The organism is Reichenbachiella faecimaris, from assembly GCF_900176375.1.
In the GTDB taxonomy this organism is placed as follows: domain Bacteria; phylum Bacteroidota; class Bacteroidia; order Cytophagales; family Cyclobacteriaceae; genus Reichenbachiella; species Reichenbachiella faecimaris.
Genome location: NZ_FWYF01000001.1, coordinates 1,499,460 through 1,730,145, shown reverse-complemented (window position 1 = coordinate 1,730,145; position 230,686 = coordinate 1,499,460). Strand labels below are relative to the sequence as shown.

At 39.7% G+C, this 230,686-nt stretch carries 207 protein-coding genes, 2 tRNA genes and 1 pseudogene (2 of these 210 only partly in view); 128 read left to right on the top strand and 82 right to left on the bottom strand.

Annotated elements, in window-relative coordinates; all coding sequences use genetic code 11:
* A protein-coding gene (locus tag B9A58_RS07255) for a LytR/AlgR family response regulator transcription factor (protein ID WP_084371789.1) crosses the window boundary here: on the bottom strand, positions 1-478 show its 5' portion. Its footprint begins 353 nt before the window's first position; 478 of the gene's 831 nt are visible here — the first part of the coding sequence; it begins with the start codon at positions 476-478; its stop codon lies beyond the left edge, outside the window.
* Positions 479-667: 189 nt separating this feature from the next.
* Between B9A58_RS07255 and B9A58_RS07250 the strand changes: the two genes are divergently transcribed.
* Both B9A58_RS07250 and B9A58_RS07245 read left to right on the top strand, forming a co-directional pair.
* Positions 668-1,201 (top strand): OmpA family protein, encoded by a 534-nt coding sequence (locus B9A58_RS07250; RefSeq protein ID WP_084371788.1) that lies wholly within the window; start codon positions 668-670, stop codon positions 1,199-1,201.
* Complete coding sequence (locus B9A58_RS07245) at positions 1,198-1,899, top strand: hypothetical protein (protein WP_084371787.1); 702 nt, start codon at positions 1,198-1,200, stop codon at positions 1,897-1,899. Before B9A58_RS07250 ends, B9A58_RS07245 begins: the two co-directional genes overlap by 4 nt.
* On the opposite strand, the gene B9A58_RS20350 is transcribed toward B9A58_RS07245, so the two are convergent.
* The gene (locus B9A58_RS20350) at positions 1,896-2,033 is read right to left on the bottom strand and encodes a hypothetical protein (RefSeq protein ID WP_176214710.1); all 138 of its coding nucleotides are present in this window, start codon (positions 2,031-2,033) and stop codon (positions 1,896-1,898) included. The genes B9A58_RS07245 and B9A58_RS20350 overlap by 4 nt on opposite strands.
* 112 nt (positions 2,034-2,145) lie before the next feature.
* Entirely contained in the window at positions 2,146-2,895 is a 750-nt protein-coding gene (locus tag B9A58_RS07235; protein ID WP_084371785.1) for a TerC family protein, read from the bottom strand.
* Between the two features lie 137 nt (positions 2,896-3,032).
* Between B9A58_RS07235 and B9A58_RS07230 the strand changes: the two genes are divergently transcribed.
* The 6 genes from B9A58_RS07230 to B9A58_RS07205 all read left to right on the top strand — a co-directional run bounded on the left by B9A58_RS07230 (position 3,033) and on the right by B9A58_RS07205 (position 8,655).
* Positions 3,033-3,482 (top strand): MarR family winged helix-turn-helix transcriptional regulator, encoded by a 450-nt coding sequence (locus B9A58_RS07230; RefSeq protein ID WP_084371784.1) that lies wholly within the window; start codon positions 3,033-3,035, stop codon positions 3,480-3,482.
* A 51-nt stretch (positions 3,483-3,533) separates the two neighbouring features.
* On the top strand, positions 3,534-4,067 hold the full coding sequence (locus tag B9A58_RS07225; RefSeq protein WP_084371783.1) for an NADPH-dependent FMN reductase: 534 nt from the start codon (positions 3,534-3,536) through the stop codon (positions 4,065-4,067).
* 23 nt (positions 4,068-4,090) lie between these two features.
* Complete coding sequence (locus B9A58_RS07220) at positions 4,091-4,522, top strand: DoxX family protein (protein ID WP_084371782.1); 432 nt, start codon at positions 4,091-4,093, stop codon at positions 4,520-4,522.
* Between the two features lie 518 nt (positions 4,523-5,040).
* On the top strand, positions 5,041-5,472 hold the full coding sequence (locus tag B9A58_RS07215; protein WP_084371781.1) for a DUF1987 domain-containing protein: 432 nt from the start codon (positions 5,041-5,043) through the stop codon (positions 5,470-5,472).
* Between the two features lie 503 nt (positions 5,473-5,975).
* Positions 5,976-8,279, top strand: coding sequence for a PAS domain S-box protein (locus tag B9A58_RS07210; RefSeq protein WP_084371780.1), 2,304 nt, complete (start codon positions 5,976-5,978; stop codon positions 8,277-8,279).
* On the top strand, positions 8,266-8,655 hold the full coding sequence (locus B9A58_RS07205) for a response regulator (RefSeq protein WP_084371779.1): 390 nt from the start codon (positions 8,266-8,268) through the stop codon (positions 8,653-8,655). The genes B9A58_RS07210 and B9A58_RS07205 overlap by 14 nt, the downstream gene beginning before the upstream one ends.
* A gap of 38 nt (positions 8,656-8,693) precedes the next feature.
* On the opposite strand, the gene B9A58_RS07200 is transcribed toward B9A58_RS07205, so the two are convergent.
* Entirely contained in the window at positions 8,694-9,308 is a 615-nt protein-coding gene (locus B9A58_RS07200) for a DinB family protein (protein WP_084371778.1), read from the bottom strand.
* Between the two features lie 173 nt (positions 9,309-9,481).
* Between B9A58_RS07200 and B9A58_RS07195 the strand changes: the two genes are divergently transcribed.
* Positions 9,482-10,702, top strand: coding sequence for a TCR/Tet family MFS transporter (locus B9A58_RS07195; RefSeq protein WP_084371777.1), 1,221 nt, complete (start codon positions 9,482-9,484; stop codon positions 10,700-10,702).
* An 82-nt stretch (positions 10,703-10,784) separates the two neighbouring features.
* On the top strand, positions 10,785-13,406 hold the full coding sequence (locus B9A58_RS07190; RefSeq protein WP_084371776.1) for a DUF5686 and carboxypeptidase regulatory-like domain-containing protein: 2,622 nt from the start codon (positions 10,785-10,787) through the stop codon (positions 13,404-13,406).
* A gap of 29 nt (positions 13,407-13,435) precedes the next feature.
* Here the strand turns inward: B9A58_RS07190 and B9A58_RS07185 are convergent, their stop codons facing one another.
* Positions 13,436-13,894 carry an Lrp/AsnC family transcriptional regulator gene (locus B9A58_RS07185; protein WP_084371775.1) on the bottom strand — a complete coding sequence of 153 codons (459 nt, stop codon included), beginning with the start codon at positions 13,892-13,894 and terminating at the stop codon, positions 13,436-13,438.
* Positions 13,895-14,046: 152 nt separating this feature from the next.
* Here B9A58_RS07185 and B9A58_RS07180 point away from each other — a divergent pair, with 152 nt between their 5' ends.
* The 11 genes from B9A58_RS07180 (at position 14,047) to B9A58_RS07130 (ending at position 23,369) form a co-directional block, all read left to right on the top strand.
* Positions 14,047-14,847 carry a DUF1338 domain-containing protein gene (locus tag B9A58_RS07180; protein WP_084371774.1) on the top strand — a complete coding sequence of 267 codons (801 nt, stop codon included), beginning with the start codon at positions 14,047-14,049 and terminating at the stop codon, positions 14,845-14,847.
* 429 nt (positions 14,848-15,276) lie between these two features.
* Positions 15,277-15,738 carry a DoxX family protein gene (locus B9A58_RS07175; RefSeq protein ID WP_084371772.1) on the top strand — a complete coding sequence of 154 codons (462 nt, stop codon included), beginning with the start codon at positions 15,277-15,279 and terminating at the stop codon, positions 15,736-15,738.
* A 145-nt stretch (positions 15,739-15,883) separates the two neighbouring features.
* The gene (locus tag B9A58_RS07170; RefSeq protein WP_084371770.1) at positions 15,884-17,431 is read left to right on the top strand and encodes a glycine--tRNA ligase; all 1,548 of its coding nucleotides are present in this window, start codon (positions 15,884-15,886) and stop codon (positions 17,429-17,431) included.
* Between the two features lie 106 nt (positions 17,432-17,537).
* Positions 17,538-18,206: a hypothetical protein gene (locus B9A58_RS07165; protein WP_084371768.1), complete on the top strand. Its 669-nt coding sequence runs from the start codon at positions 17,538-17,540 to the stop codon at positions 18,204-18,206.
* Positions 18,203-18,850, top strand: coding sequence for an alpha/beta hydrolase (locus B9A58_RS07160; protein ID WP_084371766.1), 648 nt, complete (start codon positions 18,203-18,205; stop codon positions 18,848-18,850). The genes B9A58_RS07165 and B9A58_RS07160 overlap by 4 nt, the downstream gene beginning before the upstream one ends.
* 12 nt (positions 18,851-18,862) lie before the next feature.
* Positions 18,863-19,699, top strand: a complete 837-nt coding sequence (locus tag B9A58_RS07155; protein WP_245827007.1) for a zinc-dependent peptidase — start codon at positions 18,863-18,865, stop codon at positions 19,697-19,699.
* Positions 19,700-19,701: 2 nt separating this feature from the next.
* The gene (locus tag B9A58_RS07150) at positions 19,702-20,022 is read left to right on the top strand and encodes a DciA family protein (RefSeq protein WP_084371765.1); all 321 of its coding nucleotides are present in this window, start codon (positions 19,702-19,704) and stop codon (positions 20,020-20,022) included.
* Positions 20,023-20,073: 51 nt separating this feature from the next.
* The gene (locus B9A58_RS07145; protein WP_139793784.1) at positions 20,074-20,703 is read left to right on the top strand and encodes an ATP-binding protein; all 630 of its coding nucleotides are present in this window, start codon (positions 20,074-20,076) and stop codon (positions 20,701-20,703) included.
* Between the two features lie 2 nt (positions 20,704-20,705).
* Positions 20,706-21,287, top strand: coding sequence for a Crp/Fnr family transcriptional regulator (locus B9A58_RS07140; protein WP_084371761.1), 582 nt, complete (start codon positions 20,706-20,708; stop codon positions 21,285-21,287).
* 77 nt (positions 21,288-21,364) lie between these two features.
* Positions 21,365-21,823: a carboxymuconolactone decarboxylase family protein gene (locus B9A58_RS07135; RefSeq protein WP_084371759.1), complete on the top strand. Its 459-nt coding sequence runs from the start codon at positions 21,365-21,367 to the stop codon at positions 21,821-21,823.
* Positions 21,824-21,932: 109 nt separating this feature from the next.
* Positions 21,933-23,369, top strand: coding sequence for a sensor histidine kinase (locus tag B9A58_RS07130; RefSeq protein WP_084371757.1), 1,437 nt, complete (start codon positions 21,933-21,935; stop codon positions 23,367-23,369).
* Between the two features lies 1 nt (position 23,370).
* Here B9A58_RS07130 and B9A58_RS07125 read toward each other — a convergent pair whose 3' ends face one another.
* Entirely contained in the window at positions 23,371-24,084 is a 714-nt protein-coding gene (locus B9A58_RS07125; RefSeq protein WP_084371755.1) for a YebC/PmpR family DNA-binding transcriptional regulator, read from the bottom strand.
* Between the two features lie 97 nt (positions 24,085-24,181).
* Entirely contained in the window at positions 24,182-25,516 is a 1,335-nt protein-coding gene (locus B9A58_RS07120) for a saccharopine dehydrogenase family protein (protein ID WP_084371754.1), read from the bottom strand.
* Between the two features lie 169 nt (positions 25,517-25,685).
* On the opposite strand from B9A58_RS07120, the gene cdd reads away from it, so the two are divergent.
* A complete protein-coding gene (gene cdd, locus B9A58_RS07115) occupies positions 25,686-26,174 on the top strand; it encodes a cytidine deaminase (protein ID WP_084371752.1) in 489 nt (162 codons plus the stop codon).
* 15 nt (positions 26,175-26,189) lie between these two features.
* Here the strand turns inward: cdd and B9A58_RS07110 are convergent, their stop codons facing one another.
* From B9A58_RS07110 to B9A58_RS07085, 6 genes are read right to left on the bottom strand one after another with little or no spacing between them, the layout of a single operon-like run.
* Positions 26,190-26,447 (bottom strand): hypothetical protein, encoded by a 258-nt coding sequence (locus B9A58_RS07110; RefSeq protein WP_084371750.1) that lies wholly within the window; start codon positions 26,445-26,447, stop codon positions 26,190-26,192.
* Position 26,448: 1 nt separating this feature from the next.
* Positions 26,449-26,889, bottom strand: a complete 441-nt coding sequence (locus B9A58_RS07105; RefSeq protein WP_084371749.1) for a VOC family protein — start codon at positions 26,887-26,889, stop codon at positions 26,449-26,451.
* Positions 26,890-26,929: 40 nt separating this feature from the next.
* Positions 26,930-27,418: a VOC family protein gene (locus B9A58_RS07100; protein ID WP_084371747.1), complete on the bottom strand. Its 489-nt coding sequence runs from the start codon at positions 27,416-27,418 to the stop codon at positions 26,930-26,932.
* Between the two features lie 27 nt (positions 27,419-27,445).
* Entirely contained in the window at positions 27,446-27,862 is a 417-nt protein-coding gene (locus tag B9A58_RS07095; protein ID WP_084371745.1) for an SRPBCC family protein, read from the bottom strand.
* Positions 27,863-27,917: 55 nt separating this feature from the next.
* Positions 27,918-28,328, bottom strand: coding sequence for a VOC family protein (locus B9A58_RS07090; RefSeq protein ID WP_139793783.1), 411 nt, complete (start codon positions 28,326-28,328; stop codon positions 27,918-27,920).
* Positions 28,329-28,343: 15 nt separating this feature from the next.
* The gene (locus B9A58_RS07085) at positions 28,344-28,562 is read right to left on the bottom strand and encodes a DUF4287 domain-containing protein (protein ID WP_084371741.1); all 219 of its coding nucleotides are present in this window, start codon (positions 28,560-28,562) and stop codon (positions 28,344-28,346) included.
* A 115-nt stretch (positions 28,563-28,677) separates the two neighbouring features.
* On the opposite strand from B9A58_RS07085, the gene B9A58_RS07080 reads away from it, so the two are divergent.
* A complete protein-coding gene (locus tag B9A58_RS07080) occupies positions 28,678-29,643 on the top strand; it encodes a GlxA family transcriptional regulator (RefSeq protein ID WP_084371739.1) in 966 nt (321 codons plus the stop codon).
* Positions 29,644-29,886: 243 nt separating this feature from the next.
* On the opposite strand, the gene B9A58_RS07075 is transcribed toward B9A58_RS07080, so the two are convergent.
* A tRNA-His gene (locus B9A58_RS07075) sits at positions 29,887-29,962 on the bottom strand.
* An 88-nt stretch (positions 29,963-30,050) separates the two neighbouring features.
* Positions 30,051-31,391: a dihydroorotase gene (locus B9A58_RS07070; protein ID WP_084371737.1), complete on the bottom strand. Its 1,341-nt coding sequence runs from the start codon at positions 31,389-31,391 to the stop codon at positions 30,051-30,053.
* A gap of 113 nt (positions 31,392-31,504) precedes the next feature.
* On the opposite strand from B9A58_RS07070, the gene B9A58_RS07065 reads away from it, so the two are divergent.
* The 8 genes from B9A58_RS07065 to B9A58_RS07030 all read left to right on the top strand — a co-directional run bounded on the left by B9A58_RS07065 (position 31,505) and on the right by B9A58_RS07030 (position 42,245).
* A complete protein-coding gene (locus B9A58_RS07065) occupies positions 31,505-32,785 on the top strand; it encodes a DEAD/DEAH box helicase (protein WP_084371736.1) in 1,281 nt (426 codons plus the stop codon).
* Between the two features lie 365 nt (positions 32,786-33,150).
* Positions 33,151-36,051, top strand: coding sequence for an aminomethyl-transferring glycine dehydrogenase (gcvP, locus tag B9A58_RS07060; RefSeq protein ID WP_084371734.1), 2,901 nt, complete (start codon positions 33,151-33,153; stop codon positions 36,049-36,051).
* An 89-nt stretch (positions 36,052-36,140) separates the two neighbouring features.
* On the top strand, positions 36,141-36,542 hold the full coding sequence (locus B9A58_RS07055; RefSeq protein ID WP_084371732.1) for a T9SS type A sorting domain-containing protein: 402 nt from the start codon (positions 36,141-36,143) through the stop codon (positions 36,540-36,542).
* A gap of 215 nt (positions 36,543-36,757) precedes the next feature.
* Positions 36,758-38,137, top strand: coding sequence for a sigma-54-dependent transcriptional regulator (locus tag B9A58_RS07050; RefSeq protein ID WP_262501977.1), 1,380 nt, complete (start codon positions 36,758-36,760; stop codon positions 38,135-38,137).
* Complete coding sequence (locus B9A58_RS07045) at positions 38,127-39,506, top strand: sensor histidine kinase (RefSeq protein WP_084371729.1); 1,380 nt, start codon at positions 38,127-38,129, stop codon at positions 39,504-39,506. Before B9A58_RS07050 ends, B9A58_RS07045 begins: the two co-directional genes overlap by 11 nt.
* 69 nt (positions 39,507-39,575) lie before the next feature.
* Positions 39,576-40,616 carry a hypothetical protein gene (locus B9A58_RS07040; RefSeq protein WP_084371727.1) on the top strand — a complete coding sequence of 347 codons (1,041 nt, stop codon included), beginning with the start codon at positions 39,576-39,578 and terminating at the stop codon, positions 40,614-40,616.
* Positions 40,617-40,620: 4 nt separating this feature from the next.
* Positions 40,621-41,430 carry a hypothetical protein gene (locus B9A58_RS07035; protein ID WP_084371725.1) on the top strand — a complete coding sequence of 270 codons (810 nt, stop codon included), beginning with the start codon at positions 40,621-40,623 and terminating at the stop codon, positions 41,428-41,430.
* 2 nt (positions 41,431-41,432) lie between these two features.
* Entirely contained in the window at positions 41,433-42,245 is an 813-nt protein-coding gene (locus B9A58_RS07030; protein ID WP_084371723.1) for a hypothetical protein, read from the top strand.
* A 256-nt stretch (positions 42,246-42,501) separates the two neighbouring features.
* Here B9A58_RS07030 and B9A58_RS07025 read toward each other — a convergent pair whose 3' ends face one another.
* The 8 genes from B9A58_RS07025 to B9A58_RS06990 all read right to left on the bottom strand — a co-directional run bounded on the left by B9A58_RS07025 (position 42,502) and on the right by B9A58_RS06990 (position 49,109).
* Positions 42,502-43,533 carry a hypothetical protein gene (locus B9A58_RS07025; protein ID WP_139793782.1) on the bottom strand — a complete coding sequence of 344 codons (1,032 nt, stop codon included), beginning with the start codon at positions 43,531-43,533 and terminating at the stop codon, positions 42,502-42,504.
* A 279-nt stretch (positions 43,534-43,812) separates the two neighbouring features.
* Entirely contained in the window at positions 43,813-44,487 is a 675-nt protein-coding gene (locus B9A58_RS07020) for a hypothetical protein (protein ID WP_139793781.1), read from the bottom strand.
* A gap of 70 nt (positions 44,488-44,557) precedes the next feature.
* The gene (accC, locus tag B9A58_RS07015; protein ID WP_084371718.1) at positions 44,558-45,907 is read right to left on the bottom strand and encodes an acetyl-CoA carboxylase biotin carboxylase subunit; all 1,350 of its coding nucleotides are present in this window, start codon (positions 45,905-45,907) and stop codon (positions 44,558-44,560) included.
* A gap of 28 nt (positions 45,908-45,935) precedes the next feature.
* Entirely contained in the window at positions 45,936-46,406 is a 471-nt protein-coding gene (gene accB / locus B9A58_RS07010) for an acetyl-CoA carboxylase biotin carboxyl carrier protein (RefSeq protein WP_084371716.1), read from the bottom strand.
* A gap of 168 nt (positions 46,407-46,574) precedes the next feature.
* Positions 46,575-47,141, bottom strand: a complete 567-nt coding sequence (gene efp, locus B9A58_RS07005; RefSeq protein ID WP_084371714.1) for an elongation factor P — start codon at positions 47,139-47,141, stop codon at positions 46,575-46,577.
* Positions 47,142-47,164: 23 nt separating this feature from the next.
* Positions 47,165-48,163 carry a beta-ketoacyl-ACP synthase III gene (locus tag B9A58_RS07000; RefSeq protein WP_084371712.1) on the bottom strand — a complete coding sequence of 333 codons (999 nt, stop codon included), beginning with the start codon at positions 48,161-48,163 and terminating at the stop codon, positions 47,165-47,167.
* Between the two features lie 193 nt (positions 48,164-48,356).
* Entirely contained in the window at positions 48,357-48,548 is a 192-nt protein-coding gene (gene rpmF / locus B9A58_RS06995; protein WP_084371710.1) for a 50S ribosomal protein L32, read from the bottom strand.
* 12 nt (positions 48,549-48,560) lie between these two features.
* Positions 48,561-49,109 (bottom strand): YceD family protein, encoded by a 549-nt coding sequence (locus B9A58_RS06990; protein ID WP_084371709.1) that lies wholly within the window; start codon positions 49,107-49,109, stop codon positions 48,561-48,563.
* Between the two features lie 99 nt (positions 49,110-49,208).
* On the opposite strand from B9A58_RS06990, the gene B9A58_RS06985 reads away from it, so the two are divergent.
* Positions 49,209-49,841, top strand: coding sequence for a Crp/Fnr family transcriptional regulator (locus tag B9A58_RS06985; protein ID WP_084371707.1), 633 nt, complete (start codon positions 49,209-49,211; stop codon positions 49,839-49,841).
* 70 nt (positions 49,842-49,911) lie between these two features.
* A complete protein-coding gene (locus B9A58_RS06980) occupies positions 49,912-51,615 on the top strand; it encodes a SulP family inorganic anion transporter (protein WP_084371705.1) in 1,704 nt (567 codons plus the stop codon).
* Here B9A58_RS06980 and B9A58_RS06975 read toward each other — a convergent pair whose 3' ends face one another.
* Positions 51,616-52,101, bottom strand: a complete 486-nt coding sequence (locus tag B9A58_RS06975; protein ID WP_084371703.1) for a hypothetical protein — start codon at positions 52,099-52,101, stop codon at positions 51,616-51,618. It abuts the gene before it with no gap.
* Positions 52,102-52,401: 300 nt separating this feature from the next.
* Here B9A58_RS06975 and B9A58_RS06970 point away from each other — a divergent pair, with 300 nt between their 5' ends.
* Complete coding sequence (locus B9A58_RS06970) at positions 52,402-52,860, top strand: hypothetical protein (RefSeq protein WP_139793780.1); 459 nt, start codon at positions 52,402-52,404, stop codon at positions 52,858-52,860.
* Between the two features lie 13 nt (positions 52,861-52,873).
* Here B9A58_RS06970 and B9A58_RS06965 read toward each other — a convergent pair whose 3' ends face one another.
* The 3 genes from B9A58_RS06965 to B9A58_RS06955 form a co-directional block, all read right to left on the bottom strand.
* The gene (locus tag B9A58_RS06965) at positions 52,874-53,338 is read right to left on the bottom strand and encodes an OsmC family protein (RefSeq protein ID WP_084371699.1); all 465 of its coding nucleotides are present in this window, start codon (positions 53,336-53,338) and stop codon (positions 52,874-52,876) included.
* 53 nt (positions 53,339-53,391) lie between these two features.
* Positions 53,392-55,068 carry an alanine/glycine:cation symporter family protein gene (locus B9A58_RS06960; RefSeq protein WP_084371697.1) on the bottom strand — a complete coding sequence of 559 codons (1,677 nt, stop codon included), beginning with the start codon at positions 55,066-55,068 and terminating at the stop codon, positions 53,392-53,394.
* A gap of 339 nt (positions 55,069-55,407) precedes the next feature.
* A complete protein-coding gene (locus B9A58_RS06955; RefSeq protein ID WP_084371695.1) occupies positions 55,408-55,626 on the bottom strand; it encodes a response regulator transcription factor in 219 nt (72 codons plus the stop codon).
* Between the two features lie 108 nt (positions 55,627-55,734).
* Between B9A58_RS06955 and B9A58_RS06950 the strand changes: the two genes are divergently transcribed.
* Together B9A58_RS06950 and B9A58_RS06945 are read left to right on the top strand one after the other, a co-directional pair.
* Positions 55,735-56,325: a Crp/Fnr family transcriptional regulator gene (locus B9A58_RS06950; RefSeq protein ID WP_084371694.1), complete on the top strand. Its 591-nt coding sequence runs from the start codon at positions 55,735-55,737 to the stop codon at positions 56,323-56,325.
* A gap of 67 nt (positions 56,326-56,392) precedes the next feature.
* Positions 56,393-56,953, top strand: a complete 561-nt coding sequence (locus B9A58_RS06945; protein ID WP_084371692.1) for a DinB family protein — start codon at positions 56,393-56,395, stop codon at positions 56,951-56,953.
* Here the strand turns inward: B9A58_RS06945 and B9A58_RS06940 are convergent.
* The 5 genes from B9A58_RS06940 to B9A58_RS06925 all read right to left on the bottom strand — a co-directional run bounded on the left by B9A58_RS06940 (position 56,950) and on the right by B9A58_RS06925 (position 63,143).
* Positions 56,950-57,603 (bottom strand): response regulator, encoded by a 654-nt coding sequence (locus B9A58_RS06940; protein WP_084371690.1) that lies wholly within the window; start codon positions 57,601-57,603, stop codon positions 56,950-56,952. The genes B9A58_RS06945 and B9A58_RS06940 overlap by 4 nt on opposite strands.
* Positions 57,603-59,321, bottom strand: coding sequence for a tetratricopeptide repeat-containing sensor histidine kinase (locus tag B9A58_RS06935; protein WP_176214709.1), 1,719 nt, complete (start codon positions 59,319-59,321; stop codon positions 57,603-57,605). The genes B9A58_RS06940 and B9A58_RS06935 overlap by 1 nt, the downstream gene beginning before the upstream one ends.
* Before the next feature lie 245 nt (positions 59,322-59,566).
* The gene (locus B9A58_RS06930) at positions 59,567-61,639 is read right to left on the bottom strand and encodes a tetratricopeptide repeat-containing sensor histidine kinase (protein WP_084371686.1); all 2,073 of its coding nucleotides are present in this window, start codon (positions 61,637-61,639) and stop codon (positions 59,567-59,569) included.
* Between the two features lie 87 nt (positions 61,640-61,726).
* On the bottom strand, positions 61,727-61,894 hold the full coding sequence (locus B9A58_RS20345) for a hypothetical protein (protein WP_176214708.1): 168 nt from the start codon (positions 61,892-61,894) through the stop codon (positions 61,727-61,729).
* Positions 61,895-61,994: 100 nt separating this feature from the next.
* Positions 61,995-63,143: a class I SAM-dependent methyltransferase gene (locus B9A58_RS06925; protein WP_084371684.1), complete on the bottom strand. Its 1,149-nt coding sequence runs from the start codon at positions 63,141-63,143 to the stop codon at positions 61,995-61,997.
* 59 nt (positions 63,144-63,202) lie between these two features.
* Here B9A58_RS06925 and B9A58_RS06920 point away from each other — a divergent pair, with 59 nt between their 5' ends.
* Entirely contained in the window at positions 63,203-64,060 is an 858-nt protein-coding gene (locus B9A58_RS06920) for a glycosyltransferase family 2 protein (protein WP_084371682.1), read from the top strand.
* Here the strand turns inward: B9A58_RS06920 and B9A58_RS06915 are convergent.
* From B9A58_RS06915 to B9A58_RS06905, 3 genes are read right to left on the bottom strand one after another with little or no spacing between them, the layout of a single operon-like run.
* Positions 64,057-64,950: an SdiA-regulated domain-containing protein gene (locus B9A58_RS06915; protein ID WP_084371681.1), complete on the bottom strand. Its 894-nt coding sequence runs from the start codon at positions 64,948-64,950 to the stop codon at positions 64,057-64,059. The genes B9A58_RS06920 and B9A58_RS06915 overlap by 4 nt on opposite strands.
* A 24-nt stretch (positions 64,951-64,974) precedes the next feature.
* Positions 64,975-66,279, bottom strand: coding sequence for a UDP-N-acetylglucosamine 1-carboxyvinyltransferase (gene murA / locus B9A58_RS06910; RefSeq protein WP_084371680.1), 1,305 nt, complete (start codon positions 66,277-66,279; stop codon positions 64,975-64,977).
* Entirely contained in the window at positions 66,280-66,936 is a 657-nt protein-coding gene (locus tag B9A58_RS06905) for a DUF4290 domain-containing protein (protein WP_139793779.1), read from the bottom strand.
* 185 nt (positions 66,937-67,121) lie between these two features.
* Between B9A58_RS06905 and B9A58_RS06900 the strand changes: the two genes are divergently transcribed.
* Together B9A58_RS06900 and B9A58_RS06895 are read left to right on the top strand one after the other, a co-directional pair.
* On the top strand, positions 67,122-67,652 hold the full coding sequence (locus B9A58_RS06900; RefSeq protein WP_084371678.1) for a DUF2911 domain-containing protein: 531 nt from the start codon (positions 67,122-67,124) through the stop codon (positions 67,650-67,652).
* Between the two features lie 248 nt (positions 67,653-67,900).
* Entirely contained in the window at positions 67,901-68,758 is an 858-nt protein-coding gene (locus B9A58_RS06895) for a DUF1571 domain-containing protein (protein WP_084371676.1), read from the top strand.
* Between the two features lie 162 nt (positions 68,759-68,920).
* Here B9A58_RS06895 and B9A58_RS06890 read toward each other — a convergent pair whose 3' ends face one another.
* Positions 68,921-70,108 (bottom strand): acyl-CoA dehydrogenase family protein, encoded by a 1,188-nt coding sequence (locus B9A58_RS06890; RefSeq protein WP_084371675.1) that lies wholly within the window; start codon positions 70,106-70,108, stop codon positions 68,921-68,923.
* 292 nt (positions 70,109-70,400) lie between these two features.
* Between B9A58_RS06890 and B9A58_RS06885 the strand changes: the two genes are divergently transcribed.
* From B9A58_RS06885 to B9A58_RS06865, 5 genes are all read left to right on the top strand, one after another.
* On the top strand, positions 70,401-71,363 hold the full coding sequence (locus B9A58_RS06885) for a tryptophan 2,3-dioxygenase family protein (protein WP_084371673.1): 963 nt from the start codon (positions 70,401-70,403) through the stop codon (positions 71,361-71,363).
* Positions 71,364-71,368: 5 nt separating this feature from the next.
* The gene (locus tag B9A58_RS06880; RefSeq protein ID WP_139793778.1) at positions 71,369-73,210 is read left to right on the top strand and encodes a toxin-antitoxin system YwqK family antitoxin; all 1,842 of its coding nucleotides are present in this window, start codon (positions 71,369-71,371) and stop codon (positions 73,208-73,210) included.
* A gap of 9 nt (positions 73,211-73,219) precedes the next feature.
* Positions 73,220-74,782, top strand: a complete 1,563-nt coding sequence (locus B9A58_RS06875; RefSeq protein WP_084371669.1) for an NAD(P)/FAD-dependent oxidoreductase — start codon at positions 73,220-73,222, stop codon at positions 74,780-74,782.
* Entirely contained in the window at positions 74,775-75,152 is a 378-nt protein-coding gene (locus B9A58_RS06870) for a CoA-binding protein (RefSeq protein WP_084371668.1), read from the top strand. Before B9A58_RS06875 ends, B9A58_RS06870 begins: the two co-directional genes overlap by 8 nt.
* Before the next feature lie 63 nt (positions 75,153-75,215).
* Positions 75,216-76,259, top strand: coding sequence for a DUF4421 domain-containing protein (locus B9A58_RS06865; protein ID WP_176214707.1), 1,044 nt, complete (start codon positions 75,216-75,218; stop codon positions 76,257-76,259).
* Positions 76,260-76,261: 2 nt separating this feature from the next.
* Here the strand turns inward: B9A58_RS06865 and B9A58_RS06860 are convergent, their stop codons facing one another.
* A complete protein-coding gene (locus B9A58_RS06860) occupies positions 76,262-76,675 on the bottom strand; it encodes a Dabb family protein (protein WP_084371665.1) in 414 nt (137 codons plus the stop codon).
* Positions 76,676-76,873: 198 nt separating this feature from the next.
* On the opposite strand from B9A58_RS06860, the gene B9A58_RS06855 reads away from it, so the two are divergent.
* The 6 genes from B9A58_RS06855 (at position 76,874) to B9A58_RS06830 (ending at position 82,532) form a co-directional block, all read left to right on the top strand.
* Positions 76,874-77,620, top strand: coding sequence for an outer membrane lipoprotein-sorting protein (locus B9A58_RS06855; RefSeq protein WP_084371663.1), 747 nt, complete (start codon positions 76,874-76,876; stop codon positions 77,618-77,620).
* Positions 77,617-78,846 carry an ABC transporter permease gene (locus B9A58_RS06850; protein WP_084371661.1) on the top strand — a complete coding sequence of 410 codons (1,230 nt, stop codon included), beginning with the start codon at positions 77,617-77,619 and terminating at the stop codon, positions 78,844-78,846. Before B9A58_RS06855 ends, B9A58_RS06850 begins: the two co-directional genes overlap by 4 nt.
* Positions 78,843-80,057, top strand: a complete 1,215-nt coding sequence (locus B9A58_RS06845; RefSeq protein ID WP_084371660.1) for an ABC transporter permease — start codon at positions 78,843-78,845, stop codon at positions 80,055-80,057. The genes B9A58_RS06850 and B9A58_RS06845 overlap by 4 nt, the downstream gene beginning before the upstream one ends.
* 2 nt (positions 80,058-80,059) lie before the next feature.
* Positions 80,060-80,740: an ABC transporter ATP-binding protein gene (locus B9A58_RS06840; protein WP_084371658.1), complete on the top strand. Its 681-nt coding sequence runs from the start codon at positions 80,060-80,062 to the stop codon at positions 80,738-80,740.
* Positions 80,712-81,890 carry a hypothetical protein gene (locus tag B9A58_RS06835; protein ID WP_176214706.1) on the top strand — a complete coding sequence of 393 codons (1,179 nt, stop codon included), beginning with the start codon at positions 80,712-80,714 and terminating at the stop codon, positions 81,888-81,890. The genes B9A58_RS06840 and B9A58_RS06835 overlap by 29 nt, the downstream gene beginning before the upstream one ends.
* A gap of 99 nt (positions 81,891-81,989) precedes the next feature.
* A complete protein-coding gene (locus tag B9A58_RS06830; protein ID WP_139793776.1) occupies positions 81,990-82,532 on the top strand; it encodes a hypothetical protein in 543 nt (180 codons plus the stop codon).
* Between the two features lie 2 nt (positions 82,533-82,534).
* On the opposite strand, the gene B9A58_RS06825 is transcribed toward B9A58_RS06830, so the two are convergent.
* The 8 genes and pseudogenes from B9A58_RS06825 to B9A58_RS06790 all read right to left on the bottom strand — a co-directional run bounded on the left by B9A58_RS06825 (position 82,535) and on the right by B9A58_RS06790 (position 94,043).
* Positions 82,535-84,979 carry a zinc-dependent metalloprotease gene (locus tag B9A58_RS06825; RefSeq protein WP_084372063.1) on the bottom strand — a complete coding sequence of 815 codons (2,445 nt, stop codon included), beginning with the start codon at positions 84,977-84,979 and terminating at the stop codon, positions 82,535-82,537.
* Between the two features lie 28 nt (positions 84,980-85,007).
* On the bottom strand, positions 85,008-88,094 hold the full coding sequence (locus tag B9A58_RS06820; protein WP_084371652.1) for an ATP-binding cassette domain-containing protein: 3,087 nt from the start codon (positions 88,092-88,094) through the stop codon (positions 85,008-85,010).
* 102 nt (positions 88,095-88,196) lie between these two features.
* Complete coding sequence (locus B9A58_RS06815; protein WP_084371650.1) at positions 88,197-89,009, bottom strand: hypothetical protein; 813 nt, start codon at positions 89,007-89,009, stop codon at positions 88,197-88,199.
* Between the two features lie 133 nt (positions 89,010-89,142).
* Positions 89,143-90,264: a glycoside hydrolase family 18 protein gene (locus tag B9A58_RS06810; protein WP_221407823.1), complete on the bottom strand. Its 1,122-nt coding sequence runs from the start codon at positions 90,262-90,264 to the stop codon at positions 89,143-89,145.
* Positions 90,265-90,389: 125 nt separating this feature from the next.
* Positions 90,390-91,343 carry an aldo/keto reductase gene (locus B9A58_RS06805; RefSeq protein ID WP_084371649.1) on the bottom strand — a complete coding sequence of 318 codons (954 nt, stop codon included), beginning with the start codon at positions 91,341-91,343 and terminating at the stop codon, positions 90,390-90,392.
* Between the two features lie 114 nt (positions 91,344-91,457).
* Entirely contained in the window at positions 91,458-91,916 is a 459-nt protein-coding gene (locus B9A58_RS06800) for a hypothetical protein (RefSeq protein ID WP_139793775.1), read from the bottom strand.
* 144 nt (positions 91,917-92,060) lie between these two features.
* A pseudogene (fabZ, locus tag B9A58_RS06795) lies at positions 92,061-92,528 on the bottom strand (3-hydroxyacyl-ACP dehydratase FabZ); the annotation flags it as partial.
* 288 nt (positions 92,529-92,816) lie between these two features.
* Positions 92,817-94,043, bottom strand: coding sequence for an HD domain-containing protein (locus B9A58_RS06790; protein ID WP_084371646.1), 1,227 nt, complete (start codon positions 94,041-94,043; stop codon positions 92,817-92,819).
* Between the two features lie 95 nt (positions 94,044-94,138).
* Between B9A58_RS06790 and porX the strand changes: the two genes are divergently transcribed.
* From porX to B9A58_RS06775, 3 genes are read left to right on the top strand one after another with little or no spacing between them, the layout of a single operon-like run.
* Positions 94,139-95,698: a T9SS response regulator signal transducer PorX gene (porX, locus tag B9A58_RS06785; RefSeq protein WP_084372059.1), complete on the top strand. Its 1,560-nt coding sequence runs from the start codon at positions 94,139-94,141 to the stop codon at positions 95,696-95,698.
* Positions 95,699-95,703: 5 nt separating this feature from the next.
* Positions 95,704-96,126: a tRNA (adenosine(37)-N6)-threonylcarbamoyltransferase complex ATPase subunit type 1 TsaE gene (tsaE, locus tag B9A58_RS06780; protein WP_176214705.1), complete on the top strand. Its 423-nt coding sequence runs from the start codon at positions 95,704-95,706 to the stop codon at positions 96,124-96,126.
* Complete coding sequence (locus B9A58_RS06775; protein ID WP_245827005.1) at positions 96,119-97,348, top strand: alanine dehydrogenase; 1,230 nt, start codon at positions 96,119-96,121, stop codon at positions 97,346-97,348. The genes tsaE and B9A58_RS06775 overlap by 8 nt, the downstream gene beginning before the upstream one ends.
* A gap of 2 nt (positions 97,349-97,350) precedes the next feature.
* Here the strand turns inward: B9A58_RS06775 and B9A58_RS06770 are convergent, their stop codons facing one another.
* The 3 genes from B9A58_RS06770 to recA all read right to left on the bottom strand — a co-directional run bounded on the left by B9A58_RS06770 (position 97,351) and on the right by recA (position 101,476).
* On the bottom strand, positions 97,351-97,587 hold the full coding sequence (locus tag B9A58_RS06770; protein ID WP_084371645.1) for a hypothetical protein: 237 nt from the start codon (positions 97,585-97,587) through the stop codon (positions 97,351-97,353).
* A gap of 85 nt (positions 97,588-97,672) precedes the next feature.
* The gene (locus B9A58_RS06765) at positions 97,673-100,291 is read right to left on the bottom strand and encodes a valine--tRNA ligase (protein ID WP_084371644.1); all 2,619 of its coding nucleotides are present in this window, start codon (positions 100,289-100,291) and stop codon (positions 97,673-97,675) included.
* Positions 100,292-100,447: 156 nt separating this feature from the next.
* Positions 100,448-101,476: a recombinase RecA gene (gene recA / locus B9A58_RS06760; protein ID WP_084371643.1), complete on the bottom strand. Its 1,029-nt coding sequence runs from the start codon at positions 101,474-101,476 to the stop codon at positions 100,448-100,450.
* Between the two features lie 309 nt (positions 101,477-101,785).
* On the opposite strand from recA, the gene B9A58_RS06755 reads away from it, so the two are divergent.
* The 13 genes from B9A58_RS06755 (at position 101,786) to tsf (ending at position 116,034) form a co-directional block, all read left to right on the top strand.
* Entirely contained in the window at positions 101,786-102,721 is a 936-nt protein-coding gene (locus B9A58_RS06755; protein ID WP_176214704.1) for an aminopeptidase, read from the top strand.
* Positions 102,722-102,861: 140 nt separating this feature from the next.
* The gene (locus B9A58_RS06750) at positions 102,862-103,545 is read left to right on the top strand and encodes a response regulator transcription factor (RefSeq protein ID WP_084371641.1); all 684 of its coding nucleotides are present in this window, start codon (positions 102,862-102,864) and stop codon (positions 103,543-103,545) included.
* 12 nt (positions 103,546-103,557) lie between these two features.
* Complete coding sequence (locus B9A58_RS06745) at positions 103,558-104,595, top strand: sensor histidine kinase (protein WP_084371640.1); 1,038 nt, start codon at positions 103,558-103,560, stop codon at positions 104,593-104,595.
* 52 nt (positions 104,596-104,647) lie between these two features.
* Positions 104,648-105,367 (top strand): RluA family pseudouridine synthase, encoded by a 720-nt coding sequence (locus B9A58_RS06740; protein ID WP_084371639.1) that lies wholly within the window; start codon positions 104,648-104,650, stop codon positions 105,365-105,367.
* 263 nt (positions 105,368-105,630) lie between these two features.
* On the top strand, positions 105,631-108,876 hold the full coding sequence (locus B9A58_RS06735) for a SusC/RagA family TonB-linked outer membrane protein (RefSeq protein WP_139793774.1): 3,246 nt from the start codon (positions 105,631-105,633) through the stop codon (positions 108,874-108,876).
* Positions 108,877-108,896: 20 nt separating this feature from the next.
* Positions 108,897-110,369: a SusD/RagB family nutrient-binding outer membrane lipoprotein gene (locus B9A58_RS06730; protein WP_084371637.1), complete on the top strand. Its 1,473-nt coding sequence runs from the start codon at positions 108,897-108,899 to the stop codon at positions 110,367-110,369.
* Between the two features lie 49 nt (positions 110,370-110,418).
* Entirely contained in the window at positions 110,419-111,345 is a 927-nt protein-coding gene (locus B9A58_RS06725) for a hypothetical protein (protein WP_139793773.1), read from the top strand.
* A gap of 20 nt (positions 111,346-111,365) precedes the next feature.
* Positions 111,366-112,265 carry a hypothetical protein gene (locus B9A58_RS06720; protein ID WP_139793772.1) on the top strand — a complete coding sequence of 300 codons (900 nt, stop codon included), beginning with the start codon at positions 111,366-111,368 and terminating at the stop codon, positions 112,263-112,265.
* A 204-nt stretch (positions 112,266-112,469) separates the two neighbouring features.
* The gene (locus B9A58_RS06715; protein ID WP_084371634.1) at positions 112,470-113,201 is read left to right on the top strand and encodes a hypothetical protein; all 732 of its coding nucleotides are present in this window, start codon (positions 112,470-112,472) and stop codon (positions 113,199-113,201) included.
* Positions 113,202-113,461: 260 nt separating this feature from the next.
* Positions 113,462-113,905, top strand: coding sequence for a 50S ribosomal protein L13 (gene rplM, locus B9A58_RS06710; protein WP_084371633.1), 444 nt, complete (start codon positions 113,462-113,464; stop codon positions 113,903-113,905).
* A 5-nt stretch (positions 113,906-113,910) separates the two neighbouring features.
* The gene (rpsI, locus tag B9A58_RS06705; protein WP_084371632.1) at positions 113,911-114,297 is read left to right on the top strand and encodes a 30S ribosomal protein S9; all 387 of its coding nucleotides are present in this window, start codon (positions 113,911-113,913) and stop codon (positions 114,295-114,297) included.
* A gap of 32 nt (positions 114,298-114,329) precedes the next feature.
* The gene (gene rpsB / locus B9A58_RS06700; RefSeq protein WP_084371631.1) at positions 114,330-115,097 is read left to right on the top strand and encodes a 30S ribosomal protein S2; all 768 of its coding nucleotides are present in this window, start codon (positions 114,330-114,332) and stop codon (positions 115,095-115,097) included.
* A gap of 103 nt (positions 115,098-115,200) precedes the next feature.
* Positions 115,201-116,034 (top strand): translation elongation factor Ts, encoded by an 834-nt coding sequence (tsf, locus tag B9A58_RS06695; protein WP_084371630.1) that lies wholly within the window; start codon positions 115,201-115,203, stop codon positions 116,032-116,034.
* A 71-nt stretch (positions 116,035-116,105) separates the two neighbouring features.
* Here the strand turns inward: tsf and B9A58_RS06690 are convergent, their stop codons facing one another.
* Positions 116,106-116,576, bottom strand: a complete 471-nt coding sequence (locus tag B9A58_RS06690) for a hypothetical protein (protein WP_084371629.1) — start codon at positions 116,574-116,576, stop codon at positions 116,106-116,108.
* 348 nt (positions 116,577-116,924) lie between these two features.
* On the opposite strand from B9A58_RS06690, the gene prfB reads away from it, so the two are divergent.
* The 4 genes from prfB (at position 116,925) to B9A58_RS06670 (ending at position 121,854) form a co-directional block, all read left to right on the top strand.
* Positions 116,925-118,017, top strand: a protein-coding gene (prfB, locus tag B9A58_RS06685; protein WP_139793771.1) for a peptide chain release factor 2 whose coding sequence is annotated in 2 segments (ribosomal slippage) — positions 116,925-116,984 and positions 116,986-118,017 — 1,092 coding nt in all. Because the reading frame shifts where the segments join, the coding sequence is not laid out codon by codon here.
* Positions 118,018-118,908: a Ppx/GppA phosphatase family protein gene (locus B9A58_RS06680; protein WP_084371628.1), complete on the top strand. Its 891-nt coding sequence runs from the start codon at positions 118,018-118,020 to the stop codon at positions 118,906-118,908.
* Between the two features lie 7 nt (positions 118,909-118,915).
* On the top strand, positions 118,916-120,244 hold the full coding sequence (locus B9A58_RS06675) for a YihY/virulence factor BrkB family protein (protein WP_084371627.1): 1,329 nt from the start codon (positions 118,916-118,918) through the stop codon (positions 120,242-120,244).
* Between the two features lie 77 nt (positions 120,245-120,321).
* Positions 120,322-121,854 carry a thrombospondin type 3 repeat-containing protein gene (locus B9A58_RS06670; RefSeq protein ID WP_084371626.1) on the top strand — a complete coding sequence of 511 codons (1,533 nt, stop codon included), beginning with the start codon at positions 120,322-120,324 and terminating at the stop codon, positions 121,852-121,854.
* On the opposite strand, the gene B9A58_RS06665 is transcribed toward B9A58_RS06670, so the two are convergent.
* Positions 121,851-122,345, bottom strand: a complete 495-nt coding sequence (locus tag B9A58_RS06665; RefSeq protein WP_084371625.1) for a DUF4442 domain-containing protein — start codon at positions 122,343-122,345, stop codon at positions 121,851-121,853. The genes B9A58_RS06670 and B9A58_RS06665 overlap by 4 nt on opposite strands.
* A gap of 153 nt (positions 122,346-122,498) precedes the next feature.
* Between B9A58_RS06665 and B9A58_RS06660 the strand changes: the two genes are divergently transcribed.
* From B9A58_RS06660 to B9A58_RS06635, 7 genes are all read left to right on the top strand, one after another.
* A complete protein-coding gene (locus B9A58_RS06660) occupies positions 122,499-122,834 on the top strand; it encodes a hypothetical protein (RefSeq protein ID WP_139793770.1) in 336 nt (111 codons plus the stop codon).
* A gap of 155 nt (positions 122,835-122,989) precedes the next feature.
* Entirely contained in the window at positions 122,990-123,796 is an 807-nt protein-coding gene (locus B9A58_RS06655; protein WP_176214702.1) for a FixH family protein, read from the top strand.
* Between the two features lie 45 nt (positions 123,797-123,841).
* Complete coding sequence (locus B9A58_RS06650) at positions 123,842-125,887, top strand: TonB-dependent receptor (protein WP_084371622.1); 2,046 nt, start codon at positions 123,842-123,844, stop codon at positions 125,885-125,887.
* 137 nt (positions 125,888-126,024) lie between these two features.
* Positions 126,025-126,150 (top strand): hypothetical protein, encoded by a 126-nt coding sequence (locus B9A58_RS20700; RefSeq protein WP_262501974.1) that lies wholly within the window; start codon positions 126,025-126,027, stop codon positions 126,148-126,150.
* Positions 126,128-126,457: a DUF1272 domain-containing protein gene (locus tag B9A58_RS06645; protein WP_221407822.1), complete on the top strand. Its 330-nt coding sequence runs from the start codon at positions 126,128-126,130 to the stop codon at positions 126,455-126,457. The genes B9A58_RS20700 and B9A58_RS06645 overlap by 23 nt, the downstream gene beginning before the upstream one ends.
* Positions 126,458-126,547: 90 nt before the next feature.
* Positions 126,548-128,599, top strand: a complete 2,052-nt coding sequence (locus B9A58_RS06640; RefSeq protein ID WP_084371621.1) for a M3 family metallopeptidase — start codon at positions 126,548-126,550, stop codon at positions 128,597-128,599.
* 32 nt (positions 128,600-128,631) lie between these two features.
* Complete coding sequence (locus B9A58_RS06635; RefSeq protein WP_084371620.1) at positions 128,632-129,318, top strand: DUF6090 family protein; 687 nt, start codon at positions 128,632-128,634, stop codon at positions 129,316-129,318.
* A gap of 11 nt (positions 129,319-129,329) precedes the next feature.
* Here B9A58_RS06635 and B9A58_RS06630 read toward each other — a convergent pair whose 3' ends face one another.
* Positions 129,330-129,887, bottom strand: a complete 558-nt coding sequence (locus tag B9A58_RS06630) for a TlpA family protein disulfide reductase (protein ID WP_084371619.1) — start codon at positions 129,885-129,887, stop codon at positions 129,330-129,332.
* Positions 129,888-130,026: 139 nt separating this feature from the next.
* Here B9A58_RS06630 and B9A58_RS06625 point away from each other — a divergent pair, with 139 nt between their 5' ends.
* The 4 genes from B9A58_RS06625 to B9A58_RS06610 all read left to right on the top strand — a co-directional run bounded on the left by B9A58_RS06625 (position 130,027) and on the right by B9A58_RS06610 (position 136,162).
* Entirely contained in the window at positions 130,027-132,267 is a 2,241-nt protein-coding gene (locus B9A58_RS06625; protein WP_084371618.1) for a Tex family protein, read from the top strand.
* 116 nt (positions 132,268-132,383) lie between these two features.
* Positions 132,384-134,252: a DUF2059 domain-containing protein gene (locus tag B9A58_RS06620; RefSeq protein ID WP_084371617.1), complete on the top strand. Its 1,869-nt coding sequence runs from the start codon at positions 132,384-132,386 to the stop codon at positions 134,250-134,252.
* A gap of 37 nt (positions 134,253-134,289) precedes the next feature.
* On the top strand, positions 134,290-134,712 hold the full coding sequence (locus B9A58_RS06615) for a hypothetical protein (RefSeq protein ID WP_084371616.1): 423 nt from the start codon (positions 134,290-134,292) through the stop codon (positions 134,710-134,712).
* Positions 134,713-134,788: 76 nt separating this feature from the next.
* Positions 134,789-136,162 carry a pyridoxal-phosphate dependent enzyme gene (locus B9A58_RS06610; protein WP_084371615.1) on the top strand — a complete coding sequence of 458 codons (1,374 nt, stop codon included), beginning with the start codon at positions 134,789-134,791 and terminating at the stop codon, positions 136,160-136,162.
* 233 nt (positions 136,163-136,395) lie between these two features.
* Here B9A58_RS06610 and B9A58_RS06605 read toward each other — a convergent pair whose 3' ends face one another.
* Positions 136,396-139,647 (bottom strand): S41 family peptidase, encoded by a 3,252-nt coding sequence (locus B9A58_RS06605; RefSeq protein ID WP_084371614.1) that lies wholly within the window; start codon positions 139,645-139,647, stop codon positions 136,396-136,398.
* A gap of 539 nt (positions 139,648-140,186) precedes the next feature.
* Between B9A58_RS06605 and B9A58_RS20695 the strand changes: the two genes are divergently transcribed.
* Positions 140,187-140,318, top strand: coding sequence for a hypothetical protein (locus B9A58_RS20695; RefSeq protein ID WP_262501973.1), 132 nt, complete (start codon positions 140,187-140,189; stop codon positions 140,316-140,318).
* Between the two features lie 97 nt (positions 140,319-140,415).
* On the opposite strand, the gene B9A58_RS06600 is transcribed toward B9A58_RS20695, so the two are convergent.
* A complete protein-coding gene (locus B9A58_RS06600) occupies positions 140,416-141,654 on the bottom strand; it encodes a glycosyltransferase family 4 protein (RefSeq protein ID WP_084371613.1) in 1,239 nt (412 codons plus the stop codon).
* 85 nt (positions 141,655-141,739) lie between these two features.
* Positions 141,740-142,723: a glycosyltransferase family protein gene (locus B9A58_RS06595; protein ID WP_084371612.1), complete on the bottom strand. Its 984-nt coding sequence runs from the start codon at positions 142,721-142,723 to the stop codon at positions 141,740-141,742.
* Positions 142,724-142,982: 259 nt separating this feature from the next.
* On the opposite strand from B9A58_RS06595, the gene B9A58_RS06590 reads away from it, so the two are divergent.
* Genes B9A58_RS06590 through B9A58_RS06580 form a run of 3 tightly spaced genes read left to right on the top strand, consistent with a single transcriptional unit; the run spans position 142,983 to position 146,407 of the window.
* Positions 142,983-143,618 carry a glycosyltransferase family 2 protein gene (locus tag B9A58_RS06590; RefSeq protein ID WP_139793769.1) on the top strand — a complete coding sequence of 212 codons (636 nt, stop codon included), beginning with the start codon at positions 142,983-142,985 and terminating at the stop codon, positions 143,616-143,618.
* A gap of 58 nt (positions 143,619-143,676) precedes the next feature.
* Positions 143,677-145,257: a cyclic peptide export ABC transporter gene (locus B9A58_RS06585; protein ID WP_245827004.1), complete on the top strand. Its 1,581-nt coding sequence runs from the start codon at positions 143,677-143,679 to the stop codon at positions 145,255-145,257.
* Positions 145,160-146,407, top strand: coding sequence for a glycosyltransferase (locus B9A58_RS06580; RefSeq protein WP_084371609.1), 1,248 nt, complete (start codon positions 145,160-145,162; stop codon positions 146,405-146,407). Before B9A58_RS06585 ends, B9A58_RS06580 begins: the two co-directional genes overlap by 98 nt.
* Here the strand turns inward: B9A58_RS06580 and B9A58_RS06575 are convergent.
* Both B9A58_RS06575 and B9A58_RS06570 read right to left on the bottom strand, forming a co-directional pair.
* On the bottom strand, positions 146,404-147,294 hold the full coding sequence (locus tag B9A58_RS06575) for a hypothetical protein (RefSeq protein ID WP_084371608.1): 891 nt from the start codon (positions 147,292-147,294) through the stop codon (positions 146,404-146,406). The genes B9A58_RS06580 and B9A58_RS06575 overlap by 4 nt on opposite strands.
* Positions 147,281-147,778 (bottom strand): hypothetical protein, encoded by a 498-nt coding sequence (locus tag B9A58_RS06570; protein WP_084371607.1) that lies wholly within the window; start codon positions 147,776-147,778, stop codon positions 147,281-147,283. Before B9A58_RS06570 ends, B9A58_RS06575 begins: the two co-directional genes overlap by 14 nt.
* A gap of 400 nt (positions 147,779-148,178) precedes the next feature.
* Between B9A58_RS06570 and B9A58_RS06565 the strand changes: the two genes are divergently transcribed.
* Positions 148,179-148,976, top strand: a complete 798-nt coding sequence (locus B9A58_RS06565; RefSeq protein WP_084371606.1) for a glycosyltransferase family A protein — start codon at positions 148,179-148,181, stop codon at positions 148,974-148,976.
* Between the two features lies 1 nt (position 148,977).
* Here the strand turns inward: B9A58_RS06565 and B9A58_RS06560 are convergent, their stop codons facing one another.
* Positions 148,978-149,694, bottom strand: a complete 717-nt coding sequence (locus tag B9A58_RS06560; RefSeq protein WP_139793768.1) for a hypothetical protein — start codon at positions 149,692-149,694, stop codon at positions 148,978-148,980.
* 158 nt (positions 149,695-149,852) lie between these two features.
* Here B9A58_RS06560 and B9A58_RS06555 point away from each other — a divergent pair, with 158 nt between their 5' ends.
* From B9A58_RS06555 to B9A58_RS06510, 10 genes are all read left to right on the top strand, one after another.
* The gene (locus B9A58_RS06555; protein ID WP_139793767.1) at positions 149,853-150,314 is read left to right on the top strand and encodes a hypothetical protein; all 462 of its coding nucleotides are present in this window, start codon (positions 149,853-149,855) and stop codon (positions 150,312-150,314) included.
* A 68-nt stretch (positions 150,315-150,382) separates the two neighbouring features.
* Positions 150,383-151,189 (top strand): glutamate racemase, encoded by an 807-nt coding sequence (gene murI / locus B9A58_RS06550; protein WP_084371603.1) that lies wholly within the window; start codon positions 150,383-150,385, stop codon positions 151,187-151,189.
* A gap of 73 nt (positions 151,190-151,262) precedes the next feature.
* A complete protein-coding gene (nuoH, locus tag B9A58_RS06545; protein WP_262501981.1) occupies positions 151,263-152,354 on the top strand; it encodes an NADH-quinone oxidoreductase subunit NuoH in 1,092 nt (363 codons plus the stop codon).
* A gap of 13 nt (positions 152,355-152,367) precedes the next feature.
* Positions 152,368-153,393, top strand: a complete 1,026-nt coding sequence (locus tag B9A58_RS06540; RefSeq protein WP_245827002.1) for a 4Fe-4S dicluster domain-containing protein — start codon at positions 152,368-152,370, stop codon at positions 153,391-153,393.
* Between the two features lie 9 nt (positions 153,394-153,402).
* Positions 153,403-153,921 (top strand): NADH-quinone oxidoreductase subunit J family protein, encoded by a 519-nt coding sequence (locus B9A58_RS06535; protein WP_221407820.1) that lies wholly within the window; start codon positions 153,403-153,405, stop codon positions 153,919-153,921.
* Positions 153,908-154,210: an NADH-quinone oxidoreductase subunit NuoK gene (gene nuoK, locus B9A58_RS06530; protein WP_084371600.1), complete on the top strand. Its 303-nt coding sequence runs from the start codon at positions 153,908-153,910 to the stop codon at positions 154,208-154,210. The genes B9A58_RS06535 and nuoK overlap by 14 nt, the downstream gene beginning before the upstream one ends.
* The gene (locus B9A58_RS06525; protein ID WP_084371599.1) at positions 154,210-156,153 is read left to right on the top strand and encodes an NADH-quinone oxidoreductase subunit 5 family protein; all 1,944 of its coding nucleotides are present in this window, start codon (positions 154,210-154,212) and stop codon (positions 156,151-156,153) included. Before nuoK ends, B9A58_RS06525 begins: the two co-directional genes overlap by 1 nt.
* 8 nt (positions 156,154-156,161) lie before the next feature.
* Positions 156,162-157,793, top strand: a complete 1,632-nt coding sequence (locus B9A58_RS06520) for a complex I subunit 4 family protein (RefSeq protein WP_245827001.1) — start codon at positions 156,162-156,164, stop codon at positions 157,791-157,793.
* On the top strand, positions 157,790-159,259 hold the full coding sequence (locus B9A58_RS06515) for an NADH-quinone oxidoreductase subunit N (protein ID WP_084371597.1): 1,470 nt from the start codon (positions 157,790-157,792) through the stop codon (positions 159,257-159,259). The genes B9A58_RS06520 and B9A58_RS06515 overlap by 4 nt, the downstream gene beginning before the upstream one ends.
* 8 nt (positions 159,260-159,267) lie before the next feature.
* Positions 159,268-161,157, top strand: coding sequence for an amidophosphoribosyltransferase (locus tag B9A58_RS06510; protein WP_084371596.1), 1,890 nt, complete (start codon positions 159,268-159,270; stop codon positions 161,155-161,157).
* A gap of 54 nt (positions 161,158-161,211) precedes the next feature.
* Here the strand turns inward: B9A58_RS06510 and B9A58_RS06505 are convergent, their stop codons facing one another.
* The 4 genes from B9A58_RS06505 to B9A58_RS06490 form a co-directional block, all read right to left on the bottom strand.
* Positions 161,212-163,008 carry an ATP-binding protein gene (locus B9A58_RS06505; RefSeq protein WP_084371595.1) on the bottom strand — a complete coding sequence of 599 codons (1,797 nt, stop codon included), beginning with the start codon at positions 163,006-163,008 and terminating at the stop codon, positions 161,212-161,214.
* Positions 163,009-163,132: 124 nt separating this feature from the next.
* Positions 163,133-165,652, bottom strand: a complete 2,520-nt coding sequence (locus tag B9A58_RS06500; RefSeq protein WP_176214699.1) for a TonB-dependent receptor plug domain-containing protein — start codon at positions 165,650-165,652, stop codon at positions 163,133-163,135.
* Between the two features lie 45 nt (positions 165,653-165,697).
* Positions 165,698-166,618 (bottom strand): FecR family protein, encoded by a 921-nt coding sequence (locus B9A58_RS06495; protein WP_084371593.1) that lies wholly within the window; start codon positions 166,616-166,618, stop codon positions 165,698-165,700.
* 51 nt (positions 166,619-166,669) lie between these two features.
* Positions 166,670-167,197 carry an RNA polymerase sigma factor gene (locus B9A58_RS06490; protein ID WP_084371592.1) on the bottom strand — a complete coding sequence of 176 codons (528 nt, stop codon included), beginning with the start codon at positions 167,195-167,197 and terminating at the stop codon, positions 166,670-166,672.
* 154 nt (positions 167,198-167,351) lie between these two features.
* On the opposite strand from B9A58_RS06490, the gene B9A58_RS06485 reads away from it, so the two are divergent.
* Positions 167,352-167,711, top strand: coding sequence for a T9SS type A sorting domain-containing protein (locus B9A58_RS06485; protein ID WP_084371591.1), 360 nt, complete (start codon positions 167,352-167,354; stop codon positions 167,709-167,711).
* 86 nt (positions 167,712-167,797) lie between these two features.
* Here the strand turns inward: B9A58_RS06485 and B9A58_RS06480 are convergent, their stop codons facing one another.
* The gene (locus B9A58_RS06480; RefSeq protein ID WP_084371590.1) at positions 167,798-170,485 is read right to left on the bottom strand and encodes an ABC transporter permease; all 2,688 of its coding nucleotides are present in this window, start codon (positions 170,483-170,485) and stop codon (positions 167,798-167,800) included.
* Entirely contained in the window at positions 170,482-170,817 is a 336-nt protein-coding gene (locus tag B9A58_RS06475) for a PadR family transcriptional regulator (protein WP_084371589.1), read from the bottom strand. Before B9A58_RS06475 ends, B9A58_RS06480 begins: the two co-directional genes overlap by 4 nt.
* Positions 170,818-170,938: 121 nt before the next feature.
* On the opposite strand from B9A58_RS06475, the gene B9A58_RS06470 reads away from it, so the two are divergent.
* Positions 170,939-172,012, top strand: coding sequence for a hypothetical protein (locus tag B9A58_RS06470; RefSeq protein WP_139793766.1), 1,074 nt, complete (start codon positions 170,939-170,941; stop codon positions 172,010-172,012).
* 62 nt (positions 172,013-172,074) lie between these two features.
* Here the strand turns inward: B9A58_RS06470 and B9A58_RS06465 are convergent, their stop codons facing one another.
* Complete coding sequence (locus B9A58_RS06465; protein ID WP_084371587.1) at positions 172,075-172,617, bottom strand: RING finger protein; 543 nt, start codon at positions 172,615-172,617, stop codon at positions 172,075-172,077.
* A gap of 130 nt (positions 172,618-172,747) precedes the next feature.
* Here B9A58_RS06465 and B9A58_RS06460 point away from each other — a divergent pair, with 130 nt between their 5' ends.
* A complete protein-coding gene (locus tag B9A58_RS06460) occupies positions 172,748-173,308 on the top strand; it encodes a cysteine hydrolase family protein (RefSeq protein WP_084371586.1) in 561 nt (186 codons plus the stop codon).
* Here B9A58_RS06460 and B9A58_RS06455 read toward each other — a convergent pair.
* Both B9A58_RS06455 and ettA read right to left on the bottom strand, forming a co-directional pair.
* A complete protein-coding gene (locus B9A58_RS06455) occupies positions 173,297-175,099 on the bottom strand; it encodes an ATP-binding protein (protein WP_084371585.1) in 1,803 nt (600 codons plus the stop codon). The genes B9A58_RS06460 and B9A58_RS06455 overlap by 12 nt on opposite strands.
* A gap of 94 nt (positions 175,100-175,193) precedes the next feature.
* Positions 175,194-176,873, bottom strand: a complete 1,680-nt coding sequence (ettA, locus tag B9A58_RS06450; RefSeq protein WP_084371584.1) for an energy-dependent translational throttle protein EttA — start codon at positions 176,871-176,873, stop codon at positions 175,194-175,196.
* Between the two features lie 103 nt (positions 176,874-176,976).
* Between ettA and B9A58_RS06445 the strand changes: the two genes are divergently transcribed.
* Together B9A58_RS06445 and B9A58_RS06440 are read left to right on the top strand one after the other, a co-directional pair.
* Positions 176,977-178,245 (top strand): DUF349 domain-containing protein, encoded by a 1,269-nt coding sequence (locus B9A58_RS06445; protein ID WP_084371583.1) that lies wholly within the window; start codon positions 176,977-176,979, stop codon positions 178,243-178,245.
* 185 nt (positions 178,246-178,430) lie between these two features.
* A complete protein-coding gene (locus tag B9A58_RS06440) occupies positions 178,431-178,652 on the top strand; it encodes a DUF2795 domain-containing protein (RefSeq protein WP_084371582.1) in 222 nt (73 codons plus the stop codon).
* Between the two features lie 62 nt (positions 178,653-178,714).
* Here the strand turns inward: B9A58_RS06440 and B9A58_RS06435 are convergent, their stop codons facing one another.
* Together B9A58_RS06435 and queA are read right to left on the bottom strand one after the other, a co-directional pair.
* Positions 178,715-179,386 carry a 2-C-methyl-D-erythritol 4-phosphate cytidylyltransferase gene (locus tag B9A58_RS06435; protein ID WP_084371581.1) on the bottom strand — a complete coding sequence of 224 codons (672 nt, stop codon included), beginning with the start codon at positions 179,384-179,386 and terminating at the stop codon, positions 178,715-178,717.
* Positions 179,387-179,555: 169 nt separating this feature from the next.
* Positions 179,556-180,602, bottom strand: a complete 1,047-nt coding sequence (queA, locus tag B9A58_RS06430; RefSeq protein ID WP_084371580.1) for a tRNA preQ1(34) S-adenosylmethionine ribosyltransferase-isomerase QueA — start codon at positions 180,600-180,602, stop codon at positions 179,556-179,558.
* A 250-nt stretch (positions 180,603-180,852) separates the two neighbouring features.
* Between queA and B9A58_RS06425 the strand changes: the two genes are divergently transcribed.
* Positions 180,853-182,103 (top strand): ABC transporter permease, encoded by a 1,251-nt coding sequence (locus tag B9A58_RS06425; protein WP_084371579.1) that lies wholly within the window; start codon positions 180,853-180,855, stop codon positions 182,101-182,103.
* 99 nt (positions 182,104-182,202) lie between these two features.
* On the opposite strand, the gene B9A58_RS06420 is transcribed toward B9A58_RS06425, so the two are convergent.
* From B9A58_RS06420 to B9A58_RS06385, 8 genes are all read right to left on the bottom strand, one after another.
* Positions 182,203-182,433 (bottom strand): hypothetical protein, encoded by a 231-nt coding sequence (locus B9A58_RS06420; RefSeq protein ID WP_084371578.1) that lies wholly within the window; start codon positions 182,431-182,433, stop codon positions 182,203-182,205.
* Between the two features lie 118 nt (positions 182,434-182,551).
* Positions 182,552-183,112, bottom strand: coding sequence for an aminoacyl-tRNA hydrolase (pth, locus tag B9A58_RS06415; RefSeq protein ID WP_084371577.1), 561 nt, complete (start codon positions 183,110-183,112; stop codon positions 182,552-182,554).
* A 96-nt stretch (positions 183,113-183,208) separates the two neighbouring features.
* On the bottom strand, positions 183,209-183,850 hold the full coding sequence (locus tag B9A58_RS06410; RefSeq protein WP_084371576.1) for a 50S ribosomal protein L25/general stress protein Ctc: 642 nt from the start codon (positions 183,848-183,850) through the stop codon (positions 183,209-183,211).
* 15 nt (positions 183,851-183,865) lie between these two features.
* Positions 183,866-184,795 (bottom strand): ribose-phosphate pyrophosphokinase, encoded by a 930-nt coding sequence (locus tag B9A58_RS06405; protein WP_084371575.1) that lies wholly within the window; start codon positions 184,793-184,795, stop codon positions 183,866-183,868.
* A gap of 57 nt (positions 184,796-184,852) precedes the next feature.
* Positions 184,853-184,925, bottom strand: a tRNA-Gln gene (locus B9A58_RS06400).
* A gap of 98 nt (positions 184,926-185,023) precedes the next feature.
* Complete coding sequence (purL, locus tag B9A58_RS06395) at positions 185,024-188,686, bottom strand: phosphoribosylformylglycinamidine synthase (RefSeq protein ID WP_084371574.1); 3,663 nt, start codon at positions 188,684-188,686, stop codon at positions 185,024-185,026.
* 90 nt (positions 188,687-188,776) lie between these two features.
* Positions 188,777-189,760, bottom strand: a complete 984-nt coding sequence (locus B9A58_RS06390; protein WP_084371573.1) for an energy transducer TonB — start codon at positions 189,758-189,760, stop codon at positions 188,777-188,779.
* Positions 189,711-190,535: an alpha/beta hydrolase gene (locus B9A58_RS06385; RefSeq protein WP_084371572.1), complete on the bottom strand. Its 825-nt coding sequence runs from the start codon at positions 190,533-190,535 to the stop codon at positions 189,711-189,713. Before B9A58_RS06385 ends, B9A58_RS06390 begins: the two co-directional genes overlap by 50 nt.
* A gap of 106 nt (positions 190,536-190,641) precedes the next feature.
* Between B9A58_RS06385 and B9A58_RS06380 the strand changes: the two genes are divergently transcribed.
* From B9A58_RS06380 to B9A58_RS06275, 22 genes are all read left to right on the top strand, one after another.
* Positions 190,642-191,268, top strand: coding sequence for a TetR/AcrR family transcriptional regulator (locus B9A58_RS06380; protein WP_084371571.1), 627 nt, complete (start codon positions 190,642-190,644; stop codon positions 191,266-191,268).
* A 28-nt stretch (positions 191,269-191,296) separates the two neighbouring features.
* Positions 191,297-192,616 (top strand): TolC family protein, encoded by a 1,320-nt coding sequence (locus tag B9A58_RS06375; protein WP_176214697.1) that lies wholly within the window; start codon positions 191,297-191,299, stop codon positions 192,614-192,616.
* Between the two features lie 25 nt (positions 192,617-192,641).
* On the top strand, positions 192,642-193,820 hold the full coding sequence (locus B9A58_RS06370) for an efflux RND transporter periplasmic adaptor subunit (protein ID WP_139793765.1): 1,179 nt from the start codon (positions 192,642-192,644) through the stop codon (positions 193,818-193,820).
* A 29-nt stretch (positions 193,821-193,849) separates the two neighbouring features.
* A complete protein-coding gene (locus B9A58_RS06365; protein WP_084371568.1) occupies positions 193,850-197,251 on the top strand; it encodes an efflux RND transporter permease subunit in 3,402 nt (1,133 codons plus the stop codon).
* Positions 197,252-197,374: 123 nt separating this feature from the next.
* A complete protein-coding gene (locus tag B9A58_RS06360; RefSeq protein WP_084371567.1) occupies positions 197,375-198,541 on the top strand; it encodes a proline dehydrogenase family protein in 1,167 nt (388 codons plus the stop codon).
* A 137-nt stretch (positions 198,542-198,678) separates the two neighbouring features.
* Positions 198,679-200,148 (top strand): Na+/H+ antiporter NhaC, encoded by a 1,470-nt coding sequence (gene nhaC / locus B9A58_RS06355; RefSeq protein WP_084371566.1) that lies wholly within the window; start codon positions 198,679-198,681, stop codon positions 200,146-200,148.
* Positions 200,138-200,725: a 3'-5' exonuclease gene (locus B9A58_RS06350; RefSeq protein WP_084371565.1), complete on the top strand. Its 588-nt coding sequence runs from the start codon at positions 200,138-200,140 to the stop codon at positions 200,723-200,725. Before nhaC ends, B9A58_RS06350 begins: the two co-directional genes overlap by 11 nt.
* A gap of 119 nt (positions 200,726-200,844) precedes the next feature.
* Entirely contained in the window at positions 200,845-201,453 is a 609-nt protein-coding gene (locus B9A58_RS06345) for a SiaB family protein kinase (RefSeq protein ID WP_084371564.1), read from the top strand.
* Positions 201,454-201,726: 273 nt separating this feature from the next.
* Positions 201,727-202,131, top strand: a complete 405-nt coding sequence (locus B9A58_RS06340; RefSeq protein WP_084371563.1) for a SiaC family regulatory phosphoprotein — start codon at positions 201,727-201,729, stop codon at positions 202,129-202,131.
* A 214-nt stretch (positions 202,132-202,345) separates the two neighbouring features.
* On the top strand, positions 202,346-203,680 hold the full coding sequence (locus tag B9A58_RS06335) for a sensor histidine kinase (protein ID WP_084371562.1): 1,335 nt from the start codon (positions 202,346-202,348) through the stop codon (positions 203,678-203,680).
* A 7-nt stretch (positions 203,681-203,687) separates the two neighbouring features.
* Entirely contained in the window at positions 203,688-204,950 is a 1,263-nt protein-coding gene (locus B9A58_RS06330; RefSeq protein WP_176214696.1) for a response regulator, read from the top strand.
* A 48-nt stretch (positions 204,951-204,998) separates the two neighbouring features.
* Positions 204,999-205,649, top strand: coding sequence for a chemotaxis protein CheW (locus B9A58_RS06325; protein ID WP_084371560.1), 651 nt, complete (start codon positions 204,999-205,001; stop codon positions 205,647-205,649).
* A gap of 15 nt (positions 205,650-205,664) precedes the next feature.
* A complete protein-coding gene (locus tag B9A58_RS06320; protein ID WP_084371559.1) occupies positions 205,665-209,063 on the top strand; it encodes a methyl-accepting chemotaxis protein in 3,399 nt (1,132 codons plus the stop codon).
* A 32-nt stretch (positions 209,064-209,095) separates the two neighbouring features.
* Positions 209,096-211,618: a methyl-accepting chemotaxis protein gene (locus B9A58_RS06315; protein WP_084371558.1), complete on the top strand. Its 2,523-nt coding sequence runs from the start codon at positions 209,096-209,098 to the stop codon at positions 211,616-211,618.
* A gap of 11 nt (positions 211,619-211,629) precedes the next feature.
* Complete coding sequence (locus B9A58_RS06310) at positions 211,630-214,149, top strand: methyl-accepting chemotaxis protein (RefSeq protein WP_084371557.1); 2,520 nt, start codon at positions 211,630-211,632, stop codon at positions 214,147-214,149.
* Positions 214,142-214,888 (top strand): ParA family protein, encoded by a 747-nt coding sequence (locus B9A58_RS06305; protein WP_084371556.1) that lies wholly within the window; start codon positions 214,142-214,144, stop codon positions 214,886-214,888. Before B9A58_RS06310 ends, B9A58_RS06305 begins: the two co-directional genes overlap by 8 nt.
* A gap of 18 nt (positions 214,889-214,906) precedes the next feature.
* Positions 214,907-215,719, top strand: a complete 813-nt coding sequence (locus B9A58_RS06300) for a chemotaxis protein CheW (RefSeq protein WP_084371555.1) — start codon at positions 214,907-214,909, stop codon at positions 215,717-215,719.
* Between the two features lies 1 nt (position 215,720).
* Entirely contained in the window at positions 215,721-216,746 is a 1,026-nt protein-coding gene (cheB, locus tag B9A58_RS06295; RefSeq protein ID WP_084371554.1) for a chemotaxis-specific protein-glutamate methyltransferase CheB, read from the top strand.
* Positions 216,747-216,758: 12 nt separating this feature from the next.
* Complete coding sequence (locus B9A58_RS06290; RefSeq protein ID WP_084371553.1) at positions 216,759-218,561, top strand: chemotaxis protein CheA; 1,803 nt, start codon at positions 216,759-216,761, stop codon at positions 218,559-218,561.
* An 11-nt stretch (positions 218,562-218,572) separates the two neighbouring features.
* The gene (locus tag B9A58_RS06285; protein ID WP_084371552.1) at positions 218,573-219,202 is read left to right on the top strand and encodes a hypothetical protein; all 630 of its coding nucleotides are present in this window, start codon (positions 218,573-218,575) and stop codon (positions 219,200-219,202) included.
* A 34-nt stretch (positions 219,203-219,236) separates the two neighbouring features.
* Positions 219,237-220,058, top strand: coding sequence for a CheR family methyltransferase (locus B9A58_RS06280; protein WP_084371551.1), 822 nt, complete (start codon positions 219,237-219,239; stop codon positions 220,056-220,058).
* 10 nt (positions 220,059-220,068) lie between these two features.
* Positions 220,069-220,428, top strand: a complete 360-nt coding sequence (locus tag B9A58_RS06275; protein ID WP_084371550.1) for a response regulator — start codon at positions 220,069-220,071, stop codon at positions 220,426-220,428.
* 16 nt (positions 220,429-220,444) lie between these two features.
* Here B9A58_RS06275 and B9A58_RS06270 read toward each other — a convergent pair whose 3' ends face one another.
* Positions 220,445-221,155: an NUDIX hydrolase gene (locus tag B9A58_RS06270; protein ID WP_084371549.1), complete on the bottom strand. Its 711-nt coding sequence runs from the start codon at positions 221,153-221,155 to the stop codon at positions 220,445-220,447.
* Between the two features lie 107 nt (positions 221,156-221,262).
* On the opposite strand from B9A58_RS06270, the gene B9A58_RS06265 reads away from it, so the two are divergent.
* Together B9A58_RS06265 and B9A58_RS06260 are read left to right on the top strand one after the other, a co-directional pair.
* Positions 221,263-222,444 carry a galactokinase gene (locus B9A58_RS06265; RefSeq protein WP_084371548.1) on the top strand — a complete coding sequence of 394 codons (1,182 nt, stop codon included), beginning with the start codon at positions 221,263-221,265 and terminating at the stop codon, positions 222,442-222,444.
* The gene (locus B9A58_RS06260; RefSeq protein ID WP_084371547.1) at positions 222,431-223,474 is read left to right on the top strand and encodes a UDP-glucose--hexose-1-phosphate uridylyltransferase; all 1,044 of its coding nucleotides are present in this window, start codon (positions 222,431-222,433) and stop codon (positions 223,472-223,474) included. Before B9A58_RS06265 ends, B9A58_RS06260 begins: the two co-directional genes overlap by 14 nt.
* A gap of 119 nt (positions 223,475-223,593) precedes the next feature.
* Here B9A58_RS06260 and B9A58_RS06255 read toward each other — a convergent pair whose 3' ends face one another.
* The gene (locus B9A58_RS06255) at positions 223,594-224,106 is read right to left on the bottom strand and encodes a peptidylprolyl isomerase (RefSeq protein ID WP_245827000.1); all 513 of its coding nucleotides are present in this window, start codon (positions 224,104-224,106) and stop codon (positions 223,594-223,596) included.
* 198 nt (positions 224,107-224,304) lie between these two features.
* Here B9A58_RS06255 and B9A58_RS06250 point away from each other — a divergent pair, with 198 nt between their 5' ends.
* Positions 224,305-226,080: a toll/interleukin-1 receptor domain-containing protein gene (locus B9A58_RS06250; protein ID WP_084371545.1), complete on the top strand. Its 1,776-nt coding sequence runs from the start codon at positions 224,305-224,307 to the stop codon at positions 226,078-226,080.
* A 60-nt stretch (positions 226,081-226,140) separates the two neighbouring features.
* Here B9A58_RS06250 and B9A58_RS06245 read toward each other — a convergent pair whose 3' ends face one another.
* The 4 genes from B9A58_RS06245 to B9A58_RS06235 all read right to left on the bottom strand — a co-directional run bounded on the left by B9A58_RS06245 (position 226,141) and on the right by B9A58_RS06235 (position 230,254).
* Positions 226,141-227,547, bottom strand: a complete 1,407-nt coding sequence (locus B9A58_RS06245) for a PQQ-binding-like beta-propeller repeat protein (protein WP_084371544.1) — start codon at positions 227,545-227,547, stop codon at positions 226,141-226,143.
* 108 nt (positions 227,548-227,655) lie between these two features.
* A complete protein-coding gene (locus B9A58_RS20340; protein WP_176214695.1) occupies positions 227,656-227,823 on the bottom strand; it encodes a hypothetical protein in 168 nt (55 codons plus the stop codon).
* Positions 227,824-227,907: 84 nt separating this feature from the next.
* Positions 227,908-229,332 (bottom strand): hypothetical protein, encoded by a 1,425-nt coding sequence (locus B9A58_RS06240; RefSeq protein ID WP_139793764.1) that lies wholly within the window; start codon positions 229,330-229,332, stop codon positions 227,908-227,910.
* A 493-nt stretch (positions 229,333-229,825) separates the two neighbouring features.
* Positions 229,826-230,254, bottom strand: coding sequence for a DUF5004 domain-containing protein (locus tag B9A58_RS06235; RefSeq protein ID WP_084371542.1), 429 nt, complete (start codon positions 230,252-230,254; stop codon positions 229,826-229,828).
* A 233-nt stretch (positions 230,255-230,487) separates the two neighbouring features.
* Between B9A58_RS06235 and B9A58_RS06230 the strand changes: the two genes are divergently transcribed.
* Positions 230,488-230,686: the 5' portion of an IS110 family RNA-guided transposase gene (locus B9A58_RS06230; RefSeq protein WP_084371541.1), read on the top strand. Its footprint extends 821 nt past the window's final position; 199 of the gene's 1,020 nt are visible here — the first part of the coding sequence; its start codon is at positions 230,488-230,490; the stop codon falls past the right edge of the window.

Genomic DNA, 230,686 nt, shown 5'->3' with positions numbered 1-230,686 from the left:
GTAAATTCAGGATCTCAATGGCCAAATTTTGGTTGGTGTTCACCATCTGGAACAATCCCAGCATGGCGCCATAAGAAAGCGTATAGATGGGTGCTTTTTGAAAAAAGAAAAACACGCAATTATCCCAGATATTTTCAAGATTCAGTGATCGATTCGCAAAGACTAAATGAAGTATGGAAATGAGAATCACATTAATAGCTATGAGGATAGCAAGGTGCTTAACGGCTGGCCAAACCTTGGTCAGATTGAAAATTCGATCCGACTGACCTGTGTAAATCACAATTCCAAAATATAGTAAGGAAGTAAGCATCCACACCGCCCAGCGATAAGCATGGCCAATGGTGAGTTCAAGTATTGAAAACTGGCCTGATGGTACGAGGTCAAACTGTAGGATATAATAATACTGCTGGAAAGACTCAAACAAGATCAGAATGCCAACCATCAATAGGCTGGAAAACAAAAAAAACTTGTACTTCATATTAATGAAGCGTATGAATTCAAATAGTTTGTGATGAGCCTTCTTTTTTTTCAAATCGAATACTTTGTGCTTTTAAGGTACTACAATCTAGAGTTCCGTTGGTTTTGAGCCAAGTGAAGTTCGAGATAATGCATGCTTCATAGGTTAAAAGAAATATAATAGGAAATTTAATATTATATTTAGGTCACTATGAATATCAACCTAACTCTGGGAGCTATTGTTTTCTTACTATGGTCAACTTTCAGCTCATGGTACTATGTCTGCCAAATCAAAGGGCTCTGCCTAGAATCAACAACAGAAGTGGAAACCCCTATCAAGACAGAAGTCCCTACGCCACCAGTGGCCGAACCAGTTGTGGAGGTACCTACACTTCCGCCCATTAGCCTTGTGGAGGATAGGATTTATTTTGATAAAAACTCCACCACTCTTCTTGATCCTGCCTATGTAGAACAGGTTACGACTAGAATTAAGTCAGCAATTGAAGGTAGGGAGGTTGATATCTCTATTGTCGGATATACCTGTGATTTAGGAAGACAGGTCTATAATCAGAACCTTGGATTAAGACGGGCAGAGGCAATTCAGACTTTTTTGGAAGATAGAAATATAGGCAATTCGAAATTTGAAATAAGTTCGAAAGGGGAAAGTGAGGCAACACCAGGAACAGAAGAGCAACGCCAAAAAGATAGGAAAGTATCCATCACCATAAAATCAACAGACCAATGACTCAGGCAATTTTAGAAATAGCGGGCATGCTACTTGGTGCGCTAGCTATAGGAATTTTTTTCACACATCAATATTGGAAGTCCAAATCGGGCTTAATAGCAAGGAACAATGAATCTTTAGAACGAGAGAACGAAGGTCTTAAATCAAAAGAAAGGGAGCTGGAGCAAAAATTAAAGAACCAAAAGTCAGAGATAAAGCCAAAGTTGAGCGAACCCGTTGAAACCTCAAGCGAGAACGGAAAATCAGACGAGTTAGAGGCAGAGTTGAAGAGTTTGGGAAAGGAAATACGAGAGCAAAAGAAAAAGACCAAGGAGCTAAGAGCGACTGTTAAAACCCTGAAACACGACTTGGAAATCAAGGATGAGCAGCTAGGGGAGAAGGAGAGGGAATTGGAGGAAATTTCAGGCCATTTCCAAACTCATAATATTTCTTACTACAAACAGATTGATGGTAAAAGGTACAAGGCAGCTACGCTCGTAGAAGCAGATGATGCCATTGCTGGTGTAGGAGACGGCCGAATTTCGAAAGCAGATGCAGAGAAGATTTTCGCAACCATTTCTGACGGACATACTTACACCCAAGTGGAAAAGGATACCATGCACTATATCAGAGAAAATTATAATTGGACGCCTGAAGCAGATGATTTATTTAGAACTAAAGTAAGAAGTTGGGCGGCCAAGGGGCATCAGCTGGATTAGATCAGAGGTTTTAAAGTATCCTTATTTTTACTTTCCAACTGCTCATAGCTTTCATTTTTGAATGCTTCACAAGTTGACTTTTCTTTGGTAAACTTCACTACTCCACCTTCAAGGTAATGTATTTGGTCACTCATCTTTAATCGCATCCACTGGATTTGATAAGCCAGCTTTGACCGAATGAAAATCCCATTTGCTACATTGTGCATATACGGACGGGAATGCACGCAATTGGTAATCTGATAGACCTTACTCGATCTTTGTTTTGCTTTTTTTATTGAGTTGGACCTTTTGTTTTCCTTTTCTGATATTGATGTTGAGCACTTCTACAATTAGAGAAAAGAATACCGCAAAATAGATATAACCTTTAGGCACATGATGGCCCATGGCTTCTACAGTCAGCATAAACCCAATCAAAATCAAAAAAGAAAGGGCTAGCACTTCTAGTGAGGGATGTTTTGAAATAAACGAACTGATTCTCCCAGCGAAAGACATCATAATAAACATAGCTATGATCACGGCTATGATCATGATAGTCAATTGACTCGTCAATCCTACAGCTGTCAATATGGAATCAAAGGAGAAAATGATATCTAGCATAATGATTTGAAGAATAGTACTTCCAATGGTGGCAGTAGTCTTAGTGGTTGATTCGTGGTGTTCCATCACTTCCATTTTATGATTGATCTCCACGGTGCTTTTTGCAATCAAGAATAAGCCGCCACCAGCCAAAATCAAATCTCTTCCACTAAAGGCATGACCAAAAACTGAAAAAAGAGGTTCGGAAAAACTAATGATCCAGGTGATACCAAATAATAGGCCTATTCGAAAGACTAAAGCACACATCAAGCCAATGTTTCGTGCTTTTGCCTGCTGCTCTTGAGGTAGTTTATTGGAGACAATAGAAATAAATATGATGTTGTCTACGCCTAAGACTATTTCTAAAAACGTAAGAGTCAATAGGGCAATAAGGGATTCAGCGTTGAGTAATGCATCCATAGTAGTAGGGGTTGAATAGAATTCAATATTAATCATCTCATCTAAATATTCACGAATGGGGAAGAAAATTTTAATAAAAGAAAAAAGTGATTAATATTTGTAACTACAAATAACGTAACTCCGTTAATCACCTAGGTATGAAATTCGAAGAAGAAATTAAGCAGTCGTCATTTAAAAATCCCAAGGAAAAAGCCATTGTCAATATTCTGTATACTGGGAATTGGCTGAGGGATAGATCAGAAGGATTGCTGAAACCAAAAGGAATTAATGAGCAGCATTTCAATATCCTCAGGATTTTGAGAGGAAGATATCCACTCACTATTTGCCCAGGAGAGATCAAAGAAGTACTAATTAATAAACGTGGAGATTTGACTAGGCTTTTGGACAAGTTGGTAACAATGGGACTAGTTACCAGAGATGTTAATCCAGATAACCGACGAATGATCAATTTAAAAATATCTGATGCTGGATTAAACATGTTGTCTGACTTGGATCCCAAATTGGAAGAGCTGAATCAAAAAAATAATGCACTGTCTCATGAGGAATCAGAGCAGCTGAGCCATCTTCTCGACAAAATGAGGGGATAATTTTTTTGCTCATAAATATGTAATTACAACAAACGTAAAAACAATTATAAAATGAAAAAGATCATAGCATTTGCAGGAAGCAATAGTTCTACTTCTATAAATATACAATTGGTTAAGTATGCTGCTTCTTTGATAGATCAAGCAGAAGTTGAGTTTTTAGATCTAAGAGACTATGATGCACCTATATATAGTGCAGATATAGAAAAGGAAGGAATTCCCAGACCTATTCAGGAGTTAGTAGCCAAGCTAGCTGAGGCAGATGCTTACATCATAGGGTCACCAGAACACAATGGGAGTCTGACTGCTTTTATGAAAAACACGATTGACTGGGCGTCAAGAGTAGAGGCTAAGTTCCTGGGAGGTAAGCCAGTATTGCTCTTGAGTACTTCTGGTGGTAAGCGTGGAGCAGCCAGTAGTTTGGAAGACCTAAATATTAAAATGAAATACTTTGCTGGCCAGGTAGCAGCTACCTATAGCCTTGGGGCCTTTTATGATAGGTTTGATCAAGAACAAGGCGTGATCACCAATGACGAAGAGAGGAAAAAATTGACAGAAGCAACTGCTCAGTTTGAAAAGACATTATAAACATCAATTGAAAATAAATACGAATGAAAAAAGTAGCACAATTATTAAACGGTACCAACTCAGAGGATCTGGGCAAATTTCTAATCAGGTTCATTTTGGCTTTTACTATGCTCTTTCATGGATGGGGTAAGCTCATGGGAGGAGCAAATCACATTGCTGGAATGTTAGACGGTATGGGCATTCCGAGTTTTATAGGATATGGTGTGATTGTAGGAGAGTTTGTAGCGCCATTGCTGATCATAGTTGGTTACAAGACCAGGCTGGCTGGGCTCATGATGTCATTCACCATGTTGGTGGCGTTGCTTCTGGTTCATACTGGGGATGTATTCAGTGTCAACGATCATGGCGTATGGGCGATAGAATTGTTGGCTATTTATCTTGTAGGTGGTGTGGCTATAGCTTTCTTGGGCTCAGGAAAGTATAGTATATCAAGAGGCCAAGGAGATTGGGATTGATATAAATTTAAAAATACTATTTAGTTCAAGTAGTTGAGGTTGGTTTTGAGTCCCGGTTTTTCATCGGGACTTTTTTTGTATCTCGACTGTATGGCTATTAGATTCCTTAAGTCCATAACGTTCTGTTCTTCGAGCATGACATTGAGCTACAGGAGAAATTGGGATTTGCCAGTTCTGATGAAAAATGCATAAAGGATGAGATTTTTTCTTCCCAATACAGCGGTCGAAGCGAACGTAAAAAGACGGTCTGAATGGCCTATTTTGAAGGAATTGCTTACGTTCTAGGTAATTCGCCTACAAATTACAAGCTCTCTTTTTTTTGAAATGTGCGTTTAGAGTCAGTAAGAGCACTTTTGTTTTTTTGATGATTCTCAGGGCGCATTTTGTTTCCTCTTTGCGTAAAAAATTAATTACGGATATCCTGTATTTTATTAATGATCAGGTGTTCTCATCTTTGAACCATAGAATTTTATTATTCACAACGAAATAGTTGAATTGGATTAAAAAAATTTAAAGTTATGCAAGGATATTTCATCAGATCATCAAGAGTAACACCATCAGTTTATTTCAATCCTAAAAAGGAACTTTTGGATTTAAGAGGGAAGTCGAGTCCTGAAAATCCATTGAACTTTTACGGTTCGCTTCTTTTGAACGTGGACAGATATGCAGAAAGCCACGCAGGTAATATAACTGTAAACCTTGCGTTTGAATATTTTAATACTAGCTCATCAAAGTGCATATTCAACTTGCTAAGAAAATTGGATAATATCAATCAGTTAGGAAAACGAGTAATTGTAAACTGGTATCACGAGAATGACGATGAGGATATGTTGGAAGCGGGAGAAGATTTTAGCTCATTCTTTGGATATGAATTCAATTTCGTATCCGTACCAGTGATCAATTCTCTTGGAGAAGAAACAGAAAAAGAACCGCAGCTCAATGCGGCATAAAACATTAATTAGGACAGAAAACAAGAAAGTTATGAAACCGAAATTGAAATCAGCAGAAAGAGCAGTAAGACAAGTAGTAGTAGGTACATTGTTGACCTTCGGGTTCGTGCTAGCATGCACGATGCTGAGCGTAATGATATAGTTACTAAGGAGCCAGCAGCAGAAGGTAAAAAAATACAGTGGTTAGCAATTACCTGCAAGTAAAGTCACTGTATGATGGGGTTCGTGGTTACCAGCTATGGGAATAAAAGGTATTTAACGAAGGTTCTAAAGTAATTTATTAAGGTGGTTAAGGTTGCGCGGGAGCGCAACCTTTTTTGTTTAGCAAGTCCAAATTAGCCCACTAAACTCGCTTATAAGACGAAATCAGGTCTTACTTTCCTACTCCAACAGATTCCTCCATTATTTTTATTAAATTTAGTAAAGAGAGAAGGTTGTCTTATTTATTCATTGTATGGATAAACTGCGCTTCCTTTAATGAAAAATAAGTTAAGTCCACCAGCATGTCTAGCACGCAAATTCAGGAAGAAAGGTACCTGGATATCATTAATCAATTTGCTGTAGGTCTGCTCAATCAGAGCACGATCAAGGAGACGCTATGGAGCGTCATTGACAATGTGGTCTCCAAATTGGATTTTTATGATTGTGCGATTTATTTGCTTGATGAAGACAAAGAGCATCTTATTCAGGTGGCTTCTCAGGCCTACAAAGACAAAGAACCCAGAAATACCAATGCCACATTTATTAAAATGGGGACGGGAATTGTTGGTAAAGTCGCGCAGGAAAAGCAATCCAGAATCACTAATGACACGAGTCAAAGCGAAGATTATATCACTGACGATCAGTGGAGGTTTTCAGAGATCACAGTTCCCATTATTCATGAAAATGAATTGATTGGTATAATCGATTCTGAACATCCTGAAAAGGATTTTTTCCAACCCATTCATCTCAATATTTTGACGACCATCGCCTCCATGGTGGCTATCAAAGTAGTGCAAGCCCGTCATTTAGAAAATCTGGCGGCAAGAGAAAAGAGCTTTGATTTGATCTATAGTAGCACGAATGACCTGATATTTTTGATGGAGGTAGAACCCAATGATAGTTTCAGGTGCGTCTCTGTCAATCGTGCATTTCTAGAATTGACCAACAAAAAAAGAGGAGATGTGGTAGGTAAGACCATTGATGATATTTGGGATGCTGAACGTTCTGCTACCATCAAGTCATATTATCGAGAAGCTATTGAGACGAAGAAACCGATTACCTATCAGATCAAATTTAGAACTGGCAATAATATTGTGATCGTAGAGACGAAGGTAACTCCAGTATTTGATCACAGAGGACGCTGTACTAATCTTTCTGGCATATCTCGTGACATCACCACGGCCGAGGCCGTGAGGAGCGAACTGGGCTATGAAAGAGAAAAGTATCAAACCCTATTCTCGAAAGCCAATGACGCCATTTTTATTTTAAAAGATGATTTGATTATTGAGTGCAACGATCGAACTACCGAGATTTTTGGCCGTGATAGAGAGGGCTTGATAGGCTATGCTCCACATGAATTATCTCCTCAGGTTCAGCCAGATGGCAAGACTTCAGATCGACGCATGGATCAAGACAATTTTCAATGGGTGCACACAAAAAAGGACGGTTCTTACTTCACAGCTGATGTTACTTTGTCCAGATACCACTTTAAGAATGAGGAGTACACTCAAGCCATAGTGAGAGATGTTTCTGAACGGATCAAGGCTGAAGAGGTATTACGCGCTAGCGAAAAGAGATATCGGACGATTTTTGAAAACTCGCTGGATGGGATTTACAAGAGCACACCTGAAGGTAGATTTGTGGAAGTCAGCCCGGCACTAGTGGCGATGTTAGGATATGATTCCGAGGAAGAGCTGCTTTCTATAAATATCAAAAAAGACTTGTACTTCAAGGAAGAAGACCGCTTCAAACATTCCAATCAATACAGATTGAAAAAGAAAAATGGTGATGAAATTTGGGTCGAAGATCACGGCTTTTATCAATATGACGGTGAAGGAAAAGTAATATTTCATCAGGGTATACTCAGAGACGTAACAGCAAAAAACCAAAAACAAATGGAGCTGGAAAATCTCTTGAATATGACAAGTGACCAAAACAAGCGCTTGCAGAATTTTGCCCATATTGTTTCACACAATATCCGTTCGCATAGTGCTAATCTAACTTCTCTGGTTTCATTTATGGAAATGACCAAGGATGAAGCAGAAAAGCAGAAAATGTTTCAGATGCTAAAGAGCAGCACGGGACAGCTTGAGGAAACCATCATGAATTTGAATGAGATCATCACAGTCAATCAAAACTTGAACAAGCCAATCGAGCAACGCAATCTTATGGAAGAGGTAGAAAAGACCTTGCAAATATTGAATGATGAGATTCTGGAGAGTGGGGTCAAGATTGCTGTGGACATACCAGAAGACCTAGTACTTCCTATCATTCCAGCCTATTTAGATAGCATTTTATTGAATCTGCTGAGCAATGCCATCAAGTACAGAAGAAGTGAAGTAAAGTCAGAAATAAAAATTCAAGCAAAGGCTATACAAGGTAAGGTTCAGATTGAAATATCAGACAATGGCATGGGCATAGATATGGATGCTCATGGAGACAAGATATTTGGCATGTATAAAACTTTTCATCAGAATGAAGACGCCCGTGGGTTTGGATTGTATATTACAAAAAACCAGATAGAAACAATGAAGGGAAAAATTTTAGTGGATAGTAAAGTAAATAGAGGCACCACCTTTACCGTTTATTTTAATGAAGAGCGTTAAGTCAATTTATGTAGTGGAAGACGATCCTATTTCGTCTTTTGTGATCAAACTTGCTCTACAACAGCATCCTGCGTTTGATGAGGCTGTGGAATTCAAGAATGGTCAGGTAGCAGTTGATCACTTATTGAAAAATGAAGCTAATGGTAATCTACCTGAATTAATCTTACTTGATATCAATATGCCAGTCATGGATGGTTGGGATTTTTTGGATAAATTTTCAGAAATGGGTGTGAGCAAGGATATTCCTGTGGTGATGCTGACTTCATCTATCAATCCAAATGATATAGAAAAAGCCAATGCCCATGAGTTGGTCAAAGGTTTTTTGTCCAAGCCATTGAACAAAGAAAAGCTGGATGAGGTACTAAGGCTTGTATAGAAAAAGGCACTGCCTGGTACAAACAGTGCCTTCAAAACTTATGCCTTTGGGAATTCTTCACTTTTGATGATCTCCACTATTTGTTTCATGTGACGCTGAGTATGTCCGCTCATAAATAGAACCACTTGATACGCATCTACTTTGCCAAAAGGAAAGTCAAAGTACCTGTTCCTCAAATCTTCTTTTGTCTTTTTTACAAAAGCAATATTCGATTTCCTCTGCATATTGAAGGCGTCCAATGAGCCTTGGAATGACCCAAAACTGTTGGTGGGTTCAAATTCAGGACGAGTTTTCACTTTTTGGTCGCGACTCGTAATCATGGCCAATAGCTGTTCGTCAGCCATCATCACCTCACTTCTTTTAGATGGATCAGGATCAGTTTTCAAAGTCATTTCCACAATGCCAAAAATGTTTTTTTCAGAAATAGCAATGTGCTCCATGGTTTCCGCTATAGACCAGGCATCTTCACTTGGTTTATAGTTGAGCTGGCCTTCGGATAGGTCTTTTACTGCTATCAATAGTTCACTTTGAGATTGTTTCAGGTGATTAATAGCTGTGTTTTTTTCTTCCTTAGTGAGCTTCTGCTGAGCGTATGTTTGTAAGCCAAACAAGATCAATGCTTGAATAAGTAACAAGGTTTTAAAATTTTTCATAGTTTTTAGAATTGTTTAGTATTATGACGATTGGTTTCATTTATTTAGGACAAAGCCAAAAAATATTTATTAAGTTAATCACAACTGCGTCCTCATTCCAATTTTGAATGTGATCTTTTGGCAGTTATAACTATACTGGATTTATCTCGTATCTTCGATCTAAACAAGCCAAAATGAACCAATCGAAAGCTTCACTTACCTTTATATTCATTACACTTCTTGTGGATGTTATCGGATTAGGAATAATAATTCCAGTCATTCCCGACCTTATCAAAGAGTTGATCAATGGCTCTCTGGCTGAAGCTGCTTTATATGGAGGATGGCTGATGTTTTCCTATGCCTTCATGCAGTTTTTCTTTTCTCCTATCATGGGCGGATTGGGTGATCAGTTTGGTCGTAGGCCAGTTTTGTTGGCTTCACTGTTTGGTTTTGGGATTGATTATCTGCTGCTAGCCTGGGCACCAACTATAGGGTGGCTGTTTGTAGGGCGTATTTTGGCAGGAGTCACGGGCGCTAGCATGACTACGGCCTCAGCGTATATAGCTGATATCAGTAAGCCAGAAGATCGAGCCAAAAATTTTGGGATGATTGGGGCGGCCTTTGGACTAGGGTTTATCATTGGCCCAGTGATTGGAGGCCTACTTGGTGTATATGGCTCTAGGGTGCCCTTTATTGCCGCTGCCGTGTTGACTTTGCTCAATTGGCTCTACGGCTATTTTATTTTGCCAGAATCTCTAGCTCCAGACAAAAGAAGAAAATTTAGTTGGAAGCGAGCCAATCCAGTAGGGTCATTGATCCAGTTAAAAAAATTTCCAGTGACCATCAGCTTAATGGTCGCTATGTTTTTTGTGTATTTGGCTTCCCATGCCACCCAGAGTACTTGGGCTTATTATACGATGGAAAAATTCGGTTGGGACGTGAAAATGGTTGGTTATTCTCTTGGCTTTGTTGGGCTAATGGTTGCCATTGTTCAGGGAGGTTTGGTTAGAGTGGTTATTCCCAGAATAGGGGATAGAAATGGGGTTTATCTTGGGCTCACTCTGTATTTCATAGGGTTTGTTTTGTTTGCTTTTGCCACTGAAGGATGGATGATGTTTCTATTTATGATTCCTTATGCTTTGAGTGGATTTGCAGGCCCATCATTACAGAGCATCATGACTGGTCAGATTCCAGCTGATCAGCAGGGAGAATTGCAGGGTGCCATTACCAGCATGATTAGTTTGACAGCTATTGTGGGGCCACCTTTGATGACAGATTTGTTTGCCCGTTTTACAAATGATTCCTTGGGCATCTATTTTCCTGGGGCACCTTATTTGATGGGAGCGGTTTTTACATTCATGAGTATTGGATTTGCCTTGCGCACGCTTCGCAAGTATTCCAGTGTGTTTGGATAATTTTTACAAACCAAAGCAACCTACAGTGTAACTTTCGCATCATAGAAGAGACTAATACTTAGACTCAAACCAAAAATCAAACATGCTCTCATTCTTTGCTTTCAGAAAATTTTCTTTTTTCTGTACTCTTCTCCTTGTATCTGTCTTCAATTCTTTTTCACAAGGCATCAAAGGCACTATCAAATCTTCAGATGGTGAACCTTTGCCCTATGCCACCATCTATGTGCGAAATATTGAAACGGGCAGTACTTCAAATGCAGAAGGCTATTTTGAGTACCCTTTACCAGCAGGTAAATACGATTTGGTTTTCCAATATATGGGCTACAAATCAGTGGTCAAATTTGTGGAAGTAGTAGGAGGGTTCTCTGAAGTACATGTGAAACTTGAGCCTCAGACCATTGTACTGCGCGATGTAGAAATCATAGCTGGCAAAGAAGATCCTGCTTATACCATTATGCGTAAGGCCATTGCAAAAGCTAAGTTTCATCAAAATCAGCTGGACAGTTATCAAGCTGAAGTATATATCAAGGGATCTGGACGCTTGATTGATTCTCCTTTCTTTTTGCGTAAGCAAATGGCAAAGGAAGGAGTGGATTCCACCACAGCTTTTGTCACTGAGTCTATCTCTAGGGTGAAATTCACCAGACCCAATACCTATGAGGAAGAGGTGTTGTCTATTCGAAGCAATGGGGACGATAACAATACGAGCCCTATGGAGTACCTCAAGGGCAGTTTTTATGAGCCTAAATTGGCCAATGCGATTTCTCCATTATCGCCAAAAGCTTTTGGTTATTACAAATTTGAGTACTTGGGAACATATCGAGATCAAGCGTACGACTATAGTAAAATCCGTGTGATTCCGCGATCCAAGGGAGATGATGTATTTGAAGGCGAGATCTCGATCGTAGAAGATTATTGGAGCATTCACAGTTTAAATCTGAGCACCAGCTATCTGGGTATTCAGTTCTTGATCCATCAGATTTACAATCCTATTGAAGACAAAGCTTGGTTGCCGATCAGTCATCAGTTCGACATAGAAGGAACTTTTTTCGGATTTGAGTTTGAATACAATTATTTGGCAACAGCCAAAAATTATAAAATTGAGCTTAATAAAGATTTGGATATTGAATTGGTGGTGGTAGATGAAAAGGTTGAGAAGGAATTGGCCAAAAAACTGGAAACGCAAAACAAGAATGTGAATAGTGAAGTTCTGGAGAAGATGCAATCAGGAAAAGAAATGACCAGAAAGGATTTGAAAAAATTGATGCGTGAATACGAAAAAATGGAAATAGAACGAGATACAGTTCCTAATATTTCCTATGTCACCAATGTGACTGTCGACTCCTTGGCTTACAAAAAGGATTCTAGTTTTTGGCAGGCCGTCCGTCCTATTCCTCTATCAGAATACGAAGTGAAAGGGTACCACAAAATGGATAGTATGGCCGTAGTCAATAAAAAGGAAGCTGAAGGGGATACCATCAAAACCAAGCAAGGCAAGGAAGGGTTTAAAATCTACGATTTGTTATTGGGAAACACCTATAAAATTGGAGATAAGACGCATTTGGAAATCAAATCATCATTGGTAAGCCTGAATTTTAATACAGTTGAAGGCTACAACTTCTTTTATGAATTGGCCTACACAAAGACATTTGAAAATAAAACCTGGTTGGAAATAGCCCCACATATACGATATGGTTTTTCTATCAATCAATTGCAGAGTAAGCTCAAGGCCACGTACAAGTTTGATGAGCAAAACCTGGCTGTTGAAGGCGGAAGATATGTTTATCAAATCAATCCCAATGTGCCGATTTATCCGATCATCAACTCACTGACTACTTTGATGTTGGAAAGCAACTACATGAAGATCTATCAAAAGGAATTTGTCAGACTAAAGTATTCACACAAAATATCCGATAAGTATAGAATTGGTTTATCAGCTGAATATGCCAATCGTTTGCCATTGGAAAACCAGACAAGTCATACATGGTTCAATCAAGGGGATAAAGACTACACCTCCAATGCACCAGCCAACGTGGAACTCGGCCCTACGGCATTTCTTGAACATCAAGCATTTTTGACTGGAGTGAATCTGACCATGAAACCGTGGCAGAAGTACTACATCAAAAACAATGAAAGACAGTCTATCAATCACTCTTCTCCTGAACTGACAGTAGCTTATAATAGTGCGATTCCTGTGGGAGACGCCCAGATTTCTTATCACAAGTTAGCTGTAGATGTTACCCATGCGCTGGATATAGGCATCAGAGGCCGTTTGAGCTTTAGAGTAGGTGGAGGAGGATTTTTAGCTAAAGATAGTATTACATTCCTGGATTACAAGCACTTCATGGGTAACAGAACGCCCATCCAAGACATAGATGTAGTGAAGAGCTTCCGTCTGCTGCCCTATTACAACTTCAGTACGAATGGTGCTTATGTCAACTTACTCACCCACTATCAGTTTAGAAAGTTCTTCTTTTCCAGATTCAAGTTTGCTAGAAAAAGAGGAGTGAAAGAAAGCATATTTGCCAATTATCTGGGTACGGACTCCGCTCAGAATTATACGGAACTGGGCTATAGCATAGACAACATCTTTAGACTCTTCAGACTCGAAGGCGTGGCAGCTTTTCAAGATGGCGAATACGAGGATTGGGGCATACGCATTGGTGTGGCGGCTTTCTTGGATGAGATGTTCAATTTTGAGTGATTCAATTGTCAGGCTTAGGTTTTCGAAGTCTACTCAATCGCAATATTCTTCTGAAAGGCCGTCTCAAATGAAATCGTCGTATCTGTGCCTTCCACACCAGCCAGTGGATGTATTCGGCTGTAAAGCACATCTCTCAGATGGCTATTGTCCTTCGCAAAAATCTTAATAATCAGAGCATATTTGCCAGTAATGTTGGAGCACTCTACAATCTCAGGGATTTCCTTGAGTGCAGCAATGAGGCTATTCACATACTTGGCATTCGTCACTTGTATGCGCGTCATGGCCTCAGTAGTGTAGCCCAGTACTTTGGGTTCGAAGACATAAGTAGCATTTTTGATCACTCCAGACTGGCGCAGTTTGTTCACACGCTGATGGACCATAGTGTTGGAAATACCCAGTTCATTAGCTAAAGTTGAAAATGGTACTCTGGCATTTTCGCCCAAGCGTCTCAAGATTTTTTTGTCTGTTTCGTCAAATTGACCAATCATAGAGATAATGCATAGTGAATAGTGTCAAATTGAATTATTTTAAAGTTGTATGGGTAAAAATGACATAAAAATTACTATTAATTAAATAATTGACTCATTAATTAATTGAATTAATTAAATATGACTTCATTTTGCATTCAAATATTTAAGCTATGCAGTACGAAGAAATCATCGACATTTTTTGGAAGGAATATGTTAAAACAACACCTTCAGCAGGTAAAATTCACGAGTTACTAGAAGCGAAGGGCGAGAAGATCAGCAATGATCACATCGCATTCCGTACATTCAACCACCCAAGCATTAATGTAGAACAACTGGCCAAGCCTTTTTTGGCTTGTGGCTATGTAGAAAAAGACGATTACGTCTTTGAAGCAAAGAAATTGAGAGCTAAACACTACGAACATCCAGATGCCAAAGCGCCTAAGATATTTATCAGTGAGTTGTTGTTGGAAGAATTTTCTCAAGAGTTGCAGTACATTGTACTGAAAAAAATCAATGAAATCCCAATGGGATTGATTGAATCTAACTCCACAATTTATGCAGGCAGACCCTGGGGTACGATTTCTCATGAGACTTATTTGAAACTGAGAGAAGAGTCAGAATATGCAGCTTGGATGTATGTGTACGGCTTCTGTGCCAATCATTTCACCATCAATGTGAATCAGTTGACAGCCATTGAATCACTAGAAGAAATGAACAATTTCTTAAAAAACAACGGTTTCCCAATGAACGTATCTGGAGGCGAGATCAAAGGTTCTCCAGAGGCTTTGTTAGAGCAGTCAAGTATCTTGGCAGACAAGAAAGCAATTGAATTTGCTGAAGGGTCATTTGAAGTGCCATCTTGTTATTATGAGTTTGCCAGAAGATATGAAGACGCCAATGGCATTTTATTTAATGGCTTCATTGCTAAGTCTGCCGACAAAATATTTGAAAGTACAAATGCGGCTTCATAAGCCGAGACTCCTAAATCAACCTGAATTAAGTATTAGAACTTCGTAATGAGAGCCTAAATCACAAAAAAGCAGGAAGTTTTATTGATTTGAGCATAGCAGCGCTATGGTTAAATTAAAAAACATAGTAAAACGACTGATTTAAAGTGAGTTAGGCTCGGAATAGATTTTCTAATGCATAAATCAGGTTAAAAATTTAACCCAAAATGATAAGTCAGCTCAGGCGCTTCGGCGAGAGCTGGCTTTTTTGTTTTGTACACGTTATTACCCGATTCAACGGAGGAGAATTCGGGTAATCTCATGCGAGTTGCTGAATGTCAAGACATTTAACTTTTCCAAAGCTTAGAACTTTGGAAAAGTTCCTATCAATGTATTTTCTTGCCTTTCTCATTGATTTTGAGTAACTTATATACTCCCAAAAATCGTATTATTATGAATCTCATCACTAAAATTGACCAATGGATGGATGCACGATTCGCGCCAGTCTGGTTAGACCTACTTAGAGTCGTACTCGGAATTTTTCTTTTCATCAAAGGCCTCATATTTACGGCCAATTTTCAAGTCCTTGCCGATAATGTCCAATCCATGGGTATGGTGTATATGGCAGTGATTGCTGCTCACTATATCTATTTGATGCATGCTGCAGGAGGGCTGATGATTGCGTTGGGTGCCTATACCCGTGCCATGTGTGCTTTGAATATTCCTGTACTGTTTGGTGCAGTTGTTTTCAATGCAACTCACTTCCTCACCATGGATAGTCTGATGGAACTGGAAATGTCGGCATTGGTGCTGGTTGGACTGATCGTCTATTTTCTATTTGGTGGCGGTCGATTTTCAGTAGACGAACTCCGTCGTAGAGATGCCAGGCGCAAGGCTGAATTGGCCGGGGTTTAAAAATACCTGAACCCTCCCAAAGTTTAGAACTTTGGGGGGGTTACAAACTTCTTTCGCCTTCGTTGGTCTTGTGACCAATGAGAAACTACAAACTTTGCACCTTCCATAACTTTCCCAAATCACTGATTCGTATATCTTTGCGGCTATGGCAAAAAATGACGATCAGAATCTATTGAAAAAGATCATAGCGCACTCCAAAGAGTATGGCTATGTATTCCCTTCTAGTGAAATATACGATGGCCTTAGTGCCACTTATGACTATGGCCAATATGGAGCAGAATTGAAGAAAAACATTCGAGACTACTGGTGGAAGGCCATGGTGCAAATGAATGAAAATATTGTGGGTATAGATGCGTCGATTTTCATGCACCCAACCACCTGGAAAGCCTCTGGTCATGTTGATGCTTTCAATGATCCTATGATCGACAACAAGGACTCTAAGAAAAGATATAGAGCAGATGTTCTGATTGAGGATTTTGTGGCGAAGATCGAAGCCAAAATAGACAAAGAAGTAGCCAAAGCTGAAAAACGATTTGGTGATGCATTCAACAAAGAAGAGTTCCTATCTACCAATGGACGTGTATTGGACAATCAGAAGAAAATTGACAACATCAATGCCCGGTTCAAAAAAGATATTGAAGAAGAAAACTTTGAGGATTTAAAATTATTGATTGAGGAGTTAGGGATTGCCGATCCAGTGAGCGGATCAAAAAATTGGACTGAAGTCAAACAATTCAATCTGATGTTCTCTACTGAACTTGGAGCGGTCACGGAAGGAGCCAGTAAAATTTATTTGAGACCAGAGACGGCACAAGGGATTTTCGTGAACTATCTCAACGTGCAGAAAACTGGTCGAATGAAGTTGCCTTTTGGTATCGCTCAGACTGGTAAGGCTTTTAGGAATGAAATTATAGCGCGTCAGTTCATTTTCCGCATGCGAGAATTCGAGCAGATGGAAATGCAGTTTTTCATCAAGCCAGGTACCGAAATGGAATGGTACGAAAACTGGAAAGAAAAGAGAATTAAGTGGCACAAGTCACTAGGGTTGGGCGAAGAAAATTACCGATTCCACGATCATTTGAATCTGGCCCATTATGCCAACGCAGCCTGCGACATTGAGTTCAATTTCCCCATGGGATTTAAAGAGCTGGAAGGCATTCATTCAAGAACAGATTTCGATCTGAAAGCACACGAAGAGTACAGTGGTAAAAAATTACAGTTCTTTGATTCCGAAGAAGAGAAGTCTTATGTACCGTATGTGGTGGAGACTTCTATTGGACTGGATCGTATGTTCTTGGCTATTTTGTCTAGTGCGTACACAGAAGAAACATTAGAAGATGGCAGTAGCAGAATTGTCTTGAAGATTCCTCCTGTTTTAGCTCCTGTGAAGGCAGCTGTATTGCCATTGATCAACAAAGATGGCCTACCAGAAAAGGCACGTGAAATCATGGATGAACTGAAGTATTCAGTCAATGTCCAAATGGATGTGAAAGATGCCATTGGCAGAAGGTATAGAAGGCAAGATGCGATTGGTACGCCCTACTGTATCACAGTAGATCATCAGACCTTAGAAGATGGTATGGTGACTATTCGTGAGCGCGACACCATGGAGCAGCGTAGAGTGTCTGTGGATGAAGTGGTTGCTGAAATCGAAAAGGCAGTAGATCTGAAGCAGTTGCTAAAGACCTTATAAGCATTCCTGATTAGGAAATTGAAGGGCTCGCATTTGCGAGCCTTTTTTGAAGGAGGTAAAGAAATGTTTCCTTTGCCACCCCGTCATTCTTCCTTATCTTTTCTCCATGGATATTTTGTTCTTGGTTTTAGTAGCTGCAGGCTTGTTTGGATTAGCTCTTTTGTTGGCCCATTTATGGTCGATAGGTGTTGCCTGGCGCAAGGCCAAGAGTCGGGGTTTGTCAGTTTCCCTATTAGAAGCAAGAGCGCTTACTAAATTCTTCGAGCTAGAAGATGAATTTTTGGATTCTTGTGTGGAATTCAAAAAAACAGACCCGACTGTTGCTATACAAGATATTGTACATCATCACATGGCAGATGGAGATACGCGGGCACTTTTAGATCATTGGAGGCAGGTGCAGGCCGCTGGGGTCGATTTGTCATTTAAGTCCTTGGTATTGTATGATTTGGCCGATAAGGACATGAATGATTTGATCCAAAATTTGAATAGAGCCTATGAGTTGATCATTCCAGAAATAGAAGAGAGCGGGTTGACTGCTTATTACTACTGCAAGTTTAAGATTGCTGGTGATAGTTCAGGGTGGATCACGCCAGATTTGAATGCCTTCAAAAAGACGATTGAGGAAAAAGTAACACTGGCTTTACTCTCAGGCGATTTGGCAGACTTTGAGGCTTTGGCCAATTTTATCAAAGCAGAATATCTGAATGAAAAATTTTGGAAAGGCCTGTGCCACGGTCAGATCATAGATCAACAAATCCGTATTACTAAAGGATGAAAGTCTATTGTTTGAGCGGGCTGGGGGCGGATACCAGTGTATTCGAGCTACTAAAAATAAATAACCCGAAAGTGTATGTAGAGTGGATACCTTCTTTTCAATGGGAAAGTATGACTGCTTATGCTCGGCGACTTTGTGATCAGGTGGATGATTCCGAACCATTCGTATTGCTTGGGGTTTCGTTTGGAGGTATGCTGGCCGTAGAAATGAACAAATACATCCAACCTCAAAAAACTATCCTAGTTACCTCATTGGCTCGAACGAGCGAATTGCCACTTTGGATCAGATGGATAGCTAAGACCAGGTTGAATCGAATCATTCCAAGTTTTCTTTTTGGCTCTAATCCAAAATGGCTCATTTGGTATTTTGGAATTAAATCTGAACAAGGCAAGAAAATGGTCACGGCCATTGCCAAAAAAACAGATCGAGCTTTCACCAAATTATGCATTGACAAAGTACTCTCATGGCGTAATGAACGGTTGCCTGAAAACCTGATTAGAATTCATGCGACAAAAGATTTGTTGCTGCCAGCACCTAAAGGTATTAAAGGGATAGATTTGGAAGGAGCTGGGCATTTTGCTATAGTGGAGAATGCCTCAGAAATATCAGTCATTGTAGAGGGGATTTTGTCAGAAGCGAATTGATATATTTACCGAATGACTCAGACCCATTTAGCCATTATTCTACAGACCACTCCTCCTGCAAACGACTTCATGGATGTCATCGTTCTGGCGATATTGAGTGTAGTGGTGATTATTTTGGCAGGTATGACGGGTCGAGTCAATATGGGCTTTCAAGTGCCTGGATTTCCAAGGCCGCTTTCGTCAGAACGAAAAGAAATTCTCAGAAAACATTTTCCTTTTTACAAGCAATTGACGCCCAATAGGCGTAAAAGATTTGAACAAAAAGTTCAGTATTTCATTCATGTCAAAGAGTTTATTCCCAGACAAATACCAAAAGTGACTGAGGAAATGAAAGTCTTGATATCTGCCTGTGCTGTGCAACTCACCTTTGGTTATCCAAAAGTATTTCTCAGCCACTTCAAACGAATTTTGGTTTATCCAGATAATTACTACTCTACGATTAACCAAACCTATCATAAGGGAGAAGTCAACCCCAGGTTAAGGGCTATCGTACTTTCCTGGAAGGCTTTTGTAGCAGGTTATTTTAATTCCAAAGATGGAAGAAATTTAGGCCTGCATGAAATGGCCCATGCCTTGAGATTAGAAAATCTAATAACGAACGCTGAGTTTAATTTTTTGGACGAAGAAGTGCTTCAGCACTGGCAGTTTTTGGCAGACCAAGAAATGGCGAATATTGCAAATGGTAATAGCACGATGTTTAGAGACTATGCCGCCACTAACCCTGATGAATTCTTTTCAGTGGCCGTGGAGAACTTTTTCGAACGGCCGAAAAAATTTAAAAGCTTAATGCCCAATCTCTATGCCATCTTAGTGCTACTTTTGAAGCAGGATCCGATAAACCCCGTTTGAGTATGGCCAAAAGGAAGCCGCATGCTGCCAGTATTAGGAATCAAAACACAGCCACAGTCAAGGATGTGATTGATGCTATGCTTAAATCTTATAATCTGAGCAAAAAATTTGACCAGACCACCTTATTGGCTACCTGGAACAAGATCATGGGAAAGGCCATAGCCAATCGCACATCTAAGCTGGAAGTAAGAAACAATATTTTGATCGTTACCCTCAATTCGGCACCACTCAAGCATGAACTCAATCAGTCTCGATACAAAGTGCTAGAACTCCTGGAAAAGGAATTTGGTAAGCCTGTGGTAAAAGATGTGCTGTTTGTATAATCAAAGCTAAAATTGTTAAATTGGTTGGGATAAAAACGAAACAAATTCCTTGTGTCCAAACCTACTATTTTATGCATGTTTTCGGGAGGAGTAGATTCTGCTGGCGTACTGCATGAACTTCAGACCAATGAGAAATATCAATCCTTTTCACTCATTGTGCATCATATTCATATATGGAATAGGGAGAATCGAGCATTGGCAGAATTGGATGCAGTAAAAAAAATCCTTAACTATTATAAGCGACAAGGCAAATCTCAATTCCTTTTCACTCAAAGTATATTTGATACCAGAGGATTTGCACCACTTCAATCTATGAGGTTTCCTATGGATATGGATGTTTGTGCATTTACGGCTTCTCAGATTTGTGCAGCACGACCAGATGTACAATACGTGGCCATGGGCAGAACAAAAACTGATGTGGAAAGTGGGGGGGAGAATTTTAAGTTGAGAATGCAGAGAGCACAAGCCATTTTTAAATCTTCGCTGAGTCTTGAAAACCATAGGCCTGCTGAATACATTTTTCCTGTTGTGGATTACACCAAAAAAGAAATATGGAATTTTCTTCCAGAAGAAGTCAGTCAATCGACATGGTGGTGCAGAAGGCCTAACTATGAGCATGAGGTTTCCAAATCCTGTGGTAGTTGTACTACGTGCCTGGAAATGGCCCAAATTATCGGATAGTAATGCAAAAACTTTTTGAACACATCAAAAAATTCAGTCAGGTTTCTGATTCGGACTTGAAACTGATAGAAAGTGTCACATCCAAAAAAGTGTATGACAAAAAGGATCATCTATTGACTGCGGGGCATAGGTGTCATTTCAAGTATTTCATCCTTTCTGGATGTATGCGTTCCTACTTTATGAATAATAAAGGGGGAGAGCAGATTGTCAATTTTGGAATTGAGGATTGGTGGATGACCGACTACGACAGTTTTGTAAATGAAGATATTTCTCATCTGAATATTCAGGCATTGGAGCAGTGTGAGGTGCTGCGCTTGAGTAGATCAGATTTTGATCATGTAGTTGCTACTTCAGCCGGACTCAATACCTACTTTCGTGTGATTCTGGAAAAAAGACATATAGCAGATCAGAGACGTATCCAGTATATGTTCAATATGTCTGGGGAAGAAATATATGACCATTTCAATAGAAGCAATCCTGATTTTGTTCAACGTGTACCCCAATATATGCTCGCGTCTTATCTCGGATTCACACCCGAATTTCTAAGCAAAATCAGAAAAAGAAAAATTGAAAATGGTTCTTAATCTACATTAAGAAAATTTCCCATATACTCTCGGAGATTTGAGTGATCAAATAATTAATCACTTTAAATCAATTAAAAATGGAACGAATTAGCTTTCAAAACATTCCAGAAGGTCTGTACAATGGCTTGTATCAGATGGGAGAATATCTAGACCATTCAGGACTGGATAAGCAATTGCAAATGCTTGTAGAATATAGGGTGTCTCAAATCAATAGCTGTGCTTTTTGTTTAGATATGCATTTCAAGGAAGCCGTGGAATCAGGCGAGTCAACTGTTAGGCTCAGTATGGTATCTGCCTGGAAAGAAACTGAATTATTCTCTGAAGTGGAGTGTGTAGTACTTCAGTTTGCGGAGGCAGTCACCTTACTTTCCAATAATGATATAGGAGAGGATATTTATGCCTCAATGAGAAAGTATTTTGATCCAGATCAAATAGCAGCTTGGACATTGGCCATTGTCAGAATAAATGGATGGAATCGATTCATGAAGGCCTTCAAAACGAAAGCGGGAGCATACAAAATAGGCCAGTTCGCCTGATCAATTGGTTGACTAATCTATCGTTAGTTGACCAATTTTTGTGCTCTTATGGCGCATACTAGTTGATTATTTGCAAAAATGACTATATTCTATATAGAATAGAAAGTCAATGAAGCAAAAAGACTTAATCGCACAGCTAGAGCACACCAATGATCGGCTCTGGTCTTACGATACAGAATTGATCTGCACTTGTGTGAACTCGAACATGAGCGAGGATTATCTCAAGGCCTTTGGTCGGAGATTGACCATAGGGTCGTATGTTCTTGATGATGTGCCAGAACCACTATTTTCAGTTTGGAAAGAAAGATATCAACGGGCACTTGCTGGCAAACAGTTTACGATTGTTGATCATTTCGAAATAGAAGGCGTCCCTGAGTATGTAGAGGTCAGTTTTAATCCCATCCGTGAGAATGGAAACGTAATCAGCGTAGCTTGCTCATCCAAGGATATTTCTGTTGGCAAGAGAGCAGAACTCAGGCTCGAACAGAGTGAAGCCAATCTACATGCTCAGATAGAAAATACCACGGACAGTATATGGTCAGTCAGTGACAAATATGCTTTGGTGACTATGAATTCGGTTTTTAAACGTGAATTTGATCGGGTGTTTCGCTGTGATCTTCATTTGGGAGAGGTTATCATTGATTACTTACCAGAACCTCATCGCACAATTTGGAAAGATAGATATGATCGTTCATTGGCAGGGGAGAAGTTTGAAATAGTAGAAACGCATGATTTTGAAGAGCCACCAGTACACATCTCTATTTCATATAACCCAGTACTCGTAGAGGGTGAAATTGTTGGGGTCGCTTGCTTTACCAGAGACATTACTGCCATAAAGACCTCAGAAGTGGATTTGAAAAATGCACTGTCATCCAGAGATAAGCTCTTTTCGGTCATTGCTCATGATCTTCGCGGCCCTATTTCAAATATCTACCAGTTGACTAAGCTCTTAAAAAAGCAAAAAGGAGATATCGAAATTCATCAAAATGCATTGAACCTGTTGGCTAATTCTTCGGCTGGTGTTTATCGATTATTGGATAATTTACTCAACTGGGCGCTTTCCCAGCAAGGAATCATAGAGCTCAAACCTGAGAGACATCAGCTTAAGGGTCTGGTTCATTCCGCTATGGAAGCCTATCTGATCAATGCAAATTTGAAAAGGTTGAAAGTAAAAGTTGACATCAAGGAAGACCTATTTGTGGTCGCTGATAAATCTACGTTTAGTAGTGTGATTGCTAATCTTTTTAACAATGCCATTAAATACACCAGTGAAGGTGGTGCTATTTGTTTTGATGCCATTCCTAATGACGAATTAATAACCGTTCAGATTAAAGATACTGGTATTGGAATGTCAAAGGAGCAAATCGAATCATTACTCCAAAAGAACTCAATAAAATCTACTTTGGGAACCAAGCATGAAAAGGGTACAGGACTAGGGCTGGTGCTCACCAAGGAGTTTGTAAAGCTAAATAAAGGCCAATTGAATATAAAAAGTGAAGAGGGTAAAGGTTCCATTTTTGAATTCACCCTCCCCACTGGGCCATGATTTAAGCCATGGTATGGAAGACGTTTTGCACGTCGTCATCCTCTTCTAATTTTTCTAGTAATTTGTTTACATCCTCCTGCTCAGCTTCAGATAATTCTTTTGTCGTTGTTGGAATTCTTTCAAAACCGGAGGATAATATTTCGATATTATTTTCCTCAAAGTACTTCTGAAGTGATCCAAAGTCTGCGAATCCGCCATAGACCATCATGCCGTCTTCGTCATCAAATACTTCTTCTGCGCCAAAATCTATGAGCTCAAGTTCAAGTTCTTCTGCATCTAGGTCAAATGTTTCTTTGTTCAGTCGAAAGTTGCATTGGTGCTCAAACATGAATTCTACAGAGCCTGAAGTGCCTAAATTGCCATCACACTTTGTGAAATAGCTTCTGACATTGGCCACAGTTCTGTTGTTGTTGTCCGTAGCTGTCTCAACAAGGACAGCAATACCATGAGGAGCATAGCCTTCAAAAAGCGTTTCTTTAAAATCGCCTTGGGCCTTGTCAGATGCGCGTTTGATCGCTCGCTCGATGTTGTCCTTTGGCATATTGGCTGCCTTGGCATTTTGCATCACGGCACGCAAACGCGAGTTGGTATTTGGATCAGGGCCACCAGCTTTCACTGCTATTACTATATCCTTTCCAATGCGAGTAAATGTCCTTGACATCGCCCCCCAGCGTTTCATTTTACGTGCTTTTCTAAATTCAAATGCTCTTCCCATTTCTAATTTTTTTATGGTTACAAATATAGGAATCAGGATTTAAGATTCAATATGAGCCACTGTATTGGTGATTGAATTTTGAATCTTAAATCTAGAATTAATTGGCAATCTCACACTCTTTAAATGTTATACCATGAGATTCTAATTCGCTCAAAACAGGCTCGTAAATGTCCTTATCTGTAGGAATGTGGACACCCTTTGGACTCATTTTTCCTTGTAGAATGAGTTGAGCAGAAACAGCTAGTGGCAAACCTACAGTCTTTGACATGGCCGTATGAACAGAATTTTCGCCCTCAATCGCCATATAGGATTGAATTTGTTTCAACTCTTCTCCCTTATAATATTCGAATTTATGCCACATCACGATCATGTCCTTCTCGTCAGGGTTCATGGTCCATTTCTTTTTCAGAATGTGTTCTAGTATTTGTGCTGGAGTTCCTTTGTCCAGTCCCACTAGTTCATCCTCGAATAGACCCAGCCACTTGAGCTTGTACATTTCATCAGACTCCAAATCGAGGTTTAGATAATGAGCAAGCTTCAATTCAATAGAATCGTCTGGGTTGAAAGATAAAAATGAATTGATAAATTGTCTATGAGTCATTTTATCCACGTCGTGCAGCTGATAGGTATCGTCTGTTGCGCCCAACTGCACAAATACATCCCAGGCTTTGCAGTAGCCCACCTGCCGTAAAGTTCCTCTGTAAAGCGTTTTGATGCCCTGAAGTTTATATGCATCAAGATATTTCAAAGAATCTCTATTCGCATATCCTTCAAAGTACCCGTATTCAGGAATATGAATGACCTCAGTTCTTCTGAATAGCTTTTGGTAAGGTATATATTTGAATCGCCCCTCCTGAATGAATTTGGTATAGCCTTGACCAGCTAGCACCACATTTCTTGGGTTCCAGGTGAACTTGTATTTCCAAGGATTGTCATCAGTACTTGGCGCCAATAGTCCGCCAGTAAAAGTTTCAAAAGCTCGGAGCACATGCCCAGCATCCCTGATTCTATCCAGCACTTTCATGGCAGACATGTGATCTATGCCAGGATCCAGCCCCATTTCCATGATCAAGCCAGCATTGTTTTTCTCAAATTCATCATGGAGTCCTTTGATCTCATCAGTCACATAAGAAGCCGTGAGCATATTGATGCCATGGGCAGCACAGATTTTGGCTACGTGTATATGGAAAGAGGCTGGCATCATAGAGATGACCAGATCAAATCCGTCAGTCAGTTTTTGCTGGTGGGCCTCATTGAAGATGTCGAAAGCCATGGCTTCGCCTCTTGTGTTACCATTTATTTTTTCCTTGGCGAGCGCCTCATCCAAATCTCCTACGACCACTTTCCAGTCATTGGCTTCTGCGTGATCTAGCAAAAATTCTATCAATGTCGAGGAAGACCTTCCCGCGCCAAGTACAAGTACTTTTTTCATTATAAGTGTATTATGTTTTGGGTATTCATGCTGTTTTTTTGATGCCCGATTGGCTCAAAAAAGAAGCAAATTATTCCATTTTCAAGGCGACTAACAAAACATTTAGTTAAAAAAATAAGTATTAAATTGTCCATCATGCTTTAGTGCATTTAAACCTAGATTTCCAACCATGGCAAAAAAAATAACCCAGCAGGTAGAAGCAGAATTATTCGATATTTCGGAGTTGAGTACCGTTGAAAAGAGTTTGGTTGATCATGCAATTTCTGCCGTTGAGAATGCATACGCACCTTACTCAAATTTTCATGTGGGAGCGGCCGTTTTGTTGAACAATGGTGAGGTAGTCAAAGGAAGTAATCAGGAAAATGCGGCTTATCCATCTGGTCTCTGTGCAGAACGCGTAGCTATCTTTAGTGCAGGGGCGAATTACCCAAGTGAGCAAGTGAAAATGATAGCTATAGCTGCCAAACCTAAAGATGCACGTGATTTTGTGATGGCTTCTTCTTGTGGCAACTGCCGACAGGCCATGATGGAATATGAAAGTAAACAAGACGAGCCTATTCAGCTCCTTTTTGTTCGTCCCAATAATGAAATTCTAAAAACCACAGTGGGAGACTTGTTGCCTTTTGGATTTGATTCAAAGAGTTTGAAGGGAGCGTGAGGTTTGCAAACAGCTTCAGTCAGGTAGTGCTGAAACCTGATAACCCTTGTGCTTCGAAAGTCTGATGACTTCTCCACTATCGATATCAGCTCCTTCTATTCTGAGTATGTGGTCGCAATCGTCAAGGTCGAAATGGATGTTCCATTCAGGATAATGTTGAAGCAGCGTGTCTTTAAGGCAAGCTGCTTCTGATATATTAGTGAGGTTTGTAGCAAATACTTCTACTGAAACATTTTGACTCAGCATCACAGTAGTTTTTGCTCTTGATTGCATTTTATGCCTTTTCACTACAGTTAAACATCCAATTTATACCAAACTGATCTATACAACTGCCAAAATAATCTCCCCAGAACATATCCGTTAGTTCCATAGTGACCTGACCGTCTTTAGATAGTGAATCAAACAATTGTTTGGTTTCCTTACGGGTGTCTGGTTGAAGATTGATATGCACGTTGTTTCCTTTGTTCAGATCAAATCCCATGCTCTTAGGTGCGTCTGTGCCCATTAGGGAATGGCCGCCAAGAATTTTCAACTCCACGTGCATAACAAGATTTTTATCCTCATCTGCCAATGGCGGCATGCCATCTTGCGATGGTACATCTCCCATGCGCATTATACCATCACCAAAAAATTCTCCGCCAAATACGGACTTGTAAAAATTGAACGCTTCTTCTGTGTTTCGTTCGAAGTTTAAATACGTGCTAACTGTTGACATAATTTTGAAATTATAATTGTTTTTAATGTTTCTATTGAAATTAATTGTTGTAGGCCTTTTCCAGATCTGCAACGATCAGTTTTTTCATCTGATAAAGTGCCTGCGTCATGTGATTCACTTTTGTAGGATCACCTTTGGATAGTTTTTCTATTAAAAACTCGGGAACGATCTGCCAGGAAATCCCAAATTTGTCTTTAAGCCATCCACACATGGATTCTCTACCACCATCTGCCGTCAGTCGCTCCCAATAGTGGTCTACTTCCTGCTGGTCGCGACAAGTTACGAACAGTGAAATGGCCTCATTAAATTTGAACTGCGGTCCCGCATCAAAGGCGTGAAACTGCACACCATCTAATAGAAAAGTGGCCATTTGGATGGTTTCAGCTGGATATGGTCCATTTGCTGGCCATTTTTTTAATTGTTTGATTTCCGAATTGGGAAAAATGGAGGTGTACAGGTGAATGGCTTCTTCTGAGTTTTTGTCAAACCATAAGAATGGAGTGATTTTTTGATTTTTTAGTACGCTCATCAGTATAAATTTTGAATCATTGGAATATCAATACCCCTCCACGTACTTTTTGAAGTTGTTCAGTATGGCTTGCCAGCCGTCTCTTTGCATGTCTATAGGGTTTTCGCTCTCTGCGTCAAACACGGTATGGATCTTAGTGACTCCAGCAGTACTTTCAAAGGTCGTAATGGCTTGTCTGCCATCAGACATGGTATAAGCGATCTTCTTTTGGTCTATGACCTCGTCATAAGTAGCCTCAAAGTCAAATCCAAAACTTCCGTCTTTGGCTTCCATTCGGGCACTGTACTTCCCACCAACGCTCAGGTCGTTTTGAGCACTTGGGCAGCGCCAGTCGTCACTAGCAAAATTCCATTGGGTAATGTGCTCAGGTTTGGTCCAGCAGTCCCAAACTTTTTTGCCAGCTGACGACACGAATGTTTCGATGTTTATTTTAGTCGTTTTCATAATTGTGAATGTTTTAGTTTTAATAAAATTTGCTACTTTTTCTTCTATTCCTCATCTAAAGCGATTGCTTGCTTCTGAGTTGCCAATTAAATCCAAAACGATCATTGACCATTACGAATGAACCGCCGTAATGATTCGTAGTAATTGGCTGCTCGCTTACCCCGTCTGCTGACAATCTTTTATAATACTCATTCAGTTCCCTTTCATTTTCACACTCTAGCAAAATCGTTATGGTATTTCCAGGAGTCAAATAGTCATCTACAAGGTCGGATCCCTTCAGTATAGATGCATTCATAGCTAATGTAGCTTCCAGAATGTGCCCTCTGATCTCTTTAGGAAAAGCCTCGCCGTAAGGGGATTCGCCAATGGTTTGCAGCCTCAAATCACCACCAAAGCAGCGCTGATAATAATGCATGGCTTCTTTGCAGTTGCCATTAAAATTGAGATATGTAGTGATTTTATTCACGGCAGGTATAATTAATTAACGTCTTTTTCCTTTGAGCCAGGCATAGATAGCCATGGAGTGCCCATGCCCAAGGTCAAAATCTTGTTTCAGCCAGTCGGTGATTTGGGTTGCCTTTACGTCCGGCTTGATTTCCCTGTTTTCTAGGAAGCCTTTGCTTTCAGCAAGCTGCATAAATGCTTCAGGGTTTTTCCCTATTTTGGTTTCTATGTTATTGAGATAGGATTGAAATGACATGATTTAGTCGTTTGTTTGTGAAGACAAATCTCGCAGAGAACAAGATTATTATTAGGGTGTATTAACGACCCTTTAGGGGGTTGATCCCGTCATTAATTCGTTTTACCTTCGTTACATGAAAAATATTTCCATTTTGGTGCCTGAATCTGCAGTAGCAGAGGCTGTGTCCAATCCCAGATATATGTTTTCGGCAGCCAACCAGTTTCTACAAGCGAGTGGGAGTGAGCCTCTTTTTGACGTACAGCTGGTGGGGCATCAGAGACAAGTAAAAGTGCATGATGGCTTTTTTACTGTCACTACGGATAAACTGTTGAATGAAGTAGAACATACGGATTTGATCATTGTTCCCGCGTTGTTTGGAGACATGAAATCCGCAGTGGGCAAGAATGAATCCACCATCCCTTGGTTGGTCAGTCACTACAACAAAGGTGCTGAGGTAGCTTCACTTTGTGTGGGTGCCTTTCTACTGGCCAGTACGGGTTTACTGAAGGGCAAAAAATGCTCCACACATTGGGCCTACTATGGTGAGTTTCGCGAAACCTTTCCAGATGTGGAAGTCACAGATGGTAGCATCATTACCGAAGAGGGCCGTATCTACTCTAGTGGAGGGGCCAACTCATATTGGAATCTTCTACTCCTGCTGTTGGAAAAGTACACGGATAGAGACACAGCGATTATGGCTTCCAAGTATTTCGCCATTGACATTGATCGTGAGAGTCAATCATCTTTCATGATGTTTGAAGGCCAGAAAGACCACAATGACGAGGAGATAAAAAAAGCTCAACTGTATATAGAGGAGAGGTATAAAGAAAAGATCACTGTGGATGTTTTGGCTGATTTTGTTGCGGTCAGTCGAAGGAGTTTCGAGCGGCGATTCAAAAGTACTACAAACAATACTGTAGTGGAGTATATCCAACGTGTGAAAATAGAAGCGGCCAAACGAGCCTTTGAAGCCACTCGAAAAAACATTACGGAAGTGATGTTTGAGGTAGGATATACCGATACCAAAGCATTTAGAACCGTGTTTAAAAAAATTACAGGACTTACACCTATTGCTTATCGCAATAAATATCAGAAATGAGAAAACAGCATTTGAGGAACAATGTGGCTTGATTCCAGTGAAGGGCGGAGTCAATAGGAATACCTGATTCAGCGACTTTGGGATTATAACACACAAGAACACCTATAAAAAACTTTGCATTTCAGAGAAGCATGGTCTGAGTGAAAAATTCCGCTGGAACGGGGATGCCTAGTTCGGCGACCTTCTGAGTTATTCAGAGCCTCATAAACCAAAAAAGCCCTGCATTGCTGCAAGGCTTTGAATGGGTGAAAGACCGGACTCGAACCGGCGACCTCCTGGACCACAACCAGGCGTTCTAACCAACTGAACTACAATCACCATGTTTCATCAACCCTTTTGGTTGACCCCTTAAAAAGGAGTGCAAATTTAGAAATTTGTGTTCTTAAAATCCAAAATTAATTCAGCATTTATTTTCTGTCGAACATTAAACGTTCGCCATTCACTCCTTCATTGAATTTGCCATTGGCGTAGGCCAAATGTCCAGACACAAAAGTATGAGTGATTTGGCTTCTGAAAGACTGTCCTTCAAAAGGACTCCAGCCACATTTTGATAATACATTTTCTTTTTGAACCAACCATTGGTCTGCTGTGTCCACTATTACCAAATCTGCATAATAGCCTTCTCGTATGTATCCTCTCTCTTTTACTTCAAATAGGATGGCAGGATTGTGACACATTTTTTCTACTATTCTCTCCATAGAAATTTTGCCGTTTAAATGATGTTCGAGCATGGCAGGTAGAGCATGCTGAACGAGAGGCCCACCAGACGGACAGTTGAGATAGTCATTATCTTTCTCTTCTATGGTGTGGGGTGCATGGTCAGTAGCAATTACATCTATTTTATCGTCTAACATTGCTTGAAATATGGTGTCACGGTCGAATGCTGTTTTAACTGCTGGATTCCATTTGATCAATCCACCTTTTGTTAAATAATCTTCATCTGAGAACCACATATGGTGGATACAGGCTTCTGAAGTGATCAATTTATCTTTTAGAGGCACAGAGTTGTCAAATAGCCCTGTTTCTTTTCCTGAAGAGATATGGAGCACATGAAACTTGGTGTTGTTGGCTTTGGCCAATGCCACCGCCTTGGAAGAAGAAAGGTAGCACGCTTCTTCACTTCTAATTAATGGGTGAGCAGTAAATGGAATGTTTCCATCATATTTTTCCTTGAATAGCTCGGTATTTCTACGAATAGTGGTTTCATCTTCACAATGTGCTGCTACAATCAATTCAGCTCGGGAAAACAATTCGGTCAAAGTTTTTTCATTATCAACCAACATATTACCCGTAGAGGATCCCATGAAAACTTTGATGCCGCAGACGTTTTGTCTACTGGTTTTCATGACTTCTTCTATATTATCATTAGAAGCTCCCATGAAAAACGAATAGTTGGCTAAGGATGATTTTGAAGCAATATCATATTTGTCTTGCAGTAATTCTTGAGTCAATGTATTGGGTACGGTATTTGGCATTTCCATAAAGGAGGTAATACCACCAGCCACTGCCGCACGGCTTTCTGTATAAATTTCAGCCTTGTGGGTTAAGCCAGGTTCTCTGAAGTGAACCTGGTCGTCTATAACACCTGGAAGCAGAAATTTACCATCCGCGTCAATTACCTCAGCACTCTCATGGGAAAGGCCAAAACCTATTTTTTCAATTCGCCTATCTTTGATCAATACATCGTGAGCAAGCAAAGTGCCCTCGTTTACGATTGTTGCATTTTTGATAAGTGTGTATTTGGCCATTCTTCTGATTTTATTAGATGAAAGTCTGATTTGCGCAATTGGCACCAAGAATCGAAGGAAACTTGATAAATTGCAGCACAAAATTAATTGGCTTAGGCTTCTAATTGCAATCCATGGCGAATAACATCAAAAATTTCTCAGATTTCAAGCTCAACAAGCAAGTGCTCAATGCCATAGTAGAGGCTGGATATACTTCGCCTACACCTATTCAAAAGAAAGCCATCCCGTTGGTGCTGTCTGGACACGATGTGATGGGTATTGCACAAACGGGTACTGGAAAAACGGCTGCTTTTGTATTGCCACTCCTAATGAAGCTGAAATATGCCCAAGGCCAAGATCCCAGAGCTTTGATATTGGCGCCCACCAGGGAGTTGGCCATTCAAATCAATGAGAATATTCAAAAGTATGCCACCTATCTTGACTTGCGGTTTACTGCAGTTTATGGAGGGACGGGGATGAAGGCGCAAGAAGAGAAACTGGCTGAAGGAATAGATATTTTGGTGGCTACACCAGGTCGTTTTATGGATCTCTATAGAAAAGGAGTGTTTGGGACGAAGCAGATCAAGACACTTGCCATAGATGAGGCGGATAAAATGATGGACATGGGATTCATGCCTCAGATTAGACAGATTCTGGAAATCATTCCAGTAAAAAGACAAAATTTACTCTTTTCTGCGACAATGTCTGAGATAGTGGAAAACCTTTCTGCTGAGTTTTTAGAATTCCCCGAAAAGGTGGAAGTCACGCCACAGTCTTCAACTGTGGATACCATTACCCAGTTTCTTTATCTGATTCCAAACTTCAAGAGTAAGATCAATATGTTAGATTACTTACTTGCCAAGGAAGAATTGAATAGAGTAATCATCTTTGTGAAGACTAAGGCCAATGCAGATAATATCTTCAAGTTTATAGATAGAAAAATTACTAAGTCTGTTCGGGTCATTCATGGCAACAAGGCACAAAATACCCGTCTGAACTCTATTGACTCATTCAAAAATGGGGAAATAAAGATTCTAGTGGCTACTGATGTAGCTGCTCGTGGTTTGGATGTCAGTATGGTATCTCATGTGATCAATTTTGATGTGCCTTTGATTTATGAAGACTATGTTCATAGAATTGGCCGAACGGGTAGGGCAGAGCATACGGGAATTGCTATCACATTTGCTAATCATGCAGAAGAGCATCATATTAAGCAAATTGAAAAATTGATTGATAAAAAAATTGTTATGGAGTCTGTGCCTTCTGAGGTAGAAATAGAAAAGACACCATTTATAGAGCAACAAGAGCAGTTGAGAGAAATTGACTATCGCAAGAAGAAATTAGACCCAACTTATAAAGGGGCGTTTCACGACAAAAAGGACATAAAGTCAAAAAAATCCAAAAGGAGAAGGTAGCAATCCATTTTCATTCGTCTAAGAAATTGATCTATTCGTCGAAAAAATATTTTGATTCATAGAATTTAATTTAACAGGATAAAGAAAGAGTTTATTATTGCTACAGAAAGATGGATTAAAAAGTCTTTCTTTCCATAGCTGGTTGAAAAGATCTTGTGGGGAATAGGTACATCGGTACCTAATCCCACAAGTATCGATTCCTCTCCCCTTCAATTTCAGCTTCAATTTCTCACAAAATCACAAGCCAATAAAGTATCATTTTAAGAGAATTAGTTCGTCTTTTTTTGACTAATTCAGATTAGATTTGCGCAAATTTTCAAAGGGAAAATATATTTGTTTGAATAGCTGTAAACTCCGAATCCAAAATGATAGCAAATCTTAACGAACGTACCCATTTTCAGCATAGACACAATGGGCCATCCAATGATGATATTTCACAGATGTTGGACACTGTGGGTGTTAATTCTGTGGATGAATTAATTGACCAAACTGTTCCAGAAAATATTCGAAACAGAGCAGCACTCAACATTCCAGAAGCACTAGATGAATTTAGCTACGTGCGTGCTGTCAAAGAAATGGCATCTAAAAACAAGGTGTTCAAATCATTTATAGGATTGGGCTATTACAACTGTGTAACCCCTGCTGTCATCCAAAGAAACATTCTTGAAAATCCAGGATGGTATACTGCCTATACGCCTTATCAGGCTGAAATTGCTCAAGGTAGATTAGAGGCTTTGGTGAACTTCCAAACAATGGTTTCAGACCTAACTGGAATGGAAATAGCAAATGCTTCTTTACTAGATGAGGCTACAGCTGCTGCGGAAGCCATGTCCATGCAGTTTGCCTTGAGAAAAAAGGATAAGAAAACGGCTAACAAATATTTTGTAGATGAAAGAGTTTTCCCTCAAACATTAGACGTCCTCAAAACCAGAGCCTTGCCAATAGGTATTGAATTGGTTATTGATAAGTATGAAAATATTGATATCTCAGCTCCAGAATACTTTGGATTGATCGTGCAGTATCCGAATGCAGAGGGGAGCGTTGAGGATTATAGAGAGCTATTTTCAATGGCTCAAGAAAATCAAGTTTTCATTACCACAGCTACTGATTTGATGAGTTTGGTGCTGCTTACACCTCCAGGTGAAATGGGAGCTGATGTAGTCGTGGGAACTACTCAAAGATTTGGGGTACCAATGGGCTTTGGAGGGCCTCATGCTGGGTTCTTCGCTACAAGAGAAGAATATAAAAGACAGATTCCAGGAAGAATCATAGGCGTATCTCAGGATAGCCATGGCAACAAAGCCTATAGAATGGCTTTGCAAACCAGAGAACAACATATACGAAGAGAGAAGGCGACTTCAAACATTTGTACAGCCCAGGTTTTATTAGGTGTAATCGCTGGAGCTTACGCGGTCTATCACGGCCCAAATGGACTGAAGAGAATCGCATCAAGGATACATGGCTTAGCTCAATTAGCAAGCAAGTATTTAAGTGAAATGGGTTTTGAGCAGGAGAACCAAACTTATTTTGATACCTTGAAAATAAAAGCTGATGATTCTCTAAAAGAAAAAATTAGAACTGAGGCGGAATCAAGAGGTATTAATTTCAATTATTATAACAAAGGTTCAATTGGTGTAGCCTTTGATGAGACACATACAGTTGCAGAACTGGTAGAAGTGGTTTCGGTATTTGGAAAATTTGGTTCGAGTGATATTGCTGAACCAACAGTGATAGAAGCAGCGAATCATGTAGAGATCAAGTTCAATGGAGATTTTGATCGTACTTCTGGGTTCATGGAGCACCCAGTCTATCAGAAGTATCAATCAGAGCATGAAATGCTTAGATATTTGAAGAGACTAGAAAACAAAGATTTGTCCTTGGCTCACTCCATGATCTCGCTAGGATCATGTACTATGAAACTGAATGCTACTTCCGAAATGATTCCTATCACCTGGCCAGAATTTGCGCAAATGCATCCCTTTGCTCCAGTGAATCAAACAGAAGGTTACAGAGAGTTGATTTCAAACTTAACAGAATGGTTGTCAGAAATTACAGGCTTCTATACCACTTCTTTACAGCCTAACTCAGGGGCACAAGGAGAGTATGCCGGGCTACTAGTAATCAAAGCATACCAAGCTGATAAAGGCGAAGGACATAGAAACATCACCTTGATCCCAACTTCTGCGCATGGGACTAACCCTGCAAGTGCCGTCATGGCTGGTAACCAAGTAGTATTGGTAAAATGTGACGAGAGAGGAAACATTGATGTGACTGACCTGAGGACAAAAGCAGAACAGTATAAGGATTCACTTTCTTCATTAATGATCACTTATCCTTCCACCCATGGGGTATTCGAAGAAAGTGTGATTGAAATCTGTGAAATTATTCACCAGAATGGTGGACAGGTATACATGGATGGAGCTAACATGAATGCGCAGGTTGGGTTGACAAGTCCTGGTCATATTGGTGCAGATGTTTGCCATTTGAACTTGCACAAGACATTTGCTATACCTCACGGTGGTGGAGGGCCTGGCATTGGCCCAATTGGTGTAGCCGAACATTTGGCTCCTTATCTTCCAGGAAGCCCTTTGGTAGATATTGATAATGGAAAAGCTATTAGTTCTATCTCAGCAGCGCCGTTTGGCAGTGCTGGGGTGTTGCCAATTTCTTATGGCTATGTCGCCATGATGGGCCCTGATGGGCTGTTGAATGCCACTAAAATGGCTATTCTTAACGCCAATTATATTAAGGCAAGGTTAGAAACGAAATTTCCTATCCTCTATACTGGGATAAATGGTAGATGTGCTCACGAGATGATTGTGGATTGTAGAGCGTTTAAATCATTCGGAATTGAAGTGGAGGATATAGCTAAGCGCTTGATGGATTATGGGTTTCATGCACCAACTGTGTCATTCCCTGTGGCAGGTACTTTAATGATTGAACCAACAGAAAGCGAAACAAAGGAAGAGTTGGATAGATTTTGTGATGCCTTATTACATATCAGAGAAGAGATTGAAGCTGTGGAAAACGGTAAAATGGATGCCAATGACAATGTATTGAAAAATGCTCCGCACACCGCAGACGCTGTTTTGTCTGATGAATGGAACCATGGTTATTCAAGAGCAGAAGCTGCATATCCATTGGATTACCTTAGAAACAACAAATTCTGGCCATCAGTAGGTAGGGTAGACAACGCCTATGGTGATAGGCACCTGTTCTGTAGTTGTATTCCAGTAGAAGAATTTGAAGAAGTAGTAGAAGCTTAAGGCAACTGACTTTTAAAATATATCATTAGTAGATCAAGTCAGAGCCTAGCTTGGCAAGGTTTTGGCTTGATTTCAATTAAACTCAATCAATGAAAAAACCTTTACTTCTCTTTATTTCCTTACTTTTAATTAGCTGTACTTTGCTTATTGGACAAGGCACAGTAAAGGCTATTGAAGAGAAGACTGCGTTAAATTTTGCCCGTCCTGAAGAAAGCACTCTTAATTATAACAGTAAGCTAGTAGCCAAGCCCTTGGACTATGAGTTGTCTGCGGTTGGGGATCACTCGTTCAAAGTAAAATTCATCAATCAGCCTTCTGACTATTTAGACATCAAAATCTATGATGTCATTGGTAATTTAATTTTGAAAGAGAGCGTTAAACAAGCCAAAGACTCAGAATTGGAGTATCAATTTGATGAGATTAAATCCAAGATTTTTGTAATTAAAGTAAAATCAGGCAAAGAGAATCTTACCAAAAAGATCAACCTCTAAATTTCTTTCCACATTAGTACGCGCAGTACTGAACATCACTTTCATCCCCTTCATTTTTTTGACTATATTGTGTCCGATATTGATACAGTTTTTTATTCAATATGGAGCGCTTTTTTAGCTCACAATAAATTAAAATGTGCTCTGAGAGAAGTTGGCTTATATTTCAATGTTTGGCACATATTCTGAGTTACAAGAATTCATTAAAGAAAAAAACCGTGGAAAAAGAACTAGGAAACATACTAATAATAGACGACGATGAGGATGTGCTATTTGCGGCAAAAATGCTGCTGAAGAAACATGCCAAAAACGTCATCATTGAAAAGAACCCCAAGAAGATACCTTTCTTGATGAATAATGATACCTATGATGTGATTTTGCTGGATATGAATTTCAGTAAAGATATCACTAGTGGAAAAGAGGGGTTCTATTGGTTAGAACAGATACTTGAACGTGACCCCAAGGCCGTGGTAATTTTGATCACTGCCTTTGGCGATGTAGAAATGGCTGTTCGCGCTTTGAAAGAAGGCGCCACAGATTTTGTTTTGAAGCCATGGCAAAATGAAAAATTGTTAGCCACTTTGAATACGGCGGTTAAGCTCAAAAAATCCTATAAAGAAGTAGATCAACTAAAGTCAGCTAAAAAACAACTGGAAGAAGAAATAAACCAACCTTTTAAAGAAATTATTGGTGAAAGTCAGGCCATCAAAGATGTTTTCAAAATCATTGAAAAAGTGGCTCAAACAGACGCCAATGTCCTGATTCTAGGAGAAAACGGAACGGGAAAGGAGCTGATCTCGCGTGCTATTCATACGCAGTCACACAGAAAGGACAATGTGTTTGTAGGTGTAGACATGGGAGCTATTACTGAGACACTTTTTGAAAGTGAACTGTTTGGTCATAAAAAAGGCTCATTTACAGATGCCAAAGAAGATAGAACTGGTCGCTTTGAGGTAGCCAACAAGGGGACACTTTTCCTTGATGAGATTGGTAATTTGAGCATGCCTCTGCAATCAAAACTGCTTACTGTCATCCAAAATAGACAAGTCACAAGGATAGGAGCAAACAAGCCCGTGAATATTGATATCAGATTGGTTTGCGCAACCAACATGCCCATATATGATATGGTAGAGGACAGTACTTTTAGACAGGATTTGCTCTATCGAATCAATACAGTTGAAATTCACTTGCCTTCCTTGAGGGAGCGCTTGGATGACATACCCTTGCTCGCAGAACATTTCGTAAAAACCTATAGCTCTAAGTATCGAAAAAGCGGCAAGAAAATAGGGGCAGCCGCCTTGAAGAAATTGCAAAAGTATCATTGGCCAGGCAACATCAGAGAGCTGCAGCATGCAATAGAGCGGGCAGTAATTATGAGCGACGAATCATCGTTGACTCCAGACGATTTCTTCTTTTTGAATCACAAACCTGAAGGACAGTCAAATGATCAGGAGAACACTTTTAATTTGGATGAAGTCGAACGAAATGTGATCAAAAAGGCTATTGATAGACACGATGGGAATATTTCGAAAGCAGCCAAAGAGCTAGGTTTGACCAGAGCGTCACTTTATCGTCGATTGGAAAAGCATGGCTTATAGCAACAATTTTAAGGTCAATCTCATTGTTCGTGTACTATTGATTTTCTGCACGTGCATTCTTCTGGTTGATCTTTTTTATACCGATTCTTACACACTGACTAAAGTACTGGTTTCTTGCCTTTTGGCATACGAAATCTATGTGCTGATCAAGTATTTGGATAAGACCAATAAGGAATTGGCGGGCTTTCTAAATTCGATCAAATACGACGATTTCACACATACTTATACCACTAAGAAGACAGGCACTTCTATGGACGGATTGTATGAACAGTTTAATAACGTCATTAAGAAATTTAGAGAAATAAGGGCTGAAAAGGAGGCTCAGCACAACTACCTACGAACTATAGTTCAACATGTCGGAATCGGAATCATCACATTCGATAAAAGTGGAGAAATTCAAATCATTAATTCCACAGCCAAATCATTACTTGGTGTTGATTTAATTAAAAATGTAAAGCAACTCAAAAGCGTAAGTGAAGAACTGGTAAATAGTTTGATGGAATTGAAAACTGGCGGACGAGATCTGATGAAGATAGAGAAGAAGGGAGAAGAAGTGCAACTAGCCATCTATGCCATTGAACTCATGCGAAGGGATGAAGAGTTTAAGTTGATCTCAATTCAGAATATCAAAAGCGAATTGGAAGAGAAGGAGATGGATGCCTGGCAAAATCTGATACGTGTTTTGACTCATGAGATTATGAATTCTGTGACACCTATTTCTTCATTGGCAGCCACAATAGAAACAGAACTTGAGTCTCAGATCAATGCGGAAGACTTTAAAATTGAAAATATATCCAAAGAAGATTTAACTGACTTTCATATGGCATTGCATACCATTCACAAGCGCAGTGATGGTCTGATTAAGTTTGTCAGTGACTTCAGAAACTTGACAAGGATACCCATACCACAGTTGGAAGATGTGCTCATTTGTGATTTGGTAAGACCTATTTTAAATCTTTTGAGGTTTGATTTAGAGCAAAATGACATAAACGTGAACTTGGATATCAATCCTGATCAATTGATGATACGTGTTGATAAGGAGCAGGTAGAACAGGTACTCATCAACCTGCTAAAAAATGCTATTCAGGCGATGGGGGAAAACGAAGAATTAGAGAAAACCAAAGAAATCTCTATATGTGCTGCTGTAGAAAACGATGAGCGAGTGACGGTCAAAATCAAGGATAATGGAACTGGTATTGATGAAGAAGCCTTGAAGAAGGTTTTTATCCCATTTTTTACTACCAAAAAGTCGGGATCGGGTATTGGACTGAGCTTGTCCAAGCAAATCATGCGAAAGCATAATGGCAACATATCCGTTCATTCTATAGTCAATGAGGGTACAGAGTTTACGCTTACTTTTCCACGATAGAATAATTTTCAATCTTATACGTCAGGGAAGCATATACCCTAATTATATTAGTGGTTAGAATACTTCGTCATGGCGATCATTAGTAAGAAAAAGATTCCGTTTACCATTAGCCAAAAGCTAAGAACGTACTTGCATAAGTACAAGCGAACGATTGCCGTGCCCATTGAGTACGAGTCATTGCTGCGTTATGATAATTCCATTCCACTTTATGACAATCAAGGAGTAGATACGCTTTGGGAAACCGTGTTTTATCCTCAGTCAGATATGGCCATGATTCACCATGATTTGAAACAGATATATTCTGAAATCAAAGCAGATGGTGATGTGAGCGTGATGGATCATCTCATGGTAGAGCGAGTAGATATTTGCCAATACGGGAATACCAAACCGTTTAGGGTTCGTATTGTCAATAGAATCAATGATAATTTTGATTACTTCTATATCAAAAATGCGGACGCATCCAGAATCTACGGGTTAGAGTTGGAGCATTTGTTATCTCCCAATCGTATCAACTATGTTGTACATAAAAATACATTGATTGAAGAACATATTGCAGGAATTCCCGGAGATCAATTCATCAAAGAATACCTCAAGGATAAAAATTTGAATGAAATCAGATTGGCGAAAGAATTTGTGAAATTCAATGAACGATGTTTTGTGAGGTTATTAGGTGATATGCATTCGAGCAATTTTGTGGTCAATATCATACCCGATTTTGAACAAATCTCGTATCGTCTCAAGGCTATTGATTTTGATCAGCAGTCTTATGAAGGAAGGAAGAACATATATTTACCACAATACTTTAAGCAAAACAATGCACTTATCAATATGGGGCTTAAGCACATGACTCCAGAGACTGTACGTCAATATCAAAAAGAGGAGCGATCGTTGATTGCAAACCGCCTGCGAGTAGCTAGATATCGAGTGGTTGATCTCATGCGTGCCATGATTGATGATACAATTTCCTTTCCTAAAAATGTGGCGACGCTAAAAAAAGATTTATCAGAATTTTATCACGAACCTAAATTTATGAAATGCAGGAATATGGGTGAAATAGTGAAGATGAGTCTTTGGATGGTATTCAAAAAAACAGAAATGTATAATTTTTAAATATATGAAAAACCTGATTATAGTATTAGTTATGGCTTTGTTGGCTGGCTGCGGTGCAAAAAAAAGTGAGTCAGTAGAAGAGGTAATATTAGAACAAGATCATGATGTGAACTTACCGGCAGATGGGTTTAACTATGAAGCATCTGACCCAGAAGCTGTCATTATTGCCGATAAGGTAATGACAGCTATGGGAGGAAGAAAGGCCTGGGATGAGACACGATATATCACGTGGACTTTTTTTGGTAAAAGGCGATTGTTGTGGGATAAATATACGGGTGATGTTAGGATTGATTATTTGGATAGGGAAGAAAAACTGTTGGTAAATATCAATAGTATGAATGGAAAGGCATCTGTAGATGGACAAGAAATAACTGAATCTGATTCTTTGGCAGGCTATTTGAAGAAAGCTAAAAGCATTTGGATCAATGACTCCTACTGGTTGGTGATGCCATATAAGTTAAAAGACGCTGGCGTATCACTGTACTATCTTGGCAATGATACCACAGAAACTGGCCAAGAGTCTTTCGTGCTTCAGTTGGCTTTTGAAAATGTAGGAGACACACCGAATAACATCTACAATGTATGGGTAGATACCGAAAGTAATTTAGTAACCCAGTGGGCATTTTTTGAAAATTCGGAGCAGCCGAATCCAAGCTTTATTACTCCTTGGGAGGATTATAAGAAATATGAAAACATCATGTTGTCTGGAGGACGAGGCAAAGGACAGCTGACAGATATAAAAGTATTGAGCGAAGTGCCTGAGAAGGCTTTTACTTCGTTTGAACCAGTGACTACAATGACTAAAAATTTATAAAAATGATTGCATTAAAAAGACTTACTCTAGTAGGATTATTAATTTGTTTGAGCCTGTCTGTATGGGCAGAGGATGGGGTTTTTATTTTATCTAAAACAAAAACGTTGGAGAACGGAAGTGTGGCTGTTTCCGAAATTTACTTGACTGCCAATAAAATGTTGGTTAAGAATTCTGGATCAGATAATAGCTCTATTATTTTCGACGGAAGTACTGAGGTATTTACGTTCATTGACAATAAGAAAAAGGAGTATTATCAATTTGATAAGCCCACCTTGCTACAGCTCAAGGAGCAAATCAAAATGATGGCTAAAATGATGCAGCAATTTGCGGCAAACATGCCAGCCGAGCAAAAGTCAAAATTCGATCAGATTCTAAACCCGTCCAGTGGCGATATGATGACGTACAAAACGAATGGCAAGAATGATAAAATTGGCTCTTGGAAAACCGTTGGTTATGACGGCATGAATGATGGAAACAAGGTACTTCAAATGAATATTGCCGCCTATAACACCTTAGGCGTAAATGAGAGTCAATTTGCCATAATGAAGCAAATGATGAACTATTTTAAAGACAACCTCCAAGAGGTAGTGGCCCTATTGCCCACAGGTGGTTCGTTTTCTCAACTTAATTTCGACGAGAATAGCCCGATATTAAAGGACGGTATTCCTGTAAAAACTATTGCTTACAAAGAAGGGGAAGCAGTCAATGAAAATATTGTGGAGTCGTTGGCTAAAAAGTCTATTTCAGCCGATCAGTTTAATATACCAGCTGGCTACAAGCAGCAGCAAATCAACATGCAAAGCATGGGAAGGTAAGCAGTCAAGAATTTATGGAAGAAAAGCAGCTTATGTTAAGCTGCTTTTTTTGAACTGGGGTTGCCTCGTCCTGAAATGGCGTTACTTATTTATGGAGAAAACATTGGAATATGTCAATAAAATACTTCTGTTTTTAAAATTTATTTAGCAATAAATAGGTAATATTGCGTTGTTAATTAGAATATTTTAACAATATGGAATTCATAATGTATAACGGCGGCGGACATCACTAATTTTTTTATTCCTTCTAGTCACCCTAAGGAATCCACTTTATGCTATAGCACTTTGGCATATTTGGGCTTAGTTCATAATGCTGATAGTTTAAAAGCACATCAAGTTTAAATTCTCCATGATTTTCACCACTGTCCAATTCGACGAGATCATCTTGAGTAATTGCTAATTTTGTATCCCCCTCTGTCTTTTCATACCAAATTTTAGAAGGCTTCTTTTTGAATATTATTTTTATTCTTTCCCAGATTATGGGATATTTCTCATTGTTAGGTTCCCAATATTCAGTTTCATTGATAAAACAATCCTTCAGCGATAATTCAATGTCTGTATTTTCTATTTTAAATTTTTCAATGTCCCGTTGCATTGGTAGTTTAAAACATTCATGGTTATTAAGTTCAGAAATTCTGTTGGGTGATCCTTCAGTATGAATTGATTCAATAATGTTTCCTTTTGAAAAATCCCAGCCATGAATAAAACGCTCTTCGGAGCGCCCTAAGTTAACTAAGTATAACTTTCTGTCTAGGTTAGATTTTGTCCCTTTTACGTCACTGATTTTAATAGTTGTCATTGCATATAGAACCAAATAGTCGTGATCTTTTATTCGAATTAAAAAATCCTTACTAAACGGAGCTACCATAAAATATTTTTGAAATTTATTGATATGCTCAGGACTTAATTCAATTTTGTCATTTTTGGAAAAATCTTGAATTGACTTAGTTAGTATATACTCTAGGAATTTGTGATCCTTTATAGCATCAAATTTTTCTGAAGCTGCAATCTTCTTCTGCTCGTTAATCTGTTGACGTAGCTGAAGTATCTTATTTACAAAATATTCTTTTTTTGTTCTTATGAGCAATAAGGTTGCAATTATTAGCACAAGAAAGACCAGAAGTATCGTTATTATCTGGATAGCATCGAAACTATAGGAGAGAGCTCTCAAGTGATGATAAAGGCCTTTGAAATAATCAAAGGCTACATAGATGGTTATTCCGCTTCCCGCAATAACTCCTCCAATAATTGTTATTATGACATTGGAATTAATTAGTTTCCAAGCCAATTTCAAGAAATTTGGAATTTGCATCTTTTGAGGTCTTTATAATGAACTTTTAGTCGTTCTTAATTGAACAAATGGATCAGTACATTCAAAATGCTTCTTGAAAAGGCATATCTGTCGGACAACATTAAAAGGGTTGTCTGTAATTGTTATATGCAAATAGAACAGCACGATCAATCTTACTGATCAATCTCAAAATACGGCATGGTGAATATATTCAAATTAGGGGTTGTAAGCAAATGCTGCAAATAATTGAAATCAATAGGTAGCCTTCTGATATTTTTAGAAACTGACTGGAGCGTGAATTTCGAATTGAATAGAAAGAATATTGTCATTTCCGTTTTTGTTGCCCCAGATGCCTAAGTTGTCTATATGGTCTGTGATAGGGTTGATAAATCCTAATTGGATACCCAGAGCAAAATCATTGGGTAGATAGTATTTGGCTCCAACTTGTGTAGGCAACTGAATGATCAAATTGCGGTAGCTTTCACCTAGAGGTCTGGTGTCCGGTTGATCTATCAATGAATTCCCTGACTCATCTTTTGGATTAAAACGGAACAAGCCAATCCCTTGCGAGAGGTACACCTTGATTTTTTCCTTATGGATGAAATTATAATGTGCTTCGTAGTTCAGCCCAAAAAAACTGCTTTCAAAAAAAGTATTGGGAGTGGCTCTGATGCCACTGTTGTCTGTTGTGCTGTAATCCAACTCCTGACCAGTAACAGAGCCTAAAGAAATTTTGATGTTGCCATTCAATTTTTTGTTCTTATTTAACTTGATTCCAAAATTGAACAGCAAAGAACCACTAGAATGTGCGTTTCCTAAATCTCCTGAGTAGTAGGCAGGGCCCACACCTAAATGAATTTCCTTCTTTTTTATAGCAAGTGAATCTTGCGACCAGCTCTCTGAAGCAAAAGTCATGAATAGTAGGGCAACTAGGAAAATTCTATATTTCATATTAAAAAAGTAACCACGCCATGGTAATAGCGTGGTTACTAAAATAAATATTGTATCTCGAATTAAATAATTACAAATCAGTCAAGTCGAAAGTTTCCATAAAGGAAGTAGTGAACTGACCTGACTTGTAAATTTCGTCATCCATCAATTTGATGTGGAATGGGATCGTAGTTTTCACTCCTTCAATCACAAATTCGCTCAATGCTCTTTTCATCCTTACTACAGCTTCTTCGCGAGTCTGCGCAGAAACGATCAGTTTGGCGATCATCGAATCATAGTTTGGAGGAATGGTATAGCCTGCATACACATGGCTATCTACACGCACGCCATGGCCACCTGGCATGTGAAGATGCGTGATTTTGCCTGGCGAAGGGCGAAAGTCTTTCGCAGGATCTTCAGCATTGATTCTACATTCAATAGCATGTAATTGCGGGAAGTAGTTTTTGCCAGAAATTTTGATACCAGCAGCTACTTTGATTTGTTCTTTGATCAAATCAAAATCAGTTACTTCCTCAGTGATAGGATGTTCTACCTGGATACGAGTATTCATTTCCATGAAATAGAAATCACCATGTTTGTCAAGCAAGAACTCAACAGTGCCAGCGCCTTCGTATTTGATAGCCTCAGCGCCTTTGATAGCTGCCTCACCCATTTTCTTACGAAGCTTGTCATTCATGACCTTAGCTGGGCAAGGAGTCTCCTCAGTAAGTTTCTGGTGTCTTCTTTGGATAGAGCAATCTCTTTCAGAAAGGTGACAAGCTTTTCCTCTGCTGTCTCCTACGATCTGAATCTCGACGTGGCGTGGATCTTCAATGTATTTTTCAAGGTACATACCATCGTTTCCGAAAGCAGCTTTAGACTCCTGACGGGCATCGTCCCATGCTTTTTGGAATCCACCTTCTTCTTTCACGATTCTCATGCCTCGTCCGCCGCCACCAGCAGTAGCTTTTAGGATCACAGGGTACTTGATCTTTTTCGCGATTTTTTTACCCTCTTCTACAGAACTAAGCAGTCCCTCTGATCCTGGGATGGTGGGCACTCCTGCTTTTTTCATGGTGTCCTTGGCACTGGCCTTGTCTCCCATTTTGTTGATCATATCTGCGCTGGCACCAATGAATTTGATGTTGTATTCAGCACAAATTTGGGAGAATTCTGCATTTTCCGAAAGAAAACCAAATCCCGGGTGAATCGCATCTGCGTTGGTAATTTCGGCTGCTGATATGATGGCTTTCATATTAAGATATGAATCCTTACTTGGAGGAGGTCCTATACAAACGGCTTCATCAGCAAACTTTACATGTAAACTTTCTTTATCTGCCGTAGAATAAATAGCTACTGTGCTGATGCCCATCTCACGACAGGTACGAATAATTCTAAGCGCAATCTCGCCTCTATTGGCTATTAATATTTTTTTAAACACGTGTCAGTCTTTAATTTCTGAAAATCAATTATGACGGGTCAACCAAGAATAATGGTTGATCATATTCTACTGGTTGAGAGTCATCTACCAATACTTTTACAATTGTACCAGATACTTCTGATTCAATTTCGTTGAAAAGTTTCATGGCTTCGACGATACATACTGTAGCCCCAGCAGATACTTTGTCACCCACATTTACAAACGCTGGTGATTCAGGATTGGCCGATCTGTAGAAAGTACCGATCATTGGCGACTTGATCTCCACATAATTTCCTGCAGGAGCGCTGTCAGCTACAGGTGCTGCGGCAGCTGGTGCTGGAGCAGGCGCAGCGGCTGGTGTCGCTACAGGAGCAGGGGCAGCAGCCACGGCTCTTTCTACTATCTGAGTTTCGTTACTTCTTTTGATATTAACCTTGAACTCTTCTGTTTCTATCTTAACTTCTTCTAGCCCTGAACTTGACAAGAAGTCTATCAATTCTTTGATCTCTTTTACCTTCATCTGCTAAGTGTTTATTCGTTTTATTTGAGTTTGAATGATCAAACTAAATCAATTAGTTAGTGATGTTTATTATTTTAAGGGTTAATCCCTTTTTTATTCCAATAGTTAAAATTAACGAGATTCACCTGATTTAAAAATTGAGCGAATCTTATAAAAAAAGAGTAAGAATTACTTCTTTACTCTTTCTACATAATTTCCTGTTTTACTCTCCACTTTTACAACATCTCCCTGGTTTACAAAAAGTGGTACCTGGATTGTTGCTCCAGTTTCTGTAGTTGCTGGCTTGGACGCATTGGTAGCAGTATCTCCTTTCAGACCTGGTTCGGTGTAAGTAATTTCCATCACCACATGGTTTGGCAATTCACAACCCAAGATCATTTCTTCTTCGGCGTGAAAGATGACTTCCACCTGCTCTCCATCTTTGAGGAATTGAGGCGCATCAATAAGCGCTTCTTCAATATTTATCTGCTCGTATGTTTCGTTATTCATGAAGTTGTATCCCATATCATCCTTGTACAGGAATTGGAAATCTCTTCTTTCGATACGAGCAGTGTTTACTTTATGTCCAGAAGTGAAAGTATTATCTAAAACTTTCCCAGTCTTTACATTTTTTAGTTTTGTTCGGACGAAGGCGGGGCCTTTGCCTGGTTTTACGTGCTGAAATTCGATAATGAAATACAAACCATGGTTGTATTCAATGCACATTCCATTTTTAAAGTCAGCGGTTGAAGCCATTTTCTTACTTTTTAAATGTTGTCTTATTTAGAGTCGTAGGCCCATTTCAAATAAATGGATCCCCAAGTGAATCCGCCACCAAAAGCAGCTAGGATTATATTATCACCTTTTTTCAATTGTTTTTCGTAGTCCCAGAGACAAAGTGGAAGTGTTCCACTTGTGGTATTGCCATACTTTTCAATATTGAGCATGACCTTCTCTTCTGCGACTTCCATTCGACGTGCTGTGGCGTCAATGATTCTTTTATTGGCTTGGTGGGGTACTAACCAAGCAATGTCATCACCTGTTAGATTGTTTTTCTCCATAATCTCAGCAGCTACATCAGCCATGTTGGTAACGGCGAATTTGAATACTGCTGAGCCTTCTTGCATTGCATAGTGCTTGTCGGCCTGTACACTTTCTACTGTGGCTGGCATTCGACTTCCTCCTCCTGGCATTTGTAGATATTGAGCACCAGAACCATCTGCTCTTAAGATAGAGTCCATTACCCCTACCTCTTCAGTCGTTGGTTCGAGCAATACAGCTCCACCACCATCACCAAAGATGATACAAGTGGTTCGATCTTTATAGTTGATGATTGAAGACATTTTGTCTGCTCCAATGACCAATACTTTTTTGTATTTTCCAGTTTCGATAAACTGCGAGCCAGTCGTGAGCGCATACAGAAATCCAGAACAAGCAGCAGAGATATCATAGCTGAAAGAATTGACGGCTCCAATTTCGTCAGCTATTAGATTAGCAGTAGCGGGAAACGGCATGTCAGGAGTAACTGTGGCGCAGATAATGAGATCTATATCTTTTGGATCTGTGCCTGTCTTTTCAAGCAGTGCCTTAGAGGACTCAATGCCGATGACAGAAGTTCCTTTGCCTTCGCCTTTTAGAATTCTTCTTTCTTTTATTCCAGTTCGAGAAGTGATCCACTCATCACTAGTATCTACAAAAGTTTCTAATTCCTGGTTAGTCAGTACATAGTCTGGTACATAGCCATGAACACCTGTAATTGCTGCTCTTATTTTAGTCATTTGAAATGTTTATTCTTTTGAACTGGTCAAGCATTTGGCGAAAAGCCAAAAACGTTGGCAATTTAATGAATTAATTGACTTTTGGTAGCCTGAAAAGACTATCAAAATAGTATGCGTGCATAACTGATCTAAAACACAGAAAGTCTGCTTGAAAAGCAGACTTCATATATTTTATAAAAGTTCAAAAGAAATATTAGGCTAAGACTTCTTTTTCGATCACTACTTTGCCTTTGTAGTACAATTTGCCTTCGTGCCAATAAGCTCTGTGCGGCAAATGAGCCTCACCAGTGGTAGCGCAAACTACATAGTTCTTAGCTTCTGCTTTGTAATGCGTTCTTCTCTTGTCTCTTCTCTGCTTCGAGGTTTTACGCTTTGGATGTGCCATCTTTCTTTTATTTTATTTCTTTAAATCTTTAATATTCTTCAACGCTGCCCATCTGGGGTCAATCGCATCACTTTCTTCTTTCTCGTAAGTTTCTTCATCTCCTGATGTATAAACCAACGTTATTTCTTGCTCTTCGTCTTCATCATATTCATCCTGAAAATCGGGGTGAATTTTTTTCATCGGAACAGCCAATGTTAAGTATTCGTAGATATTTGATTCCACATTGATACTTTCCTGTGTACTAGGGATCACCAAAAGGTCATCTCTGCTGTCGTCGAATTCCTCACCGTATTTCACGATCAAGTTTTCTTCAAGATTGATAGGATAATCAAATGATTCGAGACTCCTGTCACAAATCAATTGGATGACACCATCAATTTTAAAATCTATTGAAATCAGTCTTTCTTTTTTATCTAATACCACGATACATTTTCCGTGGCCAGATTCAATTACACTGTCTTCAATATTTTCAAAGAGCTTCTTGTCAAACTCAAAATCAAACTCGTGAAGCCCTAATTTGAGCCCGTAGATATCGATTTTATATTGTCTGTTTTCTTTCATTTTTCCTTATATAGGAAATGAGTGCGCAAATTTAGATATATATTGTTAATAATTAAAATCTTATCTAGAAATTTGAAAGGAATTAATTAGTAGTAAGAAATGTCGAAGACCACACCTAAGTCCCTTGACCTATTCGCTGATAAGTTTGAGTCTGGACTTCTGGATCAAATCTCTTTGCTGGGCCAGATCAAAAGATATAAGGCGAATCAAGTGTTGATTGATTTTGGAATGCATGTTCAAAACATTCCGCTATTGCTTTCGGGTTCCATAAAGGTCATAAGAGAAGATCAAAATGGCCGTGAGCTTTTTCTATATTTTTTAGGTGGAGGAGATACTTGCGCGATGAGTCTGACATGCTGTATGAATCACAAGAGGAGCGAGATTAAGGCGATAGTGGAAGAGGATGCTGAGGTGATCATGATTCCATTGCCATACATGGATGAGTGGATGAAATATCCCTCTTGGCGTCAGTATGTGTTTGCTTCATACAATGAGCGATTTGAGGAAATGCTTCAGGCCGTGGATTCACTGGCCTTTATGAAGTTGGATGAGCGATTAATGAATTATTTGCTGGACTGCAAACAAAGTTCTGGGGACTTTAGCATCATCAAAACCCATCAAGAAATTGCCAACGATCTTAATACCTCAAGAGTAGTGATTTCGCGACTTCTCAAAAAACTAGAACAAGAAGATAAAATAGAACTCCATAGAAATAAGATCGAGATCCTTTGATGGTAACAATGGTTACATTTCTTACTTTGCAATTCTGTTACATTTGCTTTTTTGAAACCTAAAGATGTAAATGAAAAACCTATTGCCAATTATTGATTCGCTAAAGCATTATACCAAAGAAGGGTTTAAAAATGACCTGTTTGCGGGGTTGGTGGTAGGTGTCATGCTTATTCCGCAAGGAATGGCTTATGCCATGATTGCTGGATTGCCCCCGATCTATGGGTTATATACGGCTATTATTCCAACCATTCTTTATGCCCTGTTGGGTTCATCCAGACATGTGTCTGTTGGGCCTGTAGCCATGGACTCTCTGATTTTGGTGGCGGGGGCTAGTGCTTTTGCTACAGTGGGCTCTGAGGAATATATAGTCGTGGTGGCTGGCTTGACTTTGATGGTAGGGGCTATACAATTGAGTTTAGGTTTTTTTAAGCTTGGATTCATTGCAAATTTTCTTTCTAAACCAGTGATCTTGGGGTTTACATTCGCGGCGGCTGTGATTATTTCCATCAAGCAGTTGAGGTATCTCACTGGTATTACGCCTGTAGAAGTTGATGGATTGTTGGAGGAGTTGTTATATTATTTCACACATGCTAGTCAGATTCACTTTCCTACTTTGTGGATGGCAATAGGAAGTTTGTTTTTTTTGGTTTTTGGGAAAAAAATAGTACCCAAATTTCCAATTAGCTTACTGATAGTAGTACTAGGCCTAGTGCTATCTTATTTGCTTCAACTTGAACATTTTGGAGTGAGTCTAGTTGGTTATCTGCCTAGTGGGTTGCCTACCTTCCATTTGCCAGTCTTGGCAGAGCTTCCACTTGGGAAGTTCATTCCCCTGGCGATTACTTTAGCTCTGATGGGATTTGTAGAGATTTATTCAATTGGGCAGCATTTACAATCCAAGCACAAGGCAGAATATGAAATAAATTCAAATAAGGAGTTGATTGGGCTGGGGTTTGCCAATGTAGTGGGATCACTTTTTAGGACATTTCCAGCTACAGCTAGTTTTAGTCGTTCTGCTGTAAATGAATCTTCGGGAGCCAAAACTAATCTGGCATCTGTCATTTCCTCCTTGATTGTGATATTGACACTTCTTTTTTTAATGCCCATTTTCCAATATTTGCCTCATGCAGTACTTGGGGCAATAATTTTTGTAGCAGTGCTTGGTTTGATAGATTTTAAAATCACAAAAAATCTATGGCATAATGATCGTTATGATTTTATTATGCTTCTCGCGTCTTTTTTGGGGACATTGGTTCTCGGCATAGAGTGGGGTATTGGTTTTGGAATATTAATCTCCCTTCTGGTCTTGGTATACAAAACCTCAACGCCGCACATGGCAACGTTGGGTCGAGTAGGCGAGACCAGCTATTTCAGAAATTTAGATCGCTTTGAGTCTGCTGTGGATGATAAAGAGGTAAGTATATTGAGATTTGATGCCAGGTTGTTCTTTGCCAATGTGGGTTCTTTAAAAGCAAAAATCGAACAGTTAGTGAAACAGAAACCTGGGATGAAGAAATTTATTCTAGATGCGCAAAGCATAATTGATATTGACTCAAGCGGCATTGAAGGATTGGAAGATATAATGAATCTGCTAAATGAAAATGATATACAGTTTCACATGGTCAGTATCATTGGGCCTGTAAGAGATAAACTCTATCGAACTGGGTTGTCAGAAAAAATTGGACTTAACCAGATTCATGATTGCATTGATGATGCCATTAAGGGCAAGCAATACCAATCCAAGCTCGCCTATCAAACCAACGTGAAGAAATAGCTATTCACTGATCTTAGCAATGGCAGCTCTTATCTGTTCTCTCAGAGGATGCAAGTATTCAGGCAAATAGTACTCATTCATATCAAGCAACCAGTAGCGGCCATCAGGCAGTTCTATATAAATGCCACCTCCATCTGCTGCATCTGGTGTACCTATGACTTTCTCAGTTTCATTTAGAAGTTCATCAGGAATCTCAAATTTTATATCTTTTAACTTGTTGAATTTGGATTGTTCGACACTCACATACGCGCCATCATACGCTTCTTGGCTGCTGGGATAAAAATCGTTGGTGTCTTCGAGAAGTGAGGTATTGGTAAGTTTAAATATTTCTATACATCGTTCACCTAAGCAAAACCCATAAAAGTGGCCAAAGATGATGTAATCAGTATCTGATTCGGTTTGGAGTTCGGAGTTTGGGAAGACAGCTTGATCTTTGCAAGTGGTTAAGCATAGAATGGTCAAAATTAACGTGATATATTTTTTCATGATTTTGATCTTGTTTTTAGAGAGACACACGTTAAATCCATTTGGTTGGAAATGTACTACATCTGATTACAGTGTTTGATTTGACTTCTTCTTCACAGTATTATTTTTTGATAACAAGGCGTATATAGGACATATACTTATGTCATATAGGATTATTTTAATATTGCCTTAATTTCCGTCGAAAATAAATCTGCATTCATCGATTCCATTATTAATCAGATTAGAAAATGCGCTGATTTGTATAGACAGCCAGTTCAGCATAATGAAAAATGGCAAAGGAAACTCTTGAACTACCAGGATATGAAAACCTTGATCACCTTTTTGACTTTAAGTTTGGCTCTAGCTTTAAACGCTCAGAGTCAGTTTTATTCTGGAAAGTTTAAGAGTGAGCCTATGCTAGAAGATTTTGACCATTTTGTGGTGCATCAACATCCTCATCATCATAAATATGGTGGTACTTTGGATGTGAAGGCATTTGTGAAATCAGGAGAGCTTTGGCATAGCACGGCTAACGTGGTAGATGACCAGACCGCTAAAGCCTTTATTGAGAAGTTTAGTGACGGACGTGAAATTTTATCAGTTTATGAACTGGATATAGAATTGGATGGTGAGGTTTGGGAGTTTTTTATGCTAGGCTATGAGAACGAACATAACAAAGCGAGTTTCATAGTTGTGGAAGAAATATTTGACGATATATATGACAGTGAGCCAGTAGAAGTGCATACTTTCAATTGGGACAGAGTCACTGCAAAGAGATAGCTGATTTTGGGATTTAGTGGATTAATGCTTCGTGTTTGACGGCACACTTGCAAGAATTTGCAATGAAGCACATTTGATTGGCCTTGTGGTGTAACTGCAAGGCCAATTGTCTTTTAGAGGGATCTGTTATAGTGACTTTAGGCTTGAGTATTATTTCAGTAAAAGCTCCACTGCCGTCTTCTTCTTCTTTCATTTCTCCGATAGCTTCATCTTGGTAGTCCGTAACCACAATGCTGGCTACAGCGCATAGATGCAAATACCAAAGCATGTGGCAACTGCTCAATGAAAATAAAAACAACTCTTCTGGATTATATTTAGAAGCATCTCCCATAAAGGCGGGATCAGATGAACCTTCTAGCAAGGGCTTGCCGTCTACCTGAATACGATAAGATCTATCATAGGCTTTGTAATCCTTTGTTCCTTCTCCACGGTTGCCTGTCCAAGTGAGTTGGCTGCTGTAGTTGTGTATTTTGGCCATTTTGATTGCAATAAAAAAGCCCTATGAAATTCACAGGGCTTTAGGTTAATATTTTATTCTGGTGTTTTTTCGTCTGGATATTCTTTTTTGAAATCCACCCAAAATTTATCAAGTGTCGACTTCATGTCTTTTCGCAGATAGATCAAGCCAAAAAGGTTAGGAAGTGTCATTACAGCAATCGTAATAGCTGAAAGTGTCCAAATGATGGTAGTATCTGTGAAAGCCGCAAAGAAAAATGCCACTACGTATACGATTCTGTAGTATTTCACAGAGCCACTTCCCCAAAGAAAGGTCATTGCGCGATCCCCATAATATGACCAAGAAATAGCTGTACTAAAAGCAAATAACAAGAGCCCAATAGAGACGATGTATTGCCCCCAGTCTCCAAAGAAACCTCTGGTAAAGGCAATGGTTGTCAATGGCGCACTATGTACAAGTGATTTGCCAGTAAAAGTCACATTGAGGTCGCTAGGCTTGCCATTTAGAATGTTCACCTTCCCAGAAAAAAGTTCGCCATTTTTGAAAATAGTAATGTCTTCGGCTAGTGATCTGGCATGAATGATTGAAACATCATTTTGGATGATTCCTTGTTCGACCTCTAAATCCCCAGAAAACTCTGGTAAAACTGATTCTCCAGAGATATGTCCATATAAACTGGCTACACCTGCCTTCGTTTTGTCAGTATAATCTGAACCAACTAGAATACTCATATCAGATACCTGGAAATCATTGACATGTTTTTCGTCCCATACGCCAGAAGATAGGAGTACCAGCCCAGTAACTGTACATATAATGATGGTATCAATAAATGGTTCTAAGATAGCGACCATGCCTTCAGATACAGGCTCATGTCCTTTAGCTGAGGCGTGTGCAATAGGGGCACTACCTTGTCCAGCTTCATTTGAAAATAATCCTCTGTTTACACCACGATTGAATGCAAAAGCAATAGAAGCACCTATAAACCCTCCTGAAGCTGCTGATCCAGTAAGCAAATCAGCGAAAATTGAAACGAATGAAGAGCCTATGTTTCCGATGTTGTAGAATATCACTGCGAAAGCTCCAATGAAATAAATCAGCGCCATGCCAGGCACTAATTTCTCCGTCACTGCTGCAATTCTCTTGATTCCACCAATAATGACTATGGCTAATAAAAATGCCAATACTGCTCCAGTTATCACATGATCAATGCCGAAGGTAGCATTCAACGAATTCGAAATACTGTTAATCTGTGGCAAACTCCCTGTGCCAAAAGAGGAGAGGACTGTCGCAACAGCAAAAGCTGCAGCCAGCCATTTCATATTCATCTTATTTTTCATGAAATACATTGGGCCACCAGCCATGGTGCCATCCGAGGTTTTTTCTCTGTACTTATGAGACAGTGTCACTTCTACGAATTTGGTACACATACCTAGTGCTGCAGTCACCAACATCCAGAATAGAGCTGCTGGCCCTCCAATATGAATAGCTAATGCTACTCCGGCTATATTGCCTGTGCCGACCGTGCCTGATAGGGCAGTTGCCAAAGCTTGGAAGTGTGAAGTATCTCCTTCATCGTCGGATCTGTCAAATTTTCCTTTAACTACTTTGAGCGCAAAGCCAAAATATCTGACTTGGGGAAACTTTAAATAGATGGTAAAAAATAGCCCAGTACCGAGCAATGCATAGGGAAACCAAAAAGCGCTTCCAATAAAACTATCAATGAGGAGTAAAAAATCGTTGAGTTGCTGCATATACTGAGGTTAATATTTTTATTTAGTTGTAACCGACAAAAATATAAAAACTGATAAGGAATAAAACTGGAAGTGGCTTTATTATATAGAAGGCAAAAAAATACCTCCTGACTGGGTAGTCAGGAGGTTCTCACTAGCTCCACCTGTAACTTAAGAGCTACTAAATCAATTTATACTCATCAAGTTTGAGGATTAAATCAAACAAACAACGTAATGGTGAGTAAATACAGAAGGATTGAAAATACCAGCTTTAAAATTTTCATGCTTCATTAATTTATTCTTAAGTAATGTTAATCATTTGTGAAGGCCTTTGGAATACCTATTAGTAGGTATATTGTCCTATTTCTGTTCGGAATAGCGAAATCCTTCGATCATACCTATTTGTATGGCATATTTGGTAAGGCCTATCAGGGATTTCGTTTTGAGCTTTTTACCAATGTGCTTACGGTGAGTATCTACAGTCCTTACACTGATTTTCAGTTTTTCAGCGATTTCCTGAGAAGAAAATTCTTTGACTATCAGTGTCAGTACTTCTTTTTCTCTTTCTGATAAATTCATTGGCCATAATTGTGATAGACCATCAAATATTGCGAGATACAGCTTGCTATTCAATCCGTATTGGTAGGGATATTTGAATGCAAGTTGAAATCGTTTTAGTTTAGACCTATGAATGCACTTTCACATTTAAAACAAAAAGTAAATCAGCTGTCCAAGTTGACTGAAGAGGAATGGATAGATTTCTCTTCTAGGTGGAAGTCTATGGATGTGAAGAAGGGAGATTATATCATTCAGGTAGGGCAAGTAGAACGATATTTCTATTTTGTACATGAAGGCATGCTCAGGGCATTTATGATCAATAATGGCATGGATGTCAGTGTAGGATTTACCTATGATGGCGATTTCTCTGGAGCTTATGATTCTTTTCTTGAGCAACGCCCGGCTGACTGGAGTATGCAAGCCACGACCAATACCGAGTTGCTCAGAATTGGTTATTCTGATTTGATGGAGATGTTTGATAGGTACAAATCCGTGGAACGCTGGGGTAGATTATTTAATGCTCAGGCACTTATTGGAATTGCCAGACGGCAAGTGGAGGTTCGTAGTTTTTCGGCCGAAGAGCGGTTTGATCGTTTGTTTGAGCAGAGCCCGCATATATTTCAACTGGTGTCACAAAAACATTTGGCGTCGTATGTAGGAATGACGCCAGAGACTTTCAGCCGAATGAGGAAACATAGAATGAAGAAGGATTGGCAATAGTAGCATTTCTTGATATAGATCAATATTTACTCAGAGAGCGCCTATTATTTTTACAAAAAAACTCAAGATGGACAAATTAGAATTAATTAATTCACTCATAGTGGATACTCAAAAGGTAAAGGAGGAGGCTGTGCGTTTCAGTGCGCGTGATCAGGATGAATTGAATTATAAGCCGAGTCCTGAGCAGTGGAGTGTTCTGGAATGTATTGAACACCTCAATATTGCCGACGCGCACTATTTGGCTCAATTTGATAAAAAATTGGACTCATCGCCTTTTTCAGCAGTGGAAGAATTCAAACCAGGCTGGATGGGAAATTATTTTGTGAAAATGATAAAGCCAAGTGCTGATGGAAAGATCCCTGCTCCTATGAAGACTTTAAAAAAATTCCGTCCTGAAGTGAGCGTGCAATACGATACACTTTCGAAATTTCTGGAAGACCAGGATCACATTATAGATGCCCTTGAAAGGAGTAAATCACTTGATTTGAACAAAGTAAAAATCACCTCTGCGATTGGGCCAATTGTTACTTTTAAACTTGGAGATGCTTTTCGTTTTTTGATTGGACACAATCAGCGTCATATCATCCAAGCCCAGCGCGTGCTAGAGCAACTTGAGTTGGCGTCTTAGACTAAAACCACTAATTCATTTCGAAAAGCAAACTTGATGAGTCCAACGATTGTTTTTGATTTGGTTTTTTTTAAAATGTGCTTGCGATGGGTATCTACGGTACGTTTGCTTATAAACAACTGATCGGCTATTTCTTCACTAGAAAACTCCTGGACAATCAATTGTAAAATTTCTAATTCTCTTTCAGTCAAGCATTCTGTTTCATCCACGATTTGCTTTTGCTTTTCTATTTTTTCTAGCATTAAAGACATGACTTCCTTGCTATAGAAAGTGCTCCCTTCTGTGATGCGATCAAGTGCATTTAGCAACTCCTTTTTTCCTGTGTTTTTTAGAATGTATCCTTCTGCTTCAGACATCAATATTTCACCTACAGTTTCCCTATTGTTGTGCATGGAAAGTACAATAACTTTGATGTCGTGATAATTTTCTTTGACGATTTTCACCAATTCAGTTCCAGACATGCCAGGCATACTCAAATCTGAAATAAGAACATCCACTTCGTTATTAGACAGTATGTCCAGTGCTGTTTGCCCGTCATTGGCCTCATGTTTGATCAGGTACTTGTTTTGCCCAATCAATAAAGATTGAATGCCGTCAATGAACATTTGATGATCATCCACTATAAGGATGCTGTATGTTTCTTTTTCCATCAGACTGCTAATTTTAGTGAGATTTCAGAGCCCTGGCCCGGACTTGAAATGATGCGTATTTCGCCATTGAGGATTTCCATTCTTGAATGAATATTCTGCCAGCCTATCCCAGCAGAAGTGGGTATCAAATTGGTGTCAAAGCCTTTGCCATCGTCCTTGATAGAAATGCTGAGGGATTCGTTGTTAGAAATGGTCAACCAAATATTTTTGGCCTCTGCATATTTGAGGGCATTGTTAAGAATTTCTTGAATCACACGATAAAGTGCAATTGCTTCACTTTCAGGTAAATCTATTTTCTCTGACGGAAGATCAACGTGCACTTTTACTTTTTGAGCGTCATTGATGATATGTGCCTGTTCTTTGATCGCAGCTTCGAAACCAATGGAAATCAGAGCATTTGGCATCATGTTATGCGATATATGGCGTACTTCTGTGACTGCTTCATCAATTAATTTGATTGAGTTCTCCCATTGTTTGGTGACAAGTTTTTCTACTCTATCTTCCATGGCTGACACATTCAGGCGTGCCGTAGAAAGCAATTGACCCAGGCCGTCATGTAATTCTTGCGCAATACGTTTTCGCTCTTTTTCCTCACCTTCAATCAACGATTTGAATCCTAATTTTTGGCTGATCGCCTTTTCTTCAGCAAGCAGTGCCCGCTGTTTTTGTTGATATCTGTTGAAAACCAAATACCCAATGAAGATGAGCAAAACTATCCCACCAATGGATGCATAAAATCTATTGTTGGCATTTATGATTTCTGCTGCTCTGAGCTCATTTTCGACAGAAAGCAGTTCTATTTCTTTCTCTTTTTTCTCTGTTTCATATTGGGTCTGTAGCGTGAGGAGGGCTTTGCTTTTCTCTAAACCAAAGATGCTGTCATTAAATACTTGCGCTTGCTGCAGGTGGTCATAAGCTTTTTCGTAATCGCCCAGTTTGACATAGGATTGTTGCAGCATATCGTATCCAAATCGGATCAGGTCAGTGTATCCTATAGGCGTGGCCTGTTCAATCGATTTTTTGAAAAAGGGAATGGCTTTTTTGTATTGTCCCACATGAAAATAATTTTCCCCTGTGATTACGGAATTAATGGCTACACCCTGATCGTCACCTATCAGTTTGCGAATTGCTGTGGATTGGTCTACATATTGCTGTGCGGCTTCCAAATTTCCTTTTCTTAGTTCGTATTCTGCAAAATCCAAGTAGGCGTATCCGAGTCCTATGCTATCCTGATCTTTTTTTCTGATTTCAAAGGCCTTTAACATATATGGATGTGCCTCGTCATATTTCTCCTGCCTCATCAAAAAAGTCATTTTGAAACCATAGTAGGTGCCGAGTGTTTTGGTATCATTGGCCAACAGGGCTGCTGTTTGGGCTTGATCGGCTGTTTCATTGGCCTTTTCGTATTGCCCATTTTTGTGATAAAATCCTGCCAATTCAATACTGGTTCTACCAACTCCTCTATGGTCTTGAAGAGAGTCAAAAATGGTAAGTGCATATAAATAGCTGGGAAGTGATTGCTCATAATCACCTCTTAGAAATGTAGCCACTCCATGATATAAGCTAGCATAAGCAGCCTGTTGGATCCATCCATTGGTCTCGGCCATTTGCCTGGCTTCTGCCGTCATTAGGATGGCACTATCAAAATTGAGGCTGTAGATTTCGTAGTAGTTTTCAATCACGAAACTTACGAATGCTTTGTCCTCTAAGCTTCTCACCTGATAAAACAAGGAATCTTTGGGACCACAAAAGGCCTTACTTGTCAAAAAAAGTAGTATAAGACAAAAGAATTGGGACTTGGAAGGGGTGAATCCAAATACCTTAAATAAGAATACGGCGAACATAACTTTATTTCCTTTTCAAGTTGATTGTAAAAGCTGGAATTCGCTGGTTGAAGTGCTTATTCTTGTCTATAAATTAAATCAATTGGGTTAAGGATCGGAAGGAGAGAAGGCATTCTTTTTTACACGGCTAATTTAATATTGACTTCGCAACCTGCTCCTTTGCCAGTTTGGATGTTGAGTTCCCCGTTTAGCAGCTCGATTCTTGATTCTATATTTTGCCAGCCTATTCCACTGGTAGATTTTATTTGGTTGGTGTCAAACCCTTTGCCATCGTCTTTTATAGAAACTTCAATTCCGTTAGTGTTTGCAATGATTACCCAAATGTTCTGTGCTGCAGAGTATTTAAGAGAATTGTTCAAAACTTCTTGAATGACTCGATAAAGCGCAATGGCTTCACTTTCTTCGAAGTTTATTTTTTCTTTTGGCAACTCGCAATGTACTTTCACCTGTCCTGCATCATTAATAATGTGAATTTGTTCCTTCAGTGCTGCTTCAAAACCTATGGATATGAGTGCATTGGGCATCATATTGTGAGAAATATGTCTTACTTCTGTCACGGCATCATCAATTAGTTTTAGAGAGTTTTGCCATTGTTTGTCTACCTCCGTTTTTACCATATCCTCCAAGGCGGAAATATTTAATCTAGCAGTAGATAGTAATTGGCCCAGGCCATCATGCAATTCTTGAGCAATTCGTTTGCGTTCTTTTTCTTCTCCTTCGATTAGAGACTTGAAGCCTAATTTCTGGTTAATGGCTTTCTCTTCAGCAAGCAGTGCGCGTTGTTTGTGTTTGTATCGGTTAAATAAGAGGAAGATGGTTAGCAACAACAAACCAGAAGTACCTATAGCCGCCATCAAACGATTGTTGGCTACTTGTATTTCAGTTTCTTTGAGCTCATTTTCCACAGAAAGCAGTTCTATTTCTTTCTCTTTTTTCTCGGTTTCATATTGTGTCTTTAGTTCAAGAATGGATTTGTTCTTTTCTTGGTTAAAGATAGAATCCCCCAAAACCTTGTGTTTTTTGTAGTAGGTCAATGATTTACTATAAAGGTTCAGCTCTTCATATAATTGACTGAATATCAAATATGCCTGATGAACCTGTCGCGTATTGCCAAGGAGCGCCAAATTTTTAATGAGTTCTGGTGCCATCTTTTTTGCTTTAGTCAGATGGCCTGCAAGCCGATATGAATCGCATAAATTCACTTTTACCATCACACTTCTATTATTCTCTTCATTTTGGTTGGTCAAGGTTAATGCTTGTTCTAAATATTGTATGGCTTCATTATGCTGAAGCAGATGATTATGTAACACAGCCAAGTTCGACAAAATATCAAGCATGCCGTTAGTATAATTGGATGCTTTCGCTAATTTCAAAGCTTCCAAATAGGCATGCATGGATTCATCGTAACTATTGGTGTTCTTATATAATATGGCCAGATTGATATATGTACCCGTCGCTCCTCGTTGGTCTCCGTGCTTTAGTTTTATTTGGAGAGATTTTTCATAATAATTTTTCGCCTCATCATAGTTATTCAAGTCGGATAACAGCATAGCCATATTGTTGTAGGATTTGGCCACAGCCAGTTCATTGCCTAAACTGTCTTCAATGACTGTGGATTTAAGTAAATATGTAAAAGCATCTTCAAAATTGCCTTGATACTGAAAAGTGAGGCCTATATTGTTATAGCAGCGAGCCTTATCTTTGGCATTTTTTTCAATTGATGCCATGTTGAGGCTTTTGGTGAACAGCTCTCTCGCTTTGCTGAAGTCGCTTTGATAAAAGTAAGTAATCCCTCGATTCATGAAAATGGAGCTTAAGATTTCATAATCGTTTAAAGATTGGCCGTCTGCCTCAGCTTCAATAAAATAGGCATGTGCTGAGTCATACTGGGTTTTGTAGTTGAATGCCGTAGCAAGTTTAACTTTAGAAAGTGCTTCTCTTTTTTTATCCTTGGACTGATGAGCTAACTTTTTAGCTAATCTAAAAGTCGCCAGTGATGAATCGATGTTGACTTGCGTGAGCTCCGCACCTAGTTCGATTAACACGTCTATTTTATGCAAACCCTTGGAGGACGATAGTACTTCATTGAGACTGTCAATTTTTTGATCAATCTTGGTCTTTTGAGAATACGATTGAGAAACCTCAAAAACTATCAGTAGTGTAAGAGCAGATTTGAGAAACGTAGAGTACATAATGATCAGCTTTTTTTATAAAAAATAGCCAATCATTTTCTAAAAAAGGATTTTGATTAAGAAAAATGATTTATAGCAGATGTAGTTCTACCGGATTAGTCCATTTAGGTCATCAACGATCGAATTAGTGTACTCATCATGTGGAATGTTTTCAGATTGAATCTCATCTGTATGTTTTAATTCTATGTCGTCCATTGCATCACCACAAGAACAAAGTAGGGAGATTAAGAAAAGTAGGCAAAGTGAATTTTTCATCTGGATTGAGTTTTGAATAAAAATTTATTCAAAAAAAACCAATGAACCAAACTTATTGGTATAATGAAGTACAAACAAAAGTAAACAGCAGATAAATACCTTAGACCAATTGCTCCAAATACTGAAAGTCGATATGGTATTCTTTTTTGAGCGCATCAATTTTTTCTTTTGCCTGCTGGGCATTGGTATGCTTTGATTTTGCTCCAACGAGCATGATGTTTTTTCGTGTGTGCTCATTGGACACAAACTCAAAAACTTTGGATTGATAGCCTTGCTGCTCAAGAATCAAAGCGCGAATGGTATCGGTCACCATTTCAAAATGACGTTCTTGAAAGATGCCGTACTTCAGCAATGGGCTTTCTTGTAACTTGCCCTTCACCTGTTGGCGAACCTGTTTGTGGCAGCACGGTGCGCACACAATCAATTCGGATTGAGCTGCAATGGCTTTGGCCAAGGCGTCATCAGTAGCCGTATCACAGGCGTGGAGGGCTATAAGAATGTCTATATGCTTGGTTTGAAAGTCCTCAATTCGCTGATTAATGAATTGTAATTTTTCGAACCCACACCTTTTTGCTTTTTCATTGCAAAAGTCAACGAGTTCTTGTCTAAGCTCAATGCCAGTTACGCTAACATCAAAGCCTTTAATTCGCCATAGAAAATCATAAAGTGCAAAAGTGAGATATCCCTTGCCTGATCCCATATCCACCAGGTTTAGCACTTTTTTATTGACATTTGTTTCAATCTGGTGATCCATGATCTCCAAGTATTTATTGATCTGTCTGTATTTGTCTGCCATTTTTGGTATGAGTGCTCCATGGTCTGTGGTAATGCCTAATTCATGAAGATAAGGAGCATCAAGTGGTGCCCGCTTCTCCTTTTCCTTGTCGTGACTCGCTAAAGGATTGGCAGCTATGGGCTGGGAGGAGATAATCGTTACTTTGCCTTTTTTATTGATCATGAGTTGCCAAGTAGCATCACGATCCAGTAATGTAGCGTGCTTGAATTTCTCGGTTAGTTGTAGTTCTAATTCCACCAATCCCTTTTCTAAATCGAAGTTTTTGGTCAAATCTTTGGTCAGGTGTCTGTAGTTAAATGATAATTTTTGTAGCCCTTTCAGATCTACCAAACGAATAAATATATTCTGGAGTCCATTGGATTTGTATCTGGGTTTACTCAGTGTTAGCTTGTTAAACTGGTTGGAACTTACTGCCTCCCGAACTTTTCCTACGAACTCCTCAATGCTATTCATAGCGCAAAAGTAACAGGTTCTCTATTTTTTGACTTTTTTTGAGTGTAGAATCGCATTTTATGATAAAAGTATCTGTCATCATTCCAACCTATAATCGTCCAACATCTCTACAGGCTGCGGTTCAATCTGTATTGGATCAGGATGTGGAAGGGTTAGAAATAATAATCATTGATGATGCAAGCGAAGAAAAGTACCAAGATCAGATAGCCGCAATTGCCGCTTCGAATGCAGTGGTAGAATTAATCTTAAACAAAGAAAACAAAGGTGTGTCGGCTTGTCGAAATGTAGGCCTGTCGAGGAGTCGTGGAGCGTTTGTTTTGTTTCTAGATGATGATGACACCTTGTTGCCTGAGATGTTCAAGTGTGCTTTGAAGGCATTTGAAAATAGTAGTTTGGATTTGGTGAGCTGTCGTTCAAAAGTCATCAGCGTGAACTTATCCGAGAGGCAATTAAAAAGATACAATGCACAGCAAAAGGACAAGCTAAATTTGTACAGCATGGCATCTCATCCTGCTGAGCACATTTTTCTGTATACGCCCCAAATCCATACATTTCTTGTTCGGCGTTCGTCAATAAATGGGATTCAATTCCCTGAGCATTTGAACTATGGTGAAGATATGATTTTTTGGTTAACACTTGTGACCCAAGGGGTAAAATGTAAGAAGCTTGACTTTGTGGGATGTCGCTATAATTTTCACGACAACAGTGCCTCTGCTAAAGCAAATTTTCAATCGAAAATGGCATGCTATCATCGGGTATTGGCTGAAGCAAAGTCGAACTCCACGATTCGAAATTTGTGTTATATAAAAATGGCCTATTTGACTTTGTCTAATAGAGACTTACATTTTTTTAAGTGGGTGATGAGAGCGCTGAGAAGACCATCTTTGCTTATAAAGCATGTTTGGTATTATATCTAAAATCCCTTGGGCCTTTCGAATTTCAGAATTGCTGGGGCAGTACCTTTCATTTGATACATATTTTCGGCATGGTGGCTTGCGCCAAGACCATTATTATCCAGACCAATCCAAATTTCATTTTCTAGAAGAAGAAGCGCTTCTGCCATTCCATATTTTTCGGGTTCATAGAGTTTGCCATTCGAATGGCTCGCCACGTGTTTATAATGATACTTTTGAACCACTTTTTTTGTTGTAGCATTTACTTTGGTAACGTAGTTCCCATTTCGCTCCAGCAGATACAGGTGCTCATTTTCAAATTTGGCATCTGAAAAATCATTGCTTTCTGTTTGTGGAATGTCGAATTGATCTATGATTTTCCATGTGTTCATAGCCACAGTTATGATATTTCTAGGTTGGCGTTCTTTGACTAGATACATGATTTGGTTTTCACAATCTATTGCTAAACCTTCCCAGCCAGCATTTTTCCACGTATCAGGTCGGAGCTGATGGTCTGAGAAATTGATAGATAATGTCTGCAAATCACTTGATGCTGGCCCTAGACTACTGATCGAGCCAGTATATTCATTGGCCAGATAAAAAATCCTATCGCAATGGTCTATGGCTTCAAGATCCAGTCTTTCTGGGCTGGCAATTACTTTTGAGTCAATGGCATACCATCCGTCATTATCAAAAGAGAGTGTATAAAGAAAAGTATTCCAAGGTTTGTCAGCAACAATGAAAATGGAGTCATTTTGCATGGTAATACCACTAAAATCAAAATTGAGTGTATCCGATTTTATCATTTGATGAACGGATATGAGCTTAAGCTCTTGATACGAATTCTTATGTGGGGGAGAAGACACCCACTGGCAGCTCAGCACAAGTACTAGGCCCAAGATTAATGTTCTCATTTTGCTACTGAAGATTTAATTTGATTAAACCCTTTCTATCATAGCCCCAATAGCATTTAATCGATCGTCAATATTCTGGTATCCTCTATCAATTTGTTCCACATTATGGATCAAACTTTCACCTTCAGCAGACATGGCTGCAATAAGCAGAGAAACACCAGCTCTAATATCGGGAGAAGTCATTTGAATTCCTCGTAATGGCTGAGATTTGTTCAACCCTATGACCGTAGCCCTATGTGGATCACAAAGTATGATTTGTGCTCCCATATCAATCAACTTATCCACAAAGAACAGTCGGCTTTCAAACATTTTTTGATGAATCAGTACGGTTCCTTTGGCTTGAGTAGCCGTGACCAGCGCAATACTCAACAAATCTGGAGTAAACCCGGGCCATATAGCATCCGCGATGGTCATAATAGAACCATCTATGAAGGTTTCGATTTCATAATGTTCTTGGGCTGGAATATGAATGTCATCTCCTTTGAAATCCATCTTAATACCAAGTCTTCTGAAAATATCTGGAATAATTCCCAAGTGCTCTATTCCAGCATTTTTGATTGTTAAATCAGATTGAGTCATGGCTGCCAAGCCTATAAAACTTCCAATTTCAATCATGTCTGGCAGCATAGTGTGCTCCGTGCCCCCCAATTGTTCGACACCCTCTATGACCAATAGATTGGAACCAACCCCGCTAATTTTTCCACCCATACGATTGATCATCTTACACAGCTGTTGCAAGTAAGGTTCGCATGCAGCATTGTAGATGGTGGTTTTACCCTTGGCTAGGGAAGCTGCCATTACAATGTTGGCTGTACCAGTTACAGAGGCTTCGTCCAGAAGCATGTAAGTGCCTTTTAGGTGAGAAGCGTCAATGTTGTAGTAACCCGTTTTCTTTTCGTATTTAAATTTGGCTCCTAATTTTTGAAAACCATCAAAGTGGGTATCCAGTCTTCTTCGTCCAATTTTATCACCACCTGGCTGTGGGATTTTGCCCTTTTTATATCGGGCCAGCATAGGGCCAAGAATCATGATAGACCCTCTAAGTGAACTGGCCATTTGACGGTATTTTTCTGTTTCCAGAAAGTGAATATCTACGTCATCGGCTTGAAAGGAATAAGACTCTTCTCCGAGTTTTTGGACTTTCACGCCCATCTCCTGAAGTAATTCTATCAGCTTGTTTACATCCCTGATATTAGGAATTTTATGTATTGTGACTACCTCTTTGGTGAGTAGTACTGCAGATAAAATTTGAAGTGATTCGTTTTTGGCGCCCTGAGGGGTGATTTCGCCGTTTAGAGCGTGACCTCCAACGACCCGGAATGAAGCCATTTATCTTCTTCTTTTGTGATTAGAATTTCTTTTGTTTCGATTGTTTTTATTTCGATCATTGCGATCGCCACCATTGTCTCGATCGTTGCGTCTTTCTTTTCTTATTGGCTCGAAAAGGTTGCCAGCTTTCACCTTTTCCATGTCGATATCCAATTGGTTCTTAGAAAGTTTTCTAATGTTGGTGTAGACCACATCGTCTTCGATATTGTCCCTGTTATATGAGTAGATGAAGGTTTTCATCAATTTACCAATATGAATGATGGCAGCTTCTTGCTCTTCGGCATCTTCAAGAGTGATAGCCTTATCTACAAGCAATTCAATGTTTTTACCGAAATGTCTAAAAGTAATGTTGTTGTTAGAGTAGCCCATTTTGTCAGGCTTCTTTTCTAAAATTTCTTTGCTCGGTGTGGGGAATGGCCCGTCAATATCTACTGTGAAATTAGAAATGATGTGAAGATCGTCCCATAGCTTTTGTTCTACTTCGGGAGTGTTTTGCATAGCTGGGTTGATTTGTTTCATTAATTCCACCAGCGTAGCTGCTTTTTTCGATCTTTCTTCTTTGTCTTCGATCGTATTTAGATGAGCGACTAAGTCTTGTACGTTTCTGCCGTATTCTTTTAGTGTAACGCCCTCTCTAATTGTGTTGTATTCTATCATGAGATGTGATTTGCTCTTTGTGCAAGGTTCAAAATTAACCCTTTAATTAATATAACATAGCACAGCTATTAATTTTCAACCAAAAATTGGCCGATTTAAGCAATTGAACGAAATAATCAGAGGCCGTCGTAACTCAGGTCAATCTTTTGGAGTACTTACCCTATCTATATCACTAAAACAAAACCATGATTAAGAATATTCTCTGGATAGTAGGAGCTGGTGTTATACTTTTTGCCTCTGTAGTTATCTATCAAATCGCCACTACCAGAAAACACAGCCCATCAGCTACAGCTGAGCTTACCACGGATAAATATTCTATAACAGTTGATTATTGTAGGCCTTACAAAAAGGGAAGGGAGATTTTTGGCGAACTTTTACCGTATGACACCTATTGGCGTACTGGAGCGAATGAGCCCACGATTATCACTTTTTCAGAGGACTTTACTTTTGGGGCAAAAATTGTTCGAGCAGGTAGCTATCGACTTTATACCATTCCGAGAGAAGAAGAATGGGATGTGGTGCTCAACTCAGAGACTGAAAAATGGGGGCTTTGGGAGCCCGATTATGAGTTGGATATTGCCAAAGTGACTGTGCCCGTAGAACAAGCAGACTCATGTGCCGAACAGTTCTTGATTCAATTGGAAGAAAATGGAAACGGAGCAGAACTGGCCTTGGTTTGGGACTTTACAAAAGTGGTAGTTCCCATTAAAATCTAAAATAATTAATTCTATGTGCAACTTTTTGACCTCTGCATACATCTTATAAATGTACTCATAATACAATGAGGTCAGAAGAGACGCTTCTGAACCCCAATGGTCAAAAACAGTTAAAAATAGGAAACAGGTGCTACGTATGTTGCACCTGTTTTTTTTTATGGTACTTCTATGGATGGACAGCCAATAATTTTTTAGCTTGTCGGCCAATTAAAATTTGGACGGGCCAGATTTCTTAATGCATACTATCTATGACCAAGACTGGCTTTTTCGCTCTGCTTTCAATTTTTGTTTATTCGAGAGCTTCCGGACAATTGACAGACTCCCTTTCTGGGTATGAAGTGGCCAAACAAATGTTTGAGCAATCTGATCAAATCCAATCATTGACCTATACCATCACTAAGCAAGAACGAATAGAAGGTCAATTGACAAAGCAGATATCATTTACTAAGATGCAAAAGAATCCTTACAAGGTGTATTTGCGTCAGTCATTCCCAAACGATGGTATGGAGGTGCTTTATGCTGAAAACGAAAATAATGACAAAGCTTTGATCAACCCAAATGGCTTTCCCTGGCTGAACCTTAAATTGAATCCCAGAGACGGTATCATGCGAAATGATCAGCACCATACTATTTTTCAATCTGGCTTTGATCATGTGATATCCATTTTAGAATATCTGTGTGAGAAATATGAAAATGAAATTGACGAAATGGTCGATTACAAGGGTGTGGTGGATCAAAAAGGACGGCGAGCCTACGCGATTTCCTTTAGCAATCCATATTTCGAAATTGTAAACTATACAATGGAAGAGCAAGAGTCAATCGAGGATGTGGCAGCTAAGTACAAACTGAGTGCTTATATGATTTTGGAGCAGAATCCAAAAATTAAAGACTATGAAGATGTTGAGAATGGTCAGGTGATTAAAATACCGAATGATTATTCTCCAAAATTGAATTTGATCATTGATGCTGAGCAATTCATCCCACTAAAAATGGAAGTTTGGGATAACCAAGGACTTTATGAACAATACGAATATGCCGAAGTGGTTATTAATCCTGAATTTGATTCTATGGAGTTTAGGGAAGATTTTGCGGGCTATGGGTTTTAGATATGAAGCTGTCTCAAAAACTTGCCATTTCGACTATTCAGCCGTTTGCGGAAGCGGAGAAATCCTATCATTTTTATAACTGATAATCAGCGTGTTGAGATTTCTCAATTCTTCGAAATGGCACATCTACTTTACTTTTTGAGACAGCCTTATTCTTGATTTTTACTTAAAAGCAGGAATACCAGTGATTTCTTGTCCTAATATCAATAAATGGATATCGTGAGTGCCTTCATAGGTTACCACTGATTCCAAATTCATCATATGACGCATCATAGGGTATTCACCAGTGATACCCATGCCACCATGGATTTGCCTGGCTTCTCTGGCTATGTCTAGTGCAGTAGCTACTGCATTTCGTTTGGCCATAGAGATCATTGGCGTTGTCGCTTTCCCTTCTTCAAACATTTTTCCCAATTTCCAGTTGAGTAGTTGCGCTTTTGTGATCTCTGTCAACATTTCCGACAATTTTTTCTGAATCAATTGAAAAGAGCCAATCGGCTTGTCAAATTGAATTCTTTCGAGTGAATACCTTCTGGCAGAATCGTAACAGTCCATGGCTGCACCTATAGCGCCCCAGGCGATGCCAAATCGTGCAGAGTCCAAGCACATCATAGGTGCTCCCAATCCGCTTTTGTTAGGGAGTAGGTTTTCCTTTGGTACTTTCACGTTGTCGAAAACGAGCTCACCCGTACAACTTGCTCTCAACGACCACTTGCCGTGAGTTTCAGGAGTTGAAAAACCTTCCATGCCACGCTCTACGATTAGACCATGAATTCTCCCTTCTTCATTCTTTGCCCAAACTACAGCCACATCTGCTTTAGGGGCATTTGAGATCCACATCTTAGCTCCATTGAGCAGGTAGTGATCTCCCATATCTTTGAAATTAGTCACCATACCACTTGGATTGGAGCCATGGTCAGGTTCTGTCAGACCAAAGCAACCCAGCCATTCTCCAGAGGCCAGTTTTGGTAGATATTTCATCCGCTGTTCTTCGTTTCCAAATTTGTAGATTGGATACATGACTAGAGAACCTTGTACAGATGCAGTAGATCTCATGCCAGAGTCTCCTCTTTCGATTTCTTGCATGATCAAACCGTAAGAAATGTAGTCCATACCACCACCACCATACTGTGTTGGGATGGTAGGCCCAAAGGCACCAATTTCTCCAAACTTCTTGACCATAGCATACTCGAAGTGATTCTTTTCAGCCCAATCTTCGATATTAGGGGTGATTTCTTTTTTTACAAAATCCCGAATCGACCCCCGAATCATTTTGTGTTCGTCGGTCAATAAGTCATCAATTTGATAAAAATCTGGAGATTCGAATTCGTCAGTGAAATTTGATTTCATAAGAAGGGCTGTTGTTTAAAGTTGTTATTAAATCATTCAGGGTTCAAAATATTACCGTTTTTGGTAATTATGAAATTTGCTACTTGCAATCTGATATTATTTTCTAAACAAGTTAAAATTGTATCATCAATAATATTTACTTGACTCTAAAAGTAATTCACCTCAGCATGAAGCAATTTTTCGGATAATTATCAGATGGATTCCATGTAGTTTGTCAAATAATTACTTTTGATCTTTGTTGGTTGTTCAAAAATAGACCCAAATTTACAACATTAAACGACACAATACCCAGATGACAAATTCGAAATTTGATAAGAAAATATTGGATCAACTCCACAAATTAGAGGAAAAATATGAAGCCATGGGACAGGATTTATCTTCCTATCTAGATGGGTTACTACATGCGGATTACCTCACCTATTGGGACTATATCCATCTCGATACTTTGCTGAGTTTACAAAACCCAAAAACGCAATTTCCAGATGAGAAAATTTTCATTATCTATCATCAGATTACAGAGTTATATTTCAAATTGATACTAAATGAGATAGAGCAATTGGCATCAGATCAGGAGGTGGATCCGAGTAAATTTCTTTTAAGAATTAATCGCATCAATCGCTACCTATTGCATCTGGTGGATTCTTTTGATGTAATGATAGATGGGATGGATCAGAAGCAATTTTTGGATTTCAGAATGTCATTATTGCCAGCGAGTGGTTTTCAGTCTGCTCAGATCAGAATGTTTGAAATCTCTTGTACAGATTTGTTGAATCTTGTAGAAGAATCAAAAAGGACTGAAATGATAGTGGATGATTTGGAGCAAATGTATGATCACCTGTATTGGAAGAGAGGAGCGACTGAGCTGGCGACAGGCAAAAAGACATTGACACTCAAGCAATTTGAAAATAAATACTCTGAAGAGTTTTTGCAGTTAGCCAGAAGGCATAAAAATCAGAACATCTGGAGGCAATATGAAACCCATTATAAATCTGTCGATCATGCAGACGCGATTGTAAAAGCGCTCAGAGAACTTGACCAACTTTCTAACGTGCAGTGGCGTTTGGCTCACTACAAATCTGCCGTTCGTTATTTGCAAAGAGACCCTGAGGTAATAGCAGCTACTGGTGGAACCAATTGGCAGAAGTACCTGCCACCAAGATTCCAGAGAGTAATCTTCTTTCCTGAACTTTGGAGTAAAGACGAAAAGGACAACTGGGGTAAAAGCTGGGTGGATGAAACCGTTTTAAAGAAGTAATTGAATTGAAAATATTTCTCTATATATCATTCTGTTTGATTAGCACTTTGGCCATGGGTCAAGGTGTGGCGTTGAAAACTTATTTCGATCAAGAGAAAACGGTAGTGAAAGAGACCTTTGTGGTAGATGATACCATTGCCAATCAGCTCAATGGGCCATATACTTCTTTTTATCTTTCGGGCACCAAAAAATCTGAGGGCTTTTATGCAAATAATAAAGCTTCAGGTGAGTGGATCTATTATTTTGAGAATGGCAAGGTGAGACAGACCGGCTCATTTCTCCATGGGCGCACAGTGGGTATCTGGTCTGATTATTTTGAAAATGGAAACTTACGTTCAGAAGGGATCATATCGAATGGTAAAAAAGGCGGAGAGTGGTCCTATTACTACGAAGCAGGCAGTCTAAAAAGCAGAGGTCAGTATGATGGTGAAGTACGTATTGGCACTTGGAATTATTACTACGAAGGAGGCGGACTAAAGGCGCAAACCTTATTCAAAAATGGCAGTGGAGTTTACAAAGAGTATTATGTGTCTGGCCAATTGAAAATGCAAGGACTCAACAAGTCCGGAAGAAGTGATAGTCTTTGGGTTTATTACTTTGAAACGGGCGAAAAAATGGCTGAGGGTTATTTTAAAAATGGCCTTAAAACGGGCCCATGGAAATACTTTTATAAGAATGGGAAAGTGTCTGCCGAGGGAGGCTATGATAAAGGACAAACCTTGGGCAACTGGATATATTATCATCCAAATGGTGCTAAGAGTGCTGAAGGCTTGCAAAAAAACGGCATAAAGGATGGATACTGGAAAATGTTTTATGAGTCAGGGGAGACGAAAGGTGTAGGCGAATTTGACGAAGGTACAGGTGCCTATAAGGAGTATTACATCAGTGGAAATCTGAAGGTGAATGGTCAGTTTAGAGGTGATTATAATTTTGGTAAATGGACTTACTACGACGAGGAAGGGAATATTGAAGGCTCAGCATTATTTGATGAAAATGGAAAAGGGGAATACGAGGGATACTATATCAATGGCAACCTCAAAATGAAAGGCCAACTGTCTCAAGGAAGGCGAGAAGGAGAATGGACACTTTATAAAAGAAATGGCGAAGTAGCTGGGACTTATTTGCCTGTGTATGGAGACAATAATCCAGTATTCATGAAGAGTGAGGTATTCGTACAACAAGCCAATGACGAAGACTATGAGAAACCAGAGTACAAATTCAAAAATAGAAAATCAAGATACTTTACGCCAAGAGTTAATGAATACAAAGGGGTAATTTTTGGGTCAAACCCATTATACTCACTATTGGGTTATATACCACTGGCTGTGGAGTATTATTTGCAAGAAAGACAAGGTTACGAATTGATCTATTCGTACCATAGAAAACCATTTTTTGGCAATCATGAAAAAGTTGAGACTGGAGATTTGTATTCAACAGGATCAAGTCTGGTTGCCAGGCAAAAATTTTATAGCAAGGATGAGACTTTAGGCATGTTTTACTTTGGCCATTTAATTGGAACGGATTTCATCAAACATGCCACACATGTAAGCGAAGGAGGTACTTTGAATACAAGTGAGGTGCGAGCCAATGAAAACAGATATTACTATGGCATTTTTATTGGTGATCGCTGGCTGAAAGACCCTGCCAATGCTGGGCTTACTATAGATGTGTATTTTGGTGTGGGTATTGGCAAAAGAAGCTATTCTCCTCAGTACAGTGGGTCTACTTATGATACCTATTTCGAGGATGTCAAGCAATCTGGTACTTATGTCCCTGTTTTTTTTGGGATAAATATTGGCTACTTGGGATTTAAAAAGACCAAGAATCCGATACCTTCGCCTCGATAAGAGCCACTCATGAACAAAATTCTCAAGTACAGACTTAAACCTGAAATCGCATTAGATGAATCAAATTTAGATGCTTTCATCTCTCCCAAAATCAAAGGGGGAGCATATTGGAAGTTACTAAAAAGATCTATTGATGCTCGTGGAAAAAAGGTTTCTGTAGATGTGGAAATAGGACTTTATGATGACCAGGTAGATCCTTGGTCGATAGCCTATCAAAAACCGGAAATCAATGTCTCTAGCCGACCTGTTGTTTTAATTGTAGGCACTGGGCCTGCTGGACTTTTTGCCGCACTTAGATGTTTGGAACTTGGCGCTAAGCCTATTCTATTCGAAAGAGGAAAAGATGTGCAAGAACGTAGAAGAGATTTAGCCAAAATCAATAAAGAGCATATCGTTAATCCAGATTCTAACTATTGTTTTGGAGAGGGAGGAGCTGGCACTTATTCTGATGGAAAGCTCTATACTCGCTCCAAAAAAAGAGGAGATGTCCGTCGAATTTTAGAAATGCTAGTGGTGCATGGCGCAAGTGAGGATATCTTGAAAGACACCCATCCACATATTGGCACAAATAAACTGCCCAAGGTAATTGCTGATATTCGTGAAACTATAGTTTCACGAGGAGGAGAGATTCATTTCAACAGTAAAGTCACTGATTTCATTATAAAAAATGGAGCGCTAAAAGGGGTGAGTCTGACCAATGGAGAAAAGCACGAAGGGGAAGGAGTGATCCTGGCTACTGGCCATTCGGCCAGAGATATTTTTGAATTGCTTGAAGCAAAAAAAATCACCATTGAGTCCAAGCCATTTGCCCTAGGTGTTCGTGTAGAGCATCCTCAATCACTGATCGATAGTATCCAATATCACTGCGACAATCGCGGGAAATATTTGCCTGCAGCACCCTATGCTTTGACCACGCAAACCAGATTGAATGATGTGCAGCGAGGTGTATTTTCATTTTGTATGTGTCCAGGTGGATTTATCGTCCCCTCTGCCACAGCACCAGGCGAAGTAGTAGTCAATGGCATGAGTCCATCCAGACGAGATTCCAAGTTCGCCAATTCAGGAATAGTAGTGGCTATTGAAAACAGTGACCTAAAAGATTTTCAAAAGCATGGCAATTTTGCTGCTCTGGCTTTTCAGTCTGCCATTGAAAAGAAGGCTTGCGAAATGACTGGAGGGCAACAAAAAGCCCCTGCACAGCGCCTGAGCGATTTTATTGGGAATCAACTATCACAGAATTTGCCTGACTGCTCTTACCAGCCAGGATTGGTACCCACCAAACTTTCTGAAGTCTTGCCAGATGAAATCAATAAACGTTTGCAAATGGGTTTCAAAGACTTTGGAAAGAAATCTAAAGGTTACGTGACCAGTGAAGCTGTAGTGGTAGGAGTAGAAAGCCGCACATCATCACCAGTGCATATTCCGAGAAAATCAGATACCTGGGAACATATTCAGCTCAAAAGATTGTTCCCATGTGGAGAAGGCGCAGGCTATGCGGGTGGAATCATGTCGGCCGCAATAGATGGAGAAAAATGTGCTGAAAAACTGATAGAGCAATACATTAATGTTTGAAGATAAAAAGTTGACTGTAGTATTGGGAGCTACCGCAGACCCTTCCAGATATGCCTACTTGGCTGCCGAACGATTAAAAAACCATAAACAACCTTTCAAATTAGTGAGCATCAAAAAAGGAGAACTATTTGGTGAGCCATTCCTGGATTTAAAGTCCAAGCCCACGATCAGTGAGGTTCACACAGTCACGCTCTATATTGGTGCAGTACGTCTGGCAGAATGGCATGATTACATATTGAATCTGAATCCCAAGCGCATCATTTTCAATCCAGGCACGGAAAACCTGGAACTGGCTAAGGCCGCTGAAGCCATGGGCATTGAAACAGTATTTGGCTGTACTTTGGTCATGCTGGGAACTGGCCAGTATTGACGGTTTAGGAAAACTTAGGAAGTCCATTTATTTTTATGGTCTAATCAAGACTTGATGCAACCTATGAGGCGAATTACTTTCATTTCTTTTTTGATAACCGTTTCGCTTTATTCTTGGGGACAAGAGAAAAGATATAAATTTTTAGAAACAAGGCCTATCAACGAAAAATTTATAGTGGATTATTCAGATCGACTATCCATAAAAATATTCGGAATTGTCAAAACCAATCAAATCGCACATGTGAACCATGAAACAGATAAAAAGCTAGAGTATAGACCGAACGAAAGTTTGAATATTGGTTTGGGAATTGGATATAAGTGGTTTGGTTTGGATGCGGCTTTTAATTTTGGTGGCGTCAATAATGATGATGATAAATTCGGTAAAACCAAAAGGTTTGACTTTAGGCCGAGTATTTATACCCGCAAATTTGCCATGGACATCAATATCCAAAAGTACAAGGGGTATTATTTGTACAATCCTGAAGATTACATTTCAGGTTTTAATGCATCAGGATCATACCCTATTCGTTCGGATATCAAAACCTATAGATATGGCGCCAGTCTGTTGTATGTATTGAATCATGCCAAATTTTCTTATCGCGCAGCATTTATTTACAATGAGCGGCAAGTGAAAAGTGCTGGATCTTTCTTGGTTGGCCCTTATTTCAGCTATTTCCGAATGGATGCTGATTCTACTTTAATTATCCCTGAAGCCGAGTCTGAGTTCGACTTATCTCAAGACTTCAGAGGTAGCGAATATATTAGATATGGGCTGGCTGGTGGATATGGTTATAACCTGGTGCTGGGACATCGCGTGTTTGTCTCCCTGAGTTTGGTACTGGGCCTTGGCCCAGAAATAAAGAAAACACCTGCAATCAATGGCTTCTTGAGCGATACGGAATCAAAGTTTACTGGAAGACTAGCGACAAGAATTGCTATCGGATACAATGCACCTAAGTTTTTCTTTGGCATGTCTGCCGCAGGGGTTTATGCAGGTGAAAGGGACGAAACTGAGGACTTTTTAGAGCGAGGTGTAAGTCACGCAAAGTTTTTTGTTGGCAAACGATTTAATCCTCCTAAACTCTTTTTGCCTAAAAGAGGCAAGTAAACCTATTTCAGATTTTCTCCTTCTTGCAAAATATTCATCGAGTCGTAGATCAAAATTTTTGACCAGAGGCTGCTGCAATCCGATAAAAACTTCCTGTGTGCTGGCTCTACTTGATATTTATCCTGATCTTCTTTCGATCCAAAGGTCACCATGAGGTGATAGCTGTAAGAGTTGTCCACTACATCGCGGGCAGTGAGTGCAGGCACGCCTAAATGTGCCGAGCGGATATATTCAGAATTTTCTATCAACTCATTCAACCCAGCTTCAATTTTATTTTTGTCCGCATCACTTTCTGGATTACTGAGCCAAATCAAGACTACGTGGGCAAACTGACCACTGATCATGTCTTTGGTTTTGGTAGGTTCGCAGCTAGTAAAATACCAAGCAATGAGGATTAAGAAAGCGAGATTTTTCATGTTTATTGATTAGTTGAGGTTTCTCCTATTCTTCAATAGAAAAATAATGGGTAAGATAGTAATTGAATTCAAATATACCTGATCAAATAGGGTGCTGTTGTTTTTTGTTTGCGATTTGCTCAAAAAGGCCATGAGAAAGTGAACCTTTTGTCATTACATACGACTATACAATTGAACAAAATGGTTTAAATTCATTTTATGATCAAGTCTATCCAAACCTTAAGCTTAATCTGCCTTTTCTCACTTTCCATTCAGGCTCAGACCCCAAAAGAAATCATACAAAAATCCCTTGATCAAGTCAATGGAAAAAGTAGCCAGGGAGAGATGGAAATGACCATTGTGAGACCAAGATATACGCGAACGATGACCATGAAGTCTTGGAGTTTAAGCAACGAATACTTTATGATTTATATCACTGGTCCAGCCAGAGATAAGGGTCAGGTTTTTCTCAAGCGACAAACTGATATGTGGAATTGGATACCTAATATCAGCCGAATGATCAAATTGCCTCCATCTATGATGGGACAAAATTGGATGGGCTCAGATTTCACCAATGATGATCTGGTAAAAATGAACAGTTTGGCAGAAGACTATACGCACCAATTGATCAATCAGGAAAAAGTAGATGGTATTGATTGCTATCAAATAGAGCTCATACCCAAACCCAACTCTTCAGTGATTTGGGGAAAAATTAACCTGTGGGTTTCTAAAGATGGATATTATCAGATGAAGGGAGAGTATTTTGACGAAGATTTTGATTTAGTGAATACCATGGAAGCTTCTGAGATCACTCAATTTGATGATCGTAAATTACCAGCCAAAATGATAATGACTCCAATAAATAAGCCTGGCAATCAGACCATCATGATCAATAAGAATTTGAAATTCAGTACTGATTTACAAGAGGACTTCTTTTCTCAGCAAAACATGAAACGGGTTCGATGAGACGAAAAATCACATTGGCTTGGCGCAACCTCTGGCGTAATAAGAAGAGAACCTTCATCACATTAGCTTCTGTCACATTTGCAGTTGTGGTGGCCACGATGATGCGTGGGTTACAACTGGGCACGTATGACAAAATGCTAGATGATGCTATCAAATCCACCACAGGGCATGTGGCACTCATGGACAAACTCTATTGGGACGATAAAACATTGCTCAATAGCATGGAATTTTCTTCAGGATTGGAAGCCACACTCAATGCAGACAGTAGAATTGATTTTTGGGTGCCACAATTGATGAGTGGGGTTTTAGTCTCCTCTGGGCCACATACACTTGGTGTGCTGGTACAGGGAGTTGACCCTGAGGTGCAGGATAAACAAATAGGATTGGCGGATAAAATTATAGCTGGTGAATACCTGAATGACGAGGATCAGGCGGTATTGATTGGCAAAGAGCTGTCTCAGTTTTTGAGAATGAGCGTGGGAGATACCCTGGTGCTTCTAGGGCAAGGTTATATGGGGGTAACGGCAGCAGCTAAATACCCAATCAAAGGCATTTTTGATCATCCCATGGCCGAGTTCAACAAACGCATGATTTTTTTGCCTTTGGCCACAGCGCAATATTTGTTTTTCATGGAGGGTAGATTAACCAATGTGAATCTAGTACTTAAGGACAATGCTGAAACTACTGACATTCAAACTTACTATGAGTCAAAAATGGATACCACATTATTAGAAGCTCGTGGTTGGCGATCCATGAATCGGGAGATTCTTTCTGGAATAGAGTCGGATAACTTTTTTGGAAAGATCATGATCAGTATTTTGTACATGGTGATAGGCTTTGGGCTTTTTGGAACCATACTCATGATGACGATGGAGCGGAAGAAGGAGTTTTCCATCATGATTGCTATAGGCATGAGACGAACTAAGCTTTTGACGCAAGTCATACTAGAATCCATCATGATTGCAGGGTTAGGTGCGTTGGCAGGATTGATGATTAGCTTCCCTGTGGTCTATTTCTATTATCTCAATCCGATACCAGTGCCTGAAGAAAGTGCAGAAATGTACAGGCAGATGAATATGGAGCCTATACTACAAATTTCCATCAAGCCAGATTATATGTTGTTGCAGTTTGCGATTGTTCTTGGAGTCAGCATCGTCGCCTCGATCATTCCGCTCAACAATATTTTGAAATTTAATATTGTAGACATCATAAGAGGAAGGCAATGATTATATCTCTCGCTTGGCGCAATGTATGGAGAAACAAGACACGGAGTTTTGCTGTGATTCTCGCGCTCAGCATGGGGCTGTTTGGCGCATTGTTTATGGCCAGCATGTCCAATGGTATGGTCGATAAATGGATCAAAAGCAGCATTGAAAATCAAATTTCAGACATTCAAGTGCACCATGCCCAGTATCTCATCATGGAAGAGCTACAGCTAACCATGGACGAGAATGAGTTGACAGCTGTATTAAAAAACAACACCAATATCCGCTCCTATACGGCTAGAATTAAAACTGACGCCATGGCCATGACGGCCAATAATAGCACTCAGGTAAGCCTATATGGCATCGACCCTATTAGGGAAATGAAAGTGACTGGCATATTTAACGAAATGATTGAAGGTCAATATTTGGAATCAGAATCTAAGTTTAAACCCATTATTGTTTCCGAAAGATTGGCGGAGAAGTTGAAGGTCAGATTGAAGTCAAAAATAATTTTCACACTCGCAGACAAAAGTGGCAACATGGCTTATGAAAATTTTAAAGTCAATGGCATTTTTGATACCAACAACACCATGTTCGACGACAGAAATGTATTTGTAAGAAGAACGGATCTGCAAAAAATTCTAAAATTGGATGATGGTCAGGTTCATGAAATAGCCATTCGAGTAGCTAACCCTGATGTGCTGGAAAGTACCGTTTCAGTGCTCCAGCATACTTTTACGGACTACAAAGCAGAAGACTGGAAAGAGATCAATCCCACTTTGAGCATGAGTGGTTCTTTGATGAAGATGTTCAATTATATCTTGGTAGGTATTGTGCTGATTGCATTGATTTTTGGAATTATCAATACCATGCTGATGGTGATATTAGAACGCACCAAAGAAATAGGCATGCTTAGGTCATTGGGCATGAGAAAGAAAAAGATTGCACAGATGATCACCTTAGAAACCATCTTTCTGTGTTTAGTGGGGGGTGTGGTAGGCAATCTACTTGCGTTGGTGTCTATCGAGTATTTCGGGCGAGTGGGTATTCACTTCGAGAGTTTCAAGGAAGGGATGGAACAGTTCGGTATGTCAGCAGAAGTTTACCCTTCATTGGATTACAGTTTTTATGTGATCATCACAGTGATGGTGGTATTTACAGCTGTTTTTTCTTCTATTTTTCCAGTCATTCGAGCATTTAAGTTAAACCCAGCATTAGCAATAAGAGACTAATCATGAGCATAATACAGACGACAAACGTGACCAAAGTATATAACCCAGATACGGTACCAGTTCATGCCGTAAATGGTATTTCACTTGCTTTTGAAAAAGGGGAGTTTTCAGCTATTGTAGGGCCTTCAGGGTGTGGCAAAACTACCTACCTGAATTTGCTTGGTGGATTAGAAACACCTACAAAAGGTGCTGTCCATGTGGACGGACAGGACATTTCTCAACTCAATAGTACTGAGCTCACTGATTTTAGATTACACAATATTGGGTTTGTATTTCAGGCCTACAATCTGATCCCTGTTATGAGTGCTTATGAAAATGTGGCTTTCATCATGGAACTTCAGCAATTTCCACTAAAGAGTATTGAAGAACGTGTCATGGAGCTTTTAGAAGCTATGGAGATCGCGGATAAGGCACACCAGCGACCCAATCAGCTGTCAGGAGGGCAGCAGCAACGGGTAGCAGTGGCCAGAGCTTTGGCTTCTAGGCCAAAGTTTATTTTGGCAGATGAGCCTACGGCAAATTTGGATAGTAAGGCTACCGCCAATCTGCTGGACTTGATGCTGAAAATGAATGAAAAGGAAGAAACGACCTTTATTTTTTCTACACATGATGATCGCGTGATGCAAAGAGCCAAGCGGCTAATCAAACTAGAAGATGGCCAGATTGCTAATGAGACCAAATAAATTTTTCTTCCTTGCTTTGGCTATGGTGTTATGGTCAAGCCCGAAGGTTTTGAGCCAAGCTGAGAACAAGACGCTTGATGGATATATAAAATATATGCATACGGTAATCATCCCATCTGGAGATAGCACAATGATCACAGATAATTTCCTTCACAATAGGCTGAACTATGCATGGTATATAAAGGACAACTTTACATTCAAGACCTCTATGAGAAATAGGTTTTTCTGGGGAGAGTTGGTACGGGATTTACCGTTTGTATATAGCTCATTGGGTGATGACCCAGGTTTTTTTGACTTCAGTATTTTATGGATTAATGACACCAATACTGTACTGCACTCTATTTTTGATCGAATGAATCTAACCTATCAAAGGAACAACTTAGAGGTGATTTTGGGTCGTCAACGTGTCAATTGGGGAACGGCATTGATTTGGAATCCGAATGACATTTTTAATTCCTATTCCTTTTTTGATTTTGATTACGAAGAACGACCTGGCACTGATGCCGTTCAGATCAACTATTATACCAGTGCTACCTCATCCCTGAGCATGGTATATGAGTTGGCAGACAGTCTGGTTGGGAGCACCTTTGCGGCGAAATATAAATTGAACAAGAACACGTATGACGTTCAATTGATGGCAGGATACCAGAGAGCATTCTTTGTGCTTGGTGGAGGATGGGCTGGAGATATCAAGGGAGCTGGATTTAAAGGAGAGGGGACTTATTTTATCCCAGAAGATGATGAAAGCGGAGAAACGCAATTGGTCGGAACCATTGAAGTGGACTACACCTTCAATAATGGTATATATTTTCAGACTGCTTATTTGTATAATTCAAGAGGACTAAACGTCGAATCTGGGAACTATTCAGCGTTTTATCTAGATAGAAGTTTGAGTGTGCAGACATTGAGTCCAGCTATGCACAATTTATTTTTTCAGGTTTCAGGAGCGCTTTCCCCCATTCTAAATACAGCTCTGGCCACCATGCTCAACCCTAAGGATGGTTCTTGGTTCATAGGGCCTAATGTCAGTTGGTCAGTGGTGGAGAATTTCGATTTTCTGGTGGCTGCTCAGCTTTTCAGAGGAGATCCTATGACCCTATACGGAAATGGCGGATCTATGATCTTTGGAAGATTTAAGTATAGTTTTTGAATGGACATGATATTATAAAACATGGTCTGGTCTGCAGAAACCCATATTTTTTTAGAGTAGTAAAATCTAATTTTCAGTTTCAACCAAAGAAAGATTGAAATGAAAAAGGTAATCGTATTGTGCCTGTATATGGCCATTTTTCGAATGGGTATTTGCCAGGTCGAGAAAATCAACAATGGATATAATCTCGAAAGTCATTGTGCTTCAGATGATTGTAAATATTTCAAATTTGAAAATGACATATTGTATCCTCAAAATGAAGGCACAGACTGGCGAATGACTAATGCAGAAGTCGCACTTAAGAAAACGGGTAATTATCTTTTGACAGGAGATCTAAATGTGAAAGGTGAAGAGATTGGAGTAAGGCTTCGCTTGGAAATTGAATTTTTTGATGCAAATGATGAAGTCATCCACGCTGCTCAAACGGATCTTATAGAATATTATTCAGCCCCTAATTATGCCGAACCTATCGTGATTAGCGGAGTGATAAATTCAGAAATTGTTTCTCAAATGAGTTACCTCAGTTTTTTGGTCATAGAAAGTGAAAATGTTCCTTACTATGAGTTATCCACTGACTGCTACGGGCCATGCAACAATTACCAGCTCAATGCTAGTATTAAGGCATTTAGGAAATCTAAATAATTTCAAAAGCCACAGCTAAAGTCCATTCCAATAGGAGATCCTGCAGGAATTTCTTGTGCTGATTTAACTTCAAAGTCAGACGGATCGTCGTGGAACTGATGAATAAGCTCCAAAGCATATTTACGATTGGCCATAGTTCCCTTGTCATGAGCTGGAGATTTAGAAGTAAGATTCGTTTTTAACTTCTGGATGGCCTGATAGGCCATGGCATTGGCCTGTGGATTCGTTTGATTGCTGGTAGCCAATTGCATCAAATGATTCAACAAACTTAGGTTTACGACATGTTGAATCTCACCAAAATAACCTGTTTGAGGTTTTTGAAACCAAGTTGCAGCTAGCATTTTGTTGAGTAGAAATTCAAGTCCTGGCTGGCTGGCATCTCTGCTATAATACTCAATCATACGAGAGACTCGCCGTGGGTTTAGCATCAGCCCAAAGGTGAAATCTGCGGCTGTTTCTGCTGCACCCAGCGCATCAAAATTTGGACTTGTACGCAGTTTGATTAACTCATTGGTTCGACTTTCGTGCAATGGCCGTGGTGGCAGTAGATTAAGTAATTTTTCTGGAAAACCCAATGCCTGTGGCTGTACTGTTTTTAACAATTCATCTATAGCATGCACCTGCGAAACCCCTGGCACTACTTGCGTGACAAGCTGACCATCTCCTTTGAGCGCATATCTATAGTTTCTACCACCAATCAGTTTGACAGTAGCTTCCACTTGATACCTGTGTAGAAAGTATATTGGCACCAATACTTCTTCCAGATGGGCATAAGGTACGCCATTCTGAATGGTGTTTGCCCCTAGGTTCTCAAGCGCAATTGAGCGAACAGTCATTAAGTGACTAAGTTCTTTTGCTGGATTTTTACCATTGTCCCAAAGGTGGGCAAAGGGATGTGAACCACCCGTTGGCCGCGCATCCTGATCAGAGAGGAAAGTCAAACCATTGGCCAATGATTTGGCTATGATGTCATTCAGCGCATCTTCCTCATTTGTATTTTCAGGAAACTGAGTATATCCGTAGGCAATGGCTACTTTGTCCCAAGCACCAATTTTGTAATCATAAGCACTGTCTAGTGAGATTTCGCCATCAATCAGATCAATTTTTGGGTGTGGATAATCCATGACTGAAGCACGGCCTTCTGCACTTGAGGCGTAGCTATGAGCCAAGCCTAGCGTATGGCCGACTTCATGAGCTGATAGCTGTCTCAATCGTGCCAGCGCCATTTGTTTCATGGCTGGGTTTACTGCTGAGTCATTTGAATAGGGAGAGAGCAATCCTTCTGCTATGAGATAGTCTTGCCTCACTCTCAACGAGCCCAGCGTGACGTGTCCTTTAATTATTTCACCAGTTCTGGGATCTACCACGCTGGCACCATAAGACCATCCTCTGGTTGATCTGTGCACCCATTGTATGATGTTGTATCTGGCATCCATAGGGTCTATGCCTTCTGGTAAAAGTTGAACCTGAAAAGCATCTTTGAATCCTGCGGCTTCAAAAGCTTGATTCCACCAAGAAGCACCTTCTAATAATGCACTTCTTATGGGTTCGGGTGCACCTCTGTCCAGATAGTATATAATGGGTTCTACTGCTTCTGATTGTGCTGCTTCAGGATCTTTTTTGACCAGTCTGTGTCTACAAGTAAATTTTTTCAACAGAGGGTCACCTATTGGCGTAGCATAGTCAGCGTATGCAATGCCGTAATATCCGGCTCTTGGATCAAATTTCCTTTTTTGATAGTTGCCATCAGGAAGTGCGACGAATGAGTGATGTACGGTGACTGTAACGACTTCAGCTGACGGTGTCACAGAATGAATCCAATCGTCCTTTGGCTCACCTACCAAGGTGAGGATGGCATCAAGTTCAGTGTTTTTAGGGAAATTCTTTAATCTTTCAGTATTCAGCGCAGATCGACTTTTGTCTAGTTGATATTTTCCCTGATTCGTTCGAGCCAGGGTTTGGGAAATGCCTACAGCATCTCTTATGATGAAATCTGTAATGTCGATTTTGTATATCCCATTCGTGCTTTCAATAATCTCAAACCCCGCGATTACAGATTGGGCAAAAGCTTCTTTGACGGCACGTGTTTCATCTGTATTGTCACTGATGGCTCGAAAGCTATAGTTCGGCTGGATGAGTAGAAGTTTGTTTCCGGCTTTTGTGAATTTCACAACCTTCTCACTGCTCAACTGCCCACGATCCAGACCAATATCATTGGATCCAAGACCAGATGATAAAGAAGGTAAATAGAGAAATTCTTCCTCTAGACGAGAAACATAGAGATAAAGGCGATCAGTTGCATTATCCACAGCGTAGTCTATGAATCCATGAGAAATATGCTCAGTCATCACATCAGATGATTCTGAAGGTTTTTCTTTTTTTCTTTTTTGGCAAGTGGCATCCAGACACATCAGCGTCAGTATGGCAAAAATATAAGAGAGCTTCATTGTGGATTGTTGAGTTTTTGGGTCTTGACTAGTATTTCGTGAATTTGTTGGTAATAAAGGACAGGCATTTCCTGAGTGTATCATAGTATAAGGTTATATAGAAAAATGCCGTCATCAACCAGATAATGATGATATTGCAGTAAAAGGTGCTGATTTGGACATTCCCAAAAACCTTGACTGGCGCATAAAAATGCGCATTTCCTATGTTTGAATCAGGTGTTTTGAAAATTGGGTCTTTTTTCTGAATCAGCTCATCTTCTGCTTCGTAAATTTTCTCTATTTCGTCTCGATTTGTGACCAGATTTTCAAGTGTCTTGTTATGACTGTTGTTTTTAAGATCGAGCAATCCATCTTTGCCAATGGACTCTACCAATTCATAATAATGTGCTTCTCGTTCTTTTACAGCTTCATCTTTTAGATTTTTGTACTTTTTCCTGAGCAAGTTTAACTGTGCTAAAATCTGATGGTGTGATGTGGAATCATACTTATTCATCGTAAGAAAACGCAAACGATAGAATTGCGTATTGCCGTCCTTGACCTGCAATTTTTCTAACTCCTTTCGACAGAGATCTATTTCATGCTGAAGGGCAGAGGACTGATTTCCAGCTTCTATATTTTGATAAACCAACTTCAGCTTGGTTTGTATTTTGGGGATGAGGTAGGCAAAATTAAAACTGGCGTCACTCATTCTTTTGTCGTAACCAAAAAAGTGCTTTTCATAGTCGTTGTTTCTGAAAAGTTCAACAGCCAAAGCTTCGTAAGCCCATCGTGAAACCATAGCATCTCCTACAAGAGGTACGTGTTTTTTGTCTCCAATTTTGTAATGCAGTTCGTCAAATTTGATCATGGCACCACCTAATAGCAGTTGTGGAACCAGTATCAGAGGAATCAAAATGTAAATGGTCACAATTGAATTCAGTCCAGAGGAAATATTCAGTCCTACCATATTGGCAAAACAGGCAGTTGAGAACAAAACCAGCCAAAAACTTAAGCTGAGACTCTTTATTTCTAAAAGATAGTTGCCAAACCAAACAAAAATGAACATCTGTAGTGCAGAGAGGCCAAAGAGGTAGATGATTTTTGAATTGATATAGCTGAATCTGCTGAGGTTCAAAAATGATTCTCTCTCTAGTACTTTTTTGTCCTTAAAAATTTCTTCAGCACTTACTGATAATCCGAGGAAAAGGGATACCACTACAGTCATGAAAAGGTAAACTGGAATGTTTTTGTTTTCACTGAAAATATATTGAGATGCTTCAGAATACTTAGAAAGTATCCCAAGGATCAGTGCTAAAAGGGGAGGTTCGAATAGATTCAGTAGGATGTACTGAAGATTGGTTTTTTTTGAGAGCAGAATCCTTTGGAAGAAGATATTGGACTGCTGTGCAAGGTTAGGGATCAGGAAGTTGGAAGGAGGCAAAGCCGTTTGAAACTTGATTTTCTTGATTTTTGGAGCAATGTTCTCCTTGTATTTATCGTACCATTCTGCTGGAGCAATTTTCCGCCTTTTGGTGGCTTCACCACTTTCATTGATCTCTTTTGATTCAATGATGTGAAGAATTTGCTCTGGTATAACGTTTCCGCAAACGCGGCATTCGCTTTCAGCAGCATTCACTTGTGTATTCATAGTTTTGAAATACACCACAGCGTCTACTGGGTTGCCATTATAAATGGGGTAACCACCTTTATCCAAAAGCCAGAGCTTATCAAACAATTTGTAAATGTCAGATGAGGGCTGGTGAATGATCGCAATGACGAGTTTGCCTTTTCTGCTCTGCTCTTTCAATAGATTCATCACCACCTCAGAATCCATTGAAGACAGGCCTGAAGTAGGCTCATCTACAAACAAGACGGAGGGCTCTCTAAGCAATTCTAGAGCAATATTGAGTCTTTTTCTTTGTCCACCACTGATGAATTTGTTGAGTGGGCTGCCTACTTCTAAATCTCTGATTTCGTCTATATCCAGATCTTCGAGCACTTTATTGATGGCTTGATCCAATCTCTTTTTAGAGAAATCGCTGAAAGACAATCTGGCGTTGAAATACAAGTTTTGATAAACGGTCAGCTCTTCAAACAAAAGGTCATCCTGAGGCACATAGCCAATAACTCCAGACTGTACACATCTGGGTATACTATGTCCATTGATTTTTATTTTTCCATCTGATGGTTCTAGTTTACCATTCAGTAGATTGATTAAGGTGGATTTGCCCGTGCCACTTCCACCCATAATGCCAATGAGTTGACCAGATTCCTCATAAAAACTGAACGGCTGGATGCCGTTTGTGCTGTTTTTGAATCGGAATTGCATTTCGTCTCCGTGCAATACCAGGTTTACCTTTTTGAGGTCGAGCAAGAATCTTTTACTAATCTCAGATTCGTATATGGGTTCTATGGTACTGCCCTTAATAATTGAGCCTGATTTTAGAATATAAGTTTTGTTTTTGGATATTTTGTTTCCTTCCAAATACAAATTGAGCGGCCCATCATACTGCACGACAAATGTGCCTATGCTCTGAATAAAGAGTACTTTGATTTGCCCAAATAAGTTTTCGACATGAATATGCCTGAATTCAGTGATGCCAGGTTCCTTCTTTTTCTTCATCATCCAAGCAATTTCCTCTGGCCATTCGGTCACCTTATTGTCGATAATCATGCCATTGGGTTTGGACAGTTCCTTTATTTGAGGATCCAGGATGAAAGAGGTAATGTCACCAATTTCCTGCTTGGGCAGGTTGAAATTGAGCGCCACCAGTTGCATAAAGTCATTCTCTTTTTCAGAGACTTTATTATCTGTATTTATCAGCTCTACGAGCTGAATAAATACGATAACCCGCTCATGCTGAAGAAGCTCTTTGTTGAGCTGTTGGCAAATTTTCGTGACCTGAATAATATTCTTGGTTTCATTCTCCAATTCTTCTTCTGAGGAGGAGGCTTCGCGACGATAAAACTCAACGTAATCTTGGTATAAATTCAGGTATTGCTCAGCGAGTTCGTGATTGAGCTGAGCTTGTAAGTAGGGCTGTACAATGATATGACCCGAATCAACAACTTCATCTTTGACACTTTCAATAATGGCAAACAAGCGCATCAAGGCGTTGATAATCGATTCACTCATGTAGTAAAGTTCTTTGTTAAGGGTTTAGAAATTAAATATAGAAAAAAAGGCATCCCAATGTATGGGATGCCTTTCAATTAATTGATTTTTGGCTAATTAAGCTTAGCCAATGATATCGTCTCTTGTGCTCTCTACATTGCTAGAGATATCGTCCAACTGGCCCTTAGTAATTCCAGTAGCTGGGTCAATACCCTCATAGATAATTTTCATAAATTCCAATAGTGGTCTTACTGATTCGATATCTGCATCGTCTGCATATTGAGAGGCAAATTCAGCCAATTTGATAGCGGATTTTTTTTGTTCAGCTACAATATTGAGCATCCTTGGGTCGTAGTCGCTAGAAATAGCCAATTGACAAGTTATATACAGGCCTTCAATCCAGCTGCCTGCCACCACTAAGAAAGACATTTTGTCTTGCCCAGCCTTGTTAAGTTCTGTGTAAGTATTATAGAATGATTTGGTTACAATTAGAATTAAAGAATCCTTGTTGTCAAGGTTTTTTTCCACTCTAGCTACCATCTCGTCATCAAATATTCCAGGGATTTCCAAACCATCTATTAGCACTTTTGAAGCCTTCAACATTTGCATGGTTTCTTCTTGGCTATTGTACGTACAAGCATAGCTCAAGTCTGCGCCATAAATACCCAAGTTCAGTGCCTTGTCTCTTTGCGTTTCGTATTTGTCTACGTTTTCACTTGGATTGGTAATGTTCCAAACGAAAGCTGCCCCAGCATCCTGTAGCAATTCGGTCACTTCAAAAGAAGTGGGAATAGGGTATTCAAACTCTTTCTCTACTTTTTCTTTTACATTTTCCAAAGTTGCTTTATCAGCTTCTTCAGACTTTTTACCTGAATTGCAGGCAACTATAGTAGTTGCAAGCCAGGCAATACATAGGATGTTTAGAATATTCTTCATGGTATTGATTTAATGATCGTCTCTTAAGAATGGAGGCAATTTAAAAGATTGGATTAGAAAAGTAAAGCCAAATCAATAATTTGATCTGGCTTTAATACCTATGATAGGTAATGTCTAATTATAGCGCTCGGGTTTATTCATATACCGCGCTGTAAATGGCGTCCAATAAACCATTTTGCCTCTTGTCATTTCTAAGTTCCCAAAACATAATTCCGCCTAGCTTTTTGTCTTTTGCATATTGTACCTTGGCTGCCAGAGATTTAGGGCTATCGTAAGTAGCAAACTGACCAAGACGCTGATTGTAGGCATAAGGTGCCATGGTCGTACTATCCCAGTAGGTCTTGAAGCTGTTTTCAGCTGATAGCATACTGTCAAGATTTGGATAGCTGATGCCTTTCAAGAATTTACCGGACTGGTATAGGCCATTGTTCTCAGCTGATACGTTTTCCCATACTCGCGCATAGAAGGCAGCACCAATAATAATTTTGTGCAGGGGCACCCCTATAGAATCCAGAAATTGGATCGCGTAATCTGTTGATACTTTTTGAGATGCATTCGAGTACAAAGCTGTGTGATGTCCTGTCTCCGTGCTAAAACCATTGATTAAGTCGTATGACATCAGATTTACTCGGTTGAACAATGGCATCACTTGATCCCATTCTACAGATTCTATTAGAAATTTGTCAAAGCCTCCAGCTGCAAAACTAAGTTCATATTCATCTCCCATGGCCATGCGCAACGCTTTGACCAGAGCCGTGAAATTCTGTTTGTCTTCAGGTTTGAATTCATGACCAGGAAATCCTTCAATCGCAGGATATTCCCAGTCTAAGTCAATACCATCTGCATGGTAGTTCTTGAGAACTTTCACCACTGAAGTCGCAAAGGCCTTTCTGTTTTCATCCTTTGAGAAAACAGAAGAGCAGGTCTCACAACCACCCCATCCACCAAGAGATACCAGCACTTTTAAATCTGGATATTGCTTTTTGAGTGCTGTGATCTGTAGGAGAGAAATGCTATCCTCTGCGTTATCAATCGCTAACTGATTGCCCTTCAGATGCATAAAACTATAAATAATTTGATTCAACTTATCTATTGGATAATCTGTGATATTAGATCCACTACCACTGTAATAAGCAATAATATCAAGAGATGATTCATCTGATTCAAGGGTTGCATCCTTTGGTGTCTCTTGCGTGCTGCAGGCAATCCAGACGAGGGCGAAGCCTATAATTGATAAATAATTTCTAATAATCATATATGATGTTTAAAGATGAAAAATGAATTCATCATGCCTTCGATTAGGAAGGTAAACCATACAGGTAGATCAGAAAAAGGTTTTCGCTAAACCGTAACCTTGGGTATCTGAATGGACTTTAGATTTTATTCATCCCAAAGATTGGCTAGGGTATAATCAGAACCTGGAAGGGCAAAGAAGCCACCAGTTACATATCTGAAATGTTTATCCAATACACTGATTTCATTCATTTCGTCTTTGGATAGGGAGAGATTAGCCGCTTCCAGATTTTGCTTCAGTCTTGCCTCGTGGGTTGATTTTGGGATTACTGCCGTCTCTCTATTCACTGCCCACGCGATGAGCACCTGAGCAGGCGAACAATCATGGTTCTCAGCTATCTTTTGAATGGTAGGAATTTCGAATAAATCTGGTTCGTTTTCAGCCTTCATTTGAACGGCACGGTCTCTTGAGCCAAGAGGAGAATAGGCCGTCACGATGATGTTTTCTTCTTTGCAAAACGCTAATAAATCCTTTTGTTGAAGCAGGGGATGCAATTCCACTTGATTGACTTCTATTTTATGTGTGGCTGAATCATTGATTTGTTTAATTTTTTTAGCACTGAAATTGGATACTCCAATGTGCTTGGCTAGCCCAGCAGCCTTTACTTTTTCCATTCCTCTCCATGTCTCCTCCAAAGAAATTTCAGACAAGCTTACAAGTCCAGATCCATCCTGAGGGAAGATGACATCTTTATGGTGTGCCACTGGCCAATGTACAAGATAGAGGTCTAGATAATCGAGCTGCAAGGATTTGAGTGTAATTTTCAGGCATTCATTGACCTCATCTTGTTTATGGTGAGTGTTCCATAGTTTGGAAGTGATCCAAAGTTCTTCACGATTGACTTCACCAGTCATGATGGCATCATTCAAAGCAGCACCTATTTCTACTTCGTTTTGGTAGATATATGCACAGTCGAAGTGTCTATACCCTACAGATATGGCCGTGCGAATGACTTTATAGACTTCTCCAGGTTCGGATTTCCAGGTGCCTAATCCAAGTGCTGGCATTTGATCTCCGTTGTTCAATGAATATGTTTTCATGACTGTGTGTTTTATCTAAATGTACATGTTTTTTGATCAGAGTAAAAAAGGATAGACACAAAAAAACCTCTTGAGTAAGCCCAAGAGGTTTTTAATTATGTTTTATTATTCTTTTTAGAAATCAAATTTGAATACCCAAGTACCGTCTACCACAAGCACTCTTCCTGAGCCGCTTGTATCAACATCAAATGTCAATTCCAAAGAAGTAGCACCAACGCTAAACGCCATGTCAGTATCATTATCTCTAGTTACAACTGTGCCAGTGTCATTACCAAAAGCCCAAGTGCCTGATGCAGGCCATACTAGCAATTGATTACCAGTGGCATTTGTGGTATAAGATCCGCCATCTTGGTTTCCAGAAAAAGTTATAGTGAATCCAGCCCAATCGATGTCTCCATCATTTCCGTCCAATTTGGCACTGCTCACGGTGGCAGTACCTTGAACGAGTAATTCAGCTTGATCGGCGAGGGTGGTGTCTTCTTCATCACCATCATCGTCACCTCCACAACTCACCATTGCTACTACGAGTGATAGGAACAGGGAGTACTTAAAAAAGTTTAAAAAATGTTTCATTGTTGTTGTGTGTTTTAAAATTAATAAAATCCTAATCCATCAAAAATATATCTTTTTAGATATTATACCTAATAACACTTCTACATTTCGATCAAAAAATAGCGATAATTATTTGATAATATGCAGCTCCAGTTTCAGATTATATTAGGAATCTTTCTTCACAATGGTTGCGGTCATTTCTCCTTCGCAGACCAATTTGCCACCTACCGTGGCTGTGCCCTTCATTTTGGCGATTCCTCTTCTGATAGGAGCCAGAAGCTCGCACTTGATTTCGAGTGTATCACCAGGCAACACCATTTTTCGGAATTTAAACTTCTCAACCCCCATAAAATAGGCCCAATAGTTCTCAGGATCGGGAACAGAGGTCAGTACCAAAATACCACCTATCTGTGCCATGGCTTCTATCTGCAGTACGCCTGGCATAACTGGATTGTCAGGAAAATGGCCTTGAAAAAAAGGCTCATTGAAAGTCACATTTTTAATGCCAGCTACCGTCGTCTCATCCTTATAGAAGATTTTGTCGATCAAAAGAAATGGATAGCGATGGGGTAAGATTTTCGTGATTTGATTGATGTCAAAAGCCGCAGGCATTGTAGGATCATATGCCGGAACTACTGATTCGGTTTTTTCCATTCTATTATTATTAACAATTGTTTGATTTGAAGGTGGCAATTTAGTGAAAATTCTAGAAGATGGGGTAGGTGCTCTTTTAAATTTGATATGGCTTGAAAACAGGAAGATTCCTCCACTGCGCTACGGAATGACTATCGAATCTTAATTTTTCTGGTCATTTCGTAATGAAGCTTTAGCGGAATGGAGAAATCTTCTTCTTAGGATAGATGATTATGTTATAATCATTTTCAGGTGAAGGGTGTTACTTGTGGGAAAGACATAAGTTTATCACACTTCTGGCCAACAAAAAAAGTGCTTGGTCACAATCTTGCTCATGGCTTTGATATTAGGTAGGTCTGTGGCTTTTACTATGTCCAGCGTCAGTCCCTTTTTGGTAAGTATTTTGATTTTCTGACCACTGGATATGTATGCCGAATTACTGATTTGCCCGGACCCAGTATAGAATTCCAGTTCTTCTGAGGTGAGTTGATATTTGCTTTGAACGCTGTTTTTAAGTGTCTCTACCCACTCCTTTAGTGGTTTTTCACTGGCCAGTATGATTTTGAAAATTTTCCTTTCTAATAGTTTGGTACTTAGTCCAGCTAATACAGTGTCTTCATGCTCTCTCCAAAACTTCATAGATCCCCAAATATCGCTATCATCGAGCAAGGCAAAGAGATCGAGAATCTCAGGATCTTCATTGAAATGCTTGAGTTCAATATTTCTTTCCAGTAAGATTTTCAGGGCAGGTGTGGCTTCTACTTTCACACCGTTTTGAGTAAGGTACTTGGCTCTTTTAATCAACTTGATCAGCATTTCCTCTCCACTTACAGCAGTTTTATGAAGATAAACCTGCCAGTACATCAAGCGTCTGGCACTGAGGAAATTTTCTATGCTGTAGATCCCTTTTTCTTCTACCACAATCTCATCATCCTTCACATGGAGCATATTGATGATCCGTTCTGAACCAATATGCCCCTCAGATACTCCCGTGAAATAGCTGTCGCGTTTGAGGTAATCGAGTCGGTCTATATCTAGCTGACTTGACACCAATTGATAGAAAAACTTTCTAGGATATTGGTTGGTGAAAATTTGCAATGCAGTGGTCAGTGCACCATTGAATTCTTGATTGAGTCTTTCGAAGAAAAGCACGGATATTTTCTCATGCGTGACGTTATTGAGCAGGTTGAATTCCAATGTATGTGAGAAGGGGCCATGCCCAATATCATGAAGCAAAATAGCAATCAGACAGGCTTCAAATTCATCTTCTGAAATTTCTATTTTTTTTGAGCGCAAGCTGTACAACGCTTGCTGCATCAAATACATTGAACCTATAGCATGATGGAAGCGCGTGTGCAAAGCACCAGGGTAAATCAAACTGGTGAGTCCGAGTTGTTTGATCTGACGCAAGCGCTGAAAGAAGGGGTGCTCAATAATTTCAAATATCAGGTCATTCGGAATGGTGATAAAGCCATAGACCGGATCATTGATGATTTTGTTTTTGTTAGTCGTCAAATTGAGATACGATTAGTAGGTAGTTGTGTCGGGTTTCCCTTATTTTGAACCTTCGTGCTAATAAGTTGTTCGAATTATTCAAAGAAATATACAATATGCGAAATTATGAAATATTATGGGCTGATGATGAGATTGATCTTTTAAAGCCTCATATACTTTTTTTGAATAACAAAGGCTACAACGTAACTGGGGTGAATAGTGGTTCAGATGCATTGGATGAAATGAAAAAAAGTGTATTTGATGTAGTCTTTCTTGACGAAAACATGCCTGGACTTACAGGATTGGAGACACTTGCAGAAATCAAAACGCATCATCCCAACGTGCCAGTGGTAATGATCACCAAAAGTGAGGAGGAGCACATCATGGAAGAAGCCATAGGAGCCAAAATTGCCGATTACCTGATAAAGCCTTTGAACCCCAATCAGATTTTACTTTCAGTTAAAAAAATACTTGATAATAAGCGCTTGGTGACTGAAAAAACTAATATGAGTTATCAGCAGGATTTTAGGAATATTAGCTCTGCTGTGAATGAAAATCTTGATTTTCAGGAATGGATAGACGTGTATAAAAAGATGGTCTATTGGGAGTTGGAAATAGATGACACTGAAGAGCGTGCCATGGCTGAAGTACTCAACATGCAAAAGGATGAAGCCAACTCTGAGTTTTGTGATTTTATTACTGCCAATTATGCCAGTTGGCTGAATGACCCGAATGGAGAGAAGCCCCTGCTATCGCACAGAATCATGCGTGAACAGGTTTTTCCATTGCTAGAAGAAAAGAAGCCTGTTTTTTTCTTTCTGATTGACAATCTCAGGTACGACCAGTGGGAGATATTAGAGCCTATCATTTCGGAGTATTACAATGTAGAAAAGGAAGTGCCATTCTATGCCACCTTGCCCACAACTACCGCCTATTCGAGAAATTCAATTTTTAGCGGGATGCTCCCAGATGAAATGGCCAAGAAGCATAGCGACATTTGGATATCTGAGGATGGAGAAGAGGGCAAGAATATGCAGGAGGAAGAATTCCTAAGAAGAAACCTGAAGAGGAATAATCATGATATCAGCTTTTCCTATCACAAAATCCTACAAAAGCAGCAAGGTCGTCAGCTCGTCACGAACATCAACAACTTGCTTAACAATGACTTGAATGCAGTTGTATATAATTTCATTGATGTGTTATCTCATGCGAGAACTGATATGAAAATGATTAGGGAGTTGGCTCCAGATGAGCCAGCTTATAGATCCCTGACCTTGTCCTGGTTCAAGCATTCCACACTTTTGGAATTACTTCAGATTCTGTCTCAGAAGGATGTGAAAGTGATTATAACTACTGATCACGGGACGATTCGTGTGAAGAGACCATATAAGATTGTTGGTGACAAAAAAACCAATACCAACCTCCGTTATAAAGTGGGCAAAAACCTGAATGTGGATAATACGGAAGGTGTATTTATCTGTAGAAATCCAGAAGAGCTTCACCTACCTAAAGAAAACGTTTCCAGCTCATATATTTTTGGAATGAAAGATGATTTTTTTGTGTATCCAAATAACTATAATCACTTCGTAAATTACTACAAGGACACTTTTCAGCATGGAGGCATTTCCATGGAAGAAATGATCGTACCCTTGATTCATCTAACACCTAAGAGTTAATAACAGTGCAGCTGAAACTATCTGAATTGAGAGAAATTGACAATGTCGCTCATGAAATCATCAAATATGCAGGTAATGAATCCATTTGGCTATTTGATGGAGATATGGGAGCAGGTAAGACGACCTTGATTAAAGCCATTTGCAAGCAACTGGGAATTGTGGATGAGACGAGTTCTCCCACCTTTGCCTTGGTCAATGTGTATGAAAATGAAAAAGGAGAGGAGTTTTACCATTTCGATTTTTATCGAATAAATAATGAGGTAGAAGCCATTGATATTGGTGCAGATGAGTATTTCTATTCTGGGCGTCCATGCTTTATTGAATGGTCAGAAAAGATACCCTCACTCATCCCATCGAAAAACCTAAAAATTAGTATTAACTTAGATACGGAAAGGAATCGAATAGTCAGTCTAAGTAAGCATGAATAAGCAATTGATGGGAAGCAGCGTCTCAGCGCTGGTAGAAGAGTCTAAACTGTATCCTCAGGAGAAATTGGCAGCCAAACGAACCGCCAATCAATCACTGAACATTGGCATCCCAAAAGAAAACTCTACCTATGAAAACAGAGTGCCTCTGACTCCAAAGGCGGTCGGTGCATTGACTAATCAAGGGCACAAAGTACTCATAGAATCAGGTACTGGGAATGCGGCCAATTTTTTTGACAAAGAATACACTGAGGCTGGAGCCAATATTACAAACAGCACGAGCGAAATTTTTAAATCTGACATCATTATTAAAGTTGAGTTTCCTACAAAGAAGGAAATAGAAATGATGAGCATGGGCAAGACCATCATCTCTACTATACATGCTGATAAAGATTTGGGTCAAAGGCTCTCATTGTTGAATCAGAAGAAAGCCACGTCCATTGGTTACGAATTTATTGAAGATCAGATTGGCGGTTTGCCTATCGTGCGGGCGATGAGCGAAATCGTGGGGGCAGTAGTCATTCCTACTGCAGCTGAATATCTCACCACCAATCAAGGGGGTATTGGAATTATTCTTGGCGGTATTACGGGTGTTCCACCAACTAATGTAGTCATATTGGGTGCCGGCACAGTGGCAGAATATGCAGCCAGGACGTCTTTAGGACTGGGGGCATCTGTGAAAGTATTTGACCGTCATCTATACAAGCTACATCGCCTTAAGCATATTCTTTCCTCTCCAGTTTTTACTTCCACTATAGATCAGGTGGCTTTGAAAAAGGCCTTGATGGAAGCTGATGTTGTTATTGGTGCAGTTCGTGCAGATAAGGGTGTACTTAAAAAGATTGTGAGCGAGGATATGGTGAAGGCCATGAAAAGCAGCGCAGTGGTGGTGGATGTGAGTATTGATGAGGGCGGGTGTTTTGAAACTTCCAGGCCTACCAATCTAAAGAATCCCGTCTTTGAGAAGTTTGGCGTGAAGCACTATTGCGTGCCCAATATTGCCTCTAAAGTACCACGTACTTCAACGAAAGTTCTAAGCAACATTTTCACACCAATTCTAAACAATATTGCAAATAGTGGTGGGGTGGATCAAATGATCTTCGAGAATAAGTGGTTCATGAAAGGAGTTTATACCTACAAAGGCTATATGACCAATTATCACTTATCTGAAAAATTCAAGTTAAGATTCAAAGATCTTAACTTGCTAATGGCCGCTAGGTTTTAGTATTATTTTTCTCCGTTGCATTCAGCCAAAGCTTTTTCTGCTTCGTCAGCTCTGCGTTTGGCAGTTGTAGCCTGTTCTTTTGAAAAGTCAGAAAGTTTGGTTTGTTCTTTGAGTTGAAGTTTGGTTGCCTCCAGTTCATTTTTCAGTTGTGCATTTTCAGCTTCTAACTCGCCTGAGCAAGATGAGATAGCAAAGGCAACTGCAAACGTACATGCCAGGGTGGTGAGTTTAAGATTCATTCTATAAAGGATTGATTTATATATTTCTTCAAAGTAGTTATAAATTGGAATACTTCCAATGAAAGCATGCTTTTTTGGAGTTGCATTATAGTTGAGCTTCTAATATTGCAATTTTTGCCTCGGCATCTGCCTTTTTCTTTCGTTCCATTGCAATGACTTGTTCTGGCGCGTTATTTACGAACTTTTCGTTACTCAACTTCTTGTCTATACCTACAATAAACCCTTTGAGCCTTCCGATTTCTTTAATAGCGTCTTCTTTTTGATCTTCGGCATCAGCATGATCACCAAGTGGAACAAAGAATTCATTTCTGTTAATAATAAAGCTTGAGGCATTCTCTACTTTATGGTTTGCGTATTCGATTGAATCCACGTTTGCCAATTTCTTGATAACCACCTCAAATGCCTTGTATCTACTCGAATTGTCAGTTTTTACACTAAGTTGCAATGTAGTTTTTGGAGATATTCCTGAACTATTTCTTACATTTCTAATATTTGAAATAATTTCAAATACCTCAGATGTAAGTTGCAATTCTTCTTTTTTGAATGGAGCAATCGTTGGCCATTCGGCAACAATGAGGTAATCATTTTCAGTTCTCTCTTTAACATTCTTCCAAATCTCTTCAGAGATAAATGGCATAAATGGATGAAGCACCCGCATCAATTGTTCAATAAATCCAATGGCCTGGTCGATTGTTTTTTGATCTGTGGGTTGCTGATATGCAGGCTTAATCATTTCCAAATACCACGAACAGAAATCATCCCATACGAGTTTGTAGGTGGCCATAAGAGCTTCTGATAAGCGGAATTTGGTGAATAGGTCATTGATCTCCTCTAGTGCTTCATTGAATCGATTTTCGAACCAAGCAGCCGCAACAGCAGCTGCAGGATCTTGAGGGATATCTTTGACTTCCCAAGATTGAATTAGCCTGAAAGCATTCCATATTTTATTTGAGAAATTACGACCCTGCTCACAAAGCTTTTCATCAAACAATAAATCATTGCCAGCCGCGGAACTCAAGAGCATGCCTACTCTCACGCCATCTGCACCATATTGGTCTAAAAGTCCTAGCGCATCTGGTGAGTTGCCAAGTGATTTAGACATTTTTCTACGTTGCAAATCACGCACCATGCCAGTAAAATAGACTTTCTCAAAGGGTTTGTCTTTACCAAATTCATATCCAGAAATAATCATTCGAGCCACCCAGAAAAATATAATATCCCAGCCCGTCACTAAAACTTGAGTGGGGTAGTAGTATTTGTATTCTGCGTTGTCTGGATTTTTAAAGCCGTCAAACACAGAAATGGGAAGCAATGCCGAGCTAAACCAAGTGTCTACCACGTCTTCATCACGCTTCAAATCATTTATTGTCAAGGCTGGGTTTCCAGAATCCTTTTGAGCCATCTGCAGGGCTTCTTCAGGTGTTTTGCCTACGGCCACCCCATTTTCACCATAGTAGTAGGCGGGTATTTGCTGTCCCCACCAGAGCTGTCGTGAAATAGGCCAATCCTTAATGTTTTCTAACCAATGCCTATAGGTGTTTTTGAATTTTTCAGGGAAAAACTCAATATGGTCATTCATGACATTTTCTAGTGCTGGTGTCACTAGTTTTTGCATGTCCACAAACCACTGAAGAGAAAGTTTTGGTTCAATGGCTGTATCTGGATTTCTTTCTGAGAATCCGACTTTGTGTCTGAGGTTTTCTGTCTTTACCAGATGACCTAAACTTTTTAATTCTTTTGAAATGAGTTTTCTCGCACTTTCACGAGTTTCTCCAATATAGAACTGCGCGTTTTCATTCAATGTACCATCATCATTTAAAATGTCAATGGTTTCCAGATTGTGTTTTTGACCTAAGTCGTAGTCATTGGTATCATGTGCAGGGGTTACTTTCAGACACCCCGTTCCGAATTCGATATCAACGTAATCATCTTCAATTATAGGAATTACTCTGTTCACTAAGGGAACGATAGCTTTTTTGCCTTGCAAATGAGTATATCTTTCATCATCAGGATTGATACAGATGGCAGTGTCTCCGAGAATGGTTTCAGGTCTGGTGGTGGCAATGGTTACGAATTCATCAGAGCCTTCGATCGCGTATTTCACATGATACAATGCCGCATCTACATCTCGATAGATAACTTCTTCATTTGATATGGTCGTTTGGGCTGTAGGGTCCCAGTTTACCATTTTGTAATCTCTGTAAACCAGTCCTTTTTTGAAGTAGCTAATAAATACTTCCTCTACTGCGTCTGAGTTTTTCTTGTCCATAGTGAAGAAGGTTCTGTCCCAATCACACGAAGCACCTAGTCTTTGTAATTGATTGAGAATAATCCCCCCATATTTTTCCTTCCATTCCCAAGCGTGAGATAAGAATTCTTCTCTTGTCAGGTCTGATTTTTTGATGCCTTGTTCCCTGAGCATGCCTACCACTTTTGCTTCTGTGGCTATAGAAGCATGGTCTGTACCTGGTATCCAGCAAGCTTCTTTTCCTTCCATCCGTGCTTTTCTAATCAACACATCTTGGATAGTATTGTTGAGCATATGACCCATGTGAAGAAGTCCTGTCACATTTGGAGGAGGAATGAGGATTGTATAAGGCTCTTTATCAGGGTTTGGTTCTGAATGGAAAAAACCTTTATCTAGCCATTCTTGGTAGATTTTTCCTTCAACTTCTGCTGGATTGTATTTCGTAGAAATGGACATTGCTCGTCATTAAAAAAATTGAACGGCAAAATTATAAAAATTAAGCGCATAGCCACTTTTTTTATGCGGTAATGTGGCTGTGAATTAGAATCGACTGCAAATAAAAAAGGAACACCATTTGGTGTTCCTTTTTTTGAGTTCTTGAGAATCTTCAGTTTAAGATTCTTTCACAACAGGTGCTTCTTCTTCTACTCCATTGATTTTGTTGCGAACACCCATCTCCATTTCTTCCATGAGTTCTGGGTTGTCTAGCAGTAGGGTTTTTACTGAATCGCGTCCTTGGCCTAGCTTGTTTCCTTTGTAGGAAAACCAAGAGCCGGCTTTGTTGATAATTCCTAGTTCTACGCCCAAGTCTATTATTTCACCCACCTTAGAAATGCCTTCGCCATACATGATGTCGAACTCAACTACTTTGAATGGAGGAGCGACTTTATTCTTTACCACTTTGACCCTAGTTCTATTTCCTAGCACGTTATCTGCACTTTCTTTGATTTGACCAATTCTCCGGATGTCCAGTCGAACAGAGGAGTAAAATTTTAAGGCGTTACCACCAGTAGTTGTTTCCGGGTTTCCGAACATCACTCCAATTTTTTCGCGAAGCTGGTTGATGAAAATACAGGTACACCCTGTTTTATTGATAGCCCCAGTCAGTTTTCTCAGTGCTTGACTCATCAATCGAGCCTGAAGTCCCATTTTGCTATCTCCCATTTCACCTTCGAGTTCTGCTTTTGGCACAAGTGCAGCCACAGAATCAATGACAATAATGTCAATTGCACCTGAACGAATCAAATGTTCGGCAATTTCAAGGGCTTGTTCTCCATTATCTGGTTGCGAAATGAGTAAGTTTTCAGTGTCGATCCCTAATTTTTCGGCATACGCCTTGTCAAAGGCATGTTCAGCATCTATAAAGGCAGCCATTCCGCCTTGTTTCTGTGCCTCTGCTATACAGTGTAGCGTTAAGGTTGTTTTGCCTGAAGACTCTGGCCCGTAGATTTCTACTACTCTTCCTCTGGGTAAGCCACCAATTCCAAGTGCAATATCTAAACTCACAGAGCCTGTAGGAATAGATGGAATATCTATTACACTTTCGTCTGATAATTTCATTACGGCTCCCTTTCCATAAGATTTTTCGAGTTTATCTATGGTCAGCTGAAGTGCTTTTAATTTCTCGCTATTTTCACTCATTATGAGATGGTTTTCAGGTTCTACAATTCGTGTGCAAGTTATTTGAATTTTGTGAGTATTCGTTTATTTGCACACTTCATTAATAATAAAAATATTAGCAAATATATAGTGATAATATTGACAATAGGAAATAAATACTAAAAAAATTAGTAATTTAATATTTGCTTCTGGCAATGGAACATATCAATAGGTGATGATTAGTTTTGAGTTGGATAGTTATAATCAATGAAGAAAAGTTTGACGCATCTTTTTACAGCCTGTTTAATTCTTGTTTTAATAGCAAAGCGCGATTTCATAAGTTATTTGTTTATGCAGGGTCAAGGGCAGTTCGAGGTACTGTGGAACGCAAAGTCTATTGAGGACTTGTTAAATAATGAGTCAGGCAATGAAGAACTCAAACTAAAAATCCTTTTGGTGGAAGAAATAAAATCATTTGCGAAAACGAAGTTGGGGTTGGAATCCGAGGGGCTTTATGAAACAATATATGAGCAGAATGGGGAGGATATTTTATGGAACCTTACCGCTTGCGAACCTTATGCTTTAACGTCTGTAGAATGGACATTTCCAATTGTAGGAAGCGTCTCGTACAAAGGATTTTTTGATATTGATAGGGCCAAGAGAGAGGAGCAAGAATTAAAAGAAAGTGGATTTGATACGCGGATAAGACCAGTCAATGCCTGGTCAACTTTGGGTTGGTTTTCGGATCCAATTCTGTCCAAAAATTTGAGCCGTAGTGAAGGCGACATTGCAGAGTTATTCATACATGAAATAACCCATGCAAATGTCTTTCTTAAAGATTCTTTAATCTTCAATGAAAATTTGGCATCCTTTGTTGGTGAACATGGTGCTATGATGTTTTTAGAGACAAGGTTTGGCATTGGAAGCAAAGAAGTGAAAAAGTATGCTCAGTCAGAAAATGATTCCAAAACATTCATTGATCATTGTTTGAAAGGAGTTTCTGAACTGGATTCTTTGTATAAGACCTTCCCAAAGGAAATGTCGATAGCAAAAAAGGATAGTCTTAAGAATTTATACATGGCCAATTGGGTGGATAGATTGGATTCAATTCCTTTTCATGATGAGCTTGCTTATCATGGAAGGTTTGAAGAAAAATTGCCGAATAATGCGTTTTTTATGGCCTTTGATCGATACGATTCTAAAAAGGAAGCTTTCTCTCAACAGCTAAAAAATGAATTTCAGAACGATTTGAAGGCCTTTATTAGTTTTTACAAAAAGCAAAATTGAGGGGTATTGATTATATTTCCGTTGTATTAAATAATTGTTATGTCTTTCTAGATTGACAGGTTAAGTAATTAATATTTGAGAATTTGCACGAAGAAATTATTAATCTAAATTTCACATTTATAAGATAATCACATGCTAATATGTCAGGGAATAAAAAAATCCTAGTAGTTGATGATGAAGTAGATATTCTTGATCTATTGAAATATAACCTGGAAAAGGAAGGGTATCAAGTGCAGGTGGCAGACAATGGGATAAAAGGAGTGGAGATTGCGCAAACATTCGTTCCAGATTTAATCCTGTTGGATATAATGATGCCTGGGCAAGACGGTGTTGAAACGTGCCGACAACTCCGAGAAGCTAAAGTGCTTTCTAATACATTTATATTATTCTTGACAGCTAGAGTTGAAGAGTACTCAGAAATAGCAGCCTTTGATAGTGGTGCAGATGACTATTTGACCAAACCCATAAAGCCCCGTGCTTTGATGAGTAGAATCAGTGCCATTTTCAGGCGTTCCAAAAAAGAAGTGGATGTAGATGAGAAAATTACAGCTGGCGATTTAGTTATTGACAGACAAAGTTATGTAGTGACACAAAAGGATAGAGATTTTACACTACCTAAAAAGGAATTTGAGTTGTTGTTTTTTTTGGCACAGCATCCAGGAAAAGTTTTCAGTCGAGATGATTTATTGATAAACATTTGGGGAACGGATGTATTTGTTCTCGCCAGAACAGTTGATGTCCACATCAGAAAAGTCCGTGAAAAAATAGGTGATGGGTATATATCTACTATTAAAGGAGTAGGGTATAAATTTGAGCTGGACTAATTCTTTTACTGAATGTTATTGAATTCTAAGGGTCTGGCTCTGGTATTGGCAGCAAGTGTTGCAATCATTATAGGAGCTAGTCTATTACTGATCCCAGATCTTCCTGCCTATGTTTTTTGGTTGATTCCGATTATTTGTTTTGGTACTGGATATATACTTATCAATGTGGTACTCGAATTTTTGTTTTTTAAAGAGTTAAGGAACATCTATGAAATGTTCGAAAGAATCCGAAACAATGATTTAGCCACGCTAAAGCCTAAGAGAACCTATGGGCATAGTTCACTTAATCAGATTCAGCAAGAAATATACTCCTACGCCCACGTAAAACAGTCTGAGATTGAAGAGTTGAAGCAAATGGCAAAATTTAGGCGCCAGTTTTTGGCTGATGTCTCTCATGAGCTCAAAACACCAATTTTTGCTGCTCAGGGCTTTGTTCATACCCTGCTAGATGGCGCAATAGACGATAAGTCTATCAGAATGAAGTTTCTGAAAAAAGCGGCTAAAAACCTTGATGGGCTGGACGCCCTAGTGCAGGACTTGCTTACCGTTTCTCATATGGAAGCAGGTGATATTACCATGCAATTCGAACCAACGAACATTTGTGAAGTGGTGGACGAGATTTTTGATCAACTGGAAGAACGCGCAGCCAAAAAGGGAATTGGGTTAAAATTAGTAAGTGATAAGGATAAGATTTTGGTATTGGCTGACAATCAAAGAATACATCAAGTATTTATAAATCTCATATCAAACGCTATTAAGTATTCGGATGAAAATGGAGACGTTATCGTTACTTTGATTCAGAAAAAGGACAAACTTGATATTACAGTAAAGGACAATGGCATAGGCATACCTCCAGAACACTTGAATAGAGTGTTTGAGAGATTTTATAGAGTTGATAAAAGCAGATCCAAAGCACAGGGAGGTACTGGTTTGGGACTATCAATAGTCAAACATATCGTAGAAGCCCATTTGAGTGAAATTAAGGTGGTAAGCAATGTGGGAGAAGGCTCATCATTTAGCTTTGAACTAGAACTTTATCAAGCAGAATAGATTTCGAAGTTTCTTTTCTAAATTATTATGAATTGATCTGTACATTGCCTTCATGAAAAAGAATGTATGGAAGGCGGAGGACATGGTCGTTTATGACGACGACGACTACACCATAATAAATAAGCCACCACATCTGTCCACACTTGAAGATAGGAACGATAGTGCTAACGTCTTGAGTTTATTTAGAGCATTGGACAATAATTACCAAGTTTGCCATAGGTTAGATAAAGAGACTAGTGGAGCCCTGCTTTTAGCAAAAAATGATCAGGCATATAAGGTAGCCGCATTACAATTCCAGGAACGTGAAGTTGAGAAGGTTTACCATGCCCTTGTTAAAGGTCGATTCATGAATGAGGTCATACAAGTAGATGTACCCTTAAGAACCTCAGGCTCTGGGCGAGTGATCTGTGACAAAAGATCTGGTAAGGAAGCAGTAACACTTTTGCGACCTAAACAGTTTTTCAAAGATTATACCCTTGTTGAAGCGAAGCCAGTTACGGGGAGAACTCATCAAATCAGAGTGCATTTGGCTTATCTAAATTTTCCAATTTGTGGTGATGACTTGTATGGTGGAGAACCAATATTTCTTTCATCAATTAAAAAAGGGTTTAAATCTAAACGCGAACATGAGGAGAGACCTTTATTTAGTCGTGTTGGACTGCATGCTCACAGCATTAAACTAACAAACGTTAATAAAAATATTATTTCGCATTCATGCAATTATCCAAAGGATATGAAGGTAATTATTGAAAAACTTAATAAGTTCAACTAGTAATTTGCTAAAAGTAAAATTTTATGCTAAATAATAGGGGGTGTAAATTGTCGTCAATTGATAGATCACTTTAAATATTCTCAATATTATTTCATAAATGTTGCCAAATTGGTAATATTGCGATTACTATGATCACCTATTTTAGGATAGTAGCAATTCTAACGCTGGTGATTTATTTTTTTTGAAATAAAGAATTAAACCAACTTTTGGCAGTTTATGCTGGAAGATTTTTTATTTTATTTTTAACTAAACCATATTTTATTATGAGAAAACTATTACTGATTTTCTTGTTCGTGTCGGGCTTGATAGCACAGGCTTCCGCACAGGACAGGACGGTTTCTGGTAAGGTAACATCCTCTGAGGATAACTCTACCCTTCCAGGAGTGACAGTTGTGTTAAAAGGCACAACTACAGGTACTACCACAGATTTAGATGGTAATTACAAATTATCCGTACCAGGTGATGGAGGAATATTAGTATATTCTTTCGTTGGATTGGCCACGCAGGAGATTGAGATAGGCTCAAGAAGCGTAATCGATCTTGCCATGGATCCAGATGCTCAACAACTGACTGAAGTTGTAGTAACAGCCTTGGGTATTGATAGAAATGCACGAGAAGTTGTGTATGCCAACCAATCTGTAGGTGGAGATGAGCTATTGTCTTCTCCAAACAAGAATGCACTCGAAGCTTTAAGAGGTAAAGCAGCTGGTGTAAGGTTGAGTACTGGTTCTGGTTCTGTTGGGGCTTCTACAAGAATTGTACTAAGAGGTGAAGGATCATTGACAGGAAATAACAATGCTTTGATCGTGATCGATGGTGTAGCCATTGACAACTCTTCTTCAACTGGTGGTGACAACGTAACAGATGCAAGTAGAGGATCAAGTGGGTATGCTGATTATGGTAACAGATTCAATGACCTTAACCCTGCTGACATTGAGTCTTTAACCATACTAAAAGGACCTTCTGCAACATCACTTTATGGATCGCGTGGTACTTCTGGAGTAATTTTGATTACGACCAAAAAAGGATCAAGTAAAAACTTACAAGTAAGTTTCAATTCTTCATACTCTCAAGAGAGGGCTTATATTATTACTGAAAGACAAAATACACATGGTCAAGGTTATGATAATGAAAGCTTTGATACTGGTGAAAACTGGGCTTGGGGTCCTGCATTTGACGGTGTGGTGAGACCTTGGACCAGTCCAATTGACGTCGATGGTGATGGTCAGTTAGAATGGTTGTCAAGACCATATAGCGCCGTTCCAGATCAGTTAGAAAATTTCTTTAATGTAGGACAAACTTTTTCGAATGATATTTCTATATCTGGCGCAAAAGAAGGATTTTCTTATTATGCCTCTTATTCTAATGTAGATCAAGATGGTATTTTAGATAATACAGGATATAAAAGAAATACTTTAACAGTAAATGCTACTGCAAAACTTTCTGATAGACTATCATCTACGTTTAAAGTGTCGTATGGAGACGTGAGATTGAATACTGCTCAAGAGGGTGCAAGAGCATTTGAAGGTAACAATGCTTGGGCAATGGTACTTCAATCACCAACGAATATTCCATTTAATGAATTAAGAGATTATAATAATCCTTATCACGGAATTGATGGTTATTGGGGTTCGTACTCTTCAGTTAACCCATATTATATTTTGAATGAGTATGGTAATGATGGAAAAATCAACAACGTATTGGGTAACCTGTCTCTTACTTACAATGTGATGGAAGGATTGGATATTGTTGGTAGATTTGGTGTAAACGTAGTAAGTACAGAATTTCAGTCTTGGACTCCAAAATTTACTCCAGCAACTCAGCTAGTTTTTGGAAATAATTTGGATATCAGTACTAGAACCAGTAAGCATGTTTCTACTGGCCGTTATGGTTATTATCATAAACAAAGTAAAAACACTGATATTTCTTTAATGACTAATTATACTAAAGCACTTACAGAAGAGCTTAGAGTTGATGTTTCTGCTGGTTATAATTTTTTCCAACAAGAGTACGAATTTGCTGAGAATGAAACTCAGGGTGGTCTTCTTGTAGAAGGTCTTTATAACCTTGGAAATAGTACATTGACACCTCAAGCTAGATTAAATAGATATAGCAAGAGATTGGTTGGTGTATTGGGTAACGTTAGATTAGGATTTAGAGATGCAGTATTCTTAGAGTACTCTGCTAGAAATGACTGGTCTTCTACATTGCCAGAGGAAAATAATTCATTCTTCTATCAAGCCGTAGGTGCTTCGGCTGTCATAACCGATTTATTGGATATTAACAGCAACGTGCTTAATTTCTTGAAAATTCGTGGTAGTATAGGTACTACTGGTAAGGATGCTCCAGCTTATGTATTGAACTCATCATTTAATGGCAACCCAGGCGTATTCGGCGGAAGTAACCCAGTTCAATTCCCGATAGGTGCTCAAGCGGCATCTAGTGTCGGAAACCAAATTGGTAGTCCAACTTTGACTCCTGAAAAAACTACGACTTATGAAGTGGGAGCTGACGTAGGCTTCTTTGATGATAGAGTAAACCTAGAATATACTTACTATCATTCTAACCACGCAGATCAAATTGTGCAAGTTACACTGCCTAGATCTTCGGGATATCAAACAACGTATTTGAACGTTGGGGAAATGACAAATAAAGGTCATGAACTTTCTTTGACTTTGAAACCAATTCATGGTTTAGTCAATGGTTTGGATCTTGAATTATTTGGTACATACGCTAAAAATGTAAACGAAGTAGTAAAAGTAGCAGATGGCATTGATGAGTTAAATTTTGGCTCAAATAATGGTATTACTGTTGTAGCGAAAGAAGGTTTGCCATACGGTACCTTCAAAGCACAAGAACCATTAACTAATGATGCAGGTCAAGTAGTTGTAGATCCAAACACTGGATACCCTCTTTATACTGACGGTGAGTCTTACCTAGGTAATTATCAACCAGATTATTTAATGAGCTTTGGTGCTAATGCCAAATTCAAAGGTATCGGATTTAACATCCTGTTTGATATGAAGCAAGGTGGTGTGTTTAACTCTTACACTAAATTCTATACAGAGTTTAATGGAACATCTGTTCATACTTCTGTGTTTGGAAGAGAGGCATTTGTTTACCCTAATTCGGTAATTGAAAATACAGATGTAGATGGCAATGGATTGGGTACTTATACTGCAAACAATATCGAAATTACTGAGCAGAATTTATACACAGCTTACGATCCGGCAAGCTCGACTTATTTGATAGATGCGAGTTATTTGAAACTTCGTGAAGTTGGCTTGAGCTACGATTTACCAAAAAGTTTGATTGGAAAAACTCCATTTAGATCAGTGAGAATTGCTGTATTTGGTAAAAACTTGAAGATGTGGTTGCCAGATGAAAATACATTTTCTGATCCTGAGATTAATGGGCCAGGTGCTGGTACTAGTAATGCTCAAGGCATTGAAACTTCTCAAACACCAACAGCAAGAAGCATGGGTGTTAGAATGTCTCTTACTTTTTAATTGGATAAAGGAAAAAAATTATGAAACATATATTTAAAACGATATTTGCTTTTTCATTAGTTCTTTTAATGTCTTGTGAGGAGAGCCTTACTGATTTGACATTGGATAAGGATGATGTAATAGCAGCGAATGATTCTGAGGTATTGACTAGTGCTCAGGGTTATTTAGCAATCATTCAAGATGTAGATCTTAATGAAACGCCTTCATTTTTATGGGCACAGTACTATACCTGGGGTATAGGAGTATCTATTGGAAACAATGAAAGATACGTATCTGAACCAGATGACTTTAACGGTGTTTGGAGAAGAATGTATACCAATGCATTGGCTGATTTGAAGTATTTAAGTAATAGCGAGAGTGCTGCTTACCGTGGAGTGTCTAAAATACTTATGGCCTACGGATTTCAGGCATTAGTTGATCATTTTGGAGACGTTCCATATTCACAAGCACTTAACGGTGAAATTGCGGATGGTTCTATCACAAACCCTGAATTTGATGATGCGGCTACTATCTATGAGGGCTTAATTATTTCATTGGATGCTGCATTGGATGATTTTGATGATGCGGTTCTGATAGGTCAAGATGGTGATATTGGAGCTGATGATTTAATTTTTGCAGGAGACTTGGGTCAATGGAGAAAGTTTGCAAACTCATTAAAGTTGAGAATATTGATGAGAACTTCTGAGGTTGACCCTAAGGGTACTGAAATTGTAGACTTGATTGCTACTGGAACATTTCTAGAGGATGGAGACTTAGCTGAATTGGCATGGCCTGGTATTACGGGTAATGAAAACCCAATGTATGCTACTCAGATGAGTGGAGTTGGTGATTTTTATTTCCCAAGTAGTGCCACTACTGATGTGTTGGAGTCTATGAATGATCCTCGATTGGCATTATTATATGCGCCAGCAACTTCTGGACCTGAAATCGGAAATATTAGAGCTATTTGTCAAGGATGTGTAGATCGAGATGTACCATTTACTGCCGCAGCTTCTGATTATAGTGGTTCTTCAGCTTACGCCAATGGGCCAGCTGTTTCTACCATTTTCATGAGCCCTTGGGAAGTTTGGTTCTTACGTGCTGAAGCTGATGCGAGATATAACACGGCTGATGATGCCGCTACGGCGTTGGCTACTGGAATTCAGTTGAATTTTGATGCGCTTGGTGCTGGAGATGCAACAACTTACATTAATACTGAGGTAGATTATGCTTCTGCTGCAGATTTGGATGAGAGGTTAGACATTATAGCCATTCAGGCTTGGATTTCAATGAATGGGACGCAAGAAGATGAAGGTTGGAGTGTGATGAGAAGAATGGACAGACCTGCTAGCAGATTGTTTACTCAAGGAATCATGCAGACCCCTCCTTTATCAGTTTTAGCTGCAGGAGCACACCCAGCAGCATGGTTATACCCTGCTGAAGAGTTGAGTTTCAACTCATCAAATGCTCCATCGCAGAGAAAGTTAACTGATAAATTATTTTGGGATAATTAATAAAAGAGACATGAAAATATTATATATAGATAAAATAAAGGTGCTATTGATGATGGTTCTTATCGCATCAATAGGAGTGTCTTGTACGGATGAAGATCTTGTTGAGTATACTCAACAAGAATCTATTACAATGGATAACACCGTTTCATACATACAGGTTGTAACGCCAGTAGTGGCTTTTCAAGCTGGTACAGAAAAGTATGACATATCTTTTAATTCAATTGCTGGTTATAATGAAATCAGTAAAATAGATGTGTATAAGACGTTTACAGATGCTGTTTCAGCTACTGGTTTACAGACTAACGAAGTTTTATTAAAGTCTTATGATGTAACTGCTACAACTGGAACGAGACAGGTTATTACAGATGAAATAACTTATGCGGATCTTAGAGAGGGTCTTGTACTTGATGGTGGTGCGCTTCCTGCTGACGAAGTAGACTTGGCTATTGGAGCTAGTTGGTCTTTAAGATTTGAGGCTACTTATTCTGATGGAACAACCGCTCCAGTTTCTGGAGGAATTACGGTTGGTGTATTACACAGATTCGCTGGGCTATACAGAGTTATAGAGTCTAGCTATTACAGAATAGGTGTAGGTCCCAATGCTGACTGGAGTGGTGAAACTCGTTTTATTGGTTCGGTTGACGAAAATACATTTTCTCATCCTGATTTCTGGGGAAACTTTGCATGGGCAGGTAGTGAATTTCATTTCGATGTGGACTATGATAACGATAATGAAATTACTGTTCCAATTATAGTTGATGGGCTTTTCTCCGGTAGTTACGCGCTTAATTGTACAGATGATGGAGCAGATTTCGTTAGCGTACCTTGTGAAGATCAAAATGTAGTGATTGCTGATGATGTTACAGGTAAGCACATCATTAAATTGACTTATGGCTATATGACCGAAGGGTCAGCTGATCCGGTAAATGACGGGGCACGTGAGTTTTATGAAATTATGGAGAAGATTGTTGATTAAATCTGAAAAACATGAAAAATATGAAAAATATTATTAATATATGGGCCGTAGGCTTGTTAGTTACATGTTTTACAGCATGTAGTCCTGAAGAAGCAGAAGAATCGGCACTGTCGAATTTTGAAACTGAACTACCTGCTCCTGAAGCTGTAGTTGAGGCTCAAGAATATGATGGCAATGGGGTGTATACAATTAATTTCACCTTAACTGAACTACAGTTTACAGATGTTCATTTGGTGGTAGAGGTAGGAGCTTCTACTACGGCTACTGAAGGAGTCGACTTTGATTTGATCACATCTTCAGTTGATTTAATTGCATTTGAGGGACTAGATGGTTTTTCAGTTCAAGTTCAAGTGTATGAAGATTCAGACTTTGACGAAAATGATGAGACAATTTTCATTAAGTTAGTTTCAGATTTACCATCAGGTGTTAGCAATTCAGAAGTTCAAGTTGTAACTATTCCTAAGTGGCCGACTGACTGTGTGTATGATATTGATAACGGAGTTGGTGATCTCACTGGGATTGATGTAACTATTGATGGATTGGGTCAAGATCCGTATGAGTCTGAGGGCGTGTTATCAGGTACTTCAGGTTCTTATATGATCACTGGTCTAGGAGTAGGTTGGATGACTGATTTTTGGGGTGAAGTGATTACTAACATGAATGAAGTCGAAATAACGTTTAGCTCAGATGATTATTATCATAATGCGACTATTGCGTCTCAGACTTATATGGAGACTACGTATAATGGTGCTCCACAGGATCCATATTTGATTGAGGGTACAGGTACCTTGAGTAAATGTGGTAAGATCCTTACCATTGAGTATTCTTTAACTAATTTTGGTGTTGATTGGGCGGCTTGGACTCATGACAATGGATATATGTCTGAAGAAAAGTTTACTGCGGTAATTAATTTACCATAAATAAGGATAGAAAAAATAGATTTTCTATTTGTAAATTGAATAAAAAAGACTATCTATTCCAGATAGTCTTTTTTATTTCCTATGGGGTTAATGTTCTGAGACTTGTTTAGTGTGTAATTCTAGATTTTTCAAAAATGGAATATTCTAACATTGTTTCTGAGTTTTTCCTAAATAATTAATTTTTAATCTAATTAATAATATTTGATGAATGAGGTAAAAAAAAAATGCTTAGGGTGGAGAAAAATATTAACCTTTGCGAAGTATGGACTGTTTTATTTTTTAATGTTTTGTTCCTTTTTAGTGAATGCACAGTCTTCAACAAGTTCAGAGAAAGAAAGTACACAGGGGCTGACTTATTACTCTGGCTCCATTTACCATGCAAAAAAGGCAAATGCAGACATTGACGGTACAGTATATGTAAGTGAGGGTTGGAAAAAAGGAAGTGTTATAAATGCGCTGGGAAATGAAACTCCCGTAGATCAATTGCAATACGATGTGTACAATCAAAAAATCCTATTTGTACTAGGAGGTCAAATATATTCACTGAATGAAGATCTGAACATAAAAGAATTTAGATTAGGTCATAAGGTTTTTGAGAAGCGATTTATATCTGGTGAAAACAAGCCGGATTTTTTTGAGGTTTTAAGTGATAACTCTAAAATTGGGTTGTTAAAAAGGTACAAGTGTACACTCGTGAAAGGAAAGGCTTCTACTGGTGCGCTCCCTGGGAGAAATGATATGTTTGTCATGGATACTGAATTGTATGTTGAAAAGGAAGGTGGAGCTTTAGAAAAAATTAAACCTAATAAAGGTAATGTATTGGATCTGATGGATGATAAATCAGATAAAATTGTAGAGTTTGCTAAGTCGAACAAGCTTAATTACCGAAAGGAACAGGACTTGACTCGTATTCTAAATTTCTATGACTCATTATAGAAAATAATAAGGTGTTCTCATGCTAATTTGCTAGAGAATATAATGTTTTATATCTATCTCTAAGATTTACTAAGCCTGACTAAGGTATTTAGAATGGTTTTGCTTCTTTCATTTTCGAACGATTCAGCTAAATAAGGTGCATTAAGTCTAAGGCACTCTATTAAATCCAATAAGTCTTTTGCATTTCAAAAAATAAACTTCTATTTTTGTGTCCCTTTTTGAGGGGAGTAGGATTTTGACTAGAAAAAATCAATAAAAAAGTGGATTCAATAAGTTATAAAACAGCGATGACCAACAAAGCAACTGCCAGTAAAAACTGGGTGGTTGTAGATGCTGATGGAAAAGTATTGGGAAGATTGGCTAGTGAAGTGGCCAAGATGATAAGAGGAAAGCACAAGCCGGGCTATACACCTAATACCGACTGTGGTGATAACGTTGTCGTTATCAACTCTGATAAGGTGAAAATGACTGGGAAAAAGTGGACAGATAAGAAATATATCTCGCACACTGGATACCCAGGAGGACAAAGAGAACAAACTCCTAATGAAGTGTTGGCTAAGTCATCCACTATTCTTGTTGAGAGAGCTGTAAGAGGTATGCTTCCTAAAAGCAGATTGGGTAGAGCTTTGTTTGGCAACTTGTATGTATATGAAGGCGCTGAGCACAAGCATGAAGCTCAAAGCCCTAAAGAGATAAAATTATAATCTAGATGGAAGTAACTAACACCATTGGAAGAAGAAAAACATCTGTAGCCAGATTGTTTATGACACCTGGAAAAGGTGAGATCAAAATCAACAACAGGGAATTGAAAGAATATTTCCCGTTTGAAATCTATCAAACTATCGTAAAGCAACCATTAGTTTTGGTTGAAGAAGATGGTAGTTTTGATTTTAAAGTGAATGTTGGTGGCGGTGGCTACAAAGGCCAGGCTGAAGCAATAAGATTAGCTATATCAAGAGCATTGGTAGAGATTAATCCTGAGCACAGACCAGCATTGAAAAAAGAAGGATTCATGACAAGGGATCCAAGAATGGTGGAACGTAAGAAGCCAGGTAGAAGAAAGGCGAGAAGAGCGTTCCAGTTCAGTAAGCGTTAATCATATTTTATTTTTATATATAAGTAAACTTAATGGCCAAATTAGAGCATAAAGACTTACTTGATGCTGGTGTTCATTTCGGACACTTGACGAGAAAGTGGGATCCACGTATGGCGCCGTTCATCTTCATGGAGAAGAATGGTATCCATATCATAGATCTACATAAATCGCTTGAATGCCTCGAAGAAGCATCAAATGCACTCAAGCAGATCGTGAAATCAGGACGAAAAGTAATGTTCGTTGCTACAAAAAAGCAAGCACGTGAAATCGTAACTGAGGAAGCAAAGAGATTAAGGATGCCTTACGTAACCGATCGATGGTTAGGTGGTATGCTGACCAACTTTGCAACAATTAGAAAATCTCTTAAGAAGATGTCTTCTATGGACAAGATGTTGAAAGACGACGCTTTCAAAAATCTTGCGAAAAGAGAAAAGTTGATGATTAGCAGAGAAAAAATCAAATTGGAAAGAGTCCTTGGTGGAATCGCTGATTTGACAAGATTACCCGCAGCACTTTTCGTAGTAGATATCAAAAGAGAACATATCGCCATCAAAGAAGCGCAGAAATTGAACATTCCTGTATTCGCAATGGTAGATACTAACTCTGATCCAAATCAGGTGGATTTCCCTATTCCTGCTAATGATGATGCATTCAAATCAATTCAATTGATCATCAATCACATTGGTAAAGAAATGGAAGAGGCACTAGCTGAGAGAAAGAAAGATAGAGACGAGAAGAAGGATCAGGAAGAAGCAGCGGCAAAAGCAGCAGCTGATGAAAAAGTAGAGACAGCAGAATAATTACTAAGTAAATATTCGTCACAATATAAGAAAATTGAACATTGATCTATCGGTGTTCAATTTTTGTTTAAATCGATTTTAAAAGACATAAAATACATTAATAATGGCAATTACTGCACAAGATGTAAACAAGCTGCGTCAAATGACTGGGGCTGGTATGATGGATTGTAAGAAAGCTTTGGTAGAAGCTGAAGGTGATTTCGACAAAGCGATCGAAATTCTTAGAAAGAAGGGTCAGAAAGTTTCTGCTTCAAGAGCAGATAGGGAAACTAACGAAGGTATTGTAATCGTAAAGACTAACGAAGACAACACAGTTGGTGTATTAGTAGCGTTTTCTTGCGAAACTGACTTTGTTGCCAAGAACGATGAGTTTGTGGCTTTGGGTGAGAAATTGGCGACAGCTGCTTTCACCAACAAACCTGCAGATGCTGAGGCCTTAAAAGCGTTGAAAGCTGAAGGTGACCTGACATTCAATGACAAGATCACTGAACTGATTGGTAAAATAGGAGAGAAGCTGGATATCGTTGCTTATGAAGTAATGGAAGGTGAAGCTGTTGTTCCTTACATACATGCAGGTAGCAAATTGGGTGTTTTGGTGTCATTGAAAAACACTAATGGGGCTGACGTACTAGCTGCTGGTAAAGATGTAGGGATGCAAATCGCTGCTATGAACCCAATCGCTGTTGATAAAGATGGCGTTGATTCTACAGTTGTTGAAAAGGAAATTGAGATTGGAAAAGATCAGGCGAGACAAGAAGGTAAGCCAGAGGCTATGTTGGAGAAAATTGCTTTAGGCAAATTGAACAAGTTCTACAAAGAGAACACGCTCTTGAGCCAGGCATTTGTAAAAGATGGCGGGATGAATATTTCTCAGTACCTAGACAGTGTAAGCAATGGAATGACAGTTGCTGAATTTAAGAGAATAACTATCGGATAAGTTAATTTCCGATCTAAATAAAAAAGCCATTTCATATCGAAATGGCTTTTTTTGTGTCCTTTGACCAGCCTTTATTTTTTACCAAAAAGTTTCCTCAATTTAGATTTCTTTTCAATCACGGGTTCTTCTACAATAATTCCAGCCAACCAGTTGGAAGCTGGCTGAGTATAGTCAAATGTCTTAGATTCAATGGAAGGGTTTACTTTTTTGATAGCCTCAGCTAGTACATTTGAAGCTATGGTTGCTATCGGAGACTCCGATTCCAAAACTGCAATTTTGTCTATTTTTAGTATCATTTCTTTACCCTCCTTATTTACGAAATCATTTTTGATCCATATTCTACACTCAGCGTCATACCCTTCAAGCGCCCGTCTGTCTACGAGCCAGTGTACATTTTCATGTGCATTGGCAATTTCAGAGGCCATGCGCATGATTTTTTGCATAGATGCCAATCCTACAGTTCCCTTCCATCCAAATTGAAAAGTGGTATTGTCTTCGTCAAATTGAAAAATAGCGTCTTCTGCTTCAAAAAGAGTTTTCATAACAAATATTATTTCTGGTTGTAAAAATCTGAGAAAGGCGGAGCGCAAAATTAGTTCAAATCAAAAAGATAAACTAGCGAGACTTGAATGAAAAAGTCAATAATACATGAGTGGAAACCCAAGGGTTTGATAAATTTGCCAACTGTTTATTTTCAGATTGCTTATTAGCCAATCTGAAAAGTTATTAGTAATCGGTTATTGAGTGAATAGGAAGATAATTGCAATTTTATATTGTTAATTTTTATTCTGATTTACTGCTCACAAACACGATAAATACCTAATAACCATTTTAACATTAACTAAATAACCACTGAATATATTGATTCAGTTTACAACAAATCAAATTCAATGACATCAGATCAATTGAAAGAAGCAAAGGCCCGAGTGAGTGATCTCCGGGGCTATCTTTGACTACGATATTAAAGTAAAGGAAGTAGAAGAGGAAGAATCTATTACTACTCAAGCTGATTTTTGGGATGACCCCAAACAAGCTGAAGCCATGCTCAAGCAAATCAAAGCCAAAAAAATATGGACAGACGGTTTTGAAAAGGTGAATTCCATGTGCGAGGATCTTGACACACTGTATGAATTCTACGAAGCAGATGAAGTAGAAATGACGGAGGTCGACGCCGAGTACAAAAAGTTCATGGTGGTGTTAGAAGAGCTGGAATTCAAACGCATGCTAAGTGGTGAAGAAGACCAGCTAGGCGCTGTAATGGAGATCAACCCTGGAGCTGGGGGAACTGAAAGTATGGACTGGGCTTCTATGCTGATGCGAATGTATATCATGTGGGGCGAGAAGAATGGTTATGCCGTAAAGCAGCTTAACTATCAGGCGGGTGAAACAGCAGGCGTAAAATCGGCTACTTTAGAATTCGATGGCCAGTTTGGTTATGGATATTTGAAGTCGGAGATTGGCGTGCATAGATTGGTAAGAATTTCACCGTTCGATTCGGGTGGCAGAAGACATACCTCATTTGTTTCGGTTTATGTCTATCCTATTGTAGATGATTCCATAGAGATAGAGATCAATCAAGGAGACATTGAATGGCAAACTTCCAGATCTGGTGGTGCTGGTGGTCAGAATGTGAATAAGGTTGAAACTAAAGTACAATTGACCCACAAGCCATCAGGTATAGTGATTGTCTGTTCCATTGAGCGATCACAGCTAGCCAATAAGGAACATGCCATGAAAATGCTTAAATCCCGCCTTTATCAAATTGAAGTAGATAAGCGGAATGAGAAACGCGATGAAGTGGAAAGCAACAAAATGAAAATCGACTTTGGAAGTCAAATAAGAAATTACGTATTACACCCTTACAAATTGATTAAGGATGCTCGGACTGGAGTAGAGCGAACAGATGTGCAGAATGTGTTGGATGGTGATTTGGAGGACTACATCAAAGCCTTTTTAATGGGACAGGGTCTAGAAACCAACTAAATGATATTTGCAGCTATTGACATAGGTTCGAACGCCGTAAGACTTCAAATCAATCGACCGATCACCTATGATGGAGTGACCATCTTTAAGAAACTTCAATATATTCGTTTCCCATTGCGCTTGGGTTCGGATGTATTTGAGAAGAGTCAAATCGGAGATGAGAAGTTTCGTGAGTTTGTCAAACTCATGCAAGCTTTCAAGAACATGATTGATTTATACAAAGTTGATGAATATTATGCCTGTGCCACTTCTGCTATGCGCGAAGCTGAAAATGGCAATGCACTTGTACAAGCCGTAAAAGCAGCCTGCGATTTGGATATAAATATCATTAGTGGTGATATGGAGGCTGAATTGATCAATAGGGTAATTGCCTTCAGTCTTCAATCAGACGAACAATATTTGCACATAGATGTGGGTGGTGGCAGTACGGAGTTGACACTTTATCATGGTGACCAGAAGGTAGTGTCCAGGTCTTTTCCCCTGGGTACTGTAAGAATGCTAAAACACTCGGAAAGGGCAGAGACCTGGGATGAAATGCTTCAATGGATTTTGGATCATAAGGGTAAAGTGGGTCATTTGATCGCTATTGGGACGGGTGGAAACATCCGAAAGCTTTACGAACTAACCAATAAGGAAAAGGGTAAGTATATTGGTCTTCCTAAGCTGGAACAAGAACTTGAGATACTAAAAAATATGCCTTACGAAGAGCGCGTGGTCAACCTTCAGCTGAATGAAGACCGTGCTGACGTAATTATTCCAGCTTCAGAGATCTACATCACTATCATGAAAAAAGCAGGAGCCCGCAAGATCATGGTACCAGACGTTGGACTTAAGGATGGCATTATCAGCTATCTTTATGACAAGAATGTCTTAAACAAACAAGTATTTTAGGGATTGGATGAAGGTAGTAGCAAAGACCAAGGAAGCAGCTGAATTTATTAAGAGCGAAATCTGGAAAACCACTGAAACGGAAGGTTGGAAAGGTTTTAGACTTAAAATCGTGAAGATTTTGGTCATTACGGCCAAAGAATTTAAAAAGGACAAAATTGTACTTCAGGCTTCAGCGCTGACATACCTGACCATTCTCTCTATTGTCCCTTTAGTGGCTATGATTTTTGGGATATCCAAAGGATTTGGCATTGAAAACCTGATCAGAAAGGAACTGGATAACATGTTCCTAGGTCAGGAAGTGGTGAAAGAAACTATTTTTGATTTCGCTCACAATTTGCTGGCTAATGCCAAAGGAGGTGTAATTATTGGAGTATCCATAGTCGTACTTTTCTTTACAGTGATGAAGCTCTTGAATAATATTGAAGTGGTATTCAATAGTATTTGGGGCAAGCAAAAGGGACGAATTCTCATTAGAAAATTTACCGACTATCTGGCCTTGCTTGTCATCTCTCCAATCCTGATTATTCTATCTAGTGGTGTCACTATTTTCGTGCAGAATCAATTGAGAGTGATTGGCCAAAATGGAGAAATGGAAGCGTTGGTGACTCCCGTGGCTGCTTTTTTCGTTCAGTTGTCGTCCTATGTGCTGATATGGCTTTTGTTTACCATGATCTATGTGATCATGCCTAATACAAAAGTGAAATTTGGTAACGGCCTGATTGCTGGTGTCATTGCTGGCACGATGTTCCAATTAGTGCAAAAAGGATTTATCACTTTTTCATTCCTGATGGGCAACTATGGTGCCGTTTATGGAGGTTTAGCCGTGCTCCCCTTGTTCTTTATATTTTGTCAGTTGAGTTGGGTAATCGTTTGTATAGGTGGGGAGTTGTCTTACGCCATTCAAAAAGTAGATGAATACATTCCTGATGAAACAGACGTCAAATTTAGTATGGCTGAAAAGAACAAAATCGCGCTTTTGATAGTGCATGCCGTGGTGAAAGCTTTCGAAAAAGATGAGGAACCTTGGACCAAACGAAAGTTGTCTATCAAACTACATATCCCACATAGATTTGTAAGCAATGCAGTGAATAGGCTTGTGGCTGCAGGAATTTTGGTGCGAAGCTTGAGTGATAAGGGCATCAATTACATTTACCTACCTGCTCTGGATATCAATCAAATTGACATTAATCTTGTCTTCAAAAGACTGGGTGATGATGGAGATAAACGACTCCATAAATCGAAAGTAAAAGTCATTGGAACCATAGAGCAATTACTAAATCAATTGAGTACTGATTTGGATAAATCCAAAGGAAACAAGCTGTTGAAGGATATTTAGTCTTTTCTTATAATATAATTTATTGTTGAAATAGTTATATTTATAGAGCCACTAGAGGCTCTATAAAGAAAGAAACAATGAAGCACTCCACTAAACTCTCCTGGCGTAAGGGCATTTATGTCATTTGCCTTACGTTATTCGTCCAATCCTGTATACTTGAAGAAGATAATCCACCAGATGATGATGGGGATGGAATCGAAAACGCCGTGGATTTGTGTCCAAATATTTCAAACCCAAATCAGGAAGATGCTGATGAAGATGGAATTGGTGATGCCTGTGAAACTGATATCGATAAGGATGGTGTCATTGATGATATAGATAATTGCCCTTCCGTTGCCAATCCAGATCAGAAAGACGGCAATGAAGATGGAATAGGTGATGTATGTGAAGGTGATACAGATGAAGATGGGGTTATAGATTATGAAGACAACTGTCCAGATACTCCGAATCCTGACCAGGCGGATGCCAATGAAGATGGTATTGGTGATGTCTGTGAAGGAGACGATGATGAAGATGGTATCCCAAACTATTTAGACAATTGTCCAGAAACACCTAACGAGGATCAGGCTGATTTTGATGACGATGGTATGGGTGACGTGTGTGACGAAACCTCAACAACAGAAGACAAAACTCATATTACAAGTGCCTTGGATCAAACTTTCAATTGCATCAGAAATTTAAAAAATGGCGAAGGAATTGATTTGATAATGGAAGACTTATTATCCTTCTCGGGAGGAGAACCTGGAGAAGTGACGTGGGTTGATGCTTTGGTGGAAAATTTAAGCATGGATCTATTCGAAAATTTAGAGGAAAAAAGCAGCATTGGACTTTACCTAGACGAGATTGGAGGAGTTTATGCCTTTTCTAAATCAGACAGCTCATGGACAAAAAATTCTTCTTCTACCACAAGGCTTGAGCTGCAATTCCCATCAGCACAAGGGGTCAGCAGTAACAACACAAGTATCATTTTGGAAGATTATGCTGAGGATGACGTTACAATTGGGGAAGAGGTTTATAACCTTCCGACTTCAGCGAGTTTGAGCCTACAGGTGGATGATGTTGAACTGATGGCTATTCGTATCAATGAAGTAACATACGGTACTGGAGATTTGCCAGTACCCAGTAAAGCAGATGTAGAATTGTTTGTCAAACCTACCACTTTTCATGTTGTATTGGAGAGTCCAGTTGCTAATCAATATTCGCTTCATCTGGATGTGTCAAATGCAGAGGGATGCAGTTATGGTGTCATAGCTGAGGTAGAATTGGCTCACGATGACTTTGAAAATATCATCTTTGAAGAAGACATTGAGTCATTGACGGCAGAAGTGTATTTGGGACATCTATCTATTAAAACCGCCTCAGATTTGGCACCTTTATTATCATTGACAGATCCTACTGAGGAACAGATTAATGACTTAGTTGATTTGGATTTGTATGTAAATGGTTTCAAAATAGCCGATGTAGAGTATAGCGAAACGGACGAAACCGTCTATCTAATTTTTAAGGATGAGAGCAGAGAAGACGGCCTAAATTACTTCGAAGACTTCGTGAACGATGTAATCGGACTGATAGAAGACTATACAGGAGACTTGGGAGACCTTTTTAACTAGGTTTTACGCTGCTTGAATGACCAAGTGAAATGAAAGACGGCTACAATGGTGCCGTCTGCGGTTTTGCCTTCTGTTCGGAGTTTTACAGTTTCTGATTCTCCAGAATCCATACATTTTTCAACGGCACCAAAGACTTTATCCCCGTCGGCGCAAGTGAACTTGACTCTGGTAGTAGCTCTTTTTAAAAACTCACCATCCATGCCCACGATGATAGAGGCAATGCTCGGTTTGACACCTTCAATGGCCATGAGGGCAATCGCTCCCGTGGATAATTCCGCAGCCATAGCCATCACAGCAAAGTACATGGATCGAAATGGGTTTTGATTCAACCAGCGATGAGCCACAGTTGTAGTAGCATGATCGGATTCAAGCTCGATTACCTTCATGCCAGAAGCCCAGCCCAGCGGAATTTTAAATAGCAGAAACAGCCTAAATAGCCAGACGTTCAGCATACGCTTTCTGTATCGTTCTTGTAAAGGGGATAATGTCATTTTGCTTATTTTAAAACCATCGTGAATCTAGTCATTTAGTCATTCACGACCAATTTCATTTAAAACTATGACTTTGATCATAAAATAAATTGTAGGCTTCACTACATTTGCCACATGCCTTTGCGGTTGATCTCTATATTGCTCATTTCGGTCATGATGTACAAGCCCATCTTGTGCACTTGGACGGTTGTGGACTTTGCCATGAACAGGGATTACATAGCTGCCTATCTCTGTGAAAATCAGGATAGACCAGAATTGGAATGCCAGGGAAAGTGTTTTTTGATGACTAAACTCAAAAAACAAATGAACGACAGCCGACAGCACAAAGCCAAACAGTTGACTCAACTGAGCAAGATTGAAGTCATGAGTTTACATGCCGCTTCTAAATTTGCCTTTAACAATTCTGGTTTTATTTCCATAATCAGCTCAGCTGACCCTAATACCCATACAGGTTATCTAGCGGGTATTTTTCACCCACCTATCGTTTGAGATTGTCTTAGAAGACAACCAAATAATTAATTAATATTTCATTTTCCGAATAGGGAAATTCAGTATTTACGCTTTGTACAAGAGCGTGAGTCTTTAATTATTTAAAACTAATGACTTAAATGGGTTCTGGAGCCCAGGTCACAATATTTCAAACGATGAAAAATTTACATAAAATATTATTTATAGCAGTTTTAGCCATTGCACAAGCATGTTCGGATGACAATGACGACATGAACCCTTCTGAGGGAATGATTGAAGTAGCTTCCATAGCAGTTCCTGATTCAGATTTTAAAGTGGTGATGTTCATAGGTGAGAATGAAACCTTAGAAGTAGGATATAATGAATTTTCTTTGGGTCTATACACGAATGACGGCGAATGGTTGAGCCATTCACATTTGAGTATCACTCCTATGATGGACATGTTCGAAATGGACATGATGCATAGTGCGCCTTTTGAATCTGATGAGCATGACGCTAGCAAGGAAATGTTACAAACCTTTGCTACAGTGTTTTTAATGCCTTCTGCCATGGGAGATTGGACTTTGAATGTAAGCATTAATGAAATGGATTCTGAATTTCAAGGAGAGGTTTCTCTTCCTGTAACCGTGACAGCTCCTGAATTGACGAGGCTAAAATCTGCAACTAGCAATGAGGTAGGCTACTTTATTACCATGATTGACAATCCTGATTTTGCCGTAGACAGTAACGAAATCGAGTTTACTATTCACAAGCGTGAGACGATGATGAGCTGGCCAGCAGTGGAGGATTTGACCATTGAGATCAAGCCTTGGATGGATGCCATGGATCATGGGTCACCACACAATGTAAACCCTGTGCATGCTGAAAATGGTCACTACAAGGGAATAGTCAATTTCACTATGACGGGAGAATGGACGATTTATATTACGGTGATGGATGGTGACGAATTGATATTGGACGACTCATTTACGATCGAGTTATAAACTTAATGAATCCTTCAAGGCACAGCCTTGAAGGATTTCTTAATTATGCTAAAGCATATATTTTATACGACTTTAATTGTTGCTTTTTTACCGTTTATTGGTAAATCACAGGTTACACAGGATGCCTGGCTGGATTCTATACAAAGCGAGTCATACATTGGAATGGAAGTGTGGCTGGATGATTTGGAATTGTCCGACAGTCGCAACCCTGCAGAAAGTGCCACCTTTGGTTTCTACAAAAACAATCCGCTCAATAGTACTGAAGACGTGCTGTCGAGACTACCAAGTATAAGTATGGTACGTCGTGGTAATTACGCTTGGGAGCCTACAATCAATGGACTGAGTAGTGGACAGATCAATGTGGCCATAGATGGCATGCGCATGTTTGGTGCCTGTACGGATAAGATGGATCCAGTGTCTTCTTATGTAGAACCCAACAACCTGGAAAGCATAGCCATTGAAAAAGGAGGTGGAGGAAGCGCGCATGGTAGCACGGTAGGTGGAGCTGTAAACTTCAAACTCAAGCGGCCCAAGTTCAACTCCGAGTTGAGTACTAGTCTCAACTCTAGATACGAAACAGTATCCAGTGGGATGAGTCAGTCCGCAAGTTTAAGTTTTGGTACGGACAAATTAGCTCTTCGTATGAATGGAAGCTACAGAAACTATCAGGACTATACTGATGGTAGTGGTGATGAAGTTTATCACTCTGGGTACCAGAAGCTAAACTATTCACTCAGTGGTGCTTATAGAGTTGAGAGCAATAAACTGATCGGTTTCGATTTTCTTATGGATGATGCTAGAGATATTGGCTATCCTGGCTTGCCAATGGATGTTGCTTTCGCTAAAGCAAAAATTGCAGCCTTGAGCTATACGATGTTCAACCCAGTAAATTGGATTAAGGAAGTAGAGTTTAAAGCTTATGCCAATGTGGTGGATCATTTGATGGATGACTCCAAAAGAAAGGATGTGCCCGTACGAATGGACATGCCGGGCGAAACCAAAACGTATGGTGGCTATGCACAAGGAAGTGCGGTTTATGGTGAACATGCCATCAAAGCCAAGCTGGACGGGTACGCGACTAACGCTTATGCGGAAATGACCATGTTCATCCCCAATGAGCGCGACATGTTCATGCTCACTTGGCCAGATGTAGATCGCCAGGATGTTGGTCTTTTTATTTCTGATCAGTGGCAAACCACAGAAAAACTGATTACGCAAATCAATGTGCGAGCTGAACAAGCTTTCACACAAATGAATAGTGAAATGGGCAAAGGACAGTTTGCTGTATTTGGATATGATAAAGACGATTTTCAGGTCAATCAGTTCGTGCTCAATACAGGAGTCTCTTTGAGTTATCAGTGGTCACCAGCATTTTCCACGGAAATAAGCGGAAACTATGGCGAGCGATTGCCATCTGTTTCTGAGATGTTTGGATTTTATCTGTACAACAATTTCGATGGCTATGATTATCTAGGCAATCCGGAAATCAACAAAGAAAGCGTTTATCAACTCACAGGATCAATCAAATATCAGCCATTCGACAAACTGGAGTTGAATGTCAACGCGTTTCACTATGGGTTCAATGACTACATCATTGGTTATGTGGATGAAAGTTTGGACGCCATGACAATTGGTGCCAAAGGGGTAAAAGCGTATGAAAATGTGGATGGCGTGACTTTTACAGGGTTTGATACTCAGGTGTTGTATAGTGCTTCCAAATTCTTTCAAATCTTGTATGCGGTAAAGGCCATTTATGCCACTGATAAAGATGGCACACCTTTGCCTCTGATTCCTCCCTTGAAAAACAATCTGACACTTGTAGGGCAAGTCAGCGGATTTAAACTACAAGCAGAAGGAGAGTGGTCCATCGCCCAAAATCAAATCAGCGAAAATACGGGAGAGATAGCTACGCCTGCTTATCAACTGATTCACTTGCGTGCCAGTAAGGATTGGAACCTGGAAAAGCTGAAGTTGGGTTTTTCTTTAGGGGTAGAAAATTTATTCGACGTAAGCTATCGCGAGCACCTGGATTGGGGTGGGGTCTTGCGTCCAGGCAGAAATTTTTATGCTTCCTTGAAAGTGGGTCTTTAAAATAGTCAGGCAAAATTTTCGAAGCCAACCCTTCCAAAGTTCAAAACTTTGGAAGGGTTTTTTCAGTTAACCTAAAAATCAAACAAAAATATAGTGCCATCATGTTCAAACCCAAACGGCAAATTGATTGGATAAAAATGAAACTTGAAAAAGCAGAACTGAGTGGATTTACTGATGACAATCAATCACAAATTTTGGATCTGTCCAAGTCTCGCCTGTGGCTAAATTCCGATACCTCACATGGAAAAGATCAAAAAGATTAACTATCTTAATCTAACCATGCTCTCCCTCAGACCCAATTGCGAAAATTGCAACAAACCCCTGGCACCCAATAGTACAGAGGCCATGATCTGTAGCTATGAATGCACCTTTTGTGTAGACTGTGTAAACGACGTGCTCCACAATGTCTGTCCGAACTGTGGTGGTGGTTTTGAAAAAAGACCCATTCGGCCAAAGGATGGTTTGAGAAAGCATCCATCTAGTACAGAACCAGTACTAAAACCAGTCAATCAAGTGACTTTTCGACCACTCATGGAGAAAAATCAGAATATCCTACCCAACGAAAGGTAATTTTTCATTTTGGTAGTAAATTGTCGACTGCTCAGACTAAAGTCCCCAGAGAGCAAGAAGAAATTAAATCAACTCAAAAACATTCCCAATATGAGATTTTCATACGCACTTTCCATCATAGTCCCCATGTTTGCTTGCCAGCCAGCAAAAGAGACAGCCGAAACCATTAATAATCCTTTCGTAGTCGAGCTCAACGAGCCCGTTGATTTTGCGAATGTTACAGCAGCAGATCTAAAAGAATATGGTGAATACACCATCAACCAATCTGCTCAAGCCATTGCTGAGATCAAGGCAGTGAATACACCAACATTTAATAATGTATTTGGCTCATTTGATGACATCAGCAACAACATGGCTACTGCTTCAAACAAAAGCTTTTTGATGTACTGGACATCTCCAGATTCCTTGATTAGGGCAACTGGCTTGGCGGGATACAAAAGAATTGATTCCTTATCTACAGGGATTTATTCTGATAAAGATTTGTTTAACCAAATGGTCAGTTTCACTGAAACTGATGAATACAAAGCACTGTCAGGAAAGAAAAAGCTATTGGTAGATGATTTGATTGATGGCTTGGAGCAATCTGGGGTAGGTCTCAATGCTGAAGATTTGGCTGCTTACAAAAAACTAAACAAAGAGATCAATGATTTAACTGCAGCCTACGCTACCAACATGAATACAGCCAATGAGTTGTTGGTGCTGAATGAAGTAGGAGCAGAAGGCCTTCCCGAAAATTTCAAAAAAACCTATGCTGCTGGAGAAAGCAGATATGAAGTTCCTGTGATTAATGCCACAAGCGGCCCTATAATGAAAAATGCCGCTAGGGAAATGACGAGAAAAAATTATTATATGAAGTTTAACAATAGGGCTTCGGATAAGAATCTAGCCATCTTGGATTCCTTAGTACAGAAAAGATATGAACTGGCGCAGTTGATGGGTTACGACACTTATGCAGATTACAATTTGGTGCCTAAAATGGCTAAGAATCCAGCGAATGTATGGGACTTTGTGAATGGTCTTGTAGAAGCAAGTAAAGGCAAAGCCAAAACGGATTTGGAAGAATTGGATCAGGCACGTGCCAAGAGCTCTGGCGGAGTTGATGAATCTTTGGATCCATGGGATATTTCTTATTACAAAAATGAAATATTGAAAAATCAGTACAACGTAGACCCTGAAGAAATCAGAAACTATTTGCCCATGGATGATTGCTTGGATGGCATGTTTGCAGTTTATCAAAACTTGTTGAATCTGGAATTCAAAAAGGTAGAGGGTGGCAGTGTATGGCACGCAGAGGTGGACATGTATGAAGTGTATGACCAGGGACGGTTAAAGGGACGATTCTATCTAGACCTATTCCCAAGACCCAATAAGGAGACTTGGTTCTACTGTGTGCCACTGGTCAGTGGCAAGTCGAAAGATGGCGGTTATGAAGTGCCAGAGGCTATGCTCTTGGGCAACTTCACCAGACCTACAGAAACATTGCCTTCGCTATTGAGTCATGGAGAGCTGAGTACTTTGTTTCATGAGTTTGGACATATCATGGATAAAATGGCTTATGAGGGTGAGTATTCCTTGCAATCTGGTTCGAAGTCAGATTTCACGGAGGCCATGTCTCAGATATTCGAAAACTGGATTTGGGATTATGAAACAGTGAGTTCATTTGCAAAACACTACGAGACAGGAGAGGTCTTGCCAGAAGAGACCTTCAATAACATGCTCAAGGCTAAAAATGTTTCTTCAGGATATTCGTCCATCAAATCTTTGAGGAATTGCATCTATGATTTGAATTTGTACAATCTGTACGATCCCAACAACAAAGTATCTACAGATGACCTTTGGAAAAAAATAGATGGAGAGATGGGGCTCATGGATGGTTATGTAGAAGGAACACACCCACAGTCGAGCTGGATTCATATTAATACACATCCCGTATATTATTATGGCTATTTGTGGTCTGATGTGTATGCTCAGGATATGTTTAGCGAATTCGAAAAAAATGGCCTGCAAGATCAAGCCACTGGTGTGAAATACCGAAAGTTGATTTTGGCCAATGGTTCGCAGCGAGACATCGTAGAAGCAGTGGAGGAGTTTCTAGGCCGTCCGTCCAACAATGAAGCTTATATGAAGAGCTTGGGATTGTAAAATTCAATCCCTTTTTCACATGACGTAAATAGATGAAAAAAATTAAAATAAACTGGAGGTATGCGATTGGTGAGTTTTTAATTGTTGTAGCGGGGATTTTGGTAGCTTTTCAACTTAATAATTGGAGTCAGTCTGCAAACACGAGAAACTTAACCTTGCAATCTTTGAACAATCTTGTTTCTGATCTGAAACAAGACTCGATTCAATTTGGCTATCATAAATTGGGTTCAGAAAGGACCGCAGCGCATTTAAAAGCAACAATCAATTGTCTAAAAAAAGATGAAGTAGATAGCCTTGAGTATAATTATCAAAAGAGTCGAACCTTTGTTTTGGCAGTTTTACACAATAGCGCGTTTGAATCTATAAATCAATTGGGTTTACTATCCAATATTGAAGATGAAGATTTGCGATATAGTATTCAATACTACTATAATTTTATTCAGCCCAATGTAGTTAAACTCAGAGAGTTTGAATTTCAGCGTTATGAGGAAACTATGGGAAGCATCAATACTGATGCTGCTATTATAATGGAAGAAGCAAGTTGGGATGATTTGCCTCTAGATTACAAGATGGTTAAACAGATTCTACTTGATCCCACTAATTTCAAAAAATTATATCAGTATGGAAAAGTCGAGGAATTTCTTGTCTTAAAAGCAAATGAGCATATAGAAGCAAACCGTAGCCTACTTGAAGAATTAAAGAAATATATCAAATCATGATGCTAAGAGCATTATCTATCAATTAGAAGTTTTCTAAACTCCTCTGTATCATACTTCGCCATACCTTCTCGCTTGGCGATTATTTTTCCATCAGGAGAAACGACAAAAGTGGTTGGAATAGATCGACTAGCGAATCCGTCTGGCAGAGACGAGACTAGCTGATAGATAGGAAAAGTATATGACTTTCTTTCGAGGAAGTTTTTGGCCTTGTCAAAATTCGCGTCCTGACTGATCAATACAAAGGCCACATTTTCATCTTTGACTCTCTCGTACAAATTGTGGATGTCTGGCATTTCTGCTACACAGGGAGGACACCAGGTGGCCCAAAAGTTTAAGAATATGGTTTGGCCTTTAAACTGATTGAAGTCTATAATTTCACCCCCTTCATTTCGTAAACGAAAATTATAATCGGCAAGTGGTTGATCTTCTTTGTCTATAATTTCGGCCTGTAGCACACCTGTAGACAGCACCATGCGTTGAACAAAGCCTGCTACTTCTGCATACCCGAAAAGGTAAATCAGGCCTGCCAGTCCTATGATAAACCACCAATCTTTCAGTATTTTTTTCATAAATAATTGTCATTCAACCCATTCACACGGATGTGGAAAACTTCTTTGAACATATACAAAAGTAGAGTCATATTAATTCCGAGAGGTGATTAAATTTGATGCACTCAATTTTTCAACAAACAAAAAGTAACAGAATCACATGAGTCAAAAGCATATTTCTTTGATAGCCACAGAGCATGGTGTTCCCGTGTCAGGAGTAGCCGCAATTGTTGCCTTATTGGATGAAGGGGCTACTGTCCCGTTTATTTCCAGATACAGAAAGGAGCAGACGGGGAGTCTGGACGAAGTGGCCGTGGCTTATGTCAAAGATCGAATTGGCAAATTGCGCGATCTGGATAAGAGGAGAGAGGCGATTCTAAAATCGATTGATGAGCAAGGCAAGCTGACTGATGAGTTAAAAAAGAAAATTGAAGGGGCGTTGACCATGACGGAGTTGGAGGATATCTATCTGCCATACAAGCCCAAGAGAAAAACGCGTGGCTCTATGGCCAAGGAGAAAGGTTTGGAGCCATTAGCAAAAACCATTTTCGATCAAGGGCTGGGTGATCCTGAGGAGCTGGCTCTCAAATATATCAATGAAGAAAAAGGAGTGAAGGATGCCGAAGAAGCACTACAAGGAGCGAGAGACATCATAGCCGAATGGGTGAGTGAAGATGCAGAAGTGCGAGCGGGATTAAGAAGGTTGTTCTTGGATAAAGCTGTCATCAAATCCACTGTGATGAAAGGCAAGGAACAGGAAGGTCAGAAATATAAAGATTACTTCGAATGGGAAGAGCCTTTGAAGAAATGCCCATCACACAGACTACTGGCCATGAGGCGTGGAGAAAAAGAAATGATTTTGTCATTGGACATTTTTCCAGATGAAAATGACGCTAATTTTCTATTAGAGAAAAAAGTAATTACAGGTCAAAATGCCAACGTAACTCAAATGAAAATTGCGTTGAAAGATGCCTATAAACGTCTGCTGAAACCTTCAATGGAAACAGAAACGAGAGTGTCTTCCAAGAAAACTGCGGACGATGAAGCCATTCAGGTATTTTCAGAAAACTTGAGGCAATTGCTTTTGTCACCTGCCCTGGGTCAGAAAAACGTACTCGCACTTGATCCAGGTTTCAGAACGGGATGTAAAGTGGTATGTCTGGATAAGCAAGGTAAACTTTTGGAATTCGAGGCCATATTCCCGCACGAGCCACAGCGCAGAACTAGAGAGGCTGCTGAGACTATTAAACAGATGGTAGCCAAGTATGACATTGAAGCTATTGCCATTGGTAATGGTACCGCGAGTCGTGAGTCCGAAAGTTTTGTCAGATCTATTGGCCTGCCATCCAATGTCATCATTGCCATGGTCAGTGAAAGTGGGGCTTCTATTTATTCTGCATCAGAGGTAGCCAGAGAAGAATTTCCCGATCAGGACTTGACTGTTCGTGGTGCAGTTTCTATTGGACGAAGAATGATGGATCCGCTGGCAGAGCTGGTAAAAATTGATGCCAAGTCTATAGGTGTAGGCCAATATCAGCACGACGTGGATCAGAATTCGTTGAAGCACTCGCTTGATGATGTAGTGGAGAGTTGTGTAAATGGAGTGGGCGTTGAACTAAATACAGCGAGTAAGCAACTCTTGACTTATGTTTCTGGTCTTGGGCCTCAATTAGCTGATAACATTGTAAAATTCAGAAATGAAAATGGCCCATTCAAGAATAGAGAAGCTTTGAAAAAGGTGCCGCGCATGGGAGATAAGGCATTTGAGCAAGCGGCTGGTTTCCTACGCATTCGCGAAAGCAATAATTTGCTCGATGCGAGTGCTGTGCACCCAGAAAGATACCCTACAGTGGAAAAAATGGCTGCTGATTTGAATAGCACAGTGGAAAATTTGGTCAAGGATTCTTCTGTAAGAGCTAAAATAGACCCAAAGAATTATGTCACAGAAGAAGTGGGGCTTCCTACTTTGAAAGACATCATGGACGAATTGGCTAAGCCTGGACGTGATCCTAGAGAGCAATACGAAGCCTTTAGTTTTCAAGAAGGAGTCAATGCAATCAGCGATCTGAAAGTTGGAATGAAATTACCTGGTCTGGTGACGAACATTACTAAGTTTGGTGCCTTCGTAGATATAGGCGTACATCAGGATGGATTGGTACATGTGAGCCAGCTGTCCGATTCATTTGTGAGCGATCCAGCTGCTGTGGTGAAGCTTCAGCAACAAGTTCAGGTGACAGTCACAGAGATCAATGCACAGCAAAAACGCATTTCATTGTCTATGAAATCTGACCCATTTGGTAAGCCTCAGAAGAAGTTTGAGCGTAAGCAGGAAGCCAAACAAGAAGTGCAAGGAGATCTGCAATCCAAATTAGCTATGCTCAAAGGGAAATTTAATAGTTAAATGATCGTTTTAAGGTATTATCGAGGATTTCACCTAGAAAAAGTCTAATTTAATCAGGGAAAAATCTTTTATTACTTTTGTAGTAAACCAAAGAAACAATCAGAACTTAGATAGAAATGCAGAAATCAATCGTACTCGCGCTCAGTATTCTTTCTTGTTGCGTGTTCCACTCTTCTTTTGCTCAAAAAAAACTAAAATATGACAAGGATATTTTTCCCCTCATTGAGGCGAAAAATTATGATCAAGCCATGCCTTTATTGTGGGACTATTTGTCTGACCCTAAGAATGCAGACGAGCCTAATCCGAATCTTCAAGTAGGGCTTTATTATGAAGGGTTAGTCAATGATTATCATATCATCTCTGATTCTACAGCCATCTTGGGCGCTTCAGATACAGCAGTAATTTATCTGACCAAGGCCAAAACTTTGATTACTGAAAAAGAATTGAAGAAGAATGACGACTTCTATCAGGCTTTCCACAGAAGAGATTTAAGGACAGGAGATTTTGGAATTAAAATTTCTGACGTTCAATTGGATATTGAAAAGAAGCTTCAGAGCCTGAGAAATATCAATAAATACGCCAAATCCATTTATGCGGACTTATATAGTATTAACAATGCCAATGCCTATTCTATGGCAGCTTACAAGGCTTTTTCTACCCAATATCCTGATATCAACAACTTGTATCTAATGGCAGATGATGGTTTGAAAGATAGTCTGGTAGCCGTCATTGATAAAAACACGGAAATCAAAGAAAAATTTGAGAAGGTCAGGGATGCCGTAAGCCGAATAGGAAAGAAAGGATACAGCCCAGAGCTTGAGTGGAAGGACATTGTTACTTATGGTGAAGATGGATTGACCACTGTAGATTTTTTTGCCAATGACGTGGTAGCCTGGAATTACGGTCAGTGGGCAGATGATACTGAAAATGTAATCAAACGAGATATTTTCAGGCTCAAAAGCCAGATTAGTCAAACAATGAAGGATTTGAAATTAGAATCAAATCAGATTAATAGTGGCTCAGGAATTTTAAATGAAAAACCGATCACAACCCTAGATCCGAATTTGCTGGCCGACATTGAAAAATTTGATAAGGAGTCATTGTCCAAAGAATTACTCATCATTCAGTTAAGTAAAAACAAATTCGACTACTTGACTAATGAGAGCCTAAACGAGCGTTTGGCTGTAGTTGATGACGTAGATTATCAATTGGCTGTTTCAGATAGTGTAGTTCAGCTGATTGGTAGGATGGAAAAATCTGTGGCCACATTAGTCGAGCCAGGAATTACCATTGGTACAAAAAAATATAGAGAATTAGTCAATGAAACGTATGGTGGAGACATTGGTCTAATAAAATACCGCAAAGAAATGGAGGCTAAACTTACCTCAGCAAAAAGTAAATGGTTAGCTCATAATGACGAATACAGAGTAAGAGCCAGATGGGGTGTGAGCGAGGACGGGGCTGATTCACTGTATCTGATCCCACGAATGGATACTACGTACGTGCCGCATGATTTTTCTAAGTTTTATTCTATTGTTTCGATGAAAGATGATTCTTCTAATACCTATGTTATTGGGCTAGAATTTAAGGGGGCATCTGATAAGGGCTTTGTGGCCAAAGTGAATAACGCCAGAAAAATAGAATGGAAGAAAAACTTTGCTTTGAGTAGCTTCAAATATAGTGATAGCGAATTCTTAGTTTCTGGTCAGTTCATCCCATCCCAGGAAGGCACGGTAGCAGCTTATATTTTCTCATTAGTACCAGATTCCAAAAATAATATCATAGCCGTGTCGATTACACCTGAAGGAGAGACGAATTGGGTCAATCAGTTGAAGGTTAGTCGAGCGCCAGTGGATGTGAAGTTTAATGATATTGTGAAAGAAACCATTTTTTATACCAAAACGGAGCAGGAATTGGAAAGTGGAGGAGGAGATCCTAATGACCCTGGATATTTTGTAGTAGATAGAAGTGGCAACGTCAGATAACCGTATTCCTTTTCTTGGATTGGTTTTCCTTTTTTGCATGACACAATGTGGAACTAAGGACATCAATCGGTCTTTTAGTTCTGATCAAACCAATAGACTTTTATCAGCTGATGCAGAAAAAGCATGGATATTAGTTTCACGAATTGAGAACGGAGAGAACGTATATAACGATTGTCTGGAGAACAATAGTTTGACCTTCGTTCATGCAACTACAGAAGATTCCTTGTATGTTTTGGGTCGTGCTACAAACTGTGGATCTACCACCACTATAGATACTTTGTATAAAGCAAAGTACACCTTGGATGCAAACGACAACGAGATTTTTCAAAACACGATTAGCCTAACAGACGAATCACACCAAAGCATTGAATCTATTCAAGTTGGAGAGTTGACTTCAAGTATTTTGAAAGTAAGCTATACTGCCAATGGTCGTGCAATTCAAGAGAGCTATTCTTACTAATTTTCTTCATTTTCAACTTTCACGTAGGATTGCCTATTTATCTTTCTAATTTTGCGCTAGGAATAAACTCTCATTTATGAAATTCTATAACTCAATAATCGATACGATTGGAGACACTCCTCTGGTAAAACTCAACAGTGTAGCTGATGGCGTAAAAGGTACCATTCTGGTAAAACTTGAATATTTCAATCCAGGCAATTCTATGAAAGATAGAATGGCGTTAAAAATGATTGAGGATGCGGAGAAGTCTGGTGTCCTGAAGCCTGGAGGGACGATTATTGAAGGTACTTCTGGAAACACAGGAATGGGTTTGGCGCTTGCTGCCATCTCAAAAGGTTACAAATGTATTTTCACGCTGGCAGACAAGCAGAGCCCGGAAAAAATGGATATTCTGAGAGCAGTAGGTGCAGAAGTGCATGTGTGCCCGACTAATGTGGAGCCAGAAGATCCTCGTTCGTATTATTCGGTTGCCAAAAAATTGAATGCGGAAATTCCCAATTCGTTTTATCCTAACCAATACGACAACCTGTCCAATGCTTTGGCACATTATGAAAGTACAGGTCCAGAAATTTGGAGAGACACTGAAGGAAAAATTACACACTATGCAGCAGGTGTGGGTACTGGTGGCTCTATGTGCGGTGTGGCAAAGTATCTAAAAGAGCAAAATCAAGAGGTCGTTACGGTAGGGATAGACACTTATGGGTCTGTTTTTAAGAAGTATAAAGAAACAGGCAAATTCGATGAGAATGAGGTATATCCTTACCTAACAGAAGGCATTGGAGAAGATATATTGCCAAAAAATGTAGACTTCAGTCTGATTGATCACTTTGTAAAAGTAACAGACAAGGACGGAGCATTGATGACCAGAAGGCTGGCCAAAGAAGAAGGTATGTTTGTGGGTTGGTCTTGCGGATCAGCTGTACACGGAGCTATCGAATATGCCAAGGAAAATCTTAAAGAAGATGATGTGATGGTGATCATCATGCCAGATCATGGTACGCGATACTTGGGAAAAATCTACAATGACAATTGGATGCAAGATCATGGTTTTACCGAAACAGGCACCTTTGCTACGGCTAGAGATATTGTAGCCAGCAAAAATGGTCAGGGAGAGCTATTTACTATCAAAAGTAGCGCTAAGATTGGCGATGCCATAGCTACTATGAATGAGCATAGTATTGACCAGGCACCAGTAGTAGAAAATGGTCAATTTGTAGGAAGTATATCAGATGCCAAAATATTGAAAGCTTTGATAGAGAATCCTTCCCTCAAAGAGCAGCCCATTTCTGAAATTATGGACGCCTCTTTTAAATTCATAGCACTAGACAACACAGTAGATGTGATGTCTAAAATTTTGGATAAAGACACCAAAGCTTTGCTCGTGAGAGATGACAACAACAAAGTGCACATCCTTACGCAGACAGATTTGCTAGTGAGTTTGACGAAATAATTTTTTGCTCAACAAAAAAACAGAAAAGCCCTTCCATTGAGCAATGGAAGGGCTTTTCTGTTTTACCACAGCTGGGCTCAAAATATGGCCTGCTTTTTGTATTTCATTGCAACAGAATTCACCATCTGTTATTAGGTATGAAATACTGGATTTTAGGTTTTAGAATTCTAGCGTTTATCCTTTTGTTGATATTTATTTTACGCTAGGTAATGTTTGTGGGAGACAGTCCTTAATTATTTAATTTCTTTGAGTAGCTGCTCTGTTGCTTTTTTCAGCTGACTGTCTTCATTTCTACTTCGCTCATCTGGTGCATTATCCAAAACGATGTCTGGCAAGGCAGGTCCCAATTCCATATTTTCTCCTGTTGCTTTTACATACCAGGCACGATAAGGCAGCCTGATCCAGCTTCCATCAATCAACCCTCTGCCACTTGTAGAAATGACAGCGCCAAAAGTGGGTTTGCCCACCAAAGTACCTATCCCCAGATGTTTATAAGCATGAGCAAATATTTCAGCATTGGAATAGCTGCTTTCGTTACATAGTGTAATGGAAGGCTTGGTCCACGCTGGTAAAGGCAATCTCTCACTATATGGATAGTAGTCAGTAAATTCCTTGTTGTTATCCAAACTTTCAGTGGCTCCTCTAGGGATGGTGTATGCATGTTGCTTTACATTGAGAATGGCCATCAAATGATCAGTAGTCCATCCCCCACCGTTGAATCTTACATCTATTACAATGCCTTTTTTGCCATATCCAGCAGCAGCCAATTCTCTCTCGAAGCGTTCGAAACTAGCCCAGCCCATAGCCTGGATATGGATGTACCCAAGCTGCCCATTCGAGTATTCGTCTACGAGTTTCTTTTTCTCCTGCACCCAGGCCTTGTAGCGAGCGTTACTATTGCTGGAAACAGGTCTGATTTCCACCTCACGATTTTGTCCACTTGTATTTTTGACAGTGAGCAGCACGCGCTCGTCAGCTGTATTATTCATCAAGTCATAATAATTCACACCCGAGTTTATGGGAGTGCCATTTACTGTGGTGATCGTTTCGCCAACTGAAATAGTACTGATTTCACGATCTGCCGGCATTTGAGGTAGTTTGCCAATCACTTGGACACCATCAGTCACAGGTTTGAGCTCCACGCCAATGAGGCCAGTTGTGGTAGACTGCACATCCTTACGTAAATCGCCTCGGTATAGCCCCATATGACTGGCATTGATCTGTCCAAGCATTTGGTTGAAAACGGTATTGAAATCTTCACGAGTAGAGGCTTTCATAGCCAATGGCTTATAAGTTGCTTTTAGCGCATCAAAGTCTTGCCCGTGAAAATTAGGGTCATAAAATTGCTGATCTAGTGCCTTCCATGCTTCTTCAAATATTTGATTCAATTCTTCTTTGAATTCTATATTCAACTTAGCAGAAATAGGGAGTGATTCTTTTTTGTCGCCTGCCAGCTTAAACCTTACTGGTTTACCACCTTTGAGCGTAGCATAGATGTATTCGTTTTTAGCATCCATATATAAGCTGGAAGGCTCTTCGCCTCCTGTGGTAATCGCAGTGTGGTCTTTCTTGTCCCATGAGATTTTATATAAGTCTATGTCGACTTTGGCAGGCTTGCCCCATCCATCAGAACTCGTTCTGTAATAGATGGTTTTGCCATCTTTGGAAACTAATGGATTGATTTCATTGCCATAGAATGAAGTCACTTGCTCGAGTCGTTCATGAATGTCTTCAAAGTCGATTTGAATGGGGGCTATACCATCATCTTCTTTTTTATCGTCAGACTTGGCGTTTTTCTTTTTCTTAGATGATTCAGGCTCAGACTTGGGCTTTTCAACCACTTCATCCTCGTATTTCCATTCATCAGCTGTTTTTTCCCAATCAGATTTTTTTAACCACAGATACCAGATGTCGTAATCGCCATTGCTACGTGCTGAGGTAAAAACCAGCTTGCTGCCGTCAGGGCTCCATGTAGGGTCACTATCCAGTTTGGGGTGCATGGAGATGTTTACTGGGCTTTTACTTCCATCAGCTTTGAGAATGAATATTTCTTCATTGAAATTCAAATCCTCCATGCTATAAGCAAGCCACTTGGAGTCTGGAGACCATGATAGTCCGTACGGTTGTGCCCATCCGTTCAATAAAGTTTTCTCGTTTGAGATAAATCCTTTACTGGATATGGAGGCAGTCAATAGCTGTCCACCACCCCGCATGAAGACGAGTGTTTTGAAATCAGGAGAGATGACAAGGCCTGATTCTTCTTCTGTGGTGCTGGTTATTTTGGAGACATCCAGTTTCAGGGTTTTGAACAAATCACCTTCTTTGCTGTCAGCAGATCGAACGGCATAAATATCATAATTTCCACCTCGATCTGAAATGAAGACTAATGTGGAGTCGTTGACCCACTGGGGTTCTAAGTCTCTGTATGGTGAGTTGGATAAATTGATTGTTCTACTTTTCTCTTTGTCATTCTCAGTAATGAAAATTTCACCTCTAATTACCAATGCACTATATTTTCCACTAGGCGAAGGAATGATTTGATCAACATCTTTGCTGTATGACTTTCTTTCTATAGGGTCAAATCTGTAATCAGACCCTATGGTCAAGTTGATGTCACTGGTTTGCTTTGTGGCAACATTTACACTTATCAATTGATCCCCTTTATTAAGTAAAATCGTTTGGCCGCGATTGCCCACGCTAAACGAGCTAATCCCCATGTCAGTAAATAAAGTAATGGCTTGAATATCTCCACTTTTTGCACCATTAGCATCCAGCGATATTTGATGAACATTGTATCTTCCACTACGGGCGGATTGAATGAAGAGCGTCTGATCATTGCCCCACTTAGGGTAAATGTCATTGTGTGTATCTGTTGTCAGTTGACTATAAGCATTGTTTTGAGAATCGTACAACCAAATGTCCGTATTGGCGGGGCCATTGTATGCCTCTCTTTCATCTCGGCAAGAACCCTTCACAAAAGCAACAAATCGTCCATTTGGAGATTGTGTAGCATAAAAACCCAGTGCGTTCAAATACCTATAGGGCGTTCCGCCCGATAAATTAACCATCTGCACCTCATTATCCCATTCGATTTGGCGGTAGTTTCTGTTGCCATGAAAAAGCACTTTTCCATCTTTGGTTACATCACTGGGGGAGTCGCTAGACGAATGAAAGGTAAGTTGTTTGGGCAATCCTCCTGTCAGGTTAATGACATAGACGTCATTGTTGCCATTACGATCACTACGGAAAACCAACCCTTGACCATCTGGGGTCCAAAGGGGATTGGTTTCGTATCCTTCATGAATGGTTAGTCTGCGAGGGTTAGAGCCATTGGCATCTGCCGTCCATATATCGCCTTGATAGGCAAAGGCTATTGTGTTTCCGTCAGGGCTCAGTGTCGGGAAGTTGATTAATGGGTTGGTGATTTGAGCGAAGCTAGAAAAAGCCATCGCCCATGCGAAAATGGTTAGCGTTAATCTTTGCATATAATTTTTGAGTTTTATAGACTACTAAATTAGAATAATATTCTATAGCGCGTTGAGTATTTTTTTGATTGGCAATATTTCGAAATGATCGGTTGACTCAATGCTATTGTCAGGGATTAGTCTATAAAATTGGTGGAGAAGATTTCGGGTATCTGAGTAAACTTACGAACTCAGCGCAATAGTGGAGAGATCTTTTCAAGGTCTAGCAGAAGATTTGCCTAGGCATCTATATGGGATCAGTCTGTAAAGTTGGGGGCAGAGTTTTTGATATCGAGGCAAGCTTACTCTCTCAAGGTCATCCCGTCAGGGATCTCATCAGGGTCTAGCAGAGTATTTGTAAAAGCATTGGCATGCTGCCAGCGGCTAAGGAGATTTCTCTGGTCGTGCCTCCCGACGAAATGACTTTTAGTTCGCAAAAGTTATTGATATGGCATAAGGTAACTGTTTAAAAACTATAGATTAGGATTATCTAATTCCCTGAAATATGGATTGATCTATTATCAGCCATTAAACAGAGCAAAAAGAGAAAAACACTAAACTTGAATATTGAGAAAGGTTGGTGGAAAGGAGCCACTTCCAGACGAACTGGTCAGGGTGCCCGCAGCATCAAGTTTATCTCGTGTTTCTCTCTTTTTGACTATGCAGCACTTGAGAAATTGATTATAGCATAAAAGTAAAAACGCATACATCGGATCGCAATAGGTAGAAATACTAGAATTTGATGTCAGTAAAGTACTTAGGCTTATTGATCAATAATTCAGCAAAACCTTATTTACATACGGCAGGCGTAGAAATTTCGGAATTGTCGACTGATGTGGATAACTTAGGTATTTGGCGAACAATCAACTGATTAGTTTTAGCTGCTTGATGTTTATAAATTAAGTTGTTATAAATCCCCCATAATTGAGTGTGTAGGTTTTCTATCGTTCTTGATTTGACGAAATTCAAGGCATCACCACTGATTTGTTCACGCAAGCTGTCATTGCGTAGAACGCCTATAATTTGGTCAGAGAACTTCTTGATCTTTCTTGGTTTAATCAGGAATCCTGTTTTGTTGTTTTTGATAAGCTCTGAGGGACCGCCAGCGTTGGCCGCTACGATAGGTAGGCCAGATGCCATGGCTTCTATGATTACATTGCCGAATGTTTCCGATTCTGAAGGAAAGAAGAATAGGTCACACGATGCATAGATTTTTGACAGTTCTGGCCCAACTTTTTTTCCAGTAAAAACAGCTTTGGGCATTTTGTTTTCAAGCCAATCTCGTTTTGGTCCGTCACCTGTGATGATCATGGTAATAGTTTGGTCTGCTTTTCTAAGTTTCTTGTATACCTTATACAAGGTTTTCATTTCCTTTTCTTTAATTAGTCGACTAACAAATAGGATTTTTTTATTTTCATGTGGAATAACCAAGTCAAAAAGAGATTCATCTCGAAAAGCTGGACTGAAATTTTCTATCTTCAATGCTCGTCCCCATACTTTGAGTTTACCTGCTGGGACACTCAATTTAATTAAGTCTTTTTTGATCGTACGGGTCGGAGTAAGTGTCAGGTCTGAATTTTTATAGTACCACATGAGCATCTTCTTTACGATACTGCCTATTAGATAATCGCCCAGTCGCCCAATATAGTATTTTAAATAAACTGGATAATGTGTGTGATAGATGTTCATTACTGGCAAGTCATTTTTGCGGGCATATTTAATGGCAAACTTCCCGAATAATGAGGGTGAAGTGAAGTGTATTAGATCGGGCGAAAATTGATCCAATACACCTTGTAATTTTTTGCCGTTTGGCAAACCCAGACGATACCCCTTTTGAAAGGGTAAATTTAGGTAAGGGGTCAAATGAATTTTGTGCCTGAACGAATTGATGTCCCTTGGCGGATGAGAGGTAATAACTAGTACGTTGAATTGATCCTCGGGAATGGCTTGAAGAATTTTGTGCAGGGTCACACTCACCCCATCAAAGTTTTCTTCTAGAACATCCGCGAAAATTGCAATTTTTCTCATGGCTTAATTTCATGCTGGTTTGTAAAACTCGACCAACTGGATGTCAACACTAAAAAAATAGGGTTATTTAAAAGACAAGCTTACTTTAATCGAAATTTATCTTCAGGTGAGAAATGATCTCATCGGACAACGATGGCATAACATTGAAAGTGTTTTTGCGAGTGGGTGGATTCTCCAAACTGAGAATAAACTCCTGGATCAGCTCTGGTGTGATGGAATCAAAAGTACTGCTTAGGCCAGCACCTAAATGATCCACATACTTGGCGTTCGCCATTTGCTCGAAGTCAGTGGCCTTATAAAGCAAAAGAATTGGCTTCTGTAGAGCCATGGATTCGAAGATGATATTGGAGCCGGAAGAACTAACAATACCCATGGCTCCAGATAACATTTGCTTAAACAGCATATCGTCGGGAGGAAAGTTTTGGATGCCATTAATGTTAACGGGCTGTCCGAAATTTCTTATTGTCATCCCATTTGCTACCAAAGATTTCAGAACTGGGCTACCGTTTCCATCCCGGAAGTAGGAGATCAGATAATTTCCCCGATTGAACTGACTGGTGTCAAATTCGAAATCAGGTTTGACTAAAACCGATTTGCTGTCTTTGGTATTAAGCGGGCAGAAATGCAAGATGAATCTAAAGTCAGCCCACTGGCTAGCGACACGAACTTTGAGACTCTCCTTGAGTAATCCCCATTGAGAAAGAGAAATGGGATGTTTGCAATAGGGAAAGATGAGCGCATGACCAATCGAAAAAATTGGAATGCCCAGCCATTTGGCTACCCACATACTGGGAGCATCACCGTCAGAAATAAGTATATCTGGCTTTATACTTCTAAGTTGGTTGTAGTCATGTATGATCCTTTTGATGAAATCAAACAAGGATGATTTTGGAAAAATGGATGCAACTTGCCTCACTTCAAACCTTTCTGCCAGAACTGGATAGGCATCTCGCCCAGCAAATAGCTTAAGTTTATATTTCCTTAGTATTAGCTTTTTGATAACAGTAAGTGCTCTTGACGAATGTCCACGCCCCCGTCCATGAACATAATATGCGATTATTAAAGACATCTCTTAATTTCGGTTAGATCAGTGGCTATGTATGCCTGTTTGATGGTCGAATTAAAGTTTAAATCCATTTTTATAAAGCGTGTTCTCTTTTAACAGAAGCAGTATTTTGCCTAAATCCCCGTTACTTCACGATCCCTCATTGCGTTATAAGCTGTCCTTCTGTTTGACGCATAAAAATAGGTGGGAATCTTTGAAAATGACACTCCGTCAAAATCTTAACGATAATTTAACAGACCGAAAATTTATTGAATTCATATTAATGGATTTTGATAAAGGTGATCATGTGAAGAATTGGATAATCAAGGAGTTTGGCGAATTCCTGAGTGATGGATATTTAAAATACTTCCATTGTCCGAGTCTGGATCAGTGGAACGCATCCATAGCTAAAAATACAAGTCACAAAATGGCTTCTGGCGCTGTGCTGGTCAATCTTGATTGTGACAATTATACGGGATTACAAGGTGGTTCATTTGTATTAGATCAATTTCGTAAGGCTGAGGAGAATATTGTTTTGTGGCAATTCTCAAAGATCAAACAGGATGGTTCTTTTGGTAGAATATCAATAACCAGAGACCTTTTCAAAATACTTGGAGGCTACGATGAGTCATTTTTACCTATGGGGTATCAGGATGATGACTTGATGGCTAGAGCCAAAGCAAGGGGAGCACTTCTTATTCATCGCAGAAACCCAGAATATAATAGAGCCATTCCAAATGAAAAATATCTACCAGCCGCTATGACTTACAAAGAAATGAAAATGGCAAATAAGGCGCTGTCTAAGAAAAATGTGCGTTTAGGTATGCTCATTGCCAATTCTGGTCAGTTTGGATTGAATGAGATTTATGCGCTAGATGCAGAAGGAAAACTGGTTAAGCACGAGGAATTGGATTGTTGATATGAATTTTTTGACCCTACTAAAGAAAACATCGCCCAGGACATTTTTCCTGGCAATAATGGTAAGTGCACTATCGGGCATTTGCTCTACCTATGTCATCAAGCTTATCCATCAGTACATTAATTTTGGCCTGGTAGAAGCCCAAAGTTTTTTTATCGAGTTTGCTAGTGCAGTCACTTGCTTTGGCGTATTTGGCGTATTATCTTCTTATTTTATTTCTGTACTTACGCAGTCCATGATACTGAAGCTGAGGGTTGAAATGTCCTCGAAGATATTGAATGCTTCTTATCAAAAAATAGAACAAAGGCTAGACCATGTTCTTCCCGTTCTTACCACGGATATCAATTTTGTGTCTGCCAGTATGAATCGTCTGCCACCTGTGGTGACAGGCCTGGCTACAGCTATAGGATGTTTGATTTACCTCTTTTATCTGTCATGGATGTTGACGTTAGGCTGTACGCTTATATTTGCATTCGGTTTTCTTATCAATTATCTAGCACTTCCTTACCTCAAAAAATATAGTGAGCAGGCCAGGGACGAATGGGATAAAATTCATAAAAATTTTGAAGGTGTAGTCATGGGCATGAAGGAGTTGAAGCTCAATCATGAACACCGTGAAAATTTCATTCGTAAAAATGTGGAGCCCAACTGTCTCAAGGAGCAACAGTACAGAGTAAAAGAAGAAACACTCTATGCAGTATCTGCAAGAGTCGTGGAGGTTGTGCTGTTCATGGGGGTGGGCATACTCATTTATGTAATCGACGGATCGGTTTGGATTACCACAGAGTCGTTTGGCAATTACCTATTGGTTTTGCTTTTCACTGTTGCACCATTAGCCACAGTAAGTGGCTTTATCAAACACATTAAGCGCACCCAGATTTCATTAAACAAAATTGATCAGATAGGAATTTCATTGGAAGAGGAATTGGAAGACTGCCAAACAGGACCAGAAGAGCTAGAATGGAATCCAAGGTTCGATCCTATTTTTTCACTTTCTCAGGTCTATTTTAACTATGGAAACGACGAAAATTTTTCAATAGGTCCACTGAACCTTGACGTGAAAAAAGGAGAAATTATCTATGTAGTAGGCGGGAACGGAAGCGGCAAAACAACATTCATAAAAATGCTAACGGGACTCTATCAGATTGCAGATGGAGAACTTTGGTTTAAAAATCAGAAAATTGAATTGCAACATCTGGATTACTATAGAAAACATTTTGCAGGAGTATTTACAGACTACCATTTGTTTGATGATTTACATCATATCAAAGCTGACATGATGGAAAAAAATGCCCAGCCTTTGCTGGAGCAATTAGAAATTGATCATAAGGTTCAAATCGTTGACGGAAAAATTTCTACTACTCGATTATCATATGGTCAGCGCAAGAGGCTGGCTATGATGATCTCCATTTTAGAAGATAAAGAAATATACATTTTTGATGAGTGGGCAGCTAATCAAGACCCATACTTCAAAGAAATATTTTACACCAAACTTTTACCTCAGCTCAAGGCAAAAGAAAAAACTATTATAGCCATTTCTCATGATGAGAAGTATTTTTCTTTTGCTGATCGAGTGGTTAAAATGGAAGAAGGTCAGCTGGTATCAATCCATTTCCAAAAGGATGTTCTGCCTGGTTGATTGTAATAATTTTTGGAGCCCAAGTGGAGGAGGTGTGCGACGCTATCATCTTGAAAAACTAAAGTATTTCAAAAGAAGAGCTGATATCGAGTATGTTTTCGTAATGCACGATACCAAGACCTATACCGAAAAGGTTAGCGACAACGTGACCATAGAGCATTTGAGCGTCCCCAAGGTTTTGGGACAATGGGAATATCGTTATCTCATTCGTCAGTCAGTTTTGGAGCCTTTGCTTCTCAAACTGAACCCTGATGCCATTGAGGTAGGTTCTCCGTATTTTATGCCCAAGATGGTTAATTCAATTGTAAGGAAGCACCAGCTGAAAGCTAAAGTGTTTGGTTTTTGGCATGCTGATTTTCCAGTTACCTATGTGCGTAGGTTTTTGAATAGAATGCCATTCAGTTTGGCTGAGAAAGGCGAAGCTATAGCTTGGAAGTTTGCTAGAAAGCATTACAACGCCATGGATAGTGTTTTAGTGTCGAGTCAATTGGTAATAGACCGAATGCAAGACAATGGAATGAGGAATATTCAATTTGTTCCATTAGGTGTGGATATTGATGCTTTTCATCCCCAGAGGCGAGATGAAGGCTTAGTGAATAAACTCAGGGCAGGTCAGTCTGATCGATTGATTTTGTTTTTCCCACATAGGTTTTGCCAAGAGAAAGGTTTGCGGCTGTTGTTGGATGCCTATCCATTGCTGTGCAAAAGACTGAAATGTGAGCCCACTTTGTTGCTAGCGGGTATGGGCCCAGATATTAGACTAGTGGAGGCAGCTGCTTCAGAATATGAACATATTCATCACCTTGGCTTTGTAAAAGAAGTAGCTGATATGGCGACGTACTATGCAAGTGCAGATTTGGGATTTGCACTAAGCAGCTGGGAGACTTTTGGATTGTCTCTTGTAGAATCGCTTAGTGCTGGATTGCCACTGATAGCGGCAAATGATGGAGCCGCCAAAGAACATATAGAAAAATCAGGTGCGGGATTCGTCTTGGATGAGCCAACTGTTGAGAAGCTGTGCGAGAAGATTGTTGCTTTTGCCAATTTAAAAAACAAATCAAAACTGCAAGCGAGTGCCAGAAACTATGCCGGAAAATTGAGCTGGAAAAATTGCTTTGACCGTCAGTTGAGTATCTACAAAACCAGCTAAGTTTCTAGAAACTTCCACTTGTTTAGTTGGGTAATGTTTAGCCTATCAATCCAGATCCCCCAAGGAAAGCCTATCAAGATCAATTCAGACATGAATTTGCCAAACCAGATATTCATTGTCAGATAAATACCGATATGCATGCCGATTATGGCTAACGTAATGAAAGGTCTCGTGCGCCTAAACCAGATGAGAAAACCAAAAAACTCAGTCGTAATCCCAATGATCAAAATAAGTGTCGCAATTGGCATGCTGATGAAGGCGAGTTCCTGTAGGAAATTGTATTCAACAGCTCCATATTTTGACAAATGGTCTATACTTTTTTCGCTCATCCATAGCCATAAGTGTCGACCATCTACCCAATGAAACCCTGTGGCAATCAACTTGGATATAGAGGCAGTAGTATAACCAAAGCCGATAAAGAAATAGACCAGCCCCATGGTAATACTGGCTCTGTGTCTGTTGTCTTCGTATAGATAAGTACTAAGTCCCAATGCCAGTAAACTAAGTCCAACAAAGTTGGCACTATGGGGAATTTCACCTAGGCAATATCTCGAACAAAAAAGTAAATGAAGTATCAAGAAAGCAATCAAGTACAGCCACCTTGGACCAACCCTGAAAAATGCCAAGATGCCGAGAATAGAAAGTGTGCCGGCCAAAACCATTGGGAGCTCGCTGCCGAACATGAAGCCAATATCTAGATAGGTGGCTATTCCAAGCGGCAAGACCACCTCTTTTATTTTCAGTATGTAAAAAGCCCAAGACCAGGCCAAATCTATGGAGTTATAAATCGCAAAAGCTTCAAACAACTTAAAGTATAATTTTTGCCCAGAAGTAAGCTCGGCACCAGTGCCAAACAAATGGACTACAATCTTGTCAAGGATTTTCATGACTGAAATAAATAGATGGATCTAATTGAGGGTTGAAATGATTGTCTTGCTGATCGAATAAAATGAAGGGTAAGGCCGAAGCAGATACTCCTGATGTTCCAGTCAATTGGCCCTGGACTTTGATCACGAGCAATTTTTTGTTTTTGATATGATTTTCTCCAATCATGTAGCGTAGAGCTTCCACACGCTGATTGTTCCAGTTCTGAGTTTTACAAACAAAATTGGAGTAGTCAATATTGTCAATTCCTAAAGCTTCTGTCGTAGCTGGACGCCCAGGAAGATCTGGATAATTGTAAGTTTTCCAAATTAAAGAATCTGGCACTTCGCTTACTTCACGAATCAGTGCTCTCGTCCATGGTTGTCCCGCTTTAGAAAACATAGGGTATATGCTGAAAGGCCAAAATTCTCCTTTGTGAGTGGCTACCAATAGAGCATTTATGCTAAAAATGATAAGGAGAATTTTCCCTGCTTGCTTTCTAAACATTTGGATGACGATTCGTTTTCAAATATATCTAGCCATGGGATAGCAAAAGGCTCGCTAGGCATAGCCTGCCCAAAACTTAACACAATGTTTACTTAGCTATTTTTTTATAACAGAGACTTAACCATGGCATAAAAATTAGAATACATATCAAGTATAAATTAGTGGTAAGCAATTTTAATATTCAAAAAATGCTAAACTATGTTGTGGAAAAAGGTTAAAAAATCGGAGAGAATCAGTTGGCTTGTTTTGTTGCTTTGTTTTCTGACGGTACTTTCATTCAGCTGCGCAGTTGAGGAAGATCCTCAACCCCGTTCAGAGGAGTCTGACCAGAAAGATAATCAGTTGCTTGAGTTGATTGGAGCAATTGATAACTAATTATTAACGCTTAAGCCCTTTCTATTTGAATACTCAATTACCCATTGTCGTCAGTCTTACATCTATTCAGTCGAGACTTGAATATGTGAGCAAGGTCATTGATTCTATATTAAACCAGAGCCTAAAGGCAGACCGTGTATTGCTCTGGCTGTCGGAAGATTCGCATTTATTGGACCAAGGGGTGAAAGAAGTACCTGAGCGTCTCAGGGAACTTGAAAGTTTAGGATTAGAAATCCACTGGACTAAAAATACTGGCCCCTACCGAAAGCTGATTCCTACGGCAAAACTCATGAATAAAGAAAACTGTCTAATCGTGACGGCTGATGATGATGTGATCTATCCTGAGAATTGGCTGGAGCGTTTGGTTGGAGAATATCAAAAGAATAAAGATTGTGTTATTTGCTACCGTGGTCGAATCATGAGTCATGAAGAAAATACTTTAAGAAAGTTAATTTCTCGGAGCAAATTAAAACCCTACGGAAAATGGACACGCACACATGAGGTCAAGGATAAAAATGAATTAGGGCCAAGTCTCAATATTTTCCCGACGGGAAAAGATGGTGTGTTGTATCCGAGTGACAGACTCCATGAAGAGCTGTTCAATAAGTCTATTTATTTGGACATGGTGCCTACCAATGACGACATCTGGTTCAAAGCCATGACCCTGATTACAAATACGAAAGTAAAGTGCATAGAGGATCATAAGGATTTTTCCGAAATTGAAGAGACACGAGAGGCTACGCTATTCAGATTGGGTGGTAATCGTAAGAAAAACGACCGTATGATCCATGAGGTCTTTGCTCGTTACAACTTACTTCCTTAGGCTAGCTCTTTTTCAAACTTTGCCATATAGCACACTGCAGCCAGCCGAAAGAAGCAGACATTACATGTATAAAGGATATGTGAATATTATTCCCTAACACGAAGTGGTTGAATACCTCGAACCCAAAAACAAGGGAAAAGAGAAACCATTTCTTTGGGCTGAAGTAGGAGAGGCCACCTATTAGCGCAAATATACCCACTGAGCCTCCCATCCAGGCTCTGGCAAAACCATACATGACAAAGTGAGACTCTGGCCATAAACTATTCAGAATTTGAAAGAGGCCTCCAAAAAATAACCCAATCAGCAAATAGGTGGAAAAGTATATGAATACGGTAGGGCGGGTGCCATGCTGTGCCTCGAAAGATTGAACTGGAAAGAGAAATCCAAACACAGTTACAAATAGGATATGAACAAAATCATTGTGGAACCAGGCCGTGGTGAAACCAGTAGCCATAAAGTGCCAAAAATCTGTTTTGAACTGTCCCATCCACATCATCCATTCGCACTGTAGCATCATTTGCCAAGTGCCTTCGTCACAATTTCTTCTAGGAGCAAAACCGAGTGTACCTAGTATATACCAGATGATAAGAAGGTAGAGCAAGCTAAACTTTCGGCTCAAGACCCATTGCTTCAAAGAATGATAAGTGCCCCCAGAAGGCTTGGTCCAGGGCCATAAATAAGGCACCCAGTACTTACGTTGTTGATGATTTATACTCAAAGAAACGTCATTAATACAATAAGGAGCAAATCAAATGGAATATCTGGATTCATCAACTATCTGCTTAGAAGCATAACAATTACTTAGCATTAGCCTAATGCTGAGCTAAAGAAAACGGAGCTTTTGAGGAGTAGCTTTGTGAAAACGAAAATATTAAAATGAAATATTTATCAATACCGATGTGTGCCGCCACGTTGATTATCCTGGTAGGCTGTGGGTCAGGTTCACAGACTGCTTCGGAAGTAGAGGATAGGACTGTTGAAGAGGTGCCAGTTGTTATGCCAGTCGATAAGGGTGTATCCTTAATCTTTTATAAGCTCGATGATTTTGCGAAAATATATGTTGGAGATTCATTAGTGCTGGATACTTCAGAAAAGTATGGAATGAATCCTGATCATGATGTGCTTTTGAATTTGGACGAAATCTTGATTGATGGACGACAGCTTATTATTGAAGCTCATAATTCTGGCTGTACAGACTGTAATAGCAACAAGTGGGAGATCATATATGAAATATTTATGAATGGTGAGAGTATCGACTACGTTTCAGAGGATTCAAATGGTCAGCCTTCAGAATTGGGTCTTATGATTAAAATCAAGCATGAGCTGGACAAGCTTTAACTGAGAAATGCCAAGTTGTTTGCAAGTATAGATTTATCACACATATTTGCAATTCAAGATCACAGGCATTGGATAAAAACGCACCCATTGGAATTTTTGATAGTGGCGTAGGGGGACTTACGGTAGCTCAGGCAGTTAAAAAGTTGCTGCCAGAAGAAGACATGATTTACTTCGGAGACAGTGCACACTTGCCTTATGGCGACAAATCAGCCGCTACGATTCAGGCCTACTCGATCAAAATCACAGACATTCTGCTCCAGCGTGGTTGCAAGGTAATTTTGATCGCGTGCAATTCCGCCTCTGCAGCAGCCTACGATCTGATCAAAGCCTATGTGGGCAGCAAAGCTCATGTGATCAACGTGATAGATCCAGTGATCGAGCATTTGAAGGAAGGAAAGTCAGGAAAGAAAGTAGGCTTGATTGGTACCCTTCAGACTGTCAATTCAAAAGTCTTTGAAACCAAAATCAAAAATGAGGCCGTGGATGTTGAGTTTAGTGCTTTAGCTACTCCTTTGCTAGTGCCCATGATTGAGGAGGGTTTTATCCATGATTCGGTCAGTCATGAGATCATCGCCAACTATCTGGGCGACCCATCGTTAGCAGGCATTGATGCTTTGATCCTGGGCTGTACCCATTATCCCATCATCAAAGAAGACATAAAAGAATTTTACAAAAGCAAGGTAGAATTAGTTGATTCTGCTAATATTGTAGCTCGAAGCTTAAAACAGCAATTAAAGGCCCTGAATTTACTAAGCGACCAAACAGATGGTAATGATCAATTTCTCGTATCAGACTACACCCCAGCTTTTGAAAAAGCAGCCCGCCTTTTCTTCAACAAGGAAATTCACCTTGAGAAGTACCCTCTCTGGGAGTAATTGTTGCTGTTGTTGTTGCTAATTTGATCTTTAACATAAGATCATTCTTTTCTGCCTACCAGATGGGTCAATCATCTGGAATTTCCTAAGAGAATTCTTAACTTACTCTTTTATTCAATCACTGATGATAGCATTTTTATTCTATCTCCCTTTCATGTTAGTATTTGCGCTGTTGGCCGTCTACGCCGAGCGGAAGGTCTCTGCTTTTATGCAAGACAGGTTGGGGCCTATGGTGGTGGGTAAGTATGGCATTCTTCAAACTTTCGCAGATGCACTAAAGATGCTTCAAAAAGAAGACATCATCACCAAATCTGCCGACCGAGTATTGTTCGTTTTAGCACCTTTGGTTATGTTTACGGCCATTTTTTCAGGATTTGCTGTGTTGCCACTTACTTCTGATATCACAGGTTCTCAAGTCGAAACAGGTGTGTTTTTCCTGATGGCCGTGATTTCCCTAGATGTCATTGGTATCCTGATGGCTGGCTGGGGATCGAATAGTAAGTTTTCACTTTTTGGGTCTTTGAGAGCGGTCGCTCAAATCGTGTCCTATGAAATTCCCCTGGGTCTATCCATTCTTTGTGTGGTTATGCTCACACAAACCTTGAACCTACAAGAGATGTCAATCCAACAAGGACTGCTCAATCCAGAAAATACTTACGGAGGTTTCCTTGCATGGAATGTTATGAGATACCCCATGTTGTGGGTCGTATTTGTGATCTATTTTATTGCCTCCTTGGCAGAATCGAATCGTACGCCTTTCGATTTGCCCGAATCAGAATCAGAATTAATTGGAGGTTTTCATACAGAATATTCAGGATTTCGCTGGGCTATTATTATGCTTGGCGAATATGGTATGATGCTTTTGGTTTCGCTAGTGGCATCCATCCTGTTTTTTGGGAGCTGGAATACACCATTGCCAAATATTGGGGTAGTGAAACTGGCTGATTGGACATCTGGTACTCACGGGACTTTGTTAGGTGATGCTCTAGGTATCTTCTGGTTGCTTGGCAAAGCCATGATGCTAGTATTTGTGCAAATGTGGGTGCGATGGACTTATCCTCGCGTCAGAGTGGATCAGATGATGTCCTTGAGCTGGAAATATCTCACGCCAATTGGGCTATTCATGGTATTTGTATGTGGTATTTGGAAATTGTGGGTAGGCTAACTGATTAAGAAATTTGAAACAATATTTTAAAAATATTATCCAGACGTCTTCTTCGCTCCTTTATGGGTTGAAGATTACCATGCGTCATTTCTGGCAAGCACGGACTTCACGTACACCTGTGGGTGTGGAGGACAAGACCTATTTCGAACAAAAGGAGGGCATTGTAACACTCCAATATCCTTTCGAGCAATTGCCTGTGCCAGATACAGGTCGTTATCAACTGCACAATGAAATTGATGATTGTATCGTCTGTGACAAGTGTGCCAAAATTTGCCCAGTCAATTGTATAGATATTGAGCCTGTAAGGGCTGTGGAGGAAATAGGTAAGACCTCTGATGGTACTTCAAAAAGAATATATGCGGCCAAATTCGATATTGATATGTCGAAGTGTTGTTTTTGTGGTCTCTGCACAGTGGTTTGCCCTACAGAGTGTCTGACCATGACCAAAGATTATGATTTCAGTGTCTTCGACTTGAAAGAACACAATTTTGAATTTGGTGATATGAGCCCAGAGATGGTTGCAGAAAAGAAGACTGAATTTGAAGTGCATGCTGCAGAAAAAGAAAAAGCTAAGGCAGCAGTGGTAGCTGCTAAAGCGGCACCTGAAGCTGAAGGATCAATAGAGACTATGGCCAAGCCTAAAACTGGAGGGTTTAAACCTAAGGTGAAAGCCACAAGCGCCAAACTTCAAATTCCAAAAAACAAAAAAGAGGAAGCAGAAAAGCAGAGCCAAGATTCAGGTGATAAAAAACAAGAAACAAAAGCTGCCAAGCCTGTTTTTAAACCCAAGGTAAAGCCAGTAGTGAAAAGGGCAGAAGACGGAAGTCAGAAGTCAGAAGGTGAGGATTCAAAGCCAAAAGCCCAAGGCTCAAAACCTGTTTTCAAACCTAAGGTAAAGTCGGTAGTTAAAAAGACGGAAGATGAAAGCCCGAAGTCGGAAGAAGCAAAGTCGGAAGAAAGCCAAGAGCCTAAGGTCGAAAGCCCAAAGGCTAAAAAGCCAGTTTTTCGACCTAAGATCAAACCCAAGAAGAAAGATTAAATGGAGGGATTGAACATTATAGCATTTTATATCTTAGCTGGATTTTCCGTATTTTCTGCACTTGGGATTCTTTTTGCTCGAAATGTGGTGCATGCCGTATTCATGCTGGTGTTGGTGTTTTTGGGTATTGCTGGTGTGTTTATTATTTCCAATGCTGAATTTGTAGGTGTCGCCCAAATCATGATCTATATTGGTGGCATATTGATATTAATGATGTTTGGTATCATGCTGACCCATAGAATAGATGGCCATAGATTAGAAACACAGAACAGAAGGGTGCTGATAGCTAGCTTATTGGGATTTGGTCTCTTAGGCATTTTGCTCTACCCGTTGAAAGATGGTTTTCCATTATTTGATTTTGCGAAAGAGCCAGCAAATGAATTGACAGTTACCGAACAAATCGGAGTTCATCTGATGACCACTGAACTAATCGCACTGGAAGTGACTGCAGTTTTATTACTGATGGCTTTGATAGGGGCAGCTTATATCGCTGGATACAACTTAAAAAAGAAGCATGGTACCGATTGAGCATTATATCATATTTAGTTCCTTGCTGCTAGTCATCGGACTGGTGATTGTTCTTATCAAACGTAGTGTGATCATGATTTTAGCTGGTGTGGAACTTATCCTCAATGCAGCTAATATCAATTTGATTGCATTTTCACAAAATGACCCCAACCTTTCTGGTCAGATGATGACGCTTTTTGTGATCGTAGTGGCGGTAGCTGAGTCGGCAGTAGCCCTTGCTATTGTCTATCAAATATTCAGACATCAAGGCGTGTCTGACATGGATCAACTCAACGAACTCAAAGGCTGATGGAAAATAGTTGGCTCTATATCATCCTTTTGGCTCCACTGGTTAGCGCAGGTCTTTCATTCTTCGCAATGAAAAAATGGGCTGGTCGCGTGCTCATGGCTTTTTCAACTATGGCATTGATAGCTTCAGTGATGGCATGGATACAATTACCATTTGGAACTGGAGTAGATGTCGATTGGATCATGGCTGGTAATCAAGCCTTGCAAGCTGGGCTTTACTACGATCAGTTGGCTGGGATTATGTGTATTGTGGTGGCCATTGTGGCTCTACTGGTTACTGTTTTCTCGTTGGAGTATATGAAACACGACGAGGCTCAACCCAGGTATTTTGCTTTACTAGGCTTGTTTGCTTTCTCCATGTATGGCATTGTGCTTTCTTCTAATCTGCTACTGACTTTTGTTTTTTGGGAATTGGTAGGCTTCAGTTCCTATCTACTTATAGGTTTTTGGTTTGAAAGGGAAGCACCACCCATATCGTCTTTCAAAGCATTCTTGATGAACAAAGTAGGGGATGTTGGTTTCCTTCTGGGAATTTTCGTTCTTTTTGCCTATTTCAAAACGTTAAATATTCAATCACTGATTGGGCTTGATCCATTGACAACTGGCATTCCTAATGCTATGCTGATTACCTTGGGAATTGGCCTTTTCTTGGCGGCAGTTGGCAAATCCGCTCAATTTCCATTGCAAACCTGGCTGCCAGATGCCATGACGGGTCCTACGCCTGTTTCGGCTTTGATTCATGCAGCAACTATGGTAGCTGCAGGTGTGTATTTGATGGTGAGGGTATTTCCTTTGTTGGCACAAGAGGTGTTGACTATTATTGGGATAATAGGTGGTATCACGGCTTTTATGGGTGCATTTGCTGCTTTCGCTCAAAATGACATTAAGAAGATTTTGGCTTATTCTACAGTGTCCCAATTAGGGTATATGATTATGGCAGTGGGTGCCGGATTTCCAGTAGCAGCTTTCATTCATTTAACTACCCATGCTTTTTTCAAGGCAGGATTATTTCTTTGCTCTGGCAGTATCATTCACTACTACCATGAGACCACTCATGAAGAAGGCTTTGATGCTCAAGACATTCGTAATATGGGTGGATTGAAAATGGTACTCCCAGTAACCTTCGTAGCCTTTACACTCTGTATGCTTTCATTGGCTGGACTGCCTTTGTTTTCAGGATTTTTATCCAAAGAAATGATTTTGAATGGATTGGCTTCAGCTGATCACTTACCCACCTTTGTTATTGTTTTCGGTTTCGCCTCTGTTTTTATGACAGCAGCCTATATGGCTCGATTATATTTCAAAGTATTCTTTAATAGTGAGTCAAAGGCAGAGAAGTACACAGAGGTATTTTCAGTGAAAGTCCCTTTGCTTGTGCTTTCACTTTTGTCAATTGGATTTGTATTTTCAGTTAATCCTTTCAATCCTGATAGTAGTTGGCTTTTGCCAATACTTGCGAATGCTAACGGAAGTTCAGCTGCCGTGCATTATACTTTAGTTCCTATTATATCTATTGGTTTGGCTCTATCAGGCTTGCTATTTTCTTATTTATATGTCGAAAAGAAAATGTTTGGCAATCTGATATCAGTGGTGAAATCTCTGACCTATCAATTATCCCATAAGAATTTCTACTTGGATGAATTTTATCAGCATGCAGTGGTGAGCGGTTCGTTACTTTTGGCGAAAGCTTCCTATTGGTGGGATCAGAAAGTTGTGGATCGCATGGTGAATTTGGTTGGAAAAACTCAAGTCGTAGTGGCTTATTTGATTGGCTGGTTTGATAGCAATATTGTGGATGGTTTTGTGAAGTTGGTCACTTGGTTTGCAACGTTTAGTGGCAATAGAACCCGACAAATACAAGGCGGAAACTTGCAGGCTTATCTGGCTTGGGCTGTTTTTGGTGTGTTGTTGATTTTTTACTTTTTTGAATTATTGATTGGATAAATATGGTAATGGATCATTTACTTTCCTGGTTGGTCTTTATTCCGCTCATTGCAGCTGCAGTGATGCTGATCGTACCCAAATCACAAGGCCATTTATACAAATGGGTAGCCCTTGGTGCTCTTGCTGTGGTGACCGTCCTTTCAGTTGTATTGGTTTGTTCTTTTGATAAAAGTGTGACGGGCTATGGAGTAAATAGTTTGCAGTTCACTCAGCAATTGGATTGGATACAATTGAACGTGGGTTCTTTTGGGAGCTTACTGATTCAGTACTATGTAGGTGTGGATGGATTGAGTTTAGCTTTGGTGCTCTTGTCGGCCATTGTTTTATTTATTGGCGTCATTTCTTCTTGGAGCATCAAGCAAAACATTAAAGGGTATTATCTACTCTACATGGTGCTCAGTTCCAGTGTGATTGGGTGTTTTGTAGCTCTGGATTTCTTTCTTTTTTACCTGTTCTTTGAGTTTATGCTCTTGCCAATGTATTTCTTGATTGGTATATGGGGAGGAAAAAGAAGGGCGTACGCATCTATCAAGTTTTTCATTTATACCCTTGTGGGATCACTGCTAATATTGATGGTGATGATTGGCCTCAGTCTTTCTGTTGTGCAAAACCCAGACTCCACGGTTCACACTTTTGATATCATGAAAATGATGAATCCTGAAAATTTCATTCCTGGTTCTTTGTTAGCATTGGATTTTGATGGTTTACTGCTTGGATTGACTTACAGAGCCTGGGCATTTATATTATTAATTATTGGCTTTGCTATCAAACTACCAGCAGTGCCTGTGCACACTTGGTTGCCAGACGCACACGTAGAGGCACCTACGCCTATTTCTGTGGTGCTGGCTGGCATACTTTTGAAAATAGGAGGTTATGGGTTTTATCGAATTGGCTACACCATCTTCCCAGATGGAGCGATCGAATATGGTTGGTGGATTGCTCTGATTGGAGTAATCGCCATTGTATATGCAGCTTTAGTTGCAATGGCTCAAACTGACCTTAAAAGACTAATTGCCTACTCATCAGTCTCTCACATGGGATTTGTGATGCTAGGTATGGCAGCGCTAACAGTGGAAGGAAGTGCAGGCGCATTGTTTCAAATGTTCAGTCATGGCATCATTTCCGCTTTGCTCTTCTTGATGGCGGGTGTGCTTTATGATAGAACAGGGGATCGTATGATTGCCAATTATAGTGGATTGGCTGGCAAAATGCCTTGGTACAGTGTAGCTGTGATTATTTCCTTCTTTGCAGCACTGGGCCTGCCTGGTTTCTCAGGGTTTATTGCAGAATTTCTAGTACTTGTAGGGGCTTTTGATGGAGCCATCAACGGAACGATAATAGACACATTCATGCCAATACTAGGATTGTTAGGGCTGGTATTGGGTGCGGCTTATTTCCTCTGGACAATCCAACGCATGTTTTTTGGAAAATATTGGGTGAGACAAGAAAGCTGGTCATTGCCAGACCTGAATGCTCGTGAACTGATCATGATTATTCCATTGGTGATATTGGCCCTTTTGTTTGGAATATTTCCAAATCTATTGCTCGACTTGGCCAATGAGACCATCATGGGGTTTGTAGAGTATGTGCACACACAGGGCGAATTAAATCTAGAAGTTATTAAAGCAGTTGTGCGATGAGTTTAGGTTCATTGAACAATCAGATAGAAACCATTTTGGGTGACTTTGGAGTTTTACTCCCAGAGGTCACTTTGATAGTGGGTAGTTTTATTTTGATCATCCTGCAGTTGATAGTAAAAGACAAAGAAGCATCTACTAAAACCGTCTTTAGCCTTTTTCTATTGGGCATGATTTCATTGTCAGTTTCCGTCTCGCCCAGTTACGGGACTTATTTTAACGGCCTATTGTCTTTGTCTCAAATCTCAGGGTTGGCCAAGCCATTTTTCATTGTAGTGACCGGCTTTATTTTGCTTTTCCCGAATGGGGAGAGCCTACTAAAAAAGGGAGAATATCATTTCTTGCTTCTGATGATTCTGCTAGGGTCTATGTTGCTGATCGAAGTCAATCATCTGTTGTTGTTTTACCTTTCTCTTGAGTTAATTTCTATCACTTCTTATATATTGATCAATTTCAATTTTGATAGAAAGGGATTTGAAGCGAGCATAAAATATCTCCTTTTTGGCGCCATGTCGAGTGGCTTAATGCTCTATGGACTTTCGCTCATCTATGGATTAACAGGTAGTTTACAAATTGATCAAATAGGTGTTTTTATAGGCCAGCAACCTGAACTAGGGCTGTGGTTGCCACTAGCCTTGGTGCTTTTTTTTGTAGGTATTTGGTTCAAGCTGTCATTGGCACCCATGCATATATGGTCACCAGACGTGTATGAGGCTGGCCCAACACCTGTGGTGGCTTATATCTCCATTTTGCCAAAAGTAGCCGTGCTTATTTTCTTTGGGCAATTTGTGCTTCACACACATTTGAGTCAAATTGATTTTGACTGGAAAATGATATTTTCAGGCTTGGCCATATTGAGTATGTTTATTGGCAATCTCTCCGCACTCAATCAGACCAATGCCAAACGTATGATGGCATACTCTTCAATTGCCCACTCGGGTATGCTGATCATTGGAGTTGTTATAGGAACTGCCTTTGGCATCCAATCCATGCTGTTTTATGCCATTGTTTATGCCTTTATGAATCTGGGTGCATTCTATTTGATAGACTTATTTCAAAAACAAGGTTTTGAAAAAATTAAAGACTTGAGTGGATTGGGAAGGACATCGCCTTGGTTGGGAGTATTTGCTGTCATTATTATGATTGCACTGGCTGGGCTTCCGCCAACTGGAGGTTTCACTTCAAAGCTCTTGATGTTTACCGCCCTATGGGAATATTATCAAACAGAAGGACATCAATATTTGCTTTGGCTATTTGGATTGGGGCTTTTGAATACTGCTATATCACTATTTTATTATCTGAAAATACCATACTATTTGCTGGTTCATTCTGGCGATACTAAACAAGAAATAATTTTTTCTCTAAAAGATGGCACTATTGTGTTTATCATCGTGTTCCTAGTTTTATTATTATTCTTTAAAGCCGACCTATTGCTGAACGTAATTAATCAGTTTAACTTTGCCCTTTAAGAAGTGATATGAGCGACCCTATTAAACACGAGTGCGGGATAGCGCACCTCCGTTTGAGAAAACCCCTTCAATACTACATTGACAAGTACAACACGCCCCTATATGGCGCCAATAAACTGCTTCTTCTGATGAAGAAAATGCAGAATAGAGGTCAGGATGGAGCTGGTATTGCCAACATCAAACTTGGGCTTGAGCCAGGCTACAGGTACATCAGTCGATACCGATCTATAGATGCCAATTCGCTACAAAAGATTTTTGATAAGGTCGGTAAGAAATTCGGGAAAGCGCTAAAAGAAGGAGGTAAAGAAAATTTCCACGATGAACAGTGGTTAAAAAAGAATTACGGATTTACTGGGGAAGTATGGTTAGGACACCTTCGCTATGGTACACATGGTAAAAATAGTATAGAAAGCTGCCACCCCTTCTTGCGACAGAACAATTGGCGTTCTAGAAACCTTGTGGTCGCTGGCAACTTTAATATGACCAATGTGGATGAGCTATTTGACATCCTCATATCTTTAGGTCAGAATCCAAAAGAAAAAACTGATACCGTGACTGTCATGGAAAAAATCGGCCACTTTTTGGATGAAGAAAATCAAGAAATTTTTGATAAGCACAAATTCAAATTGTCCAACAAGGACATTACCAGGAAAATAGAAGAAGAGCTCTCTATGATCAATATCCTGAAAAAATCATGCAAAGATTTTGATGGTGGATATACGATGGCGGGCATGGTAGGGCATGGTGCATCATTTGTAGCGCGTGATCCTGCAGGTATTCGTCCAGCCTATTATTATGCAGATGAAGAGGTGGTGATTGTAGCATCTGAAAAGCCGGCCATAAAGACAGCTACCAATTGTGCCTACGAAGACATTAAGGAAATTACGCCAGGTCACGCCTTGATCATTAATCAGGATGGTTCGTTTTCTGAGGAGCAGTTTATAGATATGCTGCCAAAGAAATCATGCAGTTTCGAAAGAATTTACTTCTCAAGAAGTTCTGATCCAGATATCTATCGCGAAAGAAAAAAACTGGGAGAGTTGCTAGTACCCAAAGTACTTCAATCTGTTAATTTTGATCTGAAAAACACTATATTTTCTTTTATTCCAAACTCAGCAGAAACAGCTTTTTTAGGCCTGATGAGTGGATTGGACGAATATTTAGTTGCAAAACGTAAGGAGATCATCATAGAGGGCAAGCCGCATAATGGCGATTTAGAAGAGGTTCTGTCATTCCGCCCAAGAGTGGAAAAAATGGTGATCAAAGACGCCAAACTCCGTACCTTCATTGCGGATGATTCGTCCCGTGATGAGCTGGTAGCTAATGTGTACGACACCACGTATGAGGTTGTCAATAAAGGGGTTGACAATTTGGTAATCATAGATGATTCGATTGTTAGAGGGACTACGTTAGAGAAGAGTATTTTGACCTTGCTCGACAAATTGGATCCTAAGAAAATTGTGATTGTATCTTCCGCTCCACAAATCCGATTCCCGGATTGTTACGGTATTGATATGAGCAAAATGAAGGACTTTGTGGCCTTCCGTGCTGTGCTTGAATTGCTTGAAGAAAACGACAAGTCGTACTTGCTGGAAGAAGTATTGGCGAAGTGCGAGGAGTCTGATGGTAATCCAGAGGCTCCTAATCATGTGTTGGAATTGTATAAGCCATTTACAGCCGATCAAGTGTCTGCAAAAATCACTGACATTGTTCGGCCGAAAGGCATGAAAGCTGAGCTGGAGGTTATTTTCCAATCCGTGGACAACTTGCATAAGGCTTGCCCTGATCACAGAGGAGACTGGTATTTCACTGGCAACTTCCCGACTGTAGGAGGCAACAGAGTGGTGAACAAGTCCTTTGTCAACTTCATGAAAGGGGTGACTGTAAGAGCCTATTAAGAACAGTTCACAAGGATGAAATTGAAAGGCCACTCTTGTGGTCTTTTTTGCTTTCTAATCAGAAACTTTGTCGAAAGTAACAATGAAGGTAGTACCCATGTTCAACTCTGATTCGCATGCGAGCTTTGCGTTCAAAATATTCACATACTTGTGTACAATGGAGAGCCCAATGCCATTAGAAGCTTCTCCATCCGTAGGTTTGGCCGACAAAGTTTGGAATTTTTTGAACATATTTCCTTGGTCTTCTTCGGATAGTCCAGGCCCTTCGTCTCGCAACTTTACTACTACCTGGTGCTCATTGGAACTGGTCGAAAAATGAATGTTCTTCTTGTGAGGAGTGAATTTGATGGCGTTGGACATGAGGTTGTCAAATATGTGAAAGACATAAGCGTCAATGCCCGAAATGTACATATTAGGTACAATTTCAGTATGAATAGTGATTTGTTTGTCTGTGGCGGCCTGTGAAAAATTTGTTGCAATTTCTTGAAGACACTCAGATAAATTTACTTCTTTAAATTCTTCCAATTGCTGCGATTCAATACGCTCTACATCCAATATCCGAGTGACCATATCACTCAATCTTTTAGATTCATTGGTTATGTGATCTAGCATTTTTACTTCATCAGGAGAGAGTTGGGCATCCTTCAGTAGCTTTGATATGCTATTGATGTTGTTGATGGGTGCGCGCAGATCATGAGAAAGTATATGTATATAGCTATTCTTTTCATTGTTGATATCTATCAACTCTTGATTGCGTTCGCTGAGCAATTCATTTTTTTGTTCAATGAGTTTTTGATGAGAAAGGAGCAACTTGTTGGCATTGGATTTGATTTTGCTTCTGTTGAATAGAAAAAAGGCCGTGAGAAATGTAAACGAGATAGCAATAATAAGTATGACCTTGATTTTTTCTTGCTGTTCGGCCTCTATCTTACTTCTCTGGATTTCTTCATCCATAAACATCTTTTCTTGCATCAAGAGTACCATTTCCTCATTCTGATGATTCGATAGGTTTTTCATAAAATCAATAAATTCAGATCCAAGATATCGTCGAATACTGTTTTGCTTTATTTTGTTGAATTCGTCACTTTTCAAATATTCATTGAACGGCATATCCCAGTCAGAGTCCTTATTGAAAATGACGCCTAGCCCGTGGCCCCTGACGGCATAGGCATTCAGCCGTTTTATGGGAGAATCATTATTAAGAGCCAGTAAGTATCTGGTGAGATCACTATAGCCAAAACTTTTGGGAGCAGATACAATTTCCTCGATAATCTGAGTGCTTTGTTCGATATATCTAATATCAAAGTGCGATCCTTGCTTTCTAATTTTTTTTAGGTTTTGATCGTAGGTTGTACCTAAGACTGAAATAGCAGTATAGGCGTTGTAGGGATCGTTAAATTCGTCTTCATGAAGAATTGATGGATTGGAACGATGAGTAACGAGTACTTGAAAATCTGGAAAATAAGGATCTGAAAATTTTACATTTCGCTCACGATCTGCAGTCCATGAGATGATATCCAGACCAATGTCGCCAGCGTGTTCTTTGGTTTGTATTTGATTGAATATCTCTGACAGGGTATTCCATTCTATCCAGTGGTATTGGATATGTACCCCGTACTGATTAGCCAAATACCGTTGAAACCCAGCCATCATTTCATACTCAAGCCCTTCTAATTCACCATGGGTAGACATCAGGAAAGGTTCGTTCAATTTGTACTGAATAGCCACTATGCCAGCTTTTTGTTCTTGTGCCTGTTTCCAGGTGAGATTGCTTGCTAGTGTGGCTGTATCACAGACTAAAGCAATGAGGACTATCCATACATAGCAGATGGTTTTTTTTAGAATGGCCATAGGTCTACGCGATTAAACTTTCAAGTACTTATTCACAGCAAACACAAGGTAATCAAATATGATGCCTATATACTGATATGATTTCACTTACTAATTATGCACGAACAGAAGGGTAATAGACTCCTCACCACTCAATCATCACCATCAAGTTAGGAGCAAATCCCAGTGCATTTCTGTCTACCCATTTTGGGGGTGGAGGATTGCCTCTGAAGGCTCGGTCTATTAGATTTTTAGTGTCAAATACGTTTATAACAGATAACCCAAAACTGGCTGACCAAGGCCTTTCGTTAGTAAAGGGAATTTTATAAGAGGCAGACAAGTCTAAAGAATGAACATTAGGGTATCGCTCAGGTACCTCTGCGAATGGATCTGGGGCTCTTGGTGCTCCAGGTGGTCGATTGGCCTGCGCACGTTCATAAATGACCTGAGCATAGGCAATTTCCAGAGACTGCGCATTTAGTCCTGACCCATATTTCCAAACTCCAGATAGTTTCCACCTGTCTTTTTGAAATGCTGAACCCACATATACGACGTGAGGTTGGACATACTTGGACTTATAGGTAGTCTGATTAGTCGTATCTAAGGTAATCTTTGAGTCTCCATAGGAATAGCCTACCCAGGCAGTTGTAGCTTCATTGAAGCTTTTTCTTACATAGGTGTCAATCCCATAAAGGATATTATCTGCCGTAAAATATTCACTGGTATTATCTAGAAATAAATTTTCGTAATAGGTGACATTATTAGCTGTTTTGTAAAAAACCTCAGTATCAAAAAGCCATTGGTCTTGATTGATCATAAAGCCTGCCATGTATTGAGAACCAGAAATTACATTACCCTGCTCATTGGTTGCTAGTTGCCACATGGCATTGTCAAATCCGCCTACACCGATTTGAAGATTTCGAACCTGACTGAGAAACTGATGATAGCGACCTGCAGAGGCTTTAATATTTAGCCAGGGATTGACAGTATAGTTGCCCTGCACTCTGGGAGACAAGTAGAATGCTTGTTTAGGACTATAGAAACTCCCTCTAAGTCCTAATTGTAAACTGAACTGCTGGGTAAACCAACTAAAGTTTGCAAAAGGAGATATAGTATGTGCTTGGTATTTGTCATCTCTAAAGACAGTTTCTGCACTATTATTTATAATGCCATCAGTCGTATTATTGTATTTCAATTGTGAGGACTGTAATTTATAGTCTACTCCTAACTGAAGATCGTGTGAAGGTTGATTAGAATTTGATAATTCGAATCTGGCATTATAATCTTTAATCGTATTTTCTCCCTTCGTCTCCCCCATAGGAGTGGGTGAGCCACTAGAGTAGGTATAGTTACCCAGTGTATTTATAATTGAAGTTGACCAATTAGGATTGATTTCACATTTCCATTCTGTATTTACACCATAATTTTCAAAATTGATTCCTTCTATTTGGTTCAGGGCAGCTCCCATTATGAGCTTATAGCTTAGATCAGAGCTGCTATAAATCCCTGAGACCGTGATTTTATTTTTGTCATTGGGCATGGCGATCAGTTTGGCGTGATAGTCCTGAAATGTTACGTCCACATCAGTGCCGATATTACCTTCGTCATCAGATATGCCCGTAGCCGCAAACACAGATTCGGTAATGGCATTGAGTTTTGGAGATCTGACTGCTGTTGGGTAGGAATGTCTTGCGCCTAAAACCAAAGATGCTTTTTTGTTTGTCAGAGTTGTCTTGGCATAGCCTAGCGCATATAGTGTATTTGCACCAAATCCATAGCTCGACTCATTGTCTATATTATCTTCTGTATTGATAAAGACTGCACCTCCGACCCGTCCACCAACTCTAGGGTGATATCCGCTCCGGAAAACCTCTACTTCATTTACAATTTTTTGGTTATATGGCGATATGGTGCCAAAATAATGTCCACGATGGTACATTGGAATATTGTCAAACAAAATGAGAGACTGATCAGGTGCCGTTCCGCGTATGAATAAATTGCCTGGGCGACCATCTGGGGTGGTGATGCCTGGGAGTGCGGCAAGCGAGGCAAATATGTCACCGTCTGTTTCACCAGGTAGCAGGGGAAGATCTTTGACTTTGATAGAAATTTTTTGATTGGAAGGATCCATGTTGATGCCCTTGGTGATGAAATCTTCTATCATGACGTCATTCAATAAATAGGTCTGCGTCATTAAGCTGATATCCAATGTCTTATGATTGAGCAGATACTCAAAAGGTAATATTTTTTTCTCATAGCCTGGAGCGTAAGCTATTACCGTTTCTGAGCGGTTTGGTTTGTATGTAAAAGTTGCCTTATCATTTTCTAGTTGAATATCCGTTGGGTTGGAATTGATCAAAACAAAAAATGGCGGGTTGATGGGTGTAGATGCTAAGGAATCTGTGAGCGTGAGTTCATAAGTACTTTCTACTAGTACAAGTGTGTAATAATTTTCCCCAACCCGTTCGATACGCACTGGAAGTTGAGCCTGAGCTTCAGTAATAAACTCAGCCAGACTCTTATTGCTGCTAAATTCTTTTTGAATGTGGCCAAATACGGCTGGATCGTATGAGAAACTAGCATCTAGTTCTTTTTCATATTGCTGTACTGCCTTGAGGAAGGGTAGTTTTTGTTGTGCGCTCAACACACCAACCCCTATGCACATTAAGCATGTGACTAATAATAAATGCCGCATAATAACTTTTCTCTCTTACTCAGACAAATATAGGGTATTGTCTTCAAGTCGATAACTTATCCCAAGCGCAGGAAAAATTATTTTAAGAGATTGGTCTAGATTGCTTTTAGGGATAGATCCTGTAAACCGTCTGGCGAGATTAACATTTCCTAGCTCAACAGCAATGCCGAAATTTGACTCTAATTCGTTGAGTACTTGCTTCAATGGCGCGTTGTCAAATGCAATATTATCTTTTATCCACTCGGGATACTGGATGTCAAACAATTGTTTGGCACTCCATAATCCATCAAGTAATAGACTAGCTTCACCTTTGTTAAGTTCCACTGATTTTCCTTTGGTAGCTGTGGCTCGTACACGTCCTTCGTAACAAACAGCATGTAGGGCTTGCTCCATTTGGTATACAGTAAATCTGGTGCCCAAAACGGATACAGTCCCTTCAGAGGTAACGACATCAAAACTTCCCTTTTGAGGCACCTCAAGATAAGCTTTACCCTCTAGTACTAACTTCCTATTACCATCTTTCCAATCCTTCTTTTTCCACTTTACTCTTGAGTTTGCACTCAAATAAAGGGTGGAAGTCCCATCTGGAAGGTCAATGACTCGTGTTTCCCCATAGGCAGTTTTGTAAGAGACTGTAGTGATGGAGCGATAGAGCAGGGGCCCAGTAAAGAGCATCAATAAAACGGCAGCAGCTACTGAGACATATTTCCAGGTAGACATTGTAATTACCTTGGCCTCCTTTTTAGTACTGAGCACTTTCTGAACATCAAAAATGGTGGTGTCCTGATTTGGAACCCAATCATCTACTTCTTGTACGATTTGTGTATACTTCAGGAATTCATCATTTGACAGATGCTTCTTGGCTTCGTCGGCAGAAATGTCTCCATTCAGCCACTGAGCGAGTATTGCATCTTTATCTGTGTGATTGTTTTCCATGACTTTTTTATTTTTCTAAACCTATGACGATAAGCAACCCATAAACCCTACCTATATCGAAAAATGATTTAATACATCTAAATCGGCTCGAATTGATTTTAGTGAAGAAGTAATGTGTTTCTCCACTGTTTTTACCGAAATCTCAAGAGCATCTGCGATTTCTTGATTTTTCATTTTGTCTATTCTACTCATTAAGAAAACTACGCGCTGCTTTTCTGGTAGGTTGGATACCACAGACTCCAGTTGTTCCTTGAATTCGTCTACCTGATAGAGAAACTCAGGGTTGGTTTCCAATTGTGCTTCGCTTGTATCACTCCTTTTTTCAAATTTGAGGATCACTTTTTGATGAGCCGTATCGTCTAGAAATATGCGGTTGGCTGTAGTGAATAGGAAACTCTTAGCTTTATCAAAGGCCACTTTGCTACAATTATTCCACAATCTGATAAAAGCTTCTTGTGCACAATCTTTGGCCTTTTCTAAACTTCCAAAGCGATAGAATAAAAAATTTCTTAAAGGAACCTCATGAGCTTGGTGTAACCGCGAAAATGACTGCTCTTCACAAACAGAGGGTTGATTCATAGTTTTGCTGGGTATTAGTTTCCAAATATAATCACCTTGCAAGAGATGAAAAGCACTTCCACTTAATTTTTGGAACAATTTTGGTTTGGGTGGGATACTAAGGTAGGGTGCGGGTGAGTTACTCCGTTGTATTCATGAAAAGGGACTTGAGATTATGAAGAGAATTAAAATGATTGCGCTATTTGGATTGTTAATTTGGTCAGATGGACTTTCAGCGCAAAACCAGCAGGTTAATACAGTTAAAGAATTAGGGAAGGTGAAAGAATTCAAGACAGTTGATCTTTTGAAAATATACCCAAATCCTGTTTCAGAATATTTAAACATTACACAACAACAATTTGACGGTAGCACTTCCCAATTGGAAATAATAGATCTGTCAGGTCATACCATATATGAGGTTAAGGAGACGTTTACTCAGCTATCCATTTTTGTCGGAAACTGGCAAAAGGGCATCTATATGGTGTTTTTCCGTCAGGGAGATGCTAAAGTCATGCATAAAATAGTGGTGCATTAAAAGTTAGGTTTGAGGTTATAAGTTAAGTCAGCCCGTCAGAAGGATAAGCTATGAGAAGCCACCTACTGAAGGCTGACTTTTTTATTTCATTCTACCCTAAGCGATTCAATTGGGTTTACGCTAGAGGCCTTGATAGCATGATATGCCACTACAACCGCAGCGATAGCAAAGGTTGCAAGCCCGCTCAATATGAAGGGCATACTGGGGATATCTATTCGATAAGCAAAATTCTCCAACCATTGATTAATCAGGTAAAGGGTCAGTGGAATAGATAGCAGAATGGCTAGCAACAATTGAAAGACAAATCCCTTGATCAGTAATCTGAATATGGACAATGGAGAAGCGCCCATTACTTTTCGTATGCCTATTTCTTTGATTTTGCTATTGGATACAAGCATGATCAACCCAAACAGACCAAGTCCTGCAATTAAAATTGAAAGAACAGTAGCAATAACAATTAATTTTTTGAGACGCGCTTCGCTTTCATATTGTCTACTGATCCGATCATCTATAAACTCGAAGTTTGGCGCTTCGTCAGAAAATGTAGCTTTCCATTCTTTTTCCAGTATTTCTATGGCATCATGTAGGTAGGTGCCACTATAGGTGAATACGATTTTTGGAACATAAGAATCTTTTATATCAGCATCTGTAACGCCTTTAAAAATAGGCAATATGTTTTGCACGATTACCAAAGGTTCAACCTCAGAATGCAAGGAAGAATAATGGAAATCATCTACCACACCTATAATTTGGTGTTCACCAAATTCGGCTCCTGGAAGTTTGTCGCCAATGGGATTTTCTAACCCAAAGTACTTGGCCGCACTTTTATTAATCAGGATAGACTGTCTTTGATCCAATCCATTTCCAATTTCAAAATCTCTGCCCTGAACAGGTTTAATATTAAATGCACTGAGATATTCGGGGTTGACCACTAATAGGCGAAACCATTTGAAATCACCCTTGTCATCATTGAATGCTACGTGTGTCCAGCCATTTGAACCAAAAAGATGATTGCCAATTGCGATTTTGGAGACTTGAGGGTGCTTTTTCAATTGGGATTTGATTAATTGGCCATTTTCCATCCCTGAAGTTATGGCATGCAGTATGCCTCGGCCGTTCTGATCCACAGGGAGTTGAGCTGAGATCACGGCTTTGTAATCATACCCTAGGTTCTTATCCATCAAAAAGTCGACTTGCTTTTGCATAATAAGAACTGTACTGATTAAAAATACAGTCACCAAAAACTGAAGAACTACCAGGCCTTTGCGTGCTGCTAACTTGCCAGTGGATTGATTACTTCCATTGATAATATGGATGGTTTTGAAAGCTGTGATAATGATAGCCGGATAGCTGCCAGCAACAAAACCAATAATTAGCCCTAAAGCTAAGTACACGCCAATATGCCACCATTCGAATTGAAAAAAGATTTCTGTACCTGTGAGCGCATTGAAGGTGGGGATTAGGAAAAAGGTAATCACAGTACCAATGGACATAGCTACAATGGCCAATACAAGGCTCTCGCTCAAATACTGATAAATTAATGTACGCTTCGAGGCACCCAGCACCTTGCGCATACCCACTTCTTTGGATCTTTTCAGCGATTGGCCTGCAGATAGTGTGGTGTAATTCACGCATGCCATAATCAAGACTAATAGACCGATTGCACCTAGTATCATCACATATTGAGGGTTGCCTACTGGAACATTCCCCAGTGGGACGTCTGGATTCAAATGAATATCTGTGAGTGGTTGAAAACCGATATTATACTGATCACGTTGCATTTCTTGATCTCCGTAGGTGGCGTCGCCCATCAGACTCATTACCACATCCTGCATCTTATTTTCTATTGAGGATATGTTAGTTCCTTCTTTTAGCAATACATAAGTTTCGGGGATGATGTTGAACCATGCTGTGAATAGTCGTTCACCATAGATCCTGCGACAGTTCTCTGTGGAGATAGCCATATCAAATCGTATACCTGATTCTATTGGAAGATCTTCAAAAACGGCCGATACCACCAAGTCCCTGGTCAATGAATCTACCGTCACTGGGAGTGTTTTTCCCATTGGGTTCTCCATCCCAAAGTATTTTTTAGCATAGCTCGATGAAATAGCTATATGATCTCTGGATGGTAAGAAGGTGGATTTGTCCCCATTGATGAGTTGGAAATCAAAGACTTCCAAAAAATCAGGACTGATCAATGCTATTTCTTCATCAATTCGATTTTCATCACGGCCGACTAGAAAATTATTAGCTATATATTGTACCGAACGCTCGACTTCTGGAAAATTATCTTCGAATAGCAATTCGAAACGCAGGGGGGTGTGTGAATTGAAAAATTCGCGTCCATCTCCATAATCTTCTTTTAACCAGCTTCTGTAGATGCGATCCTTTTTACTGTGAAAATGATCATAGGAGACTTCTTGCTTTACATATAGTCCTAAAAGCAGGAAACACGTAATGCCAAGCGTCAGGCCGAGCAAATTGATAGCGCTATTGAACTTGTCTCTCCAAAGCACCCTAATGGCGATTTTTAAATTGTTTCTAGTCATAGTAAAAAATGAGTTTTTGAGTTTTTGATTTTCTTTTAAGGCTGATAGTCGAAAGGAGCGAAGCACCAACCATATATAGAGATATTTGGCTTTGGTAGTTTGGCCCTCCTGTTGTTTTTGCTGGAAAATTTCATAGAGATCTCCCTGCAAATCTTCGAGTAAGTCAGGGTGACAATACCAAGCTAAAAACCGATCGGCCCATTTGGGTGGTTGAGGTTTCATTGGATTCCTGCAAAGGCGAGTTTTGGCATTTTGTTATATAGTGCTACTCTGAGTTCCATGGTGTCATCCAGGATTTTCCTTCCCACTTGGGTCAGTACAAAAAAGCGCTTGCGTCTACCACCTCGATCGGTCGTAGCTCCGCCCATTTCTGATTGAGCATAGCCTTTTTTTTCAAGTCGCCTCAGTACGGAATGCACAGCAGTTACATCCATTTTCCGATTGGTGTTTTTCTTGATTTCTTCGAGAATGGCTACGGCATAGGCTTCTTCATATAGAGAGCCTATGGTCAGCAGAACTAATTCTTCTAATTCACCTAAATGTTCTCCTTTCATAGTTTTTAAAGTTTGTTGTACAATTATACAAGAAATAAAATAATTAGTTGTGTTTTTGTACAACTAATGGATTTGGCCAGACTGATTTATGGATAATCAGATTGTTTATAAATTTGCATTTATGAGACCAGCAGCATATTTTTTTTCTATCCTTATTCTATTGACAAGTGCTTGTGATGATCACGATACCAGCAGTGGGTCATGTGAATCTACAGAACTTTCAACCCATCAAACCTATGCGGATCTTGTGGAGGCTGTACCTGAATTGGTAGTCAACACTTTTATAGAAGAGCCGAATGCAGAGGGGGCTTTGGGTAGGAATAAAAATGGCTACTTGCATGTCCGGTTTCAATTGCCCATGACCTATTTGGTAGAATATGCAATTAGGAATCAGGATGAGGAAGTGCTCAACCTGTTCGTGCTCAATCTTAGTTATTCATTTGATCACCAAACTGAAGCAGGGGATTTTGAGTTTGTACTGCCTCCTGATCAGCCTGCTGATCAGTCCTCGCTTGCAGGAAATCTATTGAGCGGAACTGCGTTTTTTGGGTATGCAGTTGGCATAAGTTTGGTTATGCTCTATGAATCTGACTGGTATCAGCAGTTGCCTGAGGATCATTCGGCCAAATTGAACATTGACGGTTTAAATGCTAAAATTGCACTTTTGTTGACCTTCCTGAAAGCGAACATAGAGGAACTAGAACAGCATGATGGAATGGCACCCAATCGACTGTTGTATGATGTTTTGGCGCTTTACACGCTGGCAGGACATGTGAAAGACCCAGAAGCGGTTTCATTGGCTTTGCCACTGACTCAGCAAGTCTTCCACAGTCACCAACCTGAAGGGTATTTCCTGGAAGCAGGAGGGTGGGATTCCAGTTATAATGGTGTATCTGTTAAGTTAGGTTTTGAATTATTTACGTTATTGAATTCTCCAAATCATACCGATTTGAGAGAGCGATTGGCCGAAGTAATCACATGCGCTGTCAATTGGCAGGCTTCGCGTATACTTGAAACAGGGGAGATTTCTACAGAAGGCAATTCCAGAGTTTACCCTGGTGGGGAATCATTGGGTGGTATTGAGAAACGGGTAGATGTGGAAAAAACGGTTCGGGCTTTTAGCTATATGGCTCATTTGAGCGGAGATGCTAGCTATGGTAAATTACTTGATCTCGTGCTGAACTATTATGACTAATAGGTAAATATAAAAGCCATTGGGTTTGATCAAAACTCAATGGCTTTTGTCAGTTTAGTCAATTACATTTCTTCGTCCATATCATTTTCCATTTCGTCATCGTCCTCCATTATGTATTCGTAGGCAGCTGAAATGTCTCCATAGGATTGTTGAAATACAATTTTTCCTTCTTCATTAAAATCAAAAGACTCGTAAAGTTTCACAACCACCGATTTTTCTTCAGTGGAATCAGTTGCTTGTAGAATCATTTTCCAATCACCATAATAGCGCACAGAACCATCTGCTTTTTTGGTATCCACATTCACACCTGGCAGAAGGACTGGGTCTGTCATCAATTCTAGGTCAAAGCTTGCTAAAAATTCTTTATCCTGAGCTTTTAAATCTTCGATTCCGAGTGAATCAGGCGCCCCAAAGGAAGTACCTCTAATCAAAACATCATCTGCATACCAGGCGTCATAATCCAGATTTTCGGACTGATAGCCTTCAATATAGGCCATAATGATTTTGGAGTTTGCCTCAAAGGCTTCATTAGCCGTATTGTCTTGGGGTGGTTGACAGGCACCTAGCACTAGCAAGGCACAAATCATCAAGTTTAATAGTTTCATTGGTAAATTTTAAGTTTGTTTAACTTCAATTTAGTGAATTAACTACTTATTGTAGGCAAATTTCTCGTAATGAGCAGTTTGCATTTTCACCAATTCATATTTGAATTGATTTGTAAACCTAAACTTGACTATGACTAACAAAGCACTTCTCCTTATAGATATTCAAAATGGGCTCGATGAAGTAGAGTTTTATGGTGGCCAAAGAAATAACCCCAATGCAGAGGCTAACTGTAGTAAAATATTAAACTTGTTTAGAGAAAATAAGTGGCCGATTTTTCATGTCAGGCACAATTCTACTAATCCAGAATCTCCTTTACACCCATCTAAATCTGGCAATCAGATTAAATCAATGGTTGCACCAATTGATGATGAGCCTGTGATAGAAAAGAATGTAAATAGTGCCTTTGTGGGTACCAATCTGAAGGGGCTGCTTGACGTGGAACAGATAGACCAGCTGATCATAGTAGGGCTTACTACTGAGCATTGTGTATCAACCTCAGCACGAATGGCCGCAAATTTGGGATATCAGGTCACTGTCGTATCAGACGCAACTGCGGCTTTTAATAAGGTTGGGATCGCAGGTGAGAGGTATGAGGCTGAAGTAATTCATCTGACAACATTGGCGACGTTGCAAGGGGAATTTGCAGAAATTATGGATACGCAAACTGTGTTGGACGAATTAAGCATTTAACTTGACGAAAAATGTGCTTCCATTGCCTTCTTCGGACTCAAGCCAGACTTTGCCTCCCAAATCCTTTACATATTTTTTAACAATAGACAACCCAAGACCAGTAGAAGATTCATTGCCAGTAGGCTCAGCACTCAATTTTTGAAAACGTTGGAATACCAGACTCTTATCTTCATCCGTAAATCCAGGTCCCTGATCACTCACTTTGAAAATTATATGTCCATCTGTTTTATTCACATTCAGCGTCACCTTGGTGTCCTGTGGGGAAAACTTCACTGCATTAGAAAGCAGATTTTCTAATACAAGAAATAACAACATGTGATCTGTTTCTATGGTCAGCCTGTTTTTTGGTGTTTCAACCTGTAGCTCAATGTTTTTGTTAGTTGCTGCAGGTAGATATCTAGAGGATAGGTCATCCATTAGCTGAGCAATATTGACCTCTTCCTTTAATATGGCCTTGTGGTTGCCTTCCAGCGTACTTGGGTCGAGGATTTTAGTGATCATTTGGTTCATTCCATTGGCAGTAAGACTTATCTTGTCTAGATAGTCTTTTTGCTCTTCGTCCAAATTTTTGTTGTCTTTGATCATAATTCCAGATAATCCCAGAATATTGTTCAGTGGTGACCTAAGGTCATGAGCCAAAATGCTTACCAGATTATTTTTATCTTCATTTAATGCCAGCAATTGAGCGTTCCGATTCATCATTTGTTCATTCTTTTGACTTATGTCTTTCTGTTGCAATTCAATCTGATCTTTTTGCTTTATGATCAACTTTGTGGTCTTCTGATTGTTGTAGAAGAGATACATGATGATGATCAAAAACATCAGTACTACACCAATGCCAAGAATTAATATTCGCTTGTAAGCTTTTTCTTCCTCCAATTTCAAATTGGCATTTTTGATCAATGCCAATTGGATTTCTTTCTCTTTGGTCAATATGTATGTACCTAGCTGCTCGCGGTCATAGGAGTTGTCAATGAACTGATAGAGCTCATTTCCAAGATATTTAGATATGATGGTTGCAATTTTTGATTTGTAATCTTTATCCCCTAGGAATGAATTGAAAGGAATATACCAATCACTGTCTAGAGGCATAATAAATCCATAACCTATACCCCTGATGGTAAAGAAATTTTGACGAGTAAGATCTCGTCCATCTTTGATCCACATGAGGTAAATGGGTAGATCAATGAAGGCAAACATGTTGTCAAATTTGCTGATGTGGTCAAGTACATTTTTGTCACTATGGATGTATTTAATTTCAAAATTCATACCTAGCTCTTCTCTCATGTTTAGCAAAAAAGTCTCGTATGTAGTACCAGCTATGGTTACTGCCGTCATATCTCTCATCAAGCTATTTACATCTTCGAGCTGACGTACTATAGGTGTACCCTGACTAGAAACTAGTACGGTAATGTCTGGAAGATAGGAGTCGGTAAATTTTAAGTATTGCTGTCGTTCTTCTGTGATAGAGAAAGCAGATACACCTATAAGATTGTGGTCTGTAGATATGGCCACAGTGTCAAGGATTCCTCTAAAACTTTCTGCTTGTATCCAGTTGAGTTTTAAATCAATGGCATGCTTTTCTCGAATGTATTCCTCAAAAGTCTCAAAAATCTCATACTCCAAGCCAACCAATTCTTGTTTTGAATTGTAATGAACAAAGGGGATAGAAGTATACCAAAGAAGATCAAGTTCGGCTTTTTGATCTTCTTGAGCTTGACGCCAAGAATCGGCCAAGACGCTCTGTGAAAGAAGAACGAATAACGTAAGAATGAACAAGTAAAGGCGCATACTTTAAATATGGCCAAATAACTTGGTTTTAGCAATATAAGATTGGGTGAATGTGAGATATAGCACCATGCTTAGCATGGTGCTATATAGATTGCTACTGCAATTTTTTATACTTGATACGCTTAGGCTCTACATGGCCTTGTCGCTTCAATCTGTTTTCTTCATACGCCGAGAAAGGGCCATCAAAGAAATATACCTGACTGTCTCCTTCAAAAGCTAACGTATGCGTACACACTCTGTCCAAAAACCATCTGTCGTGGCTAATGATTACCGCACACCCTGCAAAATTTTCTAACGCTTCTTCCAGAGCCCTAAGTGTGTTGACATCCAAGTCATTAGTAGGCTCATCGAGTAGGAGTAAGTTGGCACCCTGCTTCAGTGTCATGGCAAGGTGTACACGGTTTCGTTCACCACCAGATAGTGCACTTACTTTTTTACCTTGGTCTGACCCACCAAAATTGAACTTACTTACATAAGCTCGGGAGTTCATTTGTTTACCTCCTAATTCAATCAATTCATTGCCTTCAGAAATCACTTCCCAAACGGACTTATTGGGATCAAGATCATCATGCTCCTGATCTACATAGGCGATTTGCACTGTAGACCCAATGTCAAACGTACCACTGTTTGGTTTTTCTTTGCCAGTTATCATATTGAACAGGGTAGTCTTACCTGCTCCATTCGGCCCTACAATACCTACAATCCCTGCTTGGGGGAGTGAGAAGGTAAGATTTTCGTAGAGTAATTTGTCTCCAAATGCTTTCGACACACCTTCCACCTCAATTACCTTTTCTCCCAACCTTGGCCCTGGTGGGATGTAAAGCTCCAGTTTGCTTTCTCTTTCAGAAGCATCCTGGCCGGCCAGCTTATCATAAGCTGCTAGTCTGGCTTTCCCTTTGGCCTGACGACCTTTAGGCGTCATACGTACCCATTCAAGTTCCCGCTCCAGGGTCTTCTGTCTTTTTGATTCTGTTTTTTCCTCTTGAGCTAATCGTTTTTGCTTTTGATCCAACCAAGAAGAGTAGTTGCCTTTCCACGGAATGCCTTCACCACGATCCAGTTCCAAAATCCAACCCGCCACATTGTCGAGAAAGTATCTATCGTGAGTAACTGCGATTACAGTGCCTTTATATTGATTCAAGTGTTGTTCCAGCCAGAGGACAGATTCGGCATCCAAGTGGTTGGTAGGTTCATCCAGCAAGAGTACATCTGGCTCTTGTAGCAGCAAACGACAGAGTGCAACTCTTCTTTTTTCACCCCCTGAAAGGTTTTCTATTTTGGCATCAGCAGGTGGGGTACGTAGTGCATCCATTGCCCTTTCTAATCTGCTATCCAGTTCCCAGGCATTAGCTACGTCCAATTTTTCTTGAACCACAGCTTGATCTTGTATCAACTTATCCATGGCATCTGGATTGTCAAGCACTTCAGAATCTGCAAATTTGGCGTTGATGTCTTCGAATTGCTGAAGTAAGTCCACAATTTCCTGAACGCCCTCTTCTACGACTTGCTTGACAGTTTTTGAGGCGTCAAGCTGTGGTTCTTGCTCAAGCAGTCCTACACTGTACTCACTAGAAGAAACTACTTCGCCTTGATACTCTTTGTCAATTCCGGCAATGATTCTTAGTAGCGACGACTTTCCTGAACCATTGAGACCCAAGACACCAATCTTGGCGCCATAGAAAAAGGAGAGGTAAATGTTTTTGAGTACTTGCTTCTGTGGGGGATAAATTTTGTTTACCCCTGCCATAGAAAAGATGATTTTTTCGTCGCTCATGAATCGTATTTTTTCGGACAAATATGCAAAAAATATTCTGCCTTTAACCTGATTTTGTAAATTTGCAGCCGATTTATCAAAGAAAAGGCATTCGCCAAATATTGTGGAAATACCATTCGGTCACGTAGAAAATAACAAACTCTTTCGGTCAGCTTTTGGTCAGGTAGAGGCACTCCAGTTAAAAGAAGTAAAAGAAGATGAGGTAGCACCAGCAGTTGCTTATTTCATCGCCAAATACGATAAGCTTAAAGCTAAACTGGACGAGATAGAAGAGAAGATCAATACACAAAACAACAAAGGTTCATTCCTTTCAAGCCTTCAAAATATAGAAGACTCTATCCCTACCCATGATGGTTTAGGTGATTATCAGATTTTGTTGGATCGCATTACACCTCTGAAGTCGATTTTAGAAGATTATGTTCAAAAGAACAGGGAAAAAAATACTGACATCAAGCAAGCTTTGTTGCTAGAACTGGATGTGATTTTGGCAAACCCTGATCAGGAGGAGGCTTTTGAGCAAATCAAAGATCTGAAATCCAGATGGTTGAAAACGGGAAGTGCTGACTTGTCTGTAAGAACAGAACTAGAAGAAAAGTTTAAAACTGGTGTGGATGGATTCTTTGAGAAGCGCAATGCTTTTACAGAAGACAAAAAAATGCTGGTGCAAGCTAGATTGGGTGAATACCAATCTATTGTGGCAGAAATAAAGTCTTTCATTGAGAAAAAGGAATTTCAGAAAAGCCTGGATAGAGTAAAAGAACTTCAAAAGCAATGGAAGGAGGTGGGTCGAATTCCTGAAAAGGATTTCCAGTCCATAAATGAGAGCTATTGGAAAGTAACTCAAGACTATTTCGACAGACAAAAGAAGCGCAAAAATTCAGATCGTAAGCTCAAGGCTAAAGATGAAAAAGAAAGCCTGAAAGCAAAAAATGAAATTCTAAGCGAGCTGAAAGAGCTGGTGCAAAATGCATTTGGATGTGAACCTAAAGCATTTGATGCCTTGAAATTGAAATGGAAGAACAGTGGGCACGTGTCAAAAAAGGTACACCCTGAGGTGCATGAAGGATTTATGCAGCTGTCTAGAGAGTGGCAAGAACGACAATTTATTTGGAGTTTGGCAGGAAAGAAGAATAAAGGTTTTGCCAAAAAGGATCAGAAGAGTCAATTCAAAGACTTGCTAAGGGTTATTCGCGATTTGCTTCACCGTGACGAAACTGAACTAAAATCCTTCAATGAAAATATGGGGAATATGCACATCAACAAAGGCTCTTTTGTAGATATGCTCAATGACAAGCTCAAAACTCAGCAAGAGAAGGTTGCGCTAAAAAAGAATCTCCTCAAAGAATGTCAGGAAAAAATAAAACAACTCTAACGTCCGATGCGTTAGGAGAGCAAAAAAATATTTGAATCCTTTTCAGATCAGTTGTATTTTTTTTTGATACCAATTATATTCAGTTAAAATAAATTTTGAGATAAACGAGTCAATAGTTTGATTATAGATTGAAAAATTTATTTTTGCACGATTATATAAAACACCGTAATTAAAGTAAGTAAATTATGTATTGGACACTAGAATTAGCATCATATTTGGAGGACGCGCCTTGGCCTGCTTCAAAGGATGAATTGATTGATTATTCTATTCGATCTGGGGCTCCTTTGGAAGTGGTTGAAAACTTGCAGGAGTTAGAAGATGACGGGCATCCATTTGAAACAATTGAAGAAATTTGGCCAGATTATCCTACCAAAGAAGACTTCTTCTTCAATGAAGACGAGTATTAGCTACTCTTTGCCAATCATTTGATAAGAAATTGCGCCTGGCTTTCTGTGAAAGGTCAGGCATTTTATTTTCTCCTTTTCAGAATAGAAGCCGCAATCACAAGATCTTCAGGAGTTGTGATTTTCAGGTTGTCATAGCTTCCCTCCACCAAATTGACTTGTACACCATTAGCTTCCAGTACGCTAGCATCATCAGTGAATGCATTGGATTTGCTATTTTCAAAAGCAGTCTTGATCAAATTGACCTTGAAAGTCTGAGGAGTTTGAATAGTATAAAATTGACTTCGATCCACGGCTTTATTCTGTCCATTGATGAGTTGTCTGATCGAATCTTTCATTTGTACCGCAGCTATCCCACTGCCTGTTTTTTGTGCTTGGCTTACGGTTCGCTGGATTACTTCTGCTGAGATTAGTGGTCTTGCTCCGTCATGAATGGCAACGATTCCACTTTCATCAATTACACCCAGTCCATTTTTCACTGAATCAAATCTTGTTGAACCACCAGTGGTAACTTGATGACGTGTTTTGTAAGTATGCTGTTTGACCAAATCTTGCCAGGTTGCTATATGGTCTTCAGGTAAAACAAGAATAATATGCATCTCCAAGTCACAATTGGCGAAAGCATCCAAAGTGTGCATCAGAACGGGTCTGCCTTCTAATTCTAGAAATTGCTTGGGTTGGGCGGTTTGCATTCTACTGCCAGATCCGCCAGCTACTATAACCGCATAATTTTTCATTGCGACAATATTAGGATATTCTATAAAAAAAGCCTCAAAAGAAATCTATTCTGTCATGGCGAACTTTGTGAAACCATCTTGTGCTTGCATGATTGCACAAACTTTAAGATCGCTTCGTTCCTCGCGATGACGAGTTCTCTTTTGAGGCTTTTTAAAACTCTTGTTTGTCTTAGATAATCAGCATGGCATCACCATAGCTAAAGAATCTATATTTTTCTTTGATGGCCACCTGATAAGCTTCCATGATCAGATCAAATCCACCAAATGCAGCTGCGTTCATTAAAAGCGTAGATTCAGGGAGGTGAAAATTGGTTACCAAAGATTTTACGATTTTGAAATCGTATGGAGGGAAGATGAATTTGTCAGTCCATCCTTCGTTAGCCTTCAATCTATCACTGGCTGAGACTGAAGATTCTAATGCACGAAGCACAGTGGTACCAATGGCACAAACTTTTTTCTTCTCGTCTAATACTTTGTTGACTAAAGTCGCTGTTTCCTCTGAAACTATATAGTTTTCAGAATCCATTTTGTGTTTGGTCAAATCTTCTACATCTACAGGTCTGAAAGTACCCAGTCCCAGATGCAAAGTGATTGCTCTAGTGTCAACTCCTTTTAGTTCGAGTCTTTTTAGCATTTGTCTGGTGAAGTGAATTCCAGCAGTTGGAGCAGCCACTGCACCTACATTTTCTGCATAGATGGTTTGAAACCTTTCTCTATCTTCTGGTTCAGTTTTTCTTGCAATTTCTTTTGGAAGTGGCGTTTCGCCCAATTCGTCAATAGATTTGTAGAATTCCTCATCAGTCCCGTCAAAAAGGAATCGGATAGTTCTTCCTCTGGATGTCGTGTTGTCGATTACTTCGGCAACCAAGTCTCCTTCTCCAAAATAAAGTTTGTTTCCAACTCTGATTTTTCTAGCTGGGTCGACTAATACGTCCCAAAGATGAAGTTCTTTGTTGAGCTCTCTCAATAGGAAAACTTCAATCTTAGCTCCAGTCTTTTCTTTGTTTCCATACAATCTGGCAGGAAATACTTTTGTATCGTTGAGAATCACACTGTCTCCTTCGTCCAGATAACTGATTAAATCTGTGAATACCTTATGCTCGATCTCCCCAGTGTCCTTGTGTACGACCATCAAGCGAGATTCATCTCTGTTTTCAGTAGGATAAAGCGCCAACAGTCCTGGTGGAAGGTCAAATTTGAATTCTGATAATTTCATCTGTTTGTATTTTATTTAATCAGTACACGAAACAGGCCGATACGAATGATTGATCTCGCAGCTAGCTTCATCTAAATCTGTTTTTTGGAATGGGTTGTGAATTGAATAAATGGCTGAAAAAGGAAGTTTAAAATATTCAATTGCATTCATGTAATAAAAGTAACGATTGTACGACCAATACGTCAAAATAAGAGGGCAAAATTAGTAAATTGTTACGATAATTATTGCTAGTAAATAAAATTATTATAAGATGCTGATGATTCGGCTGGTTTGGGAGAGTTTTCGATTTGCCTTCAATGCATTGAGGATGAATTTAATGAGAACTGTATTGTCGTTTCTAGGCGTTACAATAGGGATTTTTGCCATTATCTCAGTTTTTACTTTGGTAGACTCCCTGCAGAGAAATATCAATAACAGTCTCAACTTTTTAGGCGCAGACAATATCATCTTAGAAAAATGGCCCTATCAGTTTGGAGGTAAGTTCTACCCTTGGTGGAAGTATTATCAAAGGCCAAACACAGATTATGAGGAGTTTAAATATCTGCAAGCCAATTTGATCAACCATGATGGTCTGGCTATTTATGCATATAAAACCAACATCACTGCCAAACAGGGTAGTAATAGCAGTTCGGGATTGAATATGATAGGTGTCTCCTACGGCTATAAGGACATTAATGATTTGCAATTGGCCTCAGGCCGGTATTTTAGCATTCAAGAAACGGAAAACGCGAGCAATGTTGCGTTAATAGGTCAGAGATCTGCCACAGAACTATTTCCATATCAGTCTGCACTTGGTAAGATGGTGAAAGTTCAAGGTGCTAAATTTATGGTAATAGGTGTGATTGAAGAGGAAGGAGAAGCCCTGCTCAATACGCCTAGCAATGATGATAATATTTTGATTCCGTATAAAACCCTGAGCAAGTTCTATTTAGTAAGTAGATACAAGGGGCTGGGTTCCTCCATTAATATCAGAGGCATGGATGATGATGCAGGACAAGAACGCCTGGAAGGCGAGTTGACTGGCCTGATGAGGAAGAAAAGAGGATTGAAACCAAAAGAAGAAAATAATTTTGCCATGAATCGACCAGAGGCTTTTGCTACTTTTTTAGGTCAAGTGTTTGATATCCTAAATTTTGCAGGCTGGATCATTGGTAGTTTTTCCATTCTGGTTGGCGGTTTCGGAATCGCCAACATCATGTTTGTGTCTGTTCGAGAGCGAACTAATATCATTGGTATTCAGAAGTCCCTGGGTGCCAAGAATAATTTCATTCTTTACCAATTTTTATTTGAGTCTATTTTCTTGAGCCTATTTGGTGGTGGCTTTGGAATTTTGCTGGTTTACTTTCTTACTTTCATGGACTTGGGTTCTTTGGAGCTTATCATGAGTTTGAATAATGTTCTAATAGGTTTGGGTGTGTCAGTAGTTATTGGCGTAATTTCAGGTATTGTTCCAGCAGGTTTGGCAGCTCGAATGGATCCAGTGATAGCCATTAGGTCATAAAAAAAGGACTCAAATGAGTCCTTGAAATTTTCCAGGATTTTATGAAATCTTTAGTTTAAATAGCTGATTTCAATTTTTAATTTTTCCCGTAAGTTTTTCTTAATTTTCTGCAGCTACGCTATCCATAGCTTCAGTAGCTAGAGAATCAACAGCTTCCATCGCTTCTTCAGCCATGTCGGTTGCCTCTTCTGCTGCTTCTTCTACAGCTTCAGTAGCTTCTTCCATTGGAGCTTCTTCAGTGCTTTCAGACGACCCTTTAGAGCCACATCCTACTACAAATAAAAAACTCATTGCCGCAGCAATCAAACTAAGGTTTCTTAAAAACTTCATAAATACGAATTGGTTTAGTGAAACTTGAAGCTAGAACGATAATTTCACTTTACCAAGAAAAATTGTTAATGATTGTTAACGGTTTGACTCAACTATTTGATATTCAGATTATTGCAAATCAATCGTTGAATTGATTCATGGTTCTTGAAATCCCAATAGAACAGAAAGAAAGTACCATTTCGCAGGCTTTATCCATGGCAAAAGGCAGATTTTCTAGCTGTTCTTTGTTGAATTGACTTAATACATAGTCCACTTGTTGGCCTTGATGAAAATCATTTCCTATACCAAATTTTAAACGAGCGTAGTTGTTTCCGCCAGTTTGTTCGTCAATATTTCTAAGGCCATTGTGCCCTGCATTGCTGCCTTTTGCGCGCATGCGAAGATTCCCATGAGGGAGTGCAATGTCGTCTGTGATGACCAGCAGGTTTTCTTTGGATATTTTAAGATCCTGCATCCAAAAATTAACGGATTTACCACTTAGATTCATGTAGGTGGTAGGCTTTATTAAATGTATCGTTCGCCCTTTGTATTTGAATTCACATTTGTTGGCCAACTTAGTATGATCAAATCGTGCGCCCTGAGCTTCAGCCAGACGATCTAATACTAAAAAGCCAATGTTGTGACGAGTGAGTTCGTATTCTGGGCCAATATTGCCAAGGCCTGCGATGAGAAATTTCATTCGTTTGTTTTTAAAAGAAAATTAATACTTAAAAAGTTTAGTCAAAAAAAAATCCTACTCGATGAGCAGGATTTTATAAAATCATTTTTTGAATGCTTACTCAGCTGCTGCAGGTGCCTCTTCTCCTCCAGCTCCTTCTTCAGCTCCTTCAACACCTTCTTCTTCCCCTTCATCATCAATAGATTTACCTCTAAGCGCTCTAGGTACTTCTACAACCGCAATTGACGCTTGTGGAGTATCAAGAATTTCAAAGTTATCCGTGATCACATCACTTACTTTAATCGCTTTACCGAAGTCAAGTGCAGTAATGTCAAGATCAATATGCTCAGGCATATTTTTAGGCAAAGCCTTGATAGTCAGTAGTCTTCTCTTGTGAATCAATGTACCACCATTAGATACGCCTTTAGATACACCTGTCAAGTGAACTGGAATATCCATTTTGATAGGCTTACCAGCAAACCACTGTAAAAAGTCTACGTGCAAGATCATTTCACTCACTGGGTGAAATTGAATGTCTTGCATGATACAACCGTATTCAGTTCCTTCTACGTTCACTTTTACAAAGTGAGCTTCAGCAGTATAAACCAATTCTCTGAAAAGAATGGCTGGCGCTGAGAAGTGAATTTGCTCTTCGCCACCGTAAATTACACATGGTACTTGACCCTCGGCACGAAGACTTTTCGCTTCAGTTTTGCCGAGATTCGCTCTTTTATACCCTACAATCTCTATAGTTTTCATACTATTATATATATGTTATTGAATAAATAATGAACTAATTGATTCGTGGTCATGGATTTTTCTGATTGCTTTCGCAAAAAGTTCTGCCATGCTAGCCACTTTTATTTTCGAAGACTGCCCCTCGTTGATTTTGATACTGTCCGTAACGACCAACTCTTCTAATTCAGAACTGTCTACATTTTCATAAGCTTTTCCTGATAAAATAGGATGCGTACAAAATGCTCTTACTGATATGGCTCCTTTTTCTTTCAAAAGATTAGCTGCCTTAGTCAGCGTTCCTGCAGTGTCAATGATGTCATCAACCAAGATGACGTTTTTTCCTTCTACGTCGCCAATGACCTGCATAGAAGCGATTTCATTAGCTCTTTTTCTGTGCTTATCACAAACAACCATGTCCGCCTCGAAGAACTTAGCAAATTCTCTAACTCGTTTCGTACTTCCCACATCAGGCGCAGCAAAAATCAAGTTGTCCAGATTTAGTTGTCTGATATAAGGCACAAAAATGGAGGCGCTCACGAGGTGATCTACTGGAATATCAAAAAAACCTTGAATTTGATCCGCATGTAAATCACAAGTCATCAATCTGTCTGCGCCTGCAGCTTGCAAGACGTTTGCCATTAATTTGGCTGCGATTGAAACCCTTGGTTTGTCCTTTCTGTCCTGACGAGCATACCCATAATAAGGAACTACACAAGTCACGGACTTGGCGCTCGCCCTTTTGGCTGCATCAATCATGAGCAAAAGCTCAATAAGGTTATCGGAAGGCCCTGTCGTTTGGATGATGAAAACGTCGCAGCCACGCACAGTTTCGTTGTAGCTGAATGAAAGTTCGCCGTCACTGAATTTTTTGGAAGTGGAATTTCCGAGTGGTTTACCGTAACTATTAGCAATTTTGGTTGCTAATTCTTTGGAACCGTTTCCGGCGAAGATTTTAACTGCAGACATGTCTCGTGCGTTAGTGAAATGAAAGAAGCTATCTCAGTTGAGACAGCTTCTTTTCAGTTGGCCTACTAGGGCTCGAACCTAGACTCTTCTGGACCAAAACCAGACGTGTTGCCAGTTACACCATAGGCCAATCTTATACCCCCTCTTATTTTGGGAACACAAAAGTAGAAATTTGCTTGAATAAAGCCAAGTATTGACGATAAAAAAGGCGAATATTTTTACTTTTTTTTACTTCTTCCCCTCAACCCATTCTTTCGCGTTGATAAAGGCCTGAATCCATGGGGTAATTTCATTGGATGATGCCGTATAATGTGCCCAGTTCCATGGAAAAAGGGAACGCTCCAAGTGAGGCATCATAGCCAGGTGCCTTCCATCTTTTGAATGCACTCCAGCTACATTATAATCCGATCCGTTCGGATTACCTGGGTAGGCCTCATGCGCGAACTTCATGCAGACTGTATAATCACTTTCCGCCTGAGGCAATTCGAATTTGCCTTCGCCGTGTGCAACCCATACGCCCAAACGAGTATTAGATAAGTTGCCAAGCATCACAGAGTCGTTTGGTGGAATCGTGACATCAAGGAAGATAGACTCAAATTTTCCTGAGGCGTTGTGAGCCATTTTTGGATGGTTTTCGATTTCAGGGAATACCAATCCTAATTCCATCATCAACTGACAACCATTACAAACCCCTAAGCTCAAAGTGTCAGGTCTGGCATAAAAATTCTTTAAAGCTGTATTGGCTTTCTCATTGTATAAAAAAGCCCCAGCCCAGCCTTTTGCCGATCCCAGTACATCTGAATTGGAGAATCCACCAACAAACACTATCATGTAGACATCTGATAAGTCTTCTCTTCCAGAGATCAAATCCGTCATGTGTACATCTTTCACGTCAAAGCCAGCCAGGTGCAGTGCGTATGCCATCTCACGATCTCCATTTACGCCTTTCTCTCTGATGATGGCGGCTTTGATTCCTGATTGTTCTTTTCTCTTTTGATTTAAGTTCAGATCGCTCAAACTTCCAGTCCAGCCAGCAGGAAACTGATATTCTAATGCTTGATTTTTATAGCTTTCAAATCTTGATTTAGCCAGGTTAGCTTCAGTTTGATGTTGCTCTAATAAATAGGATGTTTTAAACCAGGTATCTCTCAATTTATCAATGTCAAGGGAATAACTCGTATCATTTGACTTCAAGTCAAATTCTCTATCCAGATTGACTGATCCAATTTTTTCGAATTTAATTCCTGACAAGGCATCCAGTGAAGTATTGTTTGCCACTTGAATCACCAAGGCAGGGCTCTCGCTAAATGCCACTTGAGACAAGTTAGAATTCAAGGCGCTCACATCTAGTGTTGCTCCACTTTGAGTGGTAGGGAAGTGCATCTCTAAGAGTGTAGTGATCAATCCGCCAGCCGACACATCGTGCCCAGCCAAAACATTGCCTTCTTTGATTAGTTTTTGAACGGCAGCAAATGCTTTTTTGAAATAGTCAGCTTCTGGTGATGAGGCTGGGTTTTTGCCAACTGCATTTTTGATTTGACCAAAACTAGATCCGTCTAAAGCAAATGCTCCATCAGATAGAGGGATATATATAAGTGTAGAATCCGCAAGAGGCTTAATGTCGGGAGTAACTGTTTGACGAATGTCAGAGACCTCACCAACAGTAGAAATGATGACTGTACCTGGAGAGTCAACTGTTTTGCCATTGTTGTATTTCTGGGTCATTGACAAGGAATCCTTACCTGTTGGAATATTGATACCCAAAGCAATCGCATATTCACTCACAGCTTCCACAGCCTCATATAATCTGGCTCTTTCACCATCAGTTTTGGTGGGCCACATCCAGTTGGCGCTTAGAGATACCCCTTCTAGTCCATGAGTCAATGGTGCCCAAATGATATTCGTCAATGCTTTAGTAATAGCCAGCTGAGAACCTTTGGCTGGATTGGCAATGGCTGCTACAGGAGCATGACCAATGGAAGTGGCTATTCCTTTGTTATTCACAAAGTCCAGCGCCATCACAGCTACGTTATTCAATGGCAATTGAATCTCTCCACAAGTTTGTTGTTTAGCCACACGTCCTGTTACAGATCTATCTACTTTGTTTGTCAGCCAGTCTTTGCAGGCTACTGCCTCAAGCTGAAGTACTTGCTTTAAATCTTCCTCAAAGTCAGCCTGATTGGCTGTTACGGACTGATAAGGTTTGTTTAATTTTTTGTCTTTAAGAATTGTTTTTGGGGCAGAACCAAACATGTCTGAAAGTCCCCAGTCCATGGCAGCTTTTTCGTTGTCTTTGTGCTTCATGGTAAACTTCATGTCGCCAGTTGCCTCACCAGCCACAAACAAGGGTGCTCTTTCCCTATCTGCAATTTCTTTCAGGCCAGCAATGTCTTTTTCGGCTATGGCCAATCCCATTCTCTCTTGAGATTCGTTGCCTATTACCTCTTTGTTGGACAGCGTAGGGTCTCCTACTGGCAATTGGTCAATGTTGATTTGCCCACCAATATCTTCGATCAATTCAGATAAACAATTCAGATGCCCACCTGCGCCGTGGTCATGTACAGATACGATTGGATTGTTGTCGCTTTCTGCCAGTGCTCTTAGTGCGTTGGCGACTCTTTTTTGCATTTCAGGATTGGATCGCTGGATCGCATTCAGTTCGATCGCATTCGAATGCTCTCCTGTTGACACAGAAGAGACAGCTCCACCTCCCATGCCAATGCGGTAGTTGTCGCCACCCATTACCACGATCTTGTCACCTTTGGTGAGTGGCTTCTTTTGGGCATGTTCCAATTTGCCATATCCCACGCCGCCTGCCATCATGATGACTTTGTCAAATCCTTGTGTGTCCCCGTTTTCTTCATGCTCGAAAGTGAGTACACTACCACAGATTAATGGCATGCCGAATTTGTTTCCGAAGTCACTTGCACCATTTGATGCTTTGATTAAGATATCGAGTGGGGTCTGGTACAACCAATCTCTGGCTTCGATCTTTTCTTCCCACTTTTTTCCTTTTTCCAGTCTTGGATAGGAGGTCATGTAGACTGCTGTACCTGCCAAAGGAATACTGCCTTGTCCGCCAGCCATACGGTCTCTGATTTCTCCACCAGACCCAGTAGCAGCGCCATTGAATGGTTCTACAGTAGTAGGGAAATTGTGTGTTTCTGCCTTTAGTGAAATTACAGAGTCAATGTCTTTGGTCTCAAAGTAGTCTGCTTGATTTTGAGTCTTAGGCGCAAATTGCTCCATTTTAGGCCCCTTGATAAATGCCACGTTGTCTTTATAAGCAGACTCAATTTGTCCAGGGTGTTCCTGAGAGGTTTTCTTGATGAGTTTAAAAAGTGAAACTGGTTTTTCTTCTCCGTCTATAATAAACTGGCCATTAAAAATCTTGTGGCGACAATGTTCTGAATTCACCTGAGAAAATCCGAATACTTCACTATCAGTTAAGGGTCTACCTAGTTTTAATGCAACACCTTCTAAGTAGATGATTTCCTCTTCGCTTAATGCCAGTCCTTCACTTTGGTTGTAGCTTCTGATATCTTCGATGTCCTGAATGGCTTCAGGCTGTTTGTTGATAATGAACACTTCTTCACTAAGCGTATCATATTTTTGATTCAACATGGGGTCGAAGTTGCCTTCTGTATGGAATTCTTCGATTCTCTGGATACCATCAATACCCATGTTCTGAGTGATTTCTACAGCATTGGTACTCCAAGGAGTGATCATTTCCTGGCGAGGGCCAATGAACGAACCTTTTAGGGTTTTTTCTTTCACAACTTCAGCATTTCCAAAAAGCCATTGGAGCTTTTCTACGCTAGCTGGGTCAAGGTCGGATTTTGATTGAAGAAGGTAGTAGGTGGTGGTGTTTTTCTTGAATATAAAGATCATCGGAGAAGGACTGTTTATAAGCCGCAAAAGTAAGACGATTGACGGAAAACTAGTGTATTGGAAATGGTATTATTGCAGATTTTTCTGAGACTACAATTTGAATGAAACAGGCAATGAAAGAATATAGGATTGGGGATTGCCTCTGGATGTCCCAGGATTCCATTCGACTGGTATTTCCTCAAATATTCTTAGGGCTTCTTGATTACAGTCTGGGCTTAAGCCTTTGATGATGTAATAATGGGATACCTCACCCATGTGGTCTATTGTGTAAGCAATATGAACAGTGCCCTGAAGCCCTATTTTCTTGGCACTTTTTGGGTAATTCATTGCTTTGGTCAATTTTTCGTAATATTTCGGGAAGCCCATTTTTGGAGAGGGTAAGGTGTTGATTTGAGTGTAAGTATATTTAGAGCTGTCCAGTTTCGTGCTGGTGCCACTCACCAATTCTCCGCCTTTGTACTTTTCCGTATAAAATAGGTTGCCATTTGAGTAGAAACCCTCCCAGATCCCACTGCGCATGCCTTTATATATTTTGCCACGAGCAGAGATGCTCAAATTATTATGGTATTCTATTAAGTCGCCCATGCCATTTTTCACCACTTGATTACCTAAAGAGTCCCAGGCATTGTAGGTTTTGTGGTTAATTTCTGTTGCTGTTGAATAACCAGTGTATTCTCTTTCTAAGGCCTTGACCCCATTTGGAAACCAGAGCACATAACCGCCAAAAACATGGCCATTTTTGAGTTGGTACTTTTCTTTGACCTGCCCATTTTCATAATACTCTATGCCTACCCCTTCCTGTATCCCCGCTTGGTCAAAAGTCTTCTTGGCTTTGGTTCTGTTACTAGAAATGAATTTTTCGGTGACCTTGCCAACAAAATGATCCTTACCCAATGGGATGTGGCCTATGGCAAGGTAATAAGCCTGAGCCTTCTCAACTTCTTGGCCGACTGCATTGTAGTATTTGGTAGTGGTTGGCTGTGCAAAACTGGCTCCTTGAATCAGAAGAAAGGTAATGAATATGCTAATCTTGATAGCTACTAAGGAAATCGGCAATTTTTGAAAAAGACTCATTTAATAGTTTGGTGTGTCCTGTGTCTAATATAGTCACTTTAGCTTTTTTGAGTTGAGATAAAAAATGAAAGTGACGCTTAGGCTGAATGATATTGTCATATTTTCCAAATATAAAGGCGCTCTGAAATGGAGCTGTATTCAGTAATTTGATTAGCGTCTTTTGGGACAGCCGAAATTTGCGTAGCATGACCCATGATTTGTATACTTTCATTCTTTGGCCTTTATCTCTCAATTGGCTCCGTGAAAAGTTAATCGTCCACTGATTGAAAAGCCTGGTTTGCTCTATGAGATAAAGAAAGGTGAAAAATGGTTTAGGGTTTCTCATAAAGAATCCGAATAACTGCTCTGAGCCTAAAGGGAAAGTGGCGAACTCGTATGCGCTTCTTTTCACAATGCCATCAGGGGCAATGAAAAAACAGTGGTCAATTCGATCACTGAATGACTGGATGGTACTGGCTACATATCGACCGCCCATGCTGTAACCAAAAACGGAGAAATTGTTGATTCCAAGTTCATGTAAAAAACCGTTCAAAATTTTCTTCCATTCTTCATGACTCAAATATTTGGTTCCACTGGTTCGATCACTCTTTCCATGAAAAAATAAATTGATACCAATCACTTGATAGCCATTAAGTTCAGTGGCAAGTTTTTCAAAGACCTGATAGTTCTGACCAAAACCATGAAAGCAGATAAGTGTCTTTTTTCCGTAGCCATAAGCCATGTATTCGAGCCTGATGGAATTAGAAAAGGTATAGAGTTTGGGTGTTTTACTCATTGCGGACAAAAAAATAATCCAATAATTCGAACAAATATCAACTTTGTTCGTAGAAACTTTGGAAACTATGATGATAATTTAAGTTTCCGTAGTTTCATTTGCACTAATGAGTAACGACACAAAAGAAAAAATACTGGAAATCGCTGAGGGACTCTTCAATAGATATGGGGTGAGAAGCGTATCAATGGATGATATTGCAAGGGAGCTTTCTATATCAAAGAAGACGATCTATCAATATTTCAAGGATAAAGATGAATTGGTTACGCTTTTCGCGAAAGCACACATTGAAAGAAACAGGTTAGAGGTAAATACGGCTAGAGATGAAACTGAAAATGCAATTAAAGAGATGTTTAATCTTTCAGCTTGCATTCGTGATCATGTTAAAACAGTAAACCCTTCTATGATTTTCGATCTTCAAAAATACCATCCAGTTGCATGGGAAATGTGGGTGGCTTACAAAAATGAATACATCAAAGGCACTATTCTGGATACGATTGCCAGGGGCAAAAAGGAAGGATATTTTAGAGAAGACTTAAATGCAGAAATACTAGCCACTTATAGAGTGGAGACCATCGAAATGACATTTGATGGAAAGGTATTTCCTAGAGAAAAATTTGATTTTACAGAAGTACAGATGACACTTTTCGATCATTTTGTACGAGGACTAATGACCGTAAAAGGTCAAGAACTATATAATAGCTTGATAGATGCTAAATCTTATGAGAGTAATTAAACAACCAATACTTTTAATACTACTAACAATGAGTCTTGTGGCTGTTCACCAGGTGAGTATGGCACAGGAGACCGAAAGTTTTCGCTTCACATTACAGGAAGCGATTGATTTTGCTCTGGAGAATAATCAGAGTGTGAAAAATGCCAAACTGGAAGAAGAAATTGCCGACAAACAAGTGGGTGAAATTCTTGCAGATGGATTACCTCAGGTGAATGCGAATGCGAATTTGTTGCACAACTACAAAATTCAACAAACGGTCATTGAAAATGAAAATGGATTTCCTGACCCTACTGCGCCAGATGGAACCCCAATTCCTTTTGGATTAGGAATTCCCTATACCTCTGGTTTTGATTTTGCACTAACCCAAATGGTTTTTGATGGTTCTTTTTTTATTGGACTGGAAGCAGCTAAGACTTTCACCCAATTATCAAAAAAGGATCATATCAAAACCAAGATTGACATAGCTGAAGCCGTTTCCAAGGCTTATTTTGGAGTTCTGGTGAATGTGGAACGTCTGACTCTTGTAGAAAGAAACTATTCAAGATTGGATTCTTTGCTGCAAGAAACCCAAGTGATGTACAATAATGGTTTTGCTGAGAAGATCGATGTGAATAGAGTCAAAGTTCAATTCAATAATGCGAAAGTAGAAATGGACAATTACCAACAAATCGTTGATTTGTCAAGGTCTTTGCTCAAGTTTCAAATGGGTTTGAAGCCTAATACTCCATTAGAGTTGACGACAGAAATTCAAGCCATTGATTTTGATTTTGAATTGACTAAAAACTTTTCTTACGAAAATCGGATTGAATATGCTCAAATGAATATTCAAAAGGAACTCAATGACTTGGACATTAAAAATGTTCGAATGAAGTATTATCCTAAAATTGATCTGGTTGCTAACTATGGTAGAAATACTGGTAATACATCACTTGGTGATGTTTTTAGCGATGATTGGTTTGGCGCTGGAGCTATAGGTTTGAGAGCCACGATGCCTATATTCGACGGATTGAGAAAGAGACGTCAGGTACAGCAAAGACAACTCAAAGGTCAGCAAATTGACTACTCTCTTAACTTGTTGAAGAATAACATTGATGTGGAAATTGAACAGGCTTTGACTACCTATAACAGACAAATCGAAATGATGCAGGCTCAGCAAGAAAATATGGGATTGTCCGAGGAAGTCTATGAGGTAGCCAAGATCAAATATGCCGAAGGCGTGGGTTCTAATATTGAAGTAATTGATGCCGACGCCACTTTCAAACAATCTCAAATTAATTATTACAATGCGCTATATGACGCGCTAATCTCAAAAATTGACCTGCAAAAAGCCTATGGCATTTTGCTGTAATTCGAACAACGAAAAACTAACAATCATGACGAAATATATTTATCTCCTTGCCATTGTAATCCTTGCTAGTGCATGCGGCGGTGGTGAATCGGATTTGGATGCCAAAAAAGAATCTTTATCTGAATTGAAAAGCCAATCGGTAGAGTTGCAAGCGCAAATAAAGGCATTAGAAAAGGAAATTGCAGAATCTGATCCTTCCTTTCTAGAAGCGACCAACAACTCTGTTTTGGTCACAGCTATCACGGTAAAACCTGAAGCCTTTCTACACAAGATCGAAATACGAGGAGGGGTAGAATCTCGTACCAATGTAACTGTAAGTGCGAAAGTGCCTGGGGAAATCAAAACAGTATATGTAAAGGAGGGGCAGCGAGTTAAAGCTGGTCAGGCTTTGATGGTACTGGATGATGAAGTGACCAGAAACAACATCGCAGAACTGGAAACTGCTTTGGAATTGGCCATCATAGTAGCTGAAAAGCAGGCCAATCTTTGGGAAAAGAATATTGGAACGGAAATTCAGTATTTGCAAGCTAAAAACAACAAAGAATCATTGGAAAGAAAGCTGACAACAGCCAAATCTCAATTGAGACAGAATCGAATTGAGGCTCCCTTCAGTGGAACTATTGATGCCGTAATTGCGAAAAAAGGAGAAATGGCTCAGCCTGGGATGCCTTTACTGAGAATTGTGAATCCAGATGATGTGCATGTCAATGCTGACGTTTCTGAGAGATACATTGGTAAATTCAAGAAGGCTGATCCAGTGGAAATCTACTTTCCTTCTCAAGACAAAAAGTTGACGTCAATTATCAAGTCTGTAGGACAGGTGGTCAACAGCCAGAACAGAACCTTTGAACTAGAGATTTATCTTCCTACGTTGGATTTTGCTGTGAAGCCCAATCAGGTTGTCGTGCTGAACTTGAAAGATTACCAAAATGATGAAGCCTACATACTGCCGACCAAATTGATTCAAAAGGATCAAATGGGAAGTTATGTATACGAGATCGTAAAGAATGGAGACAATACTGTAGCCAAAAAGCTGCACGTAGAAACTGGCTTATCATTCAATAATGAGACTGAAATCTTAAAAGGAGTGAAAAAGGACCAAAAAATTGCATTCAAAGGCTATAGAGAATTGTCCGAAGGTGCCATGGTGAAACTCTTGATAGAAGGTGCAACAGAAACCAATGCCAACACGGCTGCAAAATAAACACAAACAATATTTAACCGAATTTTATCATGGCTGACAAAAAGCAAGATGAAAATAAAATAGAGAAGCAATTTGGGCTCACCACGTTGTCCATATCTAATAGGACAACTGTGATGGTGATTACTTTCTTGATTGTGACCATGGGGATATCCACTTATATCACACTTCCCAAGGAGAGTTTTCCAGAGATACAGCAGCCCGTTGTTTATATAGGTACTCCACACCCAGGTAATTCGCCTGTGGATATGGAAAACCTGATTACTAGACCCATAGAAAAGGAGTTGAATTCTATCTCAGATGTAGATGAAATTAAATCTACATCCGTCCAGGATTATTCCACCATAATCGTAGAGTTTAGTCCAGACACTGAGATTGAAGATGCATTGACCAAGGTCAAAGATGCTGTAGATAGGGCAAAGCCAGAGCTGCCTTCTGATTTGGAAACAGATCCAAACGTTTTCGAAATGAACTTCTCTGAATTCCCAGTCTTGAATATCAACTTATCAGGCGACTATAGCATCCAACAACTCAACGATTATGCGGAGTATTTGGAAGATGAGATTGAGAAGTTGACTGAAATCTCAAAAGTCGAAATTCGAGGCATAGACGAAAAAGAAGTGCGTATCAATGTGGATCCCTATCAAATGGAGTCTCGTTTGATCAATTTTGGAGACATAGAAAATGCAGTTCGTGCCGAGAATATCACCCTCTCTGGAGGGAATCTAAAAGAAGGGGATATCAGACGTTCGATTCGCGTAGTCGGAGAGTTTGAAGACCCAAAGGATTTGCTAGATGTAGTGATCAAGAATGAAAAAGGGAATATTGTTTACCTAGGAGATATTGCAGAAGTAGAATTTGGTTACAAAGAGAAGCAAAATTATGCGCGACTAGGTGGTAAGCCTGTAGTGATGGTGGATGTCATCAAAAGAAGTGGAGAAAATTTGCTGATTGCTACAGATAAAATCAATGCAATTTTAGACCATGCCAAGAAAGAGGTATTTCCCCATGATCTTGAAATTACCATTACCAATGACCAGTCGCAGCAAACACGCGACATGGTAGATAGCTTGGAAAATAACATCATCTCAGGAGTGATATTGGTGGTTATAGTCCTACTGTTCTTTTTAGGTTCTCGAAATGCACTTTTTGTAGGAGTGGCCATTCCACTTTCAATGTTTATGTCCTTCCTGATCTTAGGTGCCTTTGGTATCACTATCAATATGATGGTACTCTTCTCCTTGATTATGGCGCTAGGAATGCTCGTCGATAATGGTATCGTGGTAGTAGAAAATGTCTATAGAATGAGAGAAGAAGGACTGTCAGCCTTTGAAGCTACCAAGAAAGGTGTAGGAGAGGTGGCTTTGCCAATCATAGCTTCTACAGCGACTACTTTGGCTGCGTTTTTACCATTGGCTTTTTGGCCTGGTCTGATGGGAGAATTCATGAAGTACTTACCCATTACCTTGATGGTAACGCTGGGTTCTTCATTGTTTGTGGCTTTAGTTATCAATCCGGTTTTAATTTCAATTTTCATGAAATTGGATACTGGTGTAAAAAGGAATGATCGCAAGATTTTCATTATTGTAGGTGTGTCTATAGCACTGGGCTTGTTGTTTCTCGTGATGGGATCTGCCGTGTTTAGCAATTTAGCTTTTGCGGTAGCACTCATTACTGTCCTAAACGTGTACATATTGGTGCCATTGTCGAGAAGGTTTCAAAGTGTATTTTTGCCTTGGATAGAATCCATATATGGGAAAGTATTAAAATTTGCATTGGCAGGATGGAGGCCTTACGCCTTTTTCTGGGGCACAGTAGGTATGTTGTTTTTCTCCTTTGTGCTCATGGCTGTATTTCCACCTGAAGTGGAGTATTTCCCAAAAACTGATCCTAAATATGTCAATGTATTTATCGAATATCCTATTGGTACAGATGTAGAAACTACCAACACATTTGCCGAACAAATAGAAGCCAAGGTCATGGAGGTGATCCAACCTTACATGAGCATTGTTGAATCTGTAATTGCCAACGTGGGAGAAGGTACTGCAGATCCTAATGACTCTTCGGCATTTGGACAAAAATCCACGCCCAACAAAGCGCGGATTACCGTAGACTTTAAAGAGTTCAAAGACCGAGAAGGGCTGTCCACAGCAGATGCATTGAATGACCTTAGAGATGCCATGCGTGGACATCCTGGCGTATTGGTCACTGTGGATCAAAATGCAGATGGCCCACCAGCTGGAAAACCAATTAGTATAGAAATCTCAGGAGATCACTTTGAGACCTTGATCAACGTATCTGAACGAATGAAAAGTTATATCAACAATTCAGGTATTGAAGGTATCGAAAAGTTGAAAATGGATCTGGAGACTGGTAAGCCAGAATTGATCGTGAATATTGATCGTGAAAAAGCCAGAAGATTTGGGCTTTCTACCCAATCCATTGCCATGGAAGTAAGAACTGCCTTGTTTGGGAAAGAGATTTCTAAATATAAAGAGGGAGAAGACGATTATGAGATACAGCTAAGGCTCAAAGAAAAGTATCGGTATGACATAGATGCTTTGATGAACAAAAGCGTAGTATATAGGAATCAAACCAGTGGTGAGATGCGCAGCATACCAATCAATTCTGTGGCAAAAGCCGAGCTGAGTTCTACTTATGGTTCGGTTCGTAGAAAGGATTTGAAACGGGTGGTTACCATTAGCTCCAATGTAGTGGGCGGATACAACCCTACTCAGATCAATGACCAGATCAAAGAACTTTTGACCAGCTTTGACCTCCCATCAGGCTATGAATATAAGTTTGGTGGTGAGCAAGAAAAGCAAGCCAAAGAAATGGCTTTCTTGAGCAAGGCACTCATGATTGCTGTATTCATGATCTTCCTGATTATAGTTTCACAATTCAATAAAATCACAGCACCTATCATAATCATGATGTCGGTAGTCTTGAGTACTATTGGAGTATTTCTAGGGCTTGTCATTTTTCAGATGAACTTTGTAGTGATCATGACCATGATTGGTATCATCTCTCTGGCAGGAATCGTAGTGAACAACGCGATTGTACTCATCGATTTCATTGAGTTGAGTAGAAACAGAAAACGTGCTGAACTGGAAGTGGACAAGCTTCCATTTGAGGAAATTGTCAATGCAATCATTCTCGCTGGATCTACCAGACTTCGTCCCGTATTGTTGACAGCCATCACCACTATTCTGGGCTTGATTCCATTAGCTGTAGGTATCAATATCGACTTTTTGAAATTGTTCTCTATTTACGATGCAGACTTCTTTTTGGGCGGAGATAATGTGGCCTTTTGGGGACCCATGTCATGGACGATTATTTTCGGATTGACATTTGCAACTTTCCTGACATTGATTATTGTTCCTGTGATGTATTTATTCTTTGCTAAGTTGAACAGGAAACTTGGGGTGAGTTGAGATAATATAAGTTTAAGGTAATAGAAGCGAGACTTTGTAAAAGGTCTCGCTTTTTTTGTATCTTTTTAAATGGAATTCGTGCATATATTTGCCGTCCAAAAAATGAGCAACAATTATTGACCAATGATAAATTTCGATGACACCCAAGTGGCATTCGCAGACAAGTCTGATTTTGATTTGAAAAGAATGCATTTCCTGTTCCTCTCCATGAACAATCCTGTAATGGCGAGAATTGGGATTTGGATGACTGTTTTCGCACTAAAAATCCATTTGCCAATCAAATGGATGATCAAGAAAACCATCTTTGCTCAATTTTGTGGAGGTGAGTCATTAGAAGACTCTAAGGGTACAGTAGAAAAACTGGGTGCTTCCCATATCCGGACTATTCTTGATTACTCTGTAGAAGGAGAAGATTCCGAAAAAGTATTTGATGCCAATAGAGATGAAATCATTCGATCACTAGAATTGGCGGCTACTACTATTAATATTCCTACAGGTGTAATGAAACTGACAGGCTTTACGGAGTTTAGCCTGCTGGCCAAAAAACAAAGTGATGCTGCACTTACTGCAGATGAGGAAAGCAGATACTCAGTTTTCTTGGAAAGAGTAGATCAAATTTGTGCCAAGGCAGTTGAGGTAAAAAAGTATCTTTTTATTGATGCGGAAGAGAGCTGGATTCAGGATGTCATAGATGAGGTCGTGTATGCTATGATGGAAAAGTACAATAAGGAAACGGTATACATTTTCAATACTTACCAAATGTACAGAACAGCCTCTTTACAGAACCTGAAAAATGCTCACCAGCTGGGTTTGGAAAAGCACTTCAAGGTGGGAGCCAAATTGGTGAGAGGTGCCTATATGGAAAAAGAAAGAGACAGGGCTGAGCAAAAAGGATACACAGACCCGATCCAGCCAAACAAAACAGCATCAGACAAGGACTACGATTCAGCAGTAGCTTATTGCCTGGAGCACATCAATGACATCTATCTATGTGTGGGTACGCACAACGAGAACAGTTGCAAGCTGACAGCAGAACTCATGGAGCATCATGGGATAGCCAAGGCAGATCCTAAAGTGTATTTCGCGCAGCTTTTTGGAATGAGTGATAACCTATCCTATACATTGGCCAATGAAGGTTATAATGTTGCTAAATATGTTCCTTATGGTCCTGTGGCCAAAGTGCTTCCGTACTTGATGAGAAGAGCGGAAGAGAACACTTCTATTTCTGGTCAAAGTAGTCGTGAATTTACTTTAGTAAAAAAAGAAATTACTCGAAGGAAAAATGCTTGATGCTTATATAAAGATCTTTCCAACTAATACAAAATTACCCTCCGGTCTTTTTTTGATTGGTAATTTCAAGTCACTGCTTTTTGGTTGAACAAAAATGTTTAACTTCCGAGTTTTTAATACCAAAAATGCGCTAGCGAATGAGTACAAGCAGTGAGAAGAGAGAGCCTTCGCTTTTAGAGGCATTCATACCCATTATATTTCTGATCGTTTTTTTATCCATCAATGTATCCATTTTTGGAGATGATGCATTGTCCGGTTCTAATCAGATTGTGTTGATATTGTCAGCCATGGTAGCCGCAATCATGGCAGTGAGATTAGGGTATCAATGGAAAGACATTGAAAAATCTATGGTCAAAAGTATCACCTCGGCTATGGGTTCTATTTTAATTTTATTGATGATTGGCTCATTGGCTGGTAGCTGGTTGATCAGTGGAGTGGTGCCAGCTATGATATATTATGGTCTGCAAATTTTAAATCCAACAATATTTTTATTTGCTGCATGTGCAGTTTGTGCGATCGTATCCATGGCTACTGGCAGCTCTTGGACTACGGCAGCTACAGTTGGGATCGCATTGATTGGTATTGGTCAGGCCATGGGTATTCATGAAGGTATTGTTGCAGGAGCGATTTTATCTGGTGCCTATTTTGGGGACAAAATGTCACCACTTTCCGATACCACCAATTTGGCTCCAGCTATGGCAGGAACAGATTTGTTTACCCATATACGATATATGGCATACACCACTTTTCCTTCTATCTCAATTACCTTGATTATTTTTCTAGTCATGGGATTTTTCAACACTGCACCCGAAACCAGTGTAAATACTGGCGAAGTGTTGTCTGCTATTTCATCAAAATTTCATATTTCTGGATGGCTGTTTATTGTCCCAATTGTGGTTATCATTCTTATTGTAAAAAAAGTACCCGCATTTCCAGCTTTGCTGATAGGTACACTTCTTGGGGTTGTATTTGCTTTGATTTTTCAAAGAGAAGTAATTGTTGAAGTATCAGGGTATTCTGGAGAATATTGGAAGACCATGTTTGTAGGTGTAATGAAAGCGCTTTATGGCCATGTGGGTGTGACTACCTCCAACGAAATGGTGAATGAACTCTTAAGTTCTGGAGGGATGTTTAAAATGCTCAATACCATTTGGCTCATCATGTCAGCCATGATGTTTGGTGGGGTGATGGAAGGCGCAGGGATGCTTCGTGTGATCGCTCGCGCCATCATGAACAAAATAGAATCTAGTGGTGCACTTATCGCATCCACTGCAGGTACCTGCTTGTTTTTTAATGCGACCGCATCTGATCAATATTTGGCGATTGTAGTGCCAGGTAGGATGTATGCCGATCTTTATAAAGAGAAAGATTTAGCGCCTGAGAATCTAAGTCGAACACTAGAAGATTCTGGCACAGTAACATCCGTGCTAGTGCCATGGAATACTTGTGGAGCTTACCACTCAAGTGTCTTGGGTGTAGGGGTGTTGGCATTTGCCCCCTATTGCTTTTTTAATATCATTAGCCCATTTATGACTATATTATTCGGATATTTAAACATTAAAATCCGCCGACTGAGTGATAAAAAACAAGAGTTGAATGAAGATTAGAAAGATTACGAAGCAGGAAGTGAACGAACTTCCTCTGATGAAATATGAAGGGGAATGTCAGATAATCGACGATGAAAGTCAAGTAAAAGAAGCAGTAGAAGCCTGCAAAAAAGCTAGCATACTAGGTTTCGATACAGAAACAAAACCAGCCTTTAGAAAAGGCGAATCCTATCCAGTGGCTCTGTTGCAGTTGTCCCTGCCAAACATGGCCTACTTATTTAGGCTAAATAAAATTAGCCTTTCAGAAGATATTGTGAGCTTGTTTGAAGACCCTAAAATCAAAATTGTTGGCATTGGTATAAGAGATGATATCAAAGATTTGCAAAAGCTGAGAAAATTCAAACCCCATGGGTTTGTGGATCTCAATGAGTTGGGAGCCAAGCTTGGATTTGAAAGTATTGGAGCAAGAAATTATGCTGGCATGTTTATGAATCACAGAATTTCCAAGAGCCAGCAGGTTTCTAATTGGGAAAATGAAGAGCTAACTGAGTCACAGATTAGTTATGCAGCAACTGATGCATGGATTTGCCTTGACATCTACAGCAAAATGATGGAGATCAAAGCCAAAGCAGAGTAGTTTTATTTTTTCTACCCATTTTTCAGAATTGATACTAAACCTGCTTGGTAATTTATTTCTATATTTATCGTTAGGCAGTGTATTGGGCTGAAAACCCTCCTTATTGAATCAAACGGCGCATGAATAATCTTAGAAAAAAGCAGACCAACCAACTCAACCACCTCAAAAATATTGTGGCCTTTAGAGATCTAATGGAGGGCTCTGATGTGAATATTGTCTACCTCGGTAAGATTACGCAAAACACGATCAACGGTATCACAGCAATGACCGAAGAAGATATGACCGATAAGAAGGAGGATAAAAAAGTATCCCGTCGCGTGTATCATGTCATGATAGAAGCCCTGCAAAATATATGTAAGCATGCAGACAGTACTGCCGAGTATGCATCAGATAGCCTAGAAGATGGTTTGGCGAAAGATGGTATTTTCTTGATTGGTGACAATGACTATGAGTATTATGTGACTACAGGGAATCAGATTTCTCTTGACAATGCTGTGAGACTTCGAGATATTTTGGATCGGGTGAATTCGCTGGACAAAGAAGAGTTAAGATCCCTGCATAAGACGACCATGGAAAACACCACTATTTCTGAAAAAGGAGGTGCAGGTTTGGGATTTATAGACATCAAAAAACGCACAGGCACGGAGTACGAGTATTATTTCGAACCGCTGGATGCAAAACATTGTTTCTTTATTCTCACGATCAGGATTAGAAAAGAAGACGTTTAAAGATTTAGTACAATATGTCTGGGATAGGTCACATCCTTTCTGATCGCTTGACAAAGGTTTTCATTTCCCTTGAAAATTCACTATCTTATTAAAGTGACTCGTGCTTTATTGGTGCTGAATCAGCCAATTATAGAAGGTAAGCGGTTTTACCTAAAAAAAAATATAGGTACAAAAACGGATTGAAATGTGGTATAATAATCTCTAATATTGAATCTTAGAATAATTATAGACCATTTTAATAAAATAGAGATTTAGAATAGTTCAATTGTGGCAATGGATGGATATTTCATAAGACCTACTGGTACCACTCCTTCGGTAAACTTTAAACCCGGGAATGGTGAACTGGAGCTTCGCGGCAATTCTATGCCAGATGATCCTCTGAGTTTTTATGGGCATGTTTTTAGCCATTTGCCTGCGTTGGATAATCAGGAATTACAAGAGATAAATGTGAATTTTGCACTAAAGCATATTGAAGATTCCAGTACGTATCTTCACATCTTGGTGAAAAAACTCATCTCATTGGCTTCAGAAAAAAGACCGCTTAATATCACATGGTATTACGAAAAAAACAGAACCAATATCCTTGAGGTTGGTCGCGAGATTAGCGAGCACTACAATCATCCCTTTAAGTTTGTAGAGGTATTCAAAATCAAGGATCAATTGCGACAAGCGTCGTAGTCTGGCATACTTTATTTCTTTTCTTATTTTTTGGTTTGTAATCAGGATTTCTAATTCGAAATTTGGATGTGGGTATTCGGGAATATATCCTATCCTAAATGATTTGAAAGTTATCATTTAATTGTAGAATCATGTATATTAGAAAAAACCAATTAGACCAGAAATTTTAAGATCATTCAACAAGACCAAGTATACAAACGGTCGGAGACAGAGTATGAGAAGAGAGATTGTTTTTTTTGTAGCCATAATCACAATATTCATCAATTTGATCAGCTCCCAAGTGGAGGCTAATGCTTTAATATCTCCCACTGATATTTCTATTGTCGATTCGTCTGTAATCCAAGAAACTACTTCGGCATCCACAGCAGAAGGTTCTTCCTCTGTTTTGTCTATCGTTTGGGTTGTCTTGTTACTTGGTGTTTCTGGTGGTGCATACTATTATATATCCACATTGAAAAAGGAGGCGTTCTCGAAAGATATTCAGCTTAATGACTTTCATCGTCAGCTCAAGAGCAAGGAAGCGCATGTGTTAAAAATACAGCAGGCCTATCAAAAAACAATAGGCCAGAAAAAGGAAATGAAAGCTGTATTCGCCAAAGAATATGATAAGCTGGTCATCAAGTATAAGGAACTTTTGAAAATTAAGGAGAAACTATCTGAACAACAAGCGGCAAGAGAGGAGCTCGAAGAGACGAGCAAAACACTTGAGAAAACACAAGCCCTTTTGTTGCAGTCAGAAAAAATGTCATCCTTAGGACAATTGACTGCTGGTATAGCACATGAAATCAACAATCCTGTCAACTTTGTGGCAAATGGGGTCAATACCTTGAAAGACAATTTCAAACAACTCAATGTATTTATTGAAAATTACAAGCGGATTTGCGAGTTGGAGAGTTTGGAGGAAATTAAGAAGTATTATAAAATCCAACGAGAAGACGATCATCATTTTAATGATTTGCAAACCTCTACCAATGAGTCACTGGATGATGTAGAATATGGAACGACTCGAATTACTGAAATAGTGAATGGACTTCGAGTATTTGCTCGTCACGACGAAGTAGAAATCAAAGAAGCTGATCTCAATGAGGTGGTGGAAAATGCCATTGTGATCCTAAAACCAAAGTACAAGAAAAAGGCCAAAGTACTCAAAGACTTGGATGCGAATATCAAGCCTATTAAGTGTCTGCCAGGTCAACTTAATCAGGCGCTTGTAAATCTGATTGCCAATGCTTGTGATGCCATTGATTTTAAGGGCACAATCAACGTGAAGACTGAAGAGCAAGACGATGACCATGTCAAAATCTCCATAAGAGATAATGGAAAAGGCATGTCTGAAGACATGGTAAAGAAAATTTTCGATCCATTTTTTACAACCAAAGAAGTAGGAAAGGGGACTGGATTGGGCTTAGCCATCACCTACGGCATTATAGAAAAACACAACGGCACGATTACAGTAGAGAGTGAAGAGGGCAAGGGGACAGAATTTGTAATTACGATCCCAAAGAAACTCAGAAAGGTAAATAAATCAATGGATCCAGCCTTAGCTTAATTTTATTGTGGAAGGAATACTAAACAGAACATATAAAGACGAAGAAGTAAAAAGATTCAACATCCTATACGTAGATGATGAAGAAGTCAACTTGCGAATATTTCAGCGTGCTTTCAAGAGACATTACAATGTCTTCACAGCCGAGTCTGGTTTTGACGCGATCAAAATATTGGAAGAGAATCAAATCGATCTGATCATGTCTGATCAGCGCATGCCAGGAATGACTGGAGTGGAATTGTTGATCAAAATAGTTCCCAAATATCCTAATATCGTTCGCATGATTATGACAGGTTTTAGTGATGAGGACGAAATTATAAGGGTTGATAGAGAAGTAGGACTAGATAGATTTTTGGTAAAACCCTGGAATCAAGAAGATCTAAAAGAAGAATTTGATAAAGCACTGGAGTTGAGAAACCCAACAGAGGAAGAAAAGCCAGAACCTGCTCCTGCTCCTGAAGTCAAAAAAGAGACTGTTGCACCTATAAAACCAACTAAGCAAGAGCTTAAGAAGGAAATCATTAAGTCAGTAGAGGCTCGTAAAAACATGATGTCCACTGTGAACATGGACCAGGTCATCGAGTTCAACGTTTCTCTTAGGGAATCCTTATTGCCCAGACAAGAAGAACTCAGATTGTATGTAGAAGATGCTTTCGTGTTATATGAGCACAACCGCGTCAATCATAATGGCTATTGGTTTGGTGAGGTTTCGGATAAATTACTTATGACCTCGTTCAATACAAATTCAGGGGTAATTCATGCCTTGACTTTGAATACTTTCATTTGCGCTACGCTCATGGAACTGATGTATAAAGATCGAATCTTCGATCCGAGTGAAATTTTGACTTCCCTTTCTACAAGAATCCAAAACCGATTTTTCGGAAAAAAGTATGACGAAAATATATGTTCTGTAGACATTGCCCTATTGATCTACGACAAGCAAGATGAGTCTTTGCTATTTGGTGGTGCTAATCACAATTTGTATTCATTCAGCAAAAATGGCGAATTCAAAACACTTTCTGGGAATATCTCTCCACTGATCCCTGGGGTTGAACCTGATGTCAATGTCCTGCAGTTTGACACGTTTGAGGTTTCGGAATTGTACTTTATTTCTAACAATGTGATTGACGACAGTACAAAGAAGTCTGAAAGTAATTCAGCATTGCTAAGTACTCAGCTGTTACTTGAAGAACTGCATAAATTTCCAATGATTATGCAGGCCAAGTTGCTTCATGAGTATAAGTACAAAAGTTTGGTAGGTGTTCGCTTTTAGGAAAGAAAGTAAAAATCAAGAGTTGAAAAAAATTGATGGAAAAGTAAAATGGCAATAGGTAAAAATTTAAAAAAGGGTAGCAAAGACGAACCATCTAAAAAGAAGGACGTCCCGGCTAAGAAAAAGCCATTAGAAGATCAGACTGTCATTGAAACCCCAAAAGATGAGATACAAACGTCATCAAAAGAAGAAACTAAGGATACAACCCAGTCATTGAATCAATTGAATTATGACTTGGACACAGTACAGCAAGTCGAAGAGAATAGCAGGATGTTGGTTGTGTTTCCAGTGGGAAAAGAGGAATATGCTTTTGAGATAGGCCAGATCAAAGAAGTAGTACCCGTCCCGCCAATTTCTCCAGTCCCACAAACCAAAGTTTATATTTTGGGAGTGGCCAACGTTCGCGGCAATGTGCTAGCGGTAGTAGATTTGGCAAGAAAATTTGGACTGAAAAAAGAACATGAAACAGATCATATCAAATATGTGATCGTGATCAAAAGTGAGGATGTGAAGGTAGCTGTGGCTTCCAGCCAAGTACCCGAAACATTGATGATCAAAGAAAGCCAAATAGACAGCACTGCAGATGTAATGAGAAAAACTAATAGTGAGCAGAGCTTTATTAATGGCGTTGTCAAGAAAGACAACAGAATGATTATCCTTATCGACGTCTTAGAGATGGTCAATAAGGACCAAGAATAATAAGCGGAACGAAGCATGAACAAATTGAGAAAATTAAAGATTAGGCAAAAAATGATGCTGTACATCATGGGAGCAACTGCGCTCCTGTATGTTGTTATTTTTAGCTATGTCGGAATTAGATTAAATGAAGAATCCATGGCGGAGTCTATCAAATTGGCAGACTCTTATGCTGTGCAAAAGTCCAATGACATAAACTCCCGAATGCAGGAGGATTTGTCTATCACCAGATCCATGGCGATTATTTTAAGTGATTATGCTGATTTGCCTGAAGAAACAAGATACGAAATGCAGAAATCATTGATGACAAGCATTCTAAAAAAATACCAATCATACGATGCCATTTGGATGAATTGGGAGCTGAGTGCCATCAATCCAGATTGGACGTTACCTTATGGTAGACAAAGAATTACATATTTCAGAAAAGATGGAAAAATTGGAGAGACCATAGAAACCATAGATACTGATGGAAATAATTTAGTTGGTGATTATTACAGAATGAAAGGAGATCTCAATGAAGAGATGGCAGAGCCTTATTTAAGTGAAGATTATGAAAGTGGTGCGGCAAGTGATTACCTCATTACTTCGCCTTGTGTCCCTATTATGAAGGATGGCAAATTTATTGGTTTGATAGGAACGGACTATACGATTTCGAAATATGCTGATGTGATAGATAATTCTAAGTACGAACATGGTTTTTCATTTTTAGTAGCCAATAGTGGTATGATAGCCAGCAACAATGACAAATTAACTGCAGCAAAATCAGTGGATGGGTTATCATATTTCCGAGAGGAATTTGACGTGTTATCGAAAATTAAGTCAGGTGAGTTTACTTCTTATATAACCTATGATGAAGACTTAGGAGAGAATATATATGTTTCTTTCGCCCCTATTGCTTTGAATAGAGCTTCTCTGCCATGGTCTGTGGTTACAGTACTCCCCTTGAGTGGAATCAGCAATACTTTCTCTATAGCTTTCAACTTTCTGCTATCTGCTGGCATTGTAGGCTTCATTTTGATGAGTTTTATTATATGGAACATATCTGGCCGCTTTACCAATCGGATAAAGGCCACAAACCAAGCCATGAAGGAACTGTCCCATGGCAATCTTGATCGGTCATTGTATCTTCAAATTGAAACAGGTGATGAGATTGGAGAGATGCAAGGCTCACTCAATCAGCTATTGACCCAGCTAAGCAATAAAGCAGATTTTTCTCAAGAAATAGGAGAGGGCAACCTGGATGCACCATTTGAACCGTCAAGTGAACACGATGTGCTGGGATTATCCTTGATGAAGATGCGAGATAATCTGCAAACGGTCATTCACGAAACCAATGAGGTAATCAGAGATGCTGCTCAAGATGGTAATTTCAATACACGAGTGGTAGAAGAAGGCAAATCTGGCGCGTGGCAAGAACTCAGTGCTTCTATAAACAATCTATTGGGTTCTTTTGTTGCTCCACTGATAGTACTCAATAGAATCATCAGAGCCATGGCAGATGGAGACTTGACCCAGAGATACACGGATGATGCAAAAGGCGAAATAAAAGAGATGGCAGACAACTTCAATCTGGCTCTGGATAATGTAGATGGTTTATTGCATCAGATATCAAAAAGCTCAGGAATTGTAGATGAGGCCTCCTCCGAGATGACCGTGACTACAGAAGAGATGAGGACCAATACATCTGAAATTGCTTCAGCCATAGCCGAAATGAGTAATGGAGCGCAAAATCAGGTGTCAAAAGTAGATGAGTCTTCTACACTGATAGAAGGGATTCTAAATTCTTCGAATGAAATGGCTACCAAGGCCGAAACGATCAATAACGCAGCCAAGGTTGTTGAAGAACGAAGTGGAAAGGGTTTAGAAATGATGAACAAAGTAGTGTTCAATATGGATGACATTTCTGCTTATTCCTCAAAAACTCAGGATTCCATTAAAGTATTGACTGAAAGATCCAAGGAAATCACGCGTGTGCTTGGAGTGATTACAGAAATTGCATCACAAACCAATCTGTTGGCTTTAAATGCCGCCATTGAAGCAGCTCAAGCTGGAGATGCAGGTAGAGGATTTGCCGTAGTTGCAGAGGAAATCAGAAAACTGGCTGAAGACTCCAGAACTTCTGCCAAAGAAATTGAACTCTTAGTAAGCGGCGTGCAGAAAGATACCAAAGAGGCTGCAGATGTAATAGAAATCATGAATGCAAGTGTTAAAAATGGAAGCGAAGCTTCAAGTGAAGCTTCTGAAGTTTTTAAACAAATACTGGATTCAGCGACAGCCAATCTGAGTTATTCTGAAGAAATTCTTAATGATACCAAATTACAAATTGGAGATATAAATGAAGTGGTTTCATTGACTGAGTCCATTGTAGTGATAGCAGAAGAGACAGCAGCTGGCACAGAGCAAGTGGCGAGTTCTGCCACAGAACTATCCTCTGGCATGGAGTTATTCAATGAAAAAACCCAAAGTCTGGCTGTAGTAGCTGAGACCCTAAAAGATGGCGTAAGCATGGTAAAGCTGTCTGGCAATGCCAGCGACAACAATGCTATATTCAAGATGCGTGAGGCGTTTGAGCATGAAAAGATGCTGCTCGACGCCTTGCTTGATTATATGCCTGACACCATTTATTTTAAGGATTTGGAAAGCAAATTCTTGCGCAACAGCTCCTCACATGTTAAGCAGTTAGGTGCTCTATCAACTAACGAATTGGTAGGTAAAAGTGATTTTGACTTTTTTGGTGAGCATGCTCAAAGGGCTTACGAGGATGAGCAGAAAATTATTAGTACAGGAGAACCTATACTCAATGTGGAAGAAAAAGTAGATAGAAAAGATGGTACTACTATTTATGTGTCTACTACCAAGTTACCACTTAGAGATCTGGAAGGTAATATCATTGGTACCTATGGGATCACAAGAGATATTACTGATATCAAGGAAGCCACAAAGCGTGAGGGTGAAATTCGTCAGCAACAGATTCATGAACATCTCGAATTAATTAAAAAACAAAATGACCTTTTTGGTGATATCTTGAATTTGGTAGATTATAAGATTGCTCTTGTGAATCATCTTGGAAAAATCTATTTAGCCAACAATGCTGTCGCAGAAGATTTTGGGCGACCCGTAAGCGAAATCATAGGAAAGACCAACTTCGATTTCTACGACCGTGATTTTGCTGAGAAAGTAAAAGAAATTGAAGAGAAGCTGGTAGCAAGCAGGACGCCAGTGTTGAGTTTAGAAAAGGTAAAACTTCATGGCGAGATCAAGTACTGGTTTATCCGTAAGGTGCCTATTCTAATCCCTGAATTTGAGGAGTGGGGACTATTAGTCATCCAAAATGAAATCGAGGAAGATAAGGCTAAAAGGAGTGACTATTTAACAGAATTAAAAGAAAGGCATCCAGGTATTATGCTGGATGTTTAGTGGTAAATTAACTAACAACCTAAGGAGTCGAAATGATAAAGAATATAACGGTTAGGAAAAAGATGATGGTTTTTATCTTAGGGATCACGGTTCTTATTTACCTGATTACTTTAGGATATATTGGTCTTAGCTTAAGGGAAAAGGCCATAGTGGAGGCGCAGCGCTTGGCGGATACTTTTTCTTCGCAAAAAGCGAATGAAATAAAGTCCATACTCAATGAAGATATGGCGGTAGCGAGAGATATGGCTGCTATCGTAAAAGATTTCACTTTGAAGCCCAAAGCCCAAAGAGATAGCTTACGTGGTGATTTGATGATTAGTATTTTGAAGGCTTATCCTAAATACGATGCAATATGGATGAGTTGGGATTTGTGGGCTATTGAGCCAGGATGGGATAAGCTAAATGGGAGAGAGAGAGTGAACTATTATATGCGTGATGGAAAAGTGAACCACTCTCGAGAACTTGCCAACCTTGATAAGGATCCGGAAAGTGGAGGCTACACGCACCTCAAAGTCAATCGTGATCAATCCGAAATGTTAACAGAGCCATACTGGTATCTCGACTATGACTATGGTTCAAACAATAGAGATTCAATCCTAGGTGTATCCCCTGAAGCTACCATTGAGATAGATGGGAAGTTTGCGGGTGTTATTGGTACAGATATGACACTCAGTGATTTTCAAGCCATGTCTGAAGTTAGCTTTTTTAAAAAGGGCTATGCCTTTCTTCTATCAAATCAAGGAATAGTCATTGCTCATCAGAATCCTGGTTTTTACAGTTATTCAATGGATACCTTAAGCTTTACTAAAGCAATTGATCTGGAAGAAGCCAAAGAAAAAATTCAAAATGGCGAGCACTTCTCCTATAGCGTTTATGATGAATCTTTTGGTGAAGAAGTTTATATCTCATTTGCTCCAGTGCAAATTGGCAAATCAAGTTATCCGTGGTCTGCTGCCACCATTGTGCCAGTATCTGAGATTACAGCACCTTTTAACGCGACCCTTCAGATTACAATAATAGTTGGTATTATAGGCTTGTTACTCTTGTCCATGGTGATCTTAAGAATTTCAAACAACATCACATCGTCCATAGAAGATTCAAATGAACTACTCAAGAATTTGGCTCTTGGAAACTTAGATCAAAACAAGAAACTATCAGTCAAATCAAGTGATGAGTTAGGCCAGATGGCTAGTTCAGTCAATGTACTGGTGGATGAATTGAACAAAAAAGCAGTTTTTTCAATTGAAGTGGGTAGAGGAAATTTAGATTCAGATTTTGTGGTGGCGAGTGATCAGGACAGTTTAGGTCTGTCGTTACTCAAAATGAGAGATAATCTAAAAAATGTACTCGACGAGACGAAGAGCGTGGTGAGCAAGGCAGGAGATGAAGGAGATCTAAGTGCCAGAATAGAAACTGCAGGTAAGCAGGGTGGTTGGAAAGACCTTAGTGAGGCAGTTAACAATCTTCTTAATTCTGTCTCTTTGCCTGTAATGGCAGTCAATTCTATTGTCAACGCTATGGCAGAGGGAGATTTGTCCCAAAGATTCTCGACTGAAGCTCATGGGGATTTGGCTCGACTTTCCAACAACTTAAATAAGGCGCTTAATAACTTAAATGAACTATTGCAGAGCATTGCAGAAAATGCAGACGTAATAGATGAATCTTCTGCTGAAATGAGAGTAGTAAGTGAGGAGATGAATACCAATACCAGAGAAATAGCATCAGCCATTTCAGAAATGAGCAATGGCGCGCAAACCCAAGTGAGTAAGGTAGATGAATCTTCCAATCTGGTAGAGGGAATACTTAAGTCATCAAATGAAATGGGTGAAAGGGCCGAGACTATCAATGAAGCTGCCAAACGCGGAGTGAGTAGTAGCGAAAAAGGCTTGGAAATGGTCAATAAAGTAGTGTTCAATATGGTTGATATTTCAGAATATTCAACCAAAACACAAGACTCGATAAACATACTGACAGAAAGGTCAGCTGAGATTACACGGGTACTTGGAGTCATTACCGAAATCGCGTCACAGACAAATTTGTTAGCCCTCAATGCAGCCATTGAAGCTGCTCAGGCAGGTGATGCAGGTCGTGGATTTGCAGTAGTGGCGGAAGAAATTCGCAAGCTCGCAGAGGACTCAAGAAATTCGGCTAAGGAGATAGAAAAGCTGGTAAATGATGTGCAGACAGATACCAAAGAAGCAGCCAAAGTGATTCAGATCATGGGAAGTAGCGTGAAGAATGGCGAGCAAGCTTCCAAAGAGGCATCTGAGGTTTTTAAGGAAATTGCAGAGACATCAGACAAAACATTCAGCCATTCTCAAGAAATACTTCAGGCGACTAAACTTCAGGTCAAAGACATAAATGCAGTGGTGACAATCACTGAGAATGTAGTAGTGATCGCAGAGGAGACAGCTGCAGGAACCGAGCAGGTAGCCAGTTCTGCCACAGAGCTTTCCTCTGGGATGACAGGATATACTGAGAAATCTCAAAAATTGGCTGATGTAGCGAATCAGCTCAAGGAAAGGTTAAAGAAATTTATTTTATCAAACAGTTAATACAAACTTAAATGTTTAAAAAGATTGCCATAAGGAAAAAAATGATGCTCTTCATATTGGGGATTTCCCTTGTTATATATGTGGTTACGTTCAGCTATGTGAGTATTACCTTAAGACAAAATGCAATTGTTGAGGCTAAAAAATTAGCCAACTCCCTGGCGCTACAAAAAGCAAATGATATCAAGGCAAAGCTAGACGAAGGGGTTGCCGTTTCACGATCCATGGCCGACATAATTAAAAGTTATGCCTTCATGCCAAAAGAGCAAAGAGAACAATTACAAAAAGAACTTTTGGTGAATGTGCTGGAGAGCTACCCTGATTATGATGGTACTTGGTTGAGCTGGGAGCTTGAGACCATTGATCCAGCATGGACGGAGTCGCACGGCCGACAACGATTCACCTACTACTTCAAAGATGGTGAGTTACTCGAAAACATCGACTTTGTCAATCTGGAAGGAGATGATCTCAACGGAATCTATTACCGTCATAAAGTAAGTAAGGATGAAGGAATTACAGAGCCGTATTTCTATGATAATTACGACAGAGGAATAAAGACTCAAGTGCTTGGAATTTCGCAGAATGCATCCATTCTCATCAATGGTAAGTTTGCAGGATTGATTGGCTCTGACCTTTCTCTTGAGGATTATGAAAACATGACCATGTTTGATGATTTTGATAGAGGGTACGCATTTCTAGTATCAAACAATGGAGCCATTGTGGCGCATCCAAATAAAGAGATACGGAGTCATCTGGTGGATACGCTGGGATTAAACGGAGATCTTGATATGAAAGAAGCCATACGAACAGGCTCTTTCGCGTCATTCAATAGTTTCGATTCCACTTACAGTGAGGAGGTCTATGTGTCAATTGCACCAATTCCTGTTGGGAGGTCCACTACGCCCTGGGCAGTAGGGATGGTGGTGCCTGTTTCTGAAATCACCAAGTCATTCAATGCGACCTTTCGAATATCTATCATCGTAGGACTTGTTGGTTTGGCTTTACTTTCAATTGTAATTTGGAGGATTGCTAACCAAATAATTTCATCCATTGAACAGTCAAATGACTTATTAAAGGATTTAGCACATGGCGAGCTGGATCAAAACAAAAAATTAGTTATCAACTCCACTGACGAATTGGGTGAGATGGCAAGTTCAGTAAATGTCCTAGTAGATGAGTTGAGCAAAAAGGCAACGTTTTCCAAAGAAATTGGAGAGGGTAATCTGGACTCTGATTTTCAAGTTTCAAGTGAGCAAGATGTGCTTGGCCATTCACTGCTAAAGATGCGAAACAATTTGAAAAACGTGTTGGACGACGTGAAAGGAGTAGTCGAGGAGGCAGGTACAGCTGGTAATCTTGCCGCACGAATTCAAACAGACGGAAAACATGGAGGGTGGAAGGACTTGAGTGAATCAGTGAATAATCTCTTGCAGTCTGTGGCCACACCTGTGATGGCTGTGAACGCCATAGTCAATGCCATGGCAGAAGGAGATCTGACCCAGCGATTTAGTGAGCATGCCAATGGAGACATGGCCAGGCTTTCAAGCAATCTGAATAAGGCGCTTGACAGCTTAACTGACTTATTACAAAGCATCTCAAAGAATGCGAATTTTGTGGATGAATCATCTGCCGAAATGAGTGTGGTGAGCGAAGAGATGAATACTAATACCAAAGAGATCGCATCTGCTATTTCTGAGATGAGCAATGGGGCACAAATGCAGGTAACCAAAGTCGACGAGTCATCAAACTTGGTAGAAGGAATTTTGAAATCATCCAACGAGATGGGCGAACGAGCAGAGACCATCAATGAAGCCGCCAAACTTGGAGTAGCAAGTAGCGAAAAGGGTATGGGCATGGTAAACAAGGTAGTTTTCAATATGGTAGATATTTCTGAGTACTCTGCTAAGACACATCAATCCATTCAGGTGCTCACAGAGCGATCAGCCGAAATCACCAGAGTATTGAGTGTGATCACTGAAATCGCTTCTCAAACGAACTTATTGGCATTGAATGCCGCCATAGAGGCCGCACAGGCTGGAGACGCGGGCCGCGGATTTGCTGTAGTAGCAGAAGAAATCAGAAAATTAGCAGAAGATTCCAGAAACTCTGCTAAGGAGATTGAAAAGCTTGTGAATGACGTACAGACCGACACGACCGAAGCCGCCAAGGTAATCGGAATCATGAGTGAGAGTGTGAAAAATGGAGAGCAGGCTTCAAAAGAAGCATCAGAGGTATTTAAAGAAATATCTGACACTTCGGACAGAACTTTCCGACACTCACAGGAAATACTGGAAGCCACCAAACTTCAGGTAAAGGACATCAATGCTGTGGTAGCCATTACTGAAAATGTAGTAGTGATTGCAGAAGAAACAGCAGCTGGTACAGAGCAAGTGGCAAGTTCAGCTACGGAGCTGTCATCTGGCATGATGGGATATACAGAAAAATCACAGCAGCTGGCCAAGGTGGCAGAAGACTTAAAAAGTGGGATAAGTAAGTTTGTTTTATCACGAAAAACGAATCAGTTGAATGACTAAAGTTATTGCCATAGTGAATCAAAAAGGCGGGACAGGTAAGACCACCACCACGGTGAATCTTGGATGCGCTTTAGCTAAAAAAGGAAAAAAGGTATTGCTTGTGGATTTGGATGCTCAAGGCAATATGAGCTATTCACTTGGCATTTTAGAGATTGAAAAATCCATTGGCCAGGTGATATTAGGAGAGGTCGATTTTCAGGATATTCTGATTTCAAGGGAAGGATTGGATGTAGCTCCTGCAGAAATAGACCTTGCAGATGTGGAAATCAACATAGCGGGTGAGTTGGCCAGAGAATCCATTCTCAAAAAGGTGTTGGCTAACGTGAAGGGCTATGATTATATCTTGATTGACTGTCCGCCTTCCTTGTCTTTGTTGACAATCAATGCACTAAATGCGGCAAGTCGCGTGATTGTGCCATTGCAAATGGAGGTACTGAGTCTGCAGGGACTAGATCAGATTATTAGAACCATTGATCAGATCAAAGAAGTGCTGAATGAAGAATTGCAAATCATGGGGTTGCTACCAGTAATGGTAGACAGCAGAAGGAAATTGAGCAGAGAGATTTTTGAGCATATAGAAGAGAATTATAGTTTCAAAATCTTTAACTCCAGAATTAGGACTAATGTGCGGGCGAGTGAGGCTCCATCTTTTGGAGAGAGCTTGATTAGCTATGCGCCAACTTCTAATGGAGCAAAGGATTATATGGCTTTTGCCGACGAAATATTAAAAGCGAAATAAGATTAAAATTTTGAGTTGATGGCTTTAGGTAAGAATGTAAAGAAAGATAAGTTGATCCCTTCAAAACCAAAGAAGGAGGAAAAGACTGTGAAGGCTAAGAAGAAACCAGCGACTACGCCAGCCAAAAAAGTTGCACCAAAAGCTAAAAAGACAGCAGAGAAAAAAGCCAAAAGTCCAGCAGTGGAGCACAAGATCGAAAAAATAGAAGTTGCTTCTGAGGTGGTAGGAAATATCAAGGAAAACCCACAACTGGCCAAAGCCAAAAGGGTTCTTCCTGCCAACTTTCTTACAAAGGAAGAAATGGAGGAACGAAATAGACTGAAGGCTAAATACGATCAGGATATTTTGAAATTACGAGGAAAAAGTGTTCAGCTTATTGTGTTCAAATTGGGAGGAGAGAGGTATGCACTCGAAATAGATAAAGTAAAGGAAATAGTACCCGCACCACAAGTCTCCAAATTACCACGTGCTCCAAAATTCATGAAAGGAGTGGCCAATATTAGAGGGGCAGTAATGGTGATCATGGATCTTGAGGAGAAGTTTGAATTGTTCAAGTCAGAAGAAATATCTGAGAAAACATTCACGTTGGTGATCAAAAATGAACGATTTAAGGCAGGTATTTTAGTAAGTGAAGTGCCTACCACCCTCAAGGTACCAGGAGATATCATAGAGAGTTCATCTGGCATTATGAGTAACACGGTATTGGATGAGACTTTCATCAAAGGTCTGATCAAACAAGAGGAAGGAATGATCATTTTGCTCGACATCATAGAATTAATAGAAAGTGACGAAATAAGAGTAATAGCTGAGTCTGTAGAAGACGGCAACTAATATGAAAGATACCAGAGTACTCATAGCGGACGATTCAGGCTTCATGCGCCTTTTGATTTCAGATATTTTATCTGAAAATGAAGGCATGCAAGTAGTAGGAGCTGCTGTGGATGGCAAAGACGCGGTGAATAAGGTCAAGGAGCTAAAGCCTGATGTCTTGCTTCTGGACATGAATATGGGAGAATATGACGGGATATATGCCGTCAAGCACATCATGAAAGAGTGTCCCTTACCCATTTTGATTTTGAGCTCTGTGGGCAACACCAACCTTCAGCCTATCTTCGATGCACTTCAGGAGGGAGCCGTAGATTATTTGAATAAACCTTCAAGAGGTAATGCAAAAATGCGTTTGATCGAGACGGAATTGATTCAGAAAATCAGAAGTGTGACAAGGGCCAAACCAATGGCTGTGAAGCCTAACAGTAAAAATACCAATCAGCATACTTTTGACGAAAAGAGTAAATATGATTTGGTTGTCATTGGAGCCTCTACTGGAGGACCAAGTGCATTAGAAGAAATTATCGTGTCATTGCCTTCCAACCTCAATGTACCAGTCGTAATAGGTCAACACATGCCCACCAACTTTATTGCACCATTCGTAAAACGATTGAACAAGTTGAGTCCGCTCAATGTCCTGGTAGGAGCCAAAGGAATGGAACTTACGGCTGGTCATGTGATCATCGCTCCAGGATCAGGCAATATGGTTTTGATTGAAAAAGGTAAGAAGTCCAAAATAGCTTTTACAGACGAGCAGTTTAAAGAATATAACAATCCATCCATCAATTCAATCATGCTATCTGCAGCAAAGGTACATGGTGCCAGAACACTGGGCGTGATATTGACAGGAATGGGTAAGGATGGAGTAGAAGGAATGAAGGCCATTAAAGCGGCTGGAGGTTACACAATTGCACAAAATGAAAAGTCGAGCATTATCTATGGAATGCCCAAGGCAGCAGTGCAATGTGGTGCAATTGATAAGTCAATTGATATTAAAGAAATCGGAAGTTTTATAGTCAATAGTTTATAAAAAAAGAGAAAGTTGAAGTCCAAAGAAGAAGAATATAAAGAGCTCTTTCATGCTGAGGCGCTGGAAAATTTCGAGGAACTAAACCGCCTGTTTACTGATCTGGAAAACGATCATACAGATTTCAATGCCATCAATTCAATATTTCGAATTGTGCATACCCTCAAGGGAAATGCAATGGGAATGGGGTTTGATGATGTTGCAGCACTGACGCACGTGATGGAGGATGTGATGGGATCCGTGCAGCAAGGAACCATGGCGCTCAACAAAGATCTTTTTGATAGTCTGTTCAAGGCGAATGACAAATTAGGTGCACTCATAGATGCGTTAAAAAGTGGCGAAAGAGTTTCTTATCTTGGTATCAAGACCAAACTTTTCGTACTGCTAGAAAAGCATACAAAAGTAGCAGAAATAAAAGGTGCTCAGCCAAATGATTCACCTGCTGAGCCAAAAAGTGAACTGACCACACCAGTCAGAGAAGAGCAGTTGGATGAAGAGGAAGATCTAACGCAAGAAGCATTATTAGTTCCCACTGGAGATACGAGCAAAAACCCTCAGGCCATGAAGTCTGAAATTACATTTACGGATGTTATTCAGATCCCTGTCAAGAAAATGGATGAACTCATGACCATGGTTGGCCAATTGATAATAGAGAGAGATCGATTGATTACTTTAAATAGTGTGGATGGTAAGCGAACGTCAGAATTTGAGGGTTTACAACGCATTACATCAGACTTGCAATATGGGGTGATGAACGCTCGTATGGTAACTGTCGGATTTTTGTTTAACAAATTTCATCGAATAGTAAGAGATGTAGCTTCTATAGAAAACAAAAATGTGAGCTTGGTGCTTCAGGGAACAGAATGTGAGATAGACAGAAATATTCTCAAAATCATGAGTGATGCCATGATCCACTTGGTAAGAAATGCTGTGAGTCATGGGATCGAAAAAAGTGAAGCAAGAAGATCTAAAGGGAAGCCTGACAAAGGAACCATCATTCTCAGTGCGCACTACGAAAAAGATAATGTGGTGATCGAGGTGGCAGATGATGGAAATGGAATCGACGCTAGTATAATTCGAAGAAAGATTGTAGAAAAAGGCCTGGCTAGCAAGGAGCTTGCACAGCAGCTGTCTGATCAGGAAGTGATCATGTACATCTTCGAACCAGGCTTTTCTAATGCAGAAAAAATTACTGAGATATCAGGCCGTGGTGTAGGAATGGACGTAGTGAAAAAGGCTGCTGAATCTATAGGGGGACAAATCAATGTGGAAACTGAAGTGGGCATGGGCACTACCATTAAGTTGAACCTACCCTCATCAATGGCGCTCAAAGGTGCCTTGTTATTTGAACTGGACGAGCAAGAATATGCCGTGGCGCTTTCTTATACTGAAGCCGTGATTTCATTATCAAAGAGCGAAATACACAGAATCACAGATGGACTCATGGCACAATACCTGGACCAAACCATCCCGATCATCTTTTTGAAAGATATTGTCACCTTGGAGAATCTGGCGGACTGTCAAAAAGAGGGCGTGCTTCATCGCTCTTTTGAAGAACTAGAAGAAGAGACGAAATTGGATGTCATAGTACTTTCCTATGCAGGCAGATTGCTAGGAGTGGTAGTAGATCGTCTACTTCAGCAAAAGGAAATAATTGAAAAGTCCATGGTTCGGCCACTGGAAAAAACAAAGCTATTAAGTGGTACTACCATTTTGGGTAATGGTAAGGTTTGCTTAGTAATTGATGTGACGACCATCTCAGATTTGATGTTCAAAACATTAGCCCAAAAAACAGTAGAAACGGAAAATCAGATATAAACTCATTTACTATGTTTAATAATTTAACAGAGAGGGAAAACAGCGCTACCGAAAAATTACTCAAGTTTGGACTTTCAAAAGCCGCATTGGCTTTTAAGAATATACTTGGTACGGACGCTTCCCTAAAAGACATAGCATCGTCTTTTGAACATCTGGGCAGTGCGCCACAGTATTGTACAAAAGCTGAGGGAAAAACACACCTATTGAAAACTGAACTGGTTGGGGATCTAAAGGGTTTTTGTCATCTGATTTTTTCTGAACACGAAGTTCAAAAAATACAAAATGCAGGGCTGCCTGAGGAGGTTTTGATGAACAATAATCCTGAGACCAGATTAATGAAATTAGAGTTTCTGACCGAGATAGACAACATGGTAGCAGGTGCTGTGGTCACTCAGTTGGCTAATTTTCTTGAACTTGAAATATATGGGAATGTACCATCACTTCATGTCATGCAAGCTGATGAGGTCAATAAATACATCAAAGCGGAGTCAGAAGTTTACGATTCTACTGTTGAGTTTCGAGCCACTTTCGGTATTCCAGAATTAGAAGTGCAACCCGAATTTGTTTGGCTGCTTCAAGAAAATTTTCTTGACAAGGTTAAAAGCAAAGCGGAAAACGTATTAGCCAAAGAATTAACATAATCTGCAGATAAATGGTATATAAACCACAGTCAACGTGATAGATAGCATATCAGACGAAGAACTAGATGCGTTGATGCAAGCCTTGAAAAATAGGTATGGACTGGATTTCACTAACTATGAAAAAAAGTCCTTGAAGAGGAGTATTGTTCGTCTGATGATGAAGCATAAAATGTCTTCTATGCTCGAATTATGGGCAAAAATCATCAAGGACAAAGAATTTTTTGAAAAGGGGATTGATGACCTTTTGGTTAATCTGACAGAACTATTCAGAAACCCAGATGCCTGGATTGTAATCAAGGACAAAATCCTGGATCATTATAAATCAAGGCCGAGACTTAATGTCTGGCATGCTGGCTGTTCTACGGGAGAGGAAGTATACACAATGGCGATTGTTCTTGAAGAAAAAGGAATGCTACAAAAAACACGGGCACTGGCTACTGATTTAAGCGATAGAGCTTTGAAAAAGGCCAGGGCAGGAGATTACTCCTTAATTATTCTAGAGCAATACATGAAGCCATTTCTAGCGTTTTATCCAAATAAAAAAATGGCTGATTTTTTCAATTTTAATGAAACACACGCCACGATAAAACCCGCCTACCAGAGCCATGTCACTTTCGATAGGCACAATCTGGTTCATGACGGTATGACTACCAAACATGATATTATTTTTTGTCGGAATGTGATGATCTATTTTGATGAAAAATTGAAACTTCAGGTGCTGGAACTTTTTCATAAAAGTCTAAATGATGATGGCTTTTTAATCATAGGCTACTATGATATTATGCCCGACAGTGGAAAAGCGTTGTTCGAGGTGTTTGACGTGAAAACAAGAATTTATAAAAAGAAGAAAATTTAAAAATACACAGATGAGCAAAAAAGTATTAATAGTAGATGATTCTATGTACATGCGTACATTGATCAAAGATACATTAAAATCAGAAGGATATGAGATCGTGGGAGAAGCCGCAAATGGTGAAACTGCCATAGATTTGGCGATGGAGTTATCTCCAGATTTGATTACCCTGGATAATATCCTTCCAGATATGATCGGGACGGATATCCTTAAAGTATTCAAGGATCAGGGTATATCTTCCAAAGTGATTATGGTGAGTGCTGTAGGTCAGCAATCAGTCATTAATGAAGGTATTGAACTCGGCGCGTCTGAATATATAGTTAAGCCTTTTACTTCAGAAGATCTACTTGCAGTTGTGAACAGAGTGGTGTAGGGCGCAGAAGTTGGCTTTAGTGAAAGAGAATATCGTACCCATCAGTCTCTAGCTGTTGATACTTTGTTTTATTGAACTGATAGTGAAAAGCGCCCTTTTTAGACGTTGTCTTATCTTTTGTGTCCAGCTTTTCAAGAAGGTCAGTTGCTAATATTTTTTTTCGAAAATTTCTATCATCTATTTCTTTCTGATAGATTTCTTGGTACAGTTTAAACAGCTGAGGCAAGGTGAATTTTGGAGGAAGCAGATTGAAACCTACTGGTCTTCTTCGTGCATTGTCTTGTAGTTTGACTAAGGCATCAGCAACCATTTGTTTGTGATCGATTACCAAATCTGGAATTTCATGGAGCTCAAACCAGGCAGCCTCATGCTCTTCTACGAGCTTTTTTCTATAAGTCTCTAATTGTATAAGGCTGTAATAGGCAATAGAAATTACACGATCTCCAGGATCACGATCCACACTGCTGTAACAATGCAACTGCTCCAAAAAGACACTTTCTAATCCTGTAAATTCGGTCAGGATTCTAGAGGCCGCCACCACAGCAGACTCATTCGGCTGGACAAAGCTTCCTACCAATGACCATTGTCCGGCAAAGGGCTCCACCTTCCTTTTGAACAAGAGTACCTTGAGTTTCTCTTCCTCACCGTCAAATCCAAAAATTACATTATCAACGGCTACCAGAATGGGCTGAGCCACAATATATGTTGAAGTACTCTCGTCAGTCATAAGCGTTTGGTTTAGGGCTAAATTAATATCTTAATTGATAATTGTACATCATACGGTTGCAATTTAATTTATAAACGTTAAATTTACGTTTATAAATTAAGCAATGAATGGGACGTAACAGGAACGACGTTAAAAACACATTTGAGGAAATATTTGGTAATGAGCCCATAGTGGTTCGTGCTCCGGGCAGAATCAATATCATTGGAGAACATACAGATTACAATGACGGGTTTGTCCTACCTGCTGCCATAGACCTTTCGGTCTTTGTATTCATCCAAAGGAGCGGAACCAGTCGCTCAAAGCTTATTTCTGTTGACCTGGATGAATCTTATAGCTTGGGTATGCATGATGCGCTTGTTCCTGTGGATCAGGGTTGGGTCAATTACTTTTTAGGTGTCATAGATCAGTTTCAGTTGGCCGGACATAAGCTAGAGGGCTTCAATCTCATGTTTACTAGTGACATCCCAATGGGGTCAGGATTATCCTCTTCGGCTGCATTGGAATGTGGTTTTGGACAAGCACTGAGCGAACTATTCAAACTGAAAGTTGATAAAGTGGCATTGGCCAAAATGGGGCAAGCCGCTGAACATAAGTTTGCTGGTGTCAAATGCGGCATCATGGATCAATTTGCCAGTTGTATGGGGCAAAATAATCAGGTAGTAAAATTGGACTGTAGAAGTCTTGAGTATGACTACTATCCTGCAGATTTCAAAGACTATGAATTGGTGCTGTTCGATTCTAACGTCAAACATAATCTGGCTGATTCTCAGTACAACATTCGCAGAAATCAGTGTGAAGAGGGTGTTAAAATTATTCAAGCTGTCAATTCAAAAGTCAGTTCACTTCGGGATGCTACATTGGAAGATTTGGCTCAAGCGCAAGCTGAAATGGAAGAAGTGGTTTATCACAGATGCAAGTACGTGATAGAAGAAAATATTAGGGTACAAGCCGTATGTGAGGCATTGAAGGCAGGAGATATAACAAAAGTAGGACAGATCATGCTTGAAACTCATGCTGGGCTGAGTAGGGAATATGAGGTGAGCTGCAAAGAATTGGATACGCTCATTGAAATAGCCTCGGCTTGTGATGGACATATTGGTGGCCGAATGATGGGTGGAGGCTTTGGCGGATGCACCGTCAACTTGATACAAAAGGATAAGGTAGATCAAGTCATTGAAGAGGTTACAAAAGGTTATCAAGAAGCATTAGGAATAAACACCAAAGTCTACCGCGTGGCAATAGCTGACGGAGTTGGGGTTTGCAAACAAGAAATTAATGAAGGAGTTTAATGCAAATGATCATTCGCACAGACGATTGAATATACTGACAGGTGAATGGGTACAAGTTTCACCTCATCGCTCTAAGCGTCCTTGGCAGGGGCAGATAGAAAAACTGTCGGTAGATAGAAGACCAGCCTACGACGAAAAATGCTACCTCTGTCCTACCAACGAGCGAATAGGAGGAGAGAAGAACCTGGACTACAAGGAGGTGTATGCTTTCACTAATGATTTTGCGGCTCTGCAATCAGACATTCCATCTGGCGGAGAAGAAAATGGATTGTTGCAATCAAAAAGCGAACGTGGTGTTTGCAAGGTGATCTGCTTTTCTCCCCGACATGATTTGACCATTCCAGAAATGGAAACTCATCAGGTCAAGTTGGTTGTGGACTTATGGGTAGATCAATGTCACGAAATAGGCGCATTAGACTATATCAATCACATTCAGATTTTTGAAAACAAAGGTGCCGTGATGGGATGTTCGAATCCTCATCCACATGGTCAAATCTGGGCACAAGAATCTGTACCTGTAGAGCCAGCTAAAAAGCAAACCCAGCAGCTGGCTTATCATAAAGAGACAGGAGGTGATCTATTGTTGGACTATTTAGCACAAGAACAGGAAAAACCTGAAAGAGTCATTTTTGAAAATGATCACATGATTGTATTGGTGCCGTTTTGGGCAGTTTGGCCCTATGAGGCTATGATTATTCCTAAAAGAAAAATGGCTCGAATTACTGAAATGAATGAGGAGGAACGGTTCGCCTTGGCGGAAGCTTATCGCTTTTTGACTATCAAATATGATAATCTGTTTGAAACCTCTTTTCCTTATTCTGCAGGTATTCATCAAGCGCCTTACGATGGAAATCCTCATGAAGAATGGCAATGGCACATGACTTTCTACCCACCTTTGTTGCGATCCGCTACAGTCAAAAAATTTATGGTGGGTTATGAAATGCTTGGCAATCCTCAAAGGGACATCACCCCAGAATTTGCCGCAAACCAAATCAAAGCCCAATCTGACATTCATTATTTAATGAAGTAGGCCTAGCGCTAAATATTTTTCAGAGCTCTTTACTGAAGAGTAACGTCATACCAGCAAGGAGAAAGAATAAGCTTGGGTGCGCTATCAGAAATTTTTACAGAAGCAGTAAAAGTTGTCTTTTATTCATTAATCCGAACTATCCTGAGGATAGGCACAGGCTCAATAAAATACTGCCCCTCTTCCTTTTGCTTCTGAATTTCCAGCACCACCTCCATACCCTGAGTCACCCGTCCAAAGGCTGCAAATCCAAAACCATCTGGATTTCTGGCTCCACCAAAATCTAATGAGGGCTGGTCACCCAAGCAGATGAAGAAGCTGCAAGTAGCCGAGTTGGGCTTGTCACGCGCCATTGACAATGTACCATGCTGATGGAGAAGGCCTGTTTGCTTGGTGGTTTCTATTTGGATAGGCTCCATTTCCTTCTCTTCTGGCACATTACCACCTTGTATCACTTCTATTTGTATTGCCCTGTCTGCCTCATTGGCTGGAGTGCAAGCTCTGAAGAAACTTGAGTTGGTGTACAAGCCAGCATCTGTATAGTTTAGAAAATTAGCCACAGTTGTAGGCGCTTTTTCTGGATACAATTCCACCTCAATATCGCCCAGAGTGGTTTCTATTTTGCATCTAATCACCTCCTGGGTACATTGAGAATACAATAAGGCAAGTAGACAAACAAGAATAGAATGGCGCATAAGTAGAGATGAAATATTGATTTAATCTATTGAAAAGATAAGCCATTATATTTACTTGTTTTAGCCTCAGGTGCTAAATTGCCCAGTAATTATCCTAATTAATCTTTATATTCAATTATTGAATCCAACTTCTGAACTTTGAGCGAAATATTCATTAGCTATATCCCGGAAGACAAACGCAGAGCCAGACAACTCGCGGAAGTGCTTGATGAGTTTGGCTGGTCGGTCTGGTGGGAGTCTGCTATTGCTGACGATGAACATTTTGATGCCCAAATTGAAAGCGCCTTAAAAAATGCACATTGCATTATTGTCCTTTGGTCACCAGGAGCGATAAATAATTCTTCCATTTTGGAACAAGCCCAGCTGGGACTCAAAAAAAAGAATCTCGTGTCGCTGGTCTATGATGAGGTACAAAACGAGCAGACCCTACCTACTGAAGCCTATACGAATCTTTCCCATTGGAAAGGTGATGCTGCAGATAAGAGCATTCGGATCTTGCTGGGAGATATCTATGATCTCATAGGCCACCCTCCAAAGCGTACGACTGATAAATTATTTAGAAATTTAGTGACCTTCGTTTCTCTTATGCTTGTAGTGGTCTGGACGACATTTATTTTGTCTATTCAGCACAGAAATAAAACACAGGAAGCCAGAGACTGGGGAAAATACCTGACCGCAAATGAGAGTATTGGCTATCAGGAATATCTTCAGTTTTACCCTGAAGGGAAATTCATTCGTACCGCGAAATTCAAAATAGACAGTTTGCACGAAGCTGAAAGTTGGGAGAAAGCGCTGATTGCCAACTCAGCGGAAGTGCTAGAAGCATACATTCAAGAAAATCCGAAAGGAACCTACAAAGATGCCGCATTTGCGCGCATTGCAGAGCTCAAAGACGAGGCGGCCTGGCAGGAGGCTAGTGAAGAAAACACAGTAGTGAGCTACAAAGTCTACTTGAGACTTTCACCCAATGGAAAATTTGCCAATGAGGCCGAGCGCATCATTGCCGAAAGGACAAAACCAAAAGTGGTAGCCAAAGCCAAACCCATAGAAAAAACTTATTTGCTTGCGTCCTTTTCCGCTCCCAAAGAAGTACTTAGTGTGGCAGTGGCTCCCAATGGACGCCGAATCCTGACCAAAGGCTGGGACAATACGGCCTGGCTCTGGGATATGCAAGGAAACCTGATTGAAGAACTGAAAGGGCATACGGATTGGCTGACTTCGGTAGCTTTCTCACCCAATGGCAATCGCATGGCTACTGGCTCTTGGGACAAGACTGCCAAACTCTATGATGTAAATGGTAAGATGATTGGAGAGTTTACGGGGCATACTTTCCATGTGAGTGATGTGGCCTTTTCACCTGATGGCGAATATGTGGTTACAGCCTCGTTCGACAAAACGGCCAGATTGTACAAATTAGACGGTACTTTCATTCAGTCCTTTGTGGGTCACAACGAATGGATCAATGCCGTGACTTTCTCTCCAGATGGCAAGCATATCCTTACGGCTTCCAATGACCACACCGCGCGTATGTGGGATTTGAAAGGCAACATGGTAGCAGAATTCAAGGGACATATCCACTGGGTGACTGCAGTGGCTTTTTCTCCAGATGGTAAATTTATTATTACTGGTTCCAAGGACAAAACAGCCAGAATCTGGCGACTGAAAGACCGTAAAAATTTAAAGTTAATAGGTCACACCAAGCCTGTCAACGCTGTGGCTTTTTCACCAGATGGTAAAAAAGTAGTTACTGCATCCGCAGATCACACGGCCATTCTTTGGACACTCAATGGCAAGGAACTTCGTCGCTACACCAAGCACAAAGGCCAAATCAATGATGTGGCCTTCACCCCTGACGGGCGTAAAGTACTCACAGGCTCCAGTGACCGGACAGCGAAGCTTTGGGAGGTGGAGTAGCGGACAGGCATGGACTATGGCGTTTGCGAAACGCTTTCTTCAAGTTCTTTCATGAAAATGTTAATCCATGGCGCTTTGTGTTGGATATGAAACTATACCTGTGACAGTGCTCTGAATGGCCACGATTTCACTATAATATAGACCAGTATCATCATTGGATAAACGACTGATTAAATCACCACTATAAGGGACAAAATAGAGTAAACTATTACTGCCTGCTGCATAAATTACGTCGTCATGAATAACTACTGGACATGCTATAAAGTAGTCGTGAGGAAACCTTTTGTATGTACAGGAATTTGACCCGGCAAGCGTACTCCAGTGTCCATCATAAGAAATAATGCAATCGTACCACTTAGAAGGAGCATACATTAAACCATAGTCTATGAAATTAGAAGATATCTGCTCTCCTGTAGAAATTTTTATTGATCTTAAATCTGAATATCTACTGTTATAATAGACCAAATTATTTGCCAAGAGCAAATCACTGTCACAATATTTGTTTGTTGTCCAAATTATTTTTCCGCTTTTAATATCAATGCTCGTCACTACTCCCTGACTCCCAACAATGAGCGTGTCCCCTTGCATAACTGGCGTTCCAGTCATATCCGAGAATGGGACTTTCCATTCAGTAGTGCCACTGTGGATGCCCAATGCACGTATGGTATCACTATCTTCAATAAAAACCAAATCATTATCAGACAGGGGTGCACTTTGAGGGAACAACCTATCTTGGGATGTATAGTTCCAAATTATTTCCCCTGTATTTGCATTTAAGGCATAGCAATCACCTGCTTTACCTAAAGCAAATACATTGCCTTCATTATAACTCAAGCTGTGCAAATCCGCCAAATCTTCTCTTGACCATACCAGACTTCCTGTCAATGTGTTGGCACAGATGAGCGCATTTGAATTGGATAAATAAATATTGCCATTATTAATGGCTCCATAAGTGGAGTATCCATCCATTTGCCACAAAGTTTCTCCGCTAGCCCTTTGAGCTATAGTGGAATAATCTCCATCTTCTTCAAATTGTACAGTGGCATACATGACCTCTTCTGATAATTTGGGAATTACATTTACATTATATTCCTTTATTTCATCTGGATGCTTAGTAGTTATTTCGAAAGAGGTAATTCCCGTACTTATTGGTGTGCCCACGGCTTGCAAAATAATTGTGGTGTCTCCTACTTCTAAAACGCCCTGGCTTACAAACTTAAAACCATTATTCTCTCGGGTAGTAAGAGCATAAGATCCTGCTTCGTTAACCTTAATTAATAGCGATATGTAATTGCTTTCATCAAATTCAACACCTTCCTGATACGCTCCAAGAACATTGTAATGGGTGTAATAATTCTCAGGAGTAAGAAGTTCTATGTCAAGATTTAGTTTGCCCAATGGAATAGGTTCTTCGGCTTTGCCACAAGACAGAAGAAGGATTATAGAAAGCAAATGGAGGTGTCTCATGTTCAATTCTAAAACAAATTACCTATAAATAAAACGAATGCTATATCGCTTGTTATATTCCTTTCAGTTTGTTCGGGTTCTGCGCAGTATGAAAGATTCGAGAGATAGTTATTCTTTTCTTCGAGAGTCGATCTTGTAACTCCAGGCCACTAAATATCTGTATTCTGATTTTTCAATGTCAGCGAGCAAAGCCAGTTGTTCGTACACGTCCTCAAGAGTTGAGTCAGGAGTTAGTCGACCAGCAATGGTGTTCAGATGTTCCTTTAGATTCTCCACGTAACAAATTTAACGAATCGTGTCATTCCCATGACCCTTTGCGACTGGCCTAATGGAATATAACGTCTGTTAGACACTTTATCGCTAGAAAAGTACCTGGTTGATAAGAGCCACGCTGAAAATTCCTAGTAAAAACCAACCGATAAACCCTTGAACAATTGTAATATACTTAGGAGTTCCCTTAGTTGGAATACTGCCAAAACCAAGTGTGACAAAAGCGTTTAGGCTGAGAACCATAGAGTTGACAATGATCAATAGGATATTTCTGAGAAACCTGAGAGCTTTCCCATCTCTGAGTTCTGTCAACATTTTGGACCGATCAAAATCGTCCCAAGTTGAAGGAAAAAACATATAAACTAAACTGAACAAAAGAATAACATAGATTGAAATCAATATTGCTTTAGCAGGGTCTGTTCCATATTCGGTATAGCTCTGAAGAAGTTGATTTAGTTTCCAGTTAATGAAGTTCTTCATGCCTCCTTTGGTTTTATATGTATGCTTAATTCTTCGCGTTTCCAGCGACTTGATATCGGTGTATACACCATTTGCACTCCGGAGATCCCCTCTTTCCTTGTATATGTTATATAACTGTCGATGAGAAAATAAAAGTCGATTGAAGCCAGTTGAGTTGCTTAATTCAAATTCAGTGTAACCATAGTAGGCTTCCCAATTCGTCATTGATCCTTGACCAAGTCCATCAGCACTTGAGCTGGGAGTATCAATTGAGGTTATGATTCTCCCTTTGAATTGATCGTATGGAATTTCATTACTGAATTCCGAATAGATCATTCCCGATAAGTTAACCGTTTGAAGAAATCGGTTATTAAGTATTGATGCTCGATTATTTATAATAATTTCAGTCAACTCGCTTCGGCAATTAATCTTGTTATCTCTAAAATAGAAATCCTCGGCTTTTATGCCACGCAAGGAAATCTCAATTTCAGTTGAATCTGTCTTATATGCCCGATTTTGATCAAAAATAAACTCACCAATGAAAGAATCGTTAGAGGATTCAATTGACAATTCAGGAACGCTAGCGTTCATACCTGCAAAGAGCATGTTCATAGGGTCATTTAACCTTTTAGGATACATTGTACTATCCATACTTATTGTTCTATTCCAATCACTTTCCGTATTTAGTTTCAAAGAAAGGGGATTTTCGTTGGTGAGGTAAAACGAATTCCCCAGCACCTTGAACATGTTCATTTTATCCCTTAAGTCGAAAGTTACATTACCAACTATGATGTTAGAGTGAAATGATAAGTAATTACTTGCGAACTTATTAGCCCCCAGGAAATATGAATTCCTGCATTCAATTCCTGAATTGGTTTGGATTTCTAAGCGTCCGTAAAAATCATCTAAATAAAATCCTCCATTTGAACTCTCAATTTTCAGATAAGATATTTCCAGTCCGGCTATGGAGTATTGGTGGTCGGCAAATTTGCAATTAGAAATAAGAATTTTTGGGGTATTACTTGCTATTCGATCAAAGCTGATTGAATCGATCAATACTCTTCGATTTTTCGATCCTGAACTAATAACAGAATCTATCAGGCCATTCCATTCATTAAAGATTTGATTGGTAATTTCTGAATCGCGAATGATCAGATTTTCTTGACTCTTATAAGCCCGAAAGAAAATTTCATTTAGGCTTATCTTTTCATTTGAAATTATTATTTGACTAGTAGCACTTCTAGCAATAAGGAGTTGAAAAACTAATATCGATAAGGTAGTTAAGATCCTCATAAGCAGAATATTGTGTCTAACACCAAGCTAGCAGGAGTGCGCCCACCACTTAGCAGAAAGTACTAAACTAATGAATCTGCTGGTGCATTCAAAGTATCAGACTCGCACTGCGCCAATTCAAATAAAAAACTCCCACGAGCAAAAGATTGTAGAAAGCACTGTCTATTTTCAGCGGCAGATTCACGGTCGAGTTGCACCAAAACCAGCCAGAAAGCACTGAGACATATGCCCGATCAGCGTCTGTTACCCACAGTTTTTATTGTTTTTCGAGCAGGAGATAAATCGGAGTGTCGCTGAAAACCACTTTTAGGTTGTCGCCTTGAAGTTGATTGGTCATTACCAGATGGCCGTAGTTGTCGCTCTTAGTTCCAATTCTAATTTGCTTAGTTGGTTCGTCAATTTTCCAGAGTTTGTTGTCTAGAAATTTCATTTCTTCCATGATCGGTGACAAGTTCTCCTTGAATTTGATATTAAAAGTTCCATCAGAGTTAAATGACCAAGTTGAAGTGTCAAAACCGTCAAGCATTAACAACATCATTCGTCCTACTTCAGCAGGAAGTTCAGAAGTAGTTGTTCCGTTAATTACTTTCCATGTTCCAGCAAGCTGTTCGGAGTTGATCGATTGAGCGTTGAGAGAAAGAGTTAGGATAAGTCCTAAGATCAAAGTTGATATTTTTTTCATCATGAAGATTATTGTGGGTAACCTTTAGCTTTCCTGTCTATAATTATTCCAAGAAATAAAGGTCTTAATTTTAATAGTAAAAGAAAGCAAGCCAGAACTACGCGCTAACCAAGTTACCCAGACTTATCGGGCGATTCAGAGCTTGCTTTCCATTGTTAAATGTTCAGATAGATATTCAGGGATCTCGACCCGTCGAGATGCCCTAACATCAAGGTTTTGAACTTAATATTGAAATTATGGAAAATACCACCCCTAAACAAATCTTCTACCCACATATCGTGGGTATAGACATCAGCAAAATGAGTATTGATGTGGCTTTGATTAACAGCTCATCGATGAAGTGCAACAATGCCTTGTTCAGTAATGATAGCGAAGGCTTTCAGAAAATGAAAAGATGGCTTAAACAATATGGCAATGACTGTGGTGAGGACATCC

What these genes read in the sequence shown, in the direction of transcription:
- B9A58_RS07250 (WP_084371788.1), top strand. Translation starts at nt 668, where the DNA reads ATGAATATCAACCTAACTCTGGGAGCTATTGTTTTCTTACTATGGTCA.
- B9A58_RS07245 (WP_084371787.1), top strand. Translation starts at nt 1,198, where the DNA reads ATGACTCAGGCAATTTTAGAAATAGCGGGCATGCTACTTGGTGCGCTA.
- B9A58_RS20350 (WP_176214710.1), bottom strand. Translation starts at nt 2,033, where the DNA reads ATGAGTGACCAAATACATTACCTTGAAGGTGGAGTAGTGAAGTTTACC.
- B9A58_RS07235 (WP_084371785.1), bottom strand. Translation starts at nt 2,895, where the DNA reads ATGGATGCATTACTCAACGCTGAATCCCTTATTGCCCTATTGACTCTT.
- B9A58_RS07230 (WP_084371784.1), top strand. Translation starts at nt 3,033, where the DNA reads ATGAAATTCGAAGAAGAAATTAAGCAGTCGTCATTTAAAAATCCCAAG.
- B9A58_RS07225 (WP_084371783.1), top strand. Translation starts at nt 3,534, where the DNA reads ATGAAAAAGATCATAGCATTTGCAGGAAGCAATAGTTCTACTTCTATA.
- B9A58_RS07220 (WP_084371782.1), top strand. Translation starts at nt 4,091, where the DNA reads ATGAAAAAAGTAGCACAATTATTAAACGGTACCAACTCAGAGGATCTG.
- B9A58_RS07215 (WP_084371781.1), top strand. Translation starts at nt 5,041, where the DNA reads ATGCAAGGATATTTCATCAGATCATCAAGAGTAACACCATCAGTTTAT.
- B9A58_RS07210 (WP_084371780.1), top strand. Translation starts at nt 5,976, where the DNA reads ATGTCTAGCACGCAAATTCAGGAAGAAAGGTACCTGGATATCATTAAT.
- B9A58_RS07205 (WP_084371779.1), top strand. Translation starts at nt 8,266, where the DNA reads ATGAAGAGCGTTAAGTCAATTTATGTAGTGGAAGACGATCCTATTTCG.
- B9A58_RS07200 (WP_084371778.1), bottom strand. Translation starts at nt 9,308, where the DNA reads ATGAAAAATTTTAAAACCTTGTTACTTATTCAAGCATTGATCTTGTTT.
- B9A58_RS07195 (WP_084371777.1), top strand. Translation starts at nt 9,482, where the DNA reads ATGAACCAATCGAAAGCTTCACTTACCTTTATATTCATTACACTTCTT.
- B9A58_RS07190 (WP_084371776.1), top strand. Translation starts at nt 10,785, where the DNA reads ATGCTCTCATTCTTTGCTTTCAGAAAATTTTCTTTTTTCTGTACTCTT.
- B9A58_RS07185 (WP_084371775.1), bottom strand. Translation starts at nt 13,894, where the DNA reads ATGATTGGTCAATTTGACGAAACAGACAAAAAAATCTTGAGACGCTTG.
- B9A58_RS07180 (WP_084371774.1), top strand. Translation starts at nt 14,047, where the DNA reads ATGCAGTACGAAGAAATCATCGACATTTTTTGGAAGGAATATGTTAAA.
- B9A58_RS07175 (WP_084371772.1), top strand. Translation starts at nt 15,277, where the DNA reads ATGAATCTCATCACTAAAATTGACCAATGGATGGATGCACGATTCGCG.
- B9A58_RS07170 (WP_084371770.1), top strand. Translation starts at nt 15,884, where the DNA reads ATGGCAAAAAATGACGATCAGAATCTATTGAAAAAGATCATAGCGCAC.
- B9A58_RS07165 (WP_084371768.1), top strand. Translation starts at nt 17,538, where the DNA reads ATGGATATTTTGTTCTTGGTTTTAGTAGCTGCAGGCTTGTTTGGATTA.
- B9A58_RS07160 (WP_084371766.1), top strand. Translation starts at nt 18,203, where the DNA reads ATGAAAGTCTATTGTTTGAGCGGGCTGGGGGCGGATACCAGTGTATTC.
- B9A58_RS07155 (WP_245827007.1), top strand. Translation starts at nt 18,863, where the DNA reads ATGACTCAGACCCATTTAGCCATTATTCTACAGACCACTCCTCCTGCA.
- B9A58_RS07150 (WP_084371765.1), top strand. Translation starts at nt 19,702, where the DNA reads ATGGCCAAAAGGAAGCCGCATGCTGCCAGTATTAGGAATCAAAACACA.
- B9A58_RS07140 (WP_084371761.1), top strand. Translation starts at nt 20,706, where the DNA reads ATGCAAAAACTTTTTGAACACATCAAAAAATTCAGTCAGGTTTCTGAT.
- B9A58_RS07135 (WP_084371759.1), top strand. Translation starts at nt 21,365, where the DNA reads ATGGAACGAATTAGCTTTCAAAACATTCCAGAAGGTCTGTACAATGGC.
- B9A58_RS07130 (WP_084371757.1), top strand. Translation starts at nt 21,933, where the DNA reads ATGAAGCAAAAAGACTTAATCGCACAGCTAGAGCACACCAATGATCGG.
- B9A58_RS07125 (WP_084371755.1), bottom strand. Translation starts at nt 24,084, where the DNA reads ATGGGAAGAGCATTTGAATTTAGAAAAGCACGTAAAATGAAACGCTGG.
- B9A58_RS07120 (WP_084371754.1), bottom strand. Translation starts at nt 25,516, where the DNA reads ATGAAAAAAGTACTTGTACTTGGCGCGGGAAGGTCTTCCTCGACATTG.
- cdd (WP_084371752.1), top strand. Translation starts at nt 25,686, where the DNA reads ATGGCAAAAAAAATAACCCAGCAGGTAGAAGCAGAATTATTCGATATT.
- B9A58_RS07110 (WP_084371750.1), bottom strand. Translation starts at nt 26,447, where the DNA reads ATGCAATCAAGAGCAAAAACTACTGTGATGCTGAGTCAAAATGTTTCA.
- B9A58_RS07105 (WP_084371749.1), bottom strand. Translation starts at nt 26,889, where the DNA reads ATGTCAACAGTTAGCACGTATTTAAACTTCGAACGAAACACAGAAGAA.
- B9A58_RS07100 (WP_084371747.1), bottom strand. Translation starts at nt 27,418, where the DNA reads ATGAGCGTACTAAAAAATCAAAAAATCACTCCATTCTTATGGTTTGAC.
- B9A58_RS07095 (WP_084371745.1), bottom strand. Translation starts at nt 27,862, where the DNA reads ATGAAAACGACTAAAATAAACATCGAAACATTCGTGTCGTCAGCTGGC.
- B9A58_RS07085 (WP_084371741.1), bottom strand. Translation starts at nt 28,562, where the DNA reads ATGTCATTTCAATCCTATCTCAATAACATAGAAACCAAAATAGGGAAA.
- B9A58_RS07080 (WP_084371739.1), top strand. Translation starts at nt 28,678, where the DNA reads ATGAAAAATATTTCCATTTTGGTGCCTGAATCTGCAGTAGCAGAGGCT.
- B9A58_RS07070 (WP_084371737.1), bottom strand. Translation starts at nt 31,391, where the DNA reads ATGGCCAAATACACACTTATCAAAAATGCAACAATCGTAAACGAGGGC.
- B9A58_RS07065 (WP_084371736.1), top strand. Translation starts at nt 31,505, where the DNA reads ATGGCGAATAACATCAAAAATTTCTCAGATTTCAAGCTCAACAAGCAA.
- gcvP (WP_084371734.1), top strand. Translation starts at nt 33,151, where the DNA reads ATGATAGCAAATCTTAACGAACGTACCCATTTTCAGCATAGACACAAT.
- B9A58_RS07055 (WP_084371732.1), top strand. Translation starts at nt 36,141, where the DNA reads ATGAAAAAACCTTTACTTCTCTTTATTTCCTTACTTTTAATTAGCTGT.
- B9A58_RS07045 (WP_084371729.1), top strand. Translation starts at nt 38,127, where the DNA reads ATGGCTTATAGCAACAATTTTAAGGTCAATCTCATTGTTCGTGTACTA.
- B9A58_RS07040 (WP_084371727.1), top strand. Translation starts at nt 39,576, where the DNA reads ATGGCGATCATTAGTAAGAAAAAGATTCCGTTTACCATTAGCCAAAAG.
- B9A58_RS07035 (WP_084371725.1), top strand. Translation starts at nt 40,621, where the DNA reads ATGAAAAACCTGATTATAGTATTAGTTATGGCTTTGTTGGCTGGCTGC.
- B9A58_RS07030 (WP_084371723.1), top strand. Translation starts at nt 41,433, where the DNA reads ATGATTGCATTAAAAAGACTTACTCTAGTAGGATTATTAATTTGTTTG.
- B9A58_RS07020 (WP_139793781.1), bottom strand. Translation starts at nt 44,487, where the DNA reads ATGAAATATAGAATTTTCCTAGTTGCCCTACTATTCATGACTTTTGCT.
- accB (WP_084371716.1), bottom strand. Translation starts at nt 46,406, where the DNA reads ATGAAGGTAAAAGAGATCAAAGAATTGATAGACTTCTTGTCAAGTTCA.
- efp (WP_084371714.1), bottom strand. Translation starts at nt 47,141, where the DNA reads ATGGCTTCAACCGCTGACTTTAAAAATGGAATGTGCATTGAATACAAC.
- B9A58_RS07000 (WP_084371712.1), bottom strand. Translation starts at nt 48,163, where the DNA reads ATGACTAAAATAAGAGCAGCAATTACAGGTGTTCATGGCTATGTACCA.
- rpmF (WP_084371710.1), bottom strand. Translation starts at nt 48,548, where the DNA reads ATGGCACATCCAAAGCGTAAAACCTCGAAGCAGAGAAGAGACAAGAGA.
- B9A58_RS06990 (WP_084371709.1), bottom strand. Translation starts at nt 49,109, where the DNA reads ATGAAAGAAAACAGACAATATAAAATCGATATCTACGGGCTCAAATTA.
- B9A58_RS06985 (WP_084371707.1), top strand. Translation starts at nt 49,209, where the DNA reads ATGTCGAAGACCACACCTAAGTCCCTTGACCTATTCGCTGATAAGTTT.
- B9A58_RS06980 (WP_084371705.1), top strand. Translation starts at nt 49,912, where the DNA reads ATGAAAAACCTATTGCCAATTATTGATTCGCTAAAGCATTATACCAAA.
- B9A58_RS06975 (WP_084371703.1), bottom strand. Translation starts at nt 52,101, where the DNA reads ATGAAAAAATATATCACGTTAATTTTGACCATTCTATGCTTAACCACT.
- B9A58_RS06970 (WP_139793780.1), top strand. Translation starts at nt 52,402, where the DNA reads ATGAAAACCTTGATCACCTTTTTGACTTTAAGTTTGGCTCTAGCTTTA.
- B9A58_RS06965 (WP_084371699.1), bottom strand. Translation starts at nt 53,338, where the DNA reads ATGGCCAAAATACACAACTACAGCAGCCAACTCACTTGGACAGGCAAC.
- B9A58_RS06960 (WP_084371697.1), bottom strand. Translation starts at nt 55,068, where the DNA reads ATGCAGCAACTCAACGATTTTTTACTCCTCATTGATAGTTTTATTGGA.
- B9A58_RS06955 (WP_084371695.1), bottom strand. Translation starts at nt 55,626, where the DNA reads ATGAATTTATCAGAAAGAGAAAAAGAAGTACTGACACTGATAGTCAAA.
- B9A58_RS06950 (WP_084371694.1), top strand. Translation starts at nt 55,735, where the DNA reads ATGAATGCACTTTCACATTTAAAACAAAAAGTAAATCAGCTGTCCAAG.
- B9A58_RS06945 (WP_084371692.1), top strand. Translation starts at nt 56,393, where the DNA reads ATGGACAAATTAGAATTAATTAATTCACTCATAGTGGATACTCAAAAG.
- B9A58_RS06940 (WP_084371690.1), bottom strand. Translation starts at nt 57,603, where the DNA reads ATGGAAAAAGAAACATACAGCATCCTTATAGTGGATGATCATCAAATG.
- B9A58_RS06930 (WP_084371686.1), bottom strand. Translation starts at nt 61,639, where the DNA reads ATGTACTCTACGTTTCTCAAATCTGCTCTTACACTACTGATAGTTTTT.
- B9A58_RS20345 (WP_176214708.1), bottom strand. Translation starts at nt 61,894, where the DNA reads ATGAAAAATTCACTTTGCCTACTTTTCTTAATCTCCCTACTTTGTTCT.
- B9A58_RS06925 (WP_084371684.1), bottom strand. Translation starts at nt 63,143, where the DNA reads ATGAATAGCATTGAGGAGTTCGTAGGAAAAGTTCGGGAGGCAGTAAGT.
- B9A58_RS06920 (WP_084371682.1), top strand. Translation starts at nt 63,203, where the DNA reads ATGATAAAAGTATCTGTCATCATTCCAACCTATAATCGTCCAACATCT.
- B9A58_RS06915 (WP_084371681.1), bottom strand. Translation starts at nt 64,950, where the DNA reads ATGAGAACATTAATCTTGGGCCTAGTACTTGTGCTGAGCTGCCAGTGG.
- murA (WP_084371680.1), bottom strand. Translation starts at nt 66,279, where the DNA reads ATGGCTTCATTCCGGGTCGTTGGAGGTCACGCTCTAAACGGCGAAATC.
- B9A58_RS06905 (WP_139793779.1), bottom strand. Translation starts at nt 66,936, where the DNA reads ATGATAGAATACAACACAATTAGAGAGGGCGTTACACTAAAAGAATAC.
- B9A58_RS06900 (WP_084371678.1), top strand. Translation starts at nt 67,122, where the DNA reads ATGATTAAGAATATTCTCTGGATAGTAGGAGCTGGTGTTATACTTTTT.
- B9A58_RS06895 (WP_084371676.1), top strand. Translation starts at nt 67,901, where the DNA reads ATGACCAAGACTGGCTTTTTCGCTCTGCTTTCAATTTTTGTTTATTCG.
- B9A58_RS06890 (WP_084371675.1), bottom strand. Translation starts at nt 70,108, where the DNA reads ATGAAATCAAATTTCACTGACGAATTCGAATCTCCAGATTTTTATCAA.
- B9A58_RS06885 (WP_084371673.1), top strand. Translation starts at nt 70,401, where the DNA reads ATGACAAATTCGAAATTTGATAAGAAAATATTGGATCAACTCCACAAA.
- B9A58_RS06875 (WP_084371669.1), top strand. Translation starts at nt 73,220, where the DNA reads ATGAACAAAATTCTCAAGTACAGACTTAAACCTGAAATCGCATTAGAT.
- B9A58_RS06870 (WP_084371668.1), top strand. Translation starts at nt 74,775, where the DNA reads ATGTTTGAAGATAAAAAGTTGACTGTAGTATTGGGAGCTACCGCAGAC.
- B9A58_RS06865 (WP_176214707.1), top strand. Translation starts at nt 75,216, where the DNA reads ATGAGGCGAATTACTTTCATTTCTTTTTTGATAACCGTTTCGCTTTAT.
- B9A58_RS06860 (WP_084371665.1), bottom strand. Translation starts at nt 76,675, where the DNA reads ATGAAAAATCTCGCTTTCTTAATCCTCATTGCTTGGTATTTTACTAGC.
- B9A58_RS06855 (WP_084371663.1), top strand. Translation starts at nt 76,874, where the DNA reads ATGATCAAGTCTATCCAAACCTTAAGCTTAATCTGCCTTTTCTCACTT.
- B9A58_RS06850 (WP_084371661.1), top strand. Translation starts at nt 77,617, where the DNA reads ATGAGACGAAAAATCACATTGGCTTGGCGCAACCTCTGGCGTAATAAG.
- B9A58_RS06845 (WP_084371660.1), top strand. Translation starts at nt 78,843, where the DNA reads ATGATTATATCTCTCGCTTGGCGCAATGTATGGAGAAACAAGACACGG.
- B9A58_RS06840 (WP_084371658.1), top strand. Translation starts at nt 80,060, where the DNA reads ATGAGCATAATACAGACGACAAACGTGACCAAAGTATATAACCCAGAT.
- B9A58_RS06835 (WP_176214706.1), top strand. Translation starts at nt 80,712, where the DNA reads ATGGCCAGATTGCTAATGAGACCAAATAAATTTTTCTTCCTTGCTTTG.
- B9A58_RS06830 (WP_139793776.1), top strand. Translation starts at nt 81,990, where the DNA reads ATGAAAAAGGTAATCGTATTGTGCCTGTATATGGCCATTTTTCGAATG.
- B9A58_RS06825 (WP_084372063.1), bottom strand. Translation starts at nt 84,979, where the DNA reads ATGAAGCTCTCTTATATTTTTGCCATACTGACGCTGATGTGTCTGGAT.
- B9A58_RS06820 (WP_084371652.1), bottom strand. Translation starts at nt 88,094, where the DNA reads ATGAGTGAATCGATTATCAACGCCTTGATGCGCTTGTTTGCCATTATT.
- B9A58_RS06815 (WP_084371650.1), bottom strand. Translation starts at nt 89,009, where the DNA reads ATGAAGAATATTCTAAACATCCTATGTATTGCCTGGCTTGCAACTACT.
- B9A58_RS06810 (WP_221407823.1), bottom strand. Translation starts at nt 90,264, where the DNA reads ATGATTATTAGAAATTATTTATCAATTATAGGCTTCGCCCTCGTCTGG.
- B9A58_RS06805 (WP_084371649.1), bottom strand. Translation starts at nt 91,343, where the DNA reads ATGAAAACATATTCATTGAACAACGGAGATCAAATGCCAGCACTTGGA.
- B9A58_RS06800 (WP_139793775.1), bottom strand. Translation starts at nt 91,916, where the DNA reads ATGAAACATTTTTTAAACTTTTTTAAGTACTCCCTGTTCCTATCACTC.
- porX (WP_084372059.1), top strand. Translation starts at nt 94,139, where the DNA reads ATGCGAAATTATGAAATATTATGGGCTGATGATGAGATTGATCTTTTA.
- B9A58_RS06775 (WP_245827005.1), top strand. Translation starts at nt 96,119, where the DNA reads ATGAATAAGCAATTGATGGGAAGCAGCGTCTCAGCGCTGGTAGAAGAG.
- B9A58_RS06770 (WP_084371645.1), bottom strand. Translation starts at nt 97,587, where the DNA reads ATGAATCTTAAACTCACCACCCTGGCATGTACGTTTGCAGTTGCCTTT.
- B9A58_RS06765 (WP_084371644.1), bottom strand. Translation starts at nt 100,291, where the DNA reads ATGTCCATTTCTACGAAATACAATCCAGCAGAAGTTGAAGGAAAAATC.
- recA (WP_084371643.1), bottom strand. Translation starts at nt 101,476, where the DNA reads ATGAGTGAAAATAGCGAGAAATTAAAAGCACTTCAGCTGACCATAGAT.
- B9A58_RS06755 (WP_176214704.1), top strand. Translation starts at nt 101,786, where the DNA reads ATGCAGGGTCAAGGGCAGTTCGAGGTACTGTGGAACGCAAAGTCTATT.
- B9A58_RS06750 (WP_084371641.1), top strand. Translation starts at nt 102,862, where the DNA reads ATGTCAGGGAATAAAAAAATCCTAGTAGTTGATGATGAAGTAGATATT.
- B9A58_RS06745 (WP_084371640.1), top strand. Translation starts at nt 103,558, where the DNA reads ATGTTATTGAATTCTAAGGGTCTGGCTCTGGTATTGGCAGCAAGTGTT.
- B9A58_RS06740 (WP_084371639.1), top strand. Translation starts at nt 104,648, where the DNA reads ATGAAAAAGAATGTATGGAAGGCGGAGGACATGGTCGTTTATGACGAC.
- B9A58_RS06735 (WP_139793774.1), top strand. Translation starts at nt 105,631, where the DNA reads ATGAGAAAACTATTACTGATTTTCTTGTTCGTGTCGGGCTTGATAGCA.
- B9A58_RS06730 (WP_084371637.1), top strand. Translation starts at nt 108,897, where the DNA reads ATGAAACATATATTTAAAACGATATTTGCTTTTTCATTAGTTCTTTTA.
- B9A58_RS06725 (WP_139793773.1), top strand. Translation starts at nt 110,419, where the DNA reads ATGATGGTTCTTATCGCATCAATAGGAGTGTCTTGTACGGATGAAGAT.
- B9A58_RS06720 (WP_139793772.1), top strand. Translation starts at nt 111,366, where the DNA reads ATGAAAAATATTATTAATATATGGGCCGTAGGCTTGTTAGTTACATGT.
- B9A58_RS06715 (WP_084371634.1), top strand. Translation starts at nt 112,470, where the DNA reads ATGAATGAGGTAAAAAAAAAATGCTTAGGGTGGAGAAAAATATTAACC.
- rpsI (WP_084371632.1), top strand. Translation starts at nt 113,911, where the DNA reads ATGGAAGTAACTAACACCATTGGAAGAAGAAAAACATCTGTAGCCAGA.
- rpsB (WP_084371631.1), top strand. Translation starts at nt 114,330, where the DNA reads ATGGCCAAATTAGAGCATAAAGACTTACTTGATGCTGGTGTTCATTTC.
- tsf (WP_084371630.1), top strand. Translation starts at nt 115,201, where the DNA reads ATGGCAATTACTGCACAAGATGTAAACAAGCTGCGTCAAATGACTGGG.
- B9A58_RS06690 (WP_084371629.1), bottom strand. Translation starts at nt 116,576, where the DNA reads ATGAAAACTCTTTTTGAAGCAGAAGACGCTATTTTTCAATTTGACGAA.
- B9A58_RS06680 (WP_084371628.1), top strand. Translation starts at nt 118,018, where the DNA reads ATGATATTTGCAGCTATTGACATAGGTTCGAACGCCGTAAGACTTCAA.
- B9A58_RS06675 (WP_084371627.1), top strand. Translation starts at nt 118,916, where the DNA reads ATGAAGGTAGTAGCAAAGACCAAGGAAGCAGCTGAATTTATTAAGAGC.
- B9A58_RS06670 (WP_084371626.1), top strand. Translation starts at nt 120,322, where the DNA reads ATGAAGCACTCCACTAAACTCTCCTGGCGTAAGGGCATTTATGTCATT.
- B9A58_RS06665 (WP_084371625.1), bottom strand. Translation starts at nt 122,345, where the DNA reads ATGACATTATCCCCTTTACAAGAACGATACAGAAAGCGTATGCTGAAC.
- B9A58_RS06660 (WP_139793770.1), top strand. Translation starts at nt 122,499, where the DNA reads ATGATGTACAAGCCCATCTTGTGCACTTGGACGGTTGTGGACTTTGCC.
- B9A58_RS06655 (WP_176214702.1), top strand. Translation starts at nt 122,990, where the DNA reads ATGAAAAATTTACATAAAATATTATTTATAGCAGTTTTAGCCATTGCA.
- B9A58_RS06650 (WP_084371622.1), top strand. Translation starts at nt 123,842, where the DNA reads ATGCTAAAGCATATATTTTATACGACTTTAATTGTTGCTTTTTTACCG.
- B9A58_RS20700 (WP_262501974.1), top strand. Translation starts at nt 126,025, where the DNA reads ATGAAACTTGAAAAAGCAGAACTGAGTGGATTTACTGATGACAATCAA.
- B9A58_RS06645 (WP_221407822.1), top strand. Translation starts at nt 126,128, where the DNA reads ATGGAAAAGATCAAAAAGATTAACTATCTTAATCTAACCATGCTCTCC.
- B9A58_RS06640 (WP_084371621.1), top strand. Translation starts at nt 126,548, where the DNA reads ATGAGATTTTCATACGCACTTTCCATCATAGTCCCCATGTTTGCTTGC.
- B9A58_RS06635 (WP_084371620.1), top strand. Translation starts at nt 128,632, where the DNA reads ATGAAAAAAATTAAAATAAACTGGAGGTATGCGATTGGTGAGTTTTTA.
- B9A58_RS06630 (WP_084371619.1), bottom strand. Translation starts at nt 129,887, where the DNA reads ATGAAAAAAATACTGAAAGATTGGTGGTTTATCATAGGACTGGCAGGC.
- B9A58_RS06625 (WP_084371618.1), top strand. Translation starts at nt 130,027, where the DNA reads ATGAGTCAAAAGCATATTTCTTTGATAGCCACAGAGCATGGTGTTCCC.
- B9A58_RS06620 (WP_084371617.1), top strand. Translation starts at nt 132,384, where the DNA reads ATGCAGAAATCAATCGTACTCGCGCTCAGTATTCTTTCTTGTTGCGTG.
- B9A58_RS06615 (WP_084371616.1), top strand. Translation starts at nt 134,290, where the DNA reads ATGACACAATGTGGAACTAAGGACATCAATCGGTCTTTTAGTTCTGAT.
- B9A58_RS06610 (WP_084371615.1), top strand. Translation starts at nt 134,789, where the DNA reads ATGAAATTCTATAACTCAATAATCGATACGATTGGAGACACTCCTCTG.
- B9A58_RS06605 (WP_084371614.1), bottom strand. Translation starts at nt 139,647, where the DNA reads ATGCAAAGATTAACGCTAACCATTTTCGCATGGGCGATGGCTTTTTCT.
- B9A58_RS06600 (WP_084371613.1), bottom strand. Translation starts at nt 141,654, where the DNA reads ATGAGAAAAATTGCAATTTTCGCGGATGTTCTAGAAGAAAACTTTGAT.
- B9A58_RS06595 (WP_084371612.1), bottom strand. Translation starts at nt 142,723, where the DNA reads ATGTCTTTAATAATCGCATATTATGTTCATGGACGGGGGCGTGGACAT.
- B9A58_RS06590 (WP_139793769.1), top strand. Translation starts at nt 142,983, where the DNA reads ATGGATTTTGATAAAGGTGATCATGTGAAGAATTGGATAATCAAGGAG.
- B9A58_RS06585 (WP_245827004.1), top strand. Translation starts at nt 143,677, where the DNA reads ATGGTAAGTGCACTATCGGGCATTTGCTCTACCTATGTCATCAAGCTT.
- B9A58_RS06580 (WP_084371609.1), top strand. Translation starts at nt 145,160, where the DNA reads ATGATGAGAAGTATTTTTCTTTTGCTGATCGAGTGGTTAAAATGGAAG.
- B9A58_RS06575 (WP_084371608.1), bottom strand. Translation starts at nt 147,294, where the DNA reads ATGAAAATCCTTGACAAGATTGTAGTCCATTTGTTTGGCACTGGTGCC.
- B9A58_RS06570 (WP_084371607.1), bottom strand. Translation starts at nt 147,778, where the DNA reads ATGTTTAGAAAGCAAGCAGGGAAAATTCTCCTTATCATTTTTAGCATA.
- B9A58_RS06555 (WP_139793767.1), top strand. Translation starts at nt 149,853, where the DNA reads ATGAAATATTTATCAATACCGATGTGTGCCGCCACGTTGATTATCCTG.
- nuoK (WP_084371600.1), top strand. Translation starts at nt 153,908, where the DNA reads ATGGTACCGATTGAGCATTATATCATATTTAGTTCCTTGCTGCTAGTC.
- B9A58_RS06525 (WP_084371599.1), top strand. Translation starts at nt 154,210, where the DNA reads ATGGAAAATAGTTGGCTCTATATCATCCTTTTGGCTCCACTGGTTAGC.
- B9A58_RS06520 (WP_245827001.1), top strand. Translation starts at nt 156,162, where the DNA reads ATGGATCATTTACTTTCCTGGTTGGTCTTTATTCCGCTCATTGCAGCT.
- B9A58_RS06515 (WP_084371597.1), top strand. Translation starts at nt 157,790, where the DNA reads ATGAGTTTAGGTTCATTGAACAATCAGATAGAAACCATTTTGGGTGAC.
- B9A58_RS06510 (WP_084371596.1), top strand. Translation starts at nt 159,268, where the DNA reads ATGAGCGACCCTATTAAACACGAGTGCGGGATAGCGCACCTCCGTTTG.
- B9A58_RS06505 (WP_084371595.1), bottom strand. Translation starts at nt 163,008, where the DNA reads ATGGCCATTCTAAAAAAAACCATCTGCTATGTATGGATAGTCCTCATT.
- B9A58_RS06500 (WP_176214699.1), bottom strand. Translation starts at nt 165,652, where the DNA reads ATGTGCATAGGGGTTGGTGTGTTGAGCGCACAACAAAAACTACCCTTC.
- B9A58_RS06495 (WP_084371593.1), bottom strand. Translation starts at nt 166,618, where the DNA reads ATGGAAAACAATCACACAGATAAAGATGCAATACTCGCTCAGTGGCTG.
- B9A58_RS06490 (WP_084371592.1), bottom strand. Translation starts at nt 167,197, where the DNA reads ATGAATCAACCCTCTGTTTGTGAAGAGCAGTCATTTTCGCGGTTACAC.
- B9A58_RS06485 (WP_084371591.1), top strand. Translation starts at nt 167,352, where the DNA reads ATGAAGAGAATTAAAATGATTGCGCTATTTGGATTGTTAATTTGGTCA.
- B9A58_RS06480 (WP_084371590.1), bottom strand. Translation starts at nt 170,485, where the DNA reads ATGAAACCTCAACCACCCAAATGGGCCGATCGGTTTTTAGCTTGGTAT.
- B9A58_RS06475 (WP_084371589.1), bottom strand. Translation starts at nt 170,817, where the DNA reads ATGAAAGGAGAACATTTAGGTGAATTAGAAGAATTAGTTCTGCTGACC.
- B9A58_RS06470 (WP_139793766.1), top strand. Translation starts at nt 170,939, where the DNA reads ATGAGACCAGCAGCATATTTTTTTTCTATCCTTATTCTATTGACAAGT.
- B9A58_RS06465 (WP_084371587.1), bottom strand. Translation starts at nt 172,617, where the DNA reads ATGAAACTATTAAACTTGATGATTTGTGCCTTGCTAGTGCTAGGTGCC.
- B9A58_RS06460 (WP_084371586.1), top strand. Translation starts at nt 172,748, where the DNA reads ATGACTAACAAAGCACTTCTCCTTATAGATATTCAAAATGGGCTCGAT.
- B9A58_RS06455 (WP_084371585.1), bottom strand. Translation starts at nt 175,099, where the DNA reads ATGCGCCTTTACTTGTTCATTCTTACGTTATTCGTTCTTCTTTCACAG.
- ettA (WP_084371584.1), bottom strand. Translation starts at nt 176,873, where the DNA reads ATGAGCGACGAAAAAATCATCTTTTCTATGGCAGGGGTAAACAAAATT.
- B9A58_RS06440 (WP_084371582.1), top strand. Translation starts at nt 178,431, where the DNA reads ATGTATTGGACACTAGAATTAGCATCATATTTGGAGGACGCGCCTTGG.
- B9A58_RS06435 (WP_084371581.1), bottom strand. Translation starts at nt 179,386, where the DNA reads ATGAAAAATTATGCGGTTATAGTAGCTGGCGGATCTGGCAGTAGAATG.
- queA (WP_084371580.1), bottom strand. Translation starts at nt 180,602, where the DNA reads ATGAAATTATCAGAATTCAAATTTGACCTTCCACCAGGACTGTTGGCG.
- B9A58_RS06425 (WP_084371579.1), top strand. Translation starts at nt 180,853, where the DNA reads ATGCTGATGATTCGGCTGGTTTGGGAGAGTTTTCGATTTGCCTTCAAT.
- B9A58_RS06420 (WP_084371578.1), bottom strand. Translation starts at nt 182,433, where the DNA reads ATGAAGTTTTTAAGAAACCTTAGTTTGATTGCTGCGGCAATGAGTTTT.
- pth (WP_084371577.1), bottom strand. Translation starts at nt 183,112, where the DNA reads ATGAAATTTCTCATCGCAGGCCTTGGCAATATTGGCCCAGAATACGAA.
- B9A58_RS06410 (WP_084371576.1), bottom strand. Translation starts at nt 183,850, where the DNA reads ATGAAAACTATAGAGATTGTAGGGTATAAAAGAGCGAATCTCGGCAAA.
- B9A58_RS06405 (WP_084371575.1), bottom strand. Translation starts at nt 184,795, where the DNA reads ATGTCTGCAGTTAAAATCTTCGCCGGAAACGGTTCCAAAGAATTAGCA.
- purL (WP_084371574.1), bottom strand. Translation starts at nt 188,686, where the DNA reads ATGATCTTTATATTCAAGAAAAACACCACCACCTACTACCTTCTTCAA.
- B9A58_RS06390 (WP_084371573.1), bottom strand. Translation starts at nt 189,760, where the DNA reads ATGAGTCTTTTTCAAAAATTGCCGATTTCCTTAGTAGCTATCAAGATT.
- B9A58_RS06385 (WP_084371572.1), bottom strand. Translation starts at nt 190,535, where the DNA reads ATGAGTAAAACACCCAAACTCTATACCTTTTCTAATTCCATCAGGCTC.
- B9A58_RS06380 (WP_084371571.1), top strand. Translation starts at nt 190,642, where the DNA reads ATGAGTAACGACACAAAAGAAAAAATACTGGAAATCGCTGAGGGACTC.
- B9A58_RS06375 (WP_176214697.1), top strand. Translation starts at nt 191,297, where the DNA reads ATGAGTCTTGTGGCTGTTCACCAGGTGAGTATGGCACAGGAGACCGAA.
- B9A58_RS06370 (WP_139793765.1), top strand. Translation starts at nt 192,642, where the DNA reads ATGACGAAATATATTTATCTCCTTGCCATTGTAATCCTTGCTAGTGCA.
- B9A58_RS06365 (WP_084371568.1), top strand. Translation starts at nt 193,850, where the DNA reads ATGGCTGACAAAAAGCAAGATGAAAATAAAATAGAGAAGCAATTTGGG.
- B9A58_RS06360 (WP_084371567.1), top strand. Translation starts at nt 197,375, where the DNA reads ATGATAAATTTCGATGACACCCAAGTGGCATTCGCAGACAAGTCTGAT.
- nhaC (WP_084371566.1), top strand. Translation starts at nt 198,679, where the DNA reads ATGAGTACAAGCAGTGAGAAGAGAGAGCCTTCGCTTTTAGAGGCATTC.
- B9A58_RS06350 (WP_084371565.1), top strand. Translation starts at nt 200,138, where the DNA reads ATGAAGATTAGAAAGATTACGAAGCAGGAAGTGAACGAACTTCCTCTG.
- B9A58_RS06345 (WP_084371564.1), top strand. Translation starts at nt 200,845, where the DNA reads ATGAATAATCTTAGAAAAAAGCAGACCAACCAACTCAACCACCTCAAA.
- B9A58_RS06340 (WP_084371563.1), top strand. Translation starts at nt 201,727, where the DNA reads ATGGATGGATATTTCATAAGACCTACTGGTACCACTCCTTCGGTAAAC.
- B9A58_RS06335 (WP_084371562.1), top strand. Translation starts at nt 202,346, where the DNA reads ATGAGAAGAGAGATTGTTTTTTTTGTAGCCATAATCACAATATTCATC.
- B9A58_RS06325 (WP_084371560.1), top strand. Translation starts at nt 204,999, where the DNA reads ATGGCAATAGGTAAAAATTTAAAAAAGGGTAGCAAAGACGAACCATCT.
- B9A58_RS06320 (WP_084371559.1), top strand. Translation starts at nt 205,665, where the DNA reads ATGAACAAATTGAGAAAATTAAAGATTAGGCAAAAAATGATGCTGTAC.
- B9A58_RS06315 (WP_084371558.1), top strand. Translation starts at nt 209,096, where the DNA reads ATGATAAAGAATATAACGGTTAGGAAAAAGATGATGGTTTTTATCTTA.
- B9A58_RS06310 (WP_084371557.1), top strand. Translation starts at nt 211,630, where the DNA reads ATGTTTAAAAAGATTGCCATAAGGAAAAAAATGATGCTCTTCATATTG.
- B9A58_RS06305 (WP_084371556.1), top strand. Translation starts at nt 214,142, where the DNA reads ATGACTAAAGTTATTGCCATAGTGAATCAAAAAGGCGGGACAGGTAAG.
- B9A58_RS06300 (WP_084371555.1), top strand. Translation starts at nt 214,907, where the DNA reads ATGGCTTTAGGTAAGAATGTAAAGAAAGATAAGTTGATCCCTTCAAAA.
- cheB (WP_084371554.1), top strand. Translation starts at nt 215,721, where the DNA reads ATGAAAGATACCAGAGTACTCATAGCGGACGATTCAGGCTTCATGCGC.
- B9A58_RS06285 (WP_084371552.1), top strand. Translation starts at nt 218,573, where the DNA reads ATGTTTAATAATTTAACAGAGAGGGAAAACAGCGCTACCGAAAAATTA.
- B9A58_RS06275 (WP_084371550.1), top strand. Translation starts at nt 220,069, where the DNA reads ATGAGCAAAAAAGTATTAATAGTAGATGATTCTATGTACATGCGTACA.
- B9A58_RS06270 (WP_084371549.1), bottom strand. Translation starts at nt 221,155, where the DNA reads ATGACTGACGAGAGTACTTCAACATATATTGTGGCTCAGCCCATTCTG.
- B9A58_RS06265 (WP_084371548.1), top strand. Translation starts at nt 221,263, where the DNA reads ATGGGACGTAACAGGAACGACGTTAAAAACACATTTGAGGAAATATTT.
- B9A58_RS06260 (WP_084371547.1), top strand. Translation starts at nt 222,431, where the DNA reads ATGAAGGAGTTTAATGCAAATGATCATTCGCACAGACGATTGAATATA.
- B9A58_RS06245 (WP_084371544.1), bottom strand. Translation starts at nt 227,547, where the DNA reads ATGAGACACCTCCATTTGCTTTCTATAATCCTTCTTCTGTCTTGTGGC.
- B9A58_RS06235 (WP_084371542.1), bottom strand. Translation starts at nt 230,254, where the DNA reads ATGATGAAAAAAATATCAACTTTGATCTTAGGACTTATCCTAACTCTT.